Source organism: Streptomyces sp. CA-111067, assembly GCF_050956065.1.
In the GTDB taxonomy this organism is placed as follows: Bacteria; Actinomycetota; Actinomycetes; order Streptomycetales; family Streptomycetaceae; genus Actinacidiphila.
Window position 1 is genome coordinate 5082501 of the sequence record NZ_CP192103.1, and the last position, 224279, is coordinate 5306779.

212 protein-coding genes, 1 tRNA gene, 2 rRNA genes and 1 pseudogene (2 of these 216 cut by a window edge) are annotated in these 224279 nt (G+C 72.4%); 109 read left to right on the forward strand and 107 right to left on the reverse strand.

The features are described from left to right. Together ACQPW6_RS22185 and rrf are read left to right on the forward strand one after the other, a co-directional pair. Positions 1–882 (forward strand): 23S ribosomal RNA (locus ACQPW6_RS22185) (it extends 2243 nt beyond the left edge of the window). 67 nt (positions 883–949) lie between these two features. Beyond that, positions 950–1066, forward strand: a 5S ribosomal RNA gene (rrf, locus tag ACQPW6_RS22190). Between the two features lie 81 nt (positions 1067–1147). Here rrf and ACQPW6_RS22195 read toward each other — a convergent pair. Further along, the gene (locus ACQPW6_RS22195) at positions 1148–2152 is read right to left on the reverse strand and encodes a hydroxyacid dehydrogenase (RefSeq protein WP_433891419.1); all 1005 of its coding nucleotides are present in this window, start codon (positions 2150–2152) and stop codon (positions 1148–1150) included. A 205-nt stretch (positions 2153–2357) separates the two neighbouring features. Here ACQPW6_RS22195 and ACQPW6_RS22200 point away from each other — a divergent pair, with 205 nt between their 5' ends. After that, positions 2358–3440 (forward strand): LacI family DNA-binding transcriptional regulator, encoded by a 1083-nt coding sequence (locus tag ACQPW6_RS22200; protein WP_433891420.1) that lies wholly within the window; start codon positions 2358–2360, stop codon positions 3438–3440. A 340-nt stretch (positions 3441–3780) separates the two neighbouring features. Here the strand turns inward: ACQPW6_RS22200 and ACQPW6_RS22205 are convergent, their stop codons facing one another. From ACQPW6_RS22205 to ACQPW6_RS22240, 8 genes are all read right to left on the reverse strand, one after another. Beyond that, positions 3781–4986 (reverse strand): ARPP-2 domain-containing protein, encoded by a 1206-nt coding sequence (locus ACQPW6_RS22205; RefSeq protein ID WP_433891421.1) that lies wholly within the window; start codon positions 4984–4986, stop codon positions 3781–3783. Continuing rightward, positions 4983–6413: a hypothetical protein gene (locus ACQPW6_RS22210; protein WP_433894616.1), complete on the reverse strand. Its 1431-nt coding sequence runs from the start codon at positions 6411–6413 to the stop codon at positions 4983–4985. The genes ACQPW6_RS22205 and ACQPW6_RS22210 overlap by 4 nt, the downstream gene beginning before the upstream one ends. A gap of 340 nt (positions 6414–6753) precedes the next feature. Then, the gene (locus ACQPW6_RS22215; protein ID WP_433891422.1) at positions 6754–8493 is read right to left on the reverse strand and encodes a type VI secretion protein; all 1740 of its coding nucleotides are present in this window, start codon (positions 8491–8493) and stop codon (positions 6754–6756) included. Between the two features lie 14 nt (positions 8494–8507). Continuing rightward, on the reverse strand, positions 8508–9929 hold the full coding sequence (locus ACQPW6_RS22220; protein ID WP_433894617.1) for an ATP-binding protein: 1422 nt from the start codon (positions 9927–9929) through the stop codon (positions 8508–8510). A 28-nt stretch (positions 9930–9957) separates the two neighbouring features. Continuing rightward, entirely contained in the window at positions 9958–11502 is a 1545-nt protein-coding gene (locus tag ACQPW6_RS22225) for an SCO6880 family protein (protein ID WP_433891423.1), read from the reverse strand. Then, positions 11499–12866, reverse strand: a complete 1368-nt coding sequence (locus ACQPW6_RS22230) for a hypothetical protein (protein WP_433891424.1) — start codon at positions 12864–12866, stop codon at positions 11499–11501. Before ACQPW6_RS22230 ends, ACQPW6_RS22225 begins: the two co-directional genes overlap by 4 nt. Then, the gene (locus ACQPW6_RS22235; RefSeq protein WP_433891425.1) at positions 12856–13713 is read right to left on the reverse strand and encodes a hypothetical protein; all 858 of its coding nucleotides are present in this window, start codon (positions 13711–13713) and stop codon (positions 12856–12858) included. The genes ACQPW6_RS22230 and ACQPW6_RS22235 overlap by 11 nt, the downstream gene beginning before the upstream one ends. Before the next feature lie 204 nt (positions 13714–13917). Continuing rightward, positions 13918–14226, reverse strand: coding sequence for a hypothetical protein (locus ACQPW6_RS22240; RefSeq protein WP_433891426.1), 309 nt, complete (start codon positions 14224–14226; stop codon positions 13918–13920). Positions 14227–14536: 310 nt separating this feature from the next. On the opposite strand from ACQPW6_RS22240, the gene ACQPW6_RS22245 reads away from it, so the two are divergent. The 5 genes from ACQPW6_RS22245 to ACQPW6_RS22265 all read left to right on the forward strand — a co-directional run bounded on the left by ACQPW6_RS22245 (position 14537) and on the right by ACQPW6_RS22265 (position 19103). Next, complete coding sequence (locus tag ACQPW6_RS22245; RefSeq protein ID WP_433894618.1) at positions 14537–15538, forward strand: NlpC/P60 family protein; 1002 nt, start codon at positions 14537–14539, stop codon at positions 15536–15538. Between the two features lie 276 nt (positions 15539–15814). Beyond that, complete coding sequence (locus tag ACQPW6_RS22250) at positions 15815–16510, forward strand: phosphatase PAP2 family protein (RefSeq protein WP_433894619.1); 696 nt, start codon at positions 15815–15817, stop codon at positions 16508–16510. 223 nt (positions 16511–16733) lie between these two features. Beyond that, positions 16734–17396: a hypothetical protein gene (locus ACQPW6_RS22255; RefSeq protein ID WP_433891427.1), complete on the forward strand. Its 663-nt coding sequence runs from the start codon at positions 16734–16736 to the stop codon at positions 17394–17396. A 23-nt stretch (positions 17397–17419) separates the two neighbouring features. Beyond that, the gene (locus ACQPW6_RS22260; RefSeq protein WP_433891428.1) at positions 17420–18388 is read left to right on the forward strand and encodes a hypothetical protein; all 969 of its coding nucleotides are present in this window, start codon (positions 17420–17422) and stop codon (positions 18386–18388) included. Between the two features lie 28 nt (positions 18389–18416). Next, on the forward strand, positions 18417–19103 hold the full coding sequence (locus ACQPW6_RS22265) for a hypothetical protein (RefSeq protein ID WP_433891429.1): 687 nt from the start codon (positions 18417–18419) through the stop codon (positions 19101–19103). Between the two features lie 24 nt (positions 19104–19127). Here ACQPW6_RS22265 and ACQPW6_RS22270 read toward each other — a convergent pair whose 3' ends face one another. Next, positions 19128–20687, reverse strand: a complete 1560-nt coding sequence (locus tag ACQPW6_RS22270) for an FAD-binding protein (protein ID WP_433894620.1) — start codon at positions 20685–20687, stop codon at positions 19128–19130. A 989-nt stretch (positions 20688–21676) separates the two neighbouring features. Between ACQPW6_RS22270 and ACQPW6_RS22275 the strand changes: the two genes are divergently transcribed. Both ACQPW6_RS22275 and ACQPW6_RS22280 read left to right on the forward strand, forming a co-directional pair. Then, positions 21677–22615 (forward strand): hypothetical protein, encoded by a 939-nt coding sequence (locus ACQPW6_RS22275; protein WP_433891430.1) that lies wholly within the window; start codon positions 21677–21679, stop codon positions 22613–22615. 172 nt (positions 22616–22787) lie between these two features. After that, positions 22788–22985 carry a hypothetical protein gene (locus ACQPW6_RS22280; RefSeq protein WP_433891431.1) on the forward strand — a complete coding sequence of 66 codons (198 nt, stop codon included), beginning with the start codon at positions 22788–22790 and terminating at the stop codon, positions 22983–22985. A gap of 73 nt (positions 22986–23058) precedes the next feature. Here ACQPW6_RS22280 and ACQPW6_RS22285 read toward each other — a convergent pair whose 3' ends face one another. Continuing rightward, complete coding sequence (locus ACQPW6_RS22285) at positions 23059–23436, reverse strand: metal-sensitive transcriptional regulator (protein ID WP_433891432.1); 378 nt, start codon at positions 23434–23436, stop codon at positions 23059–23061. A gap of 234 nt (positions 23437–23670) precedes the next feature. Between ACQPW6_RS22285 and ACQPW6_RS22290 the strand changes: the two genes are divergently transcribed. Together ACQPW6_RS22290 and ACQPW6_RS22295 are read left to right on the forward strand one after the other, a co-directional pair. After that, positions 23671–24291 carry a DUF47 domain-containing protein gene (locus ACQPW6_RS22290; protein ID WP_433891433.1) on the forward strand — a complete coding sequence of 207 codons (621 nt, stop codon included), beginning with the start codon at positions 23671–23673 and terminating at the stop codon, positions 24289–24291. Between the two features lie 5 nt (positions 24292–24296). Then, on the forward strand, positions 24297–25292 hold the full coding sequence (locus ACQPW6_RS22295) for an anion permease (RefSeq protein WP_433891434.1): 996 nt from the start codon (positions 24297–24299) through the stop codon (positions 25290–25292). 94 nt (positions 25293–25386) lie between these two features. On the opposite strand, the gene pstB is transcribed toward ACQPW6_RS22295, so the two are convergent. From pstB to ACQPW6_RS22365, 14 genes are all read right to left on the reverse strand, one after another. Continuing rightward, positions 25387–26163, reverse strand: coding sequence for a phosphate ABC transporter ATP-binding protein PstB (pstB, locus tag ACQPW6_RS22300; RefSeq protein ID WP_433891435.1), 777 nt, complete (start codon positions 26161–26163; stop codon positions 25387–25389). Between the two features lie 31 nt (positions 26164–26194). Further along, positions 26195–27274 (reverse strand): phosphate ABC transporter permease PstA, encoded by a 1080-nt coding sequence (gene pstA, locus ACQPW6_RS22305; RefSeq protein ID WP_433891436.1) that lies wholly within the window; start codon positions 27272–27274, stop codon positions 26195–26197. A gap of 72 nt (positions 27275–27346) precedes the next feature. Next, positions 27347–28333: a phosphate ABC transporter permease subunit PstC gene (pstC, locus tag ACQPW6_RS22310; protein ID WP_433891437.1), complete on the reverse strand. Its 987-nt coding sequence runs from the start codon at positions 28331–28333 to the stop codon at positions 27347–27349. A gap of 113 nt (positions 28334–28446) precedes the next feature. Further along, positions 28447–29616, reverse strand: a complete 1170-nt coding sequence (gene pstS, locus ACQPW6_RS22315; RefSeq protein WP_433891438.1) for a phosphate ABC transporter substrate-binding protein PstS — start codon at positions 29614–29616, stop codon at positions 28447–28449. Between the two features lie 363 nt (positions 29617–29979). Next, positions 29980–30369 (reverse strand): NUDIX hydrolase, encoded by a 390-nt coding sequence (locus ACQPW6_RS22320; protein ID WP_433894621.1) that lies wholly within the window; start codon positions 30367–30369, stop codon positions 29980–29982. 377 nt (positions 30370–30746) lie between these two features. Then, on the reverse strand, positions 30747–32015 hold the full coding sequence (locus ACQPW6_RS22325) for a CHAD domain-containing protein (RefSeq protein ID WP_433891439.1): 1269 nt from the start codon (positions 32013–32015) through the stop codon (positions 30747–30749). A 346-nt stretch (positions 32016–32361) separates the two neighbouring features. Continuing rightward, positions 32362–34590 carry an RNA degradosome polyphosphate kinase gene (locus tag ACQPW6_RS22330; protein WP_433891440.1) on the reverse strand — a complete coding sequence of 743 codons (2229 nt, stop codon included), beginning with the start codon at positions 34588–34590 and terminating at the stop codon, positions 32362–32364. 279 nt (positions 34591–34869) lie between these two features. Continuing rightward, entirely contained in the window at positions 34870–35799 is a 930-nt protein-coding gene (gene mshD, locus ACQPW6_RS22335; protein ID WP_433891441.1) for a mycothiol synthase, read from the reverse strand. Beyond that, the gene (locus ACQPW6_RS22340) at positions 35796–36998 is read right to left on the reverse strand and encodes an MFS transporter (RefSeq protein ID WP_433891442.1); all 1203 of its coding nucleotides are present in this window, start codon (positions 36996–36998) and stop codon (positions 35796–35798) included. Before ACQPW6_RS22340 ends, mshD begins: the two co-directional genes overlap by 4 nt. 123 nt (positions 36999–37121) lie before the next feature. Beyond that, entirely contained in the window at positions 37122–38540 is a 1419-nt protein-coding gene (locus ACQPW6_RS22345) for a sensor histidine kinase (RefSeq protein ID WP_433891443.1), read from the reverse strand. Then, positions 38537–39289, reverse strand: a complete 753-nt coding sequence (locus tag ACQPW6_RS22350; protein ID WP_433894622.1) for a response regulator transcription factor — start codon at positions 39287–39289, stop codon at positions 38537–38539. The genes ACQPW6_RS22345 and ACQPW6_RS22350 overlap by 4 nt, the downstream gene beginning before the upstream one ends. Before the next feature lie 95 nt (positions 39290–39384). Continuing rightward, entirely contained in the window at positions 39385–40509 is a 1125-nt protein-coding gene (locus tag ACQPW6_RS22355; RefSeq protein WP_433891444.1) for a S1C family serine protease, read from the reverse strand. Between the two features lie 228 nt (positions 40510–40737). Next, complete coding sequence (locus ACQPW6_RS22360) at positions 40738–41760, reverse strand: LacI family DNA-binding transcriptional regulator (RefSeq protein ID WP_433891445.1); 1023 nt, start codon at positions 41758–41760, stop codon at positions 40738–40740. A 43-nt stretch (positions 41761–41803) separates the two neighbouring features. Further along, positions 41804–42610: a response regulator transcription factor gene (locus ACQPW6_RS22365; protein ID WP_433891446.1), complete on the reverse strand. Its 807-nt coding sequence runs from the start codon at positions 42608–42610 to the stop codon at positions 41804–41806. A 154-nt stretch (positions 42611–42764) separates the two neighbouring features. Here ACQPW6_RS22365 and ACQPW6_RS22370 point away from each other — a divergent pair, with 154 nt between their 5' ends. The 8 genes from ACQPW6_RS22370 to ACQPW6_RS22405 all read left to right on the forward strand — a co-directional run bounded on the left by ACQPW6_RS22370 (position 42765) and on the right by ACQPW6_RS22405 (position 48510). Next, the gene (locus ACQPW6_RS22370; protein WP_433891447.1) at positions 42765–43649 is read left to right on the forward strand and encodes an alpha/beta hydrolase; all 885 of its coding nucleotides are present in this window, start codon (positions 42765–42767) and stop codon (positions 43647–43649) included. Positions 43650–43783: 134 nt separating this feature from the next. Next, positions 43784–44089 carry a MoaD/ThiS family protein gene (locus tag ACQPW6_RS22375; RefSeq protein ID WP_433891448.1) on the forward strand — a complete coding sequence of 102 codons (306 nt, stop codon included), beginning with the start codon at positions 43784–43786 and terminating at the stop codon, positions 44087–44089. A gap of 6 nt (positions 44090–44095) precedes the next feature. Then, positions 44096–45631, forward strand: coding sequence for a hypothetical protein (locus ACQPW6_RS22380; protein ID WP_433891449.1), 1536 nt, complete (start codon positions 44096–44098; stop codon positions 45629–45631). A gap of 243 nt (positions 45632–45874) precedes the next feature. Further along, positions 45875–46576, forward strand: coding sequence for an LmeA family phospholipid-binding protein (locus ACQPW6_RS22385; RefSeq protein WP_433891450.1), 702 nt, complete (start codon positions 45875–45877; stop codon positions 46574–46576). Positions 46577–46701: 125 nt separating this feature from the next. Further along, a complete protein-coding gene (locus ACQPW6_RS22390) occupies positions 46702–46782 on the forward strand; it encodes a putative leader peptide (protein ID WP_355342331.1) in 81 nt (26 codons plus the stop codon). 164 nt (positions 46783–46946) lie between these two features. Next, complete coding sequence (locus ACQPW6_RS22395) at positions 46947–47783, forward strand: sulfurtransferase (RefSeq protein ID WP_433891451.1); 837 nt, start codon at positions 46947–46949, stop codon at positions 47781–47783. A gap of 36 nt (positions 47784–47819) precedes the next feature. Then, positions 47820–48110, forward strand: coding sequence for a DUF1416 domain-containing protein (locus ACQPW6_RS22400; RefSeq protein WP_069466740.1), 291 nt, complete (start codon positions 47820–47822; stop codon positions 48108–48110). Between the two features lie 70 nt (positions 48111–48180). After that, positions 48181–48510 (forward strand): DUF3099 domain-containing protein, encoded by a 330-nt coding sequence (locus tag ACQPW6_RS22405; protein ID WP_433891452.1) that lies wholly within the window; start codon positions 48181–48183, stop codon positions 48508–48510. 11 nt (positions 48511–48521) lie between these two features. Here the strand turns inward: ACQPW6_RS22405 and ACQPW6_RS22410 are convergent, their stop codons facing one another. Next, complete coding sequence (locus ACQPW6_RS22410; protein WP_433891453.1) at positions 48522–48884, reverse strand: DsrE family protein; 363 nt, start codon at positions 48882–48884, stop codon at positions 48522–48524. Positions 48885–48962: 78 nt separating this feature from the next. Here ACQPW6_RS22410 and ACQPW6_RS22415 point away from each other — a divergent pair, with 78 nt between their 5' ends. From ACQPW6_RS22415 to ACQPW6_RS22470, 12 genes are all read left to right on the forward strand, one after another. Beyond that, positions 48963–49889 carry a hypothetical protein gene (locus ACQPW6_RS22415; protein WP_433891454.1) on the forward strand — a complete coding sequence of 309 codons (927 nt, stop codon included), beginning with the start codon at positions 48963–48965 and terminating at the stop codon, positions 49887–49889. A gap of 41 nt (positions 49890–49930) precedes the next feature. After that, positions 49931–50797 carry a hypothetical protein gene (locus ACQPW6_RS22420; protein WP_433891455.1) on the forward strand — a complete coding sequence of 289 codons (867 nt, stop codon included), beginning with the start codon at positions 49931–49933 and terminating at the stop codon, positions 50795–50797. Beyond that, the gene (locus ACQPW6_RS22425) at positions 50797–51717 is read left to right on the forward strand and encodes a hypothetical protein (RefSeq protein ID WP_433891456.1); all 921 of its coding nucleotides are present in this window, start codon (positions 50797–50799) and stop codon (positions 51715–51717) included. The genes ACQPW6_RS22420 and ACQPW6_RS22425 overlap by 1 nt, the downstream gene beginning before the upstream one ends. Positions 51718–51962: 245 nt before the next feature. Next, positions 51963–52907, forward strand: a complete 945-nt coding sequence (locus ACQPW6_RS22430) for an ABC transporter permease (protein WP_433891457.1) — start codon at positions 51963–51965, stop codon at positions 52905–52907. Between the two features lie 19 nt (positions 52908–52926). Beyond that, on the forward strand, positions 52927–53838 hold the full coding sequence (locus ACQPW6_RS22435) for an ABC transporter permease (RefSeq protein ID WP_433891458.1): 912 nt from the start codon (positions 52927–52929) through the stop codon (positions 53836–53838). Next, on the forward strand, positions 53835–54989 hold the full coding sequence (locus ACQPW6_RS22440) for an ABC transporter ATP-binding protein (RefSeq protein WP_433891459.1): 1155 nt from the start codon (positions 53835–53837) through the stop codon (positions 54987–54989). The genes ACQPW6_RS22435 and ACQPW6_RS22440 overlap by 4 nt, the downstream gene beginning before the upstream one ends. Continuing rightward, positions 54989–55963 (forward strand): ABC transporter ATP-binding protein, encoded by a 975-nt coding sequence (locus ACQPW6_RS22445; RefSeq protein WP_433891460.1) that lies wholly within the window; start codon positions 54989–54991, stop codon positions 55961–55963. Before ACQPW6_RS22440 ends, ACQPW6_RS22445 begins: the two co-directional genes overlap by 1 nt. Further along, complete coding sequence (locus tag ACQPW6_RS22450; protein ID WP_433891461.1) at positions 55960–57669, forward strand: ABC transporter substrate-binding protein; 1710 nt, start codon at positions 55960–55962, stop codon at positions 57667–57669. Before ACQPW6_RS22445 ends, ACQPW6_RS22450 begins: the two co-directional genes overlap by 4 nt. 58 nt (positions 57670–57727) lie before the next feature. Beyond that, positions 57728–59206 carry an amidase gene (locus tag ACQPW6_RS22455; RefSeq protein WP_433891462.1) on the forward strand — a complete coding sequence of 493 codons (1479 nt, stop codon included), beginning with the start codon at positions 57728–57730 and terminating at the stop codon, positions 59204–59206. Continuing rightward, the gene (locus ACQPW6_RS22460) at positions 59203–59418 is read left to right on the forward strand and encodes a hypothetical protein (RefSeq protein ID WP_433891463.1); all 216 of its coding nucleotides are present in this window, start codon (positions 59203–59205) and stop codon (positions 59416–59418) included. The genes ACQPW6_RS22455 and ACQPW6_RS22460 overlap by 4 nt, the downstream gene beginning before the upstream one ends. An 85-nt stretch (positions 59419–59503) precedes the next feature. Further along, on the forward strand, positions 59504–61054 hold the full coding sequence (locus ACQPW6_RS22465) for an amidase family protein (protein ID WP_433891464.1): 1551 nt from the start codon (positions 59504–59506) through the stop codon (positions 61052–61054). A 76-nt stretch (positions 61055–61130) separates the two neighbouring features. After that, positions 61131–61874, forward strand: coding sequence for a GntR family transcriptional regulator (locus ACQPW6_RS22470; protein WP_433891465.1), 744 nt, complete (start codon positions 61131–61133; stop codon positions 61872–61874). Between the two features lie 111 nt (positions 61875–61985). Here ACQPW6_RS22470 and ACQPW6_RS22475 read toward each other — a convergent pair whose 3' ends face one another. Beyond that, positions 61986–62873, reverse strand: a complete 888-nt coding sequence (locus ACQPW6_RS22475; protein WP_433891466.1) for a carbon-nitrogen hydrolase family protein — start codon at positions 62871–62873, stop codon at positions 61986–61988. A gap of 488 nt (positions 62874–63361) precedes the next feature. On the opposite strand from ACQPW6_RS22475, the gene ACQPW6_RS22480 reads away from it, so the two are divergent. The 3 genes from ACQPW6_RS22480 (at position 63362) to ACQPW6_RS22490 (ending at position 65533) form a co-directional block, all read left to right on the forward strand. Then, a complete protein-coding gene (locus ACQPW6_RS22480) occupies positions 63362–63925 on the forward strand; it encodes an FABP family protein (protein WP_433891467.1) in 564 nt (187 codons plus the stop codon). 86 nt (positions 63926–64011) lie between these two features. Beyond that, positions 64012–64464, forward strand: a complete 453-nt coding sequence (locus ACQPW6_RS22485) for a Fur family transcriptional regulator (protein WP_433891468.1) — start codon at positions 64012–64014, stop codon at positions 64462–64464. Positions 64465–64564: 100 nt separating this feature from the next. After that, the gene (locus ACQPW6_RS22490; RefSeq protein WP_433891469.1) at positions 64565–65533 is read left to right on the forward strand and encodes a YgfZ/GcvT domain-containing protein; all 969 of its coding nucleotides are present in this window, start codon (positions 64565–64567) and stop codon (positions 65531–65533) included. A gap of 53 nt (positions 65534–65586) precedes the next feature. Here the strand turns inward: ACQPW6_RS22490 and dtd are convergent, their stop codons facing one another. Continuing rightward, entirely contained in the window at positions 65587–66012 is a 426-nt protein-coding gene (gene dtd, locus ACQPW6_RS22495; protein WP_433891470.1) for a D-aminoacyl-tRNA deacylase, read from the reverse strand. Positions 66013–66208: 196 nt separating this feature from the next. Between dtd and ACQPW6_RS22500 the strand changes: the two genes are divergently transcribed. After that, positions 66209–66847, forward strand: a complete 639-nt coding sequence (locus ACQPW6_RS22500) for an RsiG family protein (RefSeq protein ID WP_433891471.1) — start codon at positions 66209–66211, stop codon at positions 66845–66847. A 143-nt stretch (positions 66848–66990) separates the two neighbouring features. After that, the gene (locus ACQPW6_RS22505; protein ID WP_433891472.1) at positions 66991–68232 is read left to right on the forward strand and encodes a GNAT family N-acetyltransferase; all 1242 of its coding nucleotides are present in this window, start codon (positions 66991–66993) and stop codon (positions 68230–68232) included. Between the two features lie 30 nt (positions 68233–68262). On the opposite strand, the gene ACQPW6_RS22510 is transcribed toward ACQPW6_RS22505, so the two are convergent. Further along, positions 68263–68433, reverse strand: coding sequence for a hypothetical protein (locus tag ACQPW6_RS22510; RefSeq protein WP_433891473.1), 171 nt, complete (start codon positions 68431–68433; stop codon positions 68263–68265). Positions 68434–68678: 245 nt separating this feature from the next. On the opposite strand from ACQPW6_RS22510, the gene ACQPW6_RS22515 reads away from it, so the two are divergent. The 3 genes from ACQPW6_RS22515 (at position 68679) to ACQPW6_RS22525 (ending at position 71565) form a co-directional block, all read left to right on the forward strand. Then, the gene (locus ACQPW6_RS22515; protein ID WP_433891474.1) at positions 68679–69605 is read left to right on the forward strand and encodes a GntR family transcriptional regulator; all 927 of its coding nucleotides are present in this window, start codon (positions 68679–68681) and stop codon (positions 69603–69605) included. After that, a complete protein-coding gene (locus ACQPW6_RS22520; RefSeq protein WP_433891475.1) occupies positions 69602–70318 on the forward strand; it encodes an HAD family hydrolase in 717 nt (238 codons plus the stop codon). Before ACQPW6_RS22515 ends, ACQPW6_RS22520 begins: the two co-directional genes overlap by 4 nt. A 146-nt stretch (positions 70319–70464) precedes the next feature. Further along, positions 70465–71565, forward strand: a complete 1101-nt coding sequence (locus ACQPW6_RS22525; RefSeq protein ID WP_433891476.1) for an aminoglycoside phosphotransferase family protein — start codon at positions 70465–70467, stop codon at positions 71563–71565. Between the two features lie 25 nt (positions 71566–71590). Here ACQPW6_RS22525 and ACQPW6_RS22530 read toward each other — a convergent pair whose 3' ends face one another. After that, the gene (locus tag ACQPW6_RS22530; RefSeq protein ID WP_433891477.1) at positions 71591–72019 is read right to left on the reverse strand and encodes a GNAT family N-acetyltransferase; all 429 of its coding nucleotides are present in this window, start codon (positions 72017–72019) and stop codon (positions 71591–71593) included. 83 nt (positions 72020–72102) lie between these two features. On the opposite strand from ACQPW6_RS22530, the gene ACQPW6_RS22535 reads away from it, so the two are divergent. Further along, positions 72103–73113 carry a dihydrodipicolinate synthase family protein gene (locus ACQPW6_RS22535; RefSeq protein WP_433891478.1) on the forward strand — a complete coding sequence of 337 codons (1011 nt, stop codon included), beginning with the start codon at positions 72103–72105 and terminating at the stop codon, positions 73111–73113. Between the two features lie 301 nt (positions 73114–73414). Continuing rightward, a complete protein-coding gene (locus tag ACQPW6_RS22540) occupies positions 73415–74452 on the forward strand; it encodes an aspartate-semialdehyde dehydrogenase (protein ID WP_433891479.1) in 1038 nt (345 codons plus the stop codon). Positions 74453–74475: 23 nt separating this feature from the next. Here the strand turns inward: ACQPW6_RS22540 and ACQPW6_RS22545 are convergent, their stop codons facing one another. From ACQPW6_RS22545 to ACQPW6_RS22570, 6 genes are all read right to left on the reverse strand, one after another. Then, entirely contained in the window at positions 74476–75585 is a 1110-nt protein-coding gene (locus ACQPW6_RS22545) for a M14 family zinc carboxypeptidase (RefSeq protein ID WP_433894623.1), read from the reverse strand. 862 nt (positions 75586–76447) lie between these two features. After that, positions 76448–77767 carry a M14 family zinc carboxypeptidase gene (locus ACQPW6_RS22550; RefSeq protein ID WP_433891480.1) on the reverse strand — a complete coding sequence of 440 codons (1320 nt, stop codon included), beginning with the start codon at positions 77765–77767 and terminating at the stop codon, positions 76448–76450. A 186-nt stretch (positions 77768–77953) separates the two neighbouring features. Continuing rightward, a complete protein-coding gene (locus ACQPW6_RS22555) occupies positions 77954–78766 on the reverse strand; it encodes a flavin reductase family protein (RefSeq protein ID WP_433891481.1) in 813 nt (270 codons plus the stop codon). Between the two features lie 67 nt (positions 78767–78833). Continuing rightward, a complete protein-coding gene (locus ACQPW6_RS22560) occupies positions 78834–79643 on the reverse strand; it encodes a hypothetical protein (RefSeq protein ID WP_433894624.1) in 810 nt (269 codons plus the stop codon). A gap of 5 nt (positions 79644–79648) precedes the next feature. Beyond that, entirely contained in the window at positions 79649–80383 is a 735-nt protein-coding gene (locus tag ACQPW6_RS22565; protein ID WP_433891482.1) for a class I SAM-dependent methyltransferase, read from the reverse strand. Positions 80384–80804: 421 nt separating this feature from the next. After that, the gene (locus tag ACQPW6_RS22570) at positions 80805–81503 is read right to left on the reverse strand and encodes a TetR/AcrR family transcriptional regulator (RefSeq protein WP_433891483.1); all 699 of its coding nucleotides are present in this window, start codon (positions 81501–81503) and stop codon (positions 80805–80807) included. A 69-nt stretch (positions 81504–81572) separates the two neighbouring features. Between ACQPW6_RS22570 and ACQPW6_RS22575 the strand changes: the two genes are divergently transcribed. Next, complete coding sequence (locus tag ACQPW6_RS22575; RefSeq protein WP_433891484.1) at positions 81573–83024, forward strand: MFS transporter; 1452 nt, start codon at positions 81573–81575, stop codon at positions 83022–83024. A gap of 190 nt (positions 83025–83214) precedes the next feature. Here ACQPW6_RS22575 and ACQPW6_RS22580 read toward each other — a convergent pair whose 3' ends face one another. Beyond that, positions 83215–84048 (reverse strand): helix-turn-helix domain-containing protein, encoded by an 834-nt coding sequence (locus ACQPW6_RS22580; RefSeq protein WP_433891485.1) that lies wholly within the window; start codon positions 84046–84048, stop codon positions 83215–83217. A gap of 102 nt (positions 84049–84150) precedes the next feature. Here ACQPW6_RS22580 and ACQPW6_RS22585 point away from each other — a divergent pair, with 102 nt between their 5' ends. Continuing rightward, the gene (locus tag ACQPW6_RS22585) at positions 84151–85104 is read left to right on the forward strand and encodes an SDR family NAD(P)-dependent oxidoreductase (RefSeq protein ID WP_433891486.1); all 954 of its coding nucleotides are present in this window, start codon (positions 84151–84153) and stop codon (positions 85102–85104) included. Positions 85105–85468: 364 nt separating this feature from the next. Beyond that, positions 85469–86155, forward strand: coding sequence for an SAM-dependent methyltransferase (locus ACQPW6_RS22590; RefSeq protein ID WP_433891487.1), 687 nt, complete (start codon positions 85469–85471; stop codon positions 86153–86155). A 22-nt stretch (positions 86156–86177) separates the two neighbouring features. On the opposite strand, the gene ACQPW6_RS22595 is transcribed toward ACQPW6_RS22590, so the two are convergent. Next, positions 86178–86942 carry an SDR family NAD(P)-dependent oxidoreductase gene (locus ACQPW6_RS22595; protein WP_433891488.1) on the reverse strand — a complete coding sequence of 255 codons (765 nt, stop codon included), beginning with the start codon at positions 86940–86942 and terminating at the stop codon, positions 86178–86180. Positions 86943–87017: 75 nt separating this feature from the next. Between ACQPW6_RS22595 and ACQPW6_RS22600 the strand changes: the two genes are divergently transcribed. Beyond that, positions 87018–87656, forward strand: coding sequence for a MarR family winged helix-turn-helix transcriptional regulator (locus tag ACQPW6_RS22600; protein WP_433891489.1), 639 nt, complete (start codon positions 87018–87020; stop codon positions 87654–87656). 201 nt (positions 87657–87857) lie between these two features. Here ACQPW6_RS22600 and ACQPW6_RS22605 read toward each other — a convergent pair whose 3' ends face one another. Continuing rightward, the gene (locus tag ACQPW6_RS22605; protein ID WP_433891490.1) at positions 87858–88793 is read right to left on the reverse strand and encodes a sigma-70 family RNA polymerase sigma factor; all 936 of its coding nucleotides are present in this window, start codon (positions 88791–88793) and stop codon (positions 87858–87860) included. 93 nt (positions 88794–88886) lie between these two features. On the opposite strand from ACQPW6_RS22605, the gene ACQPW6_RS22610 reads away from it, so the two are divergent. Continuing rightward, the gene (locus tag ACQPW6_RS22610) at positions 88887–89651 is read left to right on the forward strand and encodes an SDR family oxidoreductase (RefSeq protein WP_433891491.1); all 765 of its coding nucleotides are present in this window, start codon (positions 88887–88889) and stop codon (positions 89649–89651) included. 452 nt (positions 89652–90103) lie between these two features. On the opposite strand, the gene ACQPW6_RS22615 is transcribed toward ACQPW6_RS22610, so the two are convergent. Then, positions 90104–90955 carry a helix-turn-helix transcriptional regulator gene (locus tag ACQPW6_RS22615; protein WP_433891492.1) on the reverse strand — a complete coding sequence of 284 codons (852 nt, stop codon included), beginning with the start codon at positions 90953–90955 and terminating at the stop codon, positions 90104–90106. 86 nt (positions 90956–91041) lie between these two features. On the opposite strand from ACQPW6_RS22615, the gene ACQPW6_RS22620 reads away from it, so the two are divergent. Then, positions 91042–91854 carry an SDR family NAD(P)-dependent oxidoreductase gene (locus ACQPW6_RS22620; protein WP_433891493.1) on the forward strand — a complete coding sequence of 271 codons (813 nt, stop codon included), beginning with the start codon at positions 91042–91044 and terminating at the stop codon, positions 91852–91854. Between the two features lie 77 nt (positions 91855–91931). On the opposite strand, the gene sigJ is transcribed toward ACQPW6_RS22620, so the two are convergent. Continuing rightward, positions 91932–92810: an RNA polymerase sigma factor SigJ gene (gene sigJ / locus ACQPW6_RS22625; RefSeq protein WP_433891494.1), complete on the reverse strand. Its 879-nt coding sequence runs from the start codon at positions 92808–92810 to the stop codon at positions 91932–91934. Positions 92811–93333: 523 nt separating this feature from the next. On the opposite strand from sigJ, the gene ACQPW6_RS22630 reads away from it, so the two are divergent. Continuing rightward, the gene (locus tag ACQPW6_RS22630) at positions 93334–94002 is read left to right on the forward strand and encodes an LUD domain-containing protein (RefSeq protein WP_433891495.1); all 669 of its coding nucleotides are present in this window, start codon (positions 93334–93336) and stop codon (positions 94000–94002) included. A gap of 970 nt (positions 94003–94972) precedes the next feature. Here ACQPW6_RS22630 and ACQPW6_RS22635 read toward each other — a convergent pair. Next, positions 94973–95539 carry a TetR family transcriptional regulator gene (locus ACQPW6_RS22635; RefSeq protein ID WP_433891496.1) on the reverse strand — a complete coding sequence of 189 codons (567 nt, stop codon included), beginning with the start codon at positions 95537–95539 and terminating at the stop codon, positions 94973–94975. A 99-nt stretch (positions 95540–95638) separates the two neighbouring features. Between ACQPW6_RS22635 and ACQPW6_RS22640 the strand changes: the two genes are divergently transcribed. Then, a complete protein-coding gene (locus tag ACQPW6_RS22640) occupies positions 95639–96550 on the forward strand; it encodes an SDR family oxidoreductase (RefSeq protein WP_433891497.1) in 912 nt (303 codons plus the stop codon). A 110-nt stretch (positions 96551–96660) separates the two neighbouring features. Here the strand turns inward: ACQPW6_RS22640 and ACQPW6_RS22645 are convergent, their stop codons facing one another. Then, complete coding sequence (locus ACQPW6_RS22645) at positions 96661–98343, reverse strand: carboxylesterase/lipase family protein (RefSeq protein ID WP_433891498.1); 1683 nt, start codon at positions 98341–98343, stop codon at positions 96661–96663. A 123-nt stretch (positions 98344–98466) separates the two neighbouring features. Here ACQPW6_RS22645 and ACQPW6_RS22650 point away from each other — a divergent pair, with 123 nt between their 5' ends. From ACQPW6_RS22650 to ACQPW6_RS22660, 3 genes are all read left to right on the forward strand, one after another. Further along, complete coding sequence (locus tag ACQPW6_RS22650; protein WP_433891499.1) at positions 98467–99330, forward strand: TetR/AcrR family transcriptional regulator; 864 nt, start codon at positions 98467–98469, stop codon at positions 99328–99330. Positions 99331–99615: 285 nt separating this feature from the next. Further along, positions 99616–101175, forward strand: a complete 1560-nt coding sequence (locus ACQPW6_RS22655) for a PP2C family protein-serine/threonine phosphatase (RefSeq protein WP_433891500.1) — start codon at positions 99616–99618, stop codon at positions 101173–101175. A gap of 246 nt (positions 101176–101421) precedes the next feature. Continuing rightward, entirely contained in the window at positions 101422–102297 is an 876-nt protein-coding gene (locus ACQPW6_RS22660) for an LLM class F420-dependent oxidoreductase (protein WP_433891501.1), read from the forward strand. A 67-nt stretch (positions 102298–102364) separates the two neighbouring features. Here ACQPW6_RS22660 and ACQPW6_RS22665 read toward each other — a convergent pair whose 3' ends face one another. The 3 genes from ACQPW6_RS22665 to ACQPW6_RS22675 form a co-directional block, all read right to left on the reverse strand. Next, a complete protein-coding gene (locus ACQPW6_RS22665; RefSeq protein WP_433894625.1) occupies positions 102365–102757 on the reverse strand; it encodes a DUF2516 family protein in 393 nt (130 codons plus the stop codon). Positions 102758–102991: 234 nt separating this feature from the next. Next, the gene (locus ACQPW6_RS22670) at positions 102992–103537 is read right to left on the reverse strand and encodes a hypothetical protein (protein ID WP_433891502.1); all 546 of its coding nucleotides are present in this window, start codon (positions 103535–103537) and stop codon (positions 102992–102994) included. Continuing rightward, positions 103534–103998: a helix-turn-helix domain-containing protein gene (locus ACQPW6_RS22675; RefSeq protein ID WP_433891503.1), complete on the reverse strand. Its 465-nt coding sequence runs from the start codon at positions 103996–103998 to the stop codon at positions 103534–103536. The genes ACQPW6_RS22670 and ACQPW6_RS22675 overlap by 4 nt, the downstream gene beginning before the upstream one ends. A 676-nt stretch (positions 103999–104674) precedes the next feature. On the opposite strand from ACQPW6_RS22675, the gene ACQPW6_RS22680 reads away from it, so the two are divergent. From ACQPW6_RS22680 to ACQPW6_RS22700, 5 genes are all read left to right on the forward strand, one after another. Continuing rightward, positions 104675–105481: a nucleotidyltransferase gene (locus ACQPW6_RS22680; protein ID WP_433891504.1), complete on the forward strand. Its 807-nt coding sequence runs from the start codon at positions 104675–104677 to the stop codon at positions 105479–105481. Positions 105482–105688: 207 nt separating this feature from the next. Next, positions 105689–106150: a DUF6228 family protein gene (locus ACQPW6_RS22685; protein WP_433891505.1), complete on the forward strand. Its 462-nt coding sequence runs from the start codon at positions 105689–105691 to the stop codon at positions 106148–106150. Further along, positions 106147–106617 (forward strand): hypothetical protein, encoded by a 471-nt coding sequence (locus tag ACQPW6_RS22690; RefSeq protein WP_433891506.1) that lies wholly within the window; start codon positions 106147–106149, stop codon positions 106615–106617. Before ACQPW6_RS22685 ends, ACQPW6_RS22690 begins: the two co-directional genes overlap by 4 nt. A 58-nt stretch (positions 106618–106675) precedes the next feature. Beyond that, positions 106676–107005 (forward strand): deoxyxylulose-5-phosphate synthase, encoded by a 330-nt coding sequence (locus tag ACQPW6_RS22695; RefSeq protein WP_433891507.1) that lies wholly within the window; start codon positions 106676–106678, stop codon positions 107003–107005. 136 nt (positions 107006–107141) lie between these two features. Then, positions 107142–107810 carry a class I SAM-dependent methyltransferase gene (locus ACQPW6_RS22700; RefSeq protein WP_433891508.1) on the forward strand — a complete coding sequence of 223 codons (669 nt, stop codon included), beginning with the start codon at positions 107142–107144 and terminating at the stop codon, positions 107808–107810. Positions 107811–107891: 81 nt separating this feature from the next. Here ACQPW6_RS22700 and ACQPW6_RS22705 read toward each other — a convergent pair whose 3' ends face one another. The 4 genes from ACQPW6_RS22705 to ACQPW6_RS22720 all read right to left on the reverse strand — a co-directional run bounded on the left by ACQPW6_RS22705 (position 107892) and on the right by ACQPW6_RS22720 (position 110231). Then, positions 107892–108602 carry a hypothetical protein gene (locus ACQPW6_RS22705; protein ID WP_433891509.1) on the reverse strand — a complete coding sequence of 237 codons (711 nt, stop codon included), beginning with the start codon at positions 108600–108602 and terminating at the stop codon, positions 107892–107894. A 112-nt stretch (positions 108603–108714) separates the two neighbouring features. Continuing rightward, a complete protein-coding gene (locus ACQPW6_RS22710; protein WP_433891510.1) occupies positions 108715–109089 on the reverse strand; it encodes a YybH family protein in 375 nt (124 codons plus the stop codon). Between the two features lie 35 nt (positions 109090–109124). Continuing rightward, the gene (locus tag ACQPW6_RS22715) at positions 109125–109775 is read right to left on the reverse strand and encodes a hypothetical protein (RefSeq protein WP_433891511.1); all 651 of its coding nucleotides are present in this window, start codon (positions 109773–109775) and stop codon (positions 109125–109127) included. 54 nt (positions 109776–109829) lie between these two features. Beyond that, positions 109830–110231 carry an ATP-binding protein gene (locus tag ACQPW6_RS22720; RefSeq protein ID WP_433894626.1) on the reverse strand — a complete coding sequence of 134 codons (402 nt, stop codon included), beginning with the start codon at positions 110229–110231 and terminating at the stop codon, positions 109830–109832. A 200-nt stretch (positions 110232–110431) separates the two neighbouring features. On the opposite strand from ACQPW6_RS22720, the gene ACQPW6_RS22725 reads away from it, so the two are divergent. The 3 genes from ACQPW6_RS22725 to ACQPW6_RS22735 are packed head-to-tail and all read left to right on the forward strand — an operon-like array spanning position 110432 to position 111734. Next, the gene (locus tag ACQPW6_RS22725; RefSeq protein ID WP_433891512.1) at positions 110432–111349 is read left to right on the forward strand and encodes a helix-turn-helix domain-containing protein; all 918 of its coding nucleotides are present in this window, start codon (positions 110432–110434) and stop codon (positions 111347–111349) included. Further along, positions 111252–111473 carry a DUF397 domain-containing protein gene (locus ACQPW6_RS22730; RefSeq protein WP_433891513.1) on the forward strand — a complete coding sequence of 74 codons (222 nt, stop codon included), beginning with the start codon at positions 111252–111254 and terminating at the stop codon, positions 111471–111473. Before ACQPW6_RS22725 ends, ACQPW6_RS22730 begins: the two co-directional genes overlap by 98 nt. Before the next feature lie 39 nt (positions 111474–111512). After that, a complete protein-coding gene (locus tag ACQPW6_RS22735) occupies positions 111513–111734 on the forward strand; it encodes a DUF397 domain-containing protein (RefSeq protein ID WP_433891514.1) in 222 nt (73 codons plus the stop codon). 47 nt (positions 111735–111781) lie between these two features. Here ACQPW6_RS22735 and ACQPW6_RS22740 read toward each other — a convergent pair whose 3' ends face one another. Beyond that, positions 111782–112582, reverse strand: a complete 801-nt coding sequence (locus ACQPW6_RS22740; protein ID WP_433891515.1) for a class I SAM-dependent methyltransferase — start codon at positions 112580–112582, stop codon at positions 111782–111784. A gap of 190 nt (positions 112583–112772) precedes the next feature. Between ACQPW6_RS22740 and mshA the strand changes: the two genes are divergently transcribed. The 3 genes from mshA to ACQPW6_RS22755 all read left to right on the forward strand — a co-directional run bounded on the left by mshA (position 112773) and on the right by ACQPW6_RS22755 (position 115465). After that, on the forward strand, positions 112773–114128 hold the full coding sequence (mshA, locus tag ACQPW6_RS22745; RefSeq protein WP_433891516.1) for a D-inositol-3-phosphate glycosyltransferase: 1356 nt from the start codon (positions 112773–112775) through the stop codon (positions 114126–114128). 265 nt (positions 114129–114393) lie between these two features. After that, complete coding sequence (locus tag ACQPW6_RS22750; RefSeq protein ID WP_433894627.1) at positions 114394–114855, forward strand: YbjN domain-containing protein; 462 nt, start codon at positions 114394–114396, stop codon at positions 114853–114855. Positions 114856–114922: 67 nt separating this feature from the next. After that, a complete protein-coding gene (locus tag ACQPW6_RS22755) occupies positions 114923–115465 on the forward strand; it encodes a GNAT family N-acetyltransferase (protein ID WP_433891517.1) in 543 nt (180 codons plus the stop codon). On the opposite strand, the gene ACQPW6_RS22760 is transcribed toward ACQPW6_RS22755, so the two are convergent. Continuing rightward, the gene (locus ACQPW6_RS22760; RefSeq protein WP_433891518.1) at positions 115414–117066 is read right to left on the reverse strand and encodes an MDR family MFS transporter; all 1653 of its coding nucleotides are present in this window, start codon (positions 117064–117066) and stop codon (positions 115414–115416) included. The two genes, ACQPW6_RS22755 and ACQPW6_RS22760, sit on opposite strands and share 52 nt — an antisense overlap. 90 nt (positions 117067–117156) lie before the next feature. Between ACQPW6_RS22760 and ACQPW6_RS22765 the strand changes: the two genes are divergently transcribed. Next, entirely contained in the window at positions 117157–117918 is a 762-nt protein-coding gene (locus ACQPW6_RS22765; protein WP_433891519.1) for a phosphoglyceromutase, read from the forward strand. Between the two features lie 134 nt (positions 117919–118052). Further along, positions 118053–118367 (forward strand): annotated as a pseudogene (locus tag ACQPW6_RS22770) (alcohol dehydrogenase catalytic domain-containing protein); the annotation flags it as partial. Positions 118368–118437: 70 nt separating this feature from the next. Here the strand turns inward: ACQPW6_RS22770 and ACQPW6_RS22775 are convergent. Next, the gene (locus tag ACQPW6_RS22775; RefSeq protein WP_433891520.1) at positions 118438–119517 is read right to left on the reverse strand and encodes a helix-turn-helix transcriptional regulator; all 1080 of its coding nucleotides are present in this window, start codon (positions 119515–119517) and stop codon (positions 118438–118440) included. Positions 119518–119670: 153 nt separating this feature from the next. Here ACQPW6_RS22775 and ACQPW6_RS22780 point away from each other — a divergent pair, with 153 nt between their 5' ends. Then, positions 119671–120123, forward strand: a complete 453-nt coding sequence (locus ACQPW6_RS22780) for a VOC family protein (protein WP_433891521.1) — start codon at positions 119671–119673, stop codon at positions 120121–120123. 345 nt (positions 120124–120468) lie between these two features. Here the strand turns inward: ACQPW6_RS22780 and phoU are convergent, their stop codons facing one another. After that, positions 120469–121149 (reverse strand): phosphate signaling complex protein PhoU, encoded by a 681-nt coding sequence (phoU, locus tag ACQPW6_RS22785; RefSeq protein WP_433891522.1) that lies wholly within the window; start codon positions 121147–121149, stop codon positions 120469–120471. A 232-nt stretch (positions 121150–121381) separates the two neighbouring features. Between phoU and ACQPW6_RS22790 the strand changes: the two genes are divergently transcribed. Both ACQPW6_RS22790 and ACQPW6_RS22795 read left to right on the forward strand, forming a co-directional pair. Continuing rightward, positions 121382–122677 carry a sensor histidine kinase gene (locus ACQPW6_RS22790; RefSeq protein ID WP_433891523.1) on the forward strand — a complete coding sequence of 432 codons (1296 nt, stop codon included), beginning with the start codon at positions 121382–121384 and terminating at the stop codon, positions 122675–122677. Further along, the gene (locus ACQPW6_RS22795) at positions 122674–123354 is read left to right on the forward strand and encodes a response regulator transcription factor (protein WP_093716893.1); all 681 of its coding nucleotides are present in this window, start codon (positions 122674–122676) and stop codon (positions 123352–123354) included. Before ACQPW6_RS22790 ends, ACQPW6_RS22795 begins: the two co-directional genes overlap by 4 nt. Positions 123355–123401: 47 nt before the next feature. On the opposite strand, the gene ACQPW6_RS22800 is transcribed toward ACQPW6_RS22795, so the two are convergent. Next, positions 123402–124061 carry a DUF461 domain-containing protein gene (locus tag ACQPW6_RS22800; protein WP_433891524.1) on the reverse strand — a complete coding sequence of 220 codons (660 nt, stop codon included), beginning with the start codon at positions 124059–124061 and terminating at the stop codon, positions 123402–123404. Positions 124062–124584: 523 nt separating this feature from the next. On the opposite strand from ACQPW6_RS22800, the gene ACQPW6_RS22805 reads away from it, so the two are divergent. The 6 genes from ACQPW6_RS22805 to ACQPW6_RS22830 all read left to right on the forward strand — a co-directional run bounded on the left by ACQPW6_RS22805 (position 124585) and on the right by ACQPW6_RS22830 (position 130934). After that, the gene (locus tag ACQPW6_RS22805; protein ID WP_033174074.1) at positions 124585–125067 is read left to right on the forward strand and encodes a CarD family transcriptional regulator; all 483 of its coding nucleotides are present in this window, start codon (positions 124585–124587) and stop codon (positions 125065–125067) included. A 229-nt stretch (positions 125068–125296) separates the two neighbouring features. Beyond that, positions 125297–126028, forward strand: coding sequence for a 2-C-methyl-D-erythritol 4-phosphate cytidylyltransferase (gene ispD / locus ACQPW6_RS22810; protein WP_433894628.1), 732 nt, complete (start codon positions 125297–125299; stop codon positions 126026–126028). After that, positions 126018–126530 (forward strand): 2-C-methyl-D-erythritol 2,4-cyclodiphosphate synthase, encoded by a 513-nt coding sequence (ispF, locus tag ACQPW6_RS22815; protein ID WP_433891525.1) that lies wholly within the window; start codon positions 126018–126020, stop codon positions 126528–126530. Before ispD ends, ispF begins: the two co-directional genes overlap by 11 nt. Positions 126531–126669: 139 nt before the next feature. Beyond that, positions 126670–128061 carry a cysteine--tRNA ligase gene (gene cysS, locus ACQPW6_RS22820; protein ID WP_433891526.1) on the forward strand — a complete coding sequence of 464 codons (1392 nt, stop codon included), beginning with the start codon at positions 126670–126672 and terminating at the stop codon, positions 128059–128061. A gap of 94 nt (positions 128062–128155) precedes the next feature. Next, a complete protein-coding gene (rlmB, locus tag ACQPW6_RS22825; RefSeq protein ID WP_433891527.1) occupies positions 128156–129115 on the forward strand; it encodes a 23S rRNA (guanosine(2251)-2'-O)-methyltransferase RlmB in 960 nt (319 codons plus the stop codon). Between the two features lie 130 nt (positions 129116–129245). Continuing rightward, a complete protein-coding gene (locus ACQPW6_RS22830) occupies positions 129246–130934 on the forward strand; it encodes a DoxX family membrane protein (RefSeq protein ID WP_433891528.1) in 1689 nt (562 codons plus the stop codon). Between the two features lie 400 nt (positions 130935–131334). Here ACQPW6_RS22830 and ACQPW6_RS22835 read toward each other — a convergent pair whose 3' ends face one another. The 3 genes from ACQPW6_RS22835 to ACQPW6_RS22845 form a co-directional block, all read right to left on the reverse strand. Further along, positions 131335–132201, reverse strand: coding sequence for a nucleotidyltransferase family protein (locus tag ACQPW6_RS22835; protein WP_433891529.1), 867 nt, complete (start codon positions 132199–132201; stop codon positions 131335–131337). Positions 132202–132411: 210 nt separating this feature from the next. Next, positions 132412–132843 carry a hypothetical protein gene (locus ACQPW6_RS22840; RefSeq protein WP_433891530.1) on the reverse strand — a complete coding sequence of 144 codons (432 nt, stop codon included), beginning with the start codon at positions 132841–132843 and terminating at the stop codon, positions 132412–132414. Positions 132844–133123: 280 nt separating this feature from the next. Then, positions 133124–134257, reverse strand: coding sequence for an ABC transporter ATP-binding protein (locus ACQPW6_RS22845; RefSeq protein WP_433891531.1), 1134 nt, complete (start codon positions 134255–134257; stop codon positions 133124–133126). A gap of 197 nt (positions 134258–134454) precedes the next feature. On the opposite strand from ACQPW6_RS22845, the gene ACQPW6_RS22850 reads away from it, so the two are divergent. Next, a tRNA-Thr gene (locus ACQPW6_RS22850) sits at positions 134455–134528 on the forward strand. Between the two features lie 70 nt (positions 134529–134598). Here the strand turns inward: ACQPW6_RS22850 and ACQPW6_RS22855 are convergent. The 5 genes from ACQPW6_RS22855 to ACQPW6_RS22875 form a co-directional block, all read right to left on the reverse strand. Continuing rightward, positions 134599–135750 (reverse strand): tyrosine-type recombinase/integrase, encoded by a 1152-nt coding sequence (locus ACQPW6_RS22855; protein ID WP_433891532.1) that lies wholly within the window; start codon positions 135748–135750, stop codon positions 134599–134601. Continuing rightward, the gene (locus ACQPW6_RS22860) at positions 135750–135953 is read right to left on the reverse strand and encodes a helix-turn-helix domain-containing protein (protein ID WP_433894629.1); all 204 of its coding nucleotides are present in this window, start codon (positions 135951–135953) and stop codon (positions 135750–135752) included. Before ACQPW6_RS22860 ends, ACQPW6_RS22855 begins: the two co-directional genes overlap by 1 nt. A 2-nt stretch (positions 135954–135955) precedes the next feature. Beyond that, positions 135956–137314, reverse strand: coding sequence for a replication initiator protein RepSA (repSA, locus tag ACQPW6_RS22865; RefSeq protein WP_433894630.1), 1359 nt, complete (start codon positions 137312–137314; stop codon positions 135956–135958). A gap of 179 nt (positions 137315–137493) precedes the next feature. Then, entirely contained in the window at positions 137494–137724 is a 231-nt protein-coding gene (locus tag ACQPW6_RS22870; RefSeq protein ID WP_433891533.1) for a hypothetical protein, read from the reverse strand. Positions 137725–138250: 526 nt separating this feature from the next. Further along, the gene (locus ACQPW6_RS22875; RefSeq protein ID WP_433891534.1) at positions 138251–139000 is read right to left on the reverse strand and encodes a GntR family transcriptional regulator; all 750 of its coding nucleotides are present in this window, start codon (positions 138998–139000) and stop codon (positions 138251–138253) included. Between the two features lie 958 nt (positions 139001–139958). On the opposite strand from ACQPW6_RS22875, the gene ACQPW6_RS22880 reads away from it, so the two are divergent. Both ACQPW6_RS22880 and ACQPW6_RS22885 read left to right on the forward strand, forming a co-directional pair. Beyond that, a complete protein-coding gene (locus tag ACQPW6_RS22880) occupies positions 139959–140114 on the forward strand; it encodes a hypothetical protein (protein ID WP_433891535.1) in 156 nt (51 codons plus the stop codon). 571 nt (positions 140115–140685) lie between these two features. Then, positions 140686–141189: an RDD family protein gene (locus ACQPW6_RS22885; RefSeq protein ID WP_433891536.1), complete on the forward strand. Its 504-nt coding sequence runs from the start codon at positions 140686–140688 to the stop codon at positions 141187–141189. On the opposite strand, the gene ACQPW6_RS22890 is transcribed toward ACQPW6_RS22885, so the two are convergent. The 3 genes from ACQPW6_RS22890 to ACQPW6_RS22900 all read right to left on the reverse strand — a co-directional run bounded on the left by ACQPW6_RS22890 (position 141186) and on the right by ACQPW6_RS22900 (position 146945). Beyond that, a complete protein-coding gene (locus ACQPW6_RS22890; protein ID WP_433891537.1) occupies positions 141186–145241 on the reverse strand; it encodes an AAA domain-containing protein in 4056 nt (1351 codons plus the stop codon). The genes ACQPW6_RS22885 and ACQPW6_RS22890 overlap by 4 nt on opposite strands. Positions 145242–145438: 197 nt before the next feature. Next, positions 145439–146266, reverse strand: a complete 828-nt coding sequence (locus ACQPW6_RS22895; RefSeq protein WP_433891538.1) for a hypothetical protein — start codon at positions 146264–146266, stop codon at positions 145439–145441. A gap of 166 nt (positions 146267–146432) precedes the next feature. Beyond that, positions 146433–146945, reverse strand: a complete 513-nt coding sequence (locus ACQPW6_RS22900; protein WP_433891539.1) for a SigE family RNA polymerase sigma factor — start codon at positions 146943–146945, stop codon at positions 146433–146435. Between the two features lie 187 nt (positions 146946–147132). On the opposite strand from ACQPW6_RS22900, the gene ACQPW6_RS22905 reads away from it, so the two are divergent. Then, the gene (locus ACQPW6_RS22905; protein ID WP_433891540.1) at positions 147133–147681 is read left to right on the forward strand and encodes a Uma2 family endonuclease; all 549 of its coding nucleotides are present in this window, start codon (positions 147133–147135) and stop codon (positions 147679–147681) included. A 167-nt stretch (positions 147682–147848) separates the two neighbouring features. On the opposite strand, the gene ACQPW6_RS22910 is transcribed toward ACQPW6_RS22905, so the two are convergent. The 8 genes from ACQPW6_RS22910 to ACQPW6_RS22945 form a co-directional block, all read right to left on the reverse strand. Further along, a complete protein-coding gene (locus tag ACQPW6_RS22910; RefSeq protein ID WP_433891541.1) occupies positions 147849–148319 on the reverse strand; it encodes a spore-associated protein A in 471 nt (156 codons plus the stop codon). A gap of 152 nt (positions 148320–148471) precedes the next feature. Further along, complete coding sequence (locus ACQPW6_RS22915; RefSeq protein ID WP_433891542.1) at positions 148472–149380, reverse strand: ABC transporter permease; 909 nt, start codon at positions 149378–149380, stop codon at positions 148472–148474. After that, a complete protein-coding gene (locus ACQPW6_RS22920; protein WP_433891543.1) occupies positions 149377–150315 on the reverse strand; it encodes an ABC transporter permease in 939 nt (312 codons plus the stop codon). Before ACQPW6_RS22920 ends, ACQPW6_RS22915 begins: the two co-directional genes overlap by 4 nt. Beyond that, the gene (locus ACQPW6_RS22925) at positions 150312–151514 is read right to left on the reverse strand and encodes an ABC transporter ATP-binding protein (RefSeq protein ID WP_433891544.1); all 1203 of its coding nucleotides are present in this window, start codon (positions 151512–151514) and stop codon (positions 150312–150314) included. Before ACQPW6_RS22925 ends, ACQPW6_RS22920 begins: the two co-directional genes overlap by 4 nt. Positions 151515–151528: 14 nt before the next feature. Beyond that, on the reverse strand, positions 151529–152728 hold the full coding sequence (locus ACQPW6_RS22930) for an ABC transporter substrate-binding protein (protein WP_433891545.1): 1200 nt from the start codon (positions 152726–152728) through the stop codon (positions 151529–151531). A gap of 122 nt (positions 152729–152850) precedes the next feature. Beyond that, complete coding sequence (locus ACQPW6_RS22935) at positions 152851–154629, reverse strand: IlvD/Edd family dehydratase (protein ID WP_433891546.1); 1779 nt, start codon at positions 154627–154629, stop codon at positions 152851–152853. Then, the gene (locus ACQPW6_RS22940) at positions 154626–155594 is read right to left on the reverse strand and encodes a dihydrodipicolinate synthase family protein (RefSeq protein WP_433891547.1); all 969 of its coding nucleotides are present in this window, start codon (positions 155592–155594) and stop codon (positions 154626–154628) included. Before ACQPW6_RS22940 ends, ACQPW6_RS22935 begins: the two co-directional genes overlap by 4 nt. A 5-nt stretch (positions 155595–155599) precedes the next feature. After that, positions 155600–156271 (reverse strand): GntR family transcriptional regulator, encoded by a 672-nt coding sequence (locus tag ACQPW6_RS22945; RefSeq protein WP_433891548.1) that lies wholly within the window; start codon positions 156269–156271, stop codon positions 155600–155602. Positions 156272–157053: 782 nt separating this feature from the next. Here ACQPW6_RS22945 and ACQPW6_RS22950 point away from each other — a divergent pair. Beyond that, a complete protein-coding gene (locus ACQPW6_RS22950; RefSeq protein ID WP_433891549.1) occupies positions 157054–158373 on the forward strand; it encodes a hypothetical protein in 1320 nt (439 codons plus the stop codon). Continuing rightward, positions 158364–158888 (forward strand): hypothetical protein, encoded by a 525-nt coding sequence (locus tag ACQPW6_RS22955; protein ID WP_433891550.1) that lies wholly within the window; start codon positions 158364–158366, stop codon positions 158886–158888. Before ACQPW6_RS22950 ends, ACQPW6_RS22955 begins: the two co-directional genes overlap by 10 nt. Before the next feature lie 41 nt (positions 158889–158929). Here ACQPW6_RS22955 and ACQPW6_RS22960 read toward each other — a convergent pair whose 3' ends face one another. Then, positions 158930–160255, reverse strand: coding sequence for a globin domain-containing protein (locus tag ACQPW6_RS22960; RefSeq protein ID WP_433891551.1), 1326 nt, complete (start codon positions 160253–160255; stop codon positions 158930–158932). A gap of 156 nt (positions 160256–160411) precedes the next feature. After that, positions 160412–161740: a phosphopyruvate hydratase gene (eno, locus tag ACQPW6_RS22965; RefSeq protein WP_433891552.1), complete on the reverse strand. Its 1329-nt coding sequence runs from the start codon at positions 161738–161740 to the stop codon at positions 160412–160414. Between the two features lie 201 nt (positions 161741–161941). Between eno and ACQPW6_RS22970 the strand changes: the two genes are divergently transcribed. Next, positions 161942–162364 (forward strand): MarR family winged helix-turn-helix transcriptional regulator, encoded by a 423-nt coding sequence (locus ACQPW6_RS22970; protein WP_433891553.1) that lies wholly within the window; start codon positions 161942–161944, stop codon positions 162362–162364. Between the two features lie 77 nt (positions 162365–162441). Here the strand turns inward: ACQPW6_RS22970 and ACQPW6_RS22975 are convergent, their stop codons facing one another. Together ACQPW6_RS22975 and ACQPW6_RS22980 are read right to left on the reverse strand one after the other, a co-directional pair. Continuing rightward, positions 162442–164109, reverse strand: a complete 1668-nt coding sequence (locus ACQPW6_RS22975; protein WP_433891554.1) for a beta-1,3-glucanase family protein — start codon at positions 164107–164109, stop codon at positions 162442–162444. Positions 164110–164241: 132 nt separating this feature from the next. After that, positions 164242–165645 carry a ricin-type beta-trefoil lectin domain protein gene (locus ACQPW6_RS22980; RefSeq protein WP_433891555.1) on the reverse strand — a complete coding sequence of 468 codons (1404 nt, stop codon included), beginning with the start codon at positions 165643–165645 and terminating at the stop codon, positions 164242–164244. Between the two features lie 361 nt (positions 165646–166006). Here ACQPW6_RS22980 and ACQPW6_RS22985 point away from each other — a divergent pair, with 361 nt between their 5' ends. Beyond that, complete coding sequence (locus ACQPW6_RS22985) at positions 166007–166885, forward strand: methyltransferase (protein ID WP_433891556.1); 879 nt, start codon at positions 166007–166009, stop codon at positions 166883–166885. 75 nt (positions 166886–166960) lie between these two features. Here ACQPW6_RS22985 and ACQPW6_RS22990 read toward each other — a convergent pair whose 3' ends face one another. Together ACQPW6_RS22990 and ACQPW6_RS22995 are read right to left on the reverse strand one after the other, a co-directional pair. After that, the gene (locus ACQPW6_RS22990) at positions 166961–167497 is read right to left on the reverse strand and encodes a DUF4396 domain-containing protein (RefSeq protein WP_433891557.1); all 537 of its coding nucleotides are present in this window, start codon (positions 167495–167497) and stop codon (positions 166961–166963) included. 70 nt (positions 167498–167567) lie between these two features. Continuing rightward, entirely contained in the window at positions 167568–168530 is a 963-nt protein-coding gene (locus ACQPW6_RS22995; protein ID WP_433891558.1) for a LysR family transcriptional regulator, read from the reverse strand. Positions 168531–168663: 133 nt separating this feature from the next. On the opposite strand from ACQPW6_RS22995, the gene ACQPW6_RS23000 reads away from it, so the two are divergent. Continuing rightward, complete coding sequence (locus ACQPW6_RS23000; RefSeq protein WP_433891559.1) at positions 168664–169743, forward strand: hypothetical protein; 1080 nt, start codon at positions 168664–168666, stop codon at positions 169741–169743. A 636-nt stretch (positions 169744–170379) separates the two neighbouring features. Here the strand turns inward: ACQPW6_RS23000 and ACQPW6_RS23005 are convergent. Further along, entirely contained in the window at positions 170380–170835 is a 456-nt protein-coding gene (locus ACQPW6_RS23005; protein ID WP_433891560.1) for a MarR family winged helix-turn-helix transcriptional regulator, read from the reverse strand. A gap of 86 nt (positions 170836–170921) precedes the next feature. Between ACQPW6_RS23005 and ACQPW6_RS23010 the strand changes: the two genes are divergently transcribed. Continuing rightward, positions 170922–172358: an MFS transporter gene (locus tag ACQPW6_RS23010; protein WP_433891561.1), complete on the forward strand. Its 1437-nt coding sequence runs from the start codon at positions 170922–170924 to the stop codon at positions 172356–172358. 88 nt (positions 172359–172446) lie between these two features. Here ACQPW6_RS23010 and ACQPW6_RS23015 read toward each other — a convergent pair whose 3' ends face one another. Then, positions 172447–173022, reverse strand: coding sequence for an isochorismatase family protein (locus ACQPW6_RS23015; protein WP_433891562.1), 576 nt, complete (start codon positions 173020–173022; stop codon positions 172447–172449). Positions 173023–173246: 224 nt separating this feature from the next. Continuing rightward, on the reverse strand, positions 173247–174146 hold the full coding sequence (locus ACQPW6_RS23020; RefSeq protein ID WP_433891563.1) for a helix-turn-helix domain-containing protein: 900 nt from the start codon (positions 174144–174146) through the stop codon (positions 173247–173249). Between the two features lie 635 nt (positions 174147–174781). Here ACQPW6_RS23020 and ACQPW6_RS23025 point away from each other — a divergent pair. Both ACQPW6_RS23025 and ACQPW6_RS23030 read left to right on the forward strand, forming a co-directional pair. Continuing rightward, the gene (locus tag ACQPW6_RS23025; protein WP_433891564.1) at positions 174782–175996 is read left to right on the forward strand and encodes a pyridoxal-dependent decarboxylase; all 1215 of its coding nucleotides are present in this window, start codon (positions 174782–174784) and stop codon (positions 175994–175996) included. Positions 175997–176613: 617 nt separating this feature from the next. Continuing rightward, complete coding sequence (locus tag ACQPW6_RS23030) at positions 176614–177285, forward strand: hypothetical protein (protein ID WP_433891565.1); 672 nt, start codon at positions 176614–176616, stop codon at positions 177283–177285. A 295-nt stretch (positions 177286–177580) separates the two neighbouring features. Here the strand turns inward: ACQPW6_RS23030 and ACQPW6_RS23035 are convergent, their stop codons facing one another. The 8 genes from ACQPW6_RS23035 to ACQPW6_RS23070 form a co-directional block, all read right to left on the reverse strand. Beyond that, a complete protein-coding gene (locus ACQPW6_RS23035) occupies positions 177581–178654 on the reverse strand; it encodes a helix-turn-helix transcriptional regulator (protein ID WP_433891566.1) in 1074 nt (357 codons plus the stop codon). A gap of 36 nt (positions 178655–178690) precedes the next feature. Continuing rightward, entirely contained in the window at positions 178691–179902 is a 1212-nt protein-coding gene (locus ACQPW6_RS23040) for a LuxR C-terminal-related transcriptional regulator (protein WP_433891567.1), read from the reverse strand. Next, a complete protein-coding gene (locus ACQPW6_RS23045; RefSeq protein ID WP_433891568.1) occupies positions 179902–180996 on the reverse strand; it encodes a LuxR C-terminal-related transcriptional regulator in 1095 nt (364 codons plus the stop codon). Before ACQPW6_RS23045 ends, ACQPW6_RS23040 begins: the two co-directional genes overlap by 1 nt. After that, positions 180996–182075, reverse strand: coding sequence for a LuxR C-terminal-related transcriptional regulator (locus ACQPW6_RS23050; protein ID WP_433891569.1), 1080 nt, complete (start codon positions 182073–182075; stop codon positions 180996–180998). The genes ACQPW6_RS23045 and ACQPW6_RS23050 overlap by 1 nt, the downstream gene beginning before the upstream one ends. Positions 182076–182515: 440 nt before the next feature. Beyond that, positions 182516–182971, reverse strand: coding sequence for a tellurite resistance TerB family protein (locus ACQPW6_RS23055; RefSeq protein WP_433891570.1), 456 nt, complete (start codon positions 182969–182971; stop codon positions 182516–182518). Positions 182972–183139: 168 nt separating this feature from the next. Further along, on the reverse strand, positions 183140–184135 hold the full coding sequence (locus ACQPW6_RS23060; RefSeq protein WP_433891571.1) for a zinc-binding dehydrogenase: 996 nt from the start codon (positions 184133–184135) through the stop codon (positions 183140–183142). 155 nt (positions 184136–184290) lie between these two features. Next, positions 184291–184782 (reverse strand): hypothetical protein, encoded by a 492-nt coding sequence (locus ACQPW6_RS23065; protein ID WP_433891572.1) that lies wholly within the window; start codon positions 184780–184782, stop codon positions 184291–184293. A 65-nt stretch (positions 184783–184847) separates the two neighbouring features. After that, on the reverse strand, positions 184848–185423 hold the full coding sequence (locus ACQPW6_RS23070) for a TerD family protein (protein ID WP_433891573.1): 576 nt from the start codon (positions 185421–185423) through the stop codon (positions 184848–184850). A 168-nt stretch (positions 185424–185591) separates the two neighbouring features. Between ACQPW6_RS23070 and arfB the strand changes: the two genes are divergently transcribed. After that, the gene (gene arfB / locus ACQPW6_RS23075; RefSeq protein ID WP_433891574.1) at positions 185592–186029 is read left to right on the forward strand and encodes an alternative ribosome rescue aminoacyl-tRNA hydrolase ArfB; all 438 of its coding nucleotides are present in this window, start codon (positions 185592–185594) and stop codon (positions 186027–186029) included. Positions 186030–186056: 27 nt separating this feature from the next. Here arfB and ACQPW6_RS23080 read toward each other — a convergent pair whose 3' ends face one another. Next, a complete protein-coding gene (locus tag ACQPW6_RS23080; protein ID WP_433894631.1) occupies positions 186057–186578 on the reverse strand; it encodes a flavin reductase family protein in 522 nt (173 codons plus the stop codon). A 493-nt stretch (positions 186579–187071) separates the two neighbouring features. Here ACQPW6_RS23080 and cdgB point away from each other — a divergent pair, with 493 nt between their 5' ends. Continuing rightward, positions 187072–188733, forward strand: a complete 1662-nt coding sequence (gene cdgB, locus ACQPW6_RS23085; protein WP_433891575.1) for a diguanylate cyclase CdgB — start codon at positions 187072–187074, stop codon at positions 188731–188733. 226 nt (positions 188734–188959) lie between these two features. Beyond that, positions 188960–190102 (forward strand): threonine aldolase family protein, encoded by a 1143-nt coding sequence (locus tag ACQPW6_RS23090; protein WP_433891576.1) that lies wholly within the window; start codon positions 188960–188962, stop codon positions 190100–190102. Positions 190103–190111: 9 nt separating this feature from the next. Here ACQPW6_RS23090 and ACQPW6_RS23095 read toward each other — a convergent pair whose 3' ends face one another. Together ACQPW6_RS23095 and ACQPW6_RS23100 are read right to left on the reverse strand one after the other, a co-directional pair. Next, positions 190112–190798, reverse strand: coding sequence for a response regulator (locus ACQPW6_RS23095; protein WP_433891577.1), 687 nt, complete (start codon positions 190796–190798; stop codon positions 190112–190114). A 65-nt stretch (positions 190799–190863) separates the two neighbouring features. Beyond that, positions 190864–192075 (reverse strand): sensor histidine kinase, encoded by a 1212-nt coding sequence (locus ACQPW6_RS23100; protein WP_433891578.1) that lies wholly within the window; start codon positions 192073–192075, stop codon positions 190864–190866. 387 nt (positions 192076–192462) lie between these two features. Here ACQPW6_RS23100 and ACQPW6_RS23105 point away from each other — a divergent pair, with 387 nt between their 5' ends. The 10 genes from ACQPW6_RS23105 to ACQPW6_RS23150 all read left to right on the forward strand — a co-directional run bounded on the left by ACQPW6_RS23105 (position 192463) and on the right by ACQPW6_RS23150 (position 200399). Beyond that, the gene (locus tag ACQPW6_RS23105; protein WP_433891579.1) at positions 192463–193359 is read left to right on the forward strand and encodes a Rossmann-like and DUF2520 domain-containing protein; all 897 of its coding nucleotides are present in this window, start codon (positions 192463–192465) and stop codon (positions 193357–193359) included. A 4-nt stretch (positions 193360–193363) separates the two neighbouring features. Beyond that, a complete protein-coding gene (panC, locus tag ACQPW6_RS23110; protein ID WP_433891580.1) occupies positions 193364–194221 on the forward strand; it encodes a pantoate--beta-alanine ligase in 858 nt (285 codons plus the stop codon). Continuing rightward, complete coding sequence (locus ACQPW6_RS23115; protein ID WP_433891581.1) at positions 194218–195948, forward strand: L-aspartate oxidase; 1731 nt, start codon at positions 194218–194220, stop codon at positions 195946–195948. The genes panC and ACQPW6_RS23115 overlap by 4 nt, the downstream gene beginning before the upstream one ends. 124 nt (positions 195949–196072) lie before the next feature. After that, the gene (nadC, locus tag ACQPW6_RS23120; RefSeq protein WP_433891582.1) at positions 196073–197101 is read left to right on the forward strand and encodes a carboxylating nicotinate-nucleotide diphosphorylase; all 1029 of its coding nucleotides are present in this window, start codon (positions 196073–196075) and stop codon (positions 197099–197101) included. 6 nt (positions 197102–197107) lie between these two features. Further along, on the forward strand, positions 197108–197902 hold the full coding sequence (locus ACQPW6_RS23125) for a type III pantothenate kinase (protein WP_433891583.1): 795 nt from the start codon (positions 197108–197110) through the stop codon (positions 197900–197902). A 99-nt stretch (positions 197903–198001) separates the two neighbouring features. Further along, positions 198002–198733: a hypothetical protein gene (locus ACQPW6_RS23130; RefSeq protein ID WP_433891584.1), complete on the forward strand. Its 732-nt coding sequence runs from the start codon at positions 198002–198004 to the stop codon at positions 198731–198733. A gap of 57 nt (positions 198734–198790) precedes the next feature. Further along, complete coding sequence (locus ACQPW6_RS23135; RefSeq protein WP_433891585.1) at positions 198791–198967, forward strand: hypothetical protein; 177 nt, start codon at positions 198791–198793, stop codon at positions 198965–198967. Positions 198968–199014: 47 nt separating this feature from the next. Further along, positions 199015–199410: a BlaI/MecI/CopY family transcriptional regulator gene (locus ACQPW6_RS23140; protein WP_433891586.1), complete on the forward strand. Its 396-nt coding sequence runs from the start codon at positions 199015–199017 to the stop codon at positions 199408–199410. A 10-nt stretch (positions 199411–199420) separates the two neighbouring features. Continuing rightward, positions 199421–199939 (forward strand): amino-acid N-acetyltransferase, encoded by a 519-nt coding sequence (locus tag ACQPW6_RS23145; protein WP_433891587.1) that lies wholly within the window; start codon positions 199421–199423, stop codon positions 199937–199939. A gap of 121 nt (positions 199940–200060) precedes the next feature. Beyond that, a complete protein-coding gene (locus tag ACQPW6_RS23150) occupies positions 200061–200399 on the forward strand; it encodes a histone-like nucleoid-structuring protein Lsr2 (RefSeq protein ID WP_355342261.1) in 339 nt (112 codons plus the stop codon). On the opposite strand, the gene ACQPW6_RS23155 is transcribed toward ACQPW6_RS23150, so the two are convergent. After that, the gene (locus ACQPW6_RS23155) at positions 200330–200914 is read right to left on the reverse strand and encodes an SCO3374 family protein (RefSeq protein WP_433891588.1); all 585 of its coding nucleotides are present in this window, start codon (positions 200912–200914) and stop codon (positions 200330–200332) included. The two genes, ACQPW6_RS23150 and ACQPW6_RS23155, sit on opposite strands and share 70 nt — an antisense overlap. A gap of 444 nt (positions 200915–201358) precedes the next feature. Here ACQPW6_RS23155 and ACQPW6_RS23160 point away from each other — a divergent pair, with 444 nt between their 5' ends. Together ACQPW6_RS23160 and ACQPW6_RS23165 are read left to right on the forward strand one after the other, a co-directional pair. Further along, positions 201359–203881 carry an ATP-dependent Clp protease ATP-binding subunit gene (locus tag ACQPW6_RS23160; RefSeq protein ID WP_433891589.1) on the forward strand — a complete coding sequence of 841 codons (2523 nt, stop codon included), beginning with the start codon at positions 201359–201361 and terminating at the stop codon, positions 203879–203881. 319 nt (positions 203882–204200) lie between these two features. Next, positions 204201–204941 (forward strand): M23 family metallopeptidase, encoded by a 741-nt coding sequence (locus ACQPW6_RS23165; protein WP_433891590.1) that lies wholly within the window; start codon positions 204201–204203, stop codon positions 204939–204941. A 76-nt stretch (positions 204942–205017) separates the two neighbouring features. On the opposite strand, the gene ACQPW6_RS23170 is transcribed toward ACQPW6_RS23165, so the two are convergent. After that, a complete protein-coding gene (locus tag ACQPW6_RS23170; protein ID WP_433891591.1) occupies positions 205018–205602 on the reverse strand; it encodes a TetR/AcrR family transcriptional regulator in 585 nt (194 codons plus the stop codon). 196 nt (positions 205603–205798) lie between these two features. On the opposite strand from ACQPW6_RS23170, the gene ACQPW6_RS23175 reads away from it, so the two are divergent. After that, positions 205799–207388, forward strand: a complete 1590-nt coding sequence (locus tag ACQPW6_RS23175; protein ID WP_433891592.1) for an MDR family MFS transporter — start codon at positions 205799–205801, stop codon at positions 207386–207388. A gap of 34 nt (positions 207389–207422) precedes the next feature. Here the strand turns inward: ACQPW6_RS23175 and ACQPW6_RS23180 are convergent, their stop codons facing one another. From ACQPW6_RS23180 to ACQPW6_RS23200, 5 genes are all read right to left on the reverse strand, one after another. Continuing rightward, the gene (locus ACQPW6_RS23180) at positions 207423–208700 is read right to left on the reverse strand and encodes an ATP-binding protein (protein WP_433894632.1); all 1278 of its coding nucleotides are present in this window, start codon (positions 208698–208700) and stop codon (positions 207423–207425) included. Positions 208701–208752: 52 nt separating this feature from the next. Continuing rightward, entirely contained in the window at positions 208753–209436 is a 684-nt protein-coding gene (cseB, locus tag ACQPW6_RS23185; protein WP_433891593.1) for a two-component system response regulator CseB, read from the reverse strand. A gap of 4 nt (positions 209437–209440) precedes the next feature. Then, on the reverse strand, positions 209441–210232 hold the full coding sequence (locus ACQPW6_RS23190; protein ID WP_433891594.1) for a hypothetical protein: 792 nt from the start codon (positions 210230–210232) through the stop codon (positions 209441–209443). After that, positions 210220–210750 (reverse strand): SigE family RNA polymerase sigma factor, encoded by a 531-nt coding sequence (locus ACQPW6_RS23195; protein WP_433891595.1) that lies wholly within the window; start codon positions 210748–210750, stop codon positions 210220–210222. Before ACQPW6_RS23195 ends, ACQPW6_RS23190 begins: the two co-directional genes overlap by 13 nt. A 385-nt stretch (positions 210751–211135) precedes the next feature. After that, entirely contained in the window at positions 211136–212044 is a 909-nt protein-coding gene (locus tag ACQPW6_RS23200) for an A/G-specific adenine glycosylase (protein ID WP_433891596.1), read from the reverse strand. Between the two features lie 139 nt (positions 212045–212183). Between ACQPW6_RS23200 and ACQPW6_RS23205 the strand changes: the two genes are divergently transcribed. Continuing rightward, positions 212184–213092: a hypothetical protein gene (locus ACQPW6_RS23205; RefSeq protein WP_433891597.1), complete on the forward strand. Its 909-nt coding sequence runs from the start codon at positions 212184–212186 to the stop codon at positions 213090–213092. Positions 213093–213212: 120 nt separating this feature from the next. Here the strand turns inward: ACQPW6_RS23205 and ACQPW6_RS23210 are convergent, their stop codons facing one another. From ACQPW6_RS23210 to radA, 3 genes are all read right to left on the reverse strand, one after another. Continuing rightward, positions 213213–213680, reverse strand: a complete 468-nt coding sequence (locus ACQPW6_RS23210; RefSeq protein ID WP_433891598.1) for a carboxymuconolactone decarboxylase family protein — start codon at positions 213678–213680, stop codon at positions 213213–213215. Between the two features lie 184 nt (positions 213681–213864). Further along, positions 213865–215025, reverse strand: coding sequence for a DNA integrity scanning diadenylate cyclase DisA (gene disA, locus ACQPW6_RS23215; RefSeq protein WP_433891599.1), 1161 nt, complete (start codon positions 215023–215025; stop codon positions 213865–213867). Positions 215026–215093: 68 nt separating this feature from the next. Further along, positions 215094–216479 (reverse strand): DNA repair protein RadA, encoded by a 1386-nt coding sequence (gene radA, locus ACQPW6_RS23220; protein WP_433891600.1) that lies wholly within the window; start codon positions 216477–216479, stop codon positions 215094–215096. A 274-nt stretch (positions 216480–216753) separates the two neighbouring features. Between radA and ACQPW6_RS23225 the strand changes: the two genes are divergently transcribed. From ACQPW6_RS23225 to ACQPW6_RS23235, 3 genes are all read left to right on the forward strand, one after another. Continuing rightward, positions 216754–218463, forward strand: coding sequence for a BACON domain-containing protein (locus tag ACQPW6_RS23225; RefSeq protein WP_433891601.1), 1710 nt, complete (start codon positions 216754–216756; stop codon positions 218461–218463). Between the two features lie 470 nt (positions 218464–218933). Then, positions 218934–219728: a leucine-rich repeat domain-containing protein gene (locus ACQPW6_RS23230; protein WP_433891602.1), complete on the forward strand. Its 795-nt coding sequence runs from the start codon at positions 218934–218936 to the stop codon at positions 219726–219728. 343 nt (positions 219729–220071) lie between these two features. Further along, the gene (locus tag ACQPW6_RS23235) at positions 220072–220695 is read left to right on the forward strand and encodes a class I SAM-dependent methyltransferase (RefSeq protein WP_433891603.1); all 624 of its coding nucleotides are present in this window, start codon (positions 220072–220074) and stop codon (positions 220693–220695) included. A 120-nt stretch (positions 220696–220815) separates the two neighbouring features. On the opposite strand, the gene ACQPW6_RS23240 is transcribed toward ACQPW6_RS23235, so the two are convergent. Then, a complete protein-coding gene (locus ACQPW6_RS23240) occupies positions 220816–221121 on the reverse strand; it encodes a hypothetical protein (RefSeq protein WP_433891604.1) in 306 nt (101 codons plus the stop codon). A 64-nt stretch (positions 221122–221185) separates the two neighbouring features. Further along, a complete protein-coding gene (locus tag ACQPW6_RS23245; protein ID WP_433891605.1) occupies positions 221186–221611 on the reverse strand; it encodes an ATP-binding protein in 426 nt (141 codons plus the stop codon). 266 nt (positions 221612–221877) lie between these two features. On the opposite strand from ACQPW6_RS23245, the gene ACQPW6_RS23250 reads away from it, so the two are divergent. After that, complete coding sequence (locus ACQPW6_RS23250) at positions 221878–222750, forward strand: helix-turn-helix domain-containing protein (protein WP_433891606.1); 873 nt, start codon at positions 221878–221880, stop codon at positions 222748–222750. Continuing rightward, a complete protein-coding gene (locus tag ACQPW6_RS23255) occupies positions 222747–222986 on the forward strand; it encodes a DUF397 domain-containing protein (protein WP_433891607.1) in 240 nt (79 codons plus the stop codon). Before ACQPW6_RS23250 ends, ACQPW6_RS23255 begins: the two co-directional genes overlap by 4 nt. 888 nt (positions 222987–223874) lie before the next feature. On the opposite strand, the gene ACQPW6_RS23260 is transcribed toward ACQPW6_RS23255, so the two are convergent. Next, a protein-coding gene (locus ACQPW6_RS23260; protein ID WP_433894633.1) for a hypothetical protein crosses the window boundary here: on the reverse strand, positions 223875–224279 show its end. 411 nt of this gene lie beyond the right edge of the window; 405 of the gene's 816 nt are visible here — the last part of the coding sequence; its start codon lies off the right edge, out of view; its stop codon occupies positions 223875–223877.

The following is a 224279-nucleotide window of genomic DNA, read 5'->3' on the forward strand; positions in this document are numbered from 1 at the left end:
GCACTACGAGTAAAGATGCTCGTTTCGCGCAGCAGGACGGAAAGACCCCGGGACCTTTACTATAGCTTGATATTGGTGTTCGGTTCGGCTTGTGTAGGATAGGTGGGAGACTGTGAGCCGGTGGCGCCAGCCATCGGGGAGTCGTCGTTGAAATACCACTCTGGTCGTGCTGGATGTCTAACCTCGGTCCGTGATCCGGATCAGGGACAGTGTCTGGTGGGTAGTTTAACTGGGGCGGTTGCCTCCTAAAGAGTAACGGAGGCGCCCAAAGGTTCCCTCAGCCTGGTTGGCAATCAGGTGTTGAGTGTAAGTGCACAAGGGAGCTTGACTGTGAGACTGACGGGTCGAGCAGGTACGAAAGTAGGGACTAGTGATCCGGCGGTGGCTTGTGGAAGCGCCGTCGCTCAACGGATAAAAGGTACCCCGGGGATAACAGGCTGATCTTCCCCAAGAGTCCATATCGACGGGATGGTTTGGCACCTCGATGTCGGCTCGTCGCATCCTGGGGCTGGAGTCGGTCCCAAGGGTTGGGCTGTTCGCCCATTAAAGCGGTACGCGAGCTGGGTTTAGAACGTCGTGAGACAGTTCGGTCCCTATCCGCTGCGCGCGTAGGAGTCTTGAGAAGGGCTGTCCCTAGTACGAGAGGACCGGGACGGACGAACCTCTGGTGTGCCAGTTGTCCTGCCAAGGGCATGGCTGGTTGGCTACGTTCGGGAGGGATAACCGCTGAAAGCATCTAAGCGGGAAGCCTGCTTCGAGATGAGGACTCCCACCCCCTTGAGGGGGTAAGGCTCCCAGTAGACGACTGGGTTGATAGGCCGGATGTGGAAGCCCTGTGAGGGGTGGAGCTGACCGGTACTAATAGGCCGAGGGCTTGTCCATAGTTGTACGCGTCCACTGTGTAGTTCTGAGGCAACCAGCGTGTTGTACCGCTGTTGTTTCATTGTGTTTCGGTGGTCATAGCGTGAGGGAAACGCCCGGTTACATTCCGAACCCGGAAGCTAAGCCTCAAAGCGCCGATGGTACTGCAGGGGGGACCCTGTGGGAGAGTAGGACGCCGCCGAACAAATTTTAGATTGAAGTGTGCCTCAGCCCCCGAGTCTTCGACTCGGGGGCTGAGGCATTTCTGCGTTCAGACGCCGGCCGTTCAGGCGATGCGGGCCAGGTCGTCCGGGAGCACCTTGCCGAGCAGTGGCTCGCCGCTGATCCAGCGCTCCACCTCGTCGACCGCGTAGGCGCCCAAGCGCTGGACCTCGGTGCCCTGGCAGCCGGCGATGTGCGGGGTGAGCAGCACGTTCGGCAGTGCGTGCAACGGGTGGTCGACGGGGAGCGGTTCGGGGTCGGTCACGTCGAGGTAGGCGTCGATCCGTCCCGTCGCGCACTCCAGGGTGAGCGCGGCGGTGTCGATGAGCCGGCCGCGTGCCGTGTTGATGACCGCCGTCCCGTCGCGGAGCAGGTGCAGACGGTGGGCGTTCAGCAGGTGGTGGGTCTCGGGGAGGTCGGGGGCGTGCACGGTCACGATGTCCGACGTCTCGCACAGCTCGTCGAGGCCGACGAGTTCGACGCCCAGGGCCGCGGCGTCCGCGGGACTGACGTAGGGGTCGGCGACCAGGACGCGGAACCCGGCGGGGGAGGCGAGCAGCCCGGCGATCACGCCCCGGCCGATGCGGGAGGCGCCGATGACGCCGATGACCGCGCTGTCGGCGCCCCGCCGATCGTGGAAGCCGGGGAGCAGGCCGTGCGCGTAGTCGGCGGCGGTGCCCAGGGCGCGCCGGGCCGCGAGCGTGATGGTGGCCAGGGTGAACTGGATGACCGGGCCGGCGTTGGCGTCGGCCGCCGAGGAGACGGCGATGCCGCGCTGCCAGACCTCCGGCCTGATGTGCCCCTTCACGCTGCCGGCCGCGTGCAGCACGGCCCGCAGCCGGGGAGCGCGGGTCAGCATCGCGCTGTCGATGACCGGGGACTCCCAGCCGGTGAGCAGCAGTTCGGCGTCCGTCAGTGCTTCGTGGGCGTCCTCGGCCGGGGTGTCCTCGGTCAGTACGGCGGGGTGGACGTCCGCCAGCTCGTCGAGGCGTGCGCGGAGCGCGGCGGGAAGGACCAGGTCCACGATGTCCGGGCGCATCGCCAGCACGAGTTTCGGCCGGTCCGGCATGGACTGCCCTCCAAATGTAATCGGTTACTTTCCGGTGCACGCAGGTTAATCGTGCTGCCGGGGCCGGTCAACGGCGATCTCCGCCGGTCGGGTCTGCCGCCGTGGCCGCCAGGACCTCCGCCGTCCGGGCCCGGCGCCACTACGCTGAGCGGCAGCGTGTGGGCGGGTAGCGATCGGATGGGCGGGGATGGCGGAAACTGCACCAGTGCCGGGGCCGGGCGACCGAGCCCGGCGGACCACCATCCGGGACGTCGCCGACCGGGCCGGCGTCTCCGTCGCCACGGTGTCGCGCGTGCTCGCCGGGAACTACCCGACGTCGGCCGCTGCCCGCGCCAAGGTGCTGCGGGCGGTGAAGGACCTCGACTACGTCATCGACGGGCGAGCCCGCGCGCTGGCCGGCACCGGGCCCAAGACCGTGGCCGTCGTCGTCATGTCCGTCGACAGCCCGTTCTACGGCGCTGTCGCGCAGGGCGTCGAGCAGGAGGCCGCCGCGCAGGGCCGGTTGTGCATGGTGTGCACCTACGGCGGGGACGTGGCCCGCGAGTTGGCGCTGATCCAGATGATGCGGGAGCAGCGCGCCGAGATCGTGATCCTGGTGGGCGGCGCCGTCGAGGACGAGTCCTACCGGGCCCGGCTCGCCGAGTACGCGCACGGGTTGGCCGCCGCCGGCTCCCGGCTGGTGCTGTGCGGGCGGCCCGCGCCGAGCCCCGACATGCCGGTGCTCGTCGTCGAGTACGACAACGAGGCGGGCGCGTACGCGATCGTCAGCCATCTGCTGTCCGCCGGCCACCGCAGGATCCAGTACCTGGGCATGATCCCCGGGCACAGCACCGTCGAGCCGCGGGTCCGCGGGTACCGGCGGGCGCTGGCCGATCACGGGCTCGGCCCCGAGCAGGTGCGGATCGCCGGGGCCGGTCTCGGCCGGCCGAACGGGTACGCGGCGATGCGCGAGTTGCTGGCCGGGTGCGGTGGACGGCCGGACTTCACGGCGGTGTTCGCCGGCGACGACGAGTCGGCGGCGGGGGCGATGGCCGCGCTGCGCGAGTACGGGCTGCGAACGCCGGAGGACGTCTCGGTGGTCGGGTACAACAACGACGACATCGCGCAGGATCTGAGCGCGCCGCTCACCACGGTGAACATCCCGTCCTACGAGTTGGGCCGCAGCGCGGTGCGGCTCGCTCTGGCGGAGGGGGGCGCGGCGCGCGGGAGCGGGCAGGTACGGCATGTGCTGGGTACGCACATTGTGCTGAGGGAGTCGGTGCGGAGGGTGGGGGGTCGCGAACGCTGAGCGGCCTGCGGCCCGCTTCGCCCGATTCGGTTCGCGCCGCTGCCCGGCGCGCGCCCCTGCGGGTCGCGTATGCCCCGTTGCGGTGGGGCCCCCGTCTGCCGCGCCGTCGTGGCTTGTCGCGCCCACGCGGCGGCAGCCGCAGATCGACAACAGCCCCGCGCCCCTGGTGATGCCGGGGTACGTCGCGCCCACGCGGCGGCAGCCGCAGATCGACAACAGCCCCGCGCCCCTTTCGGGTCGCGTCTGCCGCGTCGCAGTTACGTCGCCGTGTGCCGCGCCGTCGTGGCTTGTCGCGCCCACGCGGCGGCAGCCGCGGGTCAGATGCAGGTTCGCGGGGGCCTCAGCCGGACCTCCGCGCTGCCGCGCGGTAGGCGTCGAGGATGTCTTGGCGGAGGAGGGAGGCGAAGCCGGCTGATTCTAGGCGGAGGGCCAACTGGGGCTCGGTGAGGTGGAGGGCTTCGGCGGTGCGGGGGAGGTGCCAGTCGTGGGCTGCCAGGCGGGTGAGGAGGTGGCCGCGGCGGGTTTGGGTCTGGGAGAGGCGGAAGGTCTTGAGGTAGGCGAGGTGGCCGTCCGGGGTGGTGATGGTCTCGCCGATGTGGTTCTCCTCGCCGAGGCGGAAGTCGGGGAGGAAGCGGTTGAGGGTGAACGGGCCGGCCCGGTAGACGCGTTGGGCGGTGTAGGCGGGGTCGAGCAGTCCGGCGGCCATGGTGCCGTCGTGGAAGTCGGCCCAGGCGCGCTGCTGTTGGGTGACGGCGTCGCGCAGGTCGGCGAGGCTGCGCACGTCGTCGCCCAGCCGCGGTACGAAGTCGGGTACCGGCGCGCTCAACAGGGCGTACTGGTGGATCAGTTCGCCGTACAGGTCCTGGACCATCGTGCTGTGCAGCGCCCGGTAGTCGTCCGGGTGCGGGACGACGAAGGCCGCCGCGAGGGCGTCCGCCGCGTAGAGGAGCACGCCGCACTGGCCCGGGTGGATCTCGAACATCCGCAGCGCGTCGCCGAGTCCGCGCACCTCCGTGCCCGCGTACGCCTCTTCCGCGCGCGGCGACAGGCCGCTGCGGATCGCCCGCCGCGACCACTCCTCCCAGGCGATCACCGGGCCGCCGAAGTGCAGCGCCAGGTAGCCGTCCAGGGCGAGGTGCAGCGGCAGGAAGCGCAGCCGGTGCTTGGCCTCGCGGCGGGCCATCCGGCGGTGCGCCCGGAGCGGCATGTACGCCACGGGCTCGTCGGCGCCGTGCGGCCGGCCGCGGCCGTGCCGCTGGTCCTGGCCGCCCAGTTGGGTGCCGTAGGCGGCGCTCGGCCCGGGGTCGCCGGAGCCCGCGCCCCAGTCGGCGACGAAGCCGTGCGGGATGTAGGACACGTAGTCGGTGCGCGGCCCGACCTGGACGACGCCGAGGCCCGGCCCGTACAGCTCCGCGTGCAGCCGCAGGCCCGGCACCGGCTCGGCGCGCAGCAGCGGCACCAGCCGGATGCCGCCCCATACCTGCGCGGGGCCGGAGGTGAGCCCTGCCAGGTCGAGCCGCATGCTCGTGTCGCGGGTGGTGGTCATCGGGGGGCCTCCGTCCGGGGCGGTGCGAGGAACGCGGTGACGCGGGCCTCCAGGTGGGCACGCAGTTCCGGCAGGCCGGTGCGGCCGGTGGCGAACCGGGCGAGTGCCACCAGCGACGGCAGGTCCTCGGCGTCGCGGATGCCCGCCGTGGGGACGGCCGGCGACAGCCGCCTGACCTCGTAACCGGTCGCGTCGTACACGGGGTTGAGGTGCACGATCGCGATCCGGCCCGCGGGGTCGAGGCGTTCATGCCAGACGCGCAGCACCTCGGCCGCCAGGCCCGGGGGCGCGTTGTCCCAGCCGTCGGAGACGATGACCACCTGGTCGGGTGCGGCGCTCGGCGTCGTGTCGAGCGCGTCCAGGATGCGCGCGCCCAGCGGTGTGGCGCCGTACGGGAAGGCCAGCAGGGCGTCGTCCCGCCCGGAGGTCCACAGCGGGGTGTAGCCGGACGCCAGCGCCTCCAGCAGGAAGTGCGCGGCCAGCGCGACCGCCAGCGGGCGGCGGCGCTTCTGGCCGGAGGCGTAGGCGGAGAAGCTGTCGTCCAGGACGGCCGACAGCCGGCCCCAGGTGCCGGCGGCCCGGCCCGCCGTGCGGGCCGCGGCGGCGCGCAGCGCGCCGGTCAACTCGGTCCGGCGCGCGACCCGTTCGTCCAGCGGCAGGCCGAGTACGTAGGTCGCGAGCCGGGTCAGCGGCAGCCGGCCGAGGTCGGTGGCGACGGAGCCCGCGCCCAGTGCCGAGGCGGAGGTCTGGAGCCGCAGCCGCTCAAGGCGGGTCATCCGCGGGGTGATCCGGTCGAGGAACACCGCGCGGTCCATGCCGTGTTTGGCTGCGAAGCCTTCCGCGACGGTGAACGGCAGCTCGTAGACCGCCGCCTGCTCGTAGTGGGCGCGGCGCCAGGTCTCCAGCAGCGGGGCGGTGTAGCGGGGGCGGCTGCCGGGCGCGAACAGGAACGGGCCCAACTCCTCCTGCGCCGGGCGCAGATGGCCGTGCCGCAGGGCGCTCTTCATTCCGGCGCGGTACTTGACCGCGTCGAACGTGGGGTCGGGCCTGGCGGCCAGCCAGTCGCGCATGATGGCCCGGGTGCGGCGGTTGTTGATCCTGGCCCGGCGCAGCGCGCCGAACAGCGCGTAGACCCGCTGCGGCGGCAGCAGCCGCAGCCGCGCGGCGATCAACGCGCCCTCCCGGCGGCGCTGTTCGACCGGCACCTCGGCGGCGCTCGCCAGCAGGCCGCGGATGATCAGCGCCGCGTTGTGGTCGTTGATGTCGAGGGCGAGCGTGGCGGCGTACAGGTCGCGGTAGTTGCCGAGCAGGTACGCATGCAGGAAGTCCAGCGAGAGCCGCTGCTCGTAGGCGTCGGTGTGGAACTCGCGCTGGCCGGTGGCGGTGATGGCGGCGTTGACGAAGAGCAGCACGTCCTCGGCGGCGATCAGGCCGGTCGGGCCGGTGGGGCTGGTGGGCCCGGCCGGTCCGGCCGGGCCGGTAAGGCCCCCGGCGGGCGGCTGCGGCGGCACGGTGGACACCGGAGCTCCTCGGTGGTGCGGACAGCCGCGACCGGGGCCGCGGAACGAAGCGGAACGAAAGAGGTGGGTGCCGGCCGGGGTGTGAGGGCACGAGCAGCGAATCGTTGCATTAAAGGCAGGTTCCGGAAGTCGCACCTGAGTCCCGCGGCCGGCCCTGGCACCGTAACAGCCCGTACGGCCCCGGCTCTGCCGGTTTTCCGGGCTGCGGAGGCGGCAACGAGGGCGCCGCGCCCCGGGGATGGGCCGCTCAGTGGATCCGCAGCGCGTCCGGTACCGACGGCGGGAGCGCGTTCGCCGTCTCGTCGCCCAACGCCAGGCGCACGTCGGCCTGTTGCCACAGCGGGGCGTGCCAGCGGGCCAGCGCCTGCTCGGTGGAGCGGAAGACCGCAAGCGTGGGCAGGCCCGCGAGGTGGCCCGCGTCGAGCAGCTCGGGCAGGCCGGGGAACGGCGCGAGCGCGGCGACGTCGTCGAGGACGAAGGTCATTGGTGGGTCGAGCCGGCTGGCGGATGACCCTGCGGCCATGCGCCGGCCGTGCTCGACCACGCTGGAGACGAGTGCGGTGAGCAGGGGCATCGCACCCAGGTGGGTGCGGGGGTCCTCGATCCGCTCGCCCACCACGTAAAGCGTGCCCAGTTCCGCGGCGAATGACTCCACGTCGAGCCCACCGGTCCTGCCCGGATTGCAGGCGTCGCGGATGTGCACCGCGTTGAGCGGTTCGAGGGTCTGCCGGATCAACGCCTGGGCGGCGTCCCGGCGTTCGGGGTGGGCGTGCAGCACGGACTCCAGCTCGCCGCTCCAGCCGGCCGCCGCGTCGATGTCGGTGCGCAGGATCCGGACCGCCTCGCCGCCGATCTGCCCGCCGGACGCCCAGCGCTGCACCTGGCGGAACGGGCGGCCGTCCACCGCGGCCGCGTGCAGCCAGCAGCGCAGCAGCGTCACGGCGGTGTCGTGCACCACGGCCTCGTCGGCGCGGGCGGTGCGCAGCGGGGCCAGCAGCGCCGCCGCGCGTATCGCGGCGGTGCCGGGCCACTCGCACTCGCCGTGCGGCGCCCAGCGCAGCCGCCCGGGCACGTCGAGCAGGTGTGCGGGGTCGTAGACGTGGACGGGGCCGAGCTTGGCCCGGTTGCCGACCGTCTGGTGGTACGTGTCGGGGTCGGCGGTGCTGACGACGACGGGTCCCGCGGCGGCCAGGACGGCCGGCTGCACGATCCGCTTGGCCTTGTCGCCGCGCGGGCCGGCGAACAGCGCGTATGTGCGCAGCACTTCGCCGCCCGCGGCGACGGGGTCGGCGGCGGCAGGACGCCGTACGGTGGCGGGCCGTTCGGCGGGCGGGGCCCCGTCGCCGACCGGCGGCAGCTGGGTGGTCGGCGGGTCCTCGGGCGACCCCGAACCCTCGGGCGACCCCGCCCCGTCCCGCTGGAAGGGCGCGGCGCCCGGCACCGTACGGAACCAGGCGTCCAGCCCGTCGTCGCCCTTGGCGGCCCCCGCCGCTGCCCCCGTCCCGGCGCTGCGCGTGCGCGGCGCGGGCACCGAGGCCCGGGGGTCCGGGAGCCCTGCCGCGGGCCCGTCCGTGTCGGCTGCCTCCGCGCCGTCCGAACGCGCCCGGGCCGCCGCGATCGCCGCCCGGCGCCGGGCCGCCCGGTCCGGGTCCCGCAGCCTCGCCACGATGTTCAGTACCCACACCGCGAGCACCAGCAGCACCATGAGCTGCCCGATGAAGATGCCCCAGAAGAACCCCGAGCCGGGCAGTTCGGCCGGCTTCGCGTCCGGCCAGGCGGCGGCCACGTCGTGCGGCTGCCCGATCAGCGCGCGCATCGCCTGCGGGGTGCGGGTGAAGTGCACACCGCTGGGCCAGCCGCCGTGCGACAGGACGCCGGCGATGCCGGTTCCCGTCCACACCAGTACCGTCACGCCGAGCAGGAAGCCGATCACGCCGACGATCAGACCGTCGGGCAGGCCCCCCGAGGACTCCCTTTCCTGCGCCATGGCGTCAGGTCACCTCACGCCACCGCGTCGTCGGCCATTTGCTTGGCCAGCGCGACCTGGGCCGCCGCGTGCGCCTCGGCGCGCGCCTCCGCTTCCGCCTCTGCCTCGGCCTCCACCTCGGCGGCGTGCTCGACCGAGGTCTCGGTCATCGCGCGGTCGGTGAACACCAGGGGCCGTTCGGTCTCGGTGATCAGGTGCTTGACCACCTGCACATTGCCGTTCACGTCCCAGACCGCGATGCCGGGGGTGAGGGTGGGGATGATCTCCACCGCCCAGCGCGGCAGGCCGAGCACCTTGCCAGTCGCCCGCGCCTCGTCGGCCTTCTGCGCGTAGATGGTCCGGGTGGAGGCCATCTTGAGGATCGCGGCGGCCTCCTTGGCGGCGGCGCCGTCGACCACGTCGGACAGGTGGTGCACCACCGCGACGAAGGACAGGCCGAGCCGGCGGCCGAACTTCAGCAGACGCTGGAACAGCTGGGCCACGAACGGCGAGTTGATGATGTGCCAGGCCTCTTCGACCAGGAAGATACGTTTCCTGCGGTCCGGCCTGATCCAGGTGTGCTCCAGCCAGACGCCGACGATCGCCATCAGGATCGGCATCGCGATCGAGTTGCGGTCGATGTGCGACAGGTCGAAGACGATCAGCGGCGCGTCCAGGTCGATGCCGACGGTGGTCGGCCCGTCGAACATGCCGCGCAGGTCGCCGTCCACCAGCCGGTCCAGGACCAGCGCCACGTCCAGGCCCCAGGCCCTGACGTCGTCGATGTCCACGTTCATGGCCTCGGCGGAGTCGGCCATCGGGTGCCGCAGCCGGTCCACGATGTCGGTCAGGATCGGCTGCCGCTCGGTGATCGTCTCGATCACGTAGGCGTGCGCGACCTTCAGCGCGAAGCCGGACCGCTCGTCCAGGCCGCGGCCCATCGCGACCTCGATGATGGTGCGCAGCAGCGCGAGCTGGCCGGTGAGGGTGATCGCCGGATCCAGCGGGTTGAGCTTGATGCCGCCGTCCAGCGCCGCCATCGGGTCGAGTCGGATCGGGGTGTAGCCGAGCGCCTTGGCGATCAGGTTCCACTCGCCGACGCCGTCCTCGCCCTGCGCGTCGAGCACCACGACCTGCCGGTCGCGGAACCGCAGCTGGCGCAGCACGTAGGTCTTCTCCAGCGCCGACTTGCCGTTGCCGGACTCGCCGAGCACCAGCCAGTGCGGGGCCGGCAGCTGCTGGCCGTACAGCTGGAACGGGTCGTAGATGTAGCCCTTGCCCGAGTACACCTCGCGGCCGATGATCACCCCGGAGTCGCCGAGGCCCGGCGCGGCGGTCGGCAGGTAGACCGCCTGCGCCTGGCCGGTCGAGGTGCGCACCGGCAGCCGCGTCGATTCCACCCGGCCGAACAGGAAGCTGGTGAAAGCGTCGGTGAGTGCCGCGAGAGGGTCCAGCATGGGCATGGCTACAGCCTCTCCTCGGGCGTCAGCGGCGGATGCCGGTGGCGAAGGGCAACGTGTTGACGAATGCCCGGTGGTGTTCACGATCGCACCATTCGAGCTTCAAATACGACTTTCCGGCGGATGCGCGGATGGTGCGCTTGTCGCGCGCCAGCGCTTCCGGGGAGCGTGAGGACACGGTGATGTACCCCACCAGGTTGACGCCGGCGGCGCCGCTCGCCAAGTCCTCGCCGCGCTGGTCGACCCGGCCGTGGTGCGCCACGTCGCGCGGGTCCACCACCCGGTTCATCTTCGCGGCCCTGCTGGCCTCCGCGTCGTCGTTGGTCTTCTCCGTCAGCATCCGCTCGATCGCGACATCGGTGGGCTCCAGGTCCATGGTGACCGCGACCGTCCTGATCACGTCAGGGGTGTGCACCAGCAGCGGCGCCAGGAAGTTCACCCCCACCGGGGTCATCGGCCACTCCCTGACCCAGGCCGTGGAGTGCACCCAGGGCGCGCGGGTCGAGGACTCGCGGGTCTTGGCCTGGAGGTACGTCGGCTCGGTGGCGTCCAGCTCGGCCGGCCACGCGTTGCGCCGGGTCATCGCCTGGATGTGGTCGATGGGGTGGTCCGGGTCGTACATCGAGTGCACCAGTGAGGCCAGCCTGGCCTGGCCGAGCGGCTGCCGTACTCGGATGTCGGCCTCGGCGAGCCGGGCGCAGATGTCGTTGAGCTCGCGGGCCATCACCGCGGCGAGACCGGAGTCCTTGTCCACCTTCGCGCCGCGGGTGGCGGTGGCGCGGGCCATCGCGTTGCCCTCGGCGGACAGCTCCCGGGTGAAGTGCATGCACGCCACCAGGTAGGCGCGGTGCTGCTCCGAGGACGTCGACACCATCGACTGCAGCTGGTCGTAGGAGTCCTTGAGCCAGGGCTCGGCCGCCGGGTCGCCGCGCTGCGCCACGTCCTTGGCGTGCGCGTCGGGGTCGGCGGGCAGCGTGCGGGCCAGCATCTGCAGCCGGGTCACGAAGCCGTCGCCGTTGGCCACGTGCTTGAGCAGCGTGCCGAACCGGTCGACCAGCGCCTCCTGGTCCTCGCTGTCGCGCAGGCCCACGCCCGGGCCCTCGATCTCGATCGCCGCCGTGACCGTACGCCGGTCCACGTGCAGCAGCACCGCGATCTCGTCCGGGCCGAACGGCGCCGCCAGCCACGAGATCCGGCCGATGCCCGGCGGCGGCCCGACCTCGACCTCGCGCCCGTCGAGCGCGATCCCGGCCTCCTGCACGCTCGACCGGTAGGTCGGCGCGACCCGCAGGGTGCGGCGGAAGGTGCGGTTGATCTCGAACCAGCGGTAGAACGTGCGCCGCCGGTAGGGCATGTAGACCGCCGCGAACGCCAGGATCGGCGGCCCGATCAGGCCGACGATCCGCAGCAGGAGTATCGGCACCAGCAGGCCGCACATCATGCCGATACCGGCACCGGCCACGATCAGTGCGATCTCACCGGTCTCCCGGTTCTTGCCCACGATCGCGTTCGGTCGCGCCTTGCCGATCAGATACGTGCGGCGCGGCTGGGCGAAAGGCTGGGTCGTCACCGGCGATCACCTCCCTGCGAAGTGCCGTTGTTCGAGCCCGGGGTCGATCTGAAGGGGGAGGAGCCGAAGCTGTCCTTCGCGCTGCCCTGGCCGCCGGCCCCCTGGCCGGCGCCGGCGCCCCCGGAACCGCTGCCGCCGCCGCGGCTGCCGTGCGCGGCCACGCCGCCGGCCACCGGGTTGGACGGCTGCGCGCCGCCGCCCTGGGCCTGCTCCTGCGGGCCGCCGCGGGCGCTGTGGGTGTTGATGCCCTGCCTGACCATGGTGGCGGGCGAGGAGATCACCGCGGCGGCCGAGCTCTGGCCGCTCGCCTTGCGGCTGTTGCGCAGGCTCACCACGTCGTCGCCGAAGCCCGGCACGAAGCGGTAGATCATGGCGCTGGCGAAGATCGCCAGCAGGATGATGGCGAGACCGGAGACGACGGCGGAGAACGCGTCGGGGCCGTTGTCGGAGGAGGACAGCGCGCCGGCCAGGCTCAGTACGATCACGATCACCGGTTTGACCAGGATCACCGCGATCATGATGCCGGCCCAGCGGCGTACGTGGTGCCACATGTTCTTGTCCACCAGGCCCGCGTAGACGGCGGTGCCGAGCAGTGCGCCGACGTAGAGCAGGGCCGCCCTGATGACCAGTTCCAGCCACAGGATGCCGGCCGCGAGGACCGACACCATCGACACGACGATCAGCATGATCGGGCCGCCGCCGATGTCCTTGCCCTTGGTGAGGGCGCCGGAGAACGAGCCGAAGAAGACGTCGGTGTTGGAGTCGGTGCCCGAGGAGATCACCTCGGTGACGGCGTCGGTGGCCGACACCACGGTGTAGAGGATCAGCGGGGTGAACGCGGAGGCCAGCACCGTCAGCCACAGGAAGCCGACCGCCTCGGTGATCGCCTCGGTCAGCGGGACGCCGCGCACCGCGCGCTTGGCGACCGCGAGCAGCCACAGGATGAGGGTGAGGATGGTGGACGCGGCGAAGACGACGGCGTACTGGCGCAGGAACGCGGTGTTGGTGAAATCCACCTGGCTGGTCTTGGTGACCGCGGCGGACAGCTTGTCGATCGTCCACGCGGCGGCGTCGGCGCAGCCGCGGCCGAGGGAGGCGAGGGGGTCGAGGGTGTCGGTGGGGTTGGTGCTCTTGGCCGGGCCGGAATCGCCCTTGCTGCAGTAGTCCTTGGCGGCGCCGATCAGCGCGTCGCACGGGTTCGAGGTGGTGGCCGACGGGGTCGGGGCCGGCGGGGCCGCCCAGGCGCGCGCCGGCAGTGTCAGGAGGGCCGCGGGGACGGCGGCGCCGACGAAGGCGGCGGAGGCCGCCAGACGGGCACTGAGCCGGGCGTCCCTTGGCGCGCGGGGGCGGGGGTTACCTGGCATAAGTGAAACCTCCGAAGTCCCGTACGGCACCGGCGATCTCGTCAGCGGTGGCGGCCTGGCCGTCGCTGCTCACCGGGGCGGGGCCGGCGGTCTGGCTGGACGACTGGATCTTCCAGTCGCCGCTGAGCCAGACGAGCTTCTCGGTGACGGTGAACCAGTCGCTGGTGACCGGCTTCGTGGAGCCGGTGCCTGCCAGGCCGATCAGATCGGTGCACCAGACCTGGACGGTCATCGTGTCGGCCGCGTTCGTGGTGACCTTGGTGCCGACCGGCACGGTGCGGGAGACGAAGGTGAGGCCGGCCGGCGCGGTGCCGTCCGGCTGGAGGCCGAGGCGCTTGAGGGCCTCGCCGGAATACGCCTGGTCCAGGGAGCCCTGGAGCTTGGCGGTCACCGACGGGTCGTGGATGGCGGCCACGATCTGGTGCCGCCGGTCGGTGTTGAACATGTCGGCGGAGCCGAGCGCCACCGCGTAGTTCGCCGCAGCCGACTGGGCGCCCGGCGCGTCGTGGGTGTATCCGGCCGGGATGCCGTCCGCCTTGCCGGTGGCCGGCTTGCCGCCGCTGGGCGCGGTGGAGGTGGCGGCGCCGTCCTTGGCGCTGCCGGAGTCCGCCGAGCTGCTCGTCCCGGCGGTGGTCCCGGTGCCGGTGTCGGTGCCGCCGCCGTCGGTGCGGTGCTGGCCGCGGTTGGCGAAGGCCAGCGCGGCGATCAGCAGCACGATGATGCTCACCACCGTGACCAGGGCGCGCCGCGGCTGGGAGCGGCGGCCGCCGCCGCTGCCCCCTGAGTGGCCGCCGTGGCCCTCGGGCATCCGGGTGCGGGTCGGGGGACCGTCCTGGCCGAGGCTCATCGCGGCGTCGCCCCCCGGGGTGCCGCGGGCACGCCGGAGCGGCGCCTGTCGCGGACGGCACCGCTGCTTGGTTGAGTGGGCATCAGCACGCAGCCTCTGAGGGGAGGTGGAGCCGGGACGGGCTCCAGGGACGAGGTGGGTGGCCGTGGTCCGGACGGGTGACCGGGCCGGCCGGCCGCCCCGTACACGACTGGACGACGGTGACTAGATGGCCATCCCGTACACGATGGTGAACAGCGTGCCGAGCGAGCCGATGATGAACACGCCGGTCAGCCCGGCGATGATCAGGCCCTTGCCCTGCTCCGCGCTGAAGGTGTCACGCAGGGCCGTCGCACCGATCCTCTGCTTTGCCGCGCCCCAGATCGCGATGGCCAGGCACAGCAGGATCGCCACCGCCATGACCACTTCGATCATCACACGCGCTTCGTTCCCGAGGGACCCGAAGGGTCCCCAGTCTGGGGCGATGCCACCGATGATGGTGTTGATGTCGCCCTTCGCGGCTGCCACAAACATGTAACTCACCACCCCGCTCGATCAGTTGGCTCCCTCGCCGGGGCGCAAGGGGCCAGGGTCTATCTTCGCCGAGGAATCCGCTGTTGCATGTCGGCTCAGCGACTTTCTCGGCGGATCGTCCGTCTGATCCGGCCCTTAGCCGTCAAACTGTTACGCGGACCGGTGTTCGATGGGACAAGCACGACTACTCTGTGTATCACGAGCATAACCCCTGGGCAACGATAGGAACGTCCGTTCTCGTACGGACCCGTACGGACCGTGCCTGGCCGGTACGGACTCGGGCAGAAGACGCAGGCAGGAGGGACGGCGGCTGATGACCCGTAAGGTCTGGCTCCTCGTCATCATCCTTCCCGGGCTGTTCTTCTCGTTCATCGCGCTGCTGCTGATCGGCACGTACTCGGCGGCGTCCGGACTGGCGAACGGCGCCGGCGGCTCGGTGAACCTGGCCAAGGGCGCGGTGCCCGCGGAGTACCAGCCGCTGGTGCAGAAGTGGGGCAACCTCTGCCCGGCGCTCAACCCGGCGCTGCTGGCCGCGCAGCTGTACCAGGAGAGCGGCTGGGACGCCCGGGCGCAGAGCGGGGCGCAGGCACAGGGGATAGCGCAGTTCATCCCCGGCACGTGGGCCTCGCACGGCATCGACGGCGACGGCGACGGCAGGGCGGACGTCTGGGACCCGGCGGACGCGATCCCGTCGGCGGCCTCGTACGACTGCGAGCTGGCCTCGTACGTCAAGAACGTGCCGGGGAACAACACCGACAACATGCTGGCGTCGTACAACGCGGGCGCGTACGCGGTGATACAGGCCGGCGGCATCCCGCCGTACCGGGAGACGCAGAACTATGTGAAGACCATCCGCACCCTGGAGAAGAGCTTCGCCGCGCCCGCCAGCCAGGTGGCCCCGTCGCAGCAGGCGGCCGGGGCGATCTACTACGCGCAGCAGCGGATAGGGACTCCTTATCTGTGGGGCGGCGAGGGCACGGCGGCGCAGGGCGGCCGGTTCGACTGCTCGGGGCTGACGCAGGCCGCGTACCACTCGGTGGGCATCGAGCTGCCGCGGGTCGCCAACGACCAGTGGAACGCCGGGCCGCATCCGGCCCGCGCCGAGCTGCAACCCGGTGACCTGGTCTTCTTCGCCAACGATCTGTCAGATCCGCGGTCCATCCACCATGTGGGTATCTACGTGGGCGGCGGGTACATGATCGACGCGCCGCACACGGGCGCGGTGATCCGGTTCGACAAGGTCGACTCGGCGGACTACATCGGGGCGACGCGGGTCACGCAGGACGGGGCGAGGGCGCTGCCGAAGGCGTGACGGGTGCGGCTCGCGTGGGCGTGACGGGTGTGACCCATGTGACTGGTGTCGCAACGTCACGTTCTGGCCTGCGATTGGCCCTCGGAACGTTCTCCCTGGTCACCCTTGGATAACGGCATGGTGATCTTCTGGCGAAGACCGGAACACTACGTACCGTGTCGGCCGTTGTACGGGGGAGAATGGTGAGGGACGCAAGCGACGGGGGTTGCAGACGAGCCGAGCCTTGGACGACCGACAGTCACATGCCAGTTAAGGGGCCCCAGCGCTATGACAGCTTTGGCAGTGGTCGTTAGCGACAGCACCAATCCCGACGTCAGCCTGCTCCGGGAGATCAACGACCTCGCCAAGCAGGCCCCGCGCGGCGTCGACCGTACGGTGCAGTTCCTCGGCGAGTACGGGCTGATCGCGCTGCTCGTCCTGGTGGCCGGCTGGTGCTGGTGGCGCGTCGCGCGGCGGAGCACCGACGCGCCGGCCGCGGTCGCCGGGATCGCCTGGGCCGGGATCGCCGCGGGGATCGCGCTGCTGGTCGGGATGCCGATCCGCTCGCTGGTCGCCCGCCCGCGCCCGTCGGCCGACTACGACGGCCTCGACGTACTCGCCCACGGCAACAGCGGTTTCGCCTTCGTCAGCGCGCACGCCACGCTGGCGGCGGCGGTCGCGGTCGGCGTCTTCATGGTCAGCCGCAAGGCCGGCACGGTGGCCATACTCCTCGCGCTGGCCGAGGGCTTCTGCCGGATCTACCTCGGCGTGCAGTATCCGACCGACGTGATCGGCGGCTTCGCGCTGGGCGCGGCCACGACGCTGCTGCTGGCGCCCCCGGCCCTGTCCCTGCTGACGGCCCTGGCCACCCGCCTCACCCGTACCCCCGCCGCCCGCCTGATCCACCCCCACGTCCCCCCGCCCCACCCCCACCCGACCCCGGCCACCACCCGCCCGGCCCCGTCACCGCACGACAAGGACCTGGCGGCGTAGGCCCGTTGCGGCGATTTCCGGCCACGGCGCCGACCGGTCCGGGTGGCCAACCGGAACCGGTGCAGGGGCGCCGGCCGCGTGTGGTCATGGCGCAGCCGCAGCAGAGTGCCGAGACGGTCACAGTCCGGCCTGAGGGCTTTCAGTCACATTGGCATCGCCGGTAGCGTCAGGTTGCGCACAACACCTGTTCAGACTTGTTCACGCACCTCACGGGGGACATATCGTGACCCGCACTTCCCTGCCCGTTGCCGCGGCGGTCGCGGTCTCGGCCGGGCTGCTCCTGACTGCCTGCGGCGGAGGCGGTTCCGACAGCTCGGACAAGATCCAGTCGTCGTCGACGGGAACACCCACGGTGACCGCGACGACGGCGAAGCCGTCTCCGACGGCGACGACACCGCAGCCGGCCACGCCGACGTTCAGCCTGCCGCCTGACGCCAAGGTGGTGTTCACCGGTTATGACAGCCCGGACGCCGCCACGAAGAGCGTGCTGCGGGACGTCAAGAACGCGGTGATGAGCATGCAGGAAGCGGACAGCAAAGGGCAGTCCACCGCCAACCTCAAGCGTTACTTCATTCCGTTGCAAGCCGCGGTCGCGGCGGATTCGTCCATTGACTACCGCAAGTCCGGCTACACCATCACCGGCACGGTCAAGGACTACCTGCCGACGGTGAAGTTCGACGCCCCCAATCGCGCGCAGGTCACTTACTGCGAGGACGAGCGTCAGGCGTTCGACAAGGAGATCGCGAGCGGAAAGATCGACCGGAGCAAGCCGTCGCTCCAGGACTTCAGCCTGTGGCGGATGGGAATGGCCAAGAACGCGGCTGGTGACTGGCAGGTCGCCAGTTACTCGCAGCAGAAGGGGGTGTCGAAGTGCGCAGTCTCCTGATAAGCCGCAGGAACCTTCTCCTGGTGGTGGCACTGAGCCTGACGGCACTCTTCGCGGCGTCGCCGCATGCCCACGCGGACCGCAACAAGAAGAAGAATCCTGTGGTCACGCCCGTGGACAGAGACGGCACCCTCTCCTCGCGTATCTCCCTGGGCGGCACCGGCTACACCGGCGGCCCCGGAACCCAGCCGATCACCTCGTCGAACGCCAACTGGTCGCCACCCGACTGCTGGTATGAGGCATTCACCCCGGACGAGTTCAAGAGCGTCATCATGGGGCGCTACTACAAGGCGGGTAATGACAACGCGGGGACGATCTACAACTACTACTACCAGGTCAACAGCGACATGACCGCCATCAAGTACCACAAGGGTGACAAGGGCGACTGGTGGCTGCTCGTCTACAACCCCGACCTGCCTCCCAACACCGGCGGTTCGTGCACGCTCACCGAGGGTTGGAAGTGGGTGAAGCAGGGTGACCCGCCGCCGGCCGGCGTGATCACCGTGGAGATGCTGTCGCAGGCGGCCTATGCCGCGACCAAACTGCCGGTGCACACCGTGACGTTGAGTCCTGTCGCCGGTAACCAGAAGGTCAATATTCCCACATACGTGTCATTCGGCGACCCGCTGCCGCAGGTGTTCGTGACCGCGCAGATCCCCAACCCGCCGATCGCCGCGACGGTGGTGGCCAGGCCGCACTCGCTGCACATCGATGCGGGGACCGCCAACGCGAATCCGCAGAGCTGCGATTATCTCTTCAAGCAGGTCGGCGACAGTTACACCGTGAACTCCGCCGACGCGGACTGCAACATCACCTACACGAAGGCGACCCTCGGCGGGTCGTACCCGTTGAAGGCCCAGATCACCTGGCAGGTGCACTGGACGGCCAGTGCCGATCCGAACGGACCCGCGGCAGGCCAGCTCGACGACGGGTACACGACCGCGACGCAGGACGTCGCCGTCCAGGAGATCCAGACCGTCAATCGCGACTGAGGTATCCGCCTCACAACGGGGAGTTGGCATGTCGGGCGGAACAACGCGGCCGGGAGCTGCCGTCGGCCTGGGGACGGCCGCAGCGGTGTGCCTGCTGCTGGCCGGCTGCGGTGGTGGCAGCGGCTCCGGCGGCTCGGACGAGAGCGGGCCGTCGGAGACCGTGACGACGGCAGCCGCGACCGCGCCTACGGGGGCGACGGCTTCGGCCACGCAGGCGGCGCGGCCTGACGCGCCGGAGTTCGACCTGCCGTCGGGCCTCACGGCGGATTTCAAGGGCTTCAAGAGCGGCGATGCCAATACCCAGGCGGCCCTGACCGACGCGACGTACGCGGCGACGGCGATTCTGGAGTTCCAGGGAAAGACCTATACGACGGAGACGCCGAACTTCAAGCGTTTCTGGTCCGGGCCCAAGGGCGCGGGCTACGCCGACACGATCGTCAGCGAGGGCAGGGACGGGAACGTCATCACCGGGGCATACCACTATTACAAGCCGGTGGTGAAGTCCCTCCAGGGCGGCCATGTGTCCGTTCGGTACTGCGAGGACCAGCGCAAGGGCTACCTCAAGGACCCCCGGACGGGCAAGGTCTTCGTGACGACTCCTGCCCTGAAGGATTTCCGGCTGTGGACTCTTGCCATGGCGAAGGGTTCCGGTGGCGATTGGCAGGTGTACGACTACACCTGGGTGAAGGGCTCCAAAGCGTGCCAGGTCGCCTGACCGTCGGCGGCGCCCCGGTGGCGGCTACAACGCCTGGGGGAAGGTGAAGAGGCGGGAGGGGTCCAGGGTTTGTTTGAGGGTGGTCAGGCGGGGGGCGTTCTGGCCGTAGTAGGCGGTGCGCCAGGTGGTCAGGGTGGGGTCGGTGTAGTTCTGGTAGGCGGCGCCTGAGGCGTAGCGGCGCATCGAGGCGTGGGTGGTGTCGAGCCAGTCGGTGGTCGAGAGGGCGTCGGACGCCAGGTACTGGGCCAGGAAGCGTGAGCCGCGGTGGCTGAAGGCGGTGGCCGTGGGGGAGACGCGGTTGACGGCGCCGCCCAGGGCGGTCAGGGCGATGCTGCCGGCGCCGCCGCCGGACTGGTTGGCGAGGCGCTGGACCTGGGAGAGCAGCGCCTGGATGCCCGCGGCCGGCAGGTTCGTGTCGTAGAAGTCGGAGCGCGCGGTGTACGTCTCGCGGTGCAGGCCGCCGGTCGGCGGCAGGTGGCACTGGGCCGCGGTCAGGCCGGAGCAGCCCGCGTACGAGAAGGTCGCGTCGAGGTAGCTGTGCGGGTGCAGCGAGACGGAGCCGGCGGGGGCGTCGGCCGCGTCGGCGAGGCGGTCGGCCGCGGCGGCCAGGTCGTCCCGCGAACCGGTCGAGAGCATCGGCACCGCGACGGTCGGCGATCCGCCGGGCGCGCAGTCCAGGTGCAGCGAGGACCAGATGGCGTCCGGCTGGTCCGGGCCCCAGCTCTGCCAGCCGCGGATCACGTCGGCGGCCCGGCTCCACGGCCAGGTCAGATAGCCGACCACCACGTCGGGCACGGGGTGGGTGCGGAAGCGCAGCGAGGTGACGACGCCGAAGTTGCCGCAGCCGGCTCCGCGCAGCGCCCAGAAGATGTCGGGCTCGGCGTCCGCGGAGACCTCGTGGGTGGCGCCGTCGGCGGTGATCAGGGTGGCGGCGATCAGGTTGTCGCAGGTCAGGCCCATGGACCGGCTCATCACGCCGTGGCCGCCGCCGAGCGTGAGGCCGGATATGCCGACGCTGGGGCAGGAGCCGCCCGGCACGGTACGGCCCTTCTCGCCGAGCGTGTTGTAGACGTCGATGAGCTTGGCGCCCGCGCCGACCGTGGCCGTGGTGCCGTCGAGCGTCACGGAGTTGAGTTTGGAGACGTCGATGATCAGCCGGCCGTTGCCGCTCGACCAGCCCGCGTAGGAGTGGCCGCCGCTGCGGATGGCGATCGGGACGCCGGTGCGGCGGGCGAAGTCCAGGCAGCCGCGGATGTCGTCGGCGCCGGTGACGTAGGCGATGCCGGCCGGGCGCAGGTTGTCGTAACGGGTGTTGTAGAGGATCCGGTCGGCGGCGTAGTCGTGGTCCTGGGGGCGTACGAGGGTGCCGTCGAGGGTCTTGCCGAGCGCGGTCCAGTCCGGTGGGACGTGGGCGGTGGTGGTGGGGGCGGAGGTCGGCGGGGCGCTGGAGGCGGACGGGGTGCTCGGGGAGGACGAACTCCCGGTGTTCTTGGCGTCGTCGCCGCTGTCGGAGGGGCCGCAGCCGGTCAGCCACGCGGCGGCGAGGACGCCGCCCCCGGCTTTGAGCGCTGCGCGCCGCTGCACCGCCGTGGCGCGGCGGGCGCGCCGCGGCTCGGCGCCGTAAGCCGGCCCCGGGGCTGTCCCCGTCTCCGTACCGACGCCCGCGTCTGCACCAGTACCCGCGTCCGCGCCCGACTCCACCTGCACCACCGCCACTTCCCCGCCGGGCGCACCGCCCGGCGCGCCTCCTTGACTACCGAGACGTAGCCTGACCGGCGGCGGTTGCGGCAAACGGAAGCTCGGCGCTCGGTTGCGGGGCTGTGACGTAGGGGACGCCAGGTGCCAACGGGGCGCCCCCGCCCCGGCCCTGGAGCGCCCTGCCCCCGCCCCCGCGCCCGGTCGGGCAAGCGCCCCGCAGGGGCGCGGGGAACTGCGCGCTCGGCCATCCACCGGCCGGTGGCCGGTAACGACAGCAACTGCCCCTTCGGGCCGGTGGCCACGCGCGCCATCGTCGTGGCTTGTCGCGCCCACGCGGCGCCAGCCGCACATCGGAAACAGCCCCGCGCCCCTGGTGATGCCGGGGAAGTCGCGCCCGGTCGGGCAAGCGCCCCGCAGGGGCGCGGGGAACTGCGCGCTCAGCCACCCACCGGCCGGTGGCCGGGAGACGACAGGACCAGCCACCTCGGGCCGGTGGCCACGCGCGCCGTTCGCGGGTGACCCCGGTGTCGACGGGCCGAGCCCGCTTCGCTTCGCTCAGCGCGTAGCGACGTGTTCCTGGGCGTCGCGGCGGGCGCGGTCTCGGGCGCGGCGGGCGGGGCCGCGCCAGCCGCAGGTGCATCTGGCGTGGGCGAATGCGCCTCGTTCGTCGACGGTTGCGCGGTGCGCGTTGCCGGAAGTGCCGTCGGCGCTGCCGGGCCCGTCGGCCGTGTGATCCCACTTGAGCACGACACCACGGTAACGGGCGTGACGGCCCGCTTCCGACCGTCGTTATCCCGGTGAGGCCAGGGCGGTACAGGCATACCGGCGATTCCGCCGGTACGGGCGGTGCAGGACGATGCGGAATGGTGGCGGCGATGTCCACGGGGCGACGGGAGACGGCGTCGGTACGGGAGCGGCCGGGGCGGCGGCCCCGGCGACCCGGTCCGGCCGGGGACGAGCACAAGCACAAGGCCAGGGCCGGGGCGGCGGCTCTCGGGGCCGGGCTCTGCGCCGCGCTGCTGGCCGGGTGCGCCGGCGACGGCGCCGCCGCCGACAGCCGGCCGCCCACCGGCGCGGGCGACTCCGCCGAGGCGATCAGCGCGGCGGCCGACACCCTGGTGAAGGCCGGCACCTCGCACGTTCACACCACGATGCGGATGGCCAGCGGCGGCACCTGGCTGACCATCACCGGCAGCGGCGGCTTCGACTACGCCAGGCGGCAGGGCGAGCTGCGGCTGCTGCTGCCCCCGGACGCGGCCGGCACCGAGGAGCACAAGCCGCTCACCGAGCTGCTCACGCCCGGCGCCCTCTATATGAAGGACCGCGGCGCGGGCGTGCCGGCCGGTAAGTGGGTGCGGGTGGACACCGCCCGGCTGCCGGACGGCAACCTGGTCACCGGCGGCGCCACCGAGCCGCTGGCCGCGGCCCAACTGCTGTGCGGCGCGCGGGACGTCCGGCTGGTCGGCAAGGAGACCCTGGCCGGTACGAAGGTCAGCCACTACCGGGGCACCGCGGACATCGCCCGGGCCGCGAAGGTCGCGGAGCCGTCCGGGCAGGGACCGCTGACGGCGGCGTCGAAGGGCTTCTCGGTGACCCGGGTGCCGTTCGACGCGTGGCTGGACGGGCAGGGGCGGCTGCGCCAGTTGAGCCAGACGTTCACGTTCAGTTCCGGCTCCGCCGGGCACAGCGCGGGACCCGATGTGACAGTGGTCTCTACCACCAGCTTCGACGACTTCGGCGCCGCGGTGCCCGTGAGTATGCCCCGAGCTGCGGACATCTGGACCGGAAAGATCGTTTCTGCCCAACCTGGGTAAGGGTCCCGCCGGATCGGGCCGCGCCGAAATGGTCCTTCCGTGCCATGCGCGGAACGGGGTCGGTTGCCTACGCTTGATGGCGGCCGTCGCGGGCGTGCGCGGTCGCGCAACGGCTCATCTGTGACGCATGGTGACCGGCGCGCGGGACTCTGGAGGAGGAGGTGGTGCGCGTATGGCGCCGTCGCCCGGAACTTCGGTGCAGGACGATCCGGTGGCTCTGGCCGAGATCGAGCTCTGCGGTGAGCTGATGATCGCCGCGTCCGCCGCCGGCGAGGAGCGGCTGAGCTTCGCCCGGATCGACGAGGTGCTCGAGGTGGGACGGGACCGCGAGCCGGCGGTACGGCCGCTGTTCGCCTACCACGGCCTCTAGGACCTCGGACCTAGGACGGCACGGGCGACCCACCCCCCTGCGGATCACGGGCAGCAGGCGCAGGCGCAAGCCGTCAGGTCCGCAGCAGCCGGCCTATCGCCGCCGTCGCCTCCGCCACCTTCTCGTCGACCTCCGGCCCGCCGCCGACCGCCGCCGCGGCCACGCAGTGCCGCAGGTGCTCCTCCAGCAGTTGCAGCGCGAAGGACTGGAGCCCCTTGGTACTCGCCGAGACCTGGGTGAGGATGTCGATGCAGTAGACGTCCCCCTCCACCATCCGCTGCAGGCCCCGGATCTGGCCCTCGATCCGGCGCAGCCGCTTGAGGTGCGACTCCTTGTCGTGGCTATAGCCATGTGGTCCCGGCGGCGGAACAATCTTGTCCGCGGGGTCTCCGGCGTCCGCGGAACCCTCGCCCGCGGGGCTCCGCGCCGGATCAGCCGTGCTTTCCGTCATGTCCGCCTTGCCGTCACTCGCCCGTGTCGTGTCCGCCGCTGCCATCCCTGCCGCCCTCTTCTGTCCCGTTATACCCCTGGTGGGTATATCTTACCGAATCGATACAGTGTGCGAGGCATCCCCAGTCCAGGGGATGCCGAGCGATAGGCGACACTGGGTGACGCCCGTTAGTCGTGGCTGGAAGATGCGCCTAGCATCAACGAGACCTGACCCGATGTATCCCGAGGACCTCACGTGCGCTTTCGTCTGACCCCCAGGGAGACGAGCTTCTATGACATGTTTGCCGCCTCCGCGGACAACATCGTCACTGGTTCGAAGCTCCTCATGGAACTGCTCGGGGCCGATTCGGCAACCCGGACCGAGATCGCCGAGCGGATGAGGGCCGCGGAGCACGCCGGGGACGACGCGACCCACGCGATCTTCCACCAACTCAACTCCTCCTTCATCACGCCCTTCGACCGCGAGGACATCTACACCCTGGCGGGCTCGCTCGACGACATCATGGACTACATGGAGGAGGCCGTTGACCTGGTCGTCCTCTACAACGTCGAGGAGCTGCCGAAGGGCGTCGAGCAGCAGGTCGAGGTGCTGGCCAGGGCCGCGGACCTGACGGCCGCGGCGATGCCCAACCTGCGCACGATGGCCAACCTCACCGAGTACTGGATCGAGATCAACCGGCTGGAGAACCAGGCCGACCAGATCCACCGCAAGCTGCTCGCCCACCTCTTCAACGGCAAGTACGACGCCATCGAGGTGCTGAAGCTCAAGCAGATCGTGGACGTCCTCGAGGAGGCGGCGGACGCTTTCGAGCACGTGGCGAACACCGTGGAGACCATCGCGGTCAAGGAGTCCTGACCTACGTGGACACCTTCGTACTGATCGTGACCGTCGGGGTCGCGCTCTTCTTCACGTACACCAACGGCTTCCACGACTCGGCGAACGCCATCGCCACCTCGGTCTCCACCCGGGCGCTCACGCCGAAGGCCGCGCTGGCGATGGCCGCGGTGATGAACCTGCTCGGCGCGTTCCTCGGCAGCGGGGTGGCCGGCACGGTCAGCAAGGGCCTGATCGCCACGCCCGAGGGCCGCAACGGGATGGGCGTGCTGTTCGCCGGGCTCGCGGGGGCGATCGTCTGGAACCTGCTGACCTGGTACTTCGGGCTGCCGTCGAGCTCCACGCACGCGCTCTTCGGCGGGCTGGTGGGCGCGGCGCTGGCCGGCGGGGTGACGGTGCACTGGTCGGGCGTGGTGGACAAGGTGATCATCCCGATGTTCGTGTCGCCGGTGGTCGGCCTGGTGGTCGGCTATCTGGTGATGCTGGCGATCCTGTGGTTCTTCCGGCGGTCCAACCCGCACAAGGCGAAGCGGGGCTTCCGGATCGCCCAGACGATCTCGGCGGCCGGCATGGCGCTCGGCCACGGGCTCCAGGACGCGCAGAAGACCATGGGCGTGGTGGTGCTCGCGCTGGTGATCCACGACCCGGCCAAGGGGTACGGGATCCCGATCTGGGTGAAGTTCGTCTGCGCGGCGATGATGTCGCTCGGTACGTACGCGGGTGGCTGGCGGATCATGCGGACGCTCGGGCGGCGGATCATCGACCTCGATCCGCCGCAGGGGTTCGCGGCGGAGACGACGTCGGCGGGGATTCTGTACACGACGTCGTACCTGTTCAACGCGCCGGTGTCCACGACGCATGTGATCACCTCGGCGATCATGGGGGTCGGGGCGACGAAGCGGGTGAAGGCGGTGCGGTGGGGGGTCGCCAAGAACATCGTGGCGGGCTGGTTCATCACGATGCCGGCTGCCGCCGTGGTAGCAGCCGGGATCTTCTACCTGGTGCGGCTCGCGTTCGGCTAGGTCCACTCACGCATCAGGCCCCGCCTCCCCATCGGGGAGGCGGGGCCTGCGCCTTGCGGTGGCACCGCCATGCAGCACCGCACGGCGGTCGGGGTTATCCGAAGCGGCCGGAGATGTAGTCCTCGGTGGCCTGCACGGACGGGTTGGAGAATATGCGCTGGGTGTCGTCGATCTCGATCAGCTTGCCGGGCTGGCCCACCGCCGAGAGGTTGAAGAAGGCGGTGCGGTCCGAGACCCGGGCCGCCTGCTGCATGTTGTGCGTGACGATCACGATCGTGTACGAGGTCTTCAGCTCGCCGATCAGGTCCTCGATGGCGAGGGTGGAGATCGGGTCGAGCGCCGAGCACGGCTCGTCCATCAGCAGCACCTGCGGCTCGACCGCGATCGCGCGGGCGATGCACAGCCGCTGCTGCTGGCCGCCGGACAGGCCGGAACCGGGCTTGTTCAGCCGGTCCTTGACCTCGTTCCAGAGGTTGGCGCCCTTGAGCGACTTCTCCACGATCGTGTCGAGTTCGCCCTTCTTGCGGACGCCGTTGAGCTTCAGGCCGGCCGCCACGTTGTCGTAGATCGACATCGTGGGGAACGGGTTCGGCCGCTGGAAGACCATGCCGACCGTACGGCGTACGGTCACCGGGTCGACGCCGGGCCCGTACAGGTTCTCGTCGTCCAGCAGCACCTTGCCCTCGACGCGGCCACCGGGGGTGACCTCGTGCATGCGGTTCAGGGTGCGCAGGAAGGTGGACTTGCCGCAGCCGGACGGGCCGATGAAGGCGGTCACGGTGCGGGGCTCGACGGTCATCGAGATGTCGTCGATCGCCTTGAAGTTGCCGTAGAAGGCGGAGAGGCCGCTGATGTCGATGCGCTTGGCCATGGGGATCACTTCTTTTCTGCTGATGGCCGCGTCAGCGGCTGTTCTTCGGCGCTTTCCAGCGGGCGATGGCACGGGCCACCAGGTTCAGGATCATCACGAACGCGATCAGCACCAGCGCCGCCGACCAGGCGCGGTCGTAACTGGCCGGGTTGCCGTTCTTCCACTGCTCGTAGATGTAGTACGGCAGTGACGACTGGGCGCCGTGGAACGGGTCGGTGTTGATCACGGCGCTGCCGAACACCAGCAGGGCGATCGGGGCGCTCTCGCCCGCGATGCGCGAGATGGCCAGCATCACGCCGGTGCTGATGCCGCCGATGGCGGTCGGCAGGACCACCTTCGTGATGGTGCGCCACTTCGGGACGCCCAGCGCGAGCGAGGCCTCCCGCAGCTCGTTGGGCACCAGCTTGAGCATCTCCTCGGTGGAGCGCACCACGATCGGCATCATCAGGATGGCCAGCGCCAGTGAACCGGCGAAGCCGGAGGCGGGCGCGGAGCCGACGACCACGAACCAGATCGACAGGATGAACAGACCGGCCACGATCGACGGGATGCCGGTCATGACGTCCACGAAGAACGTCACCCACTTCGCCAGCGCGCCCTTGCCGTACTCCACCAGGTAGACCGCGGTGAGCAGGCCGAGCGGGGCGGCGATGACGGCGGCGATGCCGACCTGCTCAAGGCTGCCGATGATGGCGTGGTAGACGCCGCCGCCAGGGCCGATGGTCAGCACGTTGTTCATCGAGTGGGTCAGGAACGTGCCGTCCAGCACCTTCTGGCCCTTGCTGATGGTGGTCGCCACCAGCGAGTACAGCGGGATGACGGCGAGGACGAAGCTGGACCAGATCAGGCTGGTCGCCACCCGGTCCTTGGCCTGCCTGCGGCCCTCGACCCGGGCGGTGATGGCGTAGGAGCCGCCGACGAAGAACACCAGGGCCATCAGGCCCCACTGGATGTGGCTGCTGAACCCGGCGCCGGCGCCGATCGCGCAGCCCAGCGCGATGGCCACCGCGGCGATCGCCAGCGGGGCCCAGCGGGGCAGCTGCCTGGAAGCCAGACGGGGCGTCATCGGCTCTGCCGACTCCGGCGCCTTGTCCATGACGATGTCACTCATGCCAGCCCCTCGCAGCGCTCGGGGCGGCTTCGCGACCTACGCACCTTTTCATTGTTCGCTCGCTACGCTCGTTCACGCGTTGGCCCCCGAGTACTCCTTGCGGCGCTGGATGATGATCCGCGCGGCGCCGTTGACCAGCAGGGTGATCAGGAACAGCACCAGGCCGGAGGCGATCAGCGCGTCCCGGCCGAAGTCGTCGGACTCACCGAACTTGGCCACGATGTTCTGCGAGAAGGTGCCGCCGACCGGGTCCAGGATGTGCGCGGACAGCGTCGGCGAGGCGGACAGCACGGTGGCCACCGCCATGGTCTCGCCGAGCGCGCGGCCCAGGCCCAGCATCGAGGCGCTGATGATGCCGGAGCGGGCGAACGGCAGCACCGACAGCCGGATCACCTCCCAGCGGGTCGCGCCGAGCGCGAGCGCCGCCTCCTCGTGCATCCGGGGCACCTGGTTGATCACCTCACGGCTGACGTTGGTGATGATCGGCAGGATCATGATGGCCAGCAGGATGCCGACGGTGAACAGCGACCTGGCCGAGGAGTTCGGGTCGGCCTTGCCGAAGATCACCGTCCAGCCGAGGTACTTGTCCATCCACAGGTTCAGCCCGCGCAGATGCGGGACCAGGTACAGCGCCCCCCACAGGCCGTAGATGATGCTGGGCACCGCGGCGAGCAGGTCGATGACGTACGCGATCGGGCCGCCGAGCCGGCGGGGCGCGTAGTGGGTGATGAACAGCGCGATGCCGAGCGCGATCGGTACGGCGATGATCATCGCGATGATCGAGCTGACCACGGTGCCGTACGCCAGCACCGCGATGCCGAAGACCGGCGGGTTCAGGCTGGGCGTCCACTCGAAGGTGGTCAGGAAGTTCCCGTGGTCCTTGGAGATCGCGTGGACCGCCCGGACGGTGAGGAACACGGCGATGGCGGCCATCACCACGAGGAGCAGGATGCCGGAGCCGCGGGCCATGCCGGCGAAGATCCGGTCGCCGGGGCGGGTCACGGCGCCCTTGGTGCGGGGTGGGTCGGGAACGGTGGGGGGTGGTGCGGTGGTTGTCATGGGATTCTCCGGTCTGGGTGGGGGCCGGGGTCTTCCCGGCTTCCCCGGCGGCGGTGCACCGGATACGCGGAGGGTCCCGCGGCCGTGGTGGCCGCGGGACCCGCCGCGGTGGTTCAGGACAGCGAGTTCACGGTGGCGCGGACCTTCGTGGCGATCTCGGTCGGCAGCGGCGCGTAGCCGGCGGCCGACAGCTTGGCCTGGCCGGCCTCACTGGAGATGTAGTTCAGGAAGGACTTGGTGAGCGGCAGGGTGCCGGCCTTGTTGCCCTTGTCGCAGGCGATCTCGTACGTCACCAGGACGATCGGGTAGGCGTTGTCCGCCTTGGTGGTGTACGCGGCACCCAGGTCGAGGGCCAGGTCGGAGCCGGTGCCGGTGACCTTCGCGGAGGCGATGCCCGCGGAGGCGTTGGCGGAGGTGGCCTCGACCGGGGCGGCGGCACCGGTGTTGATCTTGACGGTCGGGATCTGCTGCGAGGTCGCGTAGGAGAGCTCGAAGTAGCCGATGCTGCCTTCGGTCTGCTTCACCAGCGCGGCCACACCCGAGGACTGCGCGGCGGCCTGGCCGCCGTGGCCCGCCCATGCCTTGGCGTGCTCGTAGGGCCACTGGGCCTTGGCGGCGCCGCCGAGGTACTTGGTCAGGTTGTCCGTGGTGCCGGAGTCGTCCTGGCGGTGCACGGACTGGATCTTGGTGCTCGGCAGCGTGGCGCTCGGGTTGAGGGCCTTGATCGCCTTGTCGTTCCAGCTGGTGATCTTCGAGTCGAAGATCTTCGCCAGGGTCGGCGCGTCCAGCACGAGGTCCTTGACGCCGGGCAGGTTGTAACCGATGGCGATCGGTCCGCCGACCATCGGGATGTCGATGCCGGTGCCGCCGGTGCAGACGCTCTTGGACTTGGCGGCCTCCTCCGGCTTCAGCGGGGAGTCGGAGCCGGCGAAGGCGTCCGTGCCGTTGTTGAAGTCGATGATGCCCTCGCCCGAGGACGACGGCTTGTAGTTGATCTTCGCGCCGCTGCACGCCTGCTGGTAGTCCTTGACCCAGGACTCGATCGCGTTCTGCTGCGCGGTGGAGCCGGAGGAGAGGATGCTGCCGTTCGCGCAGGAGATGTCAGAGGCGTTGGCCGCGGTGCTGCTGGTGCCGCCGGCGGTGGCGGACGTGGACGAGGCCGACGGGGTCGAGCCGCCGTCGTTGTTGTTGTCCGAGCCGCAGGCGGTCATGACCAGCGCGCCGGTAAGGGTGACCGCGCCGACGGTCAGGGCCCGCAGCCCGCTCTTACGCTGAAGCTTCACCTTCGTGTGTTCCTTCCGAGAGCCCGCCGGTGGACGGCGAAGCAGAGGTAATGGAGTTCTGCATCCACCCGGCGTCGCGTGATGCTCACCGGTAAGCCCGAAATTAGGCAGATGAAGTGAAGCGGCCGATGGAGCGAGGTGAACGCATGGTGAACCTCGTCTATCAGGGTGGTTTTGCTACGCGCGTCAAGCGCACCGTGGTAACGAAGTGATATCCGGTGGTGTCGTTGCGTAAGTGACGAACACGACCAGGTCACGGGCCTGACACGGCCCGGTTACGGCCCCGGCGGCGGCCGGCCCGGGGCCCGGTGGTATAGCGGTTCACCGCTCGGCCATCCGGACCGACGCCCCCACGAGCCCCGTTCAGCTCTCCAGGACCCGCAGCAGGGCGTCCACGAGCGGGCGGTCGTGGTCATGGGTGAGCCGGTGCCGGGCCGCGGCGGGCGGCAGCCAGACCATCCGGTCCACCTCGTCGTTGGCGACGAAGGAGCCGGGCATCGCGCGGGCCGCCCAGTAGCGGACCTCCTTGGGGCGGCCGTCCACCGGGTAGCGGGTGGTGGGCAGCGGGCCGCCGAGCTCGCAGTCCAGGCCGGTCTCCTCGCGGGTCTCGCGCAGCGCCGCGGCCACCGGCTCCTCGCCGCGCTTGAGCTTGCCCTTGGGGAGGCTCCAGTCGTCGTAGCGCGGCCGGTGGATCAGAGCGATCTCGACTCCGTCGGGGGTGCGGGGATCGGTGCTGGTGCGCCGCCACAGCACCGTGCCCGCGGCGAGGACCGGCTCCGCGCCGGGGCGGTGGCCGCTGCCGGGGGTGGTCGCGGTGCCGCCGGCGGTGGTCGCGGTGCCGCCGGCGTCGGCGTCGGCGGCCGTGCGTGTGACGTCGGTGTCGGCGGAGGTGGCCGTGCGTGTGCCGCCGACGTCGGCGGCCGTGCTTGTGCCGTCGGTGTCGGCGGCCGTGCCTGTGTCGTCGGGGTCGGCGTCGGTGTCGGCGGCCGTGCCTGTGTCGTCGGGGTCGGTGTCGGGGGCCGTGTCTGTGCCGTCGGCGTCGGTGGGGCCGCGGCCCCGGTCGGTCGGGTGCGTGTCAGGTCCGTCGCCGTTGCCGCGGGCGGGGGTTTCGGGGCCTTCGCCTTGGGGGGTCATTCGTGCCGCGCTCCGGGGACGGTGGCGGTGCGCTGCCACAGCCGGGAGAAGGCGAACCTGGCCGCCTCCACCTCGTGCCGCTGGTCGGCGTGCAGCACGCCCAGCGCGTAGGCGGTGGCCGGCGCGATCCGCGGGGTGCGGGCCGCGGCGGCCACGGCCGCGGCGGACTCGGCGGCCTCCCGGTGCCGCCCGAGCAGCCCGGCCGCCTCGGCCAGCCGCCGCGACTCCGGGTCGCCGGCCTCGCCTGCCGCCTCGGGCTCGGGGGCGGCCGCCCGCGGCCGGCAGACCTCGGTGGCGTAGCGGCTCAGACGGAGCAGTATTCGCACCTGGTGCCAGGGCGCGTCCTGCAGGTCCGCGGTCAGTTCCGCGCCGAGCGCGGCCTGTACGGCGTCGGCGTTGTACGGGTGCGCGGCCCGGTGCAGCGGCAGCGCGCCGGCCGCTTCGGCCAGCCGCTGGTGGGCCTGCGCGGCCAGCGGCGGCAGCACGGAGGCGGCCGGGCCCGAGGCGACCGGCGACAGCGGCACGTCGGAGGCCAGTACGGCCACGGAGTCGGCCAGCGCGTGGAAGCGGGACGAGCCCACCGCCTGGAGCGCCGCCGAGTGCGCCCGCGTCCTGGCCAGGGTGAGCTGCCGCTCCAGCAGCGCGGCGGCGCGGGCCGCGCCGAGCGCGAGCGGGCCGCCGGTCGCCGCGGGGCGGCGCAGCCCCATCCGGCTGCCGCCGCCGGGATCCGCCGCCGAGGCGGCGGGCAGCCGCAGGGCGCCGCGGCCTGTGGGGGCATCCTGGTCGGCGGGCGCGTTCACCGGCAGCCGCGCGCCGCGGCCGGCGGGGGCCTCCTGGCCGGCGGGGGCGCTCACCGGCAGTCCCGCGCCACGGCTGACCGGGGCCTCTTGCTCGGCGGGCGAGGCGTTCGCCGGCATCCGGACGGGGCCGCGGCCCGCGCCCGACAGGACGGCCTCGGCGGCCAGCGCCTCCGGGTCGACGACCGGGTCGGCGAGCACCGACAGCCGCCGCAGCGCCTCCTGCAGCCGGGCCAGCCGGCCGGTGTACTGCGCCTCCCTGGACAGCGTGGACGCCAGCCACCCCAGCTCCGCGCGCAGCGGTTCTGCCCACGCGGGGTCGGTCAGCGGCGCGAACGTGTGCAGCGCCCCACCGATCCTGCGGGCGCTCCCGCGCAGCAGCGCGTCCGCCTCCGCCTCGTTCTCGCCACGCAGCGCCAGCCCGCGCAGAAAGTCAGTGGCCCGCTCCCGCAGGTAACGCGTAAGCACCTCCCCAGCGGTCCCGCTGAGCGCGGTGGACCCGGACGCGCCGGGCGCGGTGCCGCCGAACCCGGAGCTGCCGGGCGCGGTGCCGCCGGATCCGGTGCTTCCCGCAGCTTCATGGCGCCCGGCGCCCCCGGGCGGGGCCGGTTCTCTGCGCCCCGGGGGGCCGGTCTGCGCGGCGTTCGCGGCACTCTGCCCGTCGTCGTCGCTCGGCGGCTTGGCGTGCATCGTGGATGTCCCCGTATCCCGGTGTGGCGGCTCGGACGGCGTGCTTGAGGGGCTGCCAGGCCCCGGGTGCCCGGCGGGTGCCGGGCGGGCCGAGGGGGTCGGAACGCCCTCGGCGGGCGGGCGGTCAGGTCGTTGCTGAGGGGCCACGCCGGCGCCTCCGGGCCTCGATGAGCGACTCCTGGACGTTGCGCAGCGGATGCCCCTCGGCATCGGTGCTGTGCCGGGTCCAGTTGCCGTCGGCCGCCAGGTGCCAGGACGCCGTGTCATCCGACATCCCCGTCTCCAGCAGGCGGTTGAGGGTGCTGACGTGCGTCGGATCGGCGACTCTGACCAGCGCCTCGATCCGGCGGTCGAGGTTGCGGTGCATCATGTCGGCGCTGCCGATCCACACCTCGGGCTCGCCGCCGCTGCCGAAGGCGAACACCCGCGAGTGCTCCAGGAACCGGCCGAGCACGCTGCGCACCCGGATGTTCTCCGACAGCCCGGCCACGCCCGGCCGCACCGCGCAGATCCCGCGCACCCAGATGTCCACCGGCACCCCGGACTGCGAGGCCCGGTACAGCGCGTCGATCAGCGCCTCGTCCACGATCGAGTTGACCTTCAGCCGGACGTACGCCGGCCGGCCCGCCTTGTGGTGGGCTATCTCGGCCATGATCCGGGCGACCAGGCCGTCCCGCAGGCTGCGCGGGGCGACCAGCAGCCGGTTGTACTCCTCGCGCCGCGAGTAGCCCGACAGCCGGTTGAACAGGTGCGACAGGTCCGCGCCGACCAGCGGGTCGGCGGTGAGCAGCCCCAGGTCCTCGTAGAGCCTGGCGGTCTTGGGGTGGTAGTTGCCGGTGCCGACGTGGCTGTAGCGGCGCAGGGTGTCGCCCTCCTGGCGGACCACCAGCGACAGCTTGCAGTGCGTCTTGAGGCCGACCAGCCCGTACACCACATGGCAGCCCGCCTCCTCCAGCTTGCGGGCCCACTTGATGTTGGCCTGCTCGTCGAAGCGCGCCTTCAGCTCGACCAGCACCAGCACCTGCTTGCCGGCCTCGGCCGCGTCGATCAGCGCGTCGACGATCGGCGAGTCGCCCGAGGTGCGGTAGAGCGTCTGCTTGATCGCCAGCACGTCGGGGTCGGCGGCGGCCTGGTCGAGGAACGCCTGCACGGAGGTCGAGAACGAGTCGTAGGGGTGGTGCAGCAGCACGTCCCGCTCGCGCATCGCCGCGAAGATGTCCGGCGCCGAGGCGGACTCCACCTCGGCCAGGTCGCGGTGGGTGCCCGCGATGAACTTGGGGAACTTCAGCTCCGGACGGTCCAGCCCGGCGATGGCGAACAGGCCGGTCAGGTCCAGCGGCCCGGGCAGCGGGTAGACCTCGGTGTGCTTCATCTTCAGCTCGTGCACCAGCAGGTCGAGCACCCGGGGGGCGATGGACTCCTCGACCTCCAGCCGGACCGGCGGCCCGAAGCGGCGCCGCATGAGCTCCTTCTCCAGCGCCTGGAGCAGGTTCTCCGCGTCGTCCTCCTCGACCTCCAGGTCCTCGTTCCTGGTGACCCGGAACATGTGGTGGTCGAGCACCTCCATGCCGGGGAAAAGCTCCGCCAGGTGCGCGGCGATGACGTCCTCAAGGGGCACGTACCGCTGCGGCCCGGCCTCCAGCAGCCGGGACAGGATCGGCGGCACCTTCACCCGGGCGAAGTGCTCGTGCCCGGAGACCGGGTTGCGGACCACCACCGCCAGGTTCAGCGAGAGCCCGGAGATATAGGGGAAGGGGTGCGCCGGGTCGACCGCCAGCGGGGTCAGCACCGGGAAGATCTGCTGCCGGAAGAGCGTCGCCAGCCTGGCCTGCTCCTTGTCGGTCAGGTCGTGCCAGCGGATGACGTGGATGCCCTCGTCGGACAGCTGCGGCGCCACGTCGTTCTGGAAGCAGGCGGCGTGCCGGGCCATCAGCTCGCGGGACCGGGTCAGGATCAGGTCGAGCACATCGCGCGGTTGCAGCCCGGACACCGAGCGGGTGGCGACACCGGTCGCCATCCGGCGCTTGAGGCCGGCCACCCGCACCATGAAGAACTCGTCCAGGTTGCTGGCGAATATCGCCAGGAAGTTAGCCCGTTCGAGGAGCGGGGTGCTCGGATCCTCGGCCAGTTCGAGCACCCGCTCGTTGAACGCCAGCCAGCTGCGCTCGCGGTCCAGGAACCTGCCCTGCGGCAGCTCGTCGCCGAACTCCTCGCTGGCCGCCTCCAGACCCGCGCCCTCCGGTTCGAGGTCGGGTACGACCCGCGGCCTGAAGGTGCCGAAGGCATCGGTGGTGCCCGCACCCCCTGACTGCTGGGGCTGGGCGGGGACACTGGGGTGATTCGTCTGGGCCATGGACTGCGAGCCCTCCTCCGGTTCCGGCACGGGGAACGCCCGGCCGGCGGCCTGTGCGGGGCGACCTGGCGCCGTCGATCCATTGTCCCGTGCGGACGGGGGTTTCGGCAGGTCGGGCGGGGGCGTGGGGGGAGGGGCCGGGTGCTGCATTCTGCGATGCTCGCAAGCGAGGTTGAATCACTGGTAACGAGAGCGTTGCCGCCAGGCATCCGGGGCGCTTCCGGCGGGGGCGGTTTCGGGCCGCGCCCCGGGCGCCGCAAGGGACCTGGCTGAATTCCGTCAGTTTTCTGTCCGGTACATCAGGTCGACCTCGTACGTCGTGAAGCCGAGCTTTTCGTACACGTGTACGGCGGCGGTGTTGTCGGCGTCCACGTAGAGGAGGACGGTGCGCAGGGCGCGGTCCTGCTCCAGGTGGCGCAGGCCGATCGCCGTGAGCGCGCGGCCGAGGCCGCCGCCCTGGCGGCCGGGGGCCACGCCGACGACGTAGACCTCGCCCAGAGGCTCGGCGCCGGCGTCCGCGTGGACCTTCGTCCAGTGGAAGCCGGCCAGCTCGCCGTCGCGGAAGGCCAGGAAGAAGCCGGCCGGGTCGAACCACGGCTCGGCCTCGCGGTCGGACAGGTCCTGCGCGGTCAGGCCGCCCTGCTCGGGGTGGTGCGCGAAGGCCGCCGCGTTCACCGCGAGCCAGGCGTCCTCGTCCTGGCCGGGTACGAAGGCGCGCACGGTGACGTCCGCGGGCAGCGCCGGGTCCGGCAGCGGCTCGGCGTCCGGGCCCAGCGGGCGGCGCATCTGCCGCAGCTCGCGGAAGAGCTTCAGGTTCAGCTGCCTGGCCAGGTGCCGGGCCGCCGGGTGTCCGCCGTGCGCCCACACCCGCAGCCGGCGCCCGCTGGCGTCGAGCAGGGCCCGGGCCAGGGCGGTGCCGTGGCCCTGCGAGCGGTGCTCGGGGTGCACCAGGAACTCGGCGGCCGGCGCCTCGACGGGATCGGCCCCGTCGAGCTGCCCGTACCCGGTGAGCACCGGGTCACCGTCGCCGCCGGTCCACAGCAGCAGATGCCGTACGCCCTCCCGGGCCCCGCGCCGTACGTACAGCCTGCCCTGCTCGGAGACCGCGGGCTGGCCGTCGGCCGCCGCGGCGGCGCCGATCAGGCCGAGCACCGCGTCGGCGGCCTCCGGGGTCAGTTCGTCCAGGGTCTCGATCCGCCGCTCGCTCATGCCCCGATCGTACGGGCGGGCTCCGCCACCGGACGGGATGCCTGCCGGGCCGCCGGCACCGGGATCAGCACGGCGGAGGCGCAGGTGGCCGCCGCGGCGAGGGCGAAGCCCGGCCAGTAGGCGGTGGCCGAGATCAGCGCGGCCATCGCCGGCGGCACCAGGGCGGCGGTGAGGTTCTGGCCGGTGTTGTGGACGCCGAGCGCCCTGCCGGACCAGGCCGGGCCCGCGATCTCCGCGGTGGAGGTGAAGGACAGGCCGTTGGTGCTGGACGTGATGGCGATCGCGACCACCAGCAGCACCGGGGTCAGCGGGGACGGGAACGCGGTGGCCACCGCGGCGCCGCCGACCACGGCCGCGGTCAGTACGGCCAGCTGCCGCATCGGGCGCAGCCGGTTGCCGACCCGGTCCGACCAGCGGCCGACCAGGATGCGGGACAGCGCGCCCAGCCCCTGGGCACCGGCGATCAGCTGCCCGGCGTGCACCGGCGACCAGCCGCGTACGTCCACCAGCAGCACCAGCGCGAACGCGCCCGCGGTGAACTGCGGGATCACCAGCAGCGCGGCCGACCCGTGGATCCGCCACAGCAGCCGGGACCCGCGGTACGGGTTCCCGGCCGGCTCGCCGGCCGCGGCCTTGGCGGACCTGGCCGGGTCGGCGGCGAACAGCGCGATCAGTACGGCGATCACCCCGCACAGCACCGAGAGGAAGCCGATCGCGCCGGTCAGCCCGTGGTCGGCGGCCAGCGGCGGCATGGCCAGCGCGGCCAGTCCCATGCCCAGCGGGGTGGAGGTCTGCCGGATGCCCATCGCCAGGCCGCGTTCCTTCGCGGCGAACCAGCCCATCACCAGCCGCCCGCTGGCCGAGTACACCGAGGCGCCGGCCGCGCCGGCCAGCATCAGCAGCAGGCCGAGCGCCACCATGCCGTGCGCGCCCCAGGCGGCACCGGCCAGCGCGGCGGCGGCGGCGCCGAGGCCGAGCGAGATCACCACCCGCTCGCCCCACCGGTCGGCGGCGGCGCCCCACAGGTACAGGGCGAGCACCAGGCCGGCGGTGGGGCAGGCCACCAGCAGCCCGACCTGGGTGAGGCTGAGGTGCTCCCGGTCGCGCAACTCGTCGGCCAGGTAGGGGATTCCGTAGACGAACGCACAGGCGGCGGTCTGCGCGGCGGTGCCCAGGGCCAGCATGATCCAGCGGCGCACGGGTGCACGCACCTCCTCAGGTCGGTGGTACCGACAACTATGGAGGTGATCCACTGATTGAGACAGATCATTCCGGATACTGAGACCTGCGCCGACCCTGGACCCGCCCTGATCCGGGGCGGTTCAGCCGGTCGGCACCGGCCCGTCCGGCGGCGCGGTCGGCGCGCCCGGCAGCGTCACGGTGGCCAGCGTGCCCCCGCCGGGCGCCGGGCCGAGCGAGACCTCGCCGCCCGACTGCTGCACGGTCCTGGCCACGATCGACAGGCCGAGCCCGCTGCCCGGCAGCGACCGCGCCGACGACGAGCGCCAGAACCGTTCGAAGACGTGCGGCAGTTCCTCGGCCGGGATGCCGGGACCGTGGTCGCGGACCGTCAACTGCCCGCGGTACAGCCGCACCTCGATCTCGCCGCCGGGCGGACTGAACTTCACCGCGTTGTCCAGCAGGTTGACGATCGCCCGCTCCAGCGCGGCGGCCTCACCGCGGACGAACCACGGCTGCACGTCCGCGATCAGCTTCAGGTCGGGGCCGCGCAGCCTGGCCCGCTCGATCGCGGTACCGGTCACCTCGTGCACGGCCACCACGTCCAGGGTGCGCACGGCGTCCGGCCGGGACAGCTCCTGGAGGTCGCCGATCAGCGCGGCCAGCTCGGTCATCTGCGCCTTCACCGACGCGAGCAGCGCCTTGCGGTCCTCGGGCGGCAGCGCCCGCCCGGTGGCCTCGCTGCGCTCCAGCAGCTCGATGTTGGTGCGCAGCGACGTCAAAGGCGTCCGCAGCTCGTGCCCGGCGTCGGCGATGAGCTGCTGCTGCCGGTCCCGGGAGGACGCCAGCGCGGCGGTCATCGCGTTGAACGACGAGCCGAGCCGGGCGATCTCGTCCTCGCCCTCGACGGGGATCCGCACGTTCAGGTCCTCGGTGCGGGCGATGTGCTCGACGGTGCCGGTCAGCCGGTCGACCGGCCGCAGTCCCGTCCGGGCGATCACCGTGCCCGCGGCCCCCGCCCCGACGACGCCGATGCCGGCGACCGCGAGCAGCACCCAGGCCAGCGTGGTGAGCGGATCGGTGACATCGCTGAGTGGGCGGGCCACGGAGACAGCGGCGGGAACCCCGCCCACGGTGATGTTCGTGGGCGCGGTGAAGACGCGGAGCTTCTGGCCGTTCGCGGTGACGGTGCGCAGCACGCCGTCGGGCACTTCGCGGGCCGCGATCTGGCGGTCGGTCTCGTTCGTGGGGATCGTGATGTGGCCCTGCACCCAGCAGGACGTGCCGTCGGCCAGCACCACCTGGGCGGAGGTGGTGGCTGAGATGTAACGCCCGGGAGCGTCGCCCTGCGTGGGCGCGGTGGCGTGGCAGCCGTCCTGGTGCAGGGTGTTGGAGATCACCCCTACGGACACGAGGTCCGGCTGGCGCAGCGACTTGTCCAGCTCCTTCATCAGCTGGTCCCTGGTGATCAGCCAGCACGCCAGTGCCGCCGCCGCCACCGCGACCGCCACCGCTGCGGCCGTCAGCAGCGCCAGCCGGGAGCGCAGGGACAGCCGGTTCACGCGTGGCCGCCGTCTGGCGCGCGGAGGACGTAACCCACCCCGCGCACCGTGTGCACGACCCGCGGCATGCCGCCGGCCTCGGTCTTGCGGCGCAGATACATCACGTACACGTCCAGCGAGTTGGAGGACGGCTCGAAGTCGAAGCCCCACACCGATTTGAGGATCTGCTCGCGGGTGAGCACCTGGCGCGGGTGGCTGAGGAAGAGTTCGAGGAGGGTGTACTCGGTGCGGGTCAGCTCCACCGGGCGGTCCGCCCGGGTCACCTCGCGGGTGGTCAGGTCCATCCGCAGGTCGGCGAACGTCAGCGCGTGGCCCCCGTCGCCGGACTGGCCGGCGGGGGCCGCGTAGGAGCTGCGCCGCAGCAGGGCGCGCAGCCTGGCGAGCAGCTCGTCGAGCTCGAACGGCTTGACGAGGTAGTCGTCGGCGCCCGCGTCGAGGCCGGTGACCCGGTCGCCGACGGTGTCGCGGGCGGTGAGCATCAGGATCGGCGTGGTCACCCCGGTGGAGCGCAGCCGGCGTGCGGTGGTGAGGCCGTCCATCCGCGGCATCAGCACGTCGAGCACGATCGCGTCCGGGCGGTACGCCTCGGCCTGTTCGAGCGCCGCCATCCCGTCGGCGGCCAGCGCCGTGTCGTAGCCCTCGAAGGCCAGACTGCGGCGAAGCGCCTCGCGCACCGCGGGCTCGTCGTCCACGATCAGCACGCGGGCCGGCGCCTCGCCGCTCTCACCTGAACTTATGGCGGAACTCATGGTGACCTCGCTGCTCGGCGTCGAAGGGGTCGGGATCATCGGGATCGGGCCCTTTCAGCGTCGCACGGCACGGCCCTGGCGGAGCGGTGGCACGGTCAGTTCGTGCCGCCGGCGCGCAGGGTGGCCAGGTCGGCCTTGACGGTGTTGATCGGGATGGCGAAGCCGAGGCCGACGCTGCCGGCGCTCGAGGAGTCGCTCGACGAGGAGGAGTCCGCGTACATCGCGGAGTTGATGCCGATGATCTGACCGCTCATGTTGATCAGGGCACCGCCGGAGTTGCCGGGGTTGAGCGAGGCGTCGGTCTGGATCGCCTTGTACGTGGTGGTGGAGCTGCCGGTGTCGCCGTTGTACTGGTTGCCGCCGAAGGAGAACGGCCACTGGTCGCCGTTGCTGTTGCCGCCGCCGAGGCCGCCGCTCTGACCGCCGCCCTGGCCGTACGGGCTCTGCTCCTGCTGCTGGCCCTGGCTCTGGCCGTCCTCGACCGGCACGGTCACATCGCGGTTGAGCGCCGAGACGATGCCGCTGGTCACGGTGTTGCTCAGGCCCTCGGGGGAGCCGATCGCGACCACCGAGTCACCGATCGCCAGCCCGGAGGAGTCGCCGAGGACGGCGGCGGGCAGGCCGCTGGCGCCGGTCACCTTGATCAGCGCGAGGTCCTTCTTGGAGTCGGTGCCGACCACGGTGGCCTTGGCGGACTTGCCGTTGCTGTAGGTCACCGACACCGAGTCCGCGCCGGCGATGACGTGGTTGTTGGTGATGATCTGGCCGTCACCGGTGATGATGACGCCGGCGCCGGTGGACTTGCCCTCGTTGGACGTCGCGTCGATCTCCACGACGCTGGGGCTGAGCGCCTTGGCCACGCTGGAGACGCTGCCGTCGATCTTGGCGGCGTTGACCGCCGCGCTGGCCGTGGTGGTGCTGTTGCTGTGGTTGTCGGTCGCGTTGCCGATCAGCGCGCCCGCGCCGCCGCCGATCACACCGGCCGCGAGCGCGACCGCGGCGAACAGCGCGGCCGGCCGGCCGGCCCTGCGCCGCCGGGGCGGGGCGCCGTCACCGGGGGCTCCGGCGAGGCCCGCCTCGTACGGGGGCGGCGGCGGGAAGCCCTGGTCGTGACCGGCCTGCTGGTACTGGGCCGGACCCGTGGGTCCGAAGTAGCTGGGAAGAGCGGGGTCGTGCTGGTACGGGGATTCGCCGCCGTTGCGGTCGCTGCTCTCGGTCATGTCATTGACTGTGGGCTCCGAAGATGAGAGCTCGCTGAGCACACGCTGAGAAGCCCGGCAGAAGTGGGTATGCCCGTTGTAAGGAAGATCGTCGCCGGTCGGGCCCCGGTCGGGCCCCGAAGGGGCGCGGGGAACCGCGCGACAAGCCACGGACGGCTGGCAGGCCCGGAACGACCGCAAGCACCCCCTGCGGAACGGGGATCTCCGCGGCACCGGGCCGGAGGCCGGCTAGTGGCAGCCGCAGGAGCCGCGGACCACCAGGCGCGAGGGGAACGTCCGCAGCCGTTCCCTCCGCACGCCGGGCACCCGCAGCGAGTCGTCGAGCACCGCGTCGACCGCCGCGCGGGCCATGGCCTGGCGGTCGGAGGCCACCGTCGTGAGGGGCGGGTCGGCGAGGGCCGCCTCCTTCACGTCGTCGAAGCCGGCGACCGCGAGCTGGCCCGGCACGTCGAGCCGGAGCTCGCGGGCCGCGCGGAGCACGCCGATCGCCTGGTCGTCGGTCGCGCAGAAGATGGCCGGCGGCCGGTCCGGGCCGGCCAGCAGGCCGAGCGCGACCTCGTACGCGTCGTAGCGGTTGTACGGGGCCTGGAAAAGGCGGCCCTCGGTGGACCGCCCCGCCTCCTCCATCGCCCGTCTCCAGCCGACGACGTGGTCGGTCACCGGGTCGCCGATCTCCGGTGTGACCTCGGTGCCGCCCAGGCACGCCACATACGGGTGGCCGTGCTCCAGCAGGTGCCGGGTGGCCAGTTGGGCGCCGCCGATGTCGTCGGTGACCACCGCGATGTCGTCGATCGCCTCGGGCCGCTCGTGCAGCAGCACCACCCGCGCGTCCCACGCCTCGATCTCGGTGGCCGCGTTCTCGCTGGGGCCCTGGCTGATCAGGATCAGACCGGAGACCCGCATGCCGAGGAACGCCCGCAGATAGTGCACCTCGCGCTCGTCGAGGTAGTCGGAGTTGCCGACCAGCACCATCTTTCCGCGGTCGGACGCGGCCTGTTCGACCGCGTGCGCCATCTCCGCGAAGAACGGCTGCCGCGCGTCCGGCACGATCAGGCCGATCAGGTCGGTACGGCGGCTGGCCATCGCCTGGGCCACCCGGTCCGGGCGATAGCCGAGCTGCTTGATGGCCGCGAGCACGCGCTCGCGGGTGGCCGGGGCGACCGGCCTCGGTCCGTTGTTGATGACGTAGCTGACGACCGCGGTGGAGGTCCCCGCCAGCCTGGCCACGTCGTCGCGCGTCACCTTGGGCACGTCGCGCAGTCTACGCGTGTCTATCCGCCCGCCACACAGGTCGTCATACGGTCTGCCCGGTGGCCCGGGCGGAGGTCCCGGCCTGCCCGGAGCCGGACTGGCCCGGCTGCTCGGCCGGCTTCTCGCCGCGGCCCTGCGCCGCCTCGCTCCTGGCGGCCTCCTCGGCCGCCCGCTCCACCTTCTCCGGTGTCACGAAGCGGTAGCCGACGTTGCGCACGGTGCCGATCAGCGACTCGTGCTCGACGCCGAGCTTGGCGCGCAGCCGCCGCACGTGGACGTCCACGGTGCGGGTACCGCCGAAGTAGTCGTAGCCCCACACCTCTTGCAGCAGCTGGGCGCGGGTGAAGACCCGGCCCGGGTGCTGGGCCAGGTACTTGAGCAGCTCGAACTCCTTGAAGGTCAGGTCCAGGACCCGGCCCTTGAGCTTGGCGCTGTAGGTGGCCTCGTCGACCGACAGGTCGCCGTTGCGGATCTCCATCGGGCTGTCGTCGGTGGTGATCTGCTGGCGGCCCATGGCCAGCCGCAGCCGCGCCTCGACCTCGGCCGGGCCCGCGGTGTCGAGCAGGACGTCGTCGATGCCCCAGTCCGCGGTGACGGCGGCGAGGCCGCCCTCGGTGACCACCAGCATCAGCGGGCAGCCGGGGCCGGTGGAGCGCAGCAGCTGGCACAGGCTGCGCACCTGCGGAAGATCGCGGCGCCCGTCGATCAGGATCACGTCGGCGCCGGGGGTGTCCACCAGCGCGGGCCCCTCGGCGGGCGCCACACGCACGCTGTGCAGCAGCAGCCCGAGCGCGGGCAGCACTTCGGTGGACGGCTGGAGGGCGTTGGTCAGCAGCAGAAGAGAACTCACCGGGCACTCCCGTCGGTCTGAACTCGCACGTTCGACTGGCTCAAAGTGAACCTCTCCTCGGTTCCCCGCGAGGACGGCATGTTTCGTGCGGGAAAGCACGAAAGGACCCGGGGGCGACATTGCCCAGGTCCTCGTGCACGGAAGAATAGCCGATATGGACACCGCTGCCGAGGCCTATGACGAGCGTTTGCGTGTTTCGCCGATCACTTCGGGTGGCCGGCGGGTGTTTCTGTTGACGTCGGACGGTGTTTCGATCGACGCCGAGTACCGTCCGGCGCGTAGCGGATCCAGCCAGCTGGCCATCGTCGTCGCGCACGGGTTCACCGGCGCCCTGGAGCGGCCCGCGGTGCGGCGGACGGCCCGCGACCTGAGCGCGTTCGGGGCGGTGGTGACCTTCTCCTTCCGCGGCCACGGCGGGTCCGGCGGCCGGTCCACGGTCGGCGACCTGGAGGTGCTCGACCTGGACGCGGCGGTGCGCTGGGCTCGGGAGCTGGGCTACCGGCGGGTGGCCACGGTGGGCTTCTCGATGGGCGGCTCGGTGGTGCTGCGGCAGGCCGGACGGCTGGGAAACCGCACGGAGGTGTTGAACACGGGGCCGGAGGTTGACGCGGCCGGTACCGAGGTTGACGCGGCGGACACCCAGGTCGACGCCGTGGTGTCGGTCAGCTCGCCGGCCCGCTGGTACTACCGGGGAACGGCGCCGATGCGGCGGGTGCACTGGCTGGTCACCCGGCGGACCGGCCGGGCGGTGACCCGGTTCGGCCTGAAGACCCGGATCAACTCACGGGACTGGGACCCGGTGCCGCTGTCACCGGTGGAGTCCGTGCCGTACATCGCCCCGACGCCGCTGCTGATCGTGCACGGCGACCAGGACGGCTACTTCCCGCTCGACCACCCGCGCTCGCTGGCCGCCGCGGCCGGCCCCGACGGCGCCGAGCTGTGGATCGAGCCCGGCTTCGGGCACGCCGAGAACGCCGCCGGGCCGGACCTGCTGGCCCGGATCGGGCAGTGGCTCACCGGGCGCGTTGCCGAGATGTGACGCGGACGGGCCATGATGGACGCGAACGATGGCGCGGTGGAAGAACCGCGGAAGATCTTTCGGACCCGGGGAACGCGGAGCGCGGTACGGCGAAACGCGGCTCGCGGCACGGGCCCGGTGAGGACGGAAGCGTGATGGCGGCACCAGCACCCGGAGCAGGAACGGAGACGGACCCGCGCCCTGTGGCGGGCAGGATCCGCTACTGGGCCGCGGCCAAGGCCGCCGCGGGCACCGCGGAGGAGCCGTACCGCGCGGCCACCCTCGCCGAGGCGCTGGCCGGCGCCCGGGCCCGGCACGCCCGCCGCCCCGAGTTCGCCCAGGTCCTGCTGCGCAGCTCCTTCCTGGTGGACGGCCACCCGGTCGGCAGCCGCGACCACACGAAGGTCCCGCTGGCCGCGGGCGGCACCGTGGAAGTCCTCCCCCCCTTCGCAGGAGGCTGAGCCCCCATGCCCTACCCGCCATCCGGTGAGGACACCCCGAACCACCCGCGCCCGGGCGCGGACGGTGCCGGCGCGTACGAGTACGAAGGCCAGGCTCCGGCCGGCGGCCGCAGTGACGGCTACGGTTACCCGCCGGGCCAGCAGGAGGGGTACGGCTACCCGCCCGGCCCGCAGCCGCAGAGCGACGGGTACGGGTATGCCGCCGGCCCGGAGGGTGACGGTTACGCGCCCGGCCCGCAGGGCGGGGCGTACGTACCCGAACCGCTGACCGGCAACGGCTGGACCGGCGACTACGCGGCACCCGCCGGCGCCCAGAGCTGGGACCCGACCCCCGCGGCAGCCGACCCGCAGCAGTACGCCGCCGACAGCACCTACCCGTACGGCACCGACAACGGGTACGGCACGGACGGCGGGTACGGCGCCGGCACCACCTACGGCACCGACAGCGCGTACCCCGGCGGCAACGGCAACGGCAACGGCTACGGCACCGCCGACCCGAACGCGTACGGCGCCCCCGCCCAGCAGCCGCAGGACCCGTACAGCGTTCCCGCGCCCGCCGACCCGTACAGCGCCGGCTCCGCCCCCAGCGGCTACGGCGCCGGCACCCCCCACAGCGGCTACGGCGCCGCCGACACCCACAGCACCGGCGATCCGAACGTCTACGGCGCCGTCCAGCACCCCTACGCCCGTGCCGGGTACCAGGAGAGCCCGGCGCAGGCGGTCGGGCAGACCGCCGTCCTGCCCGTCATCGAGGACGGGCCTGGCCCGGACGGCGCCGAAGCCCCGCCCGTGCGGAGCGGGTCGCCGATCATCGCGCCCGGGATCCAGCCGGCCGCGCTCACCGACGTGCTCGGCGGGCTGCTCGCCGCCGGGGCGGCGATCGGGAAGCCGGGGCTCGCCGTGGTCCTCGTCGTGCTCCAGGCGGTGACCGCCGCCGGGTGGTTCCGGCTGAACGGGATGTGGCCGGCCCGGCAGGGCATCGCGCTGGCGTTCCTCGGCGGGGTCGTCGCCGACGCCGCCGTGCTCGCGGTGACCGGCGCGCACGGCCCGGCCGCCCTGGTCGGGACGCTCGGCGTCTGGCTGCTGCTCGTCCTGGTCCTGCAACTGCGGCACCACGGCAGCCCCGACGAGCGGCTGTCGTCGCTGACGGCGACCTCCGCCTCCACGCTGCTCACCGTCCTCGCCGCCGGCTACCTCGCCACCGCCACCGCGCACACCGGCACCGACCCGGTGGTGGTCGCCGCGATCGCCGTGGCCGTCGCGACCCTGGTCAGGGCGCTGCCGCTGCCGGGGGCCGCGGTGTCGATCGCCGGGTCGCTGCTGCTCGCCGCGGCCAGTGGCTACGCCACCGGGCACGCGGCCGGCTACCCGACCGGTCACGCCGTGCTGCTCGCCGCCGCCGCGGGCGCCTGCGCGCTGATCGGGCTGCGGGTGGCCAGCTACGACTTCCCGTCCCGCTTCGTGCACTTCACGGCGGGCGTGGCGCTGCCGCTGACGGCCGCCGCGCCGGTGGTCTACGTGCTGAGCAGGGCGCTGGCCTGAGGCTTCACGCGCGCCCCGGGGAGCGCCCGGGGGAGCGGCCGGGGAGTGAAGGCGGCGCCGGCCGGGGAGTGAAGGCGGCGCGGCCGGGAAGCCGAACCGGAACCCGTCCCACCGCCTGTGGGTCGGATAACAGATCACTACCGCCGGGAACCACCCGGGCCCCGCCGCCCGTCAGGCGTTGCGGAACGTCGGCAGCACGCCGGCGGAACTTCGAACGGCAGCTGAGCCCGGGGAGTCGTACGGATGCGTGTGGCGCGGATAGTCCTGATCGTCGTGGTGATCGTCGGCATCCTGTTCGTCGTGGCCGACCGCGTCACGGTCCGGGTGGCGCAGAACAAGGCCGCCGAGCGGGCCCAGACCACCGAGAACCTCACCGAGAAGCCGAAGGTGAGCATCGAGGGCTTCCCGTTCCTGACCCAGGTGCTGTCGGGCAAGCTGGACGACGTGAAGATCTCCGCCAAGGACATCGCCGCCGACGACGGCCAGGGCGTGCTGCGGATCGACAGCTTCCACGCCGACCTGCACGGGGTGAAGTTCTCCGACAGCTACCGCCGCGCGGTCGCCGACAGCGCCGACGGCATCGCTTTCCTCACCTATGCCGACCTGACCAAGGCCGCGCCGGACGGGATCACCGTGTCGTACGGCGGCCCGACCAAGGACGGGAAGACGCTGGTCAAGCTGAGCGCCCAGGTGCCCGGGATCGCGAACAAGGTCAGCGTGCTCAGCGAGGTCAGCGTGGTGCGCCCCGACTCGATCAGGCTGCGCGCGCAGACGCTGCCGAAGGCGTTCACCGCACTGGGTCTTGACGACGAGATCCGGCGTCAGATCGACTTCACCCGGCCGCTCACCCACCTGCCGTCCGGCATCTCGCTGACCAGTGTGACCTCCACGCCGGACGGCATCTCGGTGGCCGCGGACGGCCAGCAGGTGGTTCTCGCCCGCTGAGACGGTGGCGTCCGCAGCGTGGTGCGATGACACCCGGGTTCGATTCTTCCGCCATTCGGACAATCTTGTCTCGGTATATGACACGACGGTGACACCTACGGGTTCATTTCCCTACGATCGGGACCATGAAGCGACAGGCGGATCTCACGAAGCGGCGGGCAGTAGACCTGTGCCGCGTCGCCGCCATGCTCTGTCGCATGCCCTAGGGGCGGCAGCTCCCCCGTGCCGAAGCCGGCCGCAAGGCCCCCGGCGCCGCCTGCCTGCCCCGCTCCGTGCCGCCGCCCCGCGGCACATCCCCCCTGCGCGCTGTCGCGCACCCGCACCGCACCGCGCCCCACCGCACATCCGTACTGCCCCGGAGGAGAGCAACATGAGCCGCAGTGACGTCCTGGTGGACGCCGACTGGGTCGAGGCCCACATCGACGACCCCAAGGTGGTCATCGTCGAGGTGGACGAGGACACCTCGGCCTACGAGAAGAACCACATCAAGAACGCGGTCAGGATCGACTGGAAGCAGGACCTCCAGGACCCGGTCCGCCGCGACTTCATCGACCAGGCCGGCTTCGAGGCGCTGCTGTCCGCCAAGGGCGTCGCCAACGACGACACCGTGGTGCTCTACGGCGGCAACAACAACTGGTTCGCGTCGTACGCCTACTGGTACTTCAAGCTGTACGGCCACGAGTCGGTCAAGCTGCTCGACGGCGGCCGCAAGAAGTGGGAGCTCGACTCCCGCGACCTGGTCGCGGCCGTCCCGGAGCGCGCGGCGACCTCGTACACCGCCAAGGCCCAGGACACCTCGATCCGCGCCTTCCGCGACGACGTGGCGGCGGCCATCGGCAGCCTGAACCTGGTCGACGTGCGCTCGCCCGACGAGTTCTCCGGCAAGCTGCTGGCCCCGGCGCACCTCCCGCAGGAGCAGTCGCAGCGCCCCGGCCACGTGCCGACCGCCCGCAACATCCCGTGGTCGAAGAACGCCAACGACGACGGCACCTTCAAGTCGGACGAGGAGCTCACCGCGCTCTACGCCGAGGAGCAGGTCGACCTGGCCAAGGACACCATCGCGTACTGCCGCATCGGTGAGCGCTCGGCGCTCACCTGGTTCGTGCTGCACGAGCTGCTCGGCCAGGCCAACGTCAAGAACTACGACGGCTCGTGGACCGAGTACGGCTCGCTGGTCGGCGTGCCGATCGAGCTCGGCGCCAACTGACCGACCACAGGACGACCGAGGCGAGGGCAGAACGTTATGTGTGGAGCTAAGGCCGGCGGGCCGGATCTGGCAGGAGTTGACGTGGCGAACGAGACGATCATCCAGGGGTCGGTGACCCGGGACGGCGAGCCGGTCAGCGGCTACGTGCGGCTGCTCGACGGCGGCGGCGAGTTCACCGCCGAGGTGCCCACCTCGGCGACCGGGCAGTTCCGGTTCTTCGCGGCCCCGGGCACGTGGACGCTGCGCGCGCTCGTCCCCGGCGCGACGGTGGACCGCACCGTCGTGGCGCAGCAGGGCGCGGCCGCCGAGGTGGCCATCGCGGTCTGAGGATCCACTGACGTCGGCGAGCCCTGTCCCACAGGTTCCGGGACGGGGCTCGCCGACGTACCGTTGAAGTGTGTACGCACGCCGCCGGCACTGGTATTTCGCCATGATGGGCGCTTGTGTAGTGCTCTTCGTCCTGGCGTGGTCTGTCGTGCGCCTGTGGTCCGTGCCCGCCGCCATCGCGATGTGCGTGGTGGCGATGGTGATCCCGCCGGTCGCCGCGATCGTGGCGAACCGCCGGGGCCCGGACGACCGCTGGTGGGACGACCCGCCGCTGAACGCGCCGCCACCGACACCCCCGCCGCCGCAGGAGCCGTACATCCCGCCGCGCAAGGGCCCCTCAGGAGACCCGGAGTCCGACCGCTGGTGGGAGGAGCTCGACGGCGAGGACCGCAGACACTGAGCGGTGGCCGGTCAGTAGACCAGCGACTTGACGCCGTCAGGCATGATCTCGCTGACGAAGACCTGGGCGCCCGCGATCCGCACGCCCTCGATCACGTCCTGCTGGCTGATCTCCCGCCGGGCCGCGCACTGCGTGCACAGGGTGACCTGCCCGGCCGCGAGCACCGAGTCGATCAGATCGGGCAGCGGCGCCGAGTGCGGCAGCTCGAACTCCGCCGCCCGCCCCGGCAGTGCGAACCACGCGGACTCCCCGGTCAGCCACAGCGACACCTCGACCCCGCTGGCCACCGCGACCGCGGCCACGGTGAAGGCCTGCGAGCAGCGCTCCGGGGCGTCCGCGCCCGCGGTCACTTTGATCACCAGTTTATTGGCCATGGCCACAGCGTAAGGGGTGCCATAATACGACTCCGCGTACGTCCGTCGTACGCGTGTACGTAAGCCCGGGGGGGCTCAGTGAAGCGCAGGGACGAGGGGTTTCGGCACGCCGCGATCTCCGAGGTCGAGGAGTGGACGGCGGAGCCGTCGGCGCCGGACGCATGGGAAGTGCCGGACGGCCCGGAAGCACCGGACGCACCGAGCGGGCAGCCGCTCGTCGGACAGCAGCTCGTCGGGCAGCCGCCCGTCGAGCCGCCGCCCGCGCCGGTACGCCGCTTGCGCCGTCCCGGCCGCACCCCGCGGCTGATCGCCGCCGCCGCGCTGCTCGGCGTCGTGGCCGGCGCCGGGCTCGGCTACCGGATCCAGTACGTACGCCGGCCGACCCCGCTGCCGCCGCTGACCGGCCCGGTGCTCGCCCAGCCCAAGGGCGCGGCACCCGCGGTGCCCGCACTGCCGGCCGCGCAGGACCGGATCGCCGTCTACGACGGAGACCTGATGAAGGAGCTGCTGCCCACCCCCAAGGGCGGCAAGCAGGTCGCCCGGCAGTGGGTGTCGCTCGCCGACTACGCGTCCGCCTACTACGAGTCGGGCAGGACGTTCACCGACCTGGCCTCGCACGACTACCGGCGCGGGGTGCTGGTCGCCTGGTCCACCGGGGGCGCGCATCCGGGTTACACGGGCGTGAGCCTGACCCAGGTGCGCGACTACGTGAACCCGTATGTGCCGGAGCTGGTCAGCAAGGCGCGCAACGAGGCGGAGGACGACTTCGGGCTGGGCCCGGGAGTGTCCATCCCGGGCACGGTGGGAGGGGAGGTCTGGGGCTCGTCCGACACGCAGGACGACCCCGGCGACTACTTCCAGGGCGATGAGGGGGATTCGCCGTTCGAGGGCCAGGGCGTGGCGCAGCGGGGCAACATCCTGGTGGAGTGCTGGACCACCTCCGCCAGCCCGGTGACGACCGCGTCCATGCTGGCGCTGATGAAGCAGCAACTGGAGCGGCTGTGACCGGGCCTTCGGCGGGGCCTTCGCCCGCGCGGGAGCCGGTCGTGCCCGAGCCGGTGCTGCCTGAGCCCGTCGTGCCTGAGCCGGTCGTGCCTGAGCCGGTCGCGGAGGCCGCGCCTGGGGCCGCGCCGGCCGTCGGGCGCAGGCGGTCGGGGCGCGGGATCGCGCTCGGGGCGGGGGCGGTCGTGCTGGCCGGGGCGCTGGTCGGCGGCTACCTCGTGTTCCGGGGGGACGACGGGGGCGGATCGTCAGGCGCCCGGGCGGCCTCCTCGCCGACCGCCGCGGCGACCGGCAGGAGCTTCGGCGTGCGGGCCGACGGCGCCCACTACGGGGACCTGCGCCAGGCGCTGCTGCCGATCCCGTCCGGGTACGAGCCCGGCGCCGATCTCAAGCAGTACGGCAACGACGGCGTCCTGGACGTCAAGGAGACCGAGGGCCTGCTGACCGGCGACACCAGCGCCCTCAGCGCGGCGCTGCGCAAGAAGGCGACCGCCCTGGCGACCGGTCTGCACGCCAAGGGCGCCGCCTTCAGGACCTACCGCACCGAGGACGGCACGATCGCCGTCCAGCTCGAAGTGATCCAGGTCGGGGACCGGCAGGCGGCGAAGGAGCAGGGCGACCGCCTCCGAGCGGCCGCCGCCAAGAACGGCTTCCTGCGCAAGGGGCCCGCGGTCGAGGGCCACCCCGAGGCGATCTGCGTGCGCTCGGACTCCGAGCCGGACGACCACCCGGATTCCGCCGTCGGCTCCGACCCCGCGTACGCCGGGATCGGCTTGATGACCTGCGAGGCCACCGAGGGGGATCTGATGCTCAACGCCCATGTCAGCGGCCCGCTGCCGTTCAAGCAGCAGTCCACCGAGCTGGTGGCCGGGCAGCTCGACCGGATCGACGCGACGGGGAGTGCGGTCTGATGACAGAGGTCAGCCTGCCCGAGCCCGCACCGACCAGTGAGCCCGCGCCCGTCAGCGTGTCCGGGCCCGTTGGTGAGTCCGCACCGTCCGGCGAGCCCGCACCGGCCGGTGAAACCGTGCCCGCCGGCGAAGCCGCCGCCCCTGACGACGACGGCAGCACCGCCCCCGTCCGTCCGCCGCGCCCCAGGCTGCGCGCCCTCGCGCGCTGGACCGCCGCCGTGCTGGCCTTCGCGGTGCTCGGCGGCGCCAGTGCGTACGCCGTGACGCGCCCCGACCGTACCCACATACCGGGTCTCGGCACGCAGAGCGACGGCCGCTGGCACTACCCGGCCGTCGCGCTGCCGCGACTGCCCGCGGGCAGTCCGCGCCCGCTGGACGGGGACCACAACCCGGGCCGGCAGCACTACGCCGACCTGCGCTCGCTGCTGCTGCCGCTGCCGAAGGACGCGGCGGCCGACCCGGCGTTCCCCGGCGGGAAGGGCTGGCTGTCCAGCGCCGCGTATGTCAAGACGCAGGGCGGCGAGCGGGGACCCGACGCCGCCGGGCTGCTCCAGGAGGACGGGCTGCGGCACATCGCCGCCCGTGCGTGGACGATGCCGGACGGCACCAGGACAGAGGTCTACCTGCTCCAGTTCGTCACCGAGGGCTATGCGATCGCGTACCAGTACCTCGCCGACTCGGCCGGGATCGCCGGTATCGACACCGCCCCCGAGGACGCCTCCCTGGAGTCGAAGTCCATGCCGGTGGACACCAAGCTCTACGCCTACACCGAGGCCGAGCCGTACGGCGCCACCATGGGCCGCTACTGCTTCCTGGTGGAGGGCGACACGCTGGCCGTGCTGATCCAGACCCGCAAGGGCTATCTGCCGGATCTGCCGTTCAAGCAGACGGTGACCCTCCAGTCCCAGCTGCTCGGCTGACCCGCCGGCCGAATTCGGCGGAACGGGTGCTGCCCGGCCGGAAATCGCCGCTGTCACGCCTTCGCCGGCCGCGCCGAATCGGCGTAACTTCAGGGCAACCTCGCCGACGTACCGGAGAAACGCGATCTTTCTACGCTCCGGCCATGTCGTCGCGGTGATCGGAATCGGTTTCCGGGTTCCGGCACACGCAATGGGGCGGTGACGACACCTCCCATTGACCGCGGAAATCATTCCGGAGGTCGTGCGTGACCAGTTTCGTGGCCAAGCGAATTCTCTCCGCCATTCCTATTGTGGTCGGCGTCTCGATCGTCGTGTTCATCATGATCAAGATCATCCCCGGTGACCCGATCGCGAGTCTCCTGGGACCGACCGGCACGGCTCAGCAGCGTGCCGACCTCACCGCCCGGCTGGGCCTGGACCGGGCGCTGCCGATGCAGTACCTGGCGTGGATCGGCCATGTCTGCCGCGGCGACCTGGGCACCTCGATCGCCAAGCAGACAGCGGTGGAACCGCTGGTGACCTCGGCTTTCGAGAACACCATCGTGCTGACGGTGTTCGCCGCGGCGCTGGCCTTCACCGGCGGCATCGCGCTCGGCGCGGTCTCGGCGCTGCGCCGCGGCCGGCTGTCGGCGACGATCAGCAACATCATCTCGCTGGTGTCGATCTCCGTCCCCCAGTACTCGATCAGCCTGCTGCTCATCATCTACGTGGCCGCGCGCACCCACTGGTTTCCGACCTCGGGCATGTTCAACGCCATCGACGGCGGCACCTGGGGCGATCTCGCCCGCCATATCGTGCTGCCCGGAATCGCCGCCGCGCTGGTGCCGATGGGAATCATCGCGAGAATGTTCAGGGCGACCGTCTCCGACGTCATGAGTATGGATTTCATCGACGCGCTGCGCTCCCGCGGACTTTCCGAGCGGCGCATTCTCGGGCACGCCTTTCACAACACACTGCCGACGCTGCTGACGATCGCGGGACTGCAACTCGGCTATCTGCTCGGCGGCGTGATCTTCATCGAGACGGTGTTCAGCTGGCCCGGGATCGGGCTGCTGGTCTACCAGTCCATCTCGCAGCGCGACCTGCCGGTGATCCAGGCCGGCGTCATCGTCTCGGCGCTGGCCTTCGTCCTGATCAACATCGTCGTGGACACGCTCCAGGCGGCCGTCGATCCCCGCGTCCGCGCCTGACATCACGAAAGGAGCAGCCGTGTCCGCTCTCACCGACACCACCGGTGCCACCGACGTCCCCGTCAAGGCGTCCACCGACGACCGCCCCGCTTCCGTGCCCGGCGCCAGGTCCAGGAGAACGCTGCCGCTGCCGGCGAAGATCGCCGCCGCCGTCGTCCTGCTGGTCGTACTCGCCGCGCTCTTCGCCCCGCTGCTCGCCCCGTCCTCGCCGACGCAAGGGTCGCTGGCCGACCGGCTGCACACCATCGGCTCGTCCGGGCACCTGCTCGGCACCGACGGGCAGGGCCGGGACATCCTCAGCCGGATGCTCTACGGCGCCCGGCCCTCGCTGCTCACCGGGCTGATCCCGGTCGCCGTGTCCGGTTCCGCCGGTACGGTGCTCGGCCTGGTCGCCGGGCTCGGCGCGAAGGTCACCCGGGGCCTGGTCATGCGGGTGCTCGACGTCTTCTACGCCTTCCCCGCGGTGCTGCTCGCCATCGCGATCGCCGCGGCCCTCGGCTCCGGCATCTCCAACTCGATCATCGCGCTCTCGGTGATCCTGATCCCGCCGGTGGCCCGGGTCGCCGAGGCCGAGACCGCGCGGTTCCGCTCGGCCGACTTCATCGAGGCGGCCCGGGCGAGCGGCGCCTCCAAGGCGTCGATCGCCCTGCGCCAGGTGCTGCCGAACATCGCGCCCGCCGTGATGGTTTACTGCACCGCGCTGATCGGCCTGTCGATCGTCTCCGCCGCCGGCCTGAGCTTCCTCGGCCTCGGCATCTCCCCGCCGGCCGCCGAGTGGGGCCTGATGATCAGCGACCTCCAGCAGTACATCTTCACCGAGCCGCAGCTGCTGCTCGTGCCGGTCGTCGCGATCCTCGTCGTCTCCGTCGCCTTCAACGTCCTCGGCGACGGTCTGCGCAGCTATCTCAACGTTCGATTGGACACGGCGTGACCGACACCGAGCAGTCAACGGCACTCAGGGAGTCATCGGCCGCGGCGGCCCCGACCGGGCCCGCGCTGCGGGTGCGCGGCCTGCGGACCAGTTTCAGCACCTCGTCGGGGACCCGGGTGGAGGCGGTGCGCTCGGTCAGCTTCGAGGTGGACCGCGGACAGACGCTGGTGCTGCTCGGCGAGAGCGGCAGCGGCAAGTCGGTCACCGCCCGGTCGATCATGCGGCTGCACGGCCCGCGGGCCACCGTCGAGGGCGAGGTGGCGATCGAAGGAGAGTCGCTGCTGCCGCTGGACGCCGAGGGGATCCGCCGGGTCCGCGGCTCGCGGGTGGCGCTCGTCCCGCAGGACCCGACCGCCGCGCTCGACCCGCTGCGCCGGGTCGGCCGGCAGATCACCGAGGTACTGCTGCTCCACAAGATGGCCGGCTCCCGCGCAGCCGCCAAGGAACGGGCCCTGGAGCTGCTGCGCCTGGTCGGCATCCCCGACCCGGTGCGCGCCTACCGGTCGTTCCCGCACGAGCTGTCCGGCGGCATGCGGCAGCGGGTGGTGATCGCCATCGGCATCAGCTGCGACCCGTCCGTACTGATCGCCGACGAGCCGACCACGGCGCTCGACGTCACCGTGCAGGCGCAGATCCTCGACCTCTTCGCCGACCTCCAGGAGCGCATGTCCACCGCGCTGCTGATGGTCACGCACGACGTGCTGGTGGCCTCCGACATCGCCGACGTCATCGCGGTGATGTATGCCGGCAGCATCGTGGAGACCGGCCCCGCCAGGGACGTGCTCGCACACCCGCGGCACCCGTACACCGAGGCGCTGCTCGGCGCGCTGCCCACCAGGGAGACCGCGCGCGGCGCGCTGAAGTCGATCCCGGGCGCGCCGCCGGTGGCCGGGGCGGAGTTCGGCGGCTGCGCGTTCGCCGCGCGGTGCGCGCTCGCCCGGCCGGAGTGCCGGGAGAGCACCCCGCAGCTGCTCCAGGTCGGCCCGCGGCACCTGGCCGCCTGCCCGGTGCTGAACGAGTCCGCCGGGCCGGACACCGAGACGGCCGCCGGGGGTCAGGGCGCCGAGAACCGGGGCGCCGACAAGCAGGGCGCCGAGAAGCAGGGCGCCGGCGCCGCGCTGCCGGCCGCCCTCGAAGCCGAGGTGGCGTGATGAGCGATCAGGTGCTGCTCGACGCGGTCGATCTGACCAAGACCTTCGGCAACGGCGTCCGGGCCGTGGACTCCGTCAGCCTCACCGTCCACCGGGGCGAGACCGTCGGCCTGGTGGGGGAGTCGGGCTGCGGCAAGTCCACCACCGCCAAGATGCTGCTGCGGCTGCTCACCCCCGACGCCGGCACCGTCACCTTCGACGGCACCGACGTGTCGGCGTCCCGCGGCCGGCGGCTGCGCGAGCTGCGCAAACGGCTCCAGGTGGTGCCGCAGAATCCGCAGACCTCACTGAACCCGCGGCTCACCGTCCGCTCCTCGATCGAGTTCAACCTGCGCGTGCACCGGTACCCGCGGGAGGAGTGGGGCCCGCGGGTCTCGCGGCTGCTGGACCGGGTGGGCCTCGCCGAGCGGCACGCCGACGCCTTCCCGCACGAGATGTCGGGCGGCCAGTTGCAGCGCGCGGCCATCGCGCGGGCGCTGGCGACGGAACCGGACCTGGTGGTCTGCGACGAGGCGGTCTCCGCGCTCGACAAGTCGGTGCAGGCGCAGGTGCTGAACCTGCTCGTGGAGCTCCAGCAGGAGTTGGGCGTGGCCTACCTGTTCATCTCGCACGACCTCTCGGTCGTCGAGCACATCAGCGACCGGGTGGTGGTGATGTACCTCGGCAAGGTCGTCGAGGAGGGCAGCGCCGCCGACGTGTGGAACGCGCCCTCGCACCCGTACACGCAGACGCTGCTCTCGGCGTCGCCCGGCGAGGGGCGCAGCCGGATCGTGCTGCGCGGCGACCCGCCGAACCCGGCCGCCCCGCCGCCGGGCTGCGGCTTCCACACCCGCTGCCCGGTCGCGATCGACCGGTGCGCGCACGACCGGCCGACGCTGCTCACCGTCGGCAAGTCCCACAACAGCTCGTGCTGGCTGACCGCGGAAGCGAAGGCTCCCGTCGGCGTCGGCGCGGCCCCGGGGGAGACGCCATGACCGACGAATCCCGCGGCACCACCGGTGCCCCGAGGGCCCTGCCGCTGCCGGGAGCCGCCACCCGCCCGCTGCCGGAGGCCGCCACCCGCCGGTTGCCGGGGGCCGGCACCCGCCGCTCCTTCCTGATCGGCGCGGGCGCGCTCGGCGCCGCCGGGGCGCTGGCCGGCTGCGTGCCGGGCGCCAGGGGCGCCACCGGCACCGTGCCCGGCACCTCGGCCAAGGACGTGCTGGTCATCGCGATGACCGCCTCCGACATCCCGATCCTCGACACCGGCCTCAGCTCCAACCAGGGCTACGAGGGCACCCGTTTCGTCGGCAACCAGCTCTGGGACGGGCTGACCAGGTTCGACCTCCGCCAGGCCACCGAGATCCCGCCGGTGGTGCCCGGCCTCGCGACCGGCTGGACGGTGGCCGCCAACAAGACCGACTGGACGTTCACCCTGCGAGAGGGCGTCACCTTCCACGACGGCACGCCCTTCGACGCCGACGCCGTGGTGTTCAACTTCGAGCGCTACCTCGACAAGACCAGCCCGCACTACTATCCCGCGCTCAACTCCCAGGCCGGGCTGGCGATCAGCGGCATCAAGGCGGTGCGCAAGACCGGGCCGATGACCGTCGTGATCAGCACCGACGGGCCGCTGTCGTACCTGCCCTCCAACCTGACCACCGTGCTGCTCGCCAGCCCCACGGCGGTGCGCAGGTACGGCAACGAGGGCTTCCAGAAGCACCCGGTCGGCACCGGCCCGTTCATGTACCAGAGCGTGACCCGCGGCCAGCAGCTGGTCATGAAGGCCAACCCGAGCTACTGGCGGGGCAGGCCCAAGGTCGGCTACGTCGTACTGCTGCCGATCCCCGACGCCACCGCGCGGGTCGCCGCGCTGCGGGCCGGCCAGGTGGACTGGATCGAGGTGCCGCCGCCGGACGACGTGCCCGGGCTGTCCAAGGAGGGCTACCAGGTCCTCACCAACAGCTACGACCACGTCTGGCCGTGGATCATCGACACCGCCAAGAAGCCGTTCGACGACGTACGGGTCCGGCAGGCGATGAACTACGCGATCGACCGCGAGGCGCTCACCAAGGACGTCCTCCAGGGCACGGCCGACCCCGAGTACCAGGCGGTGGCCCGCGCCAACGCCGCCTACCGGCCGAAGAACAACGTCTACCGGCACGACCCGGCCAAGGCCAGAAGGCTGCTCGCGGCGGCCGGCTACCCGCACGGCTTCACGGCGTCGCTGTCGTATCCGACCAGCGGCAGCGGGAACATGGTGCCGATCCCAATGAACGAGGCACTTCAGCAGAACCTCGCCGAGGTCGGCATCAAGGTGAAGCTCGAACCCATCGAGTGGGCCTCGATGATCTCCAGCTACTACGTCGGCAAGATCCCCGGCGGCGCCGACCTGATCAACATCAGCCTGACGATGCAGCAGGAAGGCTTCTGGGCCAGCTTCTTCGGCGGCGACAGCCCGCTGAACGTCAGCCACTACAAGAACGCCAAGGTGGACGCGCTGTTCGCGCAGGCCAAGGCGACCTTCGACGACACCAGGCGCAGCGACCTGTACGCCGAGGCGGTGGAGATCCTCACCGACCAGGCGCCGTGGGTCTTCATCGTGGACGACCGCAATCCGCGGGCGCTGCTCGGGTCCGTGCGCGGGTTCGTGGAGCCGAAGTCGTGGTTCTGCGACCTCACCACCGTCCACCTCGACTGAGCCTGCCCGCTCCTCCCCCTGCTCACCTGCCTTCGTCCGACCGAAAGGTGTGTTCGGCATGACCACCATCACGACCAGTACGGCCGGTACCAGCGGGACGGCCGCCCCGGCCGCCGCGGAGTTCTCCGCCGCCCCCGACCGGCTCCCGCTGACCATCACCGCCGCTGCCGCCGCGCTCCGCGACGGCTCGCTGACCTCGACCGCCCTGCTGCGGGCGGTCACGGCGCGGGCCGAACGGCTCGACGCCTCGATCGGCACGTACATCGTCCGCACCGACGAGGCCGCGCAGGCCGCGGCGGCCCGGGCCGACGAGGAACTCGCCGCCGGCATCGACCGGGGGCCGCTGCACGGCATCCCGCTCGGCGTGAAGGACATCATCGCCACCTCCGACGCGCCCTCCACCGCGCAGAGCCTGATCCTCGACCCGGCCTTCGGCGCCCAGGGCGACGCCGTGGTGGTGTCCCGGCTGCGGGCCGCCGGTGCGGTGATCACCGGGAAGACCACCACCGCCGAGTACGCGATCGGCATGCCCGACCCGGGCAAGGGCTTCCCGACCCCGCGCAGCCCCTACGCGCTCGACCACTACCCGGGCGGCTCGTCCTCCGGCACCGGCAGCGGTGTCGCGGCCGGCATGTTCCTCGGCGGCCTCGGCACCGACACCGGCGGCAGCGTCCGGCTCCCCGCGTCCTGGTGCGGGGTGACCGGCATGAAGCAGACCTTCGGCCGGGTGCCCAAGTCCGGCTGCGTGCCGCTCGGCTTCAGCTACGACAACATCGGCCCGCTGACCCGCAGCGCCCGCGACGCGGCGGCGATGCTCGCGGTCATGGCCGGACACGACGGCTCCGACCCGTGCAGCGCCGACCGGCCGGTGGACGACTACACCGGCGCGCTCACCGGTTCGGTCGAGGGCCTGCGGATCGGGGTGGACACCAGCCTGCTCGACCGGCCGGCCTGCGACCCCGAGGTCGCCGCGCTGACCAGGGCCGCGCTCGACGTCCTCGCCGCCGCGGGGGCGGTCGTCAGCGAGATCCGGCTGCCGCTCTGGGACGAGCTGGTCACGGCCGCCATGTCCGGGTTCATGGCGGAGGCGTTCGCCTACCACCGCGGCGACCTCGGCGCACGCTGGAACGACTACGGCCGCCCCACCCGCGGCACGCTGGCGCTCGGCGCGCTGGTGACCGGCCCCGACTACGTGCAGACGCAGCGGGTCAGGCGGGCCGGCGTCAAGGCGATGGCCGAACTCCTCACCACCCAGGACCTGTTGGTGACCCCCACCTGCCTGACGCCGAGCATCCCGCTGGACGAGCTCAGCCTGGCCACGCTGGCCCCGTCGATCCTCACGCCGTACTGGAACTCGCTCGGCAACCCGGCGATGTCCGTCCCGATGGGCCTCACCTCCGCCGGGCTGCCGGTCGGACTCCAGCTCGCCGGGCGGCCGTTCGAGGAGACCACCGTGTTCCGCGCCGCCGACGCCTTCCAGTCGCTCACCGGCCACCACCTGACCGAGTCCCCGATCGTCAAGGAGCTGCTCGCATGAGCGCCACCACCAGCCCCGGTCCCACGTCCGGTCCCACCCCCGAGCAGGCCGTCGCCGTGCTGCTGCACGCGGCCGGCGTCAGCGTGCCGGCCGACGAGGAGGCCGAACTCGTCGCGTCCTACCCGGCGTTGCGCGTCTCGCTCGACGCGCTGCACGCCGTGCCGATCGGGCACGAGGAGGAGCCGCAGCTGATCTTCAGCCCGCTGCCGTAGGCCGGGCCGCCGCCTCCCCGTCCGCCACATCCCCCTGACCACCTCACGAGCCACCTCACCGCGCCACCGACGAAACGAGGATTCCGTGTCGAACCGCCCCTGGGGACATCTGCGTTACCCCGAGCCCGCCCAGATCGACGCGTACGCGAGCGCGTTGGGCTGGCAGCTGACCGCTCAGGAGACCGGGCTCTACACCGAGGCCGTACGGGCCACGCTGGCCGGGCTCGACGAGATCGAGGAACTGCCTGACGTCTCCGTGCCGTTGAAGCACACTCACCGCGACCCCGGGCGCCCGCCGCAGCCCGGCGAGGACCCGTACAACGCAGTGATCAGGTTCTGCGAGGTACGGGGCGCCGCCGAAGGGCCGCTCGCCGGGCGGACGTTGGGCGTCAAGGACTGCATCGCGGTCGCCGGGGTGCCGATGACCAACGGCGGCCGGCGGCAGCCGGTGCTGGTGCCCACCGAGGACGCCACCGTGATCGAGCGGCTGCTCGACGCGGGCGTCACCGTCACCGCCAAGACCAACCTGGAGGACCTCGGCTTCGGCCTCGGCGAGGGCTCGGCCTTCGGCCCGTCCCGCAATCCGGTCGATCCGACCCGCTCCACCGGCGGCTCCTCCTCGGGTTCCGGCGCGGCCGTCGCCGCCGGCCTGGTCGATCTCGCGCTCGGCGCGGACGAGGGCGGCAGCGTGCGGATACCCGCCGCGTGGTGCGGACTTGTCGGGATGAAGGCCACCCACGGCCTGGTCCCGTCCTACGGCATGAGCTACATGAACCACACGCTCGACCACATCGGGCCGATCACCAGGACGGTCGCCGACAACGCGCTGATGCTCGACGTCATGGCGGGCCCGGACTGGCGCGACCCGCAGTGGACCCGCGACCTGCCGGCGCAGCCGGACGCGTACGGCTCGGCGGCCGGCCTCGGCGTCGAGGGCCTGCGGATCGGCGTGCTGGCCGAGGCACTTGAGCCGGTCGGCGTGACCGACGACGTGCGGACCGCGTTCGAGGCCGCCGTGAAGACCCTGCGCGGCCTGGGCGCGACCGTCGCCGAGGTGTCGGCGCCGCTGTGGGAGAAGGGCTGGGCGATCTCGCTCGCCTCGATGCCGGCCGCCACCTCCGCCATGGTCAAGAGCAACGGCACCGGCAACTTCGGCCACCTGGGCCGGATCGACCCGCAGATGGTCGCGGTGCTCGCGGCGCAGTCGCGGACCGGCGGCGACGACCTGCCGCCGCTGCTGAAGTCGATGATGTTCACCGCCGAGCACGTCAACACCCACTACGACGGCCTGCCGTTCGTGAAGGGCCACAACCTGCGGCTCGAGCTGCGCAAGCAGGTGGACGCGGCGCTGGCCGGCGTCGACGTGCTGATCATGCCGACGATCCCGACCGTCGCGCACGAGCTGCTGACCGAACGCAGCAGCCCCGCCGCGTTCCTGCGCGGCGGCGGCCGGGTCGGCAAGGCCACCGCGAACACCTCGCCGACCGACCTCACCGGCCACCCGTCGCTGACCGTGCCGTGCGGCCGGGGCGAGGCGGACCTGCCGGTCGGCCTCCAGATCGTCGGGCCGCGCTACGCCGAACGGCTGCTCTACCAGGTCGGGTTCGCCTTCGAGGGCGCCTTCGAGGGCGTCTGAGGCACGGGACTCGCCGGATTCACCGCATTCACCGGAGGGAAATACGGTGAACACACATCACGTCAACCATGAAAAAATGGAAAGTGGCAGACGTGCAGGCGACCACCGCCGGGCCGACGAGGCCCGGCGGATCCGCGATCTGCTCCGCGTCGAGGTCGTGCACGGCGCACTCGACGAGCGGCTGCTGCCCGAGGACCGGCTGATGGCCAAGTTCGGCGTGAGCCGGGCGGTGGTGCGCGACGCGCTGGACCTGCTGCGTTCCGAGGGCCTGGTGGAGCGCATCCAGGGCGTCGGCACCCGGGTCAGCAACACCAGGACGCAACTGGACCTGGCCGAGTACCACGGCGCGGTGAAGCCGCAGCGCGGCAGCGTCCTGGACGGCAGGCTCAGCGCGCAGATCCGGGACTGGGGCGTGCTGCGGCTGCCCGACATCGCGACCAAGGCGCTCGGACTCGCCCCGGGCTACCCGGGGTTGCGGGTGGACTACGTCGGCTGGTGCGACCACGAGCCGTTCGTGATCGCCACCAACTACGTACGGATGCCGGAGGCGTTGAACATGGAGCGCGAGCGGTTCCAGACGGACTGGTACCGGCTGCTCGACGAGTCCGGCATCACCCTCACCGGCAGCACCCTGCTGATGGAGGCGTCGCTCGCCGACACGCACGACGCGGCCCTGCTGAAGGTGTCGCCCGGGGCGCCGGTGCTGCTCTACGAGCAGGTGATCTTCGGCAAGGACGAGGTGCCGTTCAACTTCGCGCTGGTCAGGGCGCGGGGCGATCGCAGCGTGATGTTCTCCAAGGCCAGCCGCCCGCCGGAGTGAGCGGGGCGGCCGGCCCCCGACCGTACGGGACCGGCCCGGCACCGGCCTGGGGCGGGCCCCGGGCCGGCTTTGCGGCGGTCGGTCAGCCGTCCGGGCCCTGAGCCCGGTCGGTCAGCCGTCCACCGCGTTCGGGATCCGGCCGCTGACGGCGTCGTACGTGTCGGGCCGCCGGTCGCGGATCAGCCGCGCGCCCATCAGGTGGGCGTTGGCCGCCGCGATGCCGCCGGCGATGTCGATGTCGGCCACGGCGATCCCGGGCGTCAGGGCACCGGTGGTCGCCACCACCCGGCCCATCGGGTCGACGATCTGGCTGAGGCCGAGGAACCGGCAGCCGCCGAAGTCGCCGGCGAAGTTGGACGACACGAACCAGCGGGAGTTCTCGGCGGCGCGGGCCCGGTCGTAGAGCCGGTACAGCTCCGCCCAGATGTTGGTCTCCGGGTCCTGCTCGCCGTTGACCATCGGCCACGCGGTGGACATCACCAGCAGGTCCGCGCCGCGCAGCATCAGCTCACGGGTGGACTCCGGCCACATCTTGTCGTAGCAGATCAGCATCCCGATCCGGCCGAGCGCGGTCTCGTACACCGGCCAGTCGTCGCCGCGCCGCCAGGTCAGCTGCTCGGTGATGCCGACATGGACCTTGCGGTAGGTGCCGATCAGCCCCTCGGGGCCGGTGAGCACCATCGTGTTGTAGATGACGCCGGGCGCGTCGCCGGTCTCGTTCATGCCGAAGATCGTGTGGACGCCGAGCGCCCGCGCCTGCTCCACGATCTGCCGCACATGCGGCCCGTCGGCCACCGACTCGGCGTTGTCGTAGGCCGCCTGGATCCGCTCCGGGTAGAAGCTGGTCAGGTCGGGCGGGTAGCCCTGGAGGCTGATCTCGGGGAAGACCACCAGCTCCGCCCCCGCCTCGGCGGCCTCCGCCATCAGCGTGAGGTGGCGCTTGGTGCTGATCTCGATGTCGTAGCTGCCTTCGAGCGCCACTGTGGCGATGATCGTCATGGGCGGCCTCCGTCCTTTCCCGGGAACATCCGGATGTCGGGTGTGCCGCGCGTCGCCCGGGTCCCGGGTCCGGCCCGGACGACGACACGCCGCTACCGTGCGTGCCGAAGGTGTGAGCGCAGGGTCGTCGCGGTAACGCCGCCGTTGCGCCGGGCGGGCGGCGGATCGCGGGTGCGGGCGGGCTTGGCGGAGCCGGAAACGCCGGTACGGCGGGGTGGTCGGCCGGATTACGCCGGGCCGGCGGCGCCGGCGGGCGGGGGTCAGCTCCCGTCAGCAAGGGGCGGGCAGCCGGCCGTGCGGGGCGCCTGCCCGTGCCCGGGGATCGGGGCCGCACTAGACTCGTACGCGGCCCTGACCGCCCGCCCGTCCGAGGAGCACGTCCGTGCACATTGAGTACTACTTCGACGCTCTGCTCGTCCTGGTCTGCCTCGGCGTCGCCGCGTTCGCGCTCTACGCGGTGAAGAAGCTCTACCAGGGCCAGCGCTGACATGATCGAGATCCCGTCGGACCTGCACCCCGACCTGGTCCCGCTGGTGTTCCTGCTCGGCCGGTGGGAGGGCGCGGGCGTGCACGACTTCCCCGGCTCGGAGAAGTGCAACTTCGGGCAGGAGGTCGTCTTCAGCCACGACGGCCGGCCGTTCCTGGAGTACCGCTCGCGTACCTGGGTGCTGGACGCCGACGGCAAGAAGGTCAGGCCGCTGGAGAACGAGAGCGGCTACTGGCGGATCGACGCCGAGCACAAGGTCGACGTCACGCTCACCCGCGACGAGGGCGTGGCCGAGGTCTGGACCGGGCAGCTGGCCGAGGGCAAGCCGCAGATCGACCTGGTCACGGACGCGGTGGCCCGGCTGCCGCAGGCACCCGAGTACAGCGGCGGCACCCGGCTGTACGGGTACGTGAACAGCGACCTGATGTGGGTCGGCGAGAAGGCCACGCCTGCGGTGCCGATGCGGGCGTACATGTCGGCGCACCTGAAGAAGCTGGTGGACCCGCGCGAGTGGGCCGCCGACGTGAAGGACCTGCCGGACGACGGGATCGCGTTCTTCAAGTAGGCCGGGGCTCACCCACTTCGCGTGGGCCGGGGCGCACCGGTGCTCACCCAGGGCCCCGACCCGCCGGGCCGACCTACACTGGCCGGGTGGCGACCACCGACTGGAAGACCGATCTGCGGCGGCGCGGCTACCGGCTGACGCCGCAGCGGCAGCTGGTCCTGGAAGCCGTGGACGCGCTCGAACACTCCACGCCCGACGACATCCTGTGCCAGGTGCGCAAGACCGCCTCGGGCGTCAACATCTCCACCGTCTACCGGACGCTGGAGCTCCTTGAGGAACTGGGCCTGGTCAGCCACGCCCACCTCGGCCACGGCGCCCCCACGTACCACCTCGCCGACCGGCACGACCACATGCACCTGGTGTGCCGCGACTGCGACTCGGTCACCGAGGCGCAGGTGGAGCTCGCGGCACCGCTCAAGGACGGGCTGCGGGCGGAGTTCGGCTTCCAGCCCGACATGAAGCACTTCGCGATCTTCGGCCGGTGCCAGGATTGCGCGCGCAAGGCGGCGGAGGGGGAGCCGGGCGCGAGCGGGTCGTAGGACGGGGCGGGGGCGGCGCCGGAGCCCGCGGGCGGGTGCGGGGTGGCGGCCTTCCGGAGGCGGCCGGGTCATCCGCTCGTAGGGTCGTAGTCTTGAACGCATGACGAAGAGCCCTTTGCTGTCGCTGCCCGGCGCCGTCGCGGCGGAAGGCCCCGACGAGGGAGTGGCCGCGCACTACGGCGACCTCTTCCGTGAACAGCGCGCCCTCGCCGGCGGCACCGGTTTCGTGGACCTGTCCCACCGCGGGATCGTGACGGTCAGCGGAGACGACCGGCTGGCCTGGCTGCACCTGCTGCTCACCCAGCACGTGGAGAACCTGCCGCCCGGGCAGGCCACCGAGGCGCTGGTGCTCTCCGCGCACGGCCACATCGAGCACGCCCTGTACCTGGTGGACGACGGCAGCACGACCTGGATCCACGTCGAGCCCGGCACCCAGGGCGCGCTGCTCGCCTACCTGGAGAGCATGAAGTTCTTCTACCGGGTGGAGGCCGCCGACGCCTCCGAGCAGTACGCGCTGGTGTACCTGCCGGCCGGTTCGATCACGGCGGTGCCGGCCGGCTGGCCGGTGCGGGAGACCCCGTACGGGCGTGACGTGTTCGTACCGCGCGCCGAGTTCGAGGACTTCGCCGGGACGGCGGGCCCGGCGATCGGCTCGCTGGCCCACGAGGCGCTGCGGATCGAGGCGCACCGGCCGCGGCTCGGCCTGGAGACCGACCACCGTACGATCCCGCACGAGCTGGGCTGGCTCGAATCCGCGGTGCACCTGCAGAAGGGCTGCTACCGCGGCCAGGAGACGGTCGCCCGGGTGCACAACCTGGGCCGCCCGCCGCGCCGCCTGGTCTTCCTGCACCTGGACGGCAGCGAGGTGCGGCTGCCCGGCCACGGCACGCCGGTGCGGCTCGCGGCCGACGGCGAGGAGGGCCGCCCGGTCGGCTTCATCACGTCCTCGGCCCGGCACTGGGAGCTCGGGCCGATCGCGCTGGCGCTGGTGAAGCGCAACACACCGGCGGAGGCGACGCTGCTGGCGGAGGACACGGCGGCGACGCAGGAGACGGTGGTCGCGGGTTAGGGTCCGCGGGGCCCGCGGTGGGGCCGGGGCCCGTCTTATGCGGCCCATGGGTCCTATACGTCGATGACGACGGTGAAGGGCCCCTCGTTGGTGAGGGTGACCTTCATCTCGGCGCCGAACACGCCGGTGCGCACGGTCGCGCCGAGCGCGCGCAACCGGGCGACCACCTCGTCCACCAGCGGCTCGGCGACCTGCCCGGGGGCGGCGGCGTTCCAGGTGGGGCGGCGACCCTTCCGGGCGTCACCGTAAAGCGTGAACTGGCTGATCACCAGCAACTGGCCGTCGACGTCGGAGCAGGACTGCTCGCCGGGCAGGATGCGCAGCGTCCACAGCTTGCGGGCCAGGGCGGCCGCCTTCTCCTCGGTGTCGTCGTGCGTCACCCCGACCAGGACGCACAGTCCCGGCCCCTGGACGGCGCCGACGGTCTCGCCGGCCACCACGACCTTCGCCTCGCTCACCCGCTGGGCCACCGCTCGCATGCGGACATTGTGCCGTGCGCCCCCGGACACCACCCGCACGGGTGAGGGGGCGCGCGGAGGGTGTGCCGTACGCCCGGTCGGCGGGCTCGCACAACTGTTGCGACGGCCGTTCGGGTGCAGAGTCGCTGCGGTGTGTCAGTGGCAAGTGGCAGCATCAACTCTGGGCGGCCCACAAGCCGCAGGAGGGGACGAAAGCATGAGCACACCCGGCGCTGGAGAGACTTCCGGCACCACCGCACCGACGGCGACCATCAGGAAGGCCCACCGCATGCCGAAGGCCGACGCCCTGGGACCGCTGCGCCCGCCCGCGCCGCGCGGGCCGCTCACGGACGCCACCGCACCCGATCTGGCCGCGCTCGGCCTGGCCGCGCTGCGCGCGCTGCGCCGGGACGCCCAGCAGGAGGAGGCCGACCTGTCCTACCTGCGGCGGATGCTGCACGGGCGGATCGACATCCTGCGCGCGGAGCTGGCCCGCCGCGGCTCGCCCGACGCACCGGTGCAGGACGCTCCGGTGCTCGACCGGCTCTCCGAGATCCTGGCGGACGGCCCCTCCCGGATCCGCACCTCGGCCCGGCACGTCACCCTGGGCACCCCGCTGACCGAACGGGTCCGGCTGCTCGCCGAGGAGATGCTCGCCGAGGTCGAACTCTCCGACCTGGCCGCCCGCACCGACCCCGAACTCCACGCGGCGATGTCCCGCCTGGCCCGCCACGAACACGAGGTCTCCGCCCGCCGCCAGACCCTCCAGCAGACAGTCGACGGCTGCAGCGCCGAAATCACCCGCCGCTACCGAAACGGCGAGGCCAACGTGGACGACCTCCTCTCCGAGCCTTAGCCTTCGCGGCGCGCAACCGGACCATGTCGTGCCCGGGCCACGGTGCGCCCCGGCAGGGGTGCGGGGGCGCCCCGCCGGCGGGGGTCGGTTATTCGGGTGCGGGCGAGCCGCAGGCTGCATAGTTTGGGGGGATGGGGTCAGAGATGCGCACGCTCACCGAGTCCGACGTCGCCGAATGGATCCGCGCGCTGAACACCGGTTTCTACCGGGGCTTCACCGTCGGCGCCGAGGAAGTCGAACTGCGCCGCGCCTCCTACGACCTGGCGCGCACCCGCGGCGTGTTCGAAGGTGACCGCTGCGTCGCCACCCTCCGCAGCATGCCGCGCGAACTGACCGTCCCCGGCGGCCGCGCCGTGGACGCGAGCGCGGTCACCAACGTCTCCGTCACCGGCACGCACCGCCGCCGCGGCCTGGCCAGCCAGATGATGGCCGCCGACCTCGCCGACGCCAAGGAACGCGGCAACCCCGTCTCGATCCTGATCGCCGCCGAGTACCCCATCTACGGCCGCTACGGCTTCGGCCCGGCCACCTGGGTCGCCCAGTGGGACGTGGACCTGCCGCGCGCCGCCCTCGACCAGCGCTATCCCGGCCCGCCCGAGGGCCGGGTGGAACTCGTCGGCGCGGCCGAGATCCGCAAGGCCGGACCCGAACTACACGAACGGGTCCGCACGTTGACCCCGGGCGCGATCAACCGCACCACCGAGTACTGGGAAGTCGCCACCGGCGAGCGGCAGTTGCCGCCTGGCTCCTGGAAGGAGCCGTTCTTCGCCGTCTACCGCGACGCGGACGGCCGGATCGACGGCATGGTCGGCTACGACATCCACGACGGCGAGTGGGAGCACAAGCTGCCCGACGTCCACGCCTCGGTGCGCAACCTGACCGCGGCCACCCCGGCCGCCGAAACCGCCCTGTGGCGCTACCTGTTCGCCCTCGACTGGGTCAACCTGATCAAGACGGGCTTCCGCCCGCCGGACGACCTGCTGCCGCTGCTGCTCGGCGACCCCCGCGCGGCCCGGCTCTCGTCCATCGCGGACTTCATGTGGCTGCGGATCCTCGACGTCCCCGCCGCCCTGTCCGCCCGCACCTACGCGGGCGCCGCCACCTCCCTGGTGCTCGACGTGCAGGACCGCGCGGGCCTCGCGTCCGGCCGCTTCCTGCTGGAGACCGACACGTCCGGCGCCGCCGTCTGCGTCCCGGCCCCGTCGGCCACCCCGACCGACCTCTCCCTCGACGTCGGCGACCTGGCCTGCCTCTACCTCGGCGACGAGTCCGCCCTGCGCCTCGCGGCCCTCGGCCGCCTCACCGAACACCGCCCGGCCGCCGCCGCAGCCGCGGACACCGCCTTCCACACCCCCCGCCGCCCCTGGTGCCCGGACGTCTTCTGACCTCGGGTCCCTCCGGTAATGCCCGCCCGCTCAGTGGGCGAGCAGCAGGAGGAGGGCGGCGACACCGATCGCGGTGCACTTGGCGTTGCGGGTCTTGTGTCCCAGAGAGACACAGCCGAGCGCCACTGCTCCCACGGCCCCGTACCGCGACTGGAAGGCTTGCTCGAACAGGTACGCACACAAGCTGAGAGCGATGATCATTACCGGTCCCTCCTTCACAGCACCGTGCGATTGCTGAAGGTGGGTGGCGGCGTGCGTCCCGCACATCGTCGGACGGGAAGGTTGGCAACCCCCGTGAGGTTGGCTCACTCAACTCGCTGCTAGTGTGGGTTGGTTGAGGTGAGTTGAATGATGTGGCCTCACTCATGATGTTCCCGGTTGACTGAGATCGGTAAACTAGATTCAGGTAAGCACCCATATCTGAGCGGAAGTTGTAATGTTGCCCCGTGGATGAAGAACATCGCTCAGTCAACGGTGCGACCCGGGAGTCCGCCGGCGGCTCCGTCCCGCCGTACCTGCACATCGCCGATGTGCTGCGCGGCGAGATCGTGGACGGCAGCTACCCGGTGGGCGAACGCATCCCGTCCCAGGCAGAGTTGGAAGAGCGGTTCAACGTCTCCCGCCCGACCGTGCAGCGCGCGCTCGGCGAGCTGCGCAAGGACGGCTACATCGACAACCAGCGCGGCCGGCCGGCCGAGGTGCTGCCCTGGCAGGAGAGCGGCGGCGCGACCGGTGACTGGTCGGACCAGCCCGCACCCGCGTCCACCTCGCTGGTCGCGTATGTCGCCGAGGCGTTCGAGCAGCGCGAGGTGACGATCGACTCGTACTCGCTGACCACCGAGACGCTGGCCCGCGCGCTGGTGCCGGCCGTCCAGCGGGTCGAGCAGGGCGAGTTGCGGCCCGAGTCGGTCACCATCCGGCTGCTGCTGCCGAGCCTCGACGCCCACCTGGGCGTACCGCAACTGGTCGGCGATCCCACCGACGACCGGCCGCTGCGCCGGCTGCGGCAGATCGTCGAGGGGCATGTGATCTCCCTGCGCAGCACGTTCACCGCGCTGTCAGAACTCGCCCCCTGGATCCAGAGCTCCGTGGAGTTCAAGACCGTGCCGCTCACCCCGATGCAGAAGCTCTACCTGTTCAACGGGCATACGGTGCTGGGCGGTTACTACCGGGTGGTGCCGCGCGAAGTCCCGCTCGGAGACGGCGAGAGGGGCGAGATCCACGACGTCCTCGGCCTGTCCGCGCAGCTGTTCCCGTACCGATCGGACCCGGCGGATCCGGGCTCGCGCGACTCCCTGTTCGTGCAGGAGTCGCAGGCATGGTTCAACTCGCTCTGGTCAACGATCGCCACGCCGCTGAGACTCTCTGAGTGACACCTACGCACATCGGACCCGAACCGACCGTTCTACGCGCGCTGCTCGACCGGTCGAAGTGCCTGCTCCTCGACTTCGACGGGCCGATCTGCCGGCTCTTCTCCGGCCGCCCGGCCGCCCTGGTCGCCGCCGAGATGCGGCAGCTCATCAAGGGCCGCACGACACTGGACCATCTCGCACCGGCCCAGAGAAGCGACCCGCACCTGCTGCTGCGCGCGCCCATGCCGGACCGGCTGACCGCTCATCTGGGGGCGGTGCTCACCAACGCCGAGGAGCTGGCCGCGCTGTCGGCGGCACCGACCCCGGGCGCGGACGATTTCATCCGGGCGGCCGACGCGGCCGGCAGACTGCTGGCGATCACCACCAACAACGCGCCCTCGGCCGTCGCGGTCTACCTCAAGGAGCACGGTCTCGACGGCTACTTCGGCTCGCGCATCTTCGGCCGCGGCGACGATCCGTCGTTGATGAAGCCGCACCCGGACTGCCTGCTGCGCGCGGTGGAGGCGCTGGGCGCGGCGCCGCAGGACTGCCTGATGATCGGCGACTCGCTGCCGGACGCACAGGCAGCAGTGGCCGCCGGGATCGGATTTCTCGGCTATGCGCGCAGCGAGGACCGGGTGGCACGGCTGCGGGCAGTCGATCCGCACCCGGTGGTCATCGGCATGGCCGGTCTGGTGGCGGCGGCCCGCTCGCTGATACCGCCGAACGGGTGACGGTATGCGGCTGAACGGGTGACAACGGCCCCGGCGTTACAAGGAGTTCACCGGCACGCATGGCCGGATGCCGGGTTACCCACTATCGTTCCTGCCAAACGTGGGTCATTCAAGTTGCCCACATACGAGAGCGTGGGAGCGTCATCTTGGGCGGCCTGACGACCAGCCGGGAGCGGGTCCCGGCTGCCGCCTGGGACGCGCTGCGCACCGATGCGGTGCGATACGGGTCCGCCCTGGCCGGCTTCCACAACGTCAACTACATGCTGCCCGAGGCTGCCGGGCACGCCCAACTGCTTGGTGTGGCGGCCGGAACCCCGGTCAAGGTCCGGCTGGCCCGCAAGGGACTCAAGGTCGTGGAGCGGTCCTGGGCGGACGAGGGAGCCATCCTCCGCGCGCTCGACCGTACCGCCGCCGTCAGCAACACCCCGCGCTACTACGGCGGTTCTGACGGCATCTCGGTCCACGAGTACGTGGCCGGGACGGCGCTGTCCGAGCTCTGCCCGCCCGGCAAGCCGCTCGACCCGATCCACCTCGACTCGATCGTCGGCCAACTCGCCCTGTTCACCGAGGTGTCGGCGACCGACCTGCCGCCGCTGCCGGCCGGCTGGGTTCCCGACGGCGACTCCCGGGCCTTCCTGAAGGCGCGGGCGGACTTCGCCGAGCGCGAGGTGCGCGCGGCCAACTGGGCTGATTACGGCGACCTGTTCACCGCGCTGGAGATCCCGGCGAACGCGCTGCGCGTGCTGCGCGACCGGCGGCCGCCGCTGCGCTCGCGCCCGTTCGCCCTGCTGCACGGCGACCTGCACCGGCACAACATGATCGCCCGCCCCGACGGTGAACTCACCATCGTGGACTGGGAACTGGCGATGTGGGGCGATCCGCTGCACGACCTGGCCATCCACCTGGTGCGGATGCGCTACCCGGCCGACCAGCGCTGGGAGGTCGTCGAGCGCTGGCGGGTCGCCGTACGGCCGGAGTTCTCGGTCGGGCTGGAGCGGGACCTGCCGGAGTACGTCAACTACGAGCGCGCGCAGTCGCTGTTCGCCGACACGCTGCGTGCCGCGCACGGCCTCGCCGACGTCCCGGCGCCCGGCGCCGTCGGCGCGGCGGTGAGCCGGATCCGCAACGCGCTGCACCTGGCGGCCGGGCCGCTGCGGCTGAGCCGCGTGCCGAGCCGTACGGAGGTCGAGCGGGCGCTGCTGCGCTGGGTACGGGGACGGCGGTCGCGGCGCGCGCTCGCCGCGTGACCGGTCGGCAGGCCCTCTGCGGCGGCTACTGCGCGCCGAGCGCCATCCACTTCTCCGGCTCGCTCAGCGGCTCGAAGCCGAACTTCGCGTAGACCCCGTGCGCGTCCGCCGTCGCCAGCAGCACGCGGCGCAGCCCGTACGGGGCCAGGTGCTCGCGGACCGCCGCGACCAGCGCGCTGCCCAGGCCCCGGCCGCGAGCCGCCGGGTCGACGTAGACGTCACACAGCCAGCCGAACGTGGCCAGGTCGGTGATCACCCGCGCGTAGGCGCGCTGCTCGCCGGTGCCGGCCTCGTACCCGCCGAAGTTGAGCGAGCCCGCGATGGCGGCCTGCTGCTTCGCGAGCGGGCGGCCGAGCGCCCAGTACGCGTCGGTGGACAGCCAGTGGTGGACGCGGGCGACGTCGAGGCGGGCCGGGTCGGTGGAGAATTCGTAGGCGGCGGCGAGTTCAGACATGACCGGTATCGTAGTGCTGCTTAACGATTGCCTCCACAACATTTAACTGGACCTTCGCATTGGCCCCGGCCAGACTCGACGGCATGACCGACGTACCGCTGGTTCCCGTCCCGCCCGCCGACGTCCCACCTGCCGACGTCGCGCCCGCCGACGTCCCGCTGCCTGGCCGCGTCCCGCCCGCGCCCGTCCCCCACGTGCACGTGCCGCTGATCACCCCCTTCGACGCGGACGACCGGGTAGCCGTCGGCCCGCTTGAGGAGCTGGCCCGCGCGGTGCTGCGGGACGGCGCCGCCGGGATCGTCGCGCTCGGCACCACCGGGGAGCCGGGCGGGCTCGACGAGGCCGAGCGGGCGGTGGTCGTCGAGGCCGTCGGCCGGGTCTGCCGGGAGCAGGGCGCGCGCTTCACCCTCGGCGCGGGCCGGGGGAGCACCCGGCAGGCGGCCGCTGAGCTGGCCGCGCTCGCCGACCTGCCGGTCGTACCGGACGCGGCGCTGGTCACCGTCCCGCCGTTCACCCGTCCGGGCGAGTCCGGCGTGCTCGCCCACTTCACGGCGCTGGCCGCGGCGAGCCCGGTCCCGTTGATCGTCTACCACGTCCCGTACCGCACCGGTCAGCCGCTGACCGCCCGCGCGATCGCTGAGCTGGCCGGGCTGCCGGGCGTGGTCGGGGTGAAGTACGCGCCCGGCGGGATCGACGCCGAAGCCGTGGCGCTGCTGGGCGCGGCGCACGGCGCGGGCGACCCCGCGCGGGCCCTGCCGGCCGGCTTCGAGGTGCTGTCCGGCGACGACGTCTTCGCGCCCGCGCTGCTCGCGCTCGGCGCGGCCGGCGGCATCCTGGCCTCGGCGCATCTGGCGACCGCGCGCTGGGTGGAGCTGGCGGCCGGCCGCACGGGTGGGACGCCGGCGGATCCCGGGCTCGGGCACCGGCTGGCCGCACTGGCCGCGGCCGTCTTCCGGGAGCCGAATCCGGCCGTCGTTAAGGCGGTGCTGCACGCGCAGGGGCGGATCCCGACGCCCGACGTGCGGCTGCCGCTGCAACCGGCGAGCGCGGAGGCGCTGGCGGGAGCGCTGGCGGGCCTGCGCAGGGTGGGGTGAGGGCCTGTGCGCCGCGCCAGGCCGCGCCGGGCGGACGACAGCGCGCGCCACGTCGGCCGAGGACACGGTGTCGGCCGAGGACACCGCGTTGTCCGAGGTCAAGGCGCCCGCGCCCGCCGCGCCCGTCTCGTCACCTGAAACCATTCGTCGTCCCGCCGCCCCGCCGGGGATACTCGGACGAGCGGGCAGTCCCGCGCCACGGATCGGCGCGACCGGACGCGTCCAGCCGCGGCCGGACGGAAACCGGAGGCCGGCCGCGACCCAGAGGCGACCAGCCGCGACCAGATCGGAGAGAGACCGCATGAGGATCGGAATCGTCGGAGCGACCGGGCAGGTCGGCGGGGTCATGCGCAAGGTGCTCGCGGAGCGCGCGTTCCCGCTCACCGAGCTGCGGCTGCTGGCGTCCGCGCGTTCGGTCGGCCGCACGCTGCCGTGGGGCGACGGCGAGATCGCCGTCGAGGACGCGGCCACCGCCGACTACAGCGGCCTGGACATCGTGCTGTTCTCGGCTGGCGGCGCCACCTCCCGGGTGCTGGCGGAGAAGGTGGCCGCCCAGGGCGCGGTCGTGATCGACAACTCCTCCGCCTGGCGCCGCGACCCCGACGTGCCGCTGGTCGTCTCCGAGGTCAACCCGCACGCCGCCGCGCACCGCCCCAAGGGCATCATCGCCAACCCGAACTGCACCACGATGGGCGCCATGCCCGTGCTGCGCCCGCTGCACGAGGAAGCCGGCCTGGTGTCGATGGTCGCGACCACGTACCAGGCGGTGTCGGGCTCCGGCCTGTCCGGCGTGGCCGAGCTGTACGGCCAGGCGCGCGCGGTCACCGAGGGCGCCGACCAGCTCGCGTTCGACGGCGGCGCCGTGGAGTTCCCGGCGCCGGGCCTGTACGCGCGGCCGATCGCGTTCAACGTGCTGCCGCTGGCCGGCAAGCTGGTGGACGACGGCAGCTTCGAGACCGACGAGGAGCAGAAGCTGCGGCACGAGTCGCGGAAGATCCTGGAGATCCCGGACCTGAAGGTGTCGGGCACGTGCGTCAGGGTGCCGGTCTTCTCCGGGCACTCGCTCCAGGTCAACGCGCGGTTCGCGCGGCCGATCAGCGTCGAGCGGGCGTACGAGCTGCTGGCGGCGGCGCCCGGCGTCGAGCTCTCCGAGATCCCGACCCCGCTCCAGGCCGCCGGCCGCGACCCGTCCTACGTCGGCCGGATCCGGCGCGACGAGACGGTGGACAACGGTCTCGCGCTGTTCATGTCCACCGACAACCTGCGCAAGGGCGCGGCGCTCAACGCGGTGCAGGTGGCGGAGCTGGTCGCCGCGGAGCTGGGCGCGGCGGTCGTCTGACGCGCCGCCCGGCGCCCCGGGGGTCAGTCGTTCGCGAGCAGCAGGCGGACGGCGGCGAGTACGGTCTCCGACTGGAGCTCAACCTGGTCGGGGACCGGCACCCAGACGGGCTGGTGCTCGCGTTCCAACTCACCTGACCAGTGCGCGAGTTGGCGCTCGCAGTCAGCCCGTACGGCTTGCGTTCTGACGGTCTCGGGTAACGCGTCGAGCAGCCGCAGCAGCGTGCCGACCGCCCGCAGGGACGTCCGGCGGACGGCGATGTCCAGCGCGGCGACGTGGCCCCGGGTCAGCGGCACGGGGGAGTAGTGAGGCTCCGAGGCCAGGGTGACGGGGCTGCCGGTGCCGGGCAGCAGCGCGCGGACGTCGGCGAGCAGCGCTTTCGTACGGTCCGACTGGGCGCGGCGCAGCGCCGCGAGGTCGTGCAGCGCGCGGGACGGGTCCGGGTGCGGGGCCGGGTCGGCGACCCGGTGGCTCGCCCACATCGGCACCTCGATGACGGCGGTCATGCCGCCGTGGCGGTGCGGCCTGAACCAGGTGGGGTGTGCGGCCCGGTACGGCTCGTCGCAGCCGCCGACGTGCACGGGTATCTTGCGCTCGGCGGACAACTCGGCTGCTGACTCCGCGAGTCCGGGCAGCGCCCGGGTGAGCCGCACCCGGCTGCCGCCGACGACGTCGCCGTGCAACGAGCACTGCAGCCGGGGCCGCAGCTCGTCGATGAGATCCACCAGCGCCTGGGATTCGGGCAGTTGATCCCCGGCGGCCCTGATCGCCGGTGCCACCTCGGGCTGCTCGTCGTCCGGCGCGCGGTAGGCATACCGGAAATGCCGCACGAGGCTGCGCGGCCCGGTGGGCGCGCCCTCGGTGAGCGCGGCGCCGTCAGGATCGAGGCAGAGCAAGAAATGCCAGCTGACCCCGAGCCCGGCATGCAGTTCAGGCCGCCCGGCGACCCGCTCAGCAAGCCGCAGCGCAGTAGCAGACCCCACCCGCTCATCGCCACACCCCCCACCAACCACCACGACGCTCCGCTGCGCGGCCGCACCCCCCACAGAAAGAACGTGCACCCCCCGCCCCGCCCGCGACCCCCCCACCACCCGCAACCGACACCCATCCGGCATCCCCCGCACCAGGGCCATCCCCCCCGCCACCCCCGCCTCCACCCCGGGATAAACACCCCCGCCCACCCCGATCACCCCCTCCCTCCCCCGACCCCCACGAGCCCCGCCCGGCTGCTCCTGATGCGCGGCTGCCGCCACGTGGGCGTGATCCGCCAGAACAGGCGGTTGGCCGGGGACGGTCGGGAACGGGGACGGCGGGGCCCGATCAGGGGCGCGGGGAACTGCGCCGCCAGCCAGAGCGGGCGGTCAGTCGGCGATGGTCGAGAACCCGTACGGCGGCGTCCCGTCGGGGGCGTGGGGCTGTTTCTGATGCGCGGCTGCCGCCACGTGGGCGCGTTCAGCCGGGGCGGGCGGTTGGCCGGGGACGGCCCGGAACCGGGACGGCGGGGCCCCGTTGGGGGCGTGGGGCTGTTTCTGATGTGCGGCTGGCGCCGCGTGGGCGCGATCAGCCAGGGCGGTCGGTTGGCCGGGGACGGTCGGGAACTGCGACGGCGGCGTCCCGTTGGGGGCGCGGGGCTGTTTCTGATGTGCGGCTGGCGCCGCGTGGGCGCGATCAGCCACGGCGGACGGTCGGCCGGGGACGGTCGGGAACCGAGACGGCGGGGCCCCGTTAGGGGCGCGAGGAACTGCGCGATCAGCCACGACGGGCCGACGGCCGGGGACGGTCGGGAACTGCGACGGCGGCGGGCCGTTGGGGGCGCGGGGAACTGCGTCACCTGCCCCCACCGGGCGGCAGCCGGGGATGGTCCGGAACCCGTATGGCGGGGCCCCGTCAGGGGCGCGGGGAACTGCGCGACAAGGCACGACGGGCCGGCAGCCGGGGGCGGTCCGGAACCCCCGTGGCGGGACGCCGTGCGCGGGGCACCCCGTAGGGGGAGGATCATCGGGGCATCAACCCGGTGGGAACGCCGTCCGGCCGCGCGGCCGGGACCCGGGGGCCGGGGGCGGGTCGCGTCACCGCGCGGGACGCGGCCAGCACCGTTCGAGCCTGGAGCTCGACCTGATCCCCCACCGGCACCCACCTCGCCCCCGCCGCCGTGAGCAGATCCCGCGCCCCCGCGTCCAACCTCCGCTCCAGCCGCGTGTGCAACCGCCCCGGCTCGCCGGCCGGGTCGTCATCCCCGTGGCGCTGCTGGTCCAGCAGCCGCAAAAGCATGCCCGCCGCCAGCAGCGGCATCCGCCGCGCCGCGATGTCGAGTGCCGCGACGTGCGCCATCGTCAGCGGAACCCGGCCCGTCCCGGCCAGCGCCAGCGTCTCGTACTCGTCGGCGAGCCGCCCCAGCGACTCCGTCGCGTCCTCGACGCCTCGCAGCAACGGGCCGTCCCGCTCGGCGAGATAGGGCCGGGCCCGGTCCAGCGTGCTTGCCGAGACCGCCGCGTCTTTGCGGAGCCGCGCCGCGAGCGAGGCGACCGCGCGCTCGGGCTCGGGGTGCGGGGTCGGGTCCGCGACCCGGCGGCTCGCCCACATCGGGACGCCGACCACGGCCGTCAACCCGCCGTACCGGTGCGGGCGTTCCCACGTGGAGCCGGCCGTCGCGCCGCGCACGAAGACGCCGGGCCCGGCGCCGTCCCAGCCCAAAGCGTCGTACGAACCGGTCTGCACGGGGATGTCGAGCTCGGCCGCGTACTTCCCGAACGGCTCGGCCAGCCCGGGCACATCGGCAGTGAGCCGCACCAACCCGCCGCCCACGTCCGTACCGTGCAGCGAGCACTGAAGCACCGGTCGCAGCTCGTCGATCACCGCCAACAGCGCCAGCGTCTCCGGGAGTTCCTCCACTGACGTCCGCAACACCCCCGCGCACTCGGGCTGTTCGGCCGCCGCAGGCCGGTACGTGTGCCGGTAGTGGACGGCTCCGGGGCGCGGCCCGGCCGGCCCGGTCTCGTTGAGCAGCGCGCCGTCGGGGTCGAGGCAGAGCAGGAAGTCCCAGCTCAGGTCGTCCTCGGTGAGCCGGCGCCGGTCGTGCACCGCCTGCTCGGCGAGCAACAACGCCGTTGCCCCGCCTGCCTGTTCGTCGGGGTGCGGCCCGGCGACGACCAGCACGTGCCGGGTGCCGTGCCCGACCGACAGCAGCCACAGCGGGCGCCCGGCCCGCGACTCCCCGGCCAGCCGCATCCTGCACAGGTCGGGATGCCGCCTGGTGAGCATCCGGGCCGCCGCCGCCACCCCGGACACGGTCGGAAACGCGTCGGGCCCGCGCATGACGGCTCCTTCTCGGTTCGCGCCCGGCCCGGGGCGCCCACCCCGTTCCCCGGACATCCGGTCGCGCCGGTGCCGGCGCAACTCCAGGCGCGCCTACGGGAGTCGGCCCCCGGACGGCGCCGAAGCGGCTTCCGGCCGCCATGCCGCAGCCGCGCCCTGCCAGACTCTGCGGGCCGCCCGCAGGTGTCAAGGGCGCCCCACGGCAGCCGGTTCGGCCCGGGAGCGCTCGATGTCCGGGCCCCGGTACATCCGTTCAGGGATGCTTGCCAGCGTCGATTCGCGGACCCGCGGCCCGAGCCCGTACAGCTCCTGGAAACTCATGATGAGCGGACGCCACCGGTCCGGGTCGATCCGGTCCCGGGTGCCGGCCATCCTGATCCGCTCGTGCACCAGCACCCGTTGGATCCGCACCTCGAACACCACGATGCCGCCGCGCTGTTGTTCGTCGTCGTCAGCGAGGGGGTGCGTGGCCTCGACCACCGCCTCCATCGCCACCGGGCACTGCGCCACCCGCGGCGGCCGTACCGTCTCCGAGTCGACGGCCGTCAGCCCGGCCCGCCCGAACTTGTCGCCCACGTACCGGTATCCGCGCTCGGCCTTCCCGGCCGGCACCGGGTCCCGGCCGGTGGTCAGCGCGAGCCGGTCGACGGCGTCGGCGAGGCCGTCGTCGGGCAGGTTCAGCACGCACTGGCCGTCCCGCAGCAGGTTCACGGCGGTCTGCGACCGCGCGCCGAGCCCGAGCATGGCCCGCCAGCCGAGCCAGAAGGCCGACGACATCGGCGCGAGATTCGCCGACCCGTCCTCGTTGCTGGTGGACAGCAGGACGACGGGCGTGCCGAAGTAGAGGATGCCGGGTTCGATGCGGGTGTGCGGCTCGACGGGAGCGGTGGGCGCGACGGGCGCGGCGGGCTCGACGGCGGTGGGTACGCTGCCGGCCCCGATGCCGGTGATGGTGTCGTCCCGGTAGGTGCGGCCCGCGGGCCTCTCATCAGTGCTCATGCCCCCAGTCTCGCCACCGGGAGGCCGGTGATCCGGCGGGTTTCGGACATCACGTCCGCGCCCGGGGTCAGGGCGCCGTGGTGGAGAGTTCGGCGAACAGCGGGGCCAGCCGGGCTGCCAAGTCGGGGTCGGTGCGGGTGAGTTCGTCGTGCAGGGCGTTGGCCGCGGCGCGGTGGGCACGGGCCAGTTCCGGGCGGGTGAGGGTACGGACCAGGGTGGGTTCGAGGGCGGCGGTCCGCGCCCGGGGCAGCAGGTGCGCGCCCTTGGCGTAGGCGGTGGGGTGGCCGGCCTGGAGCTCCATCAGGGCCAGCAGGTGGCCGCGGACGGCGCTGATCCAGTGCTCGGCCTGCCAGAGGCGGTTGCGTTCGATGCAGACGCGGGAGTGCAGCAGGTGGTGCCAGGCGAGGCCGGCCAGGTGGTCGGCCTCCGGGCCGGTCGCCCCGTCCGCCGTCCCGGCCTCGTTTTCGTCCGCGCTTCCGTCCGGTGCCGGCGGGCGCGGCGCGGGGGTGCCGAAGACCGTACGCCACTGCGGGCCGCGCGGGCCGAACTCCGCGGCCGGGCTGAACGACAGGTCCACTTCGAGCAGGTCGGGCAGCAGGAACACCCGGTAGACGGTCGGGCCCGACGTGACGTCCCAGTGGTGCAGCGCGCCGAACTCCGCGTAGAGCGTTGCCGTCCAGGCCGCGAGCGCCGGGCCGAGGTCGCCGTCGTCCGTGTCGATCCCGAGGACGAGGTCGATGTCCGACCAGCGGTCGCCCGCCTTGCCGTCCTCGCCGGCCAGCGAGCCGGTGAGCGCGGCGCCGCTCACCAGGGGGTCGTCGGCGGCCAGTTGGAGCAGCCGGTCACGGACCCGGTCCCGTTCCTCGACGCTGAACATGCCGCTCAACGGGCCACGGTCGTGATGATCTCGGGGCTCGCCTCGGTCAGCGGCGAGCCGTCCCAATCGCCGTACTGGGCAAGGACGGTGAGCCCGGCATCGGCCAAGTGCGCGGCGAGCGCGGGCGCGTCCAGGAAGCGGAGGGTGCTGCGGCCGGTGGCCGGGGCCGCCCAGTCGGTGCTGGTGACGGTGGTCGTGAAGGTGACCAGGTCACCGTCCGGGGGGAGTTGGACCTGATGGGCGGTGCGTACGGTGGCGCCGGTGGCCGGGTCGACGCTCTCCCGCGCGTGCTCCGGGGTCCAGCGGAGCCAGGCACGGGCGGCGGGGTTGCGGGTCTCGAAGACGAAGCGGCCGTCTTCGGTGAGGGCGGTGTGGATCGCGCGCAGGGAGCCGCGCAGCTCTTCGTCTGTGCGGAGCTCCTGGAAGGCGTGGCCGGTCATCACGACGAGGTCGAACTCGCCCTGCCAGGAAGCGGATCCGAGGTCGCCGAGCACCCAGTCGATCCCCGCGCCGGCCGAGGACTCCCGGGCCCGCGCGAGCATGGCGTCGTCCGGGTCGAGCCCGCACAGACGCCCCTGGTGGCCCGAGGCGCGCGCCTGGCGCAGCAGCATGCCGGTGCCGCAGCCGACATCGAGCACGGCGCGCGCGGCCATGACGCGCGAGAGGTAGAACGCGTCGTCCGGGGCGCGGCCCCAGGGGTTGACGACGTCGTAGACGGCGGCGTGGTTCACGTCCCCCATGATGCGGGATGGGATGCTCCCGGCTCCGCGATTTCGGGTAGCCGCCGTGCTGGCCCTGGCGGGTTTGCCGGCTGCCCCGCCGCCGTGGCTGGTGGCGCAGTTCCCCGCGCCCCTGAAAACCCCGGTCGTTCTTCGGCTTTCGGCCGGTGGGGGCTGGTGGCGCAGTTCCCCGCGCCCCTTTTGGGCCGCGCCGTGACGTTTCCGGTTTTCCCCCGGCTGCGGCCCGGTGGCCGGCCGAGCGCGCAGTTCCCCGCGCCCCTTCGGGTCGTCTCGCTTCCGGTCGGGTCCCGGCTGGCCGCCGGCGGGGGGTGGGTCGGGTCGCTTTTGCACCCCGGTGATCGTGCCCCGAAGGGGCGCGGGGAACTGCGCGAACAGCCACGACGGCGGGGCAGCCGGGGCGCGTCAGCAACCCCGCAGGGGGCTACCCGGCGAGGCCGGCGATCACGATTGCGAGGCCGGCGCGGAACTCCTCCTCGGGGCCGCTTTTCGCCGCCGCCTCGGCGATGTCGAGGAGGTGGGGGAAGCGGTCCGCCGGGAGGGCGCGGACGCGGGTGACGACGGAGTCCGCGTTCTCGTCGGGGGCCACGGTCAGGGGGCCGGCCAGCTCGGCCTGGGCGTAACCCATCACGAAACCGGACACCGCGCGGAACGCCATGAGCAGGTCCTTGCCGGTCCGCCCCCCGCGCGCCAGCGCGTCGAGCAGGAGCTCCGCGCCCTCAAGCGTCGGGCGGTCGACGCTGCGCCTCGTGAGGACGAGCGGGATCACGTCGGGGTGTGCGCGGACCGCGCGCCACTGGGCCTCGGCGATGGCCCGGACGTCGGCCCGCCAGTCCGCCGACGGAACCCCGGGCACGGCCCGGACCTCCGCCTGCACCACGTCCACGAGCAGCGCCTCCAGCCCGTCCCGGCCGTCGACGTAGTTGTAGATCGTCATCGCCCCGGTGCCGAGCGCGGTCGCCAGATTGCGCATGGTGAGGCCGGCCAGGCCGTGTTCGCGGACCAACTCCAGTGCGGCGGCCTGCAGTTGCTGCTGGGAGAACTTGCGCGGTGCGGCCATCGGGGACGTCTCGCCACCTCTCGTCAAGCGGGCTGCGACCTGCTCGTCTTGATTCACGTACATCGTACGTGCTCTACTCGTCCCAGTTCACGTACGTCGTACGTGAACGTTCGGGCGCGAGAGGAGCCAGTCATGGATCCAGGCACGGAAACCGGCGAGGCCACCGGAACGGGCACCCGCCCGCCGCGCGTCGAACCCCCGCCGCGGGGCGCCCCGCCCGGGATGGGCACATGGCTGCTGGTCATCGTCCTGCTGGTGCAGTTCATGGTCTCGCTGGACGTCTCCGTGGTGAACGTCGCACTGCCCGCCATCCGCTCCGGCCTCGGCTTCTCCGACCAGGGCCTGACCTGGACGGTCAACGCGTACGCGCTCACGTTCGGCGGCCTGATGATGCTCGGCGGGCGGCTCGGCGACGTCATCGGGCGGCGGCGCACGCTGCTCGGCGGGCTGGTGGTGTTCGGGCTCGCCAGCCTGGCCGGCGGGCTGATGCAGAGCCCCGGCGGGCTGATCGCCGCCCGCGCGGTGCAGGGCGCGGGCGCCGCCGCGCTCACCCCGGTCGCGCTCGCCCTGCTGACGGTCAACTTCCCGCCGGGCCCCGCGCTGTCCCGCGCGCTCGGCCTGTGGGGCGTCACGGCGGCGGCCGGCGGCGCGGTGGGGGTGCTGGGCGGCGGGCTGCTCACGGGGTGGTTCGGCTGGCGCTCGGTGCTGCTGATCAACGTGCCGATCGTGGCATTCGCACTGGTCGTGGGCCTGCGGCTGGCGCCCGACCGGCGCGAGGGGGCACGTCCCCGGCTCGACCTGGGCGGGGCCGCGCTGGTCACCTCCGGTGCGGCGCTGCTCGTGCTCGGGGTGGTGCGGGCGCAGTCCGTGTCGTGGGGGTCGGCCACGACGGGAGTCACGCTCGGAGCGGCGGTGCTGCTGCTCGGGGCGTTCGCCCTCGTCGAACTCCGGTCCGCCGAGCCGCTGTTGCGGCTGTCGCTGCTGACGCGGCGGCCGGTGGTCGGGGCGAACGTGTTCATGATGCTGCTGTTCTCCGCGCAGTTCGCGGCGTTCTACTTCTGCTCGCTGTACCTGCACGAGGTGCTCGGGTACGGGCCCGTGGCGACCGGGGCGTCGTTCCTGCCGTTCTGCGTGGGAACGGTGATCGGAGCGGCGATCGCCACCCGGGCGGTGGCACGGACGGGCCTGCGGCTGCTGCTGGCGGGCGGCGGGTTCGCCGGGGCGGCCGGACTGGTGTGGATGGGGGCGGAGTTCACGGCCGGGGCCGGGTTCGCGGGGGCGATTCTCGGGCCGACGCTGCTGGCGAGCATCGGGATCGGGATGTGCTTCGTGCCGTTGGGGACGGCGGCGACCGCCGGGGTCGGGGAGGCATCGGCGGGGATGGCGTCCGGCTTGATCAACAGCTCGCGGCAGGTGGGGGGTTCGATCGGCCTGGCCGGCCTTGAGGCTCTCGCGGCGGCGGCCGGGGGGAGGTCGGGGGAGGCGCACGGTTTCGGGGCGGCGATCCTGGCGGCGGGCGGCTTGGTCGCGGTCGCCGCGTCGACCGCCCTCCTCCTCATCCCCCGCACCCCACCGCCCCGCTGACGCGGCCCCTCCCCCCGGCTGACTCCCGGCCCCGGCCGGTGGGGGCTTGTCGCGCAGTTCCCCGCGCCCCCAAGAATGGCCTGGCCGGGGCCCGATGTACGCGCCCCCGTAGGGGCGCGGGGAACTGCGCGACCAGCCACGACGGCGCTGGAGTCGGGAGCGGGCCGGGAGCATCGCGGCGGGGCGGGGGCTACTTCGGGAGGGTGGTGAGGCGGGACAGGCGGGTGTGGGAGGGGGAATCGCGCTTCGCGTGGTACGTGATGAGCATCTGGCCGGGCGCGGCCGGAAGCGCGAGCTTCTCGTAGTGGAGATCCAGCGGTCCCACCAGGGGATGAAGCATGCGCGTCACCCCGCTCGTCTTCCGCCGCACATCCTGCCGCGCCCACAACCCCCGGAACCGCCCGCTCCCCGCGCTGAGTTCGCCGATCATCTCGGCCAGCCGCGGGTCGTCCCCCGCGCCCGCGACCAGCGAACGCAGGTAGGCGACGGCCTTGGCCGTCATCTCGTCCCAGTCCCGGTAGAACTCCCGCATCTCGGGTTCGAGAAAGGCCGCCCGCAGGGTGTTCACGCCGGGCGCGAAGTACGGACACAGCGCCACCGCAAGGGAGTTGGCGGCCAGCGTCGTCATGTAGCGGCCGTGCACGAGCGCCGGGGTCGTCGTCCAGTCGTCGATCAGCCCGCGGACGCTCGCGCTCACCTCCTCCGGCGGAGCCGGCCCGCGGCGGGACGCGCGCGGCGGGCGGGCGAGCTCGCGCAGGTACGTCTCGGCGTCGTGGTCGAGCCGGAGCGCCCGACCCAGACCGTCGAGCACCTGGTCGGACGGATGCTGGTCGCGGCCCTGCTCCAGCCGCAGGTAGTACTCCACGCTGATCCCGGCGAGCAGCGCGACCTCCTCGCGGCGCAGCCCCGGCACCCGCCGCCGCTCGCCCGGCGGCAGGCCGACGTCCTGCGGGCGCAGCCGTTCGCGGCGCACCCGCAGGTAGTCGCCGAGTCCGCTCGCGGTCAGCCCGCTCGCCGTCGCCATGATCTCCAGCGTACGGCCGGGCGGGTGGCTCAGCCTGTCCCCGCGGGTACCAGTGTCGGCAGGGTCTTACTGTGCGTGACGAATCGCCGCATCATCGGACGCATGGCTGCACACACCTCCCCCATGTCCCCGACGCCCCCCGCCCGTCTGACCACGCCTTTCGGCTTCGCGTCCACCGCCGACGAGGTGCTGGCCGGCGTCGACCTGGCCGGCACCCGCGCGCTGGTCACCGGCGCCACCTCCGGCGTCGGTACGGAGACGGCCCGCGCCCTGGCCGCCGCCGGGGCCGCCGTCACGCTGGGTGTGCGCAACGTGGACGCGGGCAGGGCGACGGCCGCCGCGATCACCGAGTCCACCGGCAACCGGGACGTCACGGTCGGCCGGCTCGACCTCGTCGACCTCGGCTCGGTCCGGGCGTTCGCCGAGCAGTGGGACGGGCCACTGCACATGCTCGTCAACAACGCCGGGATCATGGCGCTGCCCGAACTGACCCGCACCCCCGAAGGCCGCGAGATGCAGTTCGCGGTCAACTTCCTCGGCCACTTCGCGCTCACCACCGGCCTGCACGACGCGCTCGCCCGCGCGGAAGGCGCACGGATCGTCTCGCTCAGCTCCAACGCGCACACGTTCTGCCCGCCGGTCCTCGACGATCTCGACTACCGGTGGCGGGTGTACAACCCCATTGGCGCGTACGGGGATTCGAAGACGGCGACGGTGCTGCTCGCGGTGGAGGCGGGACGGCGGTGGGCCGCCGACGGCATCCGCGCGAACGCGGTGCACCCCGGTGCCATCGCGACGAACCTGCAGCAGCACACCGGGGGGCTGCGGACGCCGGTGGAGCGGCGAAAGAGTGTGGGGCAGGGGGCGGCGACGTCGGTGCTTGTGGCGGCTTCGCCGCTTCTGGGTGGGGTGAGCGGGAGGTACTTCGAGGATTGCGGGGAGGCGGAGGTGTTGGGCGAGCGGCCCGAGCTTTATGGGGGCGGCGTGGCGCCCTTCGCCCTCGATGCGGGCAACGCGCGCCGCCTGTGGGAAGCGGCCACCCGCCTCCTCGCCTGACCCGCCCCGGCCGCGGGGCATCCGGCTCGGTCCCGGCTGCCGCCCGGTGGTGGGCTGTTGGCGCAGTTCCCCGCGCCCCTGAAAACCCCGGTCGTTTTTCGGCTTTCGGCCGGTGGTGGGTTGCTCGCGCAGTTCCCCGCGCCCCCAGGAATGGCCTGGCCGGGGTCCGATGTACGTGCCCCGTAGGGGCGCGGGGAACTGCGCGATCAGCCACGACGGCGGTGCGGCCGGGTGCCGGCCGGGGGGAAATTGCCGCGCGGTGCTCGAAGCGGGGGGTTACGTTCGCGGGGTGACTTCGATTCCTCTCCCGCGGCTCGGCTCGCTTACGTTTCATGGGCCCCTTTCCGGCGCCCGAGCCGACCGCATGGTCGACCGGCTTGGCCGGGCCGAACCCGCCACCGTGCTCGACATCGGCTGCGGCTGGGGCGAGTTGATGCTGCGGCTGCTCGAAGCCGTACCCGGGGCCACCGGGATCGGCGTCGATCGGAACGGCGAGGACCTCGCCCGGGGGCGGGCCGGGGCTGAGGCGCGGGGGATCGGCGACCGGGTCGAGTTCGTCGAGGAGTCCGCCGTCGGCACCTCGCGCGGGCCCGCGGACGTCGTGCTGTGCCTGGGGGCCACTCAGGCGTTGAGTGAGGAGGAGCCGCCGGGGTATATCGCCGCCGCGCTGGGCGAGTTGCGGCGGCTGGTGGCGCCGGGCGGACGCGTGCTGGTGGGGGAGGGGTTCTGGCAGCGCCCGCCCACCGCCGCCGAACTGGGCGCGATGTGGCCCGGCGCGCACGCCGGCGAGTACCCCGACCTGGCCGGCCTCCTGGACCTCGCCGTCGCCGCCGGCTTCCGCCCCGTGTGGACGGAGACGGCGGACCCCGGCGAGTGGGAGGACTTCGAATCCGGCTACCAGGCCGACGCCGAGGCGTGGTTGGCCGCGAACAGCACGCACCCGCTGGCCGCCGAGACCCGCGAACGGCTCGACAACCACCGGTCGTCCTGGCTGCGCGGCTACCACGGTGTGCTCGGCCTGGCCTACCTGACGCTGGCCCCGGTCGACTGACTCCGGCGCAGCCCCCGCCGCCTCAACGAGTCGTGTACGCACCCCCGTTGACGTGAATCGTCTGCCCGGTGACGTGCCGGGCGCCCGCAGACGCCAGGAAGAACGCGGCCTCCGCCACGTCCTCCGGCGCGCCCGGACGCTTGTCGTGCGTCTCCGCGATCAGCGCCGCGCGGCGCTCCGGCGTCATCGCGCCCCGGAAGAAGTTCGTGTTCTCGATGTAGCCGGGCGAGATGACGTTCGCGGTCACGCCGGTGGGCGCCAACTCCGCTGACAGCGTGGCGTTCCACGCGGCGAGCGCCGCCTTCGCCGCGCCGTACGAGCCGCCGCGGCGCTCCGCGCCGATCGACCCGATGCTGATCACGGCCGCGCCGGGGACGAGCCGGTGCCGTACGGCGGTGGTGGTGACGACGGCGGTCAGCAGGTTCTGCCGCAGGCTGGAGTCCCACTCCGCGACGATCGCGGCCAGCCGGTCGGCGTCCGGATCTGACGCGGCAGCCGGCCCCGCGCCCGAGGCGGCCGGCGCTTCCGGCAGTCCGCCCGCCGCGTTGACGAGGACGTCGAGGCCGACCCCGGCGCCGAGCCGCCCGGGCAGCGCCGCCGCCTGCTGTGGATCGGCCGCATCGCAGACGAACCCCCTTGCCCTGCCGCCGAGTTGGGCGGCGGCCTTGGTCACGCTCTCCTCGTGCCGGCCGGTGATGAAGACCGTCGCCCCGTCGGCGGCGAAGCGCTCGGCCGTCGCGAGCCCCAGGCCGCTGGTGGCGCCGGTGATGAGTACGGTGCGGGTCACGCTTCCTCCTGGTACGTTTAGGTCTAAACGTCAGCTCCAACGTACAGCACCCGGCCGGAAAGGCGGCGCTCCTCGATGCCCGACGATCCCGACGACGGCGTCAGCGCTGATCCCGGTGGCGGCTCCGGTCACTCCGGCGGTCCCGGCGGTCCCGGCGGTCCCGGCGGGACGGACGAACGCGACGGGCCCGGGCCCGCCACCCCCTACCCCGTCGCCGAGATCGCCGCCGCCTGGCAGCGCGAGAGCCCGGGCACCCCGACCGAGTCCATCGAGATCGTGACCCCCATCTTCCGGCTCGCGAAGCTCTTCACCGACGACCGCGCCCGCGCGCTGCACGCCGCCGGCATCGACGCCGCCACCCTCGACCTGCTCTCGGTGATCCGCCGCTCAGGGCCGCCGTACGCGCTCACCACCCGGGAGATCGGCCGCCGCACGCTGGTGACCGCGGGCGCCGTCTCGCAGCGCGTCGCCCGCGCCGAACGCGACGGCCTCGTCACCCGCGCCGCCGCCCCGACCGGCCGCCGCGCCGTACTCGTCAGCCTGACCCCGGCCGGCCACGCCCTGATCGAACGCTCGGTGGACGGCGTGCTCAGCCGCGAAGCCGCCCTGGTGACGTCCCTCACGGAGGACGAGCGGCACACGCTGATCGCGCTGCTCGGCAAGCTCTCCGCCGACGTCACCCGCCGCGTCACCCCGGACGGCCCGCAGCCGTAGGCGGACCCGGCACCGTAAGAACGAGCCCGGCACCGTAAGAGCGGACCCGGCACCGTAAGGACAAGCTCGGCTCCGTGACCGCGGACCTGCCGCCGTACGAGCCGGCCCAGCACCGTCGATCCGGCCCCGCACCGTACAGGCCCCGCACCGTACAAGCCCCGCGCCGTACGAGCCGACCCGCCCCCCGTAACCGGCGGGGCCTCACTCCCCGAGCACCGCCAGCTCCACCCCCTCCAGCCGTTCCGGCGCCGCCACCACGTCGATGGCCGTGATCCTGTCGCCGTCGAAGCGGAACCGCAGCACCAGGAACAGCCGCCCGTACGGCGCCATCACCAGCCCGACCTCGCCGTCGATCAGCGCGAAGTCGGTGTGCTGCACGCGGGCCGCCGCGGCGCCCGCGCCCTGCGCCACGAACTTCGCGCCGCGGATCACCAGCGGAGCGGGGGTGGGGCCGGCCTCGGGGTCGGCGCGCAGGACGACATCCGGGTCGAGGACGGCGACCAGCGCGTCGAGGTCGCCGCCGCGGGAGGCGGCGAGGAAGGCGTCGATCACGCGGCGCTGCCTTGCCAGGTCGGCGCCCGGCGCCGGGGCGCCGCCCCTGACGCGGCGGCGGGCGCGGCTGGCGAGCTGCCGGGTCGCGGCGGCGGAACGTTCGACCAGCGGGCCGATCTCGTCGAAGGGGACGGCGAACAGGTCGTGCAGGACGAAGGCGAGGCGCTCCGCCGGGGTCAGCCGGTCGAGCACCACCAGCATCGCCAGCCCCACCGAATCGGCGAGCAGCGCCTCGCCCTCCGGGTCGAGCGCGCCCTCCTCGTGGCCGCCGATCTGGTCGGGGACGCGCAGCTCGGGCAGCACGTCGGGGCGCAGCGCGGGCGCCCCCTCGCCGGGGATCTCCAGCGGTTCCTCGCGGCGGGTGGCCCGCGTCCGCAGCATGTTCAGGCAGATCCGGCCGGTGACGGTGGTCAGCCACGCGGCGAGGTTCTCGACGTCGGCGGTGCCGGCGCGGGTGGCGCGCAGCCACGTCTCCTGGACGGCGTCGTCGGCCTCGCTCGCCGAGCCGAGCATCCGGTACGCCACCGCGCGCAGCCGCCCGCGCTGCTGCTCGAACGCGTCAAGGAGCCGGTCGTTCTCGTCCATCGGTCACATTCCCCGTCCGTGCCGTGTCAACAAGGCAGAGCCTACGAAACCCCGCCGGCAGGGCCGGGGCCGGGCATGAGAACGGGAGCAATCATGACGCCAACGATCCTGGTCACCGGCGGCACGGGCACGCTGGGCCGGCACACCACGCCGCTGCTGCGGGCCGCGGGGCACGAGCTGCGGGTGCTGAGCCGGCACGAGCGGGAGGCCGCGGACGGCATCGAGTACGTGGCCTGCGACCTGATCGAGGGGGACGGGATCGAGCCCGCGCTCGACGGCATCGAGACGGTGCTGCACCTGGCCGGGGCCAACAAGGGGGACGACGTGGCGACCGCGAACCTGGTGCGGGCCGCGGCCCGGGCCGGCGTGCGGCACTTCGTCTACATCTCGATCATCGGGGCGGACCGGGTGCCGATCGGGTACCTGAAGACGAAGCTGCGCGCGGAGCAGGCGGTGGCGGGGTCGGGCATCCCGTTCACCATTCTGCGGGCCGCGCAGTTCCACGAGCTGGTGCTCACGATGGCGCGGACGATGACGAGACTCCCGGTGACGCCCGTGCCGGGCGGTCTGCGGCTCCAGCCGGTCGCCGCGCGCGAGGTCGCCGTGCGGCTGGCAGAACTGACGCTCGGCGAGCCCGCCGGTTACGTGCCGGACCTGGCCGGTCCGAAGCTCTACGACTTCGGCGAGCTGACGGCCGACTACCTCGCGGCCCACGGCAAACGCCGCCGCCCCCGGCTCCCGCTCCGCCTCCCCGGCAAGACGGGCCGCGCGTACCGGGCGGGGGAGAACTTGTCGCTCGACGCGGCGGAGACGGGCGAGCAGACGTGGGAACAGTTCCTGGCCGAACAGCCCCGCTGACCCCGCCTCCCACCACCGATGCCCCGTCCCGCCCGGGCCTCGGCTGCCCCCGGGGTTGGCCCCGGCCCCCGGGTGCGCCCCGTAGGGGCGCGGGGCTGTGTCTGATTTGCGGCTCCGCCGCGTGGGCGCGACCAGCGCTGGCCCCGGCTTCACCAGGGGCGCGGGGAACTGCGCGACAAGCCCCCACCGGCCGGTGGACGGCGAAAGACCGGATCTGCAACGGTGGGTTGCCGCCCGTAGCCGGCTGCAGCACCGTCGTGGCTGGTCGCGCAGTTCCCCGCGCCCCTACGGGGCACGTCCGGGGCGGGGGCGGGCGAGACCGGGGTCTTAACGGGCGCGGGGCTGCGTCTGGTGTGCGGCTCCGCCGCGTGGGCGCGGCCAGCCCACGACGGTGCTGCACCTTGAACACCGGCCCCAGCGGGGCAGAGGGTCAACCACCGGCCGGAGGCCGGTTAGCCGGGGAGGGACATCCGCTGCGTCCCGATCACCGAGAGCAACCGCAGCGCCTCCTCCGAGCGCGAACCCGGCGTAGCCGTATAGATCACGACCCGCTGGTCCCGATCCGCGATATCGAGCGCGTCGCAGTTCACGGTCACCGCACCCACCACCGGGTGCTGGAACGTCTTGCAGAGCGTCGGCTCCGCCGCGACATCGTGTGACGCCCACAACCGGGCGAACTCCTCACTCCCCGCGCGGAGTTCGCGCACCAGACCGGTCACCTCCGGATCGTCGGGGTAACGAGCCGCGGTGGCACGCAAGTTCTGGGCCGCGGTCCGGGCGAACCCGTCCACGTCCGAAACCCCGTACAGCCGGCGCCCGTCGGGGTGCGGCAGCAGGAACGCCCGGCGCAGGAGGTTGCGTTCGCGGCGCGGCAGCGCGGAGAAGTCCTCCATCAGAGCGGCGGCGAGGTCGTTCCAGGCGATCACCTCGTACGTCGCCGAGGTCACGAACGCCGCGGACTGCGGCAGCCGTTGGATCAAATCCAGGATGCTCTGCCGCACCTCGCGCGACGGCCCGGGCGGCGGTCCGGGCGGCGCGCCCGCGAGGTGGTGCAGGTGGTCGCGTTCGGCGTCCGAGAGCCGCAGCGCGCGGGCGAGCCCGGCCAGCACCTCCCGCGACGGGCGCGGGCCGCGCGCCTGCTCAAGGCGCGTGTAGTACTCGACCGAGATGTACGCGAGCTGCGCCGCCTCCTCGCGCCGCAGCCCCGGCGTGCGGCGCCGCGTCCCGGCCGGCAGCCCCACGTCAGCGGGGCTGATCCGCTCACGCCTGCTGCGCAGGAACGCCGCCAGCTCTTGTCTGTCCACGCTTCCAGTGTGCGCCGGCCCTCCCGGCCGAGCCAGGTACCACCGGTGCCTGGATGCGCCCCGGCGCCCGCCGCACGCTCGGTGCCATGAACACCACGGACACCACGGACACGACACAGCAGAACGAGAGCGCGCCGACCGCCGGCCTCCTGGCCGGCAAGATCGCCTTCATCACCGGCGCCGGCCGCGGCATCGGCGCCGCCGCGGCCCGGCTGTTCGCCCGGGAGGGCGCGAGCCTGCTGCTCGCGGCCCGTACCGAGGCCGAGCTCAAGGCCGTCACCGAGCAGGTCAGGGCGGCGGGCGGCACCGCCGAGTACGTCGTGTGCGATCTGGCCGACGCCACCTCCGTACGCGCCGCCGTCGACCGTGCCGTACAGCTGTACGGCCGCATGGACCTCGCCTTCAACAACGGCGCGACCATCACCCCGCCCGGCCCCGTCGACCAGGTGCCGGAGGCCGACTTCGACCACCTCTACGCCGTCAACCTCAGGGGCCCGTGGCTGGCGATGGCCGCCGAGGTCGCCGCCATCCGGGCCACGGCCGGCACCGGCGCGATCGTCAACAACTCCAGCGTCGGCAGCCTGAAGGCCAACCCCGAACTGCCCGCGTACGGCGCGATGAAGCGGGCCGTCAACAGCCTGACCGAGTCCGCCGCCGTCACCTTCGGCCCCGAGGGCATCCGGGTCAACGCGATCGCCCCCGGCGGCACGCTCACCGAGATGATCCGCACCTGGGAGGGCCACTCGCCCGGCCTCGTCGAGCGGATCACGGCCAGGTCGCCGCTGCGCCGCGCCGCCGACCCCGCCGAGATCGCCGAGGCAGCGGCGTGGCTGCTCAGCGACCGCGCGTCGTACGTGAACGGGACGGTGCTGCGGGTGGACGGCGGGTCGCTGGCGTGACGTCGGGCGCCTGACGCGGGGCGCGGGGCCGGGTACGGGCGCCCTGCGCGTACAGGGGGCGTACGGGCCCGGGCCGGTCAGGCGGTCCGCCAGGGACGGAGCTTCTCCGGGTTCCGCACCGACCAGATGTGCTTGATCCGCCCGTCCACGATGTGGAACGCCGTCACCCCGTCCGTGACCCCGTCCTCCTGGATGACCAGGCCGGGCTGCCCGTTGACGGTGGTCTCCAGGATCGTGACGCCGGGCCGCGACTGCGCGATGTTCAGGTAGACGCGGGCGATCTCCAGGCTGCCCTGGACCGGTTCCAGCACCGTCCTGGCCAGCCCGCCGCCGTCGGCGATCAGCGTGGCGTCGGGGTCGAGGAGGCCGACGAGGGCGTCGATGTCCTTGGCCTGCCAGGCGAGTTTGAAGTCCCTGACGATGCCGGCCTGCTGGGCGGTGGGCGTCACCGCCGCCCGCGACGCGCGGATACGGCGGCGGGCCGACGAGGCCAGCTGGCGGCACGCGGCCGGCGTGCGGCCGGTGATCTCGGCGATCTCGGTGAAGGGGTAGCGGAAGACGTCGTGCAGGATGAACGCGACGCGCTCGGCCGGGGTCATCGCGTCGAGCACGACGAGGAACGCCATGTTGACGGACTCGTCGAGCGTCACCCGGTCCGCCGGATCGACCGCCGCGCCACCCGTCCGTACGGCCGCCCACTCCGTCGGCTCCGGCAGCGGCTCGGGAATCCACTCGCCCACATACCGCTCCCGCCGAGCCCGCGCCGAACCGAGCAGATCCAGACAGATGCGGCTGGCGACCGTCGTCAGCCACGCCCCGGGGCTGTGGATCGCGTCCTGCTGCTGCCGTGGCATCGCGTACCACCGGGCGTACGTCTCCTGGACGGCGTCCTCGGCGTCGGCGAGCGAGCCGAGCAGGCGGTAGGTGAGGTTGATGAGCTGACGACGCTCGCTCATGATCGCGCTCAGCGCGGCGTCGGGCTGGCCATGCCCCGGTTGGCCGTGGGCCGCCTGGCGGCCGGGCCGGGGGCGACTGGAATCTGGGCCGCCGGGACCGTGGCCGCTGGGGTTTTGCTGGCCGGGACTCTGCGCGCTTGGGTTTTGGCTGCCGGGGTTTTGCTGGCCGGGCCCCTGCTCCCCGGGTTCTTGCCCGCCGGGGCTTTGCTGGCCGGGCCCCTGCCCGCCGGGGCCTTGCCGGCCGGGGCCCTTGCCGTCGGGCGCGCGGCTGCCGCGTTCTGGCTCGGATCCGGTGTTCATCGTGCTGCCATTCTCCTTCCGCGGGGTCCCCTGGAGCCCGCCCCACTCATCCGACGGGATACCGCGCCGATCTGTGAGGCGGCGCGCGCGGCCTGACATTCCGGGGAGCCGTCTCGTCGGACGGTCGAGGCACCGCTGAGACGGCGGTGCGGGCGCCGGCGGCAGCTGCCGGCGCGAGCGGACCGGCGGGGGAGACCCGCCGCGACCAGCCCAGGGAGACACCATGACCGCCACCCCGATCACCCCGATCACCCCGACCACGCCGGCCACCTCGCTTCCCACGACGGAGTTCGCCGGCCCGGCGTCCGAGGAGGCGCTGCGGCGGGCCGCGACCGCGCTGACGGCCCACGGGTTCGCCGTCGAAGTGCTCGACGACGTCTCCGCGGCGCGGACCCGCGTCAGGGATCTGATTCCGGCCGGGGTCGAGGTGTTCACCTCGGCCAGCGAGACGCTGCGGCTGTCCGGCATCAACGAGGACCTCAACACCAGCGGGCGGTACCTGCCGGTCAGGCCGCGGGTCCTGGCGATGGACCGGGCCACGGAAGGGGACGACATCCGGCGGCTGACGTCCTGCCCCGACTACGTCGTGGGGAGCGTCGCCGCGGTGACCGAGACGGGGTCCGTCGTGGTCGCGTCGGGCAGCGGCAGCCAACTGCCCGCTTACTCCGGCGGGGCGGGGCGGGCGATCTGGATCGTCGGCGCGCAGAAGGTCGTGCCGGACCTGGGGACGGCGCTGCGCCGCGTGGAGGAGCACGCTTTTCCGCTGGAGAACGTCCGCTCGAAGGAGGTGTACGGGGTGCCGAGCGCGATCAACCGCTTGCTGATCATGAACGCGGAGCCCTTCCCCGGCCGCGCGACGATTCTCCTCCTTCGCACCCCGATCGGCTTCTGACCTCGGGTCCCGGTTACGCGATATCCCCCCGGCCGGGGCCCGGTAGCCCTCCCAACGGCGCACGCCCCCACCCTGACCCCGGGCCGGCCCCGGTTGCGCCCCGGCCGGGGGACGTGCCCATAGGAGCGCGGGGCTGCTGGTGTTTAGCGGCTTCGCCGCGTGGGCGCGATCAGTGCGGGTCCTGGCTTCACCAGGGGTGCGAGGCTGTGTCTGATCTGCGGCTCCGCCGCGTGGGCGCGACCAGCGCGAGTCCCGGCTTCACCAGGGGCGCGGGGAACTGCGCGACAAGCCCCCACCGGCCGGTGGACGGCAAAAGACCGGATCTGCAACGGCGGGTTGCCGCCCGTACCCGGCTTCAGCATCGTCGTGGCTGGTCGCGCAGTTCCCCGCGCCCCTACGGGGCACGTCCGGGGCCGGGGCCCCTGCGGCCAAGCCGGGAAACGCACTCGGGGCGCGGCGCCTAACCCCGAGGCGCGACGGGAAACCGGGGCGCAACCGTAAGCGGGGCGCGGGGCTGCTGTTGGTTTGCGGCTCCGCCGCGTGGGCGCGACCAGCGCGAGTCCCGGCTTCACCAGGGGCGCGGGGAACTGCGCGACAAGCCCCCACCGGCCGGTGGTCGGCGAAAGACCGGATCTGCAACGGCGGGTTGCCGCCCGTAGCCGGCTTCAGCATCGTCGTGGCTGGTCGCGCAGTTCCCCGCGCCCCCTACGGGGCGCAACCGTAACCGGGGCCCGGCGCCGAGCCGCGCAACCGGGGCCCGGCGCCGAGCCGTGCAACCGGGGCGCAACCGTAACCGGGACCCGGCGCCGAGCCGCGCAACCGGGGCGCAACCGTAACCGGGACCCGGCGCCGAGCCGCGGAACCGGGGCCCGGCGCCGAGCCGCGGAACCGGGGCGCAACCGTGACCGGGGCCCGGCGCCGAGCCGCGGAAGTGGCGGCCGGGGCCGTCCCTGGAGAACGGAGCCCGGGGCTATGGCGTGCGGGTCAAAGTGTGGAGTTCGGCCAGAGCGCCAGCGGCAAAGCGTTCGAACGGGGTGGCACCGGGATCGCGGATCCACTCCTCGAAAGCCACCCGCATCACGCTCGCCCCCACCAGCCCCGCCAGCGCAGCGCCCCGCTCGGGGACGCCGCGCTCGCGCAGTGCCCGGGCCACGCCCGCGGAAAGGGCCGCCCCCTTGATCAGCTCGCGTTCCTGGAGTTCGGGGCTGGACGCGATGATCCGGTGCCGCGTCCCGGCGAACTCGCTCGCCTCCTCGAAGCGGACCGCCGCCGCGGAGAGCGCCGCCTCGAGCATGCCGAGCGCCGAGGTCCCGTCCGGGGCCGCCTCGATCGCGGTCACCATCTGCTGTTCGAGCAGCTCGGAGCCCCAGAAGAGCACCTCGCGCTTGTCGGTGAAGTAGCGGAAGAACGTCCGCTTCGTGAGCCCGGCGCGTTCGGCGATCTCCGCGACGGTCGTCTCCTCGTACCCGCGCTCGCCGTAGAGCGTCAGGGCCGCCTCCTGAAGCCGTTGCCGCGCGTCCGGCGCCCATCTGCCCATGCGGGAAGCCTAGCCGATGTCACCTGGTGTCATGACGGCGCTAAGCTGATGGCACCAGGTGACATCAGCCACCAGGAGCCATCGTCGAGGAGAGTTCTCATGCGTGTTTTCGTCACGGGTGCGTCCGGGCACATGGGCTCGGCAGTCGTCCCCGAGCTGCTGCGGGCCGGCCACCAGGTCGTGGGCCTCGCGCGTTCCGACCGCGCCGCCGAGACGCTGAAGGCCGCCGGCGCCGAGGTCAGGCGCGGTGACCTCGACGACCTCGACGGGCTGCACGAGGCCGCCGCGGCGGCCGACGGCGTCATCCACCTCGCCTTCAAGCACGACCTGATGGGCGCGGGCCGGATGGACGACGCGGTCGCCGCCGACCTCGCCGCCGTCGAAGCGCTCGGCGCGCCGCTCGAAGGGACGGGCAAGCCGCTCGTCATCACCTCCGGCACCCTCATGCTCATCCCGCTCGGCATCACCGGACGGTCCGGCACCGAGGCCGACGTCGCCGCCGGCGGTCCGCGGGCCGACGCCGAGAACCTGGTGATCGGGCTGGCCGAACGCGGCGTGCGGTCGTCCGTCGTCCGGCTGCCGCCCATCGTGCACAGCCCGCTCGACCACCACGGCTTCACCCGCATCCTGGTCGCCATCGCCCGGCAGACCGGCGCGTCCGCCTACGTGGGCGACGGCGCCAACCGCTGGCCGTCGGTGCACACCCTCGACGCGGCCCGGGTCTACCGGCTGGCCCTGGAGACGGCCCCGCCCGGCAGCCGGCTGCACGCGGTCGCGGACGAGGGCATCCCGTTCCGCGCCATAGCGTCCGCCATCGCCCGCGGCGCGGACGTGCCCGTGGTCAGCGTGACGGCCGAGGAGGCCGCCGGCCGCTTCGCCTTCCTCGGCCCGGCCGTGGCCCTGGACAACCCGTCGTCCAGCGAGACGACCCGCGCCCTGCTCGACTGGTCCCCGACCCACCCGGGCCTGCTCGAAGACCTGACCGAGCCCCACTACTTCACCCAGCCGTGACGGCCCGGCCCTGACGGCCCGGCCCTGACAGCCCGGCCGTGACGGCCCGGCCGTGACGGCCCGGCCCGCGGGGCCGCGTCGCCGCCCAGCCCCGTACGGTGCGGCCGCCGTCAGCTGCCGATGGTCTTCCAGAAGCCGCACTGGTGCTCCTGGGCGAGATCGACCGGCTCGGTCTTCCCCGGTTGCAGCGACTGCACGTGCTGGCCGGTTCCGAACCGCGGCCAGGGCGCCGTACCGGGACCGTTCGGGTCGCCGGTGTAGGCGAAGTGGGCCCAGTAGCGCACCATCGTGTCCGCGAGCTGGTGCTGCGCGGGGGTGGCCGGGCCGGGCAGCTGCTCGTCGTCGAAGAGGTACTCCAACTCGCTGCCGTGGAACGCCCCGGTGGGGAAGTTCGGCTTCTTGAGCGTGCTGAACCAGGGGGCGTCCTGGTCGTCGAACTCGTACGCGTAGGTGGGCACTTGACGGTTCAGGGCCTGGTCCCGGCCGAGGGTCGTGCATCCCCAGGCCCAGTCGGTGACGACCGTGGACAGCGCCTCGCCGGGGGACGTGAAGCCGTCGGCGGGGTAACGGGCCAGGACGCGGGCCGCGTCGGCCGGGCTGAAGAGCGTCCGGATCTGCTCCTGGTAACTGGCGTCGGTCGTCGTCTGGCCGGTGGCGGCCTCGATGGCCGCGGTGAACAGGCGGTGTTCGTCCCGGGTGGTTCCCTGGATGATCGGGACCCGGTTGAAGTGGCCGCTGGCGAAGCCCTGTTGCGGGCTGACGGGCAGGACGCCGCCGCCGACCGACGGTCCTGACCCGAGTCCGTCGTCGGACCACTTCAAGAGCTCCGGCACGGACAGTTCGCGCAGGCAGGCCGCCGCTGTCCGGGGGTCGGAGCAGCCGACCTGCGCCGCCACGTCGAGCCCGTGCTGCTCGCGCTCGGCGCGCGGCAGTGGGAACCAAGTCGGCGGTCCCGGCGACCAGTTGCGTCCCGTGCACTCGGCGCTCTGCAGGATCGCCTTCTGGAACAGGCCCGCCGACCCCGGCGCCACGAGGTGCGAGCAGACGCTGGTGCCGCCGGCCGACTCGCCGAAGAGCGTGACGTTCGCCGCGTCGCCGCCGAACGCCGCCGCGTTGCGATGCACCCACCGCAGGGCGGCCTGCTGGTCCTCCAGGCCGAAGTTGCCCGACAGGTGCTCGGCCCGGCCGTGGTCAAGCGCCGGGTGGTCGAGGAAGCCGAAGATGCCGAGCCGGTAGTTGAAGCTGACCACGATCACCTGGCCCGTGGCGGCCAGCCGCTGCGCGTCGTACAGGCTCCCGGCGCCGTTGATGTAGCCGTTGCCGTGGATCCACACCATCACCGGCAACTTGCGGGCGCTGCTGGTGCGTTGCGGCGTGGTGACGTTCAGATAGAGGCAGTCCTCGCTGATGCTCTCCTTGTCGATGAGCCCTTCCGCCTGTGCGCACCGGTCGCCGGGTGCGGTCGCCTTCCGTACGCCCGACCAGGACGCGGCCGGCTGCGGCGAGGCCCAGCGCAGCGGGCCCTTCGGCGGGGCGGCGTAAGGGATGCCCTGGAACAGCCGGGTGTCCGTGCCGAGGCGGCCCTCGACCAGGCCGGTGTCCGTCCTGACCACGGGGGCGCCCCGGCCGCCGTCGGCCTCCTGTCCTTTCTGCTGCGCTGCCTGCGAGTATCCGGCCGCGCCGCTGAGCATGGCGCCGCAGAGCAGGGCGGTCAGCAGGGCCCGTAGCCGCGTCCGCCGCGCGACCTGCGACCAGCGATGCCCTCGTGAGTGATCCGCGCGTGTGGGATCCATCGGTGCTCACATCCTCATACAGTTCGTGTGGGGTCCACACTAATATAAAGTGTGGGGCACCCACAAAGTCAATGGCCGCCTGGATGAGAGATGGCGCGACAGGGAGACTGGGAGACTGGCCCGATGCCGACGAGTGACGACGAGCCGCTGCCACCTGGCCTCGCCCTGGCGTGGGGGCTGCCCGCCAAGACGGGGCGACTGGGCCGCAAGCCCTCGCAGAGCGTCGAGGGCATCGTCGAGGCGGCCGTCCGGCTGGCCGACGAGGAAGGCTTCGCGGCGCTGTCCATGCCGAACGTCGCCAAGCGGGTGGGGCTCAGCGCGAACGCGGTCTACCGGTACGTCAGCTCGCGGGACGAGCTGCTGGTGCTCGCCGCCGAGGCGGCGTGGGGGCCGGCGCCTGACCTGGAATCGGGGACGGGGACGGGGACGGGCCCGGAGGGCGGCGGGGGCCCGGGGGCTGGCGCGGGCCAGGAAACGGGCACGGGAGCCGGCCCGGACCGGGGAGCCGGCCCGGACCCGCGAGCCGGCGCGGGCCGGTGGCGAGCCTCGGCGGCCACCTGGACCAGGGCGATGATCGAGCGGTGCGACACCCACCCCTGGCTGTCCGACCTGCCCATCCGGGGGGCGCCGGTGACCCCGAACCTGCTGCGCTGGACGGAAGTGCTGCTCCAAGCGCTCACCGGCGCCGGACTGAGCACCGCCGAATCACTGGGGTGCGCGCTGCTGCTCGACGGTTACGCGCGGCGCATCGCCGCTGCCCGCCGCGACGTGCGCGAAAGCAGTGCGGCCCCGGTCCAGTCGGCCGCCGTGAGCCGGTTCCTCCAGCCGCTCCTGCGGGAGCACGGCTACCCCATCCTGGCGTCGATGATGACGGAGAACGAGTACGACGACGAGGTCCACGAGGACGACGTGGAGTTCGGCCTGACCCGCATCCTGGACGGGATCGAGGTCCTGATCGGCCGCCGGACGAAGCCCGGCGCCCCGTAAAAGCCTCCTGGCGGGCCGTCGCGAGCCGCCGCGGGCCGTCGCGGGCCGTCCGTTGCCGGTCGGGGGCCGGTCGCGGACCTTCGGGGGGCCGGGATCGGGCCGGGGGCGGGGAACGGTTGTGGGCCGGGCGGGTGATGTTCGTCATGGGCGGATCCCCCCATCCGCACCGAAATCCCCACCCCGTCCCCGCATATGACTCTGACGTTTTACCTTCGCCCCTCCCGTCACACCGCCGGAAACCACTAGGGTCGCGTGAGGTCTTCGGGGGAGAGATGGAGTCGCTTGATGTCCGCTGCCAAGCGCGGCACCGAACGGCCCTCAGCCACCCGCACCGGGGCCGAGGGCCCCGGCGGCATGCCGACGGACGCCCCTGACCCCACCCGCAGCCGCGGAGCGCGAGCGCACGAGCGCGAGCACCAGCACGCGCAGGAACCCGCTGACGACGCCGACGTCACGGCGCACGACGCCGACGGCACCGCGCACGCCGACCGCACCGGCCACGACGATGGCACCGGCCGCGCCGACGGCACTGGGCGGGACGACGTCACCGCGCACGCCGACCCCGGCCCGCCCCCGCCGGGCGCCATCAGCCTGCCGCGCCAGCGGCAGGACCCGTCGGCCCCGGCCCCGCTCACCCTCCTCGTCGTCGGCGACGACCCGACCGGCGCCTTCACCGCACCCTCCTTCCAGGACGGCGGCGGCCCCCGGATCCGCGTGCTGCGGGCCCGCAACCTCACCGCCGCCGGCCGGCTGCTCACCGACGACGTGCACTGCATCCTGCTCGACCTGCCCGACGTCCTGGACGCCGTACGCCACTTCCAGCGGGTGGCCCCGGACACCGCGATCCTGGTCCTCACCGACGGCGACAGCGACGTCGAGCCGCGGGAAGGCCGTGAAAGTCGTGACGGCCGCGACGGCCGGGAAGGCGGGGCCCCGGGCCATGGGCCGGATCTCGGCCAGGCCGCCGAGGCGGTACGGATCGGCGCGCAGGACCACCTCGCCCGCGACGAGGTCGACGCCGCCACCATCACCCGCGCCGTCCGCTACGCGATCGAGCGAAAACGCGCCGACCTCGCCCAGCACCAGCTCAGCGAGACCGCGCTGATCGCCCAGGAGAACACCCGGCTGGAGCGCGGCCTGCTGCCGACCCCGCTGCTGGAGGGCGCCGACCTGCGGTTCGCCGCCCGCTACCGCCCCGGCCGCAGCCGCGCGCTGCTCGGCGGTGACTTCTACGACACCGTCCGCACCCCGGACGGCACCGTGCACGCGATGATCGGCGACGTCTGCGGCCACGGCCCGGACGCCGCCGCGCTGGGCGTCCAACTCCGCATCGCCTGGCGCGCGTTGATCTTCGCCGGGCTCGGCGGCGACGTCCTGCTGCGCACCCTCCAGCAGGTGCTGGAGCACGAGCGCGCCGACGACGAGATCTTCGCGACCCTGTGCACTCTGGTCATCGCGCCCGACCGCCGCTCCGCCGACCTCTATCTGGCCGGCCACCCGGCCCCGCTGCTGGCCCGCCCCGGCGCCGCGCCGGAGCTGCTACCGTCCGACGACGGCGGCCCGGCCCTCGGCCTGCTGCCGGACGCCGACTGGCAGCCCGTCCCGGTGCGGCTGGACGGCGACTGGCGGCTGATGCTCTACACCGACGGCCTGATCGAGGGCCGGATCGGCCAGGGCAGCCGGCGGCTCGGCCAGGACGGCATGCTGACGATCACCACCCGGCTGCTCGAACAGGGCCTGGGCGGCGAGGCGTTGCTCGACGCGGCCGTCACGGAGGCGCGGGAGCTGAACGGCGGCGAGCTGACCGACGACGTGGCCCTCGTCCTGCTGGAGCGCCGCCCGTAACGGGGACGGCGGGCGGGCACGTACGCCCGGGACCACCGGGGCGCGGGCGCCGGGCGGCGCCATACCCGTACCGGCGGCGCCATCCCCGTACCGGCGGCGCCATACCCGTACCAGTTGTGCCCGTTTGGCGGCCCGCCGCGAGCCCCGTTGCCGTCCTCCGCGAGTAACGTCGGTGCGCGTCGCGTACGTCAGGGGCGGCGGCCCGGCCGGCAACGGCGACCGCGAGCCCCCGTTGTGGAGGTCTTCATGGAACTCGGGCTGCACTACTGGAACTACAGCACCCCGGCCGATCCGACCCAGATCGCGCCGACCCTCGCCGAGACCGCACGGGCCGCCGAACAGGCCGGGATCACCTCGTTCACCGTCATGGACCACTACTTCCAGATGGAGTTCAACGGCGGCCGGGCCGAGGAGCCGATGCTGGAGGGCTACACCACGCTCGGCTACGTGGCCGCGCTGACCGAGCGCATGTCGCTCGGCCTGATGGTCACCGGGGTGATGTACCGGCACCCCGGCCTGCTCGCGAAGATCGTCACCACGCTCGACGTGCTCTCCGCCGGCCGGGCGGTGCTGGGCATCGGCGCGTCCTGGTACGAGCGGGAGCAGCGCGGCCTGGGCGTGCCGGTGGTGCCGGTGACGGAGCGGTTCGAACGGCTGGAGGAGACGTTGCAGATCTGCCTCCAGATGTGGAGCGACGACAACGGCCCGTACGAGGGCCGGCACTACCAGCTCGCCGAGACCCTGTGCGTCCCCGCGCCGCTGCGCCGCCCCCGTCCGCCGATCATGATCGGCGGCGGCGGTGAGAAGAAGACGCTGCGGCTGGTGGCGCAGTACGGGGACGCGTGCAACCTGTTCGGCACGTCGGTGGACGATGTCACGCACAAGCTGGACGTACTGCGCGCGCACTGCGCGGACGTCGGGCGCGACTACGACGAGATCAAGAAGACGGTGCTGCACAGCCGGAAGCCGGTGCTGGACGACCCGGAGGCGTTCCTGTCGGACGTGCGGGGTTACGCCGGCCTCGGCGTGACGCAGGTGGAGGTGGTGCCGGACCGCGACCCGCGGGAGTTCGTGGAGGCGCTGGCGGGGGGCGTGCTGCCGCGGTTGGCCGAGATCGGCTGAGGCGGCTCGTTGTAGGAGGCCGGGGCCTGGGCGCGCGTCAGCCGGGGATCAGCTCGGGGCCCCGGGCTCAGCCGTTGTAGGGGCCGTAGGGCCCGTCGCTGCTGCTGCCGCCCCGGCCGCCGCGGCGCGGGCCGCCCCGCCGGCCGGGGAACCCGCCGCGCCCTATCCGGCGCGGCGTCTGGCTGTTCGCGGTGACCTCACGGAGCGCCGGCCGCACGTCGACCATGTACACGATCACCGCGATCAGGCCCAGCACCGGCAGGAACGACAGGATCGAGAAGAACTTCATCACCACGGCGGCGATACCGAGGAAGATCAGCCACATGCCCTTGTTCTGCTTGTTCGCGGCGCGGTAGGCGTCCGGACGGCGGAAGACCGCGTCGACGAACGCGAACAGCGCGAAGAGGAAGAGCGCCCACGAGAGCAGGGCGATCGCCCCGAAGAACCCCGTGACCAACACGCCGTCCACCGCCTTCTTGTCGCCTGATCCGCTGCTGTGGCTGCTGCCGCACCAGCCGTTACCGCACCTGCTGCCGAAACGCTGTCACCGCCGTTGCCGCCGTTACCGCAACCGTACCGGTCGTGACGGGGGAGATGACAGGAGAACGGACCGGGCCCGCAAAGCGTGCCCGGCCCGTGTCACGGAGGTGCCGCCGTCACCCGGCAGGCGCAACCGTCCTACCAGCCCATCTGCCTACTTGTCCGTCTTCTTCGGCGCGGCCTTGCGGGCGGCCGGCGCCTTCTTGGCCGGGTCGGCGGCCTTGGGCGCGGCCTTCTGCGCCTTGGGCGCCGGCTTCGGCTCGACCACGGCGGCGATCTCCACGACCTCGTCGGCCGCCTCGCCGCGCCAGCCGGCCACCGCGCCCTTGCCGCGTACGGCCAGGTCGTCGTAGGTCTCGCGGGCCTTGACCGCGTACTCGGCGGCGCGGCCGACCGACTGGAGGGCCAGGTCCTGCACGGACTCGCCGAGCTTCTTCAGGTCCAGGTTCAGGTCGAGGCCGGCGAAGGTCTCGTTGAGCCTGCTCTGGGCGCCCTTGGCCTGCGTGGTGACCCGCTCCTGCACGACCTTGGGGTCGGTGCCGCGCAGCTTCTCGAACTGCTCGGGCGCCTGCACCCGGAGCTTCTCGAGCAGGACGGGCACCTCGCGGAGCTTCTCCGCGGCGAGGTCGGCGGTGCCGGCGACCGCGTAGAGGGGGGTGGGGTTGCGCAGGGTCTTCATCATGTCATCGGTCATGGTCATTTTTCGGATTCCTCCTGTACGAGGCCGAGGCTCGACTGCGTCCCCGTACCCGCTGCTTCTTCGTCTGTTCCCGGGCTCCGCACCGAGTCCGGGGCCGCACTTCCGAGGTCCGCGGCGGTGGCGTTCTCCTTGCGGAAGGACTCGTAGATCTGAATGAGCACCTGCTTCTGCCGCTCGTTGATCGACGGATCCGTCAGGATCGCCGCCGGCACCTCCAGCTCGTCCCGCTCCCGCGCGTCCAGCATCCCGGCCTGCACGTAGAGCGTCTCCGCCGAGATCCGCAGCGCCTTGGCCAGCTGCTGGAGGATCTCCGCACTAGGCTTCCGCAGCCCGCGCTCGATCTGGCTCAGATACGGATTCGACACACCGGCCGCCTCCGCCAACTGCCGCAAACTCAACGACGCCCCGCGCCGCTGCTCCCGCAGGTACTCCCCGAGATTCCCGACCTTCAACGCCGCCATACCCCGAGCCTGCCCCACCCCGCTAACTTTTGCAAGCACACCGCTTGCAAGTGTGTCCCCCGACACGCGGGCGGGCGGTGTGTGTCCCGTAAGGCTGAACCTTGCGGATTCCAGTTCAACCTTGCGAGGGGAGTTGCGAGCGTTGGCGTGACCTTGCGAATCGCGGTGGCGTTGGCTCCGTCGTGGTGGTTGAACTGCGCGGTGTACGCGGTGGGGCGGTTGGTCCGCCGAACGAGGGGTTCGAGGTCGGCCCCTGACCACCTACACACCCGGCGGCGTCCGCGGCAACCTCCCCGGCCTCGCAGCGAACCGGCTCGCCCGACACGAGAAGAGCGCGATGTGGTTCAGCCGGCTCCGCCGGAACCAGGGCCGCACACTCCTCTTCCACGGACACCTCAAGCCAGTCCTCGCCCGCAAGTGGACACCGAAGTACGAGCGCTGGGAAGGCACCATCTGGCACAGCACACGCATCGACGACCTCATTAAGAACGACGCCACGCGCCGCCGCGAACGAGGCGAGGGCACAGTGCGCCTGCCAACCCCGAGGGCTCCAGTCCAACCCCAATCAGCAACCGGCTGACGGCCAGCCTTACGCAGGTCGGCATAGGGTCCAGGGACGCTGGCTGCCGCCCAAAATCGCTCGCCGTCCAACAGAAACATGAGGCACCGTGACCCCATGAGCGACAAAGGGCTGAACCACGACGGGACGATCACACGGGAGGGCGTGCTGGACCGAGTGCCCGAAGCATTCGCCCCTGTCGTCGCCGCGGCCCGAGATCAGATCACCGAGACATTCGTCAGCGCACGGCTGCACAGCGCCTACCTCTACGGCAGCATCCCCCGAGGCACCGCCGTCGCCGGGGTCTCCGACCTCGACCTGCTACTCGCCCTCCACAACGAACCGACCGAAGCCGACCGCGCCGAGGCCGAGACGATCGAGGCCGCACTCGACCATTCCTTCCCCCAGATCAACGGGGTCGGCATCCTCCTGTTCAGCTCGCGCACCCTGCTCAGCGAACTCGAACGCCATGACCTCGGCTTCTTTGTCGCCTGCCTGTGCACCCCGCTGCTGGGCAGCGACCTCGCCGAGCAGCTCCCCCGCTACTGCCCCACGGCCCTGCTGGCCCGCGAGACGAACGGCGACCTCGCCCTCGCGCTTCCGCGCTGGCGCACCCGAGCCGCCGAAGCCGTGACCGACGCCGAACGCAAGGTTCTCAGCCGAGGAGTCGCCCGCCGGCTCGTCCGCACAGGGTTCACACTGATCATGCCCCGCTGGGGCGGCTGGACCAGTGACCTCGGCCAGTCCGCCGAACTCTTCGGCCGCTACTACCCCGAGCGAACTCAGCAGATGCGCGTGGCCGCGGCCACCGGCCGCAGCCCTTCAGCTGATCCGGCCGTACTCACCCTGCTCATCGACGACCTGGCTCCATGGCTCGCAGCCGAATACACAGCCGTGCACGGCGAGAAAGCGCTGCGCCCCTGAACGAGCACCCCGCTCATCGAATTCGCAAGGTGACCCTGCACAGATCTTGCGACACGCGAGACTCCATCCCTGCGAGTCGCAGACCACCACGCCAAGGTGTCGCAGACATAAATCGCAAAGGACATGACTGAGCACGACACGTGTCGTACGCGCACGACGGAGGAACTCCGGTGACGAGGGGCGTGGTGGCGGCCTAGCGTTCGGCTCATGAGATCTCCGGACGGTGCCGACGCCATGGACGAGTCGGCGGGTGTGGTCATCCGCTGTCAGGACAGCCGGGCCGTGGGCGTGAAGTTCTGTGATCGGTTCAGCTTCGACGAGGACTCGGTGCACTATGCGGTCGAGATTTGGGCCCCGGGGCTGACCGCTCGTGTGGACGAGGTGGTGGCCTGGGTCTGGGACGGCGATCTCGCCCCGTTCCTGGCGAGGCTCGCCGCCGACTACCGGGGGTGGGACGGCGAGCGGAGCTGGCAGACGAACGACCGGGATCTTGCGGTGTCGGCGGTCTTCCGTTCCGGCGGGCACGTCGGACTGACCTGGACCTTGCGGCCGTGGCCGAGGGCCGCAGGCGGCTGGGACGCTTCGGTGACGACCTGGTTGGAGGGCGGCGAGCAGATGGCTTCTCTGGCGGCCGGCGTCCGGCACTTCCTCGCCGGGGAGCAGCAGTGACGTCCGGGCTGCGCATGAGCTGGACGCTGGAGGGCCGCGGATGGGCCGGCTGCATCCTTGAGGATCAGTACGCGAAGGCCGAGCTCACCGCGTCCTACATCACTAGTGCGCCCGAGGAGCTTCTGGCCGCGGTGACCCGGCTTGTCACGGGTGGGACGGAGGCCCGTGTCCAGTTCGAGGCCGAGCCGACCGCCTACCGGTGGATCTTCTCTCGCGAGGGCGACGACGTCCGGATCCGGGTGCTGTACCTGCGCGACGGGCGGGACGGCGACGACAGGGGGTCGGTGGTCTGGTCCGGCCGGGCCGGCGTTCACCCGCTCGCGCGGGCGGTGATCCGCTGCTTCGACGAGGTGGCACGGACCTACGGTGAGAGCGGCTACGACGAGACGTGGGGGAGGCCCTTCCCCGGGTTCGAACTCGAAGCCCTCAGGCGGCTTTGGCGCTCGCGGGAACGTGCCCGGGACTGAGGCCCGGCGCCCGGAAAATCCATCGACGGCCTCGCGGGTCCGCCCCTAGCCTGGTGGCATGTCCCACGCGAAGACCTCGTACGTCTGCCTGCCGTGCAGAGCCTCGTACAAACAGCCCTACCGCGGGGACCACGAGCGGATCTGCCCGCGCTGCGCAGAGCCTCTGATCCACGTGGGGTCGGCCTTCGCCGCCCCCCGGCGCCGGGACGTCGCGGCCTGGCGGACCCTCACCGTGCTGCTCAACGCGGGCGTCCGGTTCCACAAGAGCTGCTGCGGCGTCACCGGTTACCGCCCCCGCACCCGCCGCGAGGTACGCGAGCGGATGGCGTACGCGCGGCGGACCGGCGAGCCCTTCGCTCGGGCGCTCGTGCGCCGCGAGCTGCCGTAACGCCGCCCCCGGCGGCAGATCAGGACGTGCGGGCCGAGTGACTTCCTGTCACCGAGCGCGGGTACTGGCCGGCCTCGACAGCATCCGCGCCGCCGATCCACCGGTGACCGGTGCTGCTCCTGCTTACCGTGGCTCCATGGCGCTACGTGCTCACCTCCACCGGCTCAACCAGCGGCACCCATGGAGCCACAACGACCACTTCGGCCCCTGGATCGCCCGCCGGGTGGCCGGAGCCGGGGCGCGTCACGTCCTTGACGTCGGGTGCGGCACGGGGAACCTTGCCGCGCTGCTGCGCCGGCGGGCCGTCACCGTCACCGGGCTCGAACCCGACCCCCAGATGGCCCGGGCCGCGGCGGAGCGCTTCGCTGACGACCCCGCGGTCACCATCGTTGAAGCCGGCTTCGCCGGGCGGCGGGACCCGCAGCGGCGCTTCGACGCGATCACCCTGGTCGCCGTCCTGCACCACCTGCCCCTGGCGCCCACTCTGCGGGAGCTGCGCGGCTGCCTCGCCCCGGGCGGGCGGCTCGTGATCGTCGGCTGCTACCGGGAGAGCGGGCCCGTCGATCGGCTCGTCTCCCTGCTGTCCGTGCTCCTGAATCCGGTCATGGGCCTGATCAGACATCCGGCCCGCGCCGCCGCGCCGCCCCTGCACATGACGGCGCCTACCGCAGACCCGCAGGAGACCCTGAGCGATATCCGGACCGCGGCCGGGCGAGAGCTGCCCGGCGCCCGGATACGCCGCCGCCTGTTCTGGCGGTACAGCCTGGTGTACGACGCTGCGCCTGCGGATTCGGCACAGTCCTGACCCCGATCACAAGATCGGCGACGTTCTCCGTGGCGACGATGGCCGCGAGCGGCGGCTCGGCCGGCCCCGGAGCCGGCCCGCCTAGCCGTGCAGCCAGATCCGCAGCGGACCGACCGGCTCGAAGCCGTGGCGGAGGGCGACCGCCAGGTCGTCGCCGTGCTCGTAGCCGACCACCGGCAGGGTGGGGAACAGCCGCTGCACCGCGTCGAGTACGAGTGGCCAGGCCGCGTCAGGGCTGCCGTCCAGGGCGAAGACATTGGAGATTCCGACCACCCGGTCGCTGCGGCTCGCCACCGCTCCGACGACCACGTGGCCGTCAGCAGACTGTCCGGCGAGTACGAACGTGGCCGGGTCGTCGAGCAGTTCGGCCCGGAAGAGGTCCGCGTGGCCGGCCCCGTCGTCCCAGGCGAGCGCCCAGGCGCGCAGCGCGTCCGGGTCGCCGACCACGTCCCAGGCGAGGTCCGCCCCGGTGGCGGCCGCACGCGCCGGGCGGTGGATCCACTGTGCTTCGAACAGCACCTGGAAGCCGGCCTCCACCAGGTCGAGGTCGGCGAAGCTGTCCTTGACGGAGGCGCCGGGCGCGACGGTGTCGATCCGGGCTGCCAGTGCGGCCGGGTCGGCACCCGGTACCAGCGTCACCGCGTCGGGGTAATACAGCGGCGTTCGGACCGGGGCGGCCCAGGACTGTGCCGTGAAGTCGCCCGCCAGGCCGTGAGACCGGCTCATCGCCGCGCACCACTCGGCGTTGTTGCGCGCGGCGGCCTGGACCAGGAGCTGCTTCGGCGTCGTCACGGGTGCGGATCTTTCTCCATCCGGGCCACGTCTGTCGAACGGTTTCCGCCGTGCGACCGCCTCGCGCGGCGGAGGAGCAGCACGCGGGGCGGAGGCCCCGCCGGGCAGGTGCTCAGGTGCTCAAGTGCTCGTGCTGCATTTTCCACGTGCCGTCGCGCCGCACGATCACGTTGGTGCCGCGGCCCCCGCCGGAACGGGGCCGGCCGTCGACCAGGCCCGTCCAGGAGAAGCGGTATCGGCACACCGCGTGGTCGGCGGTCATGACGATCCATTCGAGATCCCTTATCTCGTACACCTCGTGCTGGATGGCCGCGAAGGTCCGCTCGATCGCGCCCCCGATCTCCCCGAGGCCCCGATGGGAGCCGTCGGAGAACCAGTAGACGGCGTCCGGGACGATCAACGGCACGACACGGTCGATGTCGTGGCTGTTGGTGGCCTGCTCGTACCGGGTCATGAACGCGGTGAGCTCGGCGGCCAGATCTGACATGGACGTCCTCCAGCGGGGTCGGGGCGCGGCGCGGGCTACAGCGTGGCGGGTGTGCATTTGGTGAGGTGGACGATGAGTTGGGAGGCGAGGAACCACTTCTCCAGGTCGGGGCGGTGGCGGTAGGGGAGGTTCTCGTCGGCGGGGTAGGGGACGGCTTTCGCGTCGTGGTTGGGAACGTAGAAGCCGCCGGACACGCCCCACACGCGGGGGTTGGCGCTGCGGACGCAGACGGGGTCGGTCAGGTGCGGGCACAACCGGACGGCGAGGCGGGCGCAGGGCGGGCAGATCGGCGGCTTGGAGGTGAAGCCCTGGTCCGCCGAATCCCCCATCGCCTGCGTCAGTCGGGTGTACTGCGACAGGAACAGCCAGCCCTGTTCGGTGCGTTCGGCCGGCTTCCCGCAGACTTGGCACAACCGGTGCAGGAGCGCCTCGCGCTGCCGTACCGAATGCATCGCCTCGAAGATGGGCCGCCCCGACCCGGGCGCGGCCGGAATCCGCGCCCACAACACCCCGTGCTCGTCGCGGTCTTCGGGCCGCTCGTCGCTGTACGCGAGCCCCGCCCCGAACGGCCTCGCGATCAACCGGCTGATATCCGGTTCCTCACCGCTCCACGCGGCGGCGAACGGAACGGGCAATTTCTTGGCGCCCCAGGTGAGTTGTGGCGGCTGTGCCCCGGTCGTGGACATCGGTTTTCCCTTTCTCGCGTTCTTGAACAGCCCGTGCGGTAGCGCCGCTCTCGATCAACTGGCGGCGATTCGGGCCCAGACGGTTTTCCCGCCGCCGTGCGGGTCCCTCACGACGCCCCACCGGCCCCCGGTCAAGGCGTCCACGAGCCCGAGCCCGCGCCCGTTTTCGGCGTCCGGCCCGGCGACCCGCAGCTGGGGTGCGACGGGGCTGCCGTCCGACACCTCAAGGCGCACCCCACCCGTGCCGTCGCGTTCGTACCTGGTCCCGACCTCGCGGGTCCGCGCAGCGGCGTGCCGGACAGCGTTGGTGAGGAGTTCACTGAGCACGAGCTCGGCGGCGTCGGCGAGTTCGGGCAGCCCCCAGTCACCCATGACGGCCCTGAGATCGTGCCGCGCCCGCGAAATGGAGGAGGCGGCGCACGGCCATTGCGTAATTACGCGTGGCGGCGTGACCACCGCAGCCGCAACAACCTTATTTCGAGCGGCCGTTCGCATAGCCAACTGTCCTTTCGCCGCGCCCTGCCGGTGTGGTCTCACTCCTTGACGGGCAGTCAAGAGCTTCTCTACGCAAGGGTTGCGGTTCGCGGTTACGATCGGCAGGGGGCACGGCTTTAAGCCTTCATCCGTAAAGATCCGGGGAAAGGAATCCCACGGCGATGGCCACTACCAAAGTTGACCCGGAGGCATCGGTTGCTGCGGTCTTCGGCCGGCGGGTGACCCGGCTGCGCACGGCCAAGGGCTGGAGTCAGGTGAAGCTCGCGGAAGTGGTGCGGGTCCATCCCAGCCGGATCAATCAGATCGAGCGGGTGACCGGCCACAAGCCCACGCTCGACCTGGCCAGGGACATCGACCAAGCCCTGGGCGCCGACGGGCTGTTGACCGATCTCTGGCCGCACGTGTACCGCGAGGCGTTCCCGGACTGGTCGCGGGCCTTCATGGAGCAGTCGGCCAAAGCGACTCGTATCGCAGCGTATGCGGCGCACACCGTTGCGGGGCTGCTCCAGGTCGAGGACTACGCCCGTGCCGTGCTGAGCGCCGGACGGACGCTCAAGACACGTGGACAACTCAGGGAACGGCTGGCTGTTCGCATCGACCGCCAGGATCGGCTCTACCGGGACGACCGACCGGAGTTGGTGGTCATCCTCGACGAGGCCGTCCTCCGGCGTCCGATCGGCGGCGCGGAGGTCATGACGAAACAGCTCCAACGGCTCCTGGACACCCGCGACGACCCCCACACCACGGTGCAGGTCCTACCCTTCTCCGTCGGAGCGCACCCGGCAATGGGCGGCTCGCTCACTCTGCTGACCCTGCCGGACGGGACAGAGTCGGCATACACGGAGGGTGCGGACTTCGGCCGGCTGATCGAAGAACCGGCAGAAGTGAAGTCGTACTTGTTGGCCTACGATCAGCTTCGGGGGCATGCGCTGCCGCCAGACACGTCCCTGGACCTGATCCGCTCCCTGATGGAGGACCACCGTGACTCCCGCCGTCTCCCGTCCCGAACTCAGCGTCGCCGTCTGGCGCAAAGCCAGTTACAGCAATCAGGAGGGCGGCGACTGCGTCGAGGTCGCTGACGGCTTCAGCGGGGTGATGCCGGTGCGTGATTCCAAGGACCCGCAGGGCCCTGCCCTGGTGTTCACCGGTGCGGCCTGGTCCGCGTTCGTTGCGGATGTGAAGGCCGGGTACTTTCCCGTCTGACGTCCCTGGACTTGATTCGCTGACTGATGGAGGACCACTGTGACTCCCGCCGTCTCCCGTCTCGAACTCAGCGGCGCCGCTTGGCGCAAAGCCAGTTACAGCAATCAGGAGGGCGGCGACTGCGTCGAGGTCGCTGACGGTTTCAGCGGGGTGATGCCGGTGCGTGATTCCAAGGACCCGCACGGTCCTGCCCTGGTGTTCAACCGTTCGGCTTGGTCCGCGTTCGTCGCGGATGTGAAAGCCGGGCGCTTCCTCGTCTGACCGGCGGCGCGCCGCCGGGGACCCCCCGGCGCGCCGCCGGGGACCCGTTAGCCCGCCCCGCGCGGGGCCAGTGCTGGCCACGGGAGGGTTACCTCGCCCGTGCGCCATCGGGCCGGGCGGTCCAGGATCGGCCAGCCCTGGGAGCGGAGGGCGGTCACCGCTGCCACCCACCTCTGGCGGGCGCCGAGGGTGGAAAGGGGGGACGCCGTCGCCCATGCGCGGTCGAACGCCGTCAGGAACGCGTGCACCGGTTCGCCGGGGACGTTGCGGTGGATCAGCGCCTTCGGCAGACGTTCGGCCAGGTCGGAAGGGTGCGCCAGCGATCCGAGGCGGGTCGCGAACGTCACTGTCCGCGGGCCCTCGGGGCCGAGCGTCACCCACACGTGGCGGCGTCCGATCTCGTCGCAGGTGCCCTCGACCACCAGGCCGCCCGGCGCCAGCCGGGCCCGGAGGCGGGTCCACACCGCCGCCACCTCGGCCTCGTCGTACTGCCGCAGCACGTTCGCCGCGCGAATGAGCACGGGCCGCCGCCCGTCCGGCAGCGGCACCTCGAAGCCGCCGTGCACGAAGCGCAGCCCGTCGCGTTCGTACGGGCGGGCCGCCGCGACCCGCGCCGGGTCGATCTCGACGCCGACCACCTCGGCGTCCGGCCGTACCGCGCGCAGCCGGCCGAGCAGCTCCACGGCCGTCCACGGCGCGGCGCCGTAACCGAGGTCCACGGCGACCGGATCCGCGCTGCGGCGCAGCTCAGCGGCGTGCGTCACTGCGATCCAGCGGTCCATCCGGCGCAACCGGTTGGGGTTGGTGGTGCCGCGCGTCACCGCTCCCACCGCCCGTACGCCCGCCATGCCCCGAGCGTAATCGCCGCCAGACCGGGAACCCGCATCCCCGCGGGCCCCCAGAACCCCAGCAGCCACGTCCGCACCACCCCCACCGCGAACATCACATGAATTCATGCACCGGAACGGAAATGTAATGGCCGCATCCCGCGTTGACCGAGGTTGGCGGCGGGGATATGGCCAGCGGAAGGACTCGAAGGTGACCCAGCACACGTCCCGGCTCGGAGCACGGCGCGGTAATGCGTACACACGCAACGCGTACAAGCGCTGGGTCGGCGGCCGTCGGGTGCGCCGGGTGGCGATGCTCAGCGTCCACACCTCGCCGCTGCACCAGCCGGGCACCGGCGACGCGGGCGGCATGAACGTGTACATGGTCGAGCTGGCCAAGCGTCTCGCCGAGCAGAACATAGAGGTGGAGATCTTCACCCGGGCCACCACCGGCGCGCTGCCGCAGAGCGTGGAGCTGGCGCCGGGCGTGCTCGTCCGGCATGTGGACGCCGGCCCGTACGAGGGGCTGGCCAAGGAGGAGCTGCCCGCCCAGATGTGCGCCTTCACGCACGGCGTGATGCAGGCGTGGGCCGGGCACGGCCCCGGCCACTACGACCTGGTGCACTCGCACTACTGGCTGTCGGGGCACGTCGGCTGGCTGGCCGCGCAGCGCTGGGGCGTACCGCTGGTGCACGCCATGCACACCATGGCCAAGGTCAAGAACGCGGCGATGGCCGACGGCGACTGCCCCGAGCCGCCCGCGCGGGTGATCGGCGAGACGCAGATCGTGGCCGCCGCCGACCGGTTGATCGCGAACACCGACGAGGAGGCCGCCGAGCTGGTCCGGCACTACGAGGCCGAGCCCGGCAAGGTCGCCGTCGTCCACCCTGGGGTGAACCTGGACCGGTTCCGCCCCGACCCCGGCGGACGCGGCGCCGCCCGCGCCCGGCTGAGCCTGCCGCAGGACGCGGTGGTGCCGCTGTTCGCCGGCCGGATACAGCCGCTGAAGGCGCCCGACGTACTGATCCGCGCGGTCGCGGTGCTGCTCGACGAGGAGCCCGCGCTGCGCGACCGGCTGGTCGTGCCGATCGTCGGCGGCCCCAGCGGCAGCGGCCTGGCCAAGCCGGAGGCGCTGCACAAGCTGGCCGCGACCCTCGGCGTCTCGGACGTCGTACGGTTCCAGCCGCCGGTGGACCAGGAGCGGCTCGCCGACTGGTACCGGGCGGCCACCGTCCTGGTGATGCCCTCGTACAACGAGTCCTTCGGGCTGGTCGCGATAGAGGCGCAGGCGTGCGGCACGCCGGTGCTCGCGGCGGCGGTCGGCGGGCTGCCGGTGGCGGTGCGCGACGGGCAGACCGGCTTCCTGGTGCGCGGGCACGACCCGCGGGACTACGCGGCGGTGCTGCGCCGCTTCGTGGACCATCCTTCGCTGGGCGCCGAGCTGGGCGCGGCGGCGGCGCTGCACGCGCGCGGGTTCGGCTGGGACAAGGCGGCGGCCGACACCGCGGCGGTGTACGCGGGAGCGCGGTGTGACCACCACGGTCACCTACGATCGGCGCATGGCTGAGCAGGAGGAGAAGGGTCGGGGCGGCGGCGGCCCGGGCCGCACGGAGCTGACGGGTTCGACGGGCCCGGCGGGTTCGACGGCCCCGACGGGTTCGACGGGCCCGGCGGACCGGACGCACCTGGCGGAGGACCGCGCTGACCGTACGGACCGGGGCGGCGGCGAGTCCGGGGCCGAGGTCGCGGCCGAAGCCGGTGCCGGTGCCGAAGCCGGGGCCGTACGCCTCGTCGGAGGCGAGGCCGCCGCCGTCCGTCTCGTCGAACAGGCCCTGCACGAAGCCGGGTTGGAGTGGGAGACCCCGACCCCCGGCACGTTCGTCACCCAACTCCCCGGCACCCGCAAGCTGTCCACCACCTGCCAGCTGATCGTCGGCCGGCACACCCTGTCCGTGAACGCCTTCGTCGTCCGGCACCCGGACGAGAACCACGAGGCGTTCTACCGCTGGCTGCTGGAGCGCAACCTCCGTCTGTACGGAGTGACTTACGCCGTGGACCGGCTCGGCGACGTCTACCTGTCCGGCCGGCTGCCGCTCGCGGCCGTCTCCGTCGAGGAGGTCGACCGGCTGCTCGGCGCGGTGCTGGAGAACGCGGACGGGTCGTTCAACACGCTGCTGGAGCTGGGTTTCGCGGCGTCGATCCGCAAGGAGTACGCGTGGCGGGTGGCGCGCGGGGAGCCCACCCGCAACCTGGCGGCGTTCACCCACCTCACGGGTGAGGAGCCCGAGGCGTAGAGCGGCCGGGATCGGGACGGGGCCCGGGGCCTGGGGTCGGCCGGGCCCGGGCCGTAGGGTGACCGGGGTGAGCGATGATTCCGTGATGCTGCGCCCCGTGCGCGAAGCCGACCTGCCGGTACTCGAACGATTCCTCGCCGGCCCGGAGGAGACCGGCGCCTTCCAGTGGATCGGCTGGCCCGACCCGCGGCGCTGGCGGCGCCGCTGGGAGGAGAACGGCCTGCTGAGCGAGGAGTCCAGCCAGCTGATGGTGGTGTCGGAGTCCGACGAGCTGTTCGGCTTCGTCTCCTGGCGCCGGATAGAGGCGTGGGGCGGCGGCCACTACTGGAACATGGGCGCGCAGCTGCTGCCCGAGGCCCGCGGCCGCGGAATCGGCAGCCGGGCGCAGCGGATGCTGGTCGCGTACCTGTTCGCCAACACCACGGTGGTCAGGATCGAGGCCGAGACCGAGGCGGAGAACTTCGCGGAGCAACGCGCCCTGGAGAAGGCCGGGTTCACCCGGGAGGGTGTGGTGCGCAGCGGTGCGTTCCGGGACGGCAAGTGGCGGGACGGGCTGCGCTACAGCGTGCTGCGGGACGAGTTCCCGCTGGACGGGTCGCCCGGGGCCTGAGCCGCGACCGGGGCCGCGCCCGGGCCGCCGGCCGGGTCCTCGACCGGGCCGCCGATCGGAGCGGCCACCGGACCCTCGGCCGGGGCCGCCACCGGGGCGCCAGCCGGACCCTCGGCCGGGCCCGCCACCGGGACACCGGCCAGGCTCTCGACCACGCCCGCCGCCGAACCTTCCGCCGCGACGGCCGCCCCGCGCTCGGCCGGCCCTTGCGCCGGCGCTTCCAAGCGCACCGCCTCCGAGCGCCGCGCCTCCGCCCCCGGCCCGGTCCGCAGCAGCACGTAGTACCCCGCGCCCGCCACCGTGCCGACCAGCGCGCAGCCGGCCCACAGCGCGCCGCGGCCGAGGTGGTCGAGGGCCAGGCCGCCGGCCAGCGGTCCGGCGAAGGACGCGGCCGACCAGGACAGGCTGTACATGCCCTGGTAGCGGCCGCGGGCGGTGGACGGGGCGAGGTCGACGACCACCGCCATCGACGCCGGCGCGTGCACGATCTCGCCGAGCGTCCAGACCAGCACCGTCAGCGCGTACCAGCTGACCGACCCGGCGAAGTACGTCAGGCCGAAGCCCCACGCCAGGATCGCGGAACCGGCCGCGAGCAGCGGGCCGCTGGGGCGTGATCTGAGCAGCCGGGTGACCGGGATCTGGAGCAGCACGATGGCCAGCCCGTTGAGCGCGATGACCGTGCCGTACTGGCGGGCGGACAGGCCCGCGTCGCCCATGTCGATGGCCAGCGTGGACGAGCCCTGGGTGGTGACGACGCCGAGCAGCAGGGTCAGGCCGACCAGGGCCATGAAGCGGCGGTCGCGCAGTACGTGGCCGAGGCCGACGGGAGCCGCTGCCCGTCCTCCGGTCCGGATCGCCCGGCCGCTCGTCTTCGCGGCCACCTTCGCACCCGTCTTCGCGGCCGCCTTCGCACCGGCCCTCGTGGCCACCGTCGCACCCGCCTCCGCACCCGCCTCCGCATCAGCCGCCGGCATCGGACGGGCCCCGGCCGCCGGGTCCGGCCCGGCCGCCGGCACCAGCGTCTCCCGGGCCTTCGCGTAGACGAGCAGCGCGCACAGCAGCGTGGTCGCCGCGTCACCGAGGAAAAGCCACAGATAGCCCTCGGCGGCGATGAAGCCGGCCGCGGCGGCGGAGACGCCGAAGCCGATGTTGATCGCCCAGTAGTTGAGTGCGAAGGCCCTGGCCCGGTCCTCGCGCGGGACCAGGTCGGCCATCATCGCCTGGAGCGCGGGCCTGGACGCGTTGCTGGTCAGGCCGACGAGCGCGGCGCAGCCGGCGATCGCGGCCGGCTGCGCGACCAGGCCGAGTACGGCCGTACTGGCGGCGGCGCCGACCTGCGCGGCCAGCATCGTGCGGCGGCGGCCGATCCGGTCGGCCAGCACGCCGCCGAGCACGGCGCCGGCCGCGCCGCCGAGCCCGAACAGCGCGGCGACCAGGCCCGCGTACGAGGCGGAGTACCCGCGCTGCACGGTCAGGTAGAGGGCGAGGAAGGTGACGACGAAGCCGCCGAGGCGGTTGACGAGGGTGCTGGTCCACAGCCACCAGAACTGGCGGGGGAGCCCTTCGACCGTCTCCCGCACCGCGCGCGTCAGCGCCGCCATCCGCGCTCCCCTCGTAATAGTCCTATCCAACCAGGGGATCTTACAGAGGCCGGTCGGTGCCGCCCCACCCTTTTCTATTAGGCTCGACCCATGGCTGCTGCTCAGTACAAGCTGATTCTGCTCCGCCACGGCGAGAGCGAGTGGAACGCGAAGAACCTGTTCACCGGCTGGGTGGACGTCAATCTCAACGAGAAGGGCGAGAAGGAGGCGGTCAGGGGCGGCGAGCTGCTCAAGGACGCCGGCCTGCTCCCCGACGTGGTGCACACCTCACTGCAGAAGCGCGCGATCCGCACCGCGCAGCTCTCCCTCGAAGCCGCCGACCGGCACTGGATCCCGGTGCACCGCAGCTGGCGGCTGAACGAGCGGCACTACGGCGCGCTCCAGGGCAAGGACAAGGCGCAGACCCTCGCGGAGTTCGGCGAGGAGCAGTTCATGCTGTGGCGCCGCTCGTACGACACCCCGCCGCCGCCGCTCGCCGACGGCGCCGAGTTCTCCCAGTCCGACGACCCGCGCTACGCCACGATCCCGCCGGAGCTGCGCCCGCGCACCGAGTGCCTCAAGGACGTCGTGGTCCGGATGCTGCCGTACTGGTACGACGGCATCGTCCCCGACCTGCTGGCCGGCCGCACGGTCCTGGTCGCCGCCCACGGCAACTCCCTGCGCGCCCTGGTCAAGCACCTCGACAACATCTCCGACGCCGACATCGCCGGCCTGAACATCCCCACCGGCATCCCCCTGTCCTACGAGCTGGACGCCGACTTCCACCCCCTGACCCCCGGCGGCACCTACCTCGACCCCGACGCCGCGGCGGCAGCAATCGAGGCCGTCAAGAACCAGGGCAAGAAGAAGTAGCCCTCCCGCCACACCCATGCCCCCGACCTGCGGATTCTCCCGCGGACCGGGGGCATGTCTGCGTCCGGGCCGGCCCGCGGGCCGCCAGACTGGGTTGGGCGACGCGGTTCCCGATCTGGAGGAGGCAGGCGCAGATGGAGCAACAGGGCAGTGAGCAGGCGGCGACGGGTGGCGGTCGGGCGGTTGTGCTTGACGCGTTCGGCGGGCCCGGCGTCCTCCACGTTCGGGAGATTCCGGCCCCGCAGGCCGGGCCCGGGGAGGTGCGGGTGCGGGTCGGGGCGGCGGGGCTTAATCCGATGGACTGGATCATGACGGGTGACGCGGAGACCGCCGCGCGGTTCGGGCTGGGGCTTCCGTGCGGGTTCGGGACGGACTACGCGGGGGTGGTCGATCAGGTCGGTGACGGTGTGACGGGCTTCGCGGCCGGTGACCGGGTGCCCGTCGCGGCGAGCTTCCCGGTCGAGGAGATCCGCCGCGCGGCCGAACTCCAGGCCGGACGGCACGTGCACGGCAAGGTCGTCATCGAGCTCTAGGGGTGTCCCGGTCGTCCCCGTCGGCCCCCTCCGCCGCCGCGCTCGCGGCCAGACGGGCGGCGAAGTCCGCGACCAGGGAGCGGAGTTCGGGCGGGCCGTCGATGACGAAAGGACGATCGAGGGCGGCGAGCAGCGGCGGCAGCCAGTCGAGGGATTCGGCGCGGATGTCGGCGCGGAGCCACCCGGGGGCGGTCGCGGACTCGGTGAGGGTCGCGACCGTGGCCGGGAGACGGGTGCGGACGTGGGCGGGGGTGGTGCGGATCCGCACGCTGACCTGGTGCCGGTACGGGGCGGTGGCCAGCGCGGCGACGACCCGCTCGGCCGGGCCCGGGCCGGCCGGGGGCTCGAAGGTGCCGGGGCCGGGGCGGGCGGTGGCCACCCGGTCCAGGCGGAACGTGCGGTCCTCCGCCTTCGCGGGGTCGAAGCCGGTGATGTACCAGCGGCCCGCGTGCGCGACGACGCCGTACGGGTGCAGCGGGCGTTCGGTGCGGCGGCCGTGGCGGTCGGTGTAGCGGACGGTGAGCGGGCGCCGGTGGCGTACCGCGTCGGCGACGGTGAGCAGCACCTCGGCGTCGGGCGGCGCGGCCTCGCCGGGAGCCGCGGTGAAGGCCAGCGACTCCAGGAGCGCGTCCAGCCGGCGGGCGAGGCGCACGGGCAGCACGCGCCGGATCTTGGCCGCCGCCGTCTCGCTCGCGGTATCGGCCAACGCACCGGCTGAGGAATTCGTGGCCGCCCCGGCCGCCGCCCCGGCCCCCGTACCAACCGACCCCCCCGCTCCCGCGATCAACCCCGAGCGCCGCCCCGCCAGCAACCCGAGCAGCACGGCGAGCGCCTCGTCGTCGCTGAGCATCAGCGGAGGCAGCCGGTACCCGGAGCCGAGGCGGTACCCGCCGTACCGGCCGCGTACCGCCTCCACCGGTACGTCGAGCTCGGCGAGCTGCTCGACGTAGCGCCGTACGGTCCGGCCGTCCACGCCGAGGCGTTCGGCCAGCTCGGCGACGGTGCGGACGCCGCCGGACTGCAGCAGCTCCAGCAGGGTCAGTACGCGTCCGGTCGGTCGGGACATGCCGGCAAATCTAGCGCCAATAGTGGACCGAATCTGTCCGGTATCGGTCCTAGCCTCGGCTGTGTCCCGTCCACCGGATCCGCCGAACCAACCAGATCGACCAGATCAACCAGATCCGCCGGATCCATCAGACCACCCCCCCGGGAGCACCCCATGGACTTCGTCTCGATCCGCGTCATCACCGCCGACATCGGCCGCCTCGTCGCCTTCTACGAGAAGGCCACCGGCCTCCCGGCCGCCTGGGCCACCGAGGACTTCGCCGAGATCCGCACCCCCACCGCGACCCTCGCCATCGGCTCCACCCGCACCGTCCCGCTGTTCACCCCGGACGACCCCGGCTCCGCCCGCCCGGCCGCCAACCAGAGCGTCATCGTCGAATTCCGCGTCGAGGACGTCGACCAGGTGTACGCGAACCTGTCCCTCGACCCCGCCGACCTCGTCCAGAAGCCCACCACCATGCCCTGGGGCAACCGCTCCCTCCTCCTGCGCGACCCCGACGGCACCCTCGTCAACCTCTTCACCCCGACCACCCCGATCACCCCGCCCACGCCGACGGCCCGCGCTCCCCGGGAGGAACGCGGGCCGTCAGCGGAAACGACAAGGTGACGAGGCAAAAACGAAAGACGGGCAGAAAGCGCGGTGACCGGGTCTCAGTGAGTGCAGCCGCCGCATTGGCAGGGAGCGCCGGACTGGCAGCCGCAGCCGCAGCCGGAGCCGCAGCCGCACGCGGCGACCAGGGGGAGCGGGGCCCGCAGTGGGGCGGCTTCAGGGGTCGGCTGGTCGCGTACGGGGGTTGGCGTGGGGGTTTGCGGCATCAGTACACCCTCCTCAGGCTTACCTGCCCACCAGTGAACGCCCTCGCGCCTGCGCGCATCAAGGGCGCACAAGCGCACGACCGTCCACTCCGGCACCGCGCGCACGCCGGGGGCGCGTACGCCCCCGGCCCGGGCCTCAGGTGCCGCTGACCTCGGTCGGCGTCGGCGACATCTCGTCGGGGTGCTCGCCGGTGACCAGGTAGACGACCCGCTTGGCGACCGACACCGCGTGGTCGGCGAACCGCTCGTAGTACCGGCCGACCAGGGTGACGTCCACCGCCGTCTCGATGCCGTGCTTCCAGCGGTCGTCGAGCAGGTGCTGGAAGAGCAGCCGGTGCAGCTCGTCCATCCGGTCGTCCTCGGCCTCCAGCTTGAGCGCCTCGTCCACGTCCTTGCTGACGATGACCTCGCCGGCCTTGGCCACCAGCCGCTGCGCCAGCTGCCCCATCTCCAGGATCGTGGCGTGCAGGTCGCGCGGCACGGCGGACTCGGGGAAGCGCAGCCTGGCCAGCTTGGCCACGTGCCGCGCCAGGTCGCCGGACCGCTCCAGGTCCGCGCTCATCCGCAGGCTGGTGACGACGATCCGCAGGTCGGTGGCCACCGGCTGCTGCCGGGCGAGCAGGTTGATCGCCCGGTTCTCCAGCTCGCGCTGGAGGTCGTCCACCCGCTCGTCGGCGGCGATGACGCTCTCGGCGATCTTGAGATCGGCGTCGAGCAGCGCGGTGGTGGCCCGGCCGATCGCGGACCCGACGAGCCTGGCCATGTCGACCAGCCCGTCACCGATCGAGTCCAGTTCCTCGTGGTATGCGTCCCGCATCGCTTTCCCTCCGTCTGCACCAGGTGCGAAACCAGGCGCGAACCATGTCGTAAAAGAGGCCCCGCAAAGAGGCCCCGCCTCCCCACGTTGTCACGCTGATGGGTGTACGCGTACCTGCCGCGCATCCGGAGTGAACCGGCCCCCACGTCAAGGTGAACTCTTGGCAACGGGCGTCCGAGAGATAACTCGCAGGGTTGTGGAGCAAGTGCGCAGGCCACCTAACCTGGGGACCATGGACGTGAACGCGGCAGTCGCCGCAGCCAGCGCGATCGCCGGTCTGCTGACCGGTGTGATCGCCGTGCTCGCGTTCCGCTGGAGCGAGCGGGAGCAGGCCCGCCCGACCCGTACCGCGCTGCGGCCGGACGGCATGACGGCCGTACTGCCGCCCGGCGTGGACACCGTTCTGTCGGTGCTGCGCTCCTCGGCGGTGGTCCTCGACGAGGGCGACACGGTGGTCAAGGCCAGCTCGGCCGCGTACGCCCTCGGGCTGGTGCGCGGCGGACGGCTGGCGGTCGACCAGATGCTCCAGATGGCCCGCGAGACCCGCCGCGACGGCGAGATACGGCAGGTCGAGCTCGACCTGCCGCGCCGCGGCGCCGGGCGCGGCGAGGGCCTGGCGGTCTCCGCCCGGGTCGCCCCGCTGGGCTCCCGGCTGGTGCTGCTGCTGGTCGAGGACCTGACCGAGGCCCGGCGGATCGAGGCGGTGCGCCGCGACTTCGTGGCCAACGTCAGCCATGAGCTCAAGACCCCGGTGGGCGCCCTGTCGCTGCTGTCCGAGGCGGTGATGGACGCCTCGGACGACCCCGAGGCGGTGATCCGGTTCGCCGGCCGGATGCAGACCGAGGCCACCCGGCTGACCAGCCTGGTGCAGGAGATCATCGACCTGTCCCGGGTCCAGGACGACGACCTGCTGGACGACGCGGAGCCGGTGGCCGTGGACGACCTGGTCGCCGAGGCCACCGACCGCTGCCGGCACCAGGCCAACACCAAGCAGATCACCATGGCCACCGGCAACGACCCCGACCTCTTCATCTGGGGCAACCGCGGCCAGCTCGCCGCGGCCCTCGGCAACCTCGTGGAGAACGCCGTCAACTACAGCCCGGCCAAGACCAGGGTCGGCATAGCGGGGCGCAGGATCCCCGCGTCCGGAGGCGACCTCATCGAGATATCAGTCACCGACCAGGGCATCGGCATATCGGAGAAGGACCGCGACCGGGTCTTCGAGCGCTTCTACCGGGTGGACCCGGCGCGCTCGCGGGCCACCGGCGGCACCGGACTCGGTCTGTCGATCGTCAAGCACGTGGCCGCCTCGCACGGCGGGGAGGTCACGGTGTGGAGCGCCGAAGGACAGGGCTCCACCTTCACCCTGCGGCTTCCCGAAGCCGGGATCGCCCGCGACCGCGCACTGCCGCCAGGCACCGACCCGGAAGCCGAGGCGGACGAAGCCGACCCGGCCGACGAACCGTCGGACGACCAGCTCTTCCAGACCCTCCCTGAACACATCCCCGCCCCGGAGGTCCTCCCGTGACCCGCGTACTCGTCGTCGAGGACGAAGAGTCCTTCAGTGACGCGCTGTCGTACATGCTCCGCAAGGAGGGCTTCGAGGTCGCCATCTCCGCGACCGGGCCCGACGCGCTGGACGAGTTCGAGCGCAATGGTGCCGACCTGGTGCTGCTTGACCTCATGCTGCCGGGGCTGCCCGGCACCGAGGTCTGCCGCCAGCTGCGGCTGAAGTCCAATGTCCCGGTGATCATGGTGACCGCCAAGGACAGCGAGATCGACAAGGTCGTGGGCCTGGAAATAGGCGCTGACGACTATGTGACCAAGCCGTTCTCCTCGCGCGAGCTGGTGGCCAGGATCCGCGCGGTGCTGCGCCGCCGCGGCGAGCCCGAGGAGATCTCGCCGGCCGCCCTGGAGGCGGGACCGGTCAGGATGGACGTGGACCGGCACGTGGTCACCGTCTCCGGCGGCAAGGTGGACCTCCCGCTCAAGGAGTTCGACCTGCTGGAGATGCTGCTGCGCAACGCGGGCCGGGTGCTGACCCGGATGCAGCTCATCGACCGGGTGTGGGGCGCCGACTACGTCGGCGACACCAAGACCCTCGACGTCCACGTGAAGCGGCTGCGCGCCAAGATCGAGCCGGACCCGGGCGCGCCGCGCTACCTGGTGACGGTCCGCGGCCTGGGCTACAAGTTCGAGCCGTAGACACCACGAAGGGGTACGGCGGACCGCCGCACCCCTTCTGACGTGGCTCAGCTGGTCGACGTACCCGTCGGGGTGGACGTACCCGTCGGGGTGGACGTGTCCGTCGGCGTGGACGTACCCGTCGGGGTCGTGGTGTTCTTCGTCGTGCCCGGCGAGGTCGGCGGCGTGGTCGTCGGCGTCGTGGGGACCGGCGGCGGGGTGGTCGGCAGCGAGCTGGGGCCGTACTTCTCGAAGTAGCTGACCGCCGGCGACACGTTGAGCTGCACGGGGACCCGCCCGGTGGCGCTGAACAGGAAGATCGCGTCCTGCACGTCGCCGTCGCGCAGCGCCTCGGTGCCGCCGGCGATGGTCGCAGACGGGTTCCCCTTGCCGCCGAGCAGCACGCTGCCGTGCGCGGGCACGACGACGGACTGCGCGCCGCCCTTGCCCGACAGCTGCGCGTTCAGCGAGCCGGCCACCTGGAGGGCCTGCAGCGTCTGGCTCGACGAGCCGCTGTTGAAGAGCCGGGCGGTGACGGTGGCCGGGCCGCCGGGCTGGGTCAGCACGAAGGCGTTCTGCACCTTGATGTCACCGACGGAGGCGGCCGGAGCGTCGTTCTGGATCTTGAGCGTCTCGGCGCTGTTGCCCGAGGCGCAGGCGGCCGCGAGCGGGGCGAGCGCGAGGGCGAATACGGCGGCGAGGGCGCCGCGTCGGAAGCTGCGGACCACGGCGGCGGCATCTCCTAGAGCAGATTCGGGCGATCTTCCAGCGGGCTTAGATTACCGAGCCGCGACGAGGCCCACACACCGGGTGGTCCCTCGGTGGCGCGGCTCACCCGACCGGCCGGTCGCGCCGGGTACGGCTGCTGACGCCGCGTCGGCCGGAGCAGCACGTTCCGCAATACAATCCGGCATTCCCCGGCGGTCCCTCGGCGGTGCTATTTCCATGACTGTGCAAAATTGGATCTTCAACGGCCAAGAACCCGAACGGAGTAGCGAACATGCACTCGTCCGGGAGGGACAAATCCGGACGTAACGCCCCTTGTTCGAGGGCTTCGAGGCCTGTAACGGCTGCGTTTCGGCTTCGCCGTATACCCGCTCCGACCTGCGAATACCCACCGAGTGGGGCATCCTCCAGCACGTTCCAGGGGCGCTTGTCAAGCCCTGAGATATGCCCTGACCTGCGAAAACGCCATTCAGATGAGGCCGTTCCCGTGTTACCCTGGATAGCCACGGAAGGGGTACCTGTCACATGACGTTCAAGGTTGGCGACACCGTGGTCTATCCCCATCACGGGGCCGCGCTGATCGAGGCTATCGAAATTCGCCAGATCAAAGGCGTGGACAAGACCTACTTGGTGCTCAAGGTCGCTCAGGGCGACTTGACGGTACGCGTGCCCGCGGACAATGCGGAGTTCGTCGGCGTACGCGACGTGGTCGGTCAGGAGGGTCTGGACCGGGTCTTCGAGGTGCTGCGCGCGCCGTACACCGAGGAGCCCACCAACTGGTCCCGGCGCTACAAGGCAAATCTGGAGAAGCTCGCCTCCGGTGATGTCATCAAGGTCGCGGAGGTCGTGCGCGACCTATGGCGCCGTGAGCGGGAGCGCGGCCTGTCGGCCGGCGAGAAGCGCATGCTCGCCAAGGCCCGGCAGATCCTGGTCAGCGAACTCGCACTGGCGGAGAACACCAACGAGGACAAGGCCGAGGCTCTGCTCGACGAAGTTCTCGCGTCGTAAGACCGTCCTCCTTCTGGACGCTCTCGTGTCACGTCATCCGACGTACTGAACGTACTGGACGTACTGACTTACGCAGACGCACCAACCCCGGGCCGACCCGGGGACCCTGCCGCGGCACCCGGTTGAGCAGGACGACCGGGTGCTGCGGCATGCTTGGCGGTGGGCGCTTCCCCCGCGGACTTCACGGAAGGGGTCCGCGGCGAAGGCCCACCTGGGCACCTTGAGTGCGATACCCAACTCATACAAGGACACAAACCTGCGTACCGCCGCTGTCATTCCCGCCGCCGGACGTGGCGTCCGGCTCGGCCCCGGCACGCCCAAGGCGCTGCGCACCCTGGGCGGGGTCCCGATCCTGGTCCACGCGGTGCGCGCGATGGCCCGCGCCCGTGCCGTCACCGTCATCGTCGTGGTGGCCCCCGCCGACGGCGCCGCCGAGGTCAGGGCGCTGCTGGACGCGCACGGGCTGCCCGAGTCCACCGAACTGCTCGTCGTCCCCGGCGGCGACGAGCGGCAGGACTCGGTACGCCTCGGCCTCGCCGTGCTGCCCCCCGACGTCGACGTGGTGCTCGTGCACGACGCGGCCCGCCCGCTGGTGCCGGTGGAGACCGTCGACGCCGTGGTGAACGCCGTGCGCGCCGGGGCGCCCGCCGTGGTGCCCGCGCTGCCGCTGGCCGACACCGTCAAAAGCGTCGACCCGGTCACCGATCTGGTCACCGGCACGCCGGAACGCGCGCTGCTGCGCGCCGTGCAGACCCCGCAGGGCTTCGACCGGGCCACGCTGGTGCGGGCGCACGAGAGCGTCACCAAGGACGTCACGGACGACGCGAGCATGGTCGAGCACCTCGGACTGCCGGTACTGCTCGTACCCGGCCACGAGGAGGCGTTCAAGGTGACCCGCCCGCTCGACCTGGTCCTCGCCGAGGCCGTACTCGCCCGCAGGAGGGCCACCGATGGCTACTGAGCCGGTACCTGTCTCCCCGTCGCTCCCGCTGCTGCCGCAGGTCGGCATCGGCAGCGACATCCACGCGTTCGAGGAGGGCCGCGAGCTGTGGTGCGCGGGCCTGCGCTGGGACGGCGAGGGCCCCGGCCTGGCCGGCCACTCCGACGCGGACGTGGTCGCGCACGCCGCCTGCAACGCGCTCTTCTCCGCGGCCGGCCTCGGCGACCTCGGGGCGCACTTCGGGACGGGGCGGCCGGAGTGGTCAGGCGCGTCCGGCCTGAAGCTGCTCGCGGAGGCGGCGCGGATCGTCCGCGCGGAGGGGTACGTGATCGGGAACGTCGCTGTGCAGGTCGTCGGCTCCCGGCCGAAGATCGGCAAGCGCCGCGACGAGGCGCAGGCCGCGCTCGGCGCGGCGGTCGGCGCTCCGGTCTCGGTGAGCGCCGCCACATCCGACGGGCTGGGCTTCACCGGGCGCGGTGAGGGCTTGGCGGCGATCGCCACGGCGCTTGTGGTTCGTACTTAGGCGGCATCCCGCCGCGGGGGTTGCGGTGCGCTCCCGGCTGCCGGTCCGTTGTGGCTTGTCGCGCAGTTCCCCGCGCCCCTTCGGGGCTCGTCCACCAGAGCGCGCACCGCACTCGCCCGGGCCCACTACCCTTAACGGCGTGACTATTCGCCTGTACGACACCAACGCGCGCCAGGTCCGTGATTTCGTCCCGCTCACGCCGGGCTGCGTCTCGATCTACCTGTGTGGCGCCACCGTGCAGGCGGCCCCGCACATCGGGCACATCCGGTCCGGGCTGAACTTCGACATCATCCGCCGCTGGTTCAGCTACCGCGGCTACGACGTCACGTTCGTCCGCAACGTCACCGACATCGACGACAAGATCCTCGTCAAGTCCGCCGACCAGGGCCGCCCCTGGTGGGCGATCGGCTACGAGAACGAGCGGAAGTTCACCGCCGGCTACGACGCGCTGGGCTGCGAGCCGCCCACGTACGAGCCGCGGGCCACCGGGCACATCCCCGAGATGATCGAGATGATGCGCGGCCTGATCGAGCGCGGCCACGCCTACGTCTCCGAGGGCAACGTCTACTTCGACGTGCGCTCGTACCCCGACTACCTGCAGCTGTCCAACCAGGAGCTGGACAACCTGCGGCAGCCCGAGGGCGAGGGCGAGCTGGGCAAGCGCGACCAGCGCGACTTCGCGATGTGGAAGGCCGTCAAGCCCGGCGAGCCGTCCTGGGAGACCCCGTGGGGCCGCGGCCGTCCCGGCTGGCACCTGGAGTGCTCCGTGATGGCGCACCGGTACCTCGGCCCCGCCTTCGACATCCACGGCGGCGGCATGGACCTGATCTTCCCGCACCACGACAACGAGATCGCGCAGGCCAAGGCGTACGGCGACGAGTTCGCCCGCTACTGGGTGCACAACGCGTGGGTCACCATGAGCGGCGAGAAGATGAGCAAGTCGCTCGGCAACTCCGTGCTGGTCAGCGAGATGGTCAAGAGCTGGCGGCCGATCGTGCTGCGCTACTACCTGGGCACCCCGCACTACCGGTCGATGATCGAGTACAGCGAGGAGGCGCTGCGCGAGGCCGAGTCGGCGTTCGCGCGGATCGAGGGCTTCGTCCAGCGGGTGGTGGAGAAGGCCGGGCACGTCGAGCCGGCCGCCGAGGTGCCGCCCGCGTTCGCCGAGGCGATGGACGACGACCTGGGCGTCCCGCAGGCGCTGGCCGTCGTGCACACCACCGTCAGGCAGGGCAACAGCGCGCTGACGGCGGACGACAAGGAGACCGCGGTCGCGCGTCTCGCCGAGGTCCGTGCGATGCTCGGTGTACTGGGCCTCGACCCGCTGGACGCGCACTGGACGGGCGCCGACCGCGGCGACGATCTGCACGGCGTGGTGGACTCGCTGGTCCAGCTGGTGCTCGAGCAGCGCCAGTCCGCCCGGTCCCGCAAGGACTACGGCACCGCCGACGCGATCCGTGACCGGCTCGTCCAGGCGGGCCTGGAGATCGAGGACACACCGTCCGGATCGCGGTGGACGATCCGCGGCTGAGCCGGCCCCGTCCCCGTCTACGTTCCCGTCCCGCCGCTACGACCGATGAACTCGACCGACGAGGCGAGCTCGACCGAAGAATTGAGAGTGCCCCATGGCCGGCAACAGCCAGCGCAAGAACCGCCGTACGAGCAACAAGAAGGGCGCCACGGTCGGCAGCGGCGGGCAGCGGCGCAGGGGTCTTGAGGGCAAGGGCCCGACGCCGCCCGCCGAGGCGCGCAAGGGCCACAAGAAGAACCGGGTCGCCAACGCGGCGGCCAAGCGCACGGTGTCGGCGCAGTCGCGCCGCCCGTCGGGCCGCGGCTCGAAGTCCACCGCCGAGCTGGTCGTCGGGCGCAACCCGGTGGTCGAGGCGCTGCGCGCGGACATCCCGGCGACCGCCGTCTACGTCCAGCAGTTCATCGACAACGACGACCGGGTGCGCGAGGCGCTGAAGCTGGCGACCGACCGCGGGGTGCCGCTGCTCGAAGCGGCCAGGCCGGAGCTCGACCGGCTCACCTCGGGCCTGAACCACCAGGGCCTGGTGCTCCAGATCCCGCCGTACGAGTACGCGCACCCCGACGACCTGGTCGCCGCCGCGCACGACGTCGGCGAGTCGCCGCTGATCGTCGCGCTCGACGGGGTCACCGACCCGCGCAACCTCGGCGCGGTCGTCCGCTCCGTGGCGGCCTTCGGCGGGCACGGCGTCGTCGTCCCCGAGCGGCGGGCGGCCGGCATGACGGCCGGCGCGTGGAAGACCTCGGCGGGCACCGCCGCCCGGGTCCAGGTGGCCCGCGCCACCAACCTCACCAGGACCCTGGAGTCCTACCAGAAGGCCGGTCTGACGGTGGTCGGACTGGCCGCCGACGGCGACGTCGAACTGCACCGGCTCGACGCGCTCGAAGGCCCGGTCGTGGTGGTGGCCGGCAGCGAGGGCAAGGGCCTGTCCCGGCTGGTCTCCGAGACGTGCGACCTGCTGGTGCGGATCCCGATGCCGGGCGGCGCGGCGGAGTCGCTGAACGCGGGGGTGGCGGCGGGGGTCGTGCTCTACGAGGCGTCGCGGCGCAGGGCGTGAGCGCGGTCTGAGCGCGGCCGTGGGTACGGGGGCCATGACGCCCGAGTCGGGCGCCCTGTCCGTGGGTTGACGCGTCTCGGACATCACGGGGGCGGCAAGGCAGTGTCCTAAACGTGTGTCACTCGGTTAGATGAGTGTGGACACCAGAACACCGCGCACTCCTACGGGGGGAGGGTCGCCGGGATTCGACGAGCCCCCGTCGTTGTTCAGCATGGCAAGGGTGCCGAGCGATCCCGCCCAGGTCATCGTCAACCATGCGAGCTTCCGGGTGCAGCTCGGAGCGAACTCCGGCCGCGCCCTGAGCCTGGACGAGACGGCGCAGCTGCCCGTCGTGCCCCAGTCCGCCGCCGGAAAGCGCAGGCTGGCGCCGGTGGTGTGGTCCGGGCACAGCCAGCCCGGCGACCCGCTGGCCGGCGAGCTGCTCCAGGCGGTGCGCAGGGCCGGCGCCACCACCGCGGCCGGCGCGTCCGGTGGCGGCGGCACCCAGGTGCTGCCGCGGATCGACGAGACCACCGTGCTGCCGCCCGTCGTGGGCCGCCAGCGGGCCGCGGAAGCACCGACCGGCCTGCTCAGCGGCGTCCGGCCGGCCCGTGGCGCGTACGACCAGGGCGACGACGAGCAGCAGGTCGGCTACGTCGGCGCGGCCGGCTACGACGATTCGGACGGCTCCGAGGGCTTCGACGGTCCCGACCGCGACCGGCGCGGCGACGCCGTCAAGCACGCCTGGTATCCCGGCCGCCGGATGAACCTCGGCATCGTGCTGCTGCCGCTGCGGATCTTCCTCGGCTTCGTCTCCATCTACGCCGGCATGGGCAAGCTGTGCGACCGCGTCTACTTCGACGGCGGCCGGCGCGGCTCGATGGTCACCTGGCTCAACTCGCTGCACCCGTGGGCGGTCGCGGAACCGCTGCGCGACACCGCGCTCAACCACCCGGTGGGCGCCGGGCTGAGCATCGCCTTCCTCCAGGTGGTGGTCGGCGTGCTGACGATCTGCGGGCTGTGGCAACGGGTCGCGGCGGCGTTCGGCGCCACCCTGTCGATCGCGCTGCTGGTCACCGTGAGCTGGCGGACCGTCCCGGTGTACGACGCGCCGGACTTCATCTACCTCGCCGCGTGGAGCCCGCTGGTGATCGCGGGCGCTCCCGTCTACTCGATCGACGGCCACCTCGCCGGCGACGCGTGGCGGCGGCTCGGGCCGCGGGTCAGCGTGTGGGACCTGCGGCGGCGCGTGCTGCGGCGTGGCACTGTGCTCGCTTCGGTGATCGTGGGGCTCTCGCTGGTGATCGGGTCGGTGCTCGGGGCGGCGGTTCGCGCCTCGACCGCGCCCGGGCACCGGACGGGTCCGGCCGTGACGCCGACCAACGTGCTGCCCGGGCAGCCGCTGCCCGAGGTCTCCAGCGGCGGGTCCACGCCCGCGGCGGTCGCGCCCTCGCCGGGCGCGGGGGCCAAGGCGCGGCGCAAGGCGCCCGGGGCGACGAAGCAGCCGCCCACCAAGGCGCCCGGGGCCACGGCGCCCGGCGCGCACACCGCGCCGCCCGGTGCGGTGGTGGTCACTCCCCGGAGCACGGGCACGGGCGGCACGAGCAGCGCCCCGACCCGGTCCGGCTCGGGCGGCACGTCCTCCACCCCCCAGAAGCCGCCGCCCCCGCCGTCCTCCCAGGCCCCGCCACCCCCGCCCCCGGCAGCCCAGCCCCCGGCCCCCCCGAAGCCCACCCAGGGCACGATCGGCGGCCTCCTGGGCAGCCACTCCCCAACCGGCCTCCTCCTGGGCATGCACCCCGACGCCTCCCGCTCGGGCCCCGCCACGAACACGGCCTGACCCCATACGACGGTCCCCCACCCCCTTCGCCGCGGCCCCGGCGCGGGGCCCCGGTGGGGGCTTGTCGCGCAGTTCCCCGCGCCCCTGAGGGGCCCTAGCCCCTTGCGGTGGATGGTTCGCTGCGGGCCCGTCGTGGCTGGCAGCGCAGTTCCCCGCGCCCCTTCGGGGCACGTCACCGGGGCCACCTGTGCGCGAAGGGCCACGACGGTGCTGTAGGTCGGCAGCGGTCGTGAAGCGTCGCGGCGGCGCCCCGAAAGGGGCGCGGGGAACTGCGCGATCAGCCCCCACCGGGGGTCGGCCGGCGACGAGCCGGGGAGCGTCGCGGCGGGTTGCCGTACCGGGCGCCGGCGGGCAGCCGGGAGTGCGGGAGCCGGGCCGCCAGGCCCGGGTGGGGGGATCGCTAGCGGCGCGGCGCCCCGCTGAGTTCCTTCGCCGCCTCGCGAAGATCCTTCGCCGTGTCGATCGCCCGCCAATAAGCCCCCTGCGGAATCGGAAACCCCGCCAACCTCCGCTCCCGCGCCAACCGCGGAAACGTCGTCCGCTCGTGATCCCCCAGATCCGGCAGCATCCCGGTGAACCCGGGCGCGAACACGTACACCCCCGCGTTGATCAGGAACGGCGACGGCGGCGACTCGATGAAGTCAAGCACCTGCCCGAACTCGTTCGTCTCCACCGCTCCCCACGGAATCCGCGGCCGCGCCAGCGCGAGCGTCGCCACCGCGTCCCGTTCCTCGTGGAAAGCCGCCATCTCGCGCAGCGAGAACCGGGTCCAGATGTCCCCGTTCGTGGCGTACCAGGGCTCCTCGGGCCGCGGCAGCGACCCCGCCGCGTACTTCAGTCCGCCGCCGCGCCCGAGCGGCTCCCCCTCCACGACCGTGGTCACGTTCAGCGGCAGCGGCGCCGCCGCCAGCCACTCCTGGAGCACCTCGGCGAGGTGCCCGCAGGACACGACGGCGTCCGTGACGCCTTCCGCGGCGAGCCACGCGAGCTGGTGCCCGATGATGGGCGTCCCGGTGCCGGGGATCTCGACCATCGGCTTGGGCCGGTCGTCGGTGTACGGCCGCAGCCGTGAGCCCTGCCCGCCGGCCAGGATGACGGCCTGCGTGACGGCGACGGGGGCCGAGCCCGTACCGGAAGCCGAGCCCGTACCGGGGGCCGCGTCGGGAGCCCGGCCGGGGTCGCCGGCGAAGCGCCCGGCGGGGGAGTGCCCGGCGTCCAGGCGTCGGGCGTCAGCGGGGGCGTGGTCGTGCTGCTCGGCGCGCGTCATGCAGCGCACCTTATGCGACGGGCCCGGCCCCGTACCGCCGGATCAGCGCCCCGAGCCGCACCGGGCGCGGGTACCCGTCCGGCCGACCGGGCGCGAGCAGTCAGGTGCTCGTGCCCGGCCGGCCGGATCCCGTTCCGCGCCGCGCCGGTTCAGCCGACGGACGCGACGCCATGCCGGGGTTCAGCCGACGGACGCGACGCCATGCCGAGTTCAGCCGACGGACGCGACGCCCGTCGCGAACGCGGTGTCGCACACCGGCCGCGACCACGACTGCGCACGCTGCGCGGCCCCGTCGTACTTGGCCACCGCCGCCCGCCCCAGCGAGCGCGCGATCGACGTGCAGTACCGGGCCAGCGACGGCTGCTTGGCCACTGCGAGCTGGAGGTCGGTCAGGGCCGCCCCCGGGTCCTTCTGCTGGAGTTCGTCCAGCAGCCGCTGACGCAGCACCTCCTGCGGTGCCCGCGCGGCCGTGTCCTTGGCGGACACGTCCTCCTTCGTCTCCGACGAGGCGTTGAGCACCTGCCCGTCGGAACTGGAGGACGACCACGGGACGCGGGTGACCGCGAGCGTTCCCGACAGGACGAGAACGACCGGAAGAACGAGCGCGAATGTCTTGCCGAGACGGCGAGCTACCTGGTTCACGCATCGGATCGTAGCGACTGGTGATGATTTGGCGACATTTAGTCACTCGGACGAGGGAGTGAAAATTGCCGAGCCCCCGTTCGGACGTTGACGAACACCCTCGAAAGGCCCCTTATGCGGGTGTATTTATCGACAACGTGTCCGTACCCTCCGTGCGTACGCACGACCCGGGGTCCGGGGCCGCGCCCCCGAAAACGCCGGTGGCGGCGGCCGGTACGTTCTCGTACCGGCCGCCGCCACCGTTGAACCCCGCAACCCCGCAAACCTCAGCGGGACGCGATCAGTCCTGGTTGGTGAGCCGCTCGCCCGAGGACGTGGCGAACACGTGCGTCTCGCCGCCCCGCGGCACGACGTGCAGGACGGAACCCTTCTCCGGGATCGTCCGGCCGCCGACGCGGATGACGATCTCCTTGTCCTCGTCGCCGACCTTCGCGGTGCCGTAGACGTAGCCGTCCGCGCCGAGCTCCTCGACGACGTTGACGGTGACGGCCAGGCCGGCCGGGCCGGACTCCTTGGAGAGCGACTTGGCACCGGACTCACCGGAGTCGATGTCGAAGTGCTCCGGGCGGACACCGACGGTGACCGTGCGGTCACCCTTGTCCGCCGCGGCCTGCACCGCGTCACGCGGCACGTTGACGACCGCGTTGCCGAACATCACACCGCCGTCGGTGATCGGCACCTCGATGAGGTTCATCGCGGGGGAGCCGATGAAGCCGGCGACGAAGAGGTTCGCCGGGCGGTCGTACATGTTGCGCGGGCTGTCGACCTGCTGCAGCAGACCGTCCTTGAGTACCGCCACGCGGTCGCCCATCGTCATGGCCTCGACCTGGTCGTGGGTGACGTAGACGGTGGTGACGCCGAGCCGGCGCTGCAGGCTGGCGATCTGCGTACGGGTCTGCACACGGAGCTTGGCGTCGAGGTTCGACAGCGGCTCGTCCATGAGGAACACCTGCGGCTCACGCACGATCGCGCGGCCCATCGCGACACGCTGCCGCTGACCACCGGAGAGCGCCTTGGGCTTGCGCGCCAGGTACTCGGAGAGGTCCAGGATCTTGGCGGCCTCCTCGACCCGCTTGCGGATCTCGGCCTTGTTGACGCCGGCGATCTTCAGGGCGAAGCCCATGTTGTCGGCGACGGTCATGTGCGGGTACAGCGCGTAGTTCTGGAACACCATCGCGATGTCCCGGTCCTTCGGCGGCAGGTGCGTGACGTCGCGGTCACCGATCCTGATGGTGCCGGCGTTGACGTCCTCGAGCCCCGCGAGCATCCGCAGCGAGGTGGACTTGCCGCAACCCGAGGGCCCGACCAGGACGAGGAACTCGCCGTCCCCGACCTCGATGTCCAGCCCGTCAACCGCGGGCTTGTCGCCACCCGGGTATATGCGGGTCGCCTTGTCGAACGTGACTGTAGCCATAGCTGAGCAGTCCCTTCACCGGCAGGAACGTGCCGGACGATCCGAGTAAAGGAAGGATGTGTGGTCCGCCCGCACCCGCCACGAAGCCGGACACGGACTCCCCGAGACGCTACCTCCCGCATCCCCCCTTGTCACCAGCCCCACCTCCCCTATTTCCCCCCGACCCCCCTCCCCCCGCCCGCTACACTCGTCCCTGCGCCTCCTTAGCTCAGTTGGCCAGAGCACCGCTCTTGTAAAGCGGGGGTCGTCGGTTCGAACCCGACAGGAGGCTCACGCATCAGGGCCAGGTCAGGGGAGCGTTCCCCGAGCCTGGCCCTGTCTCATGATCACGGCCGTGCCACTCACGTGCCAGAAGACTTCGGATCTTCCTCGCCCCGGCTCTTGCGAATCATCTCGCCGAGCGCGCCCGCGATGTGCTGATCACGCTCACTGGTCATGTGCTGGTAGATCAGCGCGGCCCGTGCGGTGTTGTGCCCCATCCGCGTCATGAGTTCCCGGGTGCTCGCCCCGGCGGCCGAGGCCAGGGTGTTGCCGGTGTGGCGCAGATCATGGAAGTGCACGTCAGCCGGGATGCCCGCCGCGTCACGAGCCGCCGTCCAGTCGTCCCGGAAGTTGCTCCGCCGCAGAAGACCGCCCTTCGCGCCCTGGAACACGTGCCCTTCCTGGCCCTTACCAGCGAAGCGCTCAAGATGGCTCAGCACGTCGGGCAGCAGCTCCGCAGGGAAGGCCACCGGTCGCACGCCGGCCGCCGACTTGGGTGCCTTGTCCTTCAGCCTGCCGTTCTGCGTCTCGGACTGCGCACGACGGACCCGCACCGTGCACCGGTCGCTGTCGATGTCGATGTCACGGCGTCGGAGCGCCGCCAGCTCTCCGAAACGGAGCGTGGTGAAGGCCGCCAGGAGCACGAGGAGCCGGTACCGGGGCAGGATCGCATCGGCCACCGCGTACACCTGATCAACCGTCAGCACCGGCCGTTCCGGAACGTCGTACCGGTCAGCCCCCTTGACCCGGCACGGGTTGCGGCGGATCAGCTCATCCTCAACAGCCGTGTTCAGGACCGCGCGCAGGACTTGGTACGCCTTGACCACGGTCGGCTCACCGACCCCGCCGGCCAGCAGCCGAGTACGCCAGGCCCGCACGCGGGACGTGGTGATGTCGGCTACGGTGCCCGCGCCGAAGGTGGGCTTGATGTGCAGCCGGATCACCGACTCGTTCCGCTCCCGAGTCCGGTCGGCGAGCTTGCGATCCCGCAGCCAGGCATCGGCGAAGTCCCCGAAGTTGACCTTCCCCGCGTCAGGGTCCGCCCACTGCCCGCGCGTCAGGTCGGCCTCGATCAGCGAGAGCGCGATCTCCGCATCGGTCTTGGTCGGGTAGGTCTTCTCACCCGGCCGCATCAGGCCCGTGGTGGGGTCGGGATAGCGGATCTGCCAGCGTCCCGAGCGCAGTTGCCGCACGGAGCCGAAGCGTCGCCGATTGCCCTTGGCGTTCGCCATCAGGCCACCGCCCGAAGCTGGCGCACCATCGGCAGGACCGTGTTCGCGGTCACGTAGGCATCCAGCGCGCTCTCCGGGATGCGCACGTGTCGGCCCACCTTGACGAACGTGATCCGCCGTTCCTCGATCAGCCGCCGGGGGAACCGCACCGAGGTCCCGAGGCGTTCGGCCACTTCCTCAACGCTCAACAGGCGATCGGCCATGGTCACCAGTCCTCCCCTTCCTGGTCGTCGAGTTCGGCGCGTGCTTCGCGTGCTGCGGTGCGGCCGGCGGCGAGGTCGCGGTGCATCTGCGTGGCGAGCCAGGACTCACCGGGGGTGTGGCCGTGCCCGGCATACGTCCAGTGCGCCAGGGTCAGCGTGGAGCCCTCCGGTGCGTCGTCCGGGTCGGGCAGGCCCCGTTCCCGGCGTTCCTGGCGAGCCCGGTAGTCCGCCCGCACCTGCCGCAGTGCGCCCAAGGTGGTGGAGTAGTGGCGGGACTTGGTCGAGAAGTGACCCCGGAAGCCGAGCATGTGAGCCCACTGCGCGAGCCTGCGATCCGGATAGTCCGCGTCGAGGTCGAAGCAGGCTTCGATCAGCCGCCGGGCGTGCGCGGGCAGGCCCGGCAGTTTGTCCAGCTCCGGGAGCTCCCCGATCCGGCGGTCAACCGTGCCGGTCGTCTCCGCCGCCTTGGTCGCGTACTTCGCCACATAGGAGGCCACGGCCTGTTCGGTCAGCTCGGCGCCGTCGGTGGCGGTGCTGCCGATCGGCTGCACATCGACCTGTGCCCCCCAGCGCAGCACCACCGCGGGGCGTTCCCCCGCAGCAGGCACCGGCACCGACACCCGGTCGGCAGCAGCCCGGATCGCCTCATCGAGCAGACCGGTACTGGCCCAGACCGGAGGGGCATCCTGCGGGCCGTCGGGCCCGTCCAGGCGCACGATCGCGTGGAAGTGCACCGCTCCGCGCTTCTGGAACTCCGCGACCTTCCCGAACGACACCCGGCACGCGTCACCCAGGGCGGACTGCGTCATGCCCACCCGGGCAGCCAGCTCACGGCGAAGGTAGATCGTGAAGCGCCGCCACAGGTCCCCGGCGTGGTTGTTCCACAGCACCGCGCCCGCGTAGTCGTACGCGCCCGGGTCCAGGGCCGTGCCCAGCTCCGAGGCTCCCTCGCCGTGCTCGACACCGCACCGGCAGCGGCCCGTCGAGGGGCGGTTGTGGACCGGCCCGAACGACGGGGCCGTCAGCGTCGCGAACACCTTCGGATGCGCCCGCACCGTACGCGGTGTGCCCTTGCCCGGATCACCGGTCAGCCCCGCCCGGATCAGGTGGAAGGTGTCACCCGCGTACAGCCAGGCGCAGGAGGGGCAGCGCGAGGCACGCCGGTTGCCGCAGGCCACCCGCAGCCGGCCACCCGGCTCCCCCTCAGTGGAGTACGAGTACAGGACGTTGCCCGAGGCGCGGTCGCGGGTGACCGTCAGGCCCGACAGGTGGATCGGATCGGAGCAGCCGCCGGTCCGGCGGACCTGTTCCTGCCACCGCTCGAACCCAGGGCTGTTGGCCACCCGCAGCAGGTCGGCCATGGTCACCGGATCCGTGCCGACAGCCGCCGCCACGTCAGCGGCAGCAGCGGGGGGCAGCGGGAGTAAGACGGGATGCGGCACGATAGGGAACCCCTTTTCGGGTCGGTTGGATCAGGAAGTGGGTGAGGCGCCCGAGGCGGCGGAAACTTGGCGGTTGAGACCGCCCCGGGAGCTGGCTTTCAGCGGCGTCGGCCACGCCGGGAGTACGCGGGCGGGATCGCGTTGAACGCGTCCTGGCCCTGCTGGAACGAGGCCACGTCAGCCTCGCCGTTGGCGGTTCGGTCGAACTCGCGGGCAATGCGCCGTGCCGCGTTGCGGTCACCGTGCCGCCGGGCGTTGGCGAACTCCCGGCCCAACTCCGCCATCGCGGGATTGGCCGGAGCGGGCGCGGACTTCCGGAACAGGCCCATCACGCACCCGTCCCCACCCGCGTACGCAGTCGCGCAACCTGGGCCACCAGACGGGCGGCAGCGCGAGCGTTCAGCCGGGGCGTGTCACCGGGAGTGCGCTCTTCCAGGCCCGTGCCGGTGCAGGACTCGCAGAAGATCGACAGCGAGTCCTCATCGGCCCACCCGGTACCGTCACAGCGGTAGCACTCGCCCCACGGGCGGGACGTCAGCAGGCGCAGGCAGTCAGCAGGGTCCGCGCAGAACGCGTCACCGCAGGACGGGCATCCCCGACCCGAGCGCACCAGCCGCAACGGCTCAGTACGAGCGACAGGTAACGCGATGACCGGATTGGGCGCGACCACAGGCATGATGGAACTCCCTTGAGAGAGGGGCGGGAGCGGCGGTCTGCTTGGCGGTAGGACGCCGCTCCCTGCATGTCCGAACTACTGCATAGGCTAGCGGTGGCCTAGGCCACTGTCCACTGATTCGGGAAATGAAAAAAGGGGCGACAGCTCGCCCCTCTCGTTTTCAGCCGATTTGACCTACCTCACGTGCTGGCGATCGTGTAATCGTAGGAGGACCATCGGTCGGCAAGCGCAACGGACTCGCCATACTCCAGCACTTCACCTTCCGTGTCGTAGATCCAATTCCGGCCGGCGAGAACCGCAGTTCCCTCCGAGACGCCGAGAGTCTCTGCGTCGTCTTGCGTGGCAGGTCGTGCGGCGACTTGATCGCGACCGGTTGAGAACTTACGACCTGTCGTTGCCTCGATGTATCCCGGCGTACCTTCGGTCAGTCGCTCTCTAACGAGGAGCTTCGGAGAAGACTCCGCAAGGCTTCCCGCGAACCACGACGTAGACGTCGAGACGGGGGAGTCATCGCGATAGGTGATCCGCTGACGCCGGATGACCTGAGATCCCGAAGGGACTCCGAGAGAGGCTGCGACGCCTTCCGGAGCCTGCACGAGTTCTGTGGATACGATCTTGGCATGCTCGTTGGGCGGGTAGATCCGACCTGTCCGGCGCATGGAGGCCACACGATCGCGCGCAGAGCGGCCGACGGTTGTTTGCTCGCTCACCACCGTACCCACGCCCTGGATCGAGTCGACCAACCCTTCGGCCCGTAGAGCAGCGAGAACCTTTGTGGCGGTCGCGCGTGAGACTGACCACTCAGAACTGATCTGGCGCTCAGACGGAACTACGTCGCCCGCGTTCAGCGTACCTTCAGCGATCTGTGCCCTAATTGCCTGCAAGATCTGCAAATACGGCGGGAGCGCCCTCTCAATCTGCGGTGCCACGGTTCACCTTCCCTTGGATTCTGCCGCCTGTGGACTAGGCCACCAGCAACCATAGCGTCTGCCGCGCCTTCATGCGAACAGGTTGCCTTGGACCTCGAACCGTTGGCGGTTACGGGTTTCCCTACCTCATCAAGGCTCCCGGCTCCGCTGGCGCTCCGCCGGGCGCGCGTCCGGCGCCCGGCCGCGCCGTCGCTCCTGTCTCCGCCCCGCTCGGCCCGGCCAGCGCCTCGCGCGCACGCGGGAGGCCCAGGGCATCGGCATGAATCCGCAAACACCAGGCTCAGGTCAGGGCTTGCCTCCGGCGGGGGCGCTCAGGCTTCCAGGATGGACCCGACCCGCCGGCGTCTGCCCGTTCATCGTGGCGAGCGAGGGAGCTTCCATCCCACCTGCCATCGACCCGGGCAAGCCGAGCAGTCGCGGCCCAGGGCGTCAAGGTCGTTCGTACAGTGGCGCGCTCCACCTTGACGCCCTGAACCACGCCCGCTCCACAGGAGTGCGGGCCGACGGCAGACGGGATGGAAGCGGGGGAGGGGTGGTTGAGGTAGGCGAAGAGGGTAGCGGAGTCGTGCCACAAGCGCGCCAGATCGAGCGGGGAGTCACGGGGAACGGCGGCGAGCCGCAGCCAAAGGCTTCGGCGATGCCCAATCAGGCAAAGGCACAGGTCAGCGACCCCATTTGCAAGCCTCTCTTGTAAAGCGGGGGTCGTCGGTTCGAACCCGACAGGGGGCTCTTTTTCTCACGCCGGATGACCTGCAGTTTCGGTCGTCTGGCCACCTCTCCGTCGGCCTCGGACCCCTCGTCCGGGGCGTTCTGCGTGAGCGATGCGTGATTCGACGCGCACTGCCCGGGCGACATGCTGCCGAGCGAGAACACCGACCTCGTCTCGCCGTCGAACCCGGAGAACGACTGGGTGGGCAAGGTCAGGGACTACCCCACGATGGGAATCCCGCTGTAGCTCGTGGTCGACGCCAGGTTGAAGACCATCACGCTCTTCAGCCACCCCTACGGCCGTAAGTACCACCGCCGCGAGGACGCCGACTTTGGTGAAAGCCTCCGCATCCCGGAACCGTTCGCCTTCGTCCTGGACACCGCGACGCTGTTGCTCGATTCCTGAAGCCTCAGGCGTTCATGTGGGCTGTTGGCCGAGCGCGGATTCAGCACGCCTGGGCCGGTGAACCGATGCGAACCGACGGCAACCGGTGAACGGTGTTTGCCTGGTCAATGGGTCATCCCATCGCATCGCCGCAGGTCACCGCCTCGCCCCGGGGGAACTTGTAAGGCGGGGGTCGTCGGTTCGAGCCCCACAGGGCGCACCTCGCGTTTCCCGGGGCGGCGTGAAGGCTGCTGGTTCGCAGGTGGTCCGTGGGGCGTTTTCCGTTGGGGGGGGAGGGGTTGCCGTCTCGTGGGGGTTTCATTGCCCGGGCTTGGGGATTTGGCTGTCAAGATCGGGCGCGCCAACTCCACGGTGCCGGTTGTTTACCGTGGGTCACGGTTGGGGTGGGGGCGGCTCAGCCGCGGAATTGGATGCTGTGGAGGGGGAGGCCGGCATGGGGAGAACTGTGACGACGGGGCGCGGTGGGGTTGTGGAGGGGGCGGCCCGAGAGGCTGCGCGGGGGAAGAATCCGCTTAATGGGGTGCGGGCTGCCGGGTCGGGGACGGCTTATTTGCGGGCCGGGGTTGAGGGGGTGCTGCCCGTTGAAGGCGGGGACGTGGTGGTGGAACTGGCGCCGGCCGGGGCGCGGTTCGCGGGGGCGGTGATCGATCTCGTGGTCGCGGCGGTCAGTCTGGCGGTGCCGGCGCTTGCCGCGTCGGGGCTGCAGAGCGTGATCGATCCGGACAGCAACGGGTACTTCGTGCTCGGGGTCTGGCTGCTCGGCTACGTCTGGCTGACGTTCTACGGCGCGGCCTGCGTGGCGCTCTGGGGCGGGACGCCGGGGCTGCTGCTGACCGGGCTGCGTGTCGCGCGGGTCTGGGACGGCTACGAGCGGCCGACCTGGGCGCAGGCACTGCGCCGGGCCCGGTTCCTGGCGGCGATGGCCTGGCTGATTCCGCTGGTGAACGTCGTGGTCGTGCTCGTCCGGCTCGGGAACGTGGCCAAGGAGCGCCCGTACCACCACAGTTCGTTCGACACGATCGCCGGCACGGTCGTGATCCGCCGCCGGCCCCCGACCCCGGTCGGCGCGGTCTAGGGCGCGGCCGTCCAGGTGCGGATCTGGTCGTGCTCGGCGAGGTCCTTGAAGAACTGCTGACGCGACCAGTCGGCGATGTCGCCGATGACGATGAGGCGGCGCCGGGCCCGGGTGACCGCGACGTTCAGCAGATTGGGCTTCGCGGACGCCCAGTTGCGGGAACCCACCTGGCCGGAACCGGTGCCGAGGACGAGGATCACGATGTCCGCCTCCTTGCCCTGCGTGGTGTGGACCGTCCCGTAGCGCCGCGGGTCGAGGTATTTGCCCGCCACCCTGCCGATGCCGTTGACGACGTCGCGGAACGGGCTGACGACGAACACCGACTCGTTGAGGCGGCGGGTCAGCTCCCTGGCGACGTCGTCACCGGTCGGGCCCTGGCCGAGCGGCCCGTCCGTGCCGAGCAGGCCGTCCACGCCGCCCAACTCGTCGGCCCCGTCCGCCTGTTCCTCCTCGATCACCGCCATGACGCGCCGCCGGATCAGCTCCAGGGACTGCTCCAGCGCCCTGCCCTCCTGCGGGTTCCACTTGTCCTCGCCCGGCACGGAGTCCACGTTCATCCAGACGCTCCACTGGGCGAGTGGGAACGCGTCCTGGTCGCGGGTGACGCCGTAGACCATCATCCCGTCGTAGGCGATCTTGTTGCTGACGTCGAACATCAGCCGGTCGCAGCGGCGGTGCACCCGTAGCGGCGAGCCGAGCCAGACGTGTTCGCCGTCCTCCTGGCTCAGCCAGGTCCCGTACGGGTTGAGCCGGTCGGCCAGGGTCTGGACGGAGGACGCGGCCGGGGCCCAGCGGCGGTCCACCGAGAAGTGCGCCGCCAGCCGCCGCTGGCCGGTCCACGGCAGGGTGACGACGGGTTCGAGTTGCAGCGGATCGCCGACGATCACGGCGCGCCGCGACCTCCACAGCGCGCCCACCACCTCCTGCGGCGCGGCCTGCCCCGCCTCGTCGACGAAGAGCCAGCCCAGCGCCTCGCCGCCCAGCCGGTCGAACATCCGCCCCATCGACGCGAACGTCGTCGACACCACCGGCACCACCAGGAACAGCATCTGCCAGGCGGCCAGCACGGTCTTCGCGGGAAGTTCGGCCGGCGCGGCGCCCTTGACCACGTCCATCGCGGCCTGGAGGTTCTTGCGCATACGGTCGGGGGCCGTCGCGAGCAGCGCGCGGTGCAGGTCGAGGGCCGCGAGGAAGAGTTCGGCGCGGGCCTCCGCGAACTCCGGGTCCATCCAGGGCGCCGACAGCTCCCGCGTCTCCATCGCCTCGCGGTCAGCGGAGTCGGCCTGCCACTCCGGCCCCGGCACCGAAGCGCCCCACCGCTCCCTGGCGGCGGCGATCCGGCGGTTCTCGGCCTCCCGCTCGCGGCGTCTGCGGTCCGCCTGCTGCCCGGCGTCGGCGGCGGTCGCGGCCTGCCGGTCGCGAAGCTGCTCGCACTGGGCGAGCGCCTCCTCGCGGCGCCGGACGGCGACCAGCGCCTCGTCCAACTGCATCTGCGCGGCGCGGAGTTCGGTACCCGCGGTGGCGCGCGCGGACTCCACGGACGCGAGACGGGCGTCCACGGTTGCGAGGGCCGCGACCAACGGGGCACGGCCGGACTCCCAGCGCCGCATGGCCTCGCGGACGAACACCCGCTTGACGAGGCCGGGTTTGCCGGCGTCGTACGTGCGCAGGGCCGCCTCCCGTGCCCTGACGTGCTCCATCCCGTCGCGCGCCGCGCCCTCGGCCAGGTCGCGCCGGGCCTGCGCCGCAGACAATTCCCCCTGGCGCCGGGCCTGTTCGGCCCTGCTGTCGGCGACCGCGGCCTCCGCGCGCCCCAACTCCTCCCCGAGCCGCAGGACGACGGCGTACGCGTCGGACTCGCGCGCCAGCATGTCGTCCAGGAGGGCATCCGGGCCCGCCGTCCGCGCGGTGAGGTCGGCGATCTCCTGCCGTTCCGCGGCGAGTTCGTGGACCTTGCCGCGGGCTCGGGTGAAGCGGCGGACGGCGTCCTTCCATGTCTCCCGTCCCAGCGGCGGTTCTTGGACGGTGCCGGCCGCGCCGCCGCCGGCGGAGGTCGACGTGCCGGTGCTCCCGGGGGTGGCGGCGACGTGGTCGATCTGACGTTGCAGCATCTTCTGGAGGCCCAGCGGCGGCGGTGGGGTGCCGGTCGCACGCCCGCCGGAGCCGGAGCCGGAGGTCGAACCCGGGCCCGAACCCGAACCCGAACCCGTTCCCGAACTCGGCCCGGAACCCGCCGACTTCGGAGCCTCGCCCCACCAGAACCGCTGGACGAAGTCGGAACGGTTGCTCCGCCGTCCGAGGCGCGCGGCGACGGCGCCCCAGGCGTCACCGTCGAGCAGGATGCCGGCCGGCCCCGACAGGTAGTCGGCTCGCTGCTTCCACGTCTCGCCGATCGCGTGGGCCCCGGGCACCTCAAGTGTCACGTTCTCCACCGCCCCGTTGTTGGACGAGGCGATCACCATCTCGAAGCCGGTGAGCGCGGGTATCAGGGGGTGGATGGTGCGCGGGTACTGCTTGCCCGCGATCTCCTCCGTACGCCAGAACAACGGTGTGCGGGCGAAGGCGTCCTCCGGGCGGGCCAGCGCCGCCAGTTGTTCGGCCCGCCTGACGACGACGGCCGCGATCAGGTCGCGCAGCATGGTCGTCTTGCCGGTGCCCGGCGGCCCGTTCACGGCGTAGATGCCGCGCCCCTCGCCGCCGCGGCGCCCGTCACCGCCGACCCGCCCGTCACCGCCGACGCGCCCCTCGTCGGCCCCGAGCGTCTCCAGGATGCGGTTGACCGCGAACTGCTGGCTGAGGACGAGCGGCTTGTCGTTGTCGGCGGGCCACCGCCCCAGCGGCATGCTCGTCGGCTGGACGTGCTGGAGGACGGTCTCGGGTGCGCGCCGTACGTCGTGGCGGGGCAGCGCGTCCAGTTCCGACTCGGCCCGCAGGTAGTCCAGCAGGGCGGCACCGGCCTGGCCCGACTCGAGCTCGTCGGCGACCCGCTTGAGGTCGTCGGCGTAGAAGCTGTTGAGGAAGGTGTCGCCGGCCGACTCGTCGGCGTGCTTGGCCGATACCAGGTAGCTCTTGACGCGGATCGCGTCCGGCGCGAGTGCGGCGGCCACGCCCAACTGCTCGGCCACCCAGCGGGTGATCGCCGCCAGGTCGTACACGTCGAGGACCTTCGTGCCGACCTCGGGCGGCGGCCCCTCCGGGTCCTCCAGGTCCTCGGGGCTCTCCTCGCGCTGGTCGGCCGGTTCCGCCTCGTCCGTCGCCGCCTCGTCCGTCTCCGGCTCCGCGCCGCCGCCGGCGTCCGCGTCCGTCCCCTGCCCGGAGAGCCGGGCGGCGATGGCGTCGACCAGCTCGCCGCCCACGTCCTCGACCATCCGCGCGGCGACGGCTCCCACCCCGGGCCCGAGCGCCGTGCCGACCGCGGCGGACGCCGCTCCCAGCCCGCTCTTCGCGGCGGTGACGGCCAGCCTCGACATGAGTCCCGCGACGGGACCGAGCGGTGACGAGGACGCCTCCGCGCCGGACGACGGCCGGCGCTCGACGTCGATCTTCCCGTCACCGAGGTCCAGCAGGCTCTGGAGGAGCTGCGTGCCCTCCTCCGCGAAACCGGTCAGCCACCGGCTGTCCTGCGGGCCCAGGACCAGGGTGTGGCCCACGGCCCAGGCGCAGGACGACAGCGTGGCGCTGTCCTTGACCAGCAGCCCCTCGTCGTTCACGGTGAAGGAGAGCAGGGCGCTGTCGCCGCCGACGCGGCCGTCGAAGTCCTGCTCGTTCTCCGGGGCGCGGAACGCGTCCAGCAGGACGTCACGCACCTTGGCGATGGAGAAGATGCCGGCGTAAACGGTGTGCTGCCAGACGAGGTTGGGACGGATCCGCTCCCGGCCCACCGACGACCCGGGCTCCCACGGGAGCGGCCGGTTCGCCGCGACGGGGAACATCCGCTTCTTCGCGTTGACCGGATCCACCTTGGGCGGGCTGAAGTACTCCACCGCCCGCCAGAAGCGCAGGATCTCCGCTCGGCGCCGCCGTTCCGCAACCAACTCTCTGCCGGCCCCCATCCACTCCCCTGAGATCGTCGGTCCGGGGCACCGTAACAGCCGGACGGCAGGGGGATGGGGCGAGTGCTGTTCTTTCCGGCCAGGGTCCGGCTTTCCGGCCAGAGTCCGGCCTTCAGGCCAGGGCGCGGACCTTCAGGCCAGGGCCCGGCCGCCCCTGTGCGGGGGACCGGGCCGTCGGCGGGGAGCAGGGGGCGGGGCTACTTCTTTCCCGTCACGCCGTCCGGGGTGACGGCGAGGACCTTGTTCCAGGCGGGGGCCGTGGCGATCGAGGCCAGGCGGGCGGCGGTCAGGGGCGGGTTGGGGCGGCTGGCGGGGACGTCCTTCTCGGAGGGGGCGTTCCACTCGCTGACGGAGACCTGCGCGCCGTCCTGGTGGCGGTACTCGGCCATCCACTCCTTGGTGTTGTTGCGGTGGTCGGAGTACTCCCAGCCCTTCCAGATGGTGAGGGTGCCGCCGTGGACGGTGGTCTGCCGGCAGTAGTCACCCGCGGCGTGGGCGGCCGCGCAGTTCTGCGGCACGTCGCTCTGCGTCTGGAGGACGACGCTGACCTCGGCCGGGCCGTGGCCGTCGTCGAAGACCAACTGGGCGTACGGGGCGGTGTCTTCGGTGCCGCGGCCCAGGCGATCGGAGATCTTGCCGTGCGGGAGCATCGAGACCAGGAGGTTCTCCACCTGGCGCGCGGTGTACGAGGGGGCGGAGGCGGTGGAGGCCACCGACGCGGTGTTCTGCAGGGCCGGGGCGGCGACCCCGGTGGTGGTCCCGGTCGCCGCGGTGTGGCCGGCGCCGTTGCCTGAGGTCGCCGCGAGCAGGCCGCCGCCGCCGGCCAGGGCCAGTACGGCAACACCCGCGGTGACGGCGGCGGTACGGCGGCGGCGCAGGGTGCGGCCGCGGGCGAAGCCGGCCGACATCAGGGCGCGGCGGTCGGCGGGCGCGAGGTCGTCGGCGACGCGGTGCAGGGCGTCGGCGAAGGCCGCGGCCTCGGTGGAGTCGGGGGAGGCGGGGGTGTCTTCAGGGGGAAAGGGCATGGCGGATCGCGGTCTCCTTCGTCGATGTCGGATGTCGGATGTCGGATGTCGGATGTCGGGTTTCGGGTGTCGGCGCTTTGCGCGAGAGCGGCGGTGGCGGTGGTGATCGTGGCGGTGGCCGTCGCGGTCGAACGGGCGCTGCTGGTGCGGTGGTTGAGCCGGCGCTTCAGCCGGTGATGAGGTCAGCGTGGCTGCCGTTCAGGTGCCGGCGGAGCTGGGCGAGCGCGCGGGTGGACCGGGTGCGTACCGCGCCCGCGCTGGCCCGCATGATCGCGGCGGTCTCCTCGACACTGCGGTCCTCCCAGTAGCGCAGGATCAGCACCGCGCGGTCCTTGGGACCGAGCACGGCCAGCGCCGCCAGCAGGGCCACACGTAACGTGGCGTCCTCCCCGGCGTCGCGGACCACGCGATCGGGCAGCTCGGCCGCCGGACGCTCCTGGTTGCTCTGCCGCCGCTGATGGCTGAGGAACACCCGCACCAGCGTCGTCTGCGCGTAGCCGGCCGGATTGTCGACCTCGCTCATCCGGTTCCACGCCAAGTACAGGCGCCCGAGCGTCTCCTGGACGAGATCCTCGGCCAGATAGGTGTCCCCGCCGGTCAGCAGACACGCGGACCGAAAAAGGTGCCCCGTCCGCGCCGCCGCGAACTCGTGATAACCCTGAACCGCCGCCCCACGCATCCCGGCCCGCTCCTCCCGTCGCCCACACTCCATTGACGCGACGGGAGCCCGGAAACGTTACAGACAATCGAGCGCCGCGCCATTCCGCCCGGCGCCGGGTCCCCGCCGCGAGCGGCGCGGGCCCTGACCGGGCACGTCGCCGTTACGCTTGGAGACCGGTCGGTTCGCTCACGGGAGGCACAGCAGCGTGGATCCGCAGCGCTTCGCACTCCTCGACGAGGCCCGCAGGAGTCTGCCCGACGGGTTCAAGGCGGAGATCTCTGGCGACACCATTGTCATGACCGTCGGACCATCCGGCGTTCACCAACGCAATCTCCTGAAGGTGCGGCGCCAGTTCGACGCGCACTGCCCGGGCGAACTGCTGCCGAGCGAGAACACCGACCTCGTCTCTCCCGGCGTGGGCAAGAGCCGGAATCCCGACCTGACCTACCTGCCGGCCGGCGTCCTGGAGACCACGGACAACCAGGTCCCCGCCGAGACCGCGGCCATCGCCGTCGAGCTGGTGTCACCTTCGAACCCGGAGAACGACTGGGTGGGCAAGGTCAGGGACTACCCCACGATGGGAATCCCGCTGTACCTGGTGGTCGAGGCCCGGTTGAAGACCGTCACGCTCTTCAGCCACCCCGACGGACGTAAGTACCACCGCCGCGAGGACGCCGACTTCGGTGAGAGCCTCCGCGTCCCCGAACCGTTCGGCTTCGACCTGGACACCGCGACGCTGCTGCCCTACTCCTGAATCCTTTACCGCTGCCCCCGGCAAGAGGTGGCGGAGGCAAGCGAATCGGCCCCCTGGCCGTCATCACCGGTCAGGGGGCCGAATCGTGTCTGCTCAGTGGCAGTGGCAGTGGCAGTGGCAGTGGCAGTGGCAGTGGCAGCGGTAGTGGTAGCCGCAGCCGCAGTGGGTCAGCCGCAGTTGGTCTGCCACCTGCTGAAACTGGCGGTGCCGATGCTGCCCCACCAGTTCATGCACGTTGCCCTGCCGGGCTCGTACAGGGGGCCGGCGTAGAAGCTGTAGTCGCCGTCGTCGTTGTTGTTGCGGATCTCGTCGTTGGCGATGCCGAGGCTCATCGGCACCGGGGTGCCGGGGACGTTGCGGATCTCCACGACGCAGTTCAGGCCGGTGGTCGCGTTCCATGTCAGGTAGGCCATGCCGACCGTTCCGACGGGTGCGGAGTTGACGACTTTGTAGCCCGCGCCGCAGACGCCGTTGTACGGGGCCGGCGCCGCGGAGGCTTTCGCCACCGGGGACGTCTTCGGCGTTGCCGCTGACGCTCCCGGCGCCGCCACCCCCAGTGCGACGACGCCGGCCGCGGCCACCGCCGCCGCACCCATCAGACGGCCCGTTCGGCGCGTGACCCGGTTTCCACGATCCATCATGTTCTCCCCCTCGAATCACCATGGTTGGTCGTGCACCAGGTCAGACCCGCCGGCCCCACAGGACGTTGTAGGTCCCACTGCCACAGGACCGTCCCGTTTGTCACGCGGGTGTATCAGCCCGGCGTCCACTGCTGGAGGGATCGCGCAGGTCAGTCGGCGGTCCGCGCCACGAGCTGGGTGGGGTTGACGAAGCGCAGCGCGACGAGGAGGAGGACGGCCATCGAGCCGGTGTAGATGACGGCCATCGCGTCGATGGACTGCGGGCTGCGGATGCCGGCCGAGAACACGGCCGAGAACAGCGACACGACGAGGGTCTGGCTGTCGGGGCCCGAGGTGAGGAACGTCAGCTCGAACATGCCGAACGTGCGGACCAGCACGAGGATGCCCGCCGCGAGCATCCCGGGCAGCAGCAGCGGGCCGAGGATGCGCAGCAGGACGGCCCGGGTCGGCGCCCCGCACATGCGCGCGGCGGCCTCCAGCCGGGGGTCGATCTGCTCGATGAACGGCGTCATCGTGAAGATGACGAAGGGGATGGACGGGACGAGGTTGGCGATGATGACGCCGGTGAGCGTGCCCGCCAGGTGGACCTTGTACAGGACGGTGGCCAGCGGGATGCCGTACGCGATCGGCGGCACCAGGATCGGCAGCACGAACAGGGTGGTGACCGCGCGCTTACCGGGGAAGTCGCGGCGGGCCAGCGCGTAGGAGGCGGGCACCGCCAGGATCAGCGACAACGCGACGACCAGCACGCTGACTTCGACGGTGACCCACATGACCTGGCCGAGGTTGAACTCCGACCAGGCCTTGCTGTACCAGGTGGTGGTGTAGCCGTGCGGTGCCCAGCCGGAGAACCAGGTGCGGCCGAAGGAGTTCAGGACGACCGAGCCGATCACGCCGAGCATGGCCAGGAAGAAGACGGCCAGGGCGGCCCAGACCAGCCAGGCCCCGGGGCGCAGCGTGATGCTCCGCCGCCGGCCGGGGGGCCCGCTCGGACGTCCGCCCGAACTCCCCTCCGTGAAAGCAGACTTGGTGGTCGCCGTGGGGCTGCTGTAGGTCATCCCTTGCCTCCGGTCGAGCCGCGGTAGAGGCGCGAGCGCAGCGCCAGCGTGAGGCCGATGACGGCGAGCATGAGCGCGGTCATCACCATCGCGATCGCCGAGCCCTGCGAGTAGTTGAAGTGCTCCAGCGCGGTCTCGTACGCCTCGACGGAGATGACGTGCGTGCTGCCGTCGGGATCGCCGACCATCATCGCGGACGGGAACACCGCGAAGGCCAGCACGAACGTGAGCACGAACGTGGTCATCAGGCCGGGCAGCAGCAGCGGGAACGTGATGTGCCGGAACCGCTGCCGCCAGTCCGCGCCCAGCGTCGCGGCGGCGCTCTCCAGCGCGGGGTGGATGCCGGACAGGTAGGAGTGGGTGAGCAGGAACGCGAACGGGAAGCCGCTGATGATCAGCGACAGCAGAACGCCCCAGTAGTTGTACGTGAGTTTGACCGGTGAGTCCGTCAAGTGCAGGGCGTGCAGCGTCTGGTTGAACCAGCCGACCGGGCCGAAGAACTCCAGGATGCCTTCGGCGGTCAGCACCGTGCCCAGCGTGATCGGGACGACGAGCAGCGCCAGCAGCAGCCGCTTGCCGCGGAAGTCGCGGCGCATCCGGTACGAGATCGGCACGGCCGCGCCGACGTTGATCAGGGCGGCGGGCACGGCCAGTTTGAAGGTGATGCCGATCGAGCCGACGGCGAAGGAGCTGCCGAAGAAGGCCCGGTAGGAGCCGAAGAAGCCGCCCTTCTCCGGCTGGAAGGAGATCTGCAAGCCGTAGAGGAACGGGTAGCAGAACAGCACGATCACCGCGAGCAGCCCGGGCAGCAGCAGCAACAGGGTGCGGTCCACGCCCCGTTCGGCCAGCCGGTGCCGCAACGCGGTACGTTCCCGGGCCGGATGAGCCGGCGGCGGGGCCGGTGGCGGGGCGGGCGGCGTGACGGTACCGGTCATGCCGACCCCTCCTGCTCCGGCGGGTTGCCGGGGTAGACCAGCGCCCGGTCGGCGGGGACGGTCAACGACAGGGCGTCGTGCGGGCGGACGTGGCCGGCGGTGGTGAAGTGGATGCGGTCGCCGGCGCCGGTGACGGCCTCCACGTGCAGCTCCCGCCCGTGGTACTCGACGATCTCCGCGACGGCCTGTACGTCGGCCCGCTCGTCGCCTTCCGCGAGGTGGAAGTCCTCCGGGCGGATCGCGACCACCACCGGCTCACCGGCGGCCGGTGCCCGGTCGCCGACCGGGGTGCCGCGGAACGTGAGCCCGCGCCCGGTGGCGACCACCCCGTCACCCCGGCCGCCTTTGGCGAGCAGACCCTCGCCCTCGTCGCTTTTGGCGAGCACACCCTCGCCGTCGTCGTCCGGTGCGACCTGGAGGTGGAGCAGGTTGCGGTAGCCCATGAACGCGGCCACATGCGGATTGGCCGGGTGCTCGTACAGCTCCGCGGGAGTGCCGATCTGGCTGACCCGCCCCTCGTGCAGCACCACCAGGCGGTCGGCCAGCGACAGCGCCTCCTCCTGGTCGTGCGTCACGTAGAGCGTGGTGAGGCCGAACTGCTGGTGGATCCGCCGGATCTCGGTCCGCATCTCCAGCCGCAGCGCCGCGTCCAGGTTCGACAGCGGCTCGTCCATCAGCACCAGCGGCGGTTCCAACACGATGGCCCGGGCGATCGCGACCCGCTGCTGCTGGCCGCCGGACAACTGCCCCGGGTGCTTTCCGGCCTGCCCGGACAGCCGCACCAGCCGCAGCACCTCCTCCACCCGCCGTTCGACCTCCGCCTTCGGGAGCTTCCGCATCTTCAGGCCGAACGCGATGTTGGCCCGCACGGTCAGGTGCGGGAACAGGGCGTAGTTCTGGAAGACCATGCCGAAGCCGCGCTTCTCCGGCGGCAGCGTGTCGATCCGCCGCCCGTCCAAGGTGATCCGCCCGCCGGTGAGCGGCAGCAGTCCCGCCAGGCAGTTCAACGCCGTGGTCTTCCCGCACCCCGAGGGCCCGAGCAGCGCGACGAACTCGCCGCCGTGCACGGTCAGATCGAGCGGATACAGCGCGGTCAGCGCGCCGTAGTCGCGGGTGACGCCCTCCAACCGCAGCTCACCCACCTGCGAGTCGGGCCGCCCGCCCGGAGGCTGCTTCTTGTCCAGGGTCGTATCGGTCATGGCGGACACCGCACTCACTTCGTCGATCCGATCCGGCGGTCCCACAGGTCGAACGCGGTGACCTGGGCGGTGGCCGGCAGCGAGTTCTTGATCGGGAACTGCTTGATCCAGCCGTCGAACTCGGGCTCGCCGAACTTCGACATCACGTTCTGCGAGGACGCCGGGGCCTTGCTCAGCGGCACGTCCTTGACCGCGGGGCCGGGGTAGAAGTAGCCCTCGTCGTAGGCGAACGCCTGCTGCTCGGGGGTCAGCATCCACGCCAACAGCCGCAGGACGGCGGTCAGTTCATCGGTCGAGACGCCCTTGGGAATCACCCCGTACTGCGCGTCCGACACCCACGTGAACGAGGAGAACTTCGCGACCTTCATTCCCGGCGGCACCGTCCCCAGCGCCCGCGGGTTGATGTACCAGCCCGTCGTCGAGGCGATCATGTGCACCGTGCCGGCCGCGAGGTTCTTCATCACCGCGCTCGTACCGGCCGGATACGAGTCGACGTGCTTGTTGAGCTCGGTCAGATACGCCCACGTCTTCGACCAGCCGTTGGTCGGATCCGTCGGGTCGGAATCGCCCAGCAGGTAGGGCAGGCCCATCAAGAACGTCCGCCCGGGGCCGGAGTTGGCCGGCCGCGCGTACTGGAACTTGCCCCCGTTGGCCTTCGCCCAGTCCAGCAGCGCGTCGGTCGTCGCCGGCGGGGTGGGGACCTTGGCCGGGTCGTACTCCAGCAGCGGCCCGGACGGGTACCACACCAGCTCGATGCCCTGGTCCTGCGCCAGCGACGCCATCGAGGCCGCGCCCGGCTGGTAGTTGGCCATCAGGCCGGGGAAGAACGTGTCGTAGTACGGCTTCAGCCCGTACCACAGGCCCTTCTGGATTCCGGCCGCCAGACCGTCCGTCCCGGTCAGCACCAGATGGATCTGCACGTTCCCGGCCTGCTGCTGCGCCTGCACCTTCGACGCCAGCTGCGGCGCCGTTCCCGTGCTGTACGTGACGTGCGAGACGACCTCGGGGTGCGCGGACTTGAACGCCTCGATCATCGGCTTGGTCAGGGCCAGATTCCCGGCCACGTCAAGGACGTTGAGCGTCACCGCCTTGCCTGGCGTGCTGCCGAGCGAGGTCGGCGCGCTGGAGGTGCCGGCGCCGTCGTGGCTGCTCGGCGCCGAACACGCGGCGAGCACCGGAACGGCCGCCGCGCCCGCCGCGAGCGTGGACAGCACCCGGCGACGCGACGGAACGGGAACACTCGATCTGCTTCCAGTTATCTCGGGCATGACAAATATGGCCCTTCGTTGGTGTGACGACGAACGCAGAGGTCGGAGAGAAGGGAGGGGGGACCGGTTCAGCGGGGGTCGGGCAGCGGATCGCGACCCGGCGCGGCGAGGAAGTCGAAGTCGCAGCCCTGGTCGGCCTGCGTGACGTGCGCGGCATACAGAGAGCCGTAGCCGCGGGTGAACGCCGGTTCCGGTGCCGTCCAGGCGAGCCGGCGGCTCTCCAACTCGCTCGGGGCAACGTTCAGTTGGAGCATCCGGCGCTCCACGTCGAGGGTGATCGGGTCGCCGGTGCGGACCAGTGCCAGCGGGCCGCCCGCGTACGACTCGGGGGAGATGTGCAGCACGCAGGTGCCGTAACTGGTGCCGCTCATACGGGCGTCGGAGATCCGCACCAGGTCGGTGACGCCCTTCTCCAGCAGGTAGGCGGGGATGGGCAGCATGCCGTGCTCCGGCATGCCGGGGCCGCCGAGCGGGCCCGCGCCGCGCAGCACCAGTACGGTGTCCGCGGTGATGCCGAGGGCCGGGTCGTCGATGTTCCTGCGCAGCTCGGCGTAGGAGTCGAAGACGACCGCGGGGCCGGTGTGCCGCAGCAGCGCCGGGGTGGCGGCGAGGTGTTTGATCACGGCGCCGTCCGGCGCGAGGTTGCCGTGCAGCACGGCGACGCCGCCCTCGGGGGAGACGGGGCTGTCCCGGGCGCGGATGGCCGGCCCGGTGATCTCGGCGCCGGCGAAGTAGCCGGCGAACGAGTGGCCGGCGACGGTGATCCGGTCCGGGTGCAGCGCCCCCGGGACCTCGTCCAACTGCCGCAGCAGCGCCGGGAGTCCGCCCGCGTAGTAGAAGTCCTCCATCAGGTGGGCGCCGACCGGGCGGACGTCCGCGAGCACCGGGATGCGGCGGCCGAGGGCGTCGAAGTCCGCCAGGCGCAAAAGGACTTGGAGCCGTCCGGCCATCGCGATCAGGTGGATCAGCGCGTTGGTGGAGCCGCCGAGCGCGAGGACGGTCGCGGCGGCGTCCTCGAACGCCTCCCGGGTCATCACCGCGGCCGGGGTGACGTCCTCCTCGACCAGGCCGACGATCCGCCGGCCCGCGGCCGCCGCCATCCGGTGGTGCGCGGAATCGACCGCGGGGATGGCGGAGGAACCCGGCAGCGCCATGCCCAGCGCCTCGGCGGCGGCGGTCATCGTGGACGCGGTGCCCATGGTCATGCAGTGGCCGGGCGACCGGGCCAGGCCGCACTCCACCTCGGCCATCTCGCAGGCGCCGATCCGCCCGGCCCGGTACTCGTCCCAGTACGCCCACAGGTCGGTGCCGCTGCCGAGCGGCTTCCCGCGGTGGTGGCCGCGCAGCATCGGCCCCGAAGGCACCACCAGGGCAGGGAGGTTGGCGCTCGCGGCGCCCATGAGCAGCGCCGGAACGGTCTTGTCGCAGCCGCCCATCAGCACCGCGCCGTCCACCGGGTAGGAGCGCAGCAGCTCCTCGGTCTCCATCGACAGCAGGTTGCGGTAGAGCATGGGCGTGGGCTTCTGGAACGTCTCGGAGAGCGTCGCGACGGGGAACTCCAGCGGGAAGCCGCCGGCCTGCCACACACCGCGTTTGACCTGCTCGGCGCGCTCACGCAGGTGCATGTGGCAGGGGTTGATTTCGGACCAGGTGTTGAGGATCGCGATCACCGGCTTGCCGAGGTGCTCCTCCGGCAGGTAGCCGAGTTGGCGCATCCGCGAGCGGTGGCTGAACGCGCGCAGACCGCCGCCGGCCACGTCGTCGGCCTCGCCGAACCAGGCCGCACTGCGCAGCGCCCGGGCCGGCGCGGGCCCGTCACCCGTTGCGGCGGCAGCGTCCCCGTTCACAGCCAGCCCTCCGTCCGCCACTGCTTGAGCAGTTCACCGATCCGGTCGCGCAGCGGCTCCGGCAGGTTCCGTGACGGCGGGCGCACCGCACTGGAGGACAGGCCCAGTTGGGACAGCGCCTCCTTGATGACGCTGACGTTGTCCGCGGACGCGTCGGCGGCGCGCATCTCCTCGAAAGGCCGCACCGACTCCCACACCCGCATGGCCGCCGGGTAGTCGCCGCCGCGCAGCGCCGCGAGCATCGCGAGCGACAACTTCGGTGCCACGTTGGCCAGTCCCGAGGTGAATCCGACCGCGCCGCCGGCCCAGCAGCTCGGGGCGAACAGCTCGGCGAGCCCGGCGATCCAGGCGAACCGGTCGAGGCCGGCCTCCCGCGCCACCCGCGCGAAGCGCACCGCGTCCGGGACCCCGTACTTCACCCCGACGACGTTCGCGCACTGCTCGGCCAGCGTCCGGATGTGCGCGCCGCTGACCCGCTCGTCGCGGATGTAGAGGACGACGCCCAGGTCGGGCACCGCCTCCGCGATGGCCCGGTGGTACGCGATCCAGCCCTCCGCGGAGCGGTACGGGTGCACGGGCTGGTGCACCATCAGCGAGCCCGCCCCGGCCTCCCGCGCGTGCCGGGCGGCGGCGACCGCGCCGGCCAGGTCGAGCCCGACGCCCGCCATCACCTCCGCCCGGCCGCCGGCCGCCGCGACGGCCGACTCCACGGCCTGCCGGGCCTCGGCCGGGCTGAGGGTGTAGAACTCGCCGGTGTTGCCGTTGGGGGTGACCACCTCGATGCCGTGGTCGACCAGCCGGCGCACGGACTCCGCGTGGTTGTCCCAGTCCACGCCGCCGCCGTCGCCGAAGGGGGCCACCGGGACGGCGATCACGGTGCCGAGCCGGGCGCGCAGAGCCTCCAGGCTGTGCGGCGCGTCCGTGTCGTTCAAGGCAGCCAGAGGTGCGGCGTCGTCCGGTGCCATCCGGGTCACTCCTTCGGTGTCTCGGGGAAGTTGCGGGCCAGGAACGCGCTGATGTGGTCGCGGACCAGCCGGCCGACAAGCTCCGGGTCGCCGTCCTGCGCGGCCCGCAGGATCGCCCGGTGCTCGCGCGCCTCCAGCTCCCAGGACGGCCGGACCGCCCAGGCGGCACTGGACACCAGGGCGGTCTGGTCGCGCAGTTCGTCCAGCGTCCGCACGAGCAGCGGATTGCCGCAGCCCGCGTACAGCGCCCGGTGGAAGTCCCGGTTGGACAGCGAGCGTTCGGCGGCGTCGGAGGCCCGGTCGGCACGGTCGAGCGCGGCGCTCGCGTCGGACCAGGAGTGCGGTCCGGTGGCCGCCGTCCTGGTCGCGGCGACCGGTTCGAGCAGCAGCCGCATGTCGTAGACGCTGCGCGCGAGGATGTCGTCCACCTCGCGCACCGAAGCCCCCTTGTAGGCGCTCATGGTGACCAGCCCCGAGCCCGCCAGCGTCTTCAGCGCCTCACGCACCGGCGTCTTGGACACCCCGAGCCGCGCGGCGAGTTCGGTCTCCACCAGCGGCTGTCCGGGCTTCAACTCGCCGGTGAGGATGGCGTGTTTGACCGCGTCCAGCACCGCCTCGGTTCGCGAGGGCAGCGAACCGGGGCGGAACCCGCCGGACTGGGTGAGGGCATCGGACAAGGAAACGGCTCCCACGTGAGATCTCATATACGATACGCAAGGGACGCTAGAACTCCCGGTGACAGCGGTCAAGAGGTCTGTCAGTCCCCGAAGTGGTCGGCCGGTTCCTGGAATTGTGCGGAATGCTCCGATGCGGCGCTGCCTGGTGGCCCGCTGTCAGACCGGAAGGCCGGCCCCGCCTCGCGCGGGCGAGTCGGCGTCCGGCCGCGGGACGGTGGACGGGGGTGGGACGCGCGCCTGTACTCTGCTGATCCTCACGGCGCCTCCTGTCCGGCCGGCGGGCGATCCCCGGTCGTCGCCCGCGGGTCGGAACGTTCCGCCCTTCCGGGCGCGGGTCGGACGGACGGCTTCCGTGGGCCCCGGCGGGCCGGCCCGGCTGCCGGCGGGAATCCGAGAACGGAACCGGGTGGGCGAGGAGTTGCGAACCGCGGCTCCTCCGCAAGGTGCGGCGCGAGGGACGGAACCAGGTGGACGACGACCACGACGGCACGGGCATACCCGGCGGCAGCGACGACGACGGGACGGCCGCGGCGGCGCGGCCGGGCGGGCGCTCCGGCGCGCGGCCGGCGCGGAAGACGGCGGCGCGGCCCCGGAAGGCGGCCGACGCGAAGGCGGCGCCGGGAGGCCCGGCAACGGCCGCTGGCCCGGGAGCAGTTGCGGCGGACGGTGCCGCGCAGGAGATACCCGCGCCGCCCGTTGACGAGCCCGCGGCTACGGGCGAAGCGCAGCCGGCTCAGCCGGCGAACGTCCCGGCCGAACCTGTTGCGGCGGATCCGCCGACCATGCAACTCGCGAAGGTGGTGCTGCCCGCGGCGGAGGGCCAGGCGGCGCCCGAAGCGGCGCCCGCGGCGACCGGCGCAGCGGCGGCCACGGCTCCGGCCAAGTCGGCGGCAGCGAAGAAGGCGGCGGCCAAGAAGGCGGCGCCGGCCAAGAGGGCCGCCGTACCCGCGAAGGCCGTACCCGCGAAGACGGCCGCGGCGCCGGCCAAGAAGGCCGCGACTCCCGCCAAGTCGGCCGCCGTACCCGCTAAGACCGCCGCGGCGTCCGCCAAGTCGGCCGCGGCACCGGCCAAGAAGGCCGCCGTACCCGCGAAGGCCGTACCCGCGAAGAAGGCCGCGGCGCCGGCCAAGTCGGCCCAGAAGAAGACCGCGCAGAAGACGGCGGCGCAGAAGTCCGCCGCGGCGAAGTCCGCCGCGGCGAAGTCCGCCGCGGCGAAGTCCGCCGCGGCGAAGAAGGCGGCCCCCGCCGCCTCGCCCGAGGCGGCTGCCCCGGTGCCGCTCCCGCCCGTCGCGGACGCCGCTCCGCCGGCACCCGTGCCGCCGGCCCCGGTCCTCGTACCCCTGGTCCCGGTTCCTCCGGACCCGCCGGCAGTTCTTCCCGCCGGCCCCGAGGAGCGCGCACCGCGTTTCGGCCGCCGGGCCAAGATCCTCGCGGTGGTCGTCGCGGCCGTGATCGTCGCGGGCGCCGTCACCGTCACCGCCGTGGCGACCGGCGACAGCGACAGCAGCGACGCGAGCGCCAACCCCACCCGTCCGGTGGCCACTTCACCGGCCGCTGCCCCGTCCACGGCGGCCACCACGCCTGCCGCCGACGCCACCACGGCCCCGGCCGGCACTCCCTCGACGTCCCCGACGGTCACGACGACCGCCGGCAGCTCCACCGCCCCCACCACCGCGGCCGGCACCACAGCCACGCCCAAGGGCACGCCGACCGGCAGCCCGGCCGCGCCCCCGGCCACCCACTCGGCGAACCCCGTCACGAGCACCAGGCCGCCGACCGGTTCGCACGTCTCGTCCGTCGGGGTGAGCGCCACCTGCTCCACCGCCGAGCACGCCGCGACCGCCGCCGTCCTGGTCCGGTACGACGGAACGGCCGCCGGCACGCTGCACGTCACGTGGTGGCGCAACAGCAAGGGGAGCCCGCAGGGGGCCACCACGATGACCCCGCAGACCGCGAGCTTCCCGAAGGGTTCGAAGAGCTACACCTTCACCTCCACGTTCACCTTCAAGTCCAACAGCGCCCGCCCGTACATCGGCCTGACCGTCTCCACCGACCCCGCGGCGGCGTCCGGCAACGGCTCCTCCACCGTCGCGTGCCGCTGACTCCCCAACGCCTGTACGCCTACCGGGTGCGCGGGCGCGGCCGGAGCGCGGTGGTGCTGTGGCTCGGCGGGCCGGGCGATGAGCCCGACCGGGTGTGCGCGGTGACGGAGGCCGGCCGCCGGTACGTGCCGGTGTTCGGGACCGTCCGGCAGGCGCTGGCGTACGCCCGCCGGCGGGGGTGGCGGCCGGCCGCGCCGGGGGCCAACACGTGCGAACTCGCCCGGGTCCAGCACTGGATGGAGGATCCGGTGCGCCGGAAGGTCCCGCCGGGGGCGGTGCTGGACGCGTGGAACTTCTTCGACGACCTGGCCCGCGGCCTGCACGCGACCGACCGGCTGCCCCGGCAGGAAGCGGTGCACGACAGCGCCTACGACAAGCTGTTCGGCGGCGAGTCCGCCGCGTGGACCGCCGGTGAGGAACGGGCGGTGCTGGAGCTGGTCGGGGCCGGGGTGGAGCTGTGGAACTCCTGCCCGGTGAGGGTGAATCCGCGCTCGGCGAGCGTCCCTGACCGTTAACTGGGCCTCGCCGGGCTGGTATCCGAGGCGCCGGCTGACAACTAGCGCGCCGCCCGGTCGCTTTCCTCGGCCGGGCTGGCCGGCGTGCTCCTTGTGCGGGTCGGCTCGTACGGGGCGGGCTGCGGTCGGGGTGCGGGCCGCGGGGGTGGGACGGGTTCGCCCGTGCGGGTGGCCGGGTCGATCCAGGGGACCGGCTTGGGGTCGAGGAAGCGGTCCGCGTGGCCCTGGTACTGGATCCGGGCGCCCGGCGGGCGCAGCGGGTCGTGGGTGAGGCGGTTCGCCGGGAGTCCGCATTCGGTGAGCAGGGCGCCGACCTCGGCGACGAAACCGGGCGGGCCCGACACGTAGACGTGCCGGCTGTGCCAGTCGCGGCGGGCGGCCAGGTCCGCGAACAGCCGCTCCGTCGCGCGCGTCTCGCTCTCGGACGGGTCGGCGTGCCAGAGCGCCACGTCCAGCCACGAGTAGCGTTCTGCCAGGGCGGACAGCGTCGGCAGGTCGTACAGGTGCCGCCGGGTGCGTGCCACCAGGTCGACCCGCACCCGGGGCGCGGGCCGCCGTGACGTCAGCTCCTCCACCACCGGTTTGACCGCCGACCAGCCGGAGCCCGCCGCGATCAGCGTGATCCACGGGGCGTCCTGCGACGGGGTGAGCGCCGCGCCGGACGCCGGGCCGAGCCGGATCCGGTCGCCCTCCTCCAGCCGGTCGCAGATCACCGGGCTGAGCAGGCCGCCGTCGACGCGGGAGACATGGAACTCCAGGATGCCGTCCCGGCGCGGGGCCCGCGCGATCGAGTACGGCCGCCACACCCCTGGCAGGTGCGGCAGTTGGAGGGTGGCGAACTGCCCTGGCCGGTAGGGGTAGTGGTGGTCGGGCAGCACGGTGAAGACGGCGGTGTGCCCCTCGTGCAGCCGGTGCTGCAGCACCAACGCCTGCCACCAGCGCGGCTCGCCGGCCGCCGCGGCCTGCCGCGCACCCTCCTGCATCGCGCCGGCGGCGACCCCGTAGGCGCCGAGCCAGGCGGCCTCGGTGGCCTCGTCCCACACCTGCCCGCTGCCGAAGCGCAGAGCCGCGATCAGACTCTGCCCGACCGCGTCGAAGTGCTCCGGCGCGATGTCGAACTTGCGGTGGTCGCGCCCGAGTTGGGCCAGGTACTCACCGAGCCCGGGATCGTCCAGATGCGCCACGACATACCCCAGCGCGGCGAACAACCGGTCGAACTGCTCGCTCATGTCAGCGGGAAACAGCCCCCGCACCTCGGGGTGCGCGTCGAAGAGGTGCACGTAGAAGAACGTGACGACATGCGAGGCCCGCCGCTGCACCCGTTCGAAACTGGACCGGATCAGAGCCAGGTCGCCGTCGCCGCTCATGGCCGTTCAACCGCTCCCAGCACTGGACTCGGCACCCGGACCCGAGCACCACCGCCACGCCCCACGCAGACGCGACCCGCGGCATCATCCCCCACCCGCACCACTGGGAACAATAGTGCGACGGTTTCGCCGCGCCCGGTCGGGGCGTGCCGGTTGTCAGGCGCGGGTGAGGATCGTGCCGCCCGCGTAGCGGGCTGAGGAGCCCAACTCCTCCTCGATGCGGATGAGTTGGTTGTACTTCGCCGTGCGGTCGGAGCGGGAGAGGGAGCCTGTTTTGATCTGGCCGCAGTTGGTGGCCACTGCCAGGTCGGCGATGGTGGTGTCCTCCGTCTCGCCGGAGCGGTGGGACATCACGACCGTCCAGCCGGCGCGGTGGGCGGTGGCGACGGTGGTGAGGGCCTCGGTCAGGGTGCCGATCTGGTTGACCTTGACCAGGACGGAGTTGCCGACGCCGGTGCGGATGCCTTCGCGCAGCAGCGTCTCGTTCGTGCAGAACACGTCGTCGCCGGTGAGCTGGCAGCGGTCGCCGACGCGGGCGGTCAGCTCGCGCCAGCCGTCGAGGTCGTCCTCGGCCATCGGGTCCTCGATCGAGACGATCGGGTACGCGTCGATCAACTTGGCCAGGTAGTCGGCCTGTTCGGACGGTGTGCGGCGCACGCCCTCGCCGGTGTACACGTAGGCGCCGTCCCGGAAGAACTCCGACGAGGCCGGGTCCATCACCAGGCCGATGTCCGTACCGGGCCGGTAGCCGGTGCGTTCGACGGCCGCCATGACGAAGTCGAGCGCCTCCTCGGCGGTGCGGAGCGCGGGCGCGAAGCCGCCCTCGTCGCCGACGCCCGTGGAGTGGCCGGCGGCGAGCAGGTCGCGGCGCAGCGTGTGGAAGATCTCGGAACCCATGCGGACGGCCTCGGCGAAGGTCGGGGCGCCGATCGGGGCGATCATGAACTCCTGGAAGTCCAGCGGGTTGTCGGCGTGCGCACCGCCGTTGACGATGTTCATCATCGGCAGCGGGAGCAGCCGGGCGTCGGCGCCGCCGAGGTAGCGGTAGAGCGGCTGGCGGTGCGAGGTGGCGGCGGCCTTCGCGGCGGCGAGGGAGACGCCGAGCAGCGCGTTGGCGCCGAGCCGGGACTTGTCGGGGGTGCCGTCGAGCGCGACGAGCGCGGCGTCGAGCCCGGCCTGGTCGTCGGCGTCACGCCCGAGGACCGCTGCCGCGATGTCCCCGTTGACGTGGGCGACCGCGCGGTCGACGCCCTTGCCGTGCCAGCGCGCGGGGTCCGCGTCCCGCAGCTCGACGGCCTCGCGGGCGCCGGTGGAGGCGCCGGAGGGGACGGCGGCGCGGCCGAGCGATCCGTCGGCGAGCAGGACGTCCGCCTCGACGGTGGGGTTGCCCCGGCTGTCGAGGACCCGGCGGGCGGTGACCGACCGGATGGCGGTGGAGCCGGCGCCTGGGGAGGCGGGGGGAGCGGCGGGGGTGCTGGAAACCATGGGAGGCCCTTCGCGTCGGCGCGCGCCGCGGCCTGCTGCGACAACGCTGGCGCGTGCCGCGACAGCACTGACTCTACAGCAATGCTGTGCAGATTCGCTGTTCAGTTGTGCTGTTCAGTGTTGCTGTACAGGTCTGCTAAACAGCTGAGCTGCACAGATGAGGTGCACAGCTTCGCTGGTCACCACCGGTTAAAGTGCCCTATGCCCACCCCGGAACCCGCCGCCGTCGCCACCGAACTGCGCAACGCGATGGGCAAGCTCACCCGCCGCGTGAAGCACGAGGACCGGATGCCGCTCGGCCAGGTCTCGGTGCTCGGCACGCTCGACCGCGACGGCGCCATGACCACCAGCGACCTGGCGGCCGACCAGCGGGTACGCCCCCAGTCGATGGCCCGCGCGGTCGGCCTGCTGATGGACCAGGGCCTCGTCGTCCGCCGCGCCCACCCCACCGACGGCCGCAAGTCCCTGGTCGAGCTCTCCCCGGCGGGCCGCGCCGCCCTGGAGGCCGAACGCGGCCGCCGGGCCGGCTGGCTCGCCCAGGCCATCGAGCTCGAACTCACCGCCGAGGAACGCGAGTCCCTGGCCCGCAGCGCCGCCCTGATGGAACGCCTCGCCGCCCGCTGACCCCTGCCCCCCCCGCCGGACAGCAGGTTGGCGTCCCGGCGGGCCCCGGCACACAGGGCCCCGCCGGGCCGTCGGGGCTAGTGGGTGAAGCGGAACCAGTTGATGTTCACGAAGTCGGAGGGGGAGCCGGCGAGGACCAGGTACACGTCGTGGACCCCGGTCACCGGGGTGGTGATGTTCGCCGGGACGGTCTGCCAGGTCTGCCAGCCGCCGTTGTTGGCGAAGTCGATCTCGGCGATCTTCGTGCCGGCGGTGCCGTCCACCCGGACCTGGATCGCGCCGCTCACACCGCTCGGCGCGCCGGAGGCCAGCCGGGCGGTGAACTGGGCGGGGGAGGACGAACCGAAGTCCACGGAGGCGTACTTGAGCCAGTCGCCGTTCGCGAGGTAGCCGACGTCCTGGCCGCCGCCGGAGTCCGTGCAGCTCTCGGTCTGGGTGCCGCTCTGCGCGCTGTACGACTCCGCCTGGATCGTGGCGTACGCGCCCGTTCCGCCGCCGCCGGGCGGCGGGGTGGTGCTGCCGGAGCCGGCGCCCGGGCCCAGCGCGACCGTCCAGGAGGTCGGCGCGCCGTCCTGGATGTGGCCGTCCACGGGGGCGGCGCCGGTCGGGCCGACGTCGTCGTAGGGGAAGGCGTATCCGACGGTGGCGTACTGGTGGACCAGGCGCGCGTAGTGGTTGGTCGTCGGGTCCGTGTAGTAGCCCGACGGCGGGACGCCGTCCGGCTGGTTGCCGCCGCCGCCCACCAGCAGCGAGCTGCGGTTGAGCGCCGCCGCGAGCCGGGCCGCCACCGCGCCCCGGGCGTCGCCGCCGGAGTTGTAGAGCGGCCCGCTGGCGCAGCCGAAGATGTCCACGGCGCTGGGCTTGGTGAACGGCACGCCGTTGGTGTTCAGGCCCGCGAAGACCAGCGTGTTGCCGGACACCGTGCCGGAGTACGCGCCGATGCTGCCCTGCCCGTTGATGGTCAGCGTGTGCGACTGGTAGTAACTCCACACGTTGTTCAGGTAGTTCGTCCAGTACCCGCCGAAGTCGGTGGGCGAGTGCGCGGGCGCCAGGATGCGCAGCGCCGCACCCGAGGAGTCACGGGCGACCAGCTGGTCCCACGGGGCACCGTCCGCCGCGTGCTGCGCCTGGAGCCCGGCGGCGATCGAGGCCAGCGCGCCCGACGGCAGCGGGCTGACCGACTGCGCCCCGCCGCTGCCGGTGGTCGCCATGGAGACGGGGAGGGCCACCATGTCGACGTAGCTGATGTTCGCGTACAGGTTGGCGCTGTTGTAAGTGAACTCGCAGAACGTCCAGTCGGTCAGCCAGTTGGGGTCGCTGCTGGTGAAACCGGGCTGGACGAGGCCGGGTACGGCGCCCGGGTTGACGAAGAACTGGATCTTCTTGCCGACCGAGAACCAGACCCGGCCGCCGATCACGTAGTCCTGGAGCGTGAAGGTGGTGGCGGCCGAGCCCGAGGCGCCCAGCGGTATGGCGAAGTCGGCGATCGGGGTGAGCACCGACGACGGGCTCGGCAGCCGCTGGAAGTGCCCGGACGAGGTGACGAATCCGGGCCAGCCGCTGCTGTCGGAGCCGCTGATGTAGGCGTAGACCGTGCTGCCGCTGCCGGAGTTGTTCTTCAGCGAGATCGGCAGCGACGGGCCGGCGGCCGCCGCGCGCGAGGTGAGGCCGCGCGCCCACAGCGGGGAACTCGCGGCGACGGCGCCGGTGCCGACCGCCGTGACGAAGGAACGTCTGGAGACCACGTACTCCTCCTGGGAGGTGTGCAGGCGGGCCGCCGTCCGGTGCTGCGTCCGGACGGCGGTGCTCCGCGTGGGGGGAACCGCGAGGGAGGAACTGCGAGGCCACGACCGTGACCCGGGCGAGGTGAGGGAGAGTCAGGAAGGCAGGTGCCAGACCTGGTTGGCGCCTCCCGTGCAGTCCCAGAGCTCTACTTGGGTGCCGGCGGTCGTGGACCAACCGGTGTCGTCCAGGCACCTGTTGGACTGCGGGTTGTACAACGAGCCGTTGGACTGCGGGATCCACACCTGGGAGCCGGTGTTGTTGCAGTCGTAGAGGTCCACCGGCGTCCCGTTGCCGGTGCCGCCGTTCGCGACGTCAAGGCACTTGCCCAGCACGTGCAGCGTGCTGCCCGCCTGCACAACGGACCACTGCTGCGCGGCCGTTCCGTTGCACGTGTAGACCTGCACCGGGTTGAAGTTCGCGGTGCTCGCCGCGCGGTCGTCCAGGCACAGGCCGCCGTAGCCGGTGATGGCCTTGCCGCCGGCCGGCGGCGGGGTGGTGCCGCCGCCACCGCCCGTCGTGTACGCGGCCACGTACCCCACGCTCATCGTCCCGCCGGACGTCGTCCCCGAACTCGGCGACGTGCAGCCGCAGACGCCGTTGGGGAAGCCGCCGCCCATCGCGAGGTCGAAGATGATCGTCAGGTTGTGGTCGTACGCGGCCTGCCAGGTGGCGGCGCCGACCTGGCCCTCGCTGACGCTGAAGTACGAGGCGCCGTCGAGGTAGAAGGTGATCGACTCGTTGGACGTGTTCGTCCGGTCCAGGATCATCGAGTACGTGTGGAAGCCGCTCTGGCAGCCGGGGCAGGCCCGCAGGCCGCTGCCGATGCCGTTGCCCTCGTTGCAGACGCCGCCGGGGAACGTGCCGCAGTGGATCGTGCCGGCCACCTGCGACAGCGTGTTGACGTCCTCCATGATGTCGATCTCGCCGTTCTCCGGCCACTGGCCCGGGCCCAGCATCCAGAACGCCGGCCAGTAGCCCAGTCCGTTGCCGGTGCTCGGCTGCTGGATCGACGCGGTGACCTGCAACTTGCCGCCGGCCGGCGCGCCCACGACGGCGCTCGGCGTGTGGATGCGGCCCGAGGTCCAGTTGTTGCCGCTGCCGAGGGCGGTGATGTCGAGGTGGCCGCTGCCGTCCAGGTGGACGTTGCTGGTGGAGTTGGTCATCGTCTCGATCTCGCCGGTGCCGAAGTTCGAGCCGGGGCCGGTGTCGTACGTCCACTTCGATCCGTTGGGCGCGCTGCCGGCCCCGCCGGCGAAGTCGTCGCTGAAGACGGTGGACCAGCCGGACGGCGGCCCGGGAACGGTGACCGCGTTGGCCGCGGGCGCGCCGGCGGCGAACACCGCGAGGGCGCCGAGCGCGGCGAGCGCCGCCGCGAGCGCGAGCCGGCGCCATGTGCGGAAAAGTGCGGGGAGGAGGGCGGGGCGGCGAGCCGGGTGGAGGACGGGGAGGAGCGCGGATCTGCCGCGGGGGGACGGGCGGTGGCTGCGGTGAGGCATGGAACAGCTCCTGACGGCCCGCCAGTTGGCGGGCGAGCAGAGGTGCCGGGGTGCGCACGGGTGGGGGGAGAGCTGTACGGCGTGGGGAACCGGTGCCGCACGCGGAGCAGGTGCGGCGGGTGCGGGGCACGTTCCGGACGCGGCGCCGGGGCGGTGCTGGGGCGGCCTGGCGGCGGGCGTCCGGTGGTGTAGACATCTGACCGACTTTGATTGAACCCGTGTACATGTGTCGCCGTCAAGATGGGCGGGGAGAGCGCTCTCGACCACCGGGCGGCGGCGCGCGGCGGCGGCGTGCGGCGCGCATATTCTGACGTCATCTCTCCGGCCGGAGCCGCGCCGGAGCTGTCACGGGAGGCCGCGCATGACCACGGAGCAGCAGGGGCAGGACGTCGACTGGTCGCAGGAGGCCGAGCACCTCATACGCTCGCTGCGGCGCGACGAGCACTGGCTCGCCGAGGCCGCCGCCGTCCTGACTCCCGGACGGCGCACGCTGCTCGACTACGGCTGCGGGGCCGGCGGCATGGCCATCGCGCTCGCCGAGGCGGCGCCCGACGCGACGGTGATCGGCGTGGACGGCGAGCCCGTGCTCATCGAGGTGGCCCGGCGGGCCGCCGCCGAGCGCGGCGGCCCGGCGGCCGACAACCGGTACGAGCGGATCCGCTTCGAGGACGGGCGCGACACGCTGGCCGCGGTCATCGGCACCCGGCCCGACCTCATCTGGGCGTCCGCCGTCGTCCACCACATCCCCGACCAGCAGGGCGCGGTGGACGACATGGCCGCGCTGCTCGCGCCCGGCGGCCGGATCGCGCTGTCCGAGGGCGGGCTGCCGATGCGCTTCCTGCCGTGGGACCTCGGCCTCGGCCGCCCGGGGCTCGAATCGCGGATGGAGGACGCGCAGCACGCGCGCCTCGTCGCCCTGCGCGCGGGCCTGCCGGGTACGGTGCCGATGCCGTACGGCTGGCAGGACGTCCTGCGCCGGGCCGGCCTCGTGGACGTGACCAGCCGGAGCTTCCTGATGGACCGGCAGGCGCCGCCCGGCAGCCGGGCGATGGGGGACGTCCTGCACACCCTCGGCCACCAGGCGGCCGACCTCACGGAGTCGGGACTGCTCGACGCGGAGGACGCCGAGGTGTGGCGGCGGCTGCTCGACGAGGACGGGCCGCACTGGCTCGGCCGCCGTACTGACGTCTACCAACTCACCGCGCGGGTGGTGCACTTCGGGGATCGCGGCGAGGGGTGAGTGCGGGGCGCCGGGGCGGCCGGCCTCGCGAACGCCCGGGGCCTACCGCCCGGCGGCCGGCGGCCGGCGCCGCGGTCAGTGGAACGCGTGCACGACCGCGTGCCCCTTGCCGCGGCCGATCATCCACCGGTTGACCGGCGTCGTCACCACGAAGGCCAGCACGAGGGAACCGGCCAGCGACACCCAGAACAGCGCGTCGGCCAGGCCCGCGTCGATCGCGCCCGGTACGGCGACCATGAAGCCGTTGTCGATCAGCTCCATGACGGCGATCGAGACGGTGTCGGCGGCGAGCGCCACCTTGAGTGCCTGCCGCACCGGCAGTCCGGCGCGCAGCACGCCGCGCATGGTCAGCGCGTAGCCGAAGACGAACGCCAGCGCGATGGAGATGACGACGGTGGTGGCGTTGTTCAGGCCGGCCGCCGTGCCGATGACCATGCCGAGGACTTCGCCGATCGCGCAGCCGGTCAGGCAGTGGAGGGTGGCTTGCGCGGCCATGGCCCAGGTGGCGCCGGCGGGGCCGTGGCCGCCCTCCTGGTGGTGGCCGCCGCCGTGCGGGCCGGGGTGCGGGGGTGTCGGGCTGCCGGACGGCTGGTGTACGTGCTCGTGGTCCATTGCTGCCCCCAGGTCGGGTTCTCGCGGACGTTCGACCTCAACCATATACCCCTAGGGGGTATTCCTCGGCTCAGTCCTCAACCCGTGAGGCGGCCTCCGCGCCCGAGCCCGCGCCCGCGCCCGTGCCCGCGCCCGAGCCCGTGAGGAGCGCTTCCGCGTACTTGCGGAAAGCGGCCACCAGCCGGCTGCGCTCGCCCGCGCGCGTGGCCAGGACGACGTGGCTCGGCTCGACGCCCTCCAGCGGGACCACGGCGAGGTCGGGGCGGAAACCGGTGAGGCCGGTGAAGCCCGCGCCGGCCGGGACGATCGCCACGGCCTGGCCCGCCGCGATGAGCTCGATCTTCTCCTCGACGGAGTCGACCAGCGGACCGCCGGGCGCCGGGCGGCCGTCGGGCCGCGGGTCGATCCGCCAGAAGGCGTTCCAGTCCGGGTCGGTGCCGCGCGGCAGCGGCTCGTCGGCGATGTCGTCGAGCGTGGCGGAGGCCCGGCCGGCCAGCCGGTGGTCGATCGGCACGAGCAGCATCCGGGGCTCGTCGTACAGGACGGTCACGTGCAGGCCGGCGGTGCTGAACGGGAGCCGGGTCACCACCGCGTCCACCCGGTGGTCGAGCAGCGCCGGGCGCGCTTCGTGCCAGGCCAGGTGCAGGGACCGGACGTCGGCGTCCGGGTGCCGGCGGCGCAGCTCGCGGACCGCCGGGGTGACGATGGTGTTCGCGATGTAGCCGACGGTGATGCGGCTCGGTTCCGCGGCGGCGCGGGCGCGGGACGCGGCCTGCTCGGAGGACCGCAGCACGGCGGTCGCCAGCGGCAGGAAGACCTCGCCGGCCTCGGTCAGCGCGGTGCCCCGCGGGGTGCGGTCGAGCAGCCGGGCGCCCACGTCCGCTTCGAGGCGGCGGATCTGCCGGCTCAGCGAGGACTGGGTGACGTGCAGGGCGGTCGCGGCCCGCCCGAAGTGCCGGTGCTCGGCGACGACGGTGAAGCAGCGCACCAGCCGGAGGTCGAGGTCGGCGGGTGGGGAGGGCGGGTCGGTCATGCGTTCAGCGTAACGGGGGGTGAGGTCGGTCGAAGGCTTGTGATGCCGTTGAGCTGGGGTGTTGCGGGAAACGCGATGCGTGATCCGGAAGATTCATTGGACCCGGCGCGGGCGGCGACCGCAGGGTGGCGCTATGAGTGGGACAGCGGATGCGAACGAGATCTGGATTCTGGGGGCCACCGGGCGGGCGGGCCGGGCGATTGCCGCGCGGCTGGTGGCGGCGGGTGAGGCCGTCGTCCTGGTGGGACGGGACGCCGCCCGGCTGGGCGAGGCGGCGGGGGCGCTGGCGGGGGAGTGCCGGACCGTGGTGGCCGACGGGGTCGAGGCGATCGCCGCGCTGCTGCCTGCGGCCCGGCCGGCCGTGGTGGTCAACACGATCGGCCCGTTCACCAGGACGGCGCTGCCGATCGCCCGGGCCTGCCCGCCCGGCACGCACTACGTGGACCTCGCGAACGAACTCCCCGCCGTCAGCGGGCTGCTCGGGCTGCGGGACGAGGCGGTCGCCGACGGGCGGTGCCTGGTGACGGGGGCGGGGTTCGGGGTGCTCGGCACGGAGAGCGTCCTGCTGAAGCTTTGCGCGGACGGGGGTCCCGTCACGCGGGTACGGGTCGACGCGCTGCCGTCGGTCGCCGGCGAGCCCGGCGCTCTCGGTACGGCGCTCGCGGCGAGCATCGTGGAGGGACTCGCCGGGGGCGGGCGCCGTTACGAGGACGGGCGGCTCGTGCGGGTGCGGCTCGGGGGTGACGTGGAGCGGTTCACGCTGCCCGACGGGACGGCCGTGCACAGCGGGGGCGTGCCCAGCGGGGAGCTGGAGGCGGCTCGGCGGGCGAGCGGGGCGCCTTTCGTGGTCGCGGCGTCGGGGGCGGTGCCCGCTGGGCGGGTGGTTCGGGCGTTGCTGCCGGGGGTGGCGGTGCTTCTGTCCCGGCGGGTGGTCGCCGATTTCGCCGTGCGGCGGCTGGCGGGGATTCGGGTGGCGGCGCGGGAACGGGGCCGCGAGTTCTCCTGGGCGCGAGCGCGGGTCGACGGCCCCGCGGGCACGCGGGTGGGCTGGTTGCGAACGGGTGAGGCGATGACGTTCACGGCATCCGTGGCCGCGGAGGTCGCCTGCCGCTTGGCTCACGGCGCTCCTCCGCCGGGCGCCCACACCCCCGGCGCCCTCTTCGGCCCCGCCCTGGCCGAACACGCCGGCGCCCGCTTCTTCCTCGACGAGTAGCCCTTTTCTGCCGCCCGGTGGGGGCTGACGGCGCAGTTCCCCGCGCCCCTATCGGGGCGCCGCCGTGACGCTTCCGGGCCGTCGCCGAGTTCCGGCCGGTGGGGGCTGGTGGCGCAGTTCCCCGCGCCCCTGTCGGAGCGCCGCCGTGACGCTTCCCGGCTGTCGCCGACTTGCCGCCGGTGGGGGCTGGTGGCGCAGTTCCCCGCGCCCCTGACGGGGCGCACCCTGGCCGGGAGCCACCCGCGCCCCGGGGTGGTCGCGCCCGCGCGGCGGCAGCCGCAGATCAGATACAGCCCCGCGCCCCTGTCGGGGCGCACGCTGGCCGGGAGTCACCCGCGCCCCGGGCTGGTCGCGCCCGTGCGGCGGCAGCCGCAGATCGGATACAGCCTCGCGCCCCTGTCGGGGCGCACGCTGGCCGGGAGTCACCCGCGCCCCGGGCTGGTCGCGCCCGTGCGGCGGCAGCCGCAGATCGGATACAGCCTCGCGCCCCTGTCGGGGCGCACCCCGGCCGGGCCCCAAAGGGGCGCGGGGAACTGCGCCACCAGCCCCCACCGGGGCGGTAGTCGAGGTGCGACCTGGGCTTTTAGGGGCGCGGGGAACTGCGCGACCAGCCACGACGCGGCCGCGGGTGCCCGGCTACGGGCGGGGGGAGTCGGCCAGGTGGGTCATCAGGGTTGCGGCTCGGAGGAGGGTTTGGTGGTCCTCCGGGGGGAGGAGAGTCGCGATGGTCGCCTCCAGCCAGGCGCCGCGGCCCGCGCGGATCGTGGCGGAGAGGGTCTCGCCCTTACGCGTCGCCGTGATGAGGGTTTTGCGGCCGTCCGACGGGTCGGGATCCGAGGTGATCAGGCCGTCGGCGCGGAGCGCCGCCACCGTTTCGGACATCGACTGGCGCCGCACATGCTCCGCCTGGGCCAGCGCGCTGGTCGTCGTCGGCCCCTCCTTCACGATCCGCGACAGCGTCATGAGCTGGGACCACGTCCACGGCATCTCGTCCGGCGCGGACTCCGTCCGCAGCCGGGCCCGCAGCCGCGTCATCGCCTTCATCAGCTCGTGCGCCGCCTCCGACGCCACCCCGACCTCTGCCGTCTCCATGCGCCCAGCCTACCGGGTAGGCAGGCTGCCTGCTATATTTAGTCAGGTAGCCTGCGCATCTACGCGGGCAGCAAGGAGGCACCACTTTGGAGGCGGCCACCACCGTCGAGGGCACGTCCCGCGCGCCGGACCCACCGCGCGCGGACCGCCCGTTCGGGCCCCGATTCGTCGCGCCGATGTTCCTCGGCTCCGCGCTCAACCCCATCAACAGCTCGGTCATCGCGACCGCCCTGGTCTCGATCGCCGCCGCCATGGGCGTGTCGGTCGGGCAGACCTCGATCCTGATCTCCAGCCTGTATCTGACCAGCGCGATAGCCCAGCCGACCGCCGGCCGGCTGTCGGAGGAGTTCGGGCCGCGCCGGGTGTTCCTGACCGGCATCGTCATCGTGCTGCTCGGCGGGATCGTCGGCGGCCTCGCGCAGAACCTGCCCACCCTCGTCGTCGCCCGGGTGCTCATCGGGCTCGGCACGTCCGCCGGATACCCGTCGGCGATGCTGCTCATCCGGCGCCGGGCGACCGCCGTCGGGATGGAGTCGCCTCCCGGCAGCGTCCTCGGGGGGCTGGCCATCGCGGGCGCCGCGACCGTCGCGATCGGGCCGACCGTCGGCGGGCTGCTGGTCGGGTGGTTCGACTGGCGGGCCGCGTTCCTGATCAACGTGCCGGTCGCCGTCGTCGCGTTCTTCATGGCGCTGCGGTGGATCGCCACCGACCCCGACCGGGTCGGCGGCCGGTCGGCCCGCGAGGTGGCCGGGCGGATCGACCCGGCCGGAGTGGTCGGCTTCGGCGGCGCCATGACCGCGCTGCTGGTGTTCCTGCTGTCGCTGCCCGACCCGGACTGGATCGCCCTCGGTATCGCGGTGGTCGTCGCGGCCGGACTCGTCCGGTGGGAGCTGCGGGCCGCCAACCCGTTCCTCGACGTGCGGCTGCTCGCCTCGAACCTGGCGCTGAGCAGGACCTACGTCAGGAACGGGCTGACGCTGCTCGGCACGTACGTGATCCTCTACGGGCTGACCCAGTGGATGGAGGCCGCGTACGGCCTGTCGGCCTACCGGGCCGGGCTCGTACTGATCCCGATGGGCGTGCTGTCGGCCGCCGCCGCCCGGGTGGTGTCCCGGCGCGGCGACGTGCGCGGGCCGCTGGTCGCCGCCGCGGTCGTGATGCTCGCCGGGGCCGTCGCCGCGCTGTTCCTGACCAGCCACAGCCCGGTGATCGCGATCATCGCGGTGACCGCGCTGTTCGGCCTCGCGTCGGGGCTGAGCAACGTCACCAACCAGACGGCGCTGTACATGGCGGCGCCGGCGGAGAAGGTCGGCACCGCGTCAGGGCTGCTGCGGACGTTCGGCTACATCGGCTCGATCGCCGCGTCCACCATCACCGGAGTCGCGTTCCGCACCCACGTGGACGACACCGGGCTGCGGTACGTCTCGCTGATCCTGATCGGCATCGGCGCCCTCGTCCTGCTGATGACCGTGCTCGACCGCCAGCTGGCCGGGGCCCCGAAGGACCGCCGGACGGACGCGTGACCGGCCGGGGCGCCGGTCACAACGCGCCGGCTCGCCGGTTCGAACGCGCCGGCCCGCCGGTTCGCCGACCGCCGGCCCGGCCGCCCGTTCAGACCCGGGACTCGGCCGGCTCGCCCGCGAAGTCGACCTCCTCGGTGCTGACCGTGCCCGCCGTCCGCCCCGGAGCCGACTGGAAGCGCCAGTACAGGTTCGTGTGCGAGATGACCTTGTCGGGGGACGGCGCTCCGTACGCCGACAGGTCCTCCGTGGTGTGCGCGTCGGAGATCAGCGTCGCGTCGTAGCCGCGGGTGAAGGCGCCGTGCAGCGTCGAGCGGATGCACGCGTCGGTCTGCGCGCCGGCCACGAAGAGCCGGCCGACGGACCGCTCGGCGAGCAGCGCCTCCAGGGTGGTGTCCTCGAAGGAGTCGCCGTACGCCTTCTGCACCAGCGGCTCGGACTCGCCCCGCACCAGCTCAGGCACGTACTGCCACGCCTCGCTGTCGCGCTCCAGCTCGTCGCTGTTGTGCTGGATCCAGATCACCTCGACGCCGGCGGCCCGCGCCTTGTCGATCACGGTGCCGACGTTCGCCACGACGCCGTCCCGGTCGTATGCCTCCGCCACCACCCCGTTCTGCACGTCGATGACGAGCAGGGCGGCGTTGGGTCGGTTGACGAGCGTGCTCATGGTGCCTCCCGGGACGATCCGGTCGATGCGAGTCGATGGTGCGCCCAGGCTATGCGCAGCCACTGACAATGCGGCCGACCAGCGGCAACGCGACCCCGGGGAACCGGGAGGCTGCCCGGCGGAGGTCCCCTGTTCCTCCGCCGGGAGTCATCACGCGGCGGCCGGCCCGCCCGCCGCTGGCCCGCCCCTCGCCGGCCCGCTCGCGAGCGGCCCGCCCGCGGCCGTCACGCCGCCGCCCGGATCTGTGACGTCGGCAGGAACGTCAGCACCCGCCGGCGCGGGTCGTGGGCCGGCGACGAGACCAGCGTCCTGACGTACTGCGGCGCGTCGTTGCCCGGCGGGACGAGGATCCGCAGCCGGCCGTCGTCGTGCAGGGTGATCCGGCTGGACTCGTCCACCGCCCGCCACAGCCGGGCCAGCTCGGGGACCGCGCAGAGGTCGGCGATGATCTCCTGCAGCTCGCCGAGTCCGGTGGTCTCCGCCTCCAGCCGCAGCTGGCGCATGTAGGAGTTGGCCCAGCCGCTCTCCCAGTCGCCGCACAGCCGGCGGGCGTAGGGGGAGAAGAGCACGAACCGCAGCAGGTTGTCCGGCAGCGGCTCGCCGGCCGGGGCGAACAGCCGCTCCCAGGACTCGTTGCTCTCCTCTATCCGCCAGGCCGCGTCGAAGGTGAGCGTGGGCACCTGGAGCACCCGCAGGTACGAGGTCCAGCCGCGGGCCGCGTCCGGGTCGGGGCTGCTCGGGCCGCGCGGCGGGAAGCCGCCGCTGATGATGAACCACAGCTCGTCGCGCCGGTTGGAGTCCAGGCCGAGGGCCTCCGCGAGGGCGTCCACCCGGTGCAGCGGTATCGGCCTGACCCCGCCCTCCCAGTCCTGGTAGAGCCGGGTGGACACGCCGAGCCGCTGGGCCACGTCGTGCTGGCTCAGACCGGAACCTCGGCGGCGGCCGGGACCCGTGACGCTTTCCTGCCGGCCGGCCCTGGATTTCATGCCCTGCCGGGGGACGGTCTCCGGGCGCTCGGCGGCCTCCGGGCGGGGCGCCCGGTCCAGCCGGCCGGCCTGCGCCTTTCTCGCCTGGCGCAGGAAGCCGTGGATGAGTGGCGGAGCGACCTCCGTATGCGTTGACATGGGCATCTCCCCCCGGAAATACGGCCGCTGTACAGCGCGCCGTCACCGTGCGACTACCGACGAGCTGATGGTGTGCGTGGGTCGCGATTGATGTCAACCAATGACCGATCATGGTCCTGACCTGCGATTTAATGCTGCGGACCGGAATCCTCCGGCTCGTTGGCCGGTTCCCGCGGTGCACCTTCACGCCACCGACCTGGATGTTTGCGCCAGCGGCCCGGAATGCGCTCTTCGACGGCTCGCGCGACCCCGGGTGTGTCCACATTGGTACGTGTCCCATTTTGGACAAGCCCGTGAGCGGAATCGGGACTTCGCAGCTCGGAGGCTCCACCGGGGGGAAGCGGAGGGGCCGCGGGACGCATTGCGAACCTGGAGGTTCGTGGCAGTGCCGAGACGGGGTCCGGTAGAGATTTGCCACGCGGCCGGTTCGCGGGGGGACTTCCTCACGCGGGCGACTGGTCGGCACCATCCGATGCACCCGGTCGCGGCCCCCCGAGTCGCCGCGGCAGGGCCCGCCGAGGGTCACCGGTCTGCTCCGTCCGGTTCCGGGGGGAAACCCTCGTCGGGAAGGTGGGGAGCGGATCTGGCAGGTCCGTTCCCCACCATCACAGGCGATGCCGTTCATGGAGGCCGTCATGGCGTTTCCACTGTCTCTCGCGCCGCCCGCCGGTACCCGCCGGGCGGGGTCCCACGCCGGTGACCCACCTGTAGAGCCGTCCGCCGACCGCCCGCTGATCGGCTTCGGGCCGGCCGACGGCGCCGACACGCGGGCGCAGATCGCGGAGTTCATCGCCCTGCTGCGGGCCGCGGAGCCGTACGCCACGGACGCGCAGGACTTCTCCGAGTCCTACCACGGCGACTACGCCGACCTGCTGAGCATCGTGCTCGACGCCGACCCGGCGGAGCTTGCCGCCGCGGCGCCGTACGGTGACGATCCGGCCGGCGCCGAGCGGTACCAGGCGGCGTCCTGGCGGTTCGAACGGGCGGTGGTCGAGTTCTGCACGGACCTGGCGCTGGGGGATCCCGGGGAGGTCCGCGGCCACGTCACGACCGGGGGGTCGGAGGGCCTGCTGTTCGGGCTGCAGGCCGGGCGGCAGGCGGTGCCCGGTGCGGCCGTCTACTTCGCGGACGGCGCGCACCCGTCGGCACGCAGGCACGCGGCGCTGCTCGGCCTCGACGCGGTGCGGGTGCCGGCCCGCAGCGACGGGACGATGGACCCGCGGGCGCTGCGGGAGCTGGCCGCCGAGCGGGGCGGGGGCGCGATCGTGCTCGCCGGGGCCGCTGACGATGTGGCGGCGCTGCGGCGGGCCGCGGGCGAGGTGGGGCCGGTGCACCTGCACGCGGACGCGGGCGAGGCGGGGCTGCCGGCGGCGTTCGCGCCCAGGCCGGTGGCCTGGGACCTGCGCAGCGGCGCGGACAGCCTGTCGTTCACGGCGCACCGGATGCTGGGGCTGCCGGTGCCGTGCGGGGTGGCGCTCCACCGGAGCGGGAACGGGGCGGAGGCCGGCGGTGAGGGGCGGCCGTTCGGGGCGGCGTCCAATCCGCTGGCGATCACGGTGCTTTGGGCCGCGTTGCGGGAGCGGGGGTACGAGGGGCTGCGCCGGCTGATCATGGAGTGCTACGCGGTCGCCGGTTACGCCGTGGCCCGGCTGAACGAGGCTGGCTGCGCGGCCAGCCGTCCCGAGCACTCCCTGACCGTCCACTTCACGGTCCCCCGCCACGGAGCCCGCCTCCCGGCGGGCGTCACCCTGACCGACGGCACGCGGTCCGCGCGCCTCTCGGTCACCCCCCAGACCACCCGCACGACAGTCGACACCCTCTGCGCCGCCCTCACTTCCCCGCGCCCGTGAGTCGCCCGCCACCGGCCGGGTGGCCCGGCGACGACCGCAAGTGGCTTGGCAGCCGGCCGCCCGCGCCGCCGTCGTGGCTTGTCGCGCAGTTCCCCGCGCCCCTGACGGGGCACGTTCGCCTCGACCGCGATGCGGCTGCCGCCGCACGGCCACGACCGGTCCTGGCTGGGTCCCGGTGAGCGCCCCGGAGGGGCGCGGGGCTGTGTCTGATGTGCGGCTGCCGCCGCGTGGGCGCGGCCAGCCCGTCACCGGGCGGGTGGTCCGGCAACGACGGTAAGGGGCTCGGGGGGCGGCCCCGGGGGCCGCGGGGGGCCGCGGGGCAAATGCCCCTCGTGTCCGGGCCGGAGGCCGGTTGCGGCCAATGGCCGGTGTATGGGGGTGGACCCCGGCGACAGGGGGTGCTCGTCCCGGTAGATTCGGGGTCACGTTCAAGTGCACGACTGGACGGCGGGGGCTCCGCTCCCGCCGGACCGGGGTCCACGACGACGGCCGCCGCGGCCGTCCGGCGGCGTCGAATCCGCGGGAGCGTTGAGTTGGTCGGGCGACATCGCGGGGAAGTACGCCAGGCCGGGCCGGAGCCCGTGCCCGCGGCCGGGGATCCGTTCATCGCGAGTCCGGTGAGCATCGCCGTGCTGCCCGGCGGCACCGTGCACACCTGGAGCACCGTGATGTCCCAGGCCAGCGACCTGCGCGACGGCACGCACCCGGCGTGGTCCGCGGCGGCCTGGCAGGCCCGGCACGAGGGCCGGCCGACCCCGGTCAGCGTCGGGCACCCGGACGGCCGGGTGGAGGCGTACCTGGTGGCCGCGGACGGCACCGCCGTCGGCCGGCCGGGGCACCACCTGCCGGTGGTGGCGCGGCAGCCGCCCGACCCCTGCTGGGGCGAACCGGGCACCCTCGACCACCACTTGTGCAACGCCCCGGCCGATCCGGCGATCGCCGCCGCGCTCGACCGGGCCGCGCAGGCGGCCGCCCAGGCCGCGCAGTGGGAGAACGCGGTGCACCTGTTCACGGTGGCGGCGGCCCGCCACCAGCACCTGCCGGGCGGCCCCGGCCGCGGGCAGACCGCCGCCGCGGACCGGGCGGTGGAGCACGCCGTCTCCGCGTGGCTGCGCACCGTCGGCCGGCCCGGCTCGGCCGCGCTCGGCTTCACCCTCGTGCACCTGCTGATCACCGGCTTCCCCGGCCGGCCGGGCCCGATCGCCGCCCTGCTGCGTCGGCTGGCCGACCACCTGCCGGCCGCCAGCCACACCGACCTGAGGTACGCCCCGCCGCCTGAGCACCGTTGACCTCGGGGACGGCCCGAGGCCGAGTGCGACGTACGCCCCGCCGCCTGAGCACCGTTGACCTCGGGGACGGCCCGAGGCCGAGTGCGACGTACGCCCCGCCGCCTGAGCACCGTTGACCTCGGGGACGGCCCGAGGCCGAGTGCGACGTACGCCCCGCCGCCTGAGCACCGTTGACCTCGGGGACGGCCCGAGGCCGAGTGCGACGTACGCCCCGTCACCTGAGCACCGTTGACCTCGGGGACGGCCCAAGGCGCCCCGTCACCCGAGCACCGTTGATCAGCCTGTCCGCACCCCCTCAGCGCGGCGCCGGAAGCCGGAACGCCTTCGCGAACTCCGGTGACTGCGCCAGCTTCAGGCCCGCCTCGAAGCGGCTGGTGGCGCCGAGACGGTCCATCAGCCTGGCGATCCCGCGCTGAACGGTCCTGCGGCTCACCCCGAGCTTGCGGGCGATCTGGTCGTCGCTCAGGCCGAGTGCGAGCAGCCGGACGATGTTCCGCTCCTGCGCCGTGCCGCTCTCCGGCTCCTCACCGGGCGGCGGGGCCGCCGTCATCTCGGCGATCGGGATCCCGCGCAGCCAGAGGTCCTCGTACATCGCGACGTAGTTGCGCAGCAGCGCCGCACCGCGGACCACCACCAGGGCCCGTCCCGGCGAGCTCGGATCGGCCGTCAGACAGGCCGCGACGCCGTCGAAGATCAGCAGGTCGTGCGGCGAGTGGTCGATCAGCCGGACCTGGGCGCCGAGTTCGGTGATGCGGTGCAGATACCGGGTGTACTTGGGGGTCTGGAGCAGCGACATCGGATAGATGTTGCGCAGGACGACGCCCCGGTCGACCTGCTCCCGGTCCCGCCGTATCGACACCTCGAGCACGCCCATCGGCGGCATCGGCCCCGGATGCAGCGAGTCGACGCCGACCCGGCTGGACGCCGACAGGTCCTCGAAGATCTGCTTCTTGCGGCGGAGATCGCCGAAGTACTCCACGGCCACCTCCGCGTCGTCGCGGGCCACGGCCGGCTGGTAGACGGTGGCGAGCGTGTCGGTGGCCTGCTGCAACTCGATCGCGTTGCGCACCTGTTCGGCGGCGTTCTCGCGGTAGACCTCGGTGGCCTTCAGCAGCGCCGCGTCCGGCTCGACCGCCTCGACGGCGACGCCGTTCGCCCGCACCAGGCGCAGCTGCTCCAGGCGCTGCCAGCCGCGTTTGGCCTGTGCGGTGTTCAGCCCGGCGGCGGTGCGGACCGCCTCCGGTTTCCCGCCGCCGAGCCGGCGCAGCGCCTGGTAAAGGGCGAGCGCGACCAGGTCCTCGCGTGGTGTGGGCGGTGCTGCGGGGGGTCGGGTCGTCTGCTCCTGGCCGGCGGAACCGGGGGATTGCATCGGACGTCCTCCTGTCCTCCTGCTCGGCGGTGCACCTCAGTCGGGTTCGGTCGCGGCCGGCGGGGCCGCCTTGATCGGGCCGGCGGGGTTCGCCGGGTCGGACGGGCCCGCGGGATGGGCGGGGGCGCCGGGTTCCGCGGGATCTCCGGGGTCGATGGAGAGCGCTCTCGCGTAGTCGGGATCCCGGGCCAGCCGCAGCCCCGCCTCGAAACGGCTGCTGACGCCCAGCCGGTCCATCAGCTTGGCGACGCACCGCTGCACCGTCCTGCGGTGGATGGCCAGCTTGCGGGCGATCTGGTCGTCGCTGAGCCCTGACGCCATCAGCTGGATGACGACCAGTTCCTGCGCGTCGGGCGCGGTCCCGGCCGCGGTGGGCGGCTCGGCGTCGGCCAGCGGGACGGCGCGCAGCCAGAAGTCCTCGTAGAGCGAGCGGTAGGACCGCAGCAGCGCGGAGCCGCGGACGGCGACCATCGCCTCGGCCGGTCGCGCCGGGTTGCTCGGCAGGCAGGCCACCACCCCGTCGATGATCAGCAGGTCGTAGGGCGCGTGGTCGACGAGCCGCACCTCCGCGCCGATCCCGGTCAGATCGTGCAGGTAGCGGGCGTACTTGGGGGTCAGCATCAGCGAGACCGGGTACACGCAGCGGACCTTGACGCCCTTCTCGATCGACCTGCGGTCGAGTTCGAGGGACCGCTCCAGGTACGGCATCGGCGGCATCGGGCCCGGGTGCAGCGAGTCGGTGCTCACCCGCGCCGCCCGGCTCAGGTCCGCGCTCGTCTGCTGGATGCGCTGCTTGTTGGTGATGTACTCGGTGGCGATCTCCGCCGACTCGCGGGCCACCGCGGGGCGGAAGACCTCGGTCAGTGAGCGGGTGGCCACCTGGAGCGCGACCGCGTTGCGCATCTGCTCGGCCGCGCCGGCCTGGTAGGCGTCGTTGATCTCGGCCAGCGCCGTTTCCGGTTCCAGCGCCGTGCACATGCCGTGGTCGACCCGGACCAGTTCCAGGTCGCGCAGCAGCGCCCAGCCCAGCGCGACCCGTTCCTCGTCGAGACCGACCGAGGGCACCACGATCTGCCACCAGTCCTCCTCGCCGCACGGGCCGTGCGAGCGCAGCGCCAGGTACAGCGAGAGCGCGGCGTCCTCGTGGGCCGACGGCCGCGGGAGCGGGTGTGGGGGCGGGGACGACGACGGTTGCGAAGGCGACGGAGACGGCGACGGCGGGCGTGGCGGCGGGGGCACGGCGATCATCAGTTCTCCGCGGGGGTGCGCTGGGCCGGGACCGTCAGGCCGAACTCCGGCTCCTGGGCGAGCCGCAGCCCCGCCTCGAAGCGGCTGCTGACGCCGAGCCGGTCCATCAGTTTGGCGACCGACCGCTGGATGGTCCTGCGGTGGACGGCGAGCTTGCGGGCGATCTGGTCGTCGCTGAGCCCGGACGCCATCAGCCGGACGACGGCCCGCTCCTGGACGACCGCCGCGGCGCCGCCCGCGGCCAGTGACTCGGCCTCGGCCAGCGGCAGTCCGCGCTGCCAGAAGTCCTCGTAGAGCGAGCGGTAGGACCGCAGCAGCGCGGATCCGCGGATCACCAGCATCGCCTCTCCGGGGTGCTCCGGGTCACCGGGTATGCACGCCACCAGCCCGTCCACGATCAGCAGATCGTACGGCGCGTGGTCGACCAGCCGTACCTCGGCACCCAGATCGGTCAGATCGTGCAGGTAGCGGGCGTACTTGGGGGTGAGCAGCAGCGAGACCGGGTAGACGCAGCGGACCCTGGCACCCTTCTCCATCGACATCCGGTCGAGTTCGAGCGACCGCTCCAGGTACGGCATCGGCGGCATCGGGCCCGGGTGCAGCGACTCGGTGCTCACCCGCGCGGACAGCGTCAGGTCGGTCATCATCTGCCGCTTGAGCATCTTGTTGGTGAGGTACTCAGTCGCGATGGCGGCCGTCTCGCGGGCCACCGCGGGCCGGAACACCTCGGTCAGCGAGCGGGTGCTGACCTGGAGCGCGGTGGCGGTGCGCATGTGCTCCGCGGTCCTGGCCCGGTAGGCGTTGGTGATCTCGGCGAGTGCCGTCTCGGGCTCGACCGCCGTGCAGGTGCCGTCGGCGACCTGGACGAGTTCCAGGTCGCGCAGCAGCGCCCAGCCCTGCGCGATCCGTTCGTCGTTCAGCCCGACCGAGGGCACCAGGACCTCCCACCAGTCGTCCTCGCCGCACGGGCCGTGGGTGCGCAGCGCCAGATACAGCGAGAGCGCGGCATCCTCGGTGGGGGACGGCGGCTGGGCCGGCGGATGCGCGGACGACGGCGACGAGGGCGAGGGCGGGGGCGCGGCCGGGGGGAGCATCAGCGCTCCGCGGTGGTGCGCTGCGCGGGTATGGGCAGCCGGAACAGCGGTTCGCGGGCGAGTCTGAGCCCCGCCTCGAACCGGCTGGCCGCCCCGAGGCGCTCCATGAGCCTGGCCACCGACCGCTGTACGGTCCGGCGGCTCACCCCGAGCTTGCGGGCGATCTGGTCGTCGCTGAGCCCCGCCGCCATCAGCCGGATGATCACCCGTTCCTGCGGCGAGAACTCCTTGTCCTCCAGGCCGCTGCCGGTCGCCTCGGCCAGCGGGATCGCCCGCAGCCAGTAGTCCTCGTACAGCTCGACGTAGGTGCCGACCAGGACGGCGCCGCGGATCACCAGCATCGACTGGGACGGGTTCTGCCGGTCGGGGGCGATCGCCACCGTGTGGCCGTCGAAGATCAGCGCGTCGAACGGGGCGTGGTCCACCAGCCTGACCTCGGCGCCGAGGCCGGCCAGATCCTGCAGGTAGCGCACGTACTTCGCGCTCTGCAGGACCGACAGCGGGTACATGTCGCGGACCCGCACCCCCTTGCCGATGATGTCGGCGTCGTGCCGCAGCGAGCCGTCGAGCACGGACATCGGCGGCATCGGCCCGGGGTGCATCGAGTCGCAGGTGAACCGCAGCGCGTCACTCAGCTCCACCCGCACCCGCTCCTTGCGCCGCGGGTCGGTCAGGTACTCGGTGGCGACCTCGTCGAACTCGCGGGCGACGGCCGGCCGGTAGACGCTCATCAGGCTGTTCGCGACGCTCTGCAACCGGATGCCGTCCCGCAGGTGCTCGGCGGAATCGGCGTTGTACACGTCCATCGCCCGGCTCAGTGCCGCGTCCGGATCGAGCGCGTCGGCGACCCCGTCGGATATCTGCACCAGGCCGAGCGCCAGCAGCCGTTCCCAGCCGGCCGCGGCCCGTGCCTCGTCCAGCCGGGCGTCGGCCCGCACCTCGGCCAGCGCGGTGGCCGTTCCCTTCGCGCGCAGCGTGCGGTACAGCGCCAGCGCGTCGTGTTCGTCCCCCTGAGCTCCAGCCCCCGACATGCCCGGTCCGCCCGGCGGGCATGCCTCCTCCTTGATCACGGGCAGCATCTGCCGTCCTCCATTGCTGATGACCCGGCGGCTGTGCGGACACCCAGAGCGCCCCGAACGCCCGAGGCTCCCCGAGAGCCTCATGTATCCACCGCCACACACAGAGTGCCACGCCAGTATTACCGGTGGTCCTCGGAGGGTCTGGTGTTTCTTCCACTTGTCGTCCGCCGCGGCCGGCTCGTGACCGGCCCCCCGGCCACTGTGGATCACGGTGTGCCGAAGCCGTCTGCATCATGACCGCGCCTGGTCGGGCGCACAAGTCCTATTGGTTTCCGGTCGTTTTCGGCCAACCTTCCCCGCCAGAGCCCCGGACATGCGGGTGTCCCGGACACGCTGTCGCCCCGGACATGCCGGTGCCCGGGGCGACAGCCGTCGTCCCGGGCACCCGGTGCATCCCCCCGCCTGTCACCGCCGCCGATGCGGGCGGCCGGCGACAGCGGTCAGAGGTCGAACTCCTGCGGGTTCAGGCCGACGGCGAAGCACGCCTCGCGCACCACGCCCTTCTCGCTCGCGTCGAAGTCGCCGTCGGCGCCGCCGATGACGATGCCGATCTGGATCACCGCGCGCGCCTCGGTGGGCTTCTTCTGCACCTTGGCGATCTCCTGCAGGATCGCCACCTTGCCCAGACCGAAGTCGGCGGTGAGCTTGTTGGCGTAGTCCTCGAAACGGCGCTGGAGGTCGGGCGCCGGGAAGTTCTGCAGCACCTCGTTGGTGCCGATCAGGGTGGCCACCCGCTGCCGCTCCGCCGGGTCGATGCTGCCGTCGGCAGCCGCGACCAGCGCGCACATCGCCATGCTGGCGTCCCGGAACGCGCCGCTCTTGAGGTCGTTCTTCTTCGCGTTGAGCTGGGTCTGCATGGTGGTGGCGGATTCCTTGAAACGGTCCCAAAGGGCCATGGCGTTTCTTCTCCTCGGCGGGGTCGATACCCGGTCGAAACGGGTTGGGTGTCCGGTCTGAGAACTCTCCGGGAGCGTAAAGGAGTTCCCAAGCCCGGTCAGCCGAATGCTCCCAGGCCCCGCGCCGGGCCGCCGAACGGGGGCGCCCCGGCGGTCCGCCGCCGCCCGTCACGGCACCAGTACGACCTTGCCCATGGTGGCGCGTGCCTCCAGCGCCGCGTGCGCGCCGGCCGCGTCCGACAGCGGGAACGTCTGCACGGCCGGCAGCAGTTGCCCGGACGCCGCTGCCGCCAGCGCCTCGCTCTCCAGGGCGCGCAGGCCCTCCGGGGTGCCGGTGAGCTTCTGCAGCGCGGGCCCCACCACGGTCTGCGAGGTGATGCCGCGCTCGGCGAGTTCGCCCTCGGCGAACAGCACCGGTCCGCCCGACGACCAGCCGTAGACCAGGTGCCGCCCGCCCCGGCCCAGCAGCCCGACGGCGGCCCGGCCGAGGTCGCCGCCGACCGAGTCGAACACCACGGTGGCCCGGCGGTCCGCGCCGAGGAAGCCGTTGACCTCCTCCGTCCAGCCCGGCCTGGTGTAGTCCACGGCGAGGGCGGCGCCCAGCGCGGCGACCCGGGCGGCCTTGTCCCGGCCGCCCGCCGCGCCGACCACCGTGGCGCCCAGCGCCGTACCGTGCTGGACGAGCAGGGTGCCGATGCCGCCGGCCGCCGCGAGCACCACGGCGGAGTCGTCGGGGCGCAGCCCGGACAGCCGCAGGATGCCCATCGTCGTCCGGCCGGTGCCGATCATCGCGACGGCCGCCGGGAAGCCGAGGCCGTCGGGCAGCGCGTGCAGCCGCTCGGCGGCGGCCACGGCGAGTTCCGCGTAGCCGCCGGGCACCATGCCCAGGTGGGCGACCACCCGGCGGCCGAGCCAGGACGGGTCGGTGCCCGGGCCCAGCGCGTCCACGGTGCCGGCCGCCTCGCGGCCGGGGACGGTGGGCAGTTCGGGCAGCGGCATCGGGCCGCCGCCGCTCAGGCCGGCCCGCAGGACGGTGTCGATCAGGTGCACCCCGGCCGCGGCGACCGCGATCCGCACCTGGCCGGGGCCCGGCTCGAGGTCGGCGGCGGACTCGTAGCGCAGGTTCTCCGGCGGTCCGAAGGCGTGCAGGCGTACGGCGTGCATGGCGGGCTCCCGTTGCGGTGGCGAGAACGGAGTGGACGGACTGCCAGCCAACAACGTCAAGCGGGCTTGAGGTCAAGCGCGGTGGGGGCTGCCTCCGGGCAGCGCCACGGCCCGGGGATCGTCACGGCCGGAGGGACGTCACGGCCGGAGAAACGTCACAGCCGGGGGAAGCGGGCCAGCAGCGCCCAGACCGCCGGGTTCGCGTCCAGGCCGTCGTGCATGTCGGTGAGGTCGGCGACCACGTCGTGCAGGAAGTCCCGCGCCTCGCGGCGCAACTGCGGGTGGCTCAGCGACAGCGGCGGCGCGTCCTCCCGCTCCCAGTCCGCCGTCACGTCCACATGCCCGAACCTGCGGCGGAACCGCAGCCGGTCGGTGGACTCGGTGAAGTCGAGTTCCGCGTGCTGCGGCCGGGACGCCCGGCTGCCGCGCGGATCGCGGTCGAGGCGCTCGACGATGTCGCACAGCGCCCAGGCGAAGTCCAGTACCGGCACCCATCCCCAGGCTGTGGACAGCTCCCGCTCGCCCTCGGCCAGATACACGTCGCCGCAGAACAGATCGTGCCGCAGCGCCCGTACGTCCGCCGTCCGGTAGTCGGTCTGCGGGGGGTCGGGGAAGCGGCGGGAGAGGGCGTAGCCGAGGTCGATCACCCGCAGATGGTGTCACCCCCCGGGCGCGGTGCGCGCCCGGAGGGTTCGCGGGGCGTCACCGGATGTCAGAGGGTGACACCGAAGTCGGTCGCGATGCCGACGAGGCCCGAGGCGTAGCCCTGGCCGACGGCGCGGAACTTCCACTCCGCGCCGTTGCGGTACAGCTCGCCGAACACCATCGCCGTCTCGGTGGCCGCGTCCTCGCTCAGGTCGTAGCGCGCGATCTCCGCGCCGCCGGCCTGGTTGATGATGCGGATGTACGCGTTCCTGACCTGGCCGAAGTTCTGGCTGCGGGTCTCGGCGTCGTAGATCGAGACCGGGAAGACGATCTTGTCGATGTCGGCGGGCAGGCCCGCCAGGTTGACGTTGATCGCCTCGTCGTCGCCGTCGCCCTCGCCGGTGCGGTTGTCACCGGTGTGCACGATGGTCTGGTCCGGGGTCTGCTTGTTGTTGAAGAAGACGAAGTGACCGTCGGAGTAGACCTTGCCCTCGCCGTTCACGGCGATGGCGCTGGCGTCGAGGTCGAAGTCCGTACCGGTGGTGGTCCGGATGTCCCAACCGAGGCCGACCGTCACGGCCGTCAGGCCGGGCGCCTCTTTGGTCAGCGAGACGTTGCCGCCCTTGGACAGGCTTACCGCCATGGGAAGTCCCCTTATGTGTGGTCGCGGGTGTTGCCGACGAAACTACCGTCATTGGTGAGAACGCGGACGGGGGATGCGCTGGTTCCTGCCGTGGCCGGAAATAACGCCCGCGGTCCTGTCGGGTTCGGGCGCGAAAAGGGTGTGACGTTCGGCTCCCGGTGCCGGATCATGGGAGACATGTCCGGGCCACTGACCATCCGCGGCTCGGTCTCCCTGCCGGAGGCCGAGCTGATGTGGCGTTTCTCCCGCTCGTCGGGGCCCGGCGGCCAGAACGTGAACACCACCGACACCCAGGTCGAGCTGCGCTTCGACCTCGCCGCCACCAAGTCGCTGCCGCCGGTATGGCGGGAACGCGCCCTGGAGCGGCTGGCGGGCCGGCTGACCGGCGGCGTGCTGACCGTCAAGGCGTCCGAGCACCGCTCGCAGTGGCGCAACCGGGAGGCCGCCGCGGCCCGGCTGGCCGCGCTGCTGGCCCAGGCGACCGCGCCGCCGCCGCGGCCCCGCCGCCCGACGAAGATCCCGCGCGGGATCAACGAGCGGCGGCTGCGGGTGAAGAAGCAGCGCAGCCAGACCAAGCGCGGCCGCAGCGGCGGTGGCTGGGACTGATCCCCGGCCCCGCCGCCTGCTCGCGGCTCAGCTCAGGTAGCGGTACCGGCCGCGGAAGTACGTCAGCGGGCGGCCGTCGGCACTCGGCGTGAGCGCGCTGAGCACCCGGCCGATCAGCACGGTGTGGTCGCCGGCCGGTACCCGCTGCTCGGTCTCGCATTCCAGTATCGACAGCGCGCCGCCCAGGATCGGCGCCCCCGAGTGCGGGCCGCGGTAGTAGGAGATGTCCTCGAACAGCAGCCGGTCGCTGATCCTGCCGCGCAGCGCGAAGCGCCCGGCGATGTGCCGCTGGCTCTCGCTCAGCACCGACACCGCCCAGCGCGGCTGCCGTTCCAGCAGCTCGTCCATCCGTGACCCGTTCCGGACGCTGATCAGCACCAGCGGCGGTTCGAGCGAGACGGACATGAACGCGGTCGCGGTCATGCCGACGTCCTCACCGCGCGGCCCGTCGTCCGGGTCGTGCGCGGTGACGAGGGCGACGCCCGCCGCGAGGCGGGTCATCGCGGCGCGGAAGTCGTCGAGATCGACGGTTTCTGGGGGATGGCCCATGGTGGTCTCAGGATGCCGTCCGGGCGGAGTTCGAAGCACGTTCTTCACGGTACGGGGCGGTAAGTAATCTGGGCATCGGGCTCTGGACCCACCTCTCGGGGCGAAACGGACCTAGGACTTCCGGTCCTGGACGGGGTTTCCGGCGGCTTCCGGCGGAGTTGGTACCGTCTCCGGCGGTCGTCGCCCAATGTGGTCAAGTGTTCACCTAATGATGTGACTTGAGTCACAAGAGGCAGGAATTGTTGACCCTGTGTACCTGCCGCACAGCTCGCTGTGATTCAGTTGCCGGAGTAAGCCTGGGGTAGACCTGAGTGAGCCGTCGAAGTACGCCGGAGTGCAGCAGAGTCGCGCCGGAGTGCGCCGGTGGCAGTCGTACTCGGTCGAATGGATCACGTGGAAACCGGTGCGGACGCATGCGTGGATATCTGCGCCGTTCGCCGCACGGATACACGCGGAGATCAGGGGAGTTGCTGTCGAGGGCGCGGAGAGAGGCATGGACACCGAGTCGGAGCCGTATGTCCGTCTCGCGACCCTGCGGCAATTGCACCAGGTCGTAGCGGACCTCAACACCGCGCGCAGCCTCGCCGACACGCTCCAGACCGTCGCGGACGGAGTGGTGCGGGGGCTGGGCTTCGAGCTGGCCGCCGTCAACCTGGTACGGCCCGACGGCGACCTCGTGGTGGCCGCGTTCGCCGGCAGCGCCGCGGGCGAGGCGCTGCTCTCCGGCCGGGTCGGCCCGCGCGCCTCCTGGGAGCGGCGGCTCACGATGGGGGAGCGCTGGGGTTCGCTGCGCTTCATCCCGCACACCGAGGGCTGGGTGCTCACCGACGACGACGTGCCGCAGTTCCACACCGAGGGGCCGCTGCCCCGGTTCCCCGACGAGTGGCACCCCAACGACCGGCTCTACGCGCCCATGCACTCCTCGCAGTCCGTCGGCAGCGAGCTGATCGGCGTGATCTCCGTCGACCGCCCCACCAGCGGGCGGCACCCCGGGCCGTGGGGCTGCGAGGCGCTCCAGATGTACGCGTTCCAGGCCGGCATCGCGATCAGCAACGCGCGGCTGCGGGCCAACATGCAGCGGGCGCTGGTCCGGCTCGAACGCGACCAGCAGGCGCTGCGGGCCAGCGAGGAGAGCTTCCGGCAGGCGTTCGAGTACGCGCCCAGCGGCATGGCCATCGCCGAGATGGGCGGCGACCAGCACGGGAAGCTGCTGCGGGCCAACGACGCGCTGTGCCGGCTGCTCGGGCGGTCCGCGTCCACGATGCGGCGGTTCTCGTTCTCCGACCTCGTGCACCCCGAGGACGTCGGGCTGCTGCTGCGCACCTCCGCGGAGGGCGGCCGGGCCGAGCTGCGGCTCGCCCGCAGGGACGGCACGTGGGTCTGGGTCAGCCTGCGCAACTCGGTGGTCGCCGACACCGCCGACGGGCCGCGCTTCCTGCTCACGCACGTCGAGGACATCGAGGAGCGCAAGAGCCGCGAGATCCAGCTCGCCCACCGGGCCAGCCACGACTCGCTGACCGGGCTGCCCAACAGCGCCGAGCTGCGCTCCCGGCTGGCCGCCCGGCTGTGCGGCCGCCCGCAGGACAAGGACGCGGCGGCGCAGGCGGAGGAGGCGGACGAGTTCGACGAGTTCGCGTTCAGCTACGGGTACGGGCCCGACGAGCTGGCCGAGCCGCTCGGCGCGATCGGCTACGACTCGCACACCCACACCACGGCGCCGGACGAGACGGACGAGGAGAACGCGGGCAAGGGCCTCGCGGTGCTCTTCTGCGACCTCGACGGCTTCAAGTCGATCAACGACCGGTTCGGCCACCACACCGGGGACGCGGTCCTCATCGAGGTGGCCCGCCGGCTGACCGGCGCGGTGCGGGACGGCGACACGGTGGCTCGGCTCGGCGGCGACGAGTTCGTCGTCCTGGCGGACGGCCTGGCGCCGGCCGACGCGGCGGATCTCGCGGTGCGGCTGCGGAACGCGATCATCCCCCCGATCCGGGTGGACGGCCGCGGCGTGCGGGTCGGCGCGAGCTTCGGCATCGGCTGGGCCGGCTGCGGCATGACCGCGGAGGAGGTGCTCCACTCGGCGGACCAGCGCATGTACGTCGAGAAGCGCTCCCGCTCGAACCCACCGCGCCCCAACCACCGACGCGCTGGATGAAACCCCGGGCTCCCGCCCGTACCCGGCTACAGCGCCGTCGTGCCTGGCCGCGCCGTTCCCCGCGCCCCTACGGGGCACGTCCCCCAGCCGGGCCCCGGGCTCCCGCCCGGGCGGCAGCCCGCCGTTGCAGATCCGCCCCTTGCCGTCCGCGGGCCGTCCTGGGCTGAGCGCGCAGTTCCCCGCGCCCCTATCGGGGCGCGTTCCGGGGGCGGGGGATGATGGGCGGATGGGTAACGGTGAGGAAGAGCGGGTGCGGCGGCGGCAGGCGGTCGCGGGGTGTTCCGGGCGGGTGCTCAGTCATGATGTGCGGGCGCCCATCCGGGAGCGGATGAAGGGGCTGCTCGCCGCGGGCGAGGACATGCTCGGCGTGGAGGAGCCCGTCGACCTGTACGGGGACGGCATCGTCGGCGTGCTCGAACGGCAGGTGGCCGACCTCCTCCAGACCGAGGACGCCGCCTTCTTCCCGACCGGGACCATGGCCCAGCAGGTCGCGCTCCGCGCGTGGGCCGCCCGCACGGGCAACGACACCGTCGCCCTGCACCCCCTCGCCCACCCCGAGGTGCACGAGCGCGGCGCCCTGCACACCGTCTCCGGCCTGCGCACGGTGCACCCCACCGGCGCCCCCCGGCTGCCCACCGCCGACGAGGTGCGAGACTTCGACGAGCCGTTCGGCACCCTGATGCTCGAACTCCCGCTGCGCGACGCCGGCTTCGTCCTGCCCGGCTGGGACGAGCTGACCGCGACCGTCGCCGCCGCCCGCGAGCGGGACGCGGTCGTGCACTTCGACGGCGCCCGGCTCTGGGAGTGCCCGCCGCACTTCGGCCGGCCGCTCGCGGAGATCGCCGGCCTCGCCGACAGCGTCTACGTGAGCTTCTACAAGTCGCTCGGCGGCCTGTCCGGCGCCGCCCTGGCCGCGCCCGCCGAGTTCGTCGAGGAGGCCAGGACCTGGCGGCACCGCTACGGCGGCAACGTCTTCCAGCAGTTCCCGGCCGCCCTCGCCGCCCTGGAAGGGCTCCGCACCGAACTGCCCCGCCTGGCCTCCTACGTCGAGCACGCCAAGGCCGTCGCCCGCGCGCTGCTCGCCGGGCTGACCGACGGCGGTCTGACCTGGCCGCGGATCAACCCCGAGCAGCCGCACACCCACCAGTTCCAGCTGTGGCTGCCCTACCCCGCCGACGCCCTGAACGAGGCGTCGGTCCGGCAGGCCGAGGAGACCAGAGCCAGCCTGTTCGGCACCGGCGTCTTCCGCGAGCAGTTCCCGCCCGGCCTGTCCATGCAGGAGGTGACGATCGGCGCCTCGGCCCTGGACTGGACGGAGTCCGACGTCCACGACGCCGCCGTGGTCTTCGCCCGCCACCTCACCGGCTGAGGGCCGGGGCTACCCGGCGCCGCCGCCGGCGCGGACGAGGCCGGACTCGTACGCCAGCACCACCGCCTGCACCCGGTCGCGCAGGTTGAGCTTCGTCAGGATCCGTCCCACGTGCGTCTTCACCGTCGCCTCGGACAGCACCAGCTTCGCCGCGATCTCCCCGTTGGACATCCCCTGCGCGACCAGCAGCAGCACCTCGCGCTCCCGCTCGGTGAGCCGGTCGATCTCCTTGTGCCGCTCGTCCGTGCCGGCGCTCGGCAGCATCGGCGTGAACCGGTCGAGCAGCCGCCGGGTGGTGCTCGGCGCGACCACCGCGTCGCCGCTGTGCACCGCGCGGATCGCGCCGAGCAGCTCGTCCGGCGGCACGTCCTTGAGCATGAAGCCGCTGGCGCCCGCCTTGAGCGCGGTGAACGCGTACTCGTCCAGGTCGAACGTGGTGAGGATGAGCACCCGCGGCCCGCCGTCCTCGGCGGGCCGGTCGGCGCAGATCCGCCGGGTGGCCTCGACGCCGTCCATCCGCGGCATCCGGACGTCCATCAGCACCACGTCCACCCGGGTGTGCCGCAGCACCTCGATGGCCTCCCCGCCGTCGCCCGCCTCGGCGACGACCTCCATGTCCGGCTGGGCGGCGAGCACCATCCGGAAGCCGGTGCGCAGCAGCACCTGGTCGTCGACGAGCATGACGCGGATCGCCATGGGTTCCCCATTCCTCGAAGGGCGGTGGTCGGTGGTCGCCCGCCGGCGGCTCCGGCGGGCGGTTCTCAGCGGCCGGTCCTCAGTGGCAGCACGGCGCTGATCCGGAAGCCGCCGCCGGGCCGCGGGCCCGCCGCAAGTGTGCCGCCCACCATCCCGATCCGCTCCCGCATGCCGATCAGGCCCTGCCCCATGCCGTCCCGGCCGCCCTGCGCGTACAGCTCGTGCCGGGCGCCGCGGCCGTCGTCCTCGATCAGCAGGTCAAGCGCGGCGTCGCCGAAGCCGAGCTGGACGCAGGCGCTGACGCCGTCGCCGCCGTGCTTGCGCACGTTGGTCAGGGCCTCCTGGACGATCCGGTACGCGGTGAGCTCCACTCCGCTGGACAGCGGGCGGGCCTCGCCGGCCACCTCGAACCGTACGGGCAGGCCCGCGCCGCGCACCTGGTCGATGAGGTCGGCGAGCTGGTCCACGCCGGGCTGCGGCACGTACTCGCCGCCCGCGTCGTCGCCCTCGCGCAGCAGGCCGAGCAGCCGGCGCATCTCGGCGAGGGCCTGCCGGCCGGTGGAGGAGATCGTGTCGAGCGCCTGCTTGGCCTGGTCGGGGGCGGCGTCCAGCACGTAGGCGGCGCCGTCGGCCTGGACCACCATCACCGACACGTTGTGCGCGACGACGTCGTGCAGCTCGCGGGCGATCCTGGCGCGCTCCGCGGCGACCGCGGCCTTCGACTGCGCCTCGCGCTCCCGGTGCAGCCGGGCGGCCCGCTCCTCCAGCTCGGCGTAGTAGGCGCGGCGGGTGCGGAGGCGGTCGCCGATGACCCAGGACAGGGCGAAGATCACCGTCAGGAAGAAGGTCTGGAGCAGCTTCGTCCAGATCGTCAGGTACTCGTCGTGCGGCGGCCAGCGGACCATCGCCAGCGGGCTGGCGGCCAGGCCGCCGATCAGCGCGACCCGGGAGGACCAGCGGGTGCCGGTGGAGGCGCAGGTGTAGATCGCCGCGAGCATGGCGGCGTCGCCGGGGTTGGTGGGGACGTCCAGCGCGAGCTGGGCCAGGCCGGTGCCGGCGGCGACCAGCAGCATCCGCTCCGGGGCGCGGCGGCGCAGCGCGACGACGAGGGCGAGGGCGATCGAGATCGGGACGGCGAGGACGCGGCTGCGGGTGGTCGGCAGGTCGGAGTGGGGTGCGGCGACGATCCACGTGACGCACGCGGCGAACAGCACGACGGCCCAGAAGGTGTCGACCAGGGTCGGGTGTCGCCGGAGGAAGTCGTAGATGCGCTGCACGTATCCAGCGTAGGTACGCGACGCGCCCGCGAGGTCACTCCCGCGAGCGATCCCGCCTACTCCCCAAGGTGGACCCCGGCCTCCGGCCCGGCAGCTTTTTCGGGGTCCCGCCGTACGGGGTCGCGCCCCGTTCCCGCCTGCCGGCCGGTGGTGGGCTGGTCGCGCAGTTCCCCGCGCCCCTGGTGAAGCCGGGACCATCGCTGGTCGCGCCCGCTCGCGCCAACCGGGCCCCGAAGGGGCGCGGGGAACCGCGCGACAAGCCACGGCGGCGCCGCGGCCGGGAGCGGGCCGCAAGGGGCTGGGCAATAGCCGGGGGGTGACCGTCCCGGAGGGAGTTCGCGTAGGATTGACGAGAAGTGGTTCGGTGACCGGGAACGGAGAGGGCGGGTGGGTGGGGTGGCGGAGCGGCCGGCCAGGCTGGACGTGGGGGTCGTCGGCGCCGGACGAGTCGGAAGCGCGCTCGCCGCCGCGCTGAAGCTCGCCGGCCACCGCCCCGTCGCGGCCAGCGGAGTCTCCGAGGCGTCCCGGCGACGTGCCGACAAGCTGCTCCCCGGAGTCCCCCTCGTCGAACCCGCCGCCGTCCTGGAGCGCGCCGACCTCGTCCTCCTCACCGTCCCCGACGACGCCCTCCCCGCCCTGGTCAGCGGCCTCGCGGAGACCGGCGCGGTCCGCCCGGGCCAGCTGATCGTGCACACCTCCGGCCGCCACGGCACCGCCGTGCTCGACCCGGCGCTGCGGGCCGGCGCCCTGCCGCTCGCGCTGCACCCGGCGATGACCTTCACCGGCACCCCCGTGGACGTCCAGCGGCTGGCCGGCTGCACCTTCGGCGTCACCGCCCCCGGCGAGCTGCGGCTCGCCGCCGAAGCGCTGGTGATCGAGATGGGCGGCGAGCCGGCCTGGATCGACGAGGCCGCCCGCCCGCTCTACCACGCGAGCCTCACGATCGGCTCGAACCACCTGATCACCCTGGTCGCCCAGGCGATGGACCTGCTGCGCACCGCGGGCGTCGCCGAGCCCGGCCGGCTGCTCGGCCCGCTGCTGGGCGCCGCCCTGGACAACGCGCTGCGCTCCGGGGACGCCGCCCTGACCGGCCCGGTGGCCCGTGGCGACGCCGGCACCGTGGCCGCCCACCTGCGCGAGCTGCGTACCCACGCCCCCGAGGACGTGCCCGGCTACGTGGCGATGGCCCGCGCCACCGCGGACCGCGCGCTCGCCAACGGAATGCTCAAAGCCGAATACGCCGAGGCGCTGCTCGACGCCCTCGCCGACGAGGGGACCCGGTGACCCGATGACCGAGCTCGTCCACCACGCGGCGGACCTGCCGCCCGCCGCGGCCGTCGTCATGACGATGGGCGCGCTGCACGAGGGCCACGCCGCCCTGATCCGCGCCGCCCGCGCCCACGCCGGCCGCGGCCAGGTCACGGTGACCGTCTTCGTCAACCCGCTGCAGTTCGGGCCGACCGAGGACCTGGACCGCTACCCCCGCACCCTGGACGCCGACCTGAAGCTCGCCGAACTGGCCGGCGCCGACACCGTCTTCGCGCCGCCCGCCGACGAGGTGTACCCGGGCGGGCAGCCGCAGGTGCGGATCTCGGCGGGCCCGATGGGCGAACGCTACGAGGGCGGTTCCCGGCCAGGACACTTCGACGGCATGCTCACCGTCGTCGCCAAGCTGCTGCACCTGACGAGGCCGGAGGCCGCGTTCTTCGGGCAGAAGGACGCCCAGCAGCTCGCGCTGGTCCGCCGGATGGCCACCGACCTGAACTTCCCGGTCGAGATCGTCGCCGTCCCCACCGTGCGTGAGGACGACGGCGTGGCCATGTCCAGCCGCAACCGCTACCTGAGCGAGCCGGAACGCCGCTCCGCCCGCGCGCTGTCCGGCGCGCTGTTCGCCGGCCGCGACGCCGCCGCCCAGGGTCCGGCCGTCGCACTCCGGGCGGCCCGCGCGGTGCTGGACGCCGCCGCCTCGGCCGAGCCCCCGGTCGTCCTGGACTACGCCGCCCTGATCGACCCCGCCGACTTCACCGACGCGGGCCCCGCCCACACCGGCCCCGCCGTCCTGGCCGTCGCCGCCCGGGTCGGCCGCACCCGCCTGATCGACAACCTCCCGCTGGACTTCCCGCTGGAACTCGGAGCCGCCCGATGAACGCACCAGGAACCGGCGGCAGCGCCGCCGGCACCGGCATACGCCTGTACGCCCCCGAGCCCGGCTGGGCGCTCACCGCCGACGTGGTGGTGGTCGGCTCCGGCGTGGCCGGCCTCACCGTGGCGCTGCGCTGCGCCGCGGCCGGCGCGAAGGTCACGGTGGTGACCAAGGCGCACCTGAGCGACGGCTCGACCCGCTGGGCGCAGGGCGGCGTCGCCGCGGCCCTCGGCGACGGCGACACCCCGCAGCAGCACCTGGACGACACGCTGGTGGCCGGCGTGGGCCTGTGCGACGAGCCGGCCGTACGGACCCTGGTCACCGAGGGGCCGGGCGCGCTGCGCCGGCTGATCGCCACCGGCGCCCGGTTCGACACCGACGCCGGCAGCGGCGAGATCCTGCTCGGCCGCGAGGGCGGCCACCACCGCAGCCGGATCGCGCACGCCGGCGGCGACGCGACCGGCGCGGAGATCTCCCGGGCGCTGATCGAGGCGGTCAGGGCGGCCGGGATCGAGCTGATCGAGAACGCCCTGGTGCTGGACCTGCTGACCGACGCCGAGGGCCGCACCGCGGGCGTCACCCTGCACGTGATGGGCCAGGGCCGCCGCGACGGGGTCGGCGCCGTGCACGCCCCGGCCGTGGTGCTGGCCACCGGCGGCATGGGCCAGGTGTTCTCCGCCACCACCAACCCGGCCGTGTCCACCGGTGACGGCGTGGCGCTGGCGCTGCGCGCCGGAGCCGAGGTCAGCGACCTGGAGTTCGTCCAGTTCCACCCCACCGTGATGTGGCTCGGCGCGGAGGCCGAAGGGCAGCTGCCGCTGGTGTCGGAGGCGGTACGCGGCGAGGGCGCGCACCTGGTGGACGCCGACGGCGTGCGCTTCATGGTCGGGCAGCACGAGCTGGCCGAGCTGGCGCCGCGCGACATCGTCGCCAAGGGCATCACGCGGCGGATGGCCGAGGCCGGCACCGACCACGTCTACCTCGACGGCCGGCACTTCGGCGCGCGGATGTGGGCCGAGCGCTTCCCGACGATCCTGGCCGCCTGCCAGGCGCACGGCATCGATCCGGTGACCGAGCCGATTCCGGTCGCGCCCGCCGCGCACTACGCCTCCGGCGGGGTGCGCACCGACCTGCACGGCCGGACCACCGTGGCCGGCCTCTACGCGTGCGGCGAGGTGGCCTGCACCGGCGTGCACGGCGCGAACCGGCTCGCCTCGAACTCGCTGCTCGAAGGGCTGGTCTTCGCCGAGCGGATCGCCGCCGACGTGCTGGCCGCCGCGGAAGCCCCGCGGCCCGGCCCGCCGGTGGTGCCCGACCCGACCGGCGCGCTGCTGGCGTCGGAGGCCCGCTACCAGGTGCAGCGGATCATGACGGCCGGCGCCGGGGTGGTGCGCAGCGCCGACAGCCTGGCGACGGCCGCGGGCGCGCTGGAGCGGCTGCACGCCGCCGCCGTCGAGGAGTACGACCGGGACGGCAAGACCGCCGAGCCTTGCGTGGAGACCTGGGAGTCCACCAACCTGAGTCTGGTCGCCCGGGTGCTGGTCGCCGCGGCCCGGCGGCGCGAGGAGACCCGCGGCTGCCACTGGCGCGAGGACCGGCCCGACCGGGACGACCGCGAGTGGCGCCGGCACCTGGTGGTGCGGCTCACCCCGCACCGCACGCTGGAGGTCCGCACGACGGACGGGCCCGACTTCCCGCCGACCCGCGGCGGGTCCCCGGATCGGGGATGATGGGCGCGCCGCCCGAAGCGCCGCCCGCACCACCCGCCGTGCCGCCCGCACCACCCGCTGTGCCGTCCCACCGCACCGAACCAGCCGCACCGAACCCGCCGCACACCGCCCCGAAGGAGCCCCCGTGAGCACCCCCGACCGTCCCCGGCCCGTCGCCCTCCCGCTGCCGCAGTTCGGCCCGCCGGACGAGCCGGCCGGCGGCGGTGGCTGCGGTGACGGCTGCGGCTGCGGCGAGGGAGCCGGGTACGAGACGGACCCGCTGGAGTGCGGCCTCGACCCCGACCTGGCGCAGCTGATCGCCGAGGACGGGCTCGACCCCGTCCAGGTCGAGGACATCGCGCACCTGGCCATCGAGGAGGACCTCGACCAGGGCGTGGACGTCACCACCGTGGCCACCGTCCCCGAGGAGGCCCGCGCCACCGGCGACTTCACCGCCCGCGAGGCCGGCACGGTGGCGGGTCTGCGGATCGCCGAGGCGGTGCTGTCGGTGGTGTGCACCGACGAGTTCGAGGTGGAGCGGCACGTGGCCGACGGCGACCGGGTCGCGGCCGGGCAGAAGCTGCTCACCGTACGGGCCCGCACCCGCGACCTGCTGACCGGCGAGCGCAGCGCGCTGAACCTGCTGTGCCGGCTGTCCGGCGTGGCCACCGCGACCCGTGCCTGGTCCGACGCCCTGGAGGGCACCAAGGCCAGGGTCCGCGACACCCGCAAGACCACCCCGGGACTGCGGGCGCTGGAGAAGTACGCGGTGCGCTGCGGCGGCGGCGTCAACCACCGGATGTCGCTGTCGGACGCGGCCCTGGTCAAGGACAACCACGTGATCGCGGCCGGCGGTGTGGCGCAGGCGTTCAAGCTGGTCCGCGAGGAGTTCCCCGGGCTGCCGGTGGAGGTCGAGGTCGACACCATGCACCAGGTGCACGAGGTGCTGGAGGCCGGCGCCGACCTGATCCTGCTGGACAACTTCACCCCGGAGGAGACCGCCGAGGCGGTCGGCATCGTCGGCGGCCGGGCGGTCCTGGAGTCGTCCGGGCGGCTCACGCTGGACACCGCCCGCGCCTACGCGGAGACCGGCGTGGACTACCTGGCGGTGGGCGCGCTCACCCACTCCGCCCCGATCCTGGACATCGGCCTCGACCTGCGAGCGGAAGCGTAGAGCCGGATGCTGCTCACCATCGACGTCGGCAACACCCACACCGTCCTCGGCCTGTTCGACGGCGAGGAGATCGTCGAGCACTGGCGGATCTCCACCGACCCGCGGCGCACCGCCGACGAGCTCGCGGTGCTGCTCCAGGGCCTGATGGGCATGCACCCGCTGCTCGGCGACCTCGGCGACGGCATCGACGGCATCGCGATCTGCTCGACGGTGCCCTCGGTGCTGCACGAGCTGCGCGAGGTGACCAGGCGCTACTACGGCGACGTGCCGTCGGTCCTGGTGGAGCCCGGCGTCAAGACCGGGGTGCCGATCCTGGTGGACCACCCCAAGGAGGTGGGCTCCGACCGGATCATCAACTCGCTGGCGGCGGTGCACCTGTACGGCGGCCCGTGCATCGTGGTGGACTTCGGCACCGCGACGACGTTCGACGCGGTCTCGGCGCGCGGGGAGTACATCGGCGGCGCCATCGCGCCCGGCATCGAGATCTCGGTGGACGCGCTCGGCGTGCGCGGCGCGCAGCTGCGCAAGATCGAACTGGCCCGCCCGCGCAGCGTGATCGGCAAGAACACGATCGAGGCGATGCAGTCCGGCATCCTGTACGGCTTCGCCGGCCAGGCCGACGGCATCGCCGAGCGGATGGCCCGCGAACTGGCCGACGACCCCGACGACGTGACGGTGATCGCGACCGGCGGCCTGGCCCCGCTGGTCCTGGGCGAGGCGTCGATCATCGACGAACACGAGCCGTGGCTGACGCTGATCGGCCTGCGCCTGGTCTACGAGCGGAACGTCTCGACCACCTGACGTTTTTCTGTGGCACGCACGGCAACACGCACGGCAATGCGACGCACCGGGCATATCGCGTTACACGAATTTTGTCCGATTGGCACTTAAAGTCCATTCATGCCCACGCCACATGGAACACGAGGCGGAATGGCGTTCAGCGCCGAGGAGTTGCGCGTCCTGCGGCGCGCCCTCGCCGAAGTGCTGCACCCGAGCAGATCCGGCGGCCTGACCGCCGTCCCGCACCGCCCGGCGGAGTACGCGCAGGACTACCTCAGGCTCGCCGCGTCGCTCGACGAGGCGCTCAGCGAGGCGGGCCGGCTGCGCGGCTTCCTGCTGGACGAGCTGCGCCGGTACCGGGAGGCGCTGCCCGGCAGCGCCGGCGGCTACCTGGAGCGGCTCGCGGGCGCGCTGGCCGCCGGGTACCTGCCGGCGTCCGACGACCTGGCGGCGCTGCGCCGGCTGCGCGCGCAGCCCAGCGGCACCGTCGAGCACCGCCGCCGCACCACCCTGCTGCGCCGCTGCGAGACCCTCGCGGAGAACGACGTACGACAGCGTCTGGAGGCCCACATGCCCGCCCCGCGCCGCCTGCTCGCCCTTCCCGGCCCGAACGCCGCCGCCGGCACTCCGGAGCCCGAGGAGAAGCCCGCGACGGCTCCACGGCCCGGCACGGCGCCTTCCCCGGCACCCGCGCCCGACCCCGAGAGCCCCGGCACCGAGCCCGCGCCCGACCCCGGCCGGCGCACCCCGACCCCGGCCGAGATCTGGCCGCCCGGCCGCCGGCCGGCCCCGCCGCACGACCGTGATTTCGCCGACCACACAGATCATCACGAGCACCGCCGGGCCGGCTGAATAGCCCATACGGGACCCGCCGTCGGCAATTAACCGGCCGTGGCTACCCTGGGTGGTATGGACTACGTATCCGCGATCGTGCCCCCGCTGGTGATGGCCGTCTTCTTCACCGTTCTGATCGTGACGATCATCAAGAACCAGGGCGGCGCCAACAAGGCCAAGGAGGACGCGGCGGTCGACGCCGCGTTCGCCCGCGCCGAGGCCGCCCGCCAGTCGGCCGCGGAGGATCGCTAAAGCGGCATTCAGGGCGTTTGCGCCGGTGGGCCCGTAGTATTCCGAGGGTGCCCCGGCCATTGGGAGACCTCGAAGACGCCATCATGACCCGAGTGTGGGAGTGGAACCGCCCGGTCACGGTTCGTGAGGTACTGGAAGACCTGTCGCGGGAACGAACCATCGCGTACACAACCGTGATGACCGTAATGGACAACCTGCGCCAGAAGGGGTGGCTCCGCCGCGAGGCGGAAGGCCGCGCTTATCGCTATGAGGCGGTATCGACGAGAGCGGCATACTCGGCCGCACTGATGAACGAAGCCTGGTCCGCGAGCGACAACCCGGCGGCGGCCCTCGTCCACTTCTTCGGCATGATGTCACCGGAACAGCGCGAAGCCGTGCGGGACGCATTGCGCATCATCCAGACCGTCGACCCCTCGGCGCCGGAGGATGCCGAAGGACGATAGCGTCCCGACCATGGCTTCCCTGTCGAATGACGTCACCATCCGCCGGGCCAGGACCGGCGATGTAGCCGCGGTACGGCACCTGCTGGACTCCTATGTCCGTGACAGCATCCTGCTCGACAAGCCCACGGTGACCCTTTATGAGGACATCCAGGAGTTCTGGGTGGCCGAACGCGACGAGGACGCGGCCGTGGTCGCCTGCGGCGCGCTGCATGTGATGTGGGAGGACCTGGCCGAGGTCAGAACGCTCGCCGTGCACCCCGGCGTTCGCGGCAAGGGCATCGGCCACCTGTTGCTCGCCAAGTTGCTGCACACCGCCCGCTGGCTCGGCGTCCGGCGAATTTTCTGCCTCACGTTCGAAGTGGACTTCTTCGCCAAGCACGGCTTCGTGGAGACCGGCGACTCCCAGGTGGACGGCGATGTCTTCGGGGAGCTGCTGCGTTCCAATGACGAGGGCGTAGCCGAGTTCCTCGACCTGGAGCGAGTGAAACCGAACACCTTGGGTAACAGCCGCATGCTGCTGCAACTCTGAGTGATCCGGTTTGTCCGGATCGCGCTACCTCGGGGCGGCCCGTTCGTGCAAGGGGTTTGTGTTTTTCACGCAAAGGCGCTTTGCTTTTACCGTTAATCCGTTTTCGATGAAAGGGAAGCCGGTGGCACAGAAGGTTCAGGTCCTTCTTGTAGACGACCTCGACGGGGGCGAGGCGGACGAGACCGTGACGTTCGCACTCGATGGTGTGACCTACGAGATCGACCTCACCACAGCGAATGCCGACAAGCTGCGGGGGCTGCTGAACCCGTACACGGACAGTGGCCGCCGTACCGGTGGACGGGCCGGAAGGGGCCGTACCAAGGCGGTCCGCGGCGGCGGCGCCTCGGGTCCCGACACCGCGAAGATCCGTGCGTGGGCCAAGGAGAAGGGCTACGAGGTCAACGACCGCGGTCGCGTTCCGGCGACCATCCGCGAGGCGTACGAGAAGGCCCACGGCTGATCCTGGCTGCGCGTCCGCAGGGTGATCCGATGGCAGGCCGTCGCGAGAGCGGCGACGAGTGCCGACAGGCCGATGGGAACCCCCGATCCATCGGCACCGCCCGAGACACGCAGTGCGGGCACCGTGGACTCCACCTCGAACCCGGGCCTGGGGGGCCGCAGCCACACCGGCGACGACCGGTCGTACGCGGCCTCCCGGCGGCCCCACTCGGGGTGGGCCGGCGCCCGCATCACGCGGCCGGCGCCCAGGCCCGCCAGGTCCAGCGGGATGCCGCCCCACTCCAGCCACTCCAGCAGTCCCGGCAGCTCCTCCGCCGAGCCGGCGGCGACCAGCAGCCGGATCCGGTGGCCGTCGAGCGCCACCGGGCCCAGCTGGCCGGGCCGCGGAAAGCGGTTCAGCATCGCGAAGCCGGCCTCCGCGGGTACGTCCAGCGCGTCGAACCGCACCCCGGTGACCAGCCCCGGCGGCAGCGCCTCCGACACCGGCCAGCCCAGCTCGTGCTCATACCAGCCCATGCCGTGGGCAACTGTCCGATTCGGACCCTGGTTACGCCGGGTTGACGGGTGAACACGTGTAGTGGTCGCGGCCGTCCCCCGGATGGCGCGCGAATGGCCCGCCGATGGCGCGCGGGTGTTCGCCCGTAGCGCACTCGATATCGCGATCCCGGTGTGCACGGCTCGGAGGCGAGGGTAAGAAGTACCTAGTGAGAAGGGCTGGTGTTCGAGCAGGTGGGGCGGGCGTTCGCCACGGGCGTACTTGATAAAGGGCTAATCGCCTGGCCTGCGGGAACATCGTCTCGCACCATCGAGGTTGTGTGAGTGACGTCAGCCGGTAGCGCAGCTTGACCCGCGAGAGCGGGGAGGGATACGTGAGCGGCGCCGCTGTGCGGGACTAGCATGCGGAAGGACAGGGAGGGGACCGCCCCCTCACTGCCCGACCGCTCTGAGGAGCGATTAACGATGTTCGAGAGGTTCACCGACCGCGCGCGGCGGGTTGTCGTCCTGGCTCAGGAAGAAGCCCGGATGCTCAACCACAACTACATCGGCACCGAGCACATCCTCCTGGGCCTGATCCACGAGGGTGAGGGTGTCGCCGCTAAGGCCCTGGAGAGCCTCGGGATTTCTCTTGAGGCGGTCCGCCAGCAGGTGGAGGAGATCATCGGCCAGGGCCAGCAGGCCCCGTCCGGCCACATTCCCTTCACCCCCCGGGCCAAGAAGGTGCTGGAGCTCTCGCTCCGCGAGGCACTGCAGCTTGGCCACAACTACATCGGCACCGAGCACATCCTGCTCGGCCTGATCCGCGAGGGCGAGGGCGTCGCCGCCCAGGTCCTGGTGAAGCTGGGCGCCGATCTGAACCGGGTGCGGCAGCAGGTCATCCAGCTGCTCTCCGGTTACTCCGGCGGGAAGGAGTCGGCCACGGCCGGCGGGCCGGCCGAGGGCACCCCCTCGACCTCGCTCGTCCTCGACCAGTTCGGCCGCAACCTCACCCAGGCCGCCCGTGAGACCAAGCTCGACCCGGTGATCGGGCGCGAGAAGGAGATCGAGCGGGTCATGCAGGTGCTGTCCCGCCGCACCAAGAACAACCCCGTACTGATCGGCGAGCCCGGCGTCGGCAAGACCGCCGTGGTGGAGGGCCTTGCCCAGGCGATCGTCAAGGGCGAGGTGCCGGAGACGCTGAAGGACAAGCAGCTCTACACCCTCGACCTCGGCGCCCTGGTGGCCGGCTCCCGGTACCGCGGTGACTTCGAGGAGCGCCTGAAGAAGGTGCTCAAGGAGATCCGTACCCGCGGCGACATCATCCTGTTCATCGACGAGCTGCACACCCTGGTCGGGGCCGGCGCGGCCGAGGGCGCGATCGACGCGGCCTCGATCCTGAAGCCGATGCTGGCCCGCGGTGAGCTGCAGACCATCGGCGCCACCACGCTGGACGAGTACCGCAAGTACCTGGAGAAGGACGCGGCCCTGGAGCGCCGCTTCCAGCCCATCCAGGTGGCGGAGCCGTCGCTGCCGCACACCATCGAGATCCTCAAGGGCCTGCGGGACCGCTACGAGGCGCACCACCGGGTGTCCATCACCGATGAGGCGCTGGTGCAGGCCGCCACCCTGGCCGACCGGTACATCTCGGACCGCTTCCTGCCGGACAAGGCGATCGACCTGATCGACGAGGCCGGCTCCCGGATGCGGATCCGCCGGATGACCGCACCGCCGGACCTGCGCGAGTTCGACGAGAAGATCGCCGACGTGCGGCGCGAGAAGGAGTCCGCGATCGACTCGCAGGACTTCGAGAAGGCCGCCTCGCTGCGGGACAACGAGAAGCAGCTGCTCGCCGCGAAGTCCAAGCGGGAGAAGGAGTGGAAGGCCGGCGACATGGACGTCGTGGCCGAGGTCGACGGCGAGCTGATCGCCGAGGTCCTGGCCACCGCGACCGGCATCCCGGTCTTCAAGCTGACCGAGGAGGAGTCCTCCCGGCTGCTGCGGATGGAAGACGAGCTGCACAAGCGCGTCATCGGCCAGCGGGACGCCGTCAAGGCGCTCTCCAAGGCCATCCGCCGCACCAGGGCCGGCCTGAAGGACCCCAAGCGCCCCGGTGGCTCGTTCATCTTCGCCGGCCCGTCCGGTGTCGGTAAGACCGAGCTGTCCAAGGCGCTGGCGGAGTTCCTGTTCGGCGACGAGGACGCGCTGATCTCCCTCGACATGTCGGAGTTCAGCGAGAAGCACACCGTCTCGCGGCTGTTCGGCTCGCCTCCCGGCTACGTCGGGTACGAGGAGGGCGGCCAGCTCACCGAGAAGGTGCGCCGCAAGCCGTTCTCCGTGGTGCTCTTCGACGAGGTCGAGAAGGCCCACCCGGACATCTTCAACAGCCTGCTGCAGATCCTGGAGGACGGTCGGCTGACCGACTCCCAGGGCCGGGTCGTGGACTTCAAGAACACGGTGATCATCATGACCACCAACCTCGGCACCCGGGACATCTCCAAGGGCTTCAACCTGGGCTTCGCCGCCCAGGGCGACACCAAGAGCAACTACGAGCGGATGAAGAACAAGGTCAGCGACGAGCTGAAGCAGCACTTCCGCCCGGAGTTCCTCAACCGTGTGGATGACGTCGTGGTCTTCCCGCAGCTGACCGAAGAGGACATCCTGCAGATCGTCGACCTGATGATCGGCCGGGTGGACGAGCGGCTGCGCGACCGGGACATGGGCATCGAGCTCAGCTCCGAGGCCAAGGTGCTGCTGTCCAAGCACGGCTACGACCCCGTGATGGGCGCCCGGCCGCTGCGCCGGACGATCCAGCGCGAGATCGAGGACTCGCTGTCGGAGAAGATCCTCTTCGGCGAGCTGCGTCCGGGCCACATCGTGGTGGTCGAGGTCGAGGGTGAGGGCGAGGACGCCAAGTTCACCTTCCGCGGCGAGGAGAAGGTCACCGTGGCCGACACCCCGCCGGTGGAGACCGCGGGCGGGCCGCCGAACCTGTCCAAGGAGGCCTGACGCCTCCGGCGCGGTAGCGCCGACAAAGGGCCCGGCCCCCGGATCGTGACTCACGATCCGGGGGCCGGGCCCTTTCCTTTTCACCCCACTGGTGAGGTGACCCACGTGAGCTGGGTCACTTACTAAGGGAAATAGGGGCGAAACGGACTTCTGGCCAGTCAGTGGACACAGGGAAACCAGGTGCCCCTGTCGTCCGGCCTACGAAGGCGGGTAGTAAGTGGGGTCCTTGCCGAGACCGGAATGTCCGGGTTACCAAGGATTCGCGACGGACCGCAGCTGGAACTGTCGCTTCCCCCTTTGTGAGCGAGGTTAATTCTCCATGCGCAAGAACTCGACGATGAAGAACCGTGCCCCGAAGTCCGTGAACCGCGGCCGGATCGCCGTGGTGACCGGAGGACTGGTCGCGGCGATCGCGCTGGGCTCCACGGCGGCGCTCGCCGCCGACACGCAGCACGGTGGATTCCTCGCGACCGGGACCGCGCACAGCATCTCGGACGCGATGGCGAAGCAGGCCACCGGCCAGCAGGACGCGGCCAAGGCCGCCGCCGCGCAGAAGAAGGCCGCCGCCCAGGCCGCCGCCGCCAAGGCGAAGGCCCAGGCCGAGGCCAAGAAGCGGGCGCAGGCCAAGGCCGCGGCCGACCGCAAGGCCCGGATCGCCGGCTGGCTGACCCCGACCACCGGCTACGTGCTGGGCGCGGGCTACCACCAGGTCGGCAAGCACTGGATCAACACCCACTCCGGCCAGGACTTCGTCGTGCCGTCCGGCACCGCCGTGCGGGCCGCGCACTCCGGCACCATCGTCACCGCCGGCTGGGGCGGCGCCTACGGCAACAACATCGTCATCAAGCACGGCTCGCAGCTGTACACCCAGTACGGCCACCTGTCGAAGTTCGAGGTCCACGTCGGCCAGCAGGTGATCACCGGCCAGGAGATCGCCAAGTCCGGTTCGACCGGCAACTCGACCGGCCCGCACCTGCACTTCGAGGTCCGGAGCACCCCGGTGTACGGCTCCTCCGTCGAGCCGCTGCACTTCCTGCGCACCCACGGCGTCAACCCGTAACGAAGGGCTCGAACCGCGACGCGAACGCCGAGATCTCACCGCAACGAGTGACGGCGTCAACGACTGCCGGCCGGGCTCACCCGGTCGGCAGCAGCGCGTCCGCCTGCGCCAGCAGGTCCAGGGCGACGTCGAGGATGGCCGCGCGCTTCTCCTCGGGGTCGCCCTCGATGTTCTGCAGGGCGAACATCCCCGCGTGCATCGCGAACAGCGCGGTGGTCGAGCGCACCTGCGCCGACAGCGGGGCGCCGGGCTCCTTCAGCAGCGCGTTCAGCGCCGTCACCTTGTCCTTGAACGCCTCGCCGATGCTCAGCTCGCGCATGGTGGCCTGGTTCTCGTGGATGAACCGGAAGAGCGGCGCCGCGCCCCACAGTGCCTCGCTGTAGCGGCGCAGCATCTCCTGCCTGGTGGCGAGGGTGCGCGGCTGCGACTGGGCCCAGACGATCAGCTCGTCGACCGGCGTGGCCAGGTCGTCGGCGATGCTGACCAGGATGTCTTCCTTGGTCTTGAAGTGGTAGTACAGCGCGGCCTTGGTGACGTCCAGATGCTCCGCGATCTCGCGCAGCGACGTCTTCTCGTAGCCGCGCTCGGCGAACAGCTCCAGCGCGACGTCCTGGATCCTGCGGCGGGTGTCCCCGCGCCGCGGATGATGCGGTGTGGCCATGGCGTGCTCTCCTGCTTGTCCAGGCGTCGGTGGGTTCGACGGTAGCGGCCTGCCTGCGACCTTACGCACTTACTTGACGCCCGGCTAGTAAGCGTCTTACCTTACTCCTACACCAATGTACTAGCCGGGCGGCAAGTAAGTAACCCTGGTCCACCACCAGCGCCGAGCACCGCCCTCAACGGGGAGGAACCGGGTCATGCCTGACAGCACTGCCACCGCAGCGCCGCCGATCACCACCAAGGAACCGCGCCAGCGCAGCGTCCGCGTCGTCCTGGTCGGCCTGATGATCGCGATGCTGCTCGCGATGCTCGACAACATGATCGTCGGCACCGCGATGCCGACCATCGTGGGCGACCTCGGCGGCCTCAACCACCTGTCCTGGGTGGTCACCGCCTACACACTGGCCACCGCCACCTCCACCCCCGTGTGGGGCAAGCTCGGCGACATGTACGGCCGCAAGGGCATCTTCCTCACCTCGATCGTGCTCTTCCTGGCCGGCTCCGCGCTGTCCGGGATGTCGCAGACGATGGACCAGCTGATCGCGTTCCGCGCCGTACAGGGCCTGGGCGCCGGCGGTCTGATCGTCGGCGTGATGGCGATCATCGGCGAGCTGGTCCCGCCGCGCGAACGCGGCAAGTACCAGGGCATGACCGCCGGCGTGATGGCCATCGCGATGATCGGCGGACCGCTGGTCGGCGGCTCCATCACCGACAACTGGGGCTGGCGCTGGAGCTTCTACATCAACCTGCCGATCGGCGTGGTCGCGCTCGCGATGGTCACCATCGTGCTGCACCTGCCGAAGAAGCGGACCAAGGCCAGGATCGACTACCCGGGTGCCGCACTGCTCACCGTCGCGATCACCTCGCTGGTGCTGCTCACCACCTGGGGCGGCACCCAGTACGCCTGGGGCTCCCCGATGATCATCGGACTGCTCGTCCTGGGGCTGGCCGCGCTCGGCGGCTTCCTGTTCGCCGAGACCAGGGCCGCCGAGCCGGTGATGCCGCTGCGGATCTTCCGCAGCCGGAACTTCTCGGTGATCTCGCTGGTCGCCTTCCTCGTCGGCTTCACGATGTTCGGCGCGATGACGTTCCTGCCGCTGTACCAGCAGACCGTGCAGGGCGCCTCGGCGACCAACTCCGGCCTGCTCCTGCTGCCGATGCTGCTCGCGATGATGGCCGTGTCGCTGGTGGCCGGCCGGATCACCACCGCCACCGGCAAGTACAAGGTCTTCCCGATCGTCGGCGGCGTGCTGATCACCGCTGGCCTGTTCCTGCTGTCCACCATGGACGTGCACACCAGCCGGCTCAGCTCCGGCGTCTACATGGCGGTGCTCGGCGCCGGCATGGGCTCGATCATGCAGATCACCATGCTGATCGCGCAGAACAGCGTGTCGATGCGGGACATCGGCGTCGGCTCGTCCTCCTCCACCCTGTTCCGTACGATCGGCGGCTCGTTCGGCGTCTCGCTGTTCGGCGCGCTGTTCTCGCACAAGGTGCAGCACTCGATGGAGAGCGCCGGCGGCGCGGGCGCGGCAGCCACCAAGGGCGGCGCGCAGCTCGACCCGGCGACCATCGCGAAGTTCCCGCCGGCCGTGAAGGACGCCTACCTGCACGCGGTCTCCAGCGGCACCCACATGGTGTTCCTGGTCGGCGGCCTGGTCAGCGTCATCGGCCTGATCGCCGCCTGGTTCATCACCGAGACCCCGCTGCGGGGCGCGCCGACCGCTCCCAAGGCCAAGTCCGAGCCGGCCGACGAGCAGCCTGCGGTGCTGGCGGAAGCGCTGTAACGCAGCCACCCGCCGTGAAGGCTCTGCCGGGTCGTCAGACCTGGCGCGGCAGCAGCAGCTGGGCCACCGCACCGCCCCCGTCATCGGCGGGGGCGTTGCGGAAGGTCAGCCGGGCGCCGACCACCCGGGCCTGGCCGGTGGCGATGGTCAGCCCCAGGCCGTGCCCGCCGCCCGACCGCGAGGGCACCCCGGTACGGAACCGGCTCGGCCCCTCCCGCAGCAGGTCCTCGGGGAACCCCGGCCCGTGGTCGCGGACCCGCAGATGCGGCCCGTCCACGATCACCACGATCCCCGGCTCGCCGTGCCGGGCCGCGTTCGCCAGCAGGTTGCCGAGGATCCGCTCAAGGCGCCGCGGGTCGGTCTGCACCACGGCGTCCTCGCTCACCATCACCTCCGCGTCCGGCGCCAGCAGCGGCACCCGGCGGCGGACGAACTCCGCGAGTGCCACCTCGTGCAGGTCGGCGTGCTCCGCGGCCCCGTCGAGCCTGGCCACCTCGAGGACGTCCTCGACCAGGGTGCGCAGCGCGTGCACCCGGTCCCGCACCAGCTCCGACGGCCGCCCCGGCGGCAGCAGCTCGGCGGCGGTGACCAGCCCGGTCACCGGCGTGCGCAGCTCGTGCGCGATGTCCGCGGTGACCCGCCGCTCGGCCTCAAGCCGCAGTTGCAGCGCGCCGGCCATCGCGTCCACCGCCCGCGCCAGCTCGTCGGTCTCGTCCCGCACCCGGCGGCCGCCGACCTCGTCCCGCACCCGGACCCGGGTGTCGCCGCCGGCGACCTTGCGGGCCGCGCTGGCCGCCTTCCGCAGCCGGCGCGACATCCGGCCGCCGATCAGCACGCCGATCGCCGTACCGCCGACGACCACCGACACCGAACCGGCCACCAGCGCCTGGTCCAGGTCGCCGAGCACCGAGTAGCGGTCGGTGAAGCCGGTCTTGAGCGACAGCACCCGGCCGTCGTCGGCGGGCGTCTCGGCCCACACCGTAGGCGAGCCGTGCGGGGTGCTCTGGACGAAGGTGGCGCGCTGCCGCTTGGCCGCGTACGCCTTCAGCTCGGGCGGCAGCTTGGGGTCGTCGAGCTGCGCGTAGAACACCAGCCGCCCGGTGGTCTCGTAGATCCGCAGCGCGGACTGCACCCGCTCGTCCTGGACGTCACGGGTGCTGTTGATCATGCTGACCCGGGCCGCGTTGTGCACCACCAGGCTGAGCGCGATCGCCACCAGCGCGGACACCCCGGCGATGGCCGCGCTGATCTTCCAGCGCAGGCCGCTGCGGAAGAAGCGGCGGAGGGCGTTGCCGCCGGGCAGGCGGGGCAGGCTGGATCTTCCGGGCGGACCGGACGGACGGGGCAGGCGGGGCACGGCGGGCTCAGGCTCTCAGCTTGTAGCCGAAGCCGCGTACGGTCTCCAGCCGGTGCTGGCCGATCTTGGCCCGCAGCCGCTGCACATGGACGTCGACCACGCGGGTGTCGCCGCCCCACTCGTAGTCCCAGACCCGCGCGAGCAGCCGGTCCCGCGACAGCACGGTGCCGGGCGCGCCGGCGAACTCCAGCAGCAGCCGCATCTCGGTCGGGGTGAGCGCCAGCCGCTCGCCGCCCCTGGTGACCTCAAGGCCCTCCGGGTCGATCACGATGTCGCCGAACGCCAGCCGGGCCGGATCCGCGGCCGGCTCGTCCGCCGCGGTGGCCCGGAACCGGCGCAGCACCGCACGGATCCGGGCCACCAGCACGGCGCCGTCGAACGGCTTGGTCACGTAGTCGTCGGCGCCCGCCTCAAGGCCGAGGACGACGTCGATCGCCTCGGCGCGCGCGGACAGCATGATCACCGGCACCGTGGACTCGTCCCGGATCCGGCGGCACAGGCTGACCCCGTCAAGGCCCGGCACCATCACGTCGAGCAGCGCCAGGTCGGGCTGCCGCTCGCGGAAGGCGGCGAGGCCGGTCAGGCCGTCGGGGGCGGCGGTGACCTGGAAGCCGTCCCGTTCGAGTGACAGCGTGGTGACCTCGCGGATCACGTCGTCGTCCTCGACGAACAGCACATGGGTGGCGGGCATCGGCTCAGTCCTGCCCGCGGGCCTGGGTCAGCGCGGCGGCCGGCGGGGTGCGGGTCGCCGGCGCCGGGGTGGTCGTCCTCGGGGCCGGGGTCTCCGTCGGCGGGATGACGGCCCTGGCGGTGGCGCCGCCGGTGGTCGGAACGGTCGGCACTCCCGGGTCGAGCAGATCGGCGCCGGGGGTGGGCGCCGGCTCGGTGGAGGTCGGCTCGGGGGACGAACTGGGCGTCTTGGCGCCGAAGTCGGAGTACCAGCGGGAGACCTGGACGAACTGGTGGCCGCGCCACACCCAGAAGGACGACTCCTCGCCGCTGGGGTAGGTGGCCAGGTCGTCGGTGTTGTACACCTCGTGGATGATCTCCAGCCGGCCGTCGTCGACGCTGGCGTACACCGGGGGCTGCTCGTCGTCGAAGACGTGCTGGTACTTGCCGTTGATCATCCGGTAGACGTAGGCCGCCACGCCTATGCCGTCACCGCAGGTGGTGACGTTGACCACCAGGTCGGGGCCGTCGCCCTCGGTGAGGTCGCCCGCGTCGGTGGCCAGCGGGTAGCCGGCGTCGCGGCAGGCGGTGAGCTTGTCCCGGACGGTCTCGCTGACGCCGGGGTCCTTGCGGACCATCACGGCGAGCGCGGCCGGGTCGGCGGCGATCGCCGGGGCCACGGTGGACGGGACCTTCATGGTTGCCGTCGGCGCCGGGCCCTCCCGCCGGGCGCCGGTGACGGTGCTGCCGCAGCCCGCGACCACGGCGCACGCGCACACCAGCGCGCCCGTCGTGACAGTGGTGGCTACGCGGCGCACACATCCTCCACTCGTGAATAGCCGTACCGGCCGTGCTCCAGCTCATGACGCAGCCGGGCCAGCGCCCGGTGCAGCGTGCTCTTCACCGTACCGGTGGACATCCCCAGCGCGCGGGCGGTCTCCTCCGTACTGAGCTGGCCGTAGTGCCGCAGGATGACGACCTGCCGCTGCTTGGGCGCCAGCACGGCGAGCGCGTCGCGCAGCATCTCCCGGTCGGCGCGCTGCTCGGTGCCGTCGTCCACGCTGGCGTCGGGGAGTTCGCCGGTCGGGACCTCGTCCAGCTTGCGGTTGCGCCACCACTCGGTGCGGGTGTTGATCATCACCCTGCGGAGGTATGCGTCGGCCAGCGCCTTGTCGGCGATGCCGTCCCAGCGCGGATACGTGCGCACCAGCGCGGTCTGCACCAGGTCCTGGGCGTCGATCGGGTCGGGCACCAGCCGGCGGGCGCTGCGCAGCAGGGCGTCCTGCCGGGTCCTGACGTAGTCCTCGAACTCCAGTACCGCGCCGTCCGCTGCCATTGGTGTCTCCGCCCCGCTCCGTGTGCCCGCCTCGATCCGGTTTCGAAGCTACGGAGCGGATGTTTGGCTTCCGCGACCGTCAGCGCACGGTGGCCGCTCAGCAACCCATCGGTTGTGTAACGGCCGGGGCGCGAATCGGGAGGAATGCGGTGTTAGCGGATAGGGGGTGTGTGACGTTCCGGGCGGGTGGGGTTTAGCGGGGGGTGGCGGGGGTCAGGGTGTGGGGTTGATGTGCGGTTCTGCGGGGCGGCGGGGCGGCGGGGCTGCGGTTCTGCGGGGCGGCGGGCGTGGCCGGGTCTCGGGTGCCGATGTGCCCCGCGTGCCGGTGTGCCGGTGCGGCTGGTGCCGGGGTGGCCGGTCCGGCGTCGTTGCTGCCGGGCCCCGGCTAACCGGGCAGCCGGTAGACGCCGTCGGCGAGCGGCTCCACGAGGCCGTCCTCCACCAGGCCGTCAAGTGCCCTGGCCCGCTGCACCGGCTCGTGCCACACCGCGTCCAGCGCCGCCTGCGGCACCGGCTCGACCGAGGCGCGCAGCACGGCCAGCAGCCGGCCCCGTACCTGCCGGTCGGTGCCCGCGTAGGTCTGGCCGCGGCGCGCGGGCCCGTCGTGCTTGGGCGAACCGGCCAGCCGCCACGCGCAGCTCGCGGCCACCGGGCACTGCCCGCACTGCGGGGAGCGCGCGGTGCACACCAGCGCGCCCAGCTCCATGGTGGCCGCGGCCCAGCCCGCCGCCGTGCCCTCGTCGGCCGGCAGCAGCGCGTTCGCGGTGCGCCGCTCGGCGGCCGTGGTCGCGTTCGGCGGGAACTCCACCCCGTTCACCAGCCGGGCGAACACCCGGCGGACGTTGGTGTCGAGCACCGCGTGCCTGCGGCCGTAGGCGAACGAGGCCACGGCCGCCGCGGTGTACTCGCCGACCCCGGGAAGCGCCAGCAACTCGCTGTGCGCGTGCGGGACTTCGCCGCCGTGCCGTTCCGCTATGGCGCCGGCCGCCGCGTGCAGCCGCAGCGCGCGGCGCGGGTAGCCGAGCCGGCCCCAGGCGCGTACCGCCTCGCCGGGCGACTCCACGGCGAGGTCGGCCGGCCGCGGCCAGCGCTCCAGCCACTGCTCGTGCACCGGCAGCACCCGGCTGACCGGGGTCTGCTGGAGCATGAACTCGCTGACCATCACCGACCAGGCGCCGGCCTCCGGGCGCCGCCAGGGCAGGTCGCGGGCGTGCTCGCCGAACCAGCCGATCACCTGATCGTGCAGTTCGTCATTGCCGGTGTGCGTGACGGTGTCACGGAGGTCAGTGCTCATGGCGTTCCGATCCTTGCACACGGGACTGACAGCGACCGAACGACTCCGTAAACGTGATGATCGGCAAAGACCGGCCGCCGCGCGGCGGGTGTGGTGACGGCGACCGGGTGATCTCCCCTAGAGTGCGGGGGTGGGCTCGATGCGCAATCCCGTGGGACCTCTGCCGTCCTCCATTTACTGGCGGCGGCGGGTAGTTGTGCTGTGCCTGATCGCTCTGGTGGTCGTGCTGGTGATCTGGGCACTCGGCCGGGGCGGCTCCGGCGGCGGCAAGGGTTCGAGCGCGCCGAGCGACAGCCACACCCCGGTCTCCACGATCACCCCCGGCCCCACGCCGACCGGCACGCACATCGGCGGACGGCCCGGCGGGCGGGACACCGCGCCCAGCGACGGCGGTTCGTCAGCGGGTTCCTCGGACGGATCGACGTCGGGTTCGACCGCCGGTTCCTCCACCGCGGGCAGCGCCGGTTCCTCGTCCGGCACCACCAACGGCACTACGGACGCGGGCAGTTCGGCCGGCAGCGGCCAGGACGGCGGCACCGACGGCGCGAGCGCGGGTGTCGGCGGCCCGGGCGGGGTCGGCGGCCCGGGCGGCACCGGCAGCTCCTCGTCCACCGGCGGGCCGGTCGCGGCCGGCTCCACCCTGCCCGACTGCACGGCGGGGTCGGTCCAACTCGCCCTGACCAGCGTCCAGAACGCGTACTCGCCCGGCCAGACCCCGGCCTTCAAGCTGAGCGCGACCAACTCCGGCGCCGTCTCGTGCAAGGTCGACTTCGCCCCCGCCAAGGCGGTGTTCACGATCACCGCGGCGGCCGGCGACGACCACGTATGGGCGTCGGACGACTGCCCGACCCCGGGTCAGAACTCCTACCTGCTCCAGATCCCCGCGCACGGCACGACCACCTTCACGCTGCACTGGACCGGCAAGACCAGCTCGCCGCAGTGCGCCACCCCCAAGGGCGCGCAGGCGGGCCCCGGTACGTATCTGGTGTCGGCGCAGTTGCCCGGATACCCGGCGAAGCAGGCGTCGTTCGTCCTGTCGAAGGACTGACGCGGCCGTTCCGCCGGGCGGACCGTGGCAGCGTGGCGGGGGCCGGCGCGGGCTGGGTTCAGCACGGGCCAGGGCTGGCACGGGCCAGGGCCGGCACGGGCCGGGGAGGCGTCAGGCCGGCTAGCTCGGCACCACGTAGTCGCCGGCCGGCTGCCTGACGATGACGTTGCCCCGGTTGAAGGCGTTGATCAGGGCGATGAGCGACACGAGGGCGACGAGTTGCTCCTCAGTGTGGAACTTCGCCGCGTTCTCCCACACCGCGTCCGGAACCCCGCCGGCCGCGTCGGCGAGCCGGGTGCCCTCCTCGGCCAGTTCGAGGGCCGCGCGCTCGGCCTCGGTGAAGACCGTGGCCTCCCGCCAGGCCGCGACCAGGTTCAGCCGGGTCGACGTCTCCCCGGCATGCGCGGCCTCCTTGGTGTGCATGTCCGTGCAGAAGCCGCAGCCGTTGATCTGGCTGGCCCGGATCTCCACCAGGTGCTGCGTGGCGATCGGCAGTTCCGAGCCGGCGATCAGCTGGTTGATCGCGACGAAGTGCTTGGAGACCTTCATGGCGAGCGGGCTGCCTGCGAGGTCCAGACGAGCGTTCATGGTGCTCTCCTGTGCTGTCGTGACGGGATACACCCTGAAGACAGGACAGCGCGGACGGACGTGACAGTGCCGGATGTGACTCGCGTCTCCCCCCGCCGACCGGACGCGGGCGGCCGGCAGTGGCGCGGAACCGCCACTCGGGAGGGCTCGTACCGGCTGGACGCGGTGATACGGCTCGTACCGGCTAGACGTACCGCTCCAGGATCGAGGACTCCGCCAGCCGGGACAGGCCCTCGCGGACCGAGCGGGCCCGGGCCTCGCCGACGCCGTCCACCGTCTGGAGGTCGTCCACGCTCGCGGCCAGCAGCTTCTGCAGGCCGCCGAAGTGCTCGACCAGCCGCTCGATGACGGTGTTCGGCAGCCGCGGCACCTTCGCCAGCAGCCGGTAACCGCGCGGTGAGACCGCGGAGTCCAGCGACTCGGGGGAGCCGGTGTAACCCAACGCCCGTGCCACCGTGGTCAGTTCGATCAGCTCGCTCTGCGGCAGCGCGTCCAGCTCGGCCATCGCCTCGGTCACCGTACGGCTGCGCTTGGCGGTGGGCTCCGGCACGTAGTCCCGCGCCACCAGCTCCCGTTCCGGCTCCACGCCGGCGATCAACTCGTCGAGCTGGAGCGCCAGCAGCCGGCCGTCGGTGCCCAACTCGATGACGTACTCGGCGATCTCGGTGGCGATCCGGCGGACCATCTCCAACCGCTGCGCCACGGCGGTGACATCGCGAACGGTGACCAGGTCCTCGATCTCCAGCGCGGACAGCGTGCCCGCCACCTCGTCGAGGCGCAGCTTGTAGCGCTCCAGGGTGGCCAGCGCCTGGTTGGCCCGGGACAGGATCGCCGCGGAGTCCTCCAGCACCCGGCGCTGCCCGCCGACGTACAGCGCGATCAGCCGCATCGACTGGCTGACCGAGACCACCGGGAAGTTGACCTGCTTGCTGACCCGGTCCGCGGTGCGGTGCCGGGTGCCGGTCTCCTCGGTGGGGATGTTCGGGTCGGGCACCAGCTGCACGCCGGCCCGCAGAATCTTCGTCATGTCCTTGTCCAGGACGAGCGCGCCGTCGAGCTTGCACAGCTCGCGCAGCCGGGTCGCGGTGAACTCCACGTCCATCACGAAACCGCCGGAGCACAGCGACTCCACCGTCTTGTCCATGCCCAGCACGATCAGGCCGCCGGTGTTGCCGCGCAGGATGCGCTCCAGGCCGTCACGCAGCGAGGTGCCGGGGGCGACCGCACTCAACGAGGTGCGCATCAGCCCGCCGTCGGAGCCGAAAAACCCGCCGGATTTGCCGGGGGAGTCGCCCGATGCCTTACGGGCCGGGACGGGGCCCCCTGCCCGGTCATTGGCTGCCACTCTGCAATCCTCCGGTCGCTACGGATGCCCACTGGGCGAGACCAGGGCAAAGTTTACCTTCGGAGGAGCTACTGACGCGGGGCCCTCCTCGGCAGGGCGCGCAAAGCGTCCCCTATGTCCGCCACTTCGATCACCTTCATACCCGGCGGGATCTTCCCCGGATCCGGCGGCACCAGGGCGTGCGTGAAGCCCAGCCGGGCCGCCTCCGACAGCCGGCGCTGCACCCCCGTGACCCGTCTGACCTCGCCCGCGAGCCCCACCTCGCCGATCGCGACCAGGTTCTGCGGCAGCGGGGTGTCGATCGCCGCGCTGGCCAGCGCGAGGGCGACGGCGAGATCCGCGGCGGGTTCTGTGAGTTTCACACCGCCGACGGTCGCGGTGTAGATGTCCTGCTTGCCGATCGACTTGATCCGGCCACGCTGCTCCAGCACCGCCAGCATCATCGACACCCGGGAGTTCTCCAGGCCGGAGGTCGTACGGCGCGGGGACGGGATCTGGGTGTCGACGGTGAGCGCCTGCACCTCGGCGACCAGCGGCCGGCGGCCCTCCAGCGTCACCGTCAGGCAGGTGCCGGGCACCGGCTCGTCGCGCCTGGTCAGGAACAGTCCGGACGGGTCGGCGAGGCCGGTGATCCCCTCGTCGTGCAGCTCGAAGCAGCCGACCTCGTCGGTGGCGCCGTAGCGGTTCTTGACGCCGCGGATCAGCCGCAGCCGGGCGTGCCGGTCGCCCTCGAAGCTCAGGACGACGTCCACCAGGTGCTCCAGGAGCCGCGGGCCCGCGATGGAGCCGTCCTTGGTGACATGGCCGACCAGGATAGTGGACATCCCGCGGTCCTTGGACGCCCTGATCAGCGCGCCCGCCACCTCGCGGATCTGCGCGGTGCCGCCGGGCGCGCCGTCCAGCTCCGCGGAGGCCACGGTCTGTACGGAGTCGAGCACGAGCAGCGACGGCTTGACGTCGTCCAGGTGGCCGAGCACGGCGGCGAGGTCGGTCTCGGCGGCCAGATAGAGGTGGTCGGCGAGCGCGCCGATCCGGTCGGCGCGAAGCCGCACCTGGGAGGCGGACTCCTCGCCGGTCACGTACAGGGTCGGGCTCTGCGGCCCGGACGCCTTCGCGGCGACGTCGAGCAGCAGCGTGGACTTGCCGACCCCCGGCTCGCCCGCGAGCAGCGCCACCGCCCCGGGCACGAACCCGCCGCCGAGCACCCGGTCCAGCTCCGCGACCCCGGTGGACCTCGCGGCGGCCTGCCGCCCGTCCACCTGCCCGATCGGCCGCGCGGCCGCGGTGACCCGCCCCGGCGCGGTGGTCCGCACGGCGGGCGCGCCCCCGTACTCCTCGACCGTCCCCCACGCCTGGCACTCGCCGCACCGCCCGAGCCATTTGACCGCGGTCCAGCCGCATTCGGTACACCGGTAGGAGGGCCGGTCTTTCGCGGCGGGTTTGCGGGCAGCCATACGCGTTACGTTAGCCCCCGGGTCTGACAGACGCGTTCGGCGCGGGTTTCTCAGGGGCGCGGGTTCGGTGCGGTTTCGCGGGCGGGCCTGGTGCGGGTCGCAGGGGGCGGTCGGGGGAAGCCGGGAGCGCGCCCGCGCGTCAGGGGGCGTGCGGGGCGGGGTTCACTCTCGCGGGTGACGCGGGGCCGCTCTTTCGGGGCGGATCCTTACCCGTAAGGATTAACGCGCGCCCGGACTGCTGAAGCGGGAGCGTCCCGCGTCCTACCGTCACCCGGTGACAAGCAGGCCGCGTACCCCCACCCCTTCCCCCTCCGCCCCCGCCACTGCCACCGGCGCACACCGAAAGCACCGCGCGCCGGCCGGGCGTGATTCCGCGCGCACCCCCAAGCCGCACGGCACGCTCCCGATGGTGCCGCCCGCGTACTACGAGCCCTATCTCGACGGCCTGTTCACGTACTGCCTGTCCATCCTCTGCGAGCACGACGCCGCCGCGGCGGCCCTCGGCGACGTCCTCGCACTCGCCGAACGCCAACGCGCCCGGCTCCGCGACCCGTTGCTGCGCCGCCCCTGGCTCTACGCCCTGGCCCGCTGGGCCTGCCTGCGCCGGCTCGCCGGCGGCCCGCCCGCACCGGCCGCCGCCGCGGAGGGCGTCGCCGACCAGCGCCGGGCCCAACTCGCCGCGCTGGCCTGGCCGGAGGCCGCCGGCACCACCCCGGAGCAGCGCGAGGCCCTCGAACTCGCCGTACGCCACCAGCTCCCCGCGCAGGAGGTCGCGCACGTCCTCGGCATGGAACCGGAGGCCGCCCGCGGCCTGCTCGCCCGAGCCGCCTGCGAGGTGGAGCGCACCAGGACCGCGCTCGCCGTCGTCGACACCGGGCACTGCGCGGCCGTCGCCCAACTGGCCGGTGAGGCACGGGTGTTGCTCGGCACCGCGCTGCGCGGCGAGATCGTACGGCACGTGGACGACTGCGGGGTGTGCCGGCGCACGGCCGAACGCGTGGTGGCCGAGGGCCCCTGGCCGGGAGCAGCGGAGTCCTCCGGCGCGGTCGCCGGGGCCACCGGCGTCCTCGCGCTGATCGAGGCGCCCCGTTCCGCCGCGTGCGCCGCCCTGCTGCACGCCATGGAAGCCGGCACCGGCCGTTCCAAGGAGGCCACCCCGCGGTTCGACCGGCGCGGCTTCCCGATGGACCTGCGCGACCGGGCCGCGCGGCGCGCCCAGTTGCGGCACCGGGCCGTCACCACGACGGTCGTGGCGGCCGTCGTCGCCGCACCCGTACTCGCCCTGTGGGCCGCCTACCGGGCGGCGCCGCTCGGCGACGACGACCACGGCGGCGGCCGCGCGTCGGCCAGCGAACCGGACGGCCCGTACGCCTACGAGAACGCCGGCAGCTCCCGCCGCGACCGCTCCGGCGCCGCCCCCCGCCCCACCACCACCGCCACCGGCTCGGCGACCCTCCCGTCCGGCTCCGCCTCGCCCCCCGCGTCGGCCACCCCGTCCGCCACGGCCGTCGCGGTGGACGGCGGCTCGTCCGCGTCCGGCCTCACGGTCTCGGTCCGGTCGGTCCCCGGCGCGACGCTCGTCACCCTGACGGCGGGGGAGGCCGGCCCGGTCCGCTGGGCCGCGACGGCGGACGCGCCGTGGCTGCGGCTCTCGTCCTCCCGGGGGACGCTGGGCCCGGGCCAGTCCGTGACGATCTCCGTGACGGTGTCGTCGGGGGAGGCCCCTCCCGGTTCGTGGACGGCCCGGATCTCGTTCTCCCCCGGCGGAGCGGCGGTGGTCCTCCGCGGCTCCTCCACCCGCTCGGTCCCACCCCCGGCGTCGTCCTCCCCGACGAGTGAGCCCCCGACGTCGCCGCCGCCGTCGTCCTCCCCGCCCCCGACTTCGTCGTCTCCGACCCCGCCGCCGTCATCCTCCCCGCCGCCGTCGTCCTCCCCTCCGACTTCGCCGCCGGCCTCGGCGTCACCTTCCACGTCAGCGCCGTAGCTTTCCGGGTGGGTGGGGGAGGCGGGGGTTCCGCGGGGCGGGTGGGGGCAGCTCGTTTCCGGCTGGGCGCCGTCGCCTTCGGGTTTCCGTCCCCGGTGGGTGGTGCGGTTCGTTTTCACGGCTGGGCGCCGTGCCTGCCGTTTTTCCCACCGCCCCGCCCGTGCGGGTGCGTCCTTGGGTGCGGGCTTTCTGGTGGGTGGGGGTCGGTGCCGGTCCGGGGCACCTCCTCGGATTTCCTCCGTGCGGGTTTCGTTTTCGGGTGCGGGCCGGTCTGTCGGAAATCCTGCGGGGGCACCCCGGTCCGTCCCCTCCCGGGCCGGCCGGCGGCTTGGAGGCCGCGGGGGGTGATCGGTGGGGGTGCGCGTTGGGTTGTCGGCTGAAGGCCCACGCCCAACCCGTGGACGACCGCAGGCCGCCAACCGAGCCCAGGGATGATGCCGTACCGGACGCCGCGTCCCTAACGTTGCGTCATGACGGACGAACAGCTCCCCGCGCGGGTCTACCCCAACCGCTTTCCCGAGGCGGTGGACTCCCGGCCCGGGGTGCCGCAGGACCGCTGCCACTGCTTCAACCAGATCCGGGTGAGTGCCCCCGGCGCGGCCACGTCCTTCCACCCCGAGACCCAGGACACCCATGCCCCGGGCTGGCTGCGGTTGCTGGAACTGATCGACGAGGCGGCGGCCGACGGGCGGGAGGAATTCCGCCCGCTGCCGGAGCTGAGCCCGGAGCAGCGGCGGCAGATCGTGACTCTGCCGACGTCGATCGGACGGCTGACGGCGGTGCGGATCCTTGTGCTGTACGGGAGCAACCTGGTGCGGATACCTCCGGAGATTGGCGACATGACGAACCTGGAGGAGTTCAGCCCGTACACATCGAGACGGCTGCACTGGTTCCCGTACGAGATCACGCGGTGCGCCCGGCTGGCGGACAGCACGGTGAGCACACGCTCGATCTACGGCAACTACAAGTATCGGCCGCCGTTCCCACAGCTCCTCCCGCCCGGCGATACGGTCCTGGACCTCGACGGCCTGGATCCCTCCCGTTGGGGCACCACCACAGCCCGCACCTGCAGTGTCTGCACCGGGCCGATCTCAGCGACGGGCCCGCACCAGGCCTGGCTCTCCCGGGCGGTGGCGACCGACGTCCTGCCGCTCCTGGTCAACGCCTGCTCCCAGGCGTGCCTCGACGCTCTGCCACCCGGGGCGAAGGGCCACGTCCCTACACCTCATCAAGGCGGCACGATCCAACAGCCTCCGCCGCGTTGATCTGGCCCACCCCCGAGCATGGTTCGCCCGGCCACCGATCACCCCCAGCGGCCTCAAGCCGCCGTCCGGCCCCGACCCCACCCACCACAAGACGTGCACCTAAGGACGCACATGGGGGCACCCCCGGCCGAAGGTTGGGGGAGGGTGGGGCGGTGGGAAACACCGGCAGGCAACCGGGCCGCACCCAGAAACTAACCGCACCACCCCACCGGGCGGGGGACTCCCTCAGGCGTGCCGTCGAAGACAACCCGCGGCATCCTGTCCACATAGCGGCCCAGCGCCGAGGCCGTGGATGGAGGGCGTTCGTATGAGTGGAGGATCCGCGCAGGGTGGCCCGGGGGCGGTGAATCCCTGGCAGCGGCTGGATGACCTCTATGCTGACCGGCCGCCATGGGAGATCGGGCATCCGCAGCCCGCGTTCCTCGGACTCGCGCGGTCGGGCGCCATCCGGGGGCGCGTGCTGGACGTCGGGTGCGGTACCGGGGAGCACGTGCTCATGTGCGCCGACATGGGTCTCGACGCCACCGGGCTCGACCTGGCGGCCACCGCGCTGCGGACCGCGGAGGACAAGGCGCGCCGGCGTGGCGCGGCCGTGCGGTTCCTGCACCATGACGCGCGACGGCTGGCGGACCTGGGGGAGCAGTTCGACACGGTCCTGGACTGCGGGCTGTTCCACATGCTCGACCCGGCCGACCGGGCCGCCTACGTGGCCGCGCTGAACGCGGTTCTGCGCCCAGGGGGCCGCTACTTCATGCTCTGCTTCAGCGACCGCGAGCCCGGGGGCCACGCCGCCGGGGGCCCGTACCGCCTGACACGGGACGACATCACGTCCACGTTCGCCAGCATGCTGCGCATTGACTCCCTGGAGCGCGACACCATCGAGTTCACCTTGGGCCTGCAGGGCATCCGTGCCTGGCTGGCGGCGATGACGAAGGCCCCTTCCGGCAGGCCATTGACGATGTCTTGATTGGCGTCGGATCGTTGTTCGGGCATGGGGATAGGGTCCAAAGCCCGCGTGGTTGAGGCGCAGGCAGATCGTCCCGCGCATCGCCTGCACCCTCATCTGTTACCGCAGAGCAGTGCTGGCCTAGGACTTGGCCCAATAGATCATGCGCTCGTGAGGTCCTCTGGTGGCCGTTGTCGGCGTACCCACGGTGACCTGCGATTCAACAAGCGGGTCGGCTGGGTGAAGAAATGCCTCCAGGTCACCGATCACTTCGGCGATGTCCTCGTCGATCTCGGCGGTATGGCGCCGTACCCAGAAGGAGAGCAGCACTCTTTGCTCCTCGGCCGCTACCGCTACCGCGACTACATCGGATGAGATCAGCCCCAGCAGGGCCTGCACCGCAGTGAGGGCAATGCCGTTGACACGCTCAAGCTCGGGGTCTGCCATGTCGGTGCATCCTGCCCGGCCACCGAGCGATCACGCCAACTGATACATCGTCTTAGATCAGAGGTTACTGCTGGGTGTCGGGGTGGGTCAGTTCGCACCACACGCGTTTGCCGAACGGCAGCGGTTGGCTGCCCCAGCGGGTCGCGACGGCGTCGACGGTCAGCAGGCCCCGCCCCCGTTCGGCGTCCGGGTCGGGGGTGTGGAGGACGGGCAGGGCGCGGGAGCGGTCCACGACCTCGATCCGTACCAGGCCGGCGGCCGGCCGGGCGACCACGACGAGTACCCGGTGGCTGCGGGTGTGCCGTACCGCGTTCCCGACGAGTTCCGACACCACCAGCACGGCCGGGTCGGTGAGTTCCTCCAGCCGCCACGTCGCCAACGCCGCCGCCACCAGCCGCCGCGCCCCGGCCGCACTGGGCGCCGTACACGGCATCGTCTGCCGATACGCCGGATACCCGGTCGAACTCGCCACCGTCGCTGTCGTCTTCATCACCAATGCCTCCAGCTCATGGGTCGAAGAGCGTGGAATCCCGCTGGTCACCGGGGAGTTCACGGCTTTGGCCCGGCTATTTCCCCGGCCTGATCACAGTGGCGCGTTGGCGGCTGTGCAGGCAATCGAATCCGCGCTGAATCACCCATCGAGGCAAAAGTGGCACGTGCCAGTGCAGAAGCATTGACTGGTGCAGCAACCTGATGATGTGTCAGACTGTCCATATCGCCACGAATGGCGGGCAGATGAACCGAAAGGGCATGCACATGGCCGCACCCCACCGACCGACAGCACGGCGTATCGCGCTGGGTCACGAGCTGCGCGAGTTACGCAAGCAGGCCGGGCTGAGCATCCAGGACGCGGCGGAGGGCATGTCGTTCAGCGACACCAAGCTGCAACGCGTCGAGACCGGACTTCAGGATCTGCGCAGCGCCGGCGATCTGCGGAAACTCCTCGACCGCTACGGCGTCACCGACGAGGACGAGGTCGAACGCCTGGTGGAGACGCAGCGCGACGCGTCCAGCCAGGAGTGGTGGTCGCCGCACGCGGCCAACATGAACCCCGGGATGCCCCGTTTCCTCGGCATCGAGTCCGCCGCGCAGGAGATCCGCGCCTACCACCCGACCATTGTGCTCGGCCTGTTGCAGACCGAGGCATACGCGCGCACGCGGCACCAGACCGCCAAGGCCATCGACGAGACCACGACCGAGTTCGTCAACGACGGGGTCAAGGTCAGGATGATGCGCAAGGAAGCGCTGACGCGGGAGGACGAGCCGCTCCGGCTGTGGGTGATCCTTTATGAACCCGCCCTGCGGCATGTCGTCGGCGATGTCGAGGTGATGCGCGAGCAGTACGACGAGATCGAGCGGCTGGCCGGCCGCAACAACGTCACGGTTCAGGTGCTCCCCCAGGCGATGCGCGGCCATTTGTTCGTTCACGACTTCAGCATCTTGAACCTTGGCGGTAAGTTGCCGACAACGGTCCAACTGGACACCGCGTTCGGGACTGCGTCCGTCGCCGACAAGCCTCGTGAAGTCGGGCGTTTCTCCCGGCACTTCGAGGCGCTGTCGAGGTCGGCACTGCCTCCTGAGGACACCCCGAAGTTCCTGCACCAACTAGCACGAGAGATCTCAGAATGACGACTCCCACCCGTACCGTGACGGCTCCCGAACTCGCCAACGTCGCGGACTGGTTCAAGTCCTCCTACAGCGACAACGGCAACAACTGCGTGGAGGTCGCCGACCTCACGCGCAGCGTGCACGCGGCTGTTGCCGTTCGCGACTCCAAGGACCCCGAGGGGCCGGCCCTTCTGCTCGCGCCGCAGGCGTTCGCCGCTTTTGTTGCTGACGTGCGGGGTGGGCGCTTCGAGGGCTGACGCCCCGCTCGCCGCCTCCGGCGCGGGGGTCAGGAGGCGGTGGATCCGTTCGGTTTTACGGCTGGGCGCCGTGCCTGCCGTTTTTCCCACCCCGCTCGCCCGTGCGGGTGCGTCCTTGGGTGCGGGTCTTGTAGTGGGTGGGGGTCGGGGCCGGCCCGGGGCACCTCCTCGGGCTGCTCACGGAACCGGGAGCACATCGTTCACCCCATGTCGTTCGCAGCCCTGCGGGGGCACCCCGGACCGTCCCCTCCCAGGCCGAGTGGCGGCTTGAGGCCGCTGGGGGGTCATCGGTGGGGGTGCGCGTTTGTTGTCGGGTGCCGGTTACTGATGGGGCATTGCGCCCCCTGCCCGTCCCCCTGGGCCGGGGTTGGCGGCTTGCGGTCGGTCGTCGGCTGGGCATAGGGATCTGCCCGGGTACGGGCCATCGGTGGCCTCCGGCCGACAACGAACCCCAGCCACCCACCGATCACCCCCGCGGCCTCAAAGCCGCCGACGGACCCGGGAGGGGACGGGCCGGGGTGCCCCGCAGGATTTCCGACAGACCGGCCCGCACCCGACAACGAAACCCGCGCGGAGGGAATCCGAGGAGGTGCCACGGACCGGCACCGACCCCACCCACCAGAAGACCCGCACCCAAGGACGCACATGGGGGCACCCCCGGCCGAAGGTTGGGGGAGGGTGGGGCGGTGGGAAAAACCGGCAGGCACGGCGCCCAGCCGTGAAAACGAACCGGCACCGCCCGCCGGGGCGGACAGCCCACCCGGTGGCAACCGGGGGTGGACCCCCGCCTCCCCCACCCACCCGTGGACCGCCGCCTCCCCCACCCGCCCCGGAAACCGGGGCACGGGCGGAGCCCGGAAACGAAGGGATCGGGCCCCCGGCCGGCCCCTACCGGCCCACCGGGTCCGCCGGGTGGGGGGCCATCAGGGGGAGGGAGGAGGACAACCGGGACTCGCACAGCGCAGCGAGTTCCGCGTAGGCCGCCGTGCCCATCAACTCCGTCAACTCCGGCCGGTAGGAGACGTAAACCGGCTCCCCCGCCCCGTGCGCGGACGTCGCCGACGTGCACCACCAGTGGAGGTCGTGGCCGCCGGGGCCCCAGCCCCGGCGGTCGTACTCGCCGATCGAGACGACCAGGACGCGCGTCTCGTCCGGGCGGTCGACCCAGTCGAACGTCCGGCGGATGGGCAGCTGCCAGCACACGTCCGGCTTGGTCTCCAGCGGCTCGCGGCCCTCGCGCAGGGCGAGGGCGTGCAGGGCGCAGCCCTGGCCGCCGGCGAAGCCGGCGCGGTT

Excerpts from the sequence above, each read along its gene's own strand:
- ACQPW6_RS22195 (WP_433891419.1), bottom strand. The coding sequence starts at position 2,152 with ATGCCGGACCGGCCGAAACTCGTGCTGGCGATGCGCCCGGACATCGTG.
- ACQPW6_RS22205 (WP_433891421.1), bottom strand. The coding sequence starts at position 4,986 with ATGACCACCACCCGCGACACGAGCATGCGGCTCGACCTGGCAGGGCTC.
- ACQPW6_RS22215 (WP_433891422.1), bottom strand. The coding sequence starts at position 8,493 with ATGGCGCAGGAAAGGGAGTCCTCGGGGGGCCTGCCCGACGGTCTGATC.
- ACQPW6_RS22220 (WP_433894617.1), bottom strand. The coding sequence starts at position 9,929 with ATGCTGGACCCTCTCGCGGCACTCACCGACGCTTTCACCAGCTTCCTG.
- ACQPW6_RS22230 (WP_433891424.1), bottom strand. The coding sequence starts at position 12,866 with ATGCCAGGTAACCCCCGCCCCCGCGCGCCAAGGGACGCCCGGCTCAGT.
- ACQPW6_RS22235 (WP_433891425.1), bottom strand. The coding sequence starts at position 13,713 with ATGAGCCTCGGCCAGGACGGTCCCCCGACCCGCACCCGGATGCCCGAG.
- ACQPW6_RS22240 (WP_433891426.1), bottom strand. The coding sequence starts at position 14,226 with ATGTTTGTGGCAGCCGCGAAGGGCGACATCAACACCATCATCGGTGGC.
- ACQPW6_RS22265 (WP_433891429.1), top strand. The coding sequence starts at position 18,417 with ATGTCGGGCGGAACAACGCGGCCGGGAGCTGCCGTCGGCCTGGGGACG.
- ACQPW6_RS22275 (WP_433891430.1), top strand. The coding sequence starts at position 21,677 with ATGTCCACGGGGCGACGGGAGACGGCGTCGGTACGGGAGCGGCCGGGG.
- ACQPW6_RS22280 (WP_433891431.1), top strand. The coding sequence starts at position 22,788 with ATGGCGCCGTCGCCCGGAACTTCGGTGCAGGACGATCCGGTGGCTCTG.
- ACQPW6_RS22285 (WP_433891432.1), bottom strand. The coding sequence starts at position 23,436 with ATGACGGAAAGCACGGCTGATCCGGCGCGGAGCCCCGCGGGCGAGGGT.
- pstB (WP_433891435.1), bottom strand. The coding sequence starts at position 26,163 with ATGGCCAAGCGCATCGACATCAGCGGCCTCTCCGCCTTCTACGGCAAC.
- pstA (WP_433891436.1), bottom strand. The coding sequence starts at position 27,274 with ATGAGTGACATCGTCATGGACAAGGCGCCGGAGTCGGCAGAGCCGATG.
- pstC (WP_433891437.1), bottom strand. The coding sequence starts at position 28,333 with ATGACAACCACCGCACCACCCCCCACCGTTCCCGACCCACCCCGCACC.
- ACQPW6_RS22330 (WP_433891440.1), bottom strand. The coding sequence starts at position 34,590 with ATGGCCCAGACGAATCACCCCAGTGTCCCCGCCCAGCCCCAGCAGTCA.
- mshD (WP_433891441.1), bottom strand. The coding sequence starts at position 35,799 with ATGAGCGAGCGGCGGATCGAGACCCTGGACGAACTGACCCCGGAGGCC.
- ACQPW6_RS22350 (WP_433894622.1), bottom strand. The coding sequence starts at position 39,289 with ATGAGTTCCGCCATAAGTTCAGGTGAGAGCGGCGAGGCGCCGGCCCGC.
- ACQPW6_RS22355 (WP_433891444.1), bottom strand. The coding sequence starts at position 40,509 with ATGACCGAGAGCAGCGACCGCAACGGCGGCGAATCCCCGTACCAGCAC.
- ACQPW6_RS22370 (WP_433891447.1), top strand. The coding sequence starts at position 42,765 with ATGGACACCGCTGCCGAGGCCTATGACGAGCGTTTGCGTGTTTCGCCG.
- ACQPW6_RS22375 (WP_433891448.1), top strand. The coding sequence starts at position 43,784 with ATGGCGGCACCAGCACCCGGAGCAGGAACGGAGACGGACCCGCGCCCT.
- ACQPW6_RS22380 (WP_433891449.1), top strand. The coding sequence starts at position 44,096 with ATGCCCTACCCGCCATCCGGTGAGGACACCCCGAACCACCCGCGCCCG.
- ACQPW6_RS22385 (WP_433891450.1), top strand. The coding sequence starts at position 45,875 with ATGCGTGTGGCGCGGATAGTCCTGATCGTCGTGGTGATCGTCGGCATC.
- ACQPW6_RS22390 (WP_355342331.1), top strand. The coding sequence starts at position 46,702 with ATGAAGCGACAGGCGGATCTCACGAAGCGGCGGGCAGTAGACCTGTGC.
- ACQPW6_RS22395 (WP_433891451.1), top strand. The coding sequence starts at position 46,947 with ATGAGCCGCAGTGACGTCCTGGTGGACGCCGACTGGGTCGAGGCCCAC.
- ACQPW6_RS22400 (WP_069466740.1), top strand. The coding sequence starts at position 47,820 with ATGTGTGGAGCTAAGGCCGGCGGGCCGGATCTGGCAGGAGTTGACGTG.
- ACQPW6_RS22410 (WP_433891453.1), bottom strand. The coding sequence starts at position 48,884 with ATGGCCAATAAACTGGTGATCAAAGTGACCGCGGGCGCGGACGCCCCG.
- ACQPW6_RS22425 (WP_433891456.1), top strand. The coding sequence starts at position 50,797 with ATGACAGAGGTCAGCCTGCCCGAGCCCGCACCGACCAGTGAGCCCGCG.
- ACQPW6_RS22445 (WP_433891460.1), top strand. The coding sequence starts at position 54,989 with ATGAGCGATCAGGTGCTGCTCGACGCGGTCGATCTGACCAAGACCTTC.
- ACQPW6_RS22450 (WP_433891461.1), top strand. The coding sequence starts at position 55,960 with ATGACCGACGAATCCCGCGGCACCACCGGTGCCCCGAGGGCCCTGCCG.
- ACQPW6_RS22455 (WP_433891462.1), top strand. The coding sequence starts at position 57,728 with ATGACCACCATCACGACCAGTACGGCCGGTACCAGCGGGACGGCCGCC.
- ACQPW6_RS22460 (WP_433891463.1), top strand. The coding sequence starts at position 59,203 with ATGAGCGCCACCACCAGCCCCGGTCCCACGTCCGGTCCCACCCCCGAG.
- ACQPW6_RS22470 (WP_433891465.1), top strand. The coding sequence starts at position 61,131 with ATGGAAAGTGGCAGACGTGCAGGCGACCACCGCCGGGCCGACGAGGCC.
- ACQPW6_RS22475 (WP_433891466.1), bottom strand. The coding sequence starts at position 62,873 with ATGACGATCATCGCCACAGTGGCGCTCGAAGGCAGCTACGACATCGAG.
- ACQPW6_RS22480 (WP_433891467.1), top strand. The coding sequence starts at position 63,362 with ATGATCGAGATCCCGTCGGACCTGCACCCCGACCTGGTCCCGCTGGTG.
- ACQPW6_RS22490 (WP_433891469.1), top strand. The coding sequence starts at position 64,565 with ATGACGAAGAGCCCTTTGCTGTCGCTGCCCGGCGCCGTCGCGGCGGAA.
- dtd (WP_433891470.1), bottom strand. The coding sequence starts at position 66,012 with ATGCGAGCGGTGGCCCAGCGGGTGAGCGAGGCGAAGGTCGTGGTGGCC.
- ACQPW6_RS22500 (WP_433891471.1), top strand. The coding sequence starts at position 66,209 with ATGAGCACACCCGGCGCTGGAGAGACTTCCGGCACCACCGCACCGACG.
- ACQPW6_RS22505 (WP_433891472.1), top strand. The coding sequence starts at position 66,991 with ATGCGCACGCTCACCGAGTCCGACGTCGCCGAATGGATCCGCGCGCTG.
- ACQPW6_RS22510 (WP_433891473.1), bottom strand. The coding sequence starts at position 68,433 with ATGATCATCGCTCTCAGCTTGTGTGCGTACCTGTTCGAGCAAGCCTTC.
- ACQPW6_RS22530 (WP_433891477.1), bottom strand. The coding sequence starts at position 72,019 with ATGTCTGAACTCGCCGCCGCCTACGAATTCTCCACCGACCCGGCCCGC.
- ACQPW6_RS22535 (WP_433891478.1), top strand. The coding sequence starts at position 72,103 with ATGACCGACGTACCGCTGGTTCCCGTCCCGCCCGCCGACGTCCCACCT.
- ACQPW6_RS22540 (WP_433891479.1), top strand. The coding sequence starts at position 73,415 with ATGAGGATCGGAATCGTCGGAGCGACCGGGCAGGTCGGCGGGGTCATG.
- ACQPW6_RS22545 (WP_433894623.1), bottom strand. The coding sequence starts at position 75,585 with ATGGCCCTGGTGCGGGGGATGCCGGATGGGTGTCGGTTGCGGGTGGTG.
- ACQPW6_RS22550 (WP_433891480.1), bottom strand. The coding sequence starts at position 77,767 with ATGCGCGGGCCCGACGCGTTTCCGACCGTGTCCGGGGTGGCGGCGGCG.
- ACQPW6_RS22555 (WP_433891481.1), bottom strand. The coding sequence starts at position 78,766 with ATGAGCACTGATGAGAGGCCCGCGGGCCGCACCTACCGGGACGACACC.
- ACQPW6_RS22560 (WP_433894624.1), bottom strand. The coding sequence starts at position 79,643 with ATGTTCAGCGTCGAGGAACGGGACCGGGTCCGTGACCGGCTGCTCCAA.
- ACQPW6_RS22565 (WP_433891482.1), bottom strand. The coding sequence starts at position 80,383 with ATGGGGGACGTGAACCACGCCGCCGTCTACGACGTCGTCAACCCCTGG.
- ACQPW6_RS22570 (WP_433891483.1), bottom strand. The coding sequence starts at position 81,503 with ATGTACGTGAATCAAGACGAGCAGGTCGCAGCCCGCTTGACGAGAGGT.
- ACQPW6_RS22575 (WP_433891484.1), top strand. The coding sequence starts at position 81,573 with ATGGATCCAGGCACGGAAACCGGCGAGGCCACCGGAACGGGCACCCGC.
- ACQPW6_RS22580 (WP_433891485.1), bottom strand. The coding sequence starts at position 84,048 with ATGGCGACGGCGAGCGGGCTGACCGCGAGCGGACTCGGCGACTACCTG.
- ACQPW6_RS22585 (WP_433891486.1), top strand. The coding sequence starts at position 84,151 with ATGGCTGCACACACCTCCCCCATGTCCCCGACGCCCCCCGCCCGTCTG.
- ACQPW6_RS22590 (WP_433891487.1), top strand. The coding sequence starts at position 85,469 with ATGGTCGACCGGCTTGGCCGGGCCGAACCCGCCACCGTGCTCGACATC.
- ACQPW6_RS22600 (WP_433891489.1), top strand. The coding sequence starts at position 87,018 with ATGCCCGACGATCCCGACGACGGCGTCAGCGCTGATCCCGGTGGCGGC.
- ACQPW6_RS22605 (WP_433891490.1), bottom strand. The coding sequence starts at position 88,793 with ATGGACGAGAACGACCGGCTCCTTGACGCGTTCGAGCAGCAGCGCGGG.
- ACQPW6_RS22610 (WP_433891491.1), top strand. The coding sequence starts at position 88,887 with ATGACGCCAACGATCCTGGTCACCGGCGGCACGGGCACGCTGGGCCGG.
- ACQPW6_RS22620 (WP_433891493.1), top strand. The coding sequence starts at position 91,042 with ATGAACACCACGGACACCACGGACACGACACAGCAGAACGAGAGCGCG.
- sigJ (WP_433891494.1), bottom strand. The coding sequence starts at position 92,810 with ATGAGCGAGCGTCGTCAGCTCATCAACCTCACCTACCGCCTGCTCGGC.
- ACQPW6_RS22630 (WP_433891495.1), top strand. The coding sequence starts at position 93,334 with ATGACCGCCACCCCGATCACCCCGATCACCCCGACCACGCCGGCCACC.
- ACQPW6_RS22635 (WP_433891496.1), bottom strand. The coding sequence starts at position 95,539 with ATGGGCAGATGGGCGCCGGACGCGCGGCAACGGCTTCAGGAGGCGGCC.
- ACQPW6_RS22640 (WP_433891497.1), top strand. The coding sequence starts at position 95,639 with ATGCGTGTTTTCGTCACGGGTGCGTCCGGGCACATGGGCTCGGCAGTC.
- ACQPW6_RS22645 (WP_433891498.1), bottom strand. The coding sequence starts at position 98,343 with ATGGATCCCACACGCGCGGATCACTCACGAGGGCATCGCTGGTCGCAG.
- ACQPW6_RS22650 (WP_433891499.1), top strand. The coding sequence starts at position 98,467 with ATGCCGACGAGTGACGACGAGCCGCTGCCACCTGGCCTCGCCCTGGCG.
- ACQPW6_RS22655 (WP_433891500.1), top strand. The coding sequence starts at position 99,616 with ATGTCCGCTGCCAAGCGCGGCACCGAACGGCCCTCAGCCACCCGCACC.
- ACQPW6_RS22660 (WP_433891501.1), top strand. The coding sequence starts at position 101,422 with ATGGAACTCGGGCTGCACTACTGGAACTACAGCACCCCGGCCGATCCG.
- ACQPW6_RS22670 (WP_433891502.1), bottom strand. The coding sequence starts at position 103,537 with ATGACCATGACCGATGACATGATGAAGACCCTGCGCAACCCCACCCCC.
- ACQPW6_RS22675 (WP_433891503.1), bottom strand. The coding sequence starts at position 103,998 with ATGGCGGCGTTGAAGGTCGGGAATCTCGGGGAGTACCTGCGGGAGCAG.
- ACQPW6_RS22680 (WP_433891504.1), top strand. The coding sequence starts at position 104,675 with ATGAGCGACAAAGGGCTGAACCACGACGGGACGATCACACGGGAGGGC.
- ACQPW6_RS22685 (WP_433891505.1), top strand. The coding sequence starts at position 105,689 with ATGAGATCTCCGGACGGTGCCGACGCCATGGACGAGTCGGCGGGTGTG.
- ACQPW6_RS22695 (WP_433891507.1), top strand. The coding sequence starts at position 106,676 with ATGTCCCACGCGAAGACCTCGTACGTCTGCCTGCCGTGCAGAGCCTCG.
- ACQPW6_RS22700 (WP_433891508.1), top strand. The coding sequence starts at position 107,142 with ATGGCGCTACGTGCTCACCTCCACCGGCTCAACCAGCGGCACCCATGG.
- ACQPW6_RS22710 (WP_433891510.1), bottom strand. The coding sequence starts at position 109,089 with ATGTCAGATCTGGCCGCCGAGCTCACCGCGTTCATGACCCGGTACGAG.
- ACQPW6_RS22715 (WP_433891511.1), bottom strand. The coding sequence starts at position 109,775 with ATGTCCACGACCGGGGCACAGCCGCCACAACTCACCTGGGGCGCCAAG.
- ACQPW6_RS22725 (WP_433891512.1), top strand. The coding sequence starts at position 110,432 with ATGGCCACTACCAAAGTTGACCCGGAGGCATCGGTTGCTGCGGTCTTC.
- ACQPW6_RS22740 (WP_433891515.1), bottom strand. The coding sequence starts at position 112,582 with ATGGCGGGCGTACGGGCGGTGGGAGCGGTGACGCGCGGCACCACCAAC.
- ACQPW6_RS22760 (WP_433891518.1), bottom strand. The coding sequence starts at position 117,066 with ATGGCGGCGCTGACGCGCGCGGTGCGGGAGACGGTCGAAGGGCTCCCC.
- ACQPW6_RS22765 (WP_433891519.1), top strand. The coding sequence starts at position 117,157 with ATGGCTGCTGCTCAGTACAAGCTGATTCTGCTCCGCCACGGCGAGAGC.
- ACQPW6_RS22775 (WP_433891520.1), bottom strand. The coding sequence starts at position 119,517 with ATGTCCCGACCGACCGGACGCGTACTGACCCTGCTGGAGCTGCTGCAG.
- ACQPW6_RS22780 (WP_433891521.1), top strand. The coding sequence starts at position 119,671 with ATGGACTTCGTCTCGATCCGCGTCATCACCGCCGACATCGGCCGCCTC.
- phoU (WP_433891522.1), bottom strand. The coding sequence starts at position 121,149 with ATGCGGGACGCATACCACGAGGAACTGGACTCGATCGGTGACGGGCTG.
- ACQPW6_RS22790 (WP_433891523.1), top strand. The coding sequence starts at position 121,382 with ATGGACGTGAACGCGGCAGTCGCCGCAGCCAGCGCGATCGCCGGTCTG.
- ACQPW6_RS22805 (WP_033174074.1), top strand. The coding sequence starts at position 124,585 with ATGACGTTCAAGGTTGGCGACACCGTGGTCTATCCCCATCACGGGGCC.
- ispF (WP_433891525.1), top strand. The coding sequence starts at position 126,018 with ATGGCTACTGAGCCGGTACCTGTCTCCCCGTCGCTCCCGCTGCTGCCG.
- rlmB (WP_433891527.1), top strand. The coding sequence starts at position 128,156 with ATGGCCGGCAACAGCCAGCGCAAGAACCGCCGTACGAGCAACAAGAAG.
- ACQPW6_RS22830 (WP_433891528.1), top strand. The coding sequence starts at position 129,246 with ATGAGTGTGGACACCAGAACACCGCGCACTCCTACGGGGGGAGGGTCG.
- ACQPW6_RS22835 (WP_433891529.1), bottom strand. The coding sequence starts at position 132,201 with ATGACGCGCGCCGAGCAGCACGACCACGCCCCCGCTGACGCCCGACGC.
- ACQPW6_RS22845 (WP_433891531.1), bottom strand. The coding sequence starts at position 134,257 with ATGGCTACAGTCACGTTCGACAAGGCGACCCGCATATACCCGGGTGGC.
- ACQPW6_RS22855 (WP_433891532.1), bottom strand. The coding sequence starts at position 135,750 with ATGGCGAACGCCAAGGGCAATCGGCGACGCTTCGGCTCCGTGCGGCAA.
- ACQPW6_RS22860 (WP_433894629.1), bottom strand. The coding sequence starts at position 135,953 with ATGGCCGATCGCCTGTTGAGCGTTGAGGAAGTGGCCGAACGCCTCGGG.
- repSA (WP_433894630.1), bottom strand. The coding sequence starts at position 137,314 with ATGGCCGACCTGCTGCGGGTGGCCAACAGCCCTGGGTTCGAGCGGTGG.
- ACQPW6_RS22870 (WP_433891533.1), bottom strand. The coding sequence starts at position 137,724 with ATGGGCCTGTTCCGGAAGTCCGCGCCCGCTCCGGCCAATCCCGCGATG.
- ACQPW6_RS22890 (WP_433891537.1), bottom strand. The coding sequence starts at position 145,241 with ATGGGGGCCGGCAGAGAGTTGGTTGCGGAACGGCGGCGCCGAGCGGAG.
- ACQPW6_RS22895 (WP_433891538.1), bottom strand. The coding sequence starts at position 146,266 with ATGCCCTTTCCCCCTGAAGACACCCCCGCCTCCCCCGACTCCACCGAG.
- ACQPW6_RS22900 (WP_433891539.1), bottom strand. The coding sequence starts at position 146,945 with ATGCGTGGGGCGGCGGTTCAGGGTTATCACGAGTTCGCGGCGGCGCGG.
- ACQPW6_RS22910 (WP_433891541.1), bottom strand. The coding sequence starts at position 148,319 with ATGGATCGTGGAAACCGGGTCACGCGCCGAACGGGCCGTCTGATGGGT.
- ACQPW6_RS22915 (WP_433891542.1), bottom strand. The coding sequence starts at position 149,380 with ATGACCTACAGCAGCCCCACGGCGACCACCAAGTCTGCTTTCACGGAG.
- ACQPW6_RS22920 (WP_433891543.1), bottom strand. The coding sequence starts at position 150,315 with ATGACCGGTACCGTCACGCCGCCCGCCCCGCCACCGGCCCCGCCGCCG.
- ACQPW6_RS22925 (WP_433891544.1), bottom strand. The coding sequence starts at position 151,514 with ATGACCGATACGACCCTGGACAAGAAGCAGCCTCCGGGCGGGCGGCCC.
- ACQPW6_RS22940 (WP_433891547.1), bottom strand. The coding sequence starts at position 155,594 with ATGGCACCGGACGACGCCGCACCTCTGGCTGCCTTGAACGACACGGAC.
- ACQPW6_RS22950 (WP_433891549.1), top strand. The coding sequence starts at position 157,054 with ATGCAACTCGCGAAGGTGGTGCTGCCCGCGGCGGAGGGCCAGGCGGCG.
- ACQPW6_RS22960 (WP_433891551.1), bottom strand. The coding sequence starts at position 160,255 with ATGAGCGGCGACGGCGACCTGGCTCTGATCCGGTCCAGTTTCGAACGG.
- eno (WP_433891552.1), bottom strand. The coding sequence starts at position 161,740 with ATGGTTTCCAGCACCCCCGCCGCTCCCCCCGCCTCCCCAGGCGCCGGC.
- ACQPW6_RS22970 (WP_433891553.1), top strand. The coding sequence starts at position 161,942 with ATGCCCACCCCGGAACCCGCCGCCGTCGCCACCGAACTGCGCAACGCG.
- ACQPW6_RS22980 (WP_433891555.1), bottom strand. The coding sequence starts at position 165,645 with ATGCCTCACCGCAGCCACCGCCCGTCCCCCCGCGGCAGATCCGCGCTC.
- ACQPW6_RS22985 (WP_433891556.1), top strand. The coding sequence starts at position 166,007 with ATGACCACGGAGCAGCAGGGGCAGGACGTCGACTGGTCGCAGGAGGCC.
- ACQPW6_RS22990 (WP_433891557.1), bottom strand. The coding sequence starts at position 167,497 with ATGGACCACGAGCACGTACACCAGCCGTCCGGCAGCCCGACACCCCCG.
- ACQPW6_RS22995 (WP_433891558.1), bottom strand. The coding sequence starts at position 168,530 with ATGACCGACCCGCCCTCCCCACCCGCCGACCTCGACCTCCGGCTGGTG.
- ACQPW6_RS23000 (WP_433891559.1), top strand. The coding sequence starts at position 168,664 with ATGAGTGGGACAGCGGATGCGAACGAGATCTGGATTCTGGGGGCCACC.
- ACQPW6_RS23005 (WP_433891560.1), bottom strand. The coding sequence starts at position 170,835 with ATGGAGACGGCAGAGGTCGGGGTGGCGTCGGAGGCGGCGCACGAGCTG.
- ACQPW6_RS23015 (WP_433891562.1), bottom strand. The coding sequence starts at position 173,022 with ATGAGCACGCTCGTCAACCGACCCAACGCCGCCCTGCTCGTCATCGAC.
- ACQPW6_RS23020 (WP_433891563.1), bottom strand. The coding sequence starts at position 174,146 with ATGTCAACGCATACGGAGGTCGCTCCGCCACTCATCCACGGCTTCCTG.
- ACQPW6_RS23025 (WP_433891564.1), top strand. The coding sequence starts at position 174,782 with ATGGCGTTTCCACTGTCTCTCGCGCCGCCCGCCGGTACCCGCCGGGCG.
- ACQPW6_RS23035 (WP_433891566.1), bottom strand. The coding sequence starts at position 178,654 with ATGCAATCCCCCGGTTCCGCCGGCCAGGAGCAGACGACCCGACCCCCC.
- ACQPW6_RS23040 (WP_433891567.1), bottom strand. The coding sequence starts at position 179,902 with ATGATCGCCGTGCCCCCGCCGCCACGCCCGCCGTCGCCGTCTCCGTCG.
- ACQPW6_RS23045 (WP_433891568.1), bottom strand. The coding sequence starts at position 180,996 with ATGCTCCCCCCGGCCGCGCCCCCGCCCTCGCCCTCGTCGCCGTCGTCC.
- ACQPW6_RS23050 (WP_433891569.1), bottom strand. The coding sequence starts at position 182,075 with ATGCTGCCCGTGATCAAGGAGGAGGCATGCCCGCCGGGCGGACCGGGC.
- ACQPW6_RS23055 (WP_433891570.1), bottom strand. The coding sequence starts at position 182,971 with ATGGCCCTTTGGGACCGTTTCAAGGAATCCGCCACCACCATGCAGACC.
- ACQPW6_RS23060 (WP_433891571.1), bottom strand. The coding sequence starts at position 184,135 with ATGCACGCCGTACGCCTGCACGCCTTCGGACCGCCGGAGAACCTGCGC.
- ACQPW6_RS23070 (WP_433891573.1), bottom strand. The coding sequence starts at position 185,423 with ATGGCGGTAAGCCTGTCCAAGGGCGGCAACGTCTCGCTGACCAAAGAG.
- arfB (WP_433891574.1), top strand. The coding sequence starts at position 185,592 with ATGGGAGACATGTCCGGGCCACTGACCATCCGCGGCTCGGTCTCCCTG.
- ACQPW6_RS23080 (WP_433894631.1), bottom strand. The coding sequence starts at position 186,578 with ATGGGCCATCCCCCAGAAACCGTCGATCTCGACGACTTCCGCGCCGCG.
- cdgB (WP_433891575.1), top strand. The coding sequence starts at position 187,072 with ATGGACACCGAGTCGGAGCCGTATGTCCGTCTCGCGACCCTGCGGCAA.
- ACQPW6_RS23090 (WP_433891576.1), top strand. The coding sequence starts at position 188,960 with ATGGGTAACGGTGAGGAAGAGCGGGTGCGGCGGCGGCAGGCGGTCGCG.
- ACQPW6_RS23095 (WP_433891577.1), bottom strand. The coding sequence starts at position 190,798 with ATGGCGATCCGCGTCATGCTCGTCGACGACCAGGTGCTGCTGCGCACC.
- panC (WP_433891580.1), top strand. The coding sequence starts at position 193,364 with ATGACCGAGCTCGTCCACCACGCGGCGGACCTGCCGCCCGCCGCGGCC.
- ACQPW6_RS23115 (WP_433891581.1), top strand. The coding sequence starts at position 194,218 with ATGAACGCACCAGGAACCGGCGGCAGCGCCGCCGGCACCGGCATACGC.
- ACQPW6_RS23125 (WP_433891583.1), top strand. The coding sequence starts at position 197,108 with ATGCTGCTCACCATCGACGTCGGCAACACCCACACCGTCCTCGGCCTG.
- ACQPW6_RS23130 (WP_433891584.1), top strand. The coding sequence starts at position 198,002 with ATGCCCACGCCACATGGAACACGAGGCGGAATGGCGTTCAGCGCCGAG.
- ACQPW6_RS23135 (WP_433891585.1), top strand. The coding sequence starts at position 198,791 with ATGGACTACGTATCCGCGATCGTGCCCCCGCTGGTGATGGCCGTCTTC.
- ACQPW6_RS23145 (WP_433891587.1), top strand. The coding sequence starts at position 199,421 with ATGGCTTCCCTGTCGAATGACGTCACCATCCGCCGGGCCAGGACCGGC.
- ACQPW6_RS23155 (WP_433891588.1), bottom strand. The coding sequence starts at position 200,914 with ATGGGCTGGTATGAGCACGAGCTGGGCTGGCCGGTGTCGGAGGCGCTG.
- ACQPW6_RS23160 (WP_433891589.1), top strand. The coding sequence starts at position 201,359 with ATGTTCGAGAGGTTCACCGACCGCGCGCGGCGGGTTGTCGTCCTGGCT.
- ACQPW6_RS23165 (WP_433891590.1), top strand. The coding sequence starts at position 204,201 with ATGCGCAAGAACTCGACGATGAAGAACCGTGCCCCGAAGTCCGTGAAC.
- ACQPW6_RS23170 (WP_433891591.1), bottom strand. The coding sequence starts at position 205,602 with ATGGCCACACCGCATCATCCGCGGCGCGGGGACACCCGCCGCAGGATC.
- ACQPW6_RS23175 (WP_433891592.1), top strand. The coding sequence starts at position 205,799 with ATGCCTGACAGCACTGCCACCGCAGCGCCGCCGATCACCACCAAGGAA.
- cseB (WP_433891593.1), bottom strand. The coding sequence starts at position 209,436 with ATGCCCGCCACCCATGTGCTGTTCGTCGAGGACGACGACGTGATCCGC.
- ACQPW6_RS23195 (WP_433891595.1), bottom strand. The coding sequence starts at position 210,750 with ATGGCAGCGGACGGCGCGGTACTGGAGTTCGAGGACTACGTCAGGACC.
- ACQPW6_RS23200 (WP_433891596.1), bottom strand. The coding sequence starts at position 212,044 with ATGAGCACTGACCTCCGTGACACCGTCACGCACACCGGCAATGACGAA.
- ACQPW6_RS23205 (WP_433891597.1), top strand. The coding sequence starts at position 212,184 with ATGCGCAATCCCGTGGGACCTCTGCCGTCCTCCATTTACTGGCGGCGG.
- ACQPW6_RS23210 (WP_433891598.1), bottom strand. The coding sequence starts at position 213,680 with ATGAACGCTCGTCTGGACCTCGCAGGCAGCCCGCTCGCCATGAAGGTC.
- radA (WP_433891600.1), bottom strand. The coding sequence starts at position 216,479 with ATGGCTGCCCGCAAACCCGCCGCGAAAGACCGGCCCTCCTACCGGTGT.
- ACQPW6_RS23230 (WP_433891602.1), top strand. The coding sequence starts at position 218,934 with ATGACGGACGAACAGCTCCCCGCGCGGGTCTACCCCAACCGCTTTCCC.
- ACQPW6_RS23240 (WP_433891604.1), bottom strand. The coding sequence starts at position 221,121 with ATGGCAGACCCCGAGCTTGAGCGTGTCAACGGCATTGCCCTCACTGCG.
- ACQPW6_RS23245 (WP_433891605.1), bottom strand. The coding sequence starts at position 221,611 with ATGAAGACGACAGCGACGGTGGCGAGTTCGACCGGGTATCCGGCGTAT.
- ACQPW6_RS23250 (WP_433891606.1), top strand. The coding sequence starts at position 221,878 with ATGGCCGCACCCCACCGACCGACAGCACGGCGTATCGCGCTGGGTCAC.
- ACQPW6_RS23255 (WP_433891607.1), top strand. The coding sequence starts at position 222,747 with ATGACGACTCCCACCCGTACCGTGACGGCTCCCGAACTCGCCAACGTC.